At 51.8% G+C, this 230,686-nt stretch carries 199 protein-coding genes, 8 tRNA genes and 3 pseudogenes (1 of these 210 cut by a window edge); 116 read left to right on the top strand and 94 right to left on the bottom strand.

The window, feature by feature from the left end; translation table 11 throughout:
- From tolQ to cydA, 6 genes are all read right to left on the bottom strand, one after another.
- A protein-coding gene (gene tolQ / locus OGX67_RS22845) for a Tol-Pal system protein TolQ (RefSeq protein ID WP_003022976.1) crosses the window boundary here: on the bottom strand, positions 1-128 show its 5' portion. The gene continues 565 nt to the left of window position 1, outside the view; the window shows 128 of its 693 coding nt (coding positions 1-128); its start codon is at positions 126-128; its stop codon lies off the left edge, out of view.
- Positions 125-529, bottom strand: a complete 405-nt coding sequence (ybgC, locus tag OGX67_RS22840; RefSeq protein WP_003835413.1) for a tol-pal system-associated acyl-CoA thioesterase — start codon at positions 527-529, stop codon at positions 125-127. The genes tolQ and ybgC overlap by 4 nt, the downstream gene beginning before the upstream one ends.
- A gap of 150 nt (positions 530-679) precedes the next feature.
- Positions 680-973 carry a cyd operon protein YbgE gene (ybgE, locus tag OGX67_RS22835; protein ID WP_003022971.1) on the bottom strand — a complete coding sequence of 98 codons (294 nt, stop codon included), beginning with the start codon at positions 971-973 and terminating at the stop codon, positions 680-682.
- On the bottom strand, positions 973-1,086 hold the full coding sequence (gene cydX / locus OGX67_RS22830; protein WP_003022970.1) for a cytochrome bd-I oxidase subunit CydX: 114 nt from the start codon (positions 1,084-1,086) through the stop codon (positions 973-975). Before cydX ends, ybgE begins: the two co-directional genes overlap by 1 nt.
- 14 nt (positions 1,087-1,100) lie before the next feature.
- Complete coding sequence (gene cydB / locus OGX67_RS22825; protein ID WP_003022968.1) at positions 1,101-2,240, bottom strand: cytochrome d ubiquinol oxidase subunit II; 1,140 nt, start codon at positions 2,238-2,240, stop codon at positions 1,101-1,103.
- A 15-nt stretch (positions 2,241-2,255) separates the two neighbouring features.
- On the bottom strand, positions 2,256-3,824 hold the full coding sequence (cydA, locus tag OGX67_RS22820) for a cytochrome ubiquinol oxidase subunit I (RefSeq protein WP_003022965.1): 1,569 nt from the start codon (positions 3,822-3,824) through the stop codon (positions 2,256-2,258).
- 1,217 nt (positions 3,825-5,041) lie between these two features.
- Between cydA and glmS the strand changes: the two genes are divergently transcribed.
- The 10 genes from glmS to cobO all read left to right on the top strand — a co-directional run bounded on the left by glmS (position 5,042) and on the right by cobO (position 16,197).
- Positions 5,042-5,491 carry a methylaspartate mutase subunit S gene (gene glmS, locus OGX67_RS22815; protein ID WP_003022963.1) on the top strand — a complete coding sequence of 150 codons (450 nt, stop codon included), beginning with the start codon at positions 5,042-5,044 and terminating at the stop codon, positions 5,489-5,491.
- Complete coding sequence (glmL, locus tag OGX67_RS22810; RefSeq protein WP_003835417.1) at positions 5,491-6,879, top strand: methylaspartate mutase accessory protein GlmL; 1,389 nt, start codon at positions 5,491-5,493, stop codon at positions 6,877-6,879. The genes glmS and glmL overlap by 1 nt, the downstream gene beginning before the upstream one ends.
- A gap of 18 nt (positions 6,880-6,897) precedes the next feature.
- Positions 6,898-8,343 (top strand): methylaspartate mutase subunit E, encoded by a 1,446-nt coding sequence (locus tag OGX67_RS22805; RefSeq protein WP_003022957.1) that lies wholly within the window; start codon positions 6,898-6,900, stop codon positions 8,341-8,343.
- Positions 8,343-9,584 (top strand): methylaspartate ammonia-lyase, encoded by a 1,242-nt coding sequence (locus tag OGX67_RS22800; protein ID WP_003022953.1) that lies wholly within the window; start codon positions 8,343-8,345, stop codon positions 9,582-9,584. The genes OGX67_RS22805 and OGX67_RS22800 overlap by 1 nt, the downstream gene beginning before the upstream one ends.
- 3 nt (positions 9,585-9,587) lie before the next feature.
- Complete coding sequence (locus OGX67_RS22795) at positions 9,588-10,958, top strand: acyclic terpene utilization AtuA family protein (protein WP_286527343.1); 1,371 nt, start codon at positions 9,588-9,590, stop codon at positions 10,956-10,958.
- Positions 10,955-11,272: a DUF4387 domain-containing protein gene (locus tag OGX67_RS22790; RefSeq protein WP_008320068.1), complete on the top strand. Its 318-nt coding sequence runs from the start codon at positions 10,955-10,957 to the stop codon at positions 11,270-11,272. The genes OGX67_RS22795 and OGX67_RS22790 overlap by 4 nt, the downstream gene beginning before the upstream one ends.
- 168 nt (positions 11,273-11,440) lie before the next feature.
- Positions 11,441-12,745: a dicarboxylate/amino acid:cation symporter gene (locus OGX67_RS22785; RefSeq protein ID WP_057064757.1), complete on the top strand. Its 1,305-nt coding sequence runs from the start codon at positions 11,441-11,443 to the stop codon at positions 12,743-12,745.
- A gap of 125 nt (positions 12,746-12,870) precedes the next feature.
- The gene (gene glsA / locus OGX67_RS22780; protein ID WP_032942734.1) at positions 12,871-13,872 is read left to right on the top strand and encodes a glutaminase A; all 1,002 of its coding nucleotides are present in this window, start codon (positions 12,871-12,873) and stop codon (positions 13,870-13,872) included.
- 60 nt (positions 13,873-13,932) lie between these two features.
- Entirely contained in the window at positions 13,933-15,585 is a 1,653-nt protein-coding gene (locus tag OGX67_RS22775; RefSeq protein WP_003022941.1) for a class I fumarate hydratase, read from the top strand.
- 9 nt (positions 15,586-15,594) lie between these two features.
- Positions 15,595-16,197 (top strand): cob(I)yrinic acid a,c-diamide adenosyltransferase, encoded by a 603-nt coding sequence (gene cobO, locus OGX67_RS22770; protein ID WP_044701041.1) that lies wholly within the window; start codon positions 15,595-15,597, stop codon positions 16,195-16,197.
- 82 nt (positions 16,198-16,279) lie between these two features.
- On the opposite strand, the gene OGX67_RS22765 is transcribed toward cobO, so the two are convergent.
- Positions 16,280-17,182: a LysR substrate-binding domain-containing protein gene (locus OGX67_RS22765; RefSeq protein ID WP_003022936.1), complete on the bottom strand. Its 903-nt coding sequence runs from the start codon at positions 17,180-17,182 to the stop codon at positions 16,280-16,282.
- A 405-nt stretch (positions 17,183-17,587) separates the two neighbouring features.
- Between OGX67_RS22765 and cobA the strand changes: the two genes are divergently transcribed.
- Positions 17,588-18,376: a uroporphyrinogen-III C-methyltransferase gene (gene cobA / locus OGX67_RS22760; RefSeq protein WP_057063311.1), complete on the top strand. Its 789-nt coding sequence runs from the start codon at positions 17,588-17,590 to the stop codon at positions 18,374-18,376.
- On the opposite strand, the gene OGX67_RS22755 is transcribed toward cobA, so the two are convergent.
- The 9 genes from OGX67_RS22755 to sdhC form a co-directional block, all read right to left on the bottom strand.
- Positions 18,355-19,245: a PocR ligand-binding domain-containing protein gene (locus OGX67_RS22755; protein ID WP_257651729.1), complete on the bottom strand. Its 891-nt coding sequence runs from the start codon at positions 19,243-19,245 to the stop codon at positions 18,355-18,357. The genes cobA and OGX67_RS22755 overlap by 22 nt on opposite strands.
- 225 nt (positions 19,246-19,470) lie before the next feature.
- Positions 19,471-20,340, bottom strand: a complete 870-nt coding sequence (sucD, locus tag OGX67_RS22750) for a succinate--CoA ligase subunit alpha (protein ID WP_003022929.1) — start codon at positions 20,338-20,340, stop codon at positions 19,471-19,473.
- Positions 20,340-21,506 carry an ADP-forming succinate--CoA ligase subunit beta gene (sucC, locus tag OGX67_RS22745; protein ID WP_003022927.1) on the bottom strand — a complete coding sequence of 389 codons (1,167 nt, stop codon included), beginning with the start codon at positions 21,504-21,506 and terminating at the stop codon, positions 20,340-20,342. The genes sucD and sucC overlap by 1 nt, the downstream gene beginning before the upstream one ends.
- A gap of 90 nt (positions 21,507-21,596) precedes the next feature.
- Positions 21,597-22,820 carry a 2-oxoglutarate dehydrogenase complex dihydrolipoyllysine-residue succinyltransferase gene (gene odhB / locus OGX67_RS22740; protein ID WP_286527340.1) on the bottom strand — a complete coding sequence of 408 codons (1,224 nt, stop codon included), beginning with the start codon at positions 22,818-22,820 and terminating at the stop codon, positions 21,597-21,599.
- Positions 22,821-22,834: 14 nt separating this feature from the next.
- Positions 22,835-25,636 (bottom strand): 2-oxoglutarate dehydrogenase E1 component, encoded by a 2,802-nt coding sequence (gene sucA / locus OGX67_RS22735; RefSeq protein WP_003022923.1) that lies wholly within the window; start codon positions 25,634-25,636, stop codon positions 22,835-22,837.
- Between the two features lie 402 nt (positions 25,637-26,038).
- Positions 26,039-26,755, bottom strand: coding sequence for a succinate dehydrogenase iron-sulfur subunit SdhB (sdhB, locus tag OGX67_RS22730; protein WP_257651731.1), 717 nt, complete (start codon positions 26,753-26,755; stop codon positions 26,039-26,041).
- A gap of 15 nt (positions 26,756-26,770) precedes the next feature.
- Positions 26,771-28,537 carry a succinate dehydrogenase flavoprotein subunit gene (gene sdhA, locus OGX67_RS22725; protein WP_003022919.1) on the bottom strand — a complete coding sequence of 589 codons (1,767 nt, stop codon included), beginning with the start codon at positions 28,535-28,537 and terminating at the stop codon, positions 26,771-26,773.
- Positions 28,537-28,884: a succinate dehydrogenase membrane anchor subunit gene (gene sdhD / locus OGX67_RS22720; RefSeq protein ID WP_003022916.1), complete on the bottom strand. Its 348-nt coding sequence runs from the start codon at positions 28,882-28,884 to the stop codon at positions 28,537-28,539. Before sdhD ends, sdhA begins: the two co-directional genes overlap by 1 nt.
- A complete protein-coding gene (sdhC, locus tag OGX67_RS22715; RefSeq protein WP_003831406.1) occupies positions 28,878-29,282 on the bottom strand; it encodes a succinate dehydrogenase cytochrome b556 subunit in 405 nt (134 codons plus the stop codon). The genes sdhD and sdhC overlap by 7 nt, the downstream gene beginning before the upstream one ends.
- A 383-nt stretch (positions 29,283-29,665) precedes the next feature.
- Between sdhC and OGX67_RS22710 the strand changes: the two are divergent.
- From OGX67_RS22710 to OGX67_RS22700, 3 genes and pseudogenes are all read left to right on the top strand, one after another.
- Positions 29,666-29,776, top strand: a pseudogene (locus OGX67_RS22710) (hypothetical protein).
- Between the two features lie 203 nt (positions 29,777-29,979).
- On the top strand, positions 29,980-31,263 hold the full coding sequence (locus OGX67_RS22705; RefSeq protein WP_003831404.1) for a citrate synthase: 1,284 nt from the start codon (positions 29,980-29,982) through the stop codon (positions 31,261-31,263).
- Between the two features lie 175 nt (positions 31,264-31,438).
- Complete coding sequence (locus OGX67_RS22700; RefSeq protein ID WP_086503845.1) at positions 31,439-32,485, top strand: AbrB family transcriptional regulator; 1,047 nt, start codon at positions 31,439-31,441, stop codon at positions 32,483-32,485.
- Here the strand turns inward: OGX67_RS22700 and nei are convergent.
- The 8 genes from nei to ybgI are packed head-to-tail and all read right to left on the bottom strand — an operon-like array spanning position 32,482 to position 38,775.
- Positions 32,482-33,273: an endonuclease VIII gene (gene nei, locus OGX67_RS22695; protein ID WP_257651732.1), complete on the bottom strand. Its 792-nt coding sequence runs from the start codon at positions 33,271-33,273 to the stop codon at positions 32,482-32,484. The genes OGX67_RS22700 and nei overlap by 4 nt on opposite strands.
- 14 nt (positions 33,274-33,287) lie before the next feature.
- On the bottom strand, positions 33,288-33,932 hold the full coding sequence (gene pcp / locus OGX67_RS22690) for a pyroglutamyl-peptidase I (RefSeq protein WP_086503844.1): 645 nt from the start codon (positions 33,930-33,932) through the stop codon (positions 33,288-33,290).
- 9 nt (positions 33,933-33,941) lie between these two features.
- Positions 33,942-34,937, bottom strand: coding sequence for a DUF979 domain-containing protein (locus tag OGX67_RS22685; protein ID WP_003022898.1), 996 nt, complete (start codon positions 34,935-34,937; stop codon positions 33,942-33,944).
- Positions 34,934-35,656 (bottom strand): DUF969 domain-containing protein, encoded by a 723-nt coding sequence (locus tag OGX67_RS22680; RefSeq protein WP_003835449.1) that lies wholly within the window; start codon positions 35,654-35,656, stop codon positions 34,934-34,936. Before OGX67_RS22680 ends, OGX67_RS22685 begins: the two co-directional genes overlap by 4 nt.
- A 53-nt stretch (positions 35,657-35,709) precedes the next feature.
- Positions 35,710-36,444, bottom strand: a complete 735-nt coding sequence (gene pxpA, locus OGX67_RS22675; RefSeq protein WP_257651733.1) for a 5-oxoprolinase subunit PxpA — start codon at positions 36,442-36,444, stop codon at positions 35,710-35,712.
- Complete coding sequence (pxpC, locus tag OGX67_RS22670; protein WP_204583874.1) at positions 36,434-37,366, bottom strand: 5-oxoprolinase subunit PxpC; 933 nt, start codon at positions 37,364-37,366, stop codon at positions 36,434-36,436. The genes pxpA and pxpC overlap by 11 nt, the downstream gene beginning before the upstream one ends.
- Positions 37,360-38,016, bottom strand: coding sequence for a 5-oxoprolinase subunit PxpB (gene pxpB, locus OGX67_RS22665; protein WP_086503841.1), 657 nt, complete (start codon positions 38,014-38,016; stop codon positions 37,360-37,362). Before pxpB ends, pxpC begins: the two co-directional genes overlap by 7 nt.
- Before the next feature lie 15 nt (positions 38,017-38,031).
- Positions 38,032-38,775, bottom strand: a complete 744-nt coding sequence (ybgI, locus tag OGX67_RS22660) for a radiation resistance protein YbgI (protein WP_286527580.1) — start codon at positions 38,773-38,775, stop codon at positions 38,032-38,034.
- Between the two features lie 289 nt (positions 38,776-39,064).
- Here ybgI and dtpD point away from each other — a divergent pair, with 289 nt between their 5' ends.
- The gene (gene dtpD, locus OGX67_RS22655; RefSeq protein WP_086503839.1) at positions 39,065-40,546 is read left to right on the top strand and encodes a dipeptide permease DtpD; all 1,482 of its coding nucleotides are present in this window, start codon (positions 39,065-39,067) and stop codon (positions 40,544-40,546) included.
- 50 nt (positions 40,547-40,596) lie between these two features.
- Here the strand turns inward: dtpD and OGX67_RS22650 are convergent, their stop codons facing one another.
- The 4 genes from OGX67_RS22650 to OGX67_RS22635 form a co-directional block, all read right to left on the bottom strand.
- Entirely contained in the window at positions 40,597-41,511 is a 915-nt protein-coding gene (locus tag OGX67_RS22650) for an Rpn family recombination-promoting nuclease/putative transposase (protein WP_016149795.1), read from the bottom strand.
- 160 nt (positions 41,512-41,671) lie between these two features.
- Positions 41,672-43,090 carry a deoxyribodipyrimidine photo-lyase gene (gene phrB / locus OGX67_RS22645; RefSeq protein ID WP_086503838.1) on the bottom strand — a complete coding sequence of 473 codons (1,419 nt, stop codon included), beginning with the start codon at positions 43,088-43,090 and terminating at the stop codon, positions 41,672-41,674.
- 20 nt (positions 43,091-43,110) lie between these two features.
- Complete coding sequence (locus OGX67_RS22640; protein WP_003835465.1) at positions 43,111-44,064, bottom strand: YbgA family protein; 954 nt, start codon at positions 44,062-44,064, stop codon at positions 43,111-43,113.
- A gap of 89 nt (positions 44,065-44,153) precedes the next feature.
- Positions 44,154-44,360: a YbfA family protein gene (locus OGX67_RS22635; protein WP_003022870.1), complete on the bottom strand. Its 207-nt coding sequence runs from the start codon at positions 44,358-44,360 to the stop codon at positions 44,154-44,156.
- A gap of 308 nt (positions 44,361-44,668) precedes the next feature.
- Between OGX67_RS22635 and kdpF the strand changes: the two genes are divergently transcribed.
- The 6 genes from kdpF to kdpE are packed head-to-tail and all read left to right on the top strand — an operon-like array spanning position 44,669 to position 52,456.
- Positions 44,669-44,758 carry a K(+)-transporting ATPase subunit F gene (gene kdpF, locus OGX67_RS22630; RefSeq protein WP_001670793.1) on the top strand — a complete coding sequence of 30 codons (90 nt, stop codon included), beginning with the start codon at positions 44,669-44,671 and terminating at the stop codon, positions 44,756-44,758.
- Complete coding sequence (gene kdpA, locus OGX67_RS22625) at positions 44,758-46,437, top strand: potassium-transporting ATPase subunit KdpA (RefSeq protein ID WP_003022865.1); 1,680 nt, start codon at positions 44,758-44,760, stop codon at positions 46,435-46,437. Before kdpF ends, kdpA begins: the two co-directional genes overlap by 1 nt.
- Before the next feature lie 20 nt (positions 46,438-46,457).
- A complete protein-coding gene (gene kdpB, locus OGX67_RS22620; protein WP_003022864.1) occupies positions 46,458-48,506 on the top strand; it encodes a potassium-transporting ATPase subunit KdpB in 2,049 nt (682 codons plus the stop codon).
- Between the two features lie 8 nt (positions 48,507-48,514).
- Positions 48,515-49,081 (top strand): potassium-transporting ATPase subunit KdpC, encoded by a 567-nt coding sequence (kdpC, locus tag OGX67_RS22615; protein WP_071696190.1) that lies wholly within the window; start codon positions 48,515-48,517, stop codon positions 49,079-49,081.
- A 10-nt stretch (positions 49,082-49,091) separates the two neighbouring features.
- Complete coding sequence (gene kdpD / locus OGX67_RS22610; protein ID WP_286527331.1) at positions 49,092-51,782, top strand: two-component system sensor histidine kinase KdpD; 2,691 nt, start codon at positions 49,092-49,094, stop codon at positions 51,780-51,782.
- Positions 51,779-52,456 carry a two-component system response regulator KdpE gene (kdpE, locus tag OGX67_RS22605; protein ID WP_003022856.1) on the top strand — a complete coding sequence of 226 codons (678 nt, stop codon included), beginning with the start codon at positions 51,779-51,781 and terminating at the stop codon, positions 52,454-52,456. Before kdpD ends, kdpE begins: the two co-directional genes overlap by 4 nt.
- Before the next feature lie 100 nt (positions 52,457-52,556).
- Here the strand turns inward: kdpE and pgm are convergent, their stop codons facing one another.
- Positions 52,557-54,197, bottom strand: a complete 1,641-nt coding sequence (gene pgm, locus OGX67_RS22600; RefSeq protein ID WP_003022854.1) for a phosphoglucomutase (alpha-D-glucose-1,6-bisphosphate-dependent) — start codon at positions 54,195-54,197, stop codon at positions 52,557-52,559.
- Between the two features lie 24 nt (positions 54,198-54,221).
- Positions 54,222-54,764: a replication initiation negative regulator SeqA gene (gene seqA / locus OGX67_RS22595; protein ID WP_257651734.1), complete on the bottom strand. Its 543-nt coding sequence runs from the start codon at positions 54,762-54,764 to the stop codon at positions 54,222-54,224.
- 194 nt (positions 54,765-54,958) lie between these two features.
- On the opposite strand from seqA, the gene ybfF reads away from it, so the two are divergent.
- The 9 genes and pseudogenes from ybfF to OGX67_RS22550 all read left to right on the top strand — a co-directional run.
- Positions 54,959-55,732, top strand: a complete 774-nt coding sequence (gene ybfF, locus OGX67_RS22590; RefSeq protein ID WP_204583882.1) for an esterase — start codon at positions 54,959-54,961, stop codon at positions 55,730-55,732.
- Positions 55,733-55,860: 128 nt separating this feature from the next.
- A complete protein-coding gene (gene ybfE / locus OGX67_RS22585) occupies positions 55,861-56,148 on the top strand; it encodes a LexA regulated protein (protein ID WP_003022842.1) in 288 nt (95 codons plus the stop codon).
- 155 nt (positions 56,149-56,303) lie between these two features.
- Positions 56,304-56,834 carry a flavodoxin FldA gene (gene fldA / locus OGX67_RS22580; protein ID WP_003022839.1) on the top strand — a complete coding sequence of 177 codons (531 nt, stop codon included), beginning with the start codon at positions 56,304-56,306 and terminating at the stop codon, positions 56,832-56,834.
- Between the two features lie 210 nt (positions 56,835-57,044).
- A complete protein-coding gene (locus tag OGX67_RS22575) occupies positions 57,045-57,131 on the top strand; it encodes a ryhB-regulated fur leader peptide (RefSeq protein ID WP_049259739.1) in 87 nt (28 codons plus the stop codon).
- Complete coding sequence (fur, locus tag OGX67_RS22570) at positions 57,124-57,570, top strand: ferric iron uptake transcriptional regulator (RefSeq protein ID WP_003022836.1); 447 nt, start codon at positions 57,124-57,126, stop codon at positions 57,568-57,570. Before OGX67_RS22575 ends, fur begins: the two co-directional genes overlap by 8 nt.
- Positions 57,571-57,698: 128 nt before the next feature.
- Positions 57,699-58,625 carry a tricarballylate utilization LysR family transcriptional regulator TcuR gene (gene tcuR, locus OGX67_RS22565; protein ID WP_257651735.1) on the top strand — a complete coding sequence of 309 codons (927 nt, stop codon included), beginning with the start codon at positions 57,699-57,701 and terminating at the stop codon, positions 58,623-58,625.
- 97 nt (positions 58,626-58,722) lie between these two features.
- The gene (gene tcuA / locus OGX67_RS22560; RefSeq protein ID WP_257651736.1) at positions 58,723-60,126 is read left to right on the top strand and encodes an FAD-dependent tricarballylate dehydrogenase TcuA; all 1,404 of its coding nucleotides are present in this window, start codon (positions 58,723-58,725) and stop codon (positions 60,124-60,126) included.
- Complete coding sequence (tcuB, locus tag OGX67_RS22555; protein WP_057063302.1) at positions 60,113-61,252, top strand: tricarballylate utilization 4Fe-4S protein TcuB; 1,140 nt, start codon at positions 60,113-60,115, stop codon at positions 61,250-61,252. The genes tcuA and tcuB overlap by 14 nt, the downstream gene beginning before the upstream one ends.
- A gap of 53 nt (positions 61,253-61,305) precedes the next feature.
- Positions 61,306-61,971: pseudogene (locus OGX67_RS22550) on the top strand (MFS transporter); the annotation flags it as partial.
- A gap of 54 nt (positions 61,972-62,025) precedes the next feature.
- On the opposite strand, the gene OGX67_RS22545 reads toward OGX67_RS22550, so the two are convergent.
- The 4 genes from OGX67_RS22545 to nagE form a co-directional block, all read right to left on the bottom strand.
- The gene (locus OGX67_RS22545) at positions 62,026-62,358 is read right to left on the bottom strand and encodes a ChiQ/YbfN family lipoprotein (RefSeq protein ID WP_003022817.1); all 333 of its coding nucleotides are present in this window, start codon (positions 62,356-62,358) and stop codon (positions 62,026-62,028) included.
- 49 nt (positions 62,359-62,407) lie between these two features.
- Entirely contained in the window at positions 62,408-63,814 is a 1,407-nt protein-coding gene (chiP, locus tag OGX67_RS22540; protein ID WP_003022813.1) for a chitoporin ChiP, read from the bottom strand.
- A gap of 435 nt (positions 63,815-64,249) precedes the next feature.
- On the bottom strand, positions 64,250-65,917 hold the full coding sequence (gene glnS, locus OGX67_RS22535) for a glutamine--tRNA ligase (RefSeq protein ID WP_071696184.1): 1,668 nt from the start codon (positions 65,915-65,917) through the stop codon (positions 64,250-64,252).
- Positions 65,918-66,103: 186 nt separating this feature from the next.
- Positions 66,104-68,053 (bottom strand): PTS N-acetyl glucosamine transporter subunit IIABC, encoded by a 1,950-nt coding sequence (nagE, locus tag OGX67_RS22530; protein WP_257651737.1) that lies wholly within the window; start codon positions 68,051-68,053, stop codon positions 66,104-66,106.
- 342 nt (positions 68,054-68,395) lie between these two features.
- On the opposite strand from nagE, the gene nagB reads away from it, so the two are divergent.
- The 12 genes from nagB (at position 68,396) to OGX67_RS22470 (ending at position 75,449) form a co-directional block, all read left to right on the top strand.
- Positions 68,396-69,196, top strand: coding sequence for a glucosamine-6-phosphate deaminase (nagB, locus tag OGX67_RS22525; protein ID WP_003022803.1), 801 nt, complete (start codon positions 68,396-68,398; stop codon positions 69,194-69,196).
- A 60-nt stretch (positions 69,197-69,256) separates the two neighbouring features.
- Positions 69,257-70,405 carry an N-acetylglucosamine-6-phosphate deacetylase gene (gene nagA, locus OGX67_RS22520; RefSeq protein ID WP_003022800.1) on the top strand — a complete coding sequence of 383 codons (1,149 nt, stop codon included), beginning with the start codon at positions 69,257-69,259 and terminating at the stop codon, positions 70,403-70,405.
- An 8-nt stretch (positions 70,406-70,413) separates the two neighbouring features.
- The gene (nagC, locus tag OGX67_RS22515) at positions 70,414-71,634 is read left to right on the top strand and encodes a DNA-binding transcriptional regulator NagC (RefSeq protein WP_003022796.1); all 1,221 of its coding nucleotides are present in this window, start codon (positions 70,414-70,416) and stop codon (positions 71,632-71,634) included.
- 166 nt (positions 71,635-71,800) lie between these two features.
- A complete protein-coding gene (gene nagD, locus OGX67_RS22510) occupies positions 71,801-72,553 on the top strand; it encodes a ribonucleotide monophosphatase NagD (RefSeq protein WP_003022792.1) in 753 nt (250 codons plus the stop codon).
- A gap of 299 nt (positions 72,554-72,852) precedes the next feature.
- Positions 72,853-74,517 carry an asparagine synthase B gene (gene asnB / locus OGX67_RS22505; RefSeq protein ID WP_003835552.1) on the top strand — a complete coding sequence of 555 codons (1,665 nt, stop codon included), beginning with the start codon at positions 72,853-72,855 and terminating at the stop codon, positions 74,515-74,517.
- A gap of 224 nt (positions 74,518-74,741) precedes the next feature.
- Positions 74,742-74,818, top strand: a tRNA-Met gene (locus OGX67_RS22500).
- Positions 74,819-74,827: 9 nt separating this feature from the next.
- Positions 74,828-74,912 (top strand) — tRNA-Leu (locus OGX67_RS22495).
- Positions 74,913-74,935: 23 nt separating this feature from the next.
- Positions 74,936-75,010, top strand: a tRNA-Gln gene (locus OGX67_RS22490).
- 37 nt (positions 75,011-75,047) lie between these two features.
- Positions 75,048-75,122, top strand: a tRNA-Gln gene (locus OGX67_RS22485).
- Between the two features lie 21 nt (positions 75,123-75,143).
- Positions 75,144-75,220 (top strand) — tRNA-Met (locus tag OGX67_RS22480).
- A gap of 43 nt (positions 75,221-75,263) precedes the next feature.
- A tRNA-Gln gene (locus OGX67_RS22475) sits at positions 75,264-75,338 on the top strand.
- Between the two features lie 36 nt (positions 75,339-75,374).
- A tRNA-Gln gene (locus OGX67_RS22470) sits at positions 75,375-75,449 on the top strand.
- Between the two features lie 120 nt (positions 75,450-75,569).
- Here OGX67_RS22470 and ubiF read toward each other — a convergent pair.
- Entirely contained in the window at positions 75,570-76,745 is a 1,176-nt protein-coding gene (ubiF, locus tag OGX67_RS22465; protein ID WP_257651739.1) for a 3-demethoxyubiquinol 3-hydroxylase, read from the bottom strand.
- A gap of 145 nt (positions 76,746-76,890) precedes the next feature.
- On the opposite strand from ubiF, the gene miaB reads away from it, so the two are divergent.
- The 10 genes from miaB (at position 76,891) to rihA (ending at position 87,313) form a co-directional block, all read left to right on the top strand.
- Positions 76,891-78,321, top strand: a complete 1,431-nt coding sequence (gene miaB / locus OGX67_RS22460) for a tRNA (N6-isopentenyl adenosine(37)-C2)-methylthiotransferase MiaB (protein ID WP_003022779.1) — start codon at positions 76,891-76,893, stop codon at positions 78,319-78,321.
- Positions 78,322-78,527: 206 nt separating this feature from the next.
- Positions 78,528-79,574, top strand: a complete 1,047-nt coding sequence (locus OGX67_RS22455; RefSeq protein WP_003022776.1) for a PhoH family protein — start codon at positions 78,528-78,530, stop codon at positions 79,572-79,574.
- Positions 79,571-80,044 (top strand): rRNA maturation RNase YbeY, encoded by a 474-nt coding sequence (ybeY, locus tag OGX67_RS22450; protein ID WP_003022773.1) that lies wholly within the window; start codon positions 79,571-79,573, stop codon positions 80,042-80,044. Before OGX67_RS22455 ends, ybeY begins: the two co-directional genes overlap by 4 nt.
- Before the next feature lie 158 nt (positions 80,045-80,202).
- Positions 80,203-81,081 (top strand): CNNM family magnesium/cobalt transport protein CorC, encoded by an 879-nt coding sequence (gene corC / locus OGX67_RS22445; RefSeq protein WP_003022770.1) that lies wholly within the window; start codon positions 80,203-80,205, stop codon positions 81,079-81,081.
- 24 nt (positions 81,082-81,105) lie between these two features.
- Positions 81,106-82,644 carry an apolipoprotein N-acyltransferase gene (gene lnt / locus OGX67_RS22440; RefSeq protein ID WP_057063299.1) on the top strand — a complete coding sequence of 513 codons (1,539 nt, stop codon included), beginning with the start codon at positions 81,106-81,108 and terminating at the stop codon, positions 82,642-82,644.
- A gap of 409 nt (positions 82,645-83,053) precedes the next feature.
- The gene (gene gltI, locus OGX67_RS22435) at positions 83,054-83,962 is read left to right on the top strand and encodes a glutamate/aspartate ABC transporter substrate-binding protein GltI (protein ID WP_003022762.1); all 909 of its coding nucleotides are present in this window, start codon (positions 83,054-83,056) and stop codon (positions 83,960-83,962) included.
- 159 nt (positions 83,963-84,121) lie between these two features.
- Positions 84,122-84,862 (top strand): glutamate/aspartate ABC transporter permease GltJ, encoded by a 741-nt coding sequence (gltJ, locus tag OGX67_RS22430; RefSeq protein ID WP_003022759.1) that lies wholly within the window; start codon positions 84,122-84,124, stop codon positions 84,860-84,862.
- Positions 84,862-85,536, top strand: a complete 675-nt coding sequence (gene gltK, locus OGX67_RS22425; protein WP_003022757.1) for a glutamate/aspartate ABC transporter permease GltK — start codon at positions 84,862-84,864, stop codon at positions 85,534-85,536. The genes gltJ and gltK overlap by 1 nt, the downstream gene beginning before the upstream one ends.
- Positions 85,536-86,261, top strand: coding sequence for a glutamate/aspartate ABC transporter ATP-binding protein GltL (gene gltL, locus OGX67_RS22420; RefSeq protein ID WP_003022754.1), 726 nt, complete (start codon positions 85,536-85,538; stop codon positions 86,259-86,261). The genes gltK and gltL overlap by 1 nt, the downstream gene beginning before the upstream one ends.
- Positions 86,262-86,377: 116 nt before the next feature.
- On the top strand, positions 86,378-87,313 hold the full coding sequence (rihA, locus tag OGX67_RS22415) for a pyrimidine-specific ribonucleoside hydrolase RihA (protein WP_204583890.1): 936 nt from the start codon (positions 86,378-86,380) through the stop codon (positions 87,311-87,313).
- Between the two features lie 96 nt (positions 87,314-87,409).
- Here rihA and OGX67_RS22410 read toward each other — a convergent pair whose 3' ends face one another.
- On the bottom strand, positions 87,410-87,892 hold the full coding sequence (locus OGX67_RS22410) for a zinc ribbon-containing protein (RefSeq protein WP_003022748.1): 483 nt from the start codon (positions 87,890-87,892) through the stop codon (positions 87,410-87,412).
- Between the two features lie 235 nt (positions 87,893-88,127).
- Here OGX67_RS22410 and leuS point away from each other — a divergent pair, with 235 nt between their 5' ends.
- The 4 genes from leuS to nadD are packed head-to-tail and all read left to right on the top strand — an operon-like array spanning position 88,128 to position 92,998.
- Complete coding sequence (leuS, locus tag OGX67_RS22405; protein ID WP_048998184.1) at positions 88,128-90,710, top strand: leucine--tRNA ligase; 2,583 nt, start codon at positions 88,128-88,130, stop codon at positions 90,708-90,710.
- 14 nt (positions 90,711-90,724) lie between these two features.
- Complete coding sequence (lptE, locus tag OGX67_RS22400) at positions 90,725-91,324, top strand: LPS assembly lipoprotein LptE (protein ID WP_257651740.1); 600 nt, start codon at positions 90,725-90,727, stop codon at positions 91,322-91,324.
- A complete protein-coding gene (holA, locus tag OGX67_RS22395) occupies positions 91,324-92,355 on the top strand; it encodes a DNA polymerase III subunit delta (protein ID WP_003022740.1) in 1,032 nt (343 codons plus the stop codon). Before lptE ends, holA begins: the two co-directional genes overlap by 1 nt.
- Before the next feature lies 1 nt (position 92,356).
- On the top strand, positions 92,357-92,998 hold the full coding sequence (gene nadD / locus OGX67_RS22390; protein WP_003022738.1) for a nicotinate-nucleotide adenylyltransferase: 642 nt from the start codon (positions 92,357-92,359) through the stop codon (positions 92,996-92,998).
- Here nadD and cobD read toward each other — a convergent pair.
- On the bottom strand, positions 92,973-94,067 hold the full coding sequence (gene cobD / locus OGX67_RS22385) for a threonine-phosphate decarboxylase CobD (protein ID WP_257651741.1): 1,095 nt from the start codon (positions 94,065-94,067) through the stop codon (positions 92,973-92,975). The genes nadD and cobD overlap by 26 nt on opposite strands.
- A gap of 96 nt (positions 94,068-94,163) precedes the next feature.
- Here cobD and OGX67_RS22380 point away from each other — a divergent pair, with 96 nt between their 5' ends.
- The 10 genes from OGX67_RS22380 to lipA all read left to right on the top strand — a co-directional run bounded on the left by OGX67_RS22380 (position 94,164) and on the right by lipA (position 103,616).
- Positions 94,164-94,775 carry an adenosylcobalamin/alpha-ribazole phosphatase gene (locus tag OGX67_RS22380; protein ID WP_268043530.1) on the top strand — a complete coding sequence of 204 codons (612 nt, stop codon included), beginning with the start codon at positions 94,164-94,166 and terminating at the stop codon, positions 94,773-94,775.
- A 254-nt stretch (positions 94,776-95,029) separates the two neighbouring features.
- The gene (gene rsfS / locus OGX67_RS22375; RefSeq protein ID WP_003022728.1) at positions 95,030-95,347 is read left to right on the top strand and encodes a ribosome silencing factor; all 318 of its coding nucleotides are present in this window, start codon (positions 95,030-95,032) and stop codon (positions 95,345-95,347) included.
- A gap of 3 nt (positions 95,348-95,350) precedes the next feature.
- Positions 95,351-95,818 carry a 23S rRNA (pseudouridine(1915)-N(3))-methyltransferase RlmH gene (gene rlmH, locus OGX67_RS22370; protein ID WP_003022725.1) on the top strand — a complete coding sequence of 156 codons (468 nt, stop codon included), beginning with the start codon at positions 95,351-95,353 and terminating at the stop codon, positions 95,816-95,818.
- 30 nt (positions 95,819-95,848) lie between these two features.
- Positions 95,849-97,750: a peptidoglycan DD-transpeptidase MrdA gene (gene mrdA / locus OGX67_RS22365; protein ID WP_057063295.1), complete on the top strand. Its 1,902-nt coding sequence runs from the start codon at positions 95,849-95,851 to the stop codon at positions 97,748-97,750.
- A gap of 2 nt (positions 97,751-97,752) precedes the next feature.
- Positions 97,753-98,865 (top strand): peptidoglycan glycosyltransferase MrdB, encoded by a 1,113-nt coding sequence (gene mrdB / locus OGX67_RS22360; protein ID WP_003022718.1) that lies wholly within the window; start codon positions 97,753-97,755, stop codon positions 98,863-98,865.
- Between the two features lie 10 nt (positions 98,866-98,875).
- The gene (gene rlpA / locus OGX67_RS22355) at positions 98,876-99,964 is read left to right on the top strand and encodes an endolytic peptidoglycan transglycosylase RlpA (RefSeq protein ID WP_257651743.1); all 1,089 of its coding nucleotides are present in this window, start codon (positions 98,876-98,878) and stop codon (positions 99,962-99,964) included.
- 142 nt (positions 99,965-100,106) lie between these two features.
- Positions 100,107-101,318 carry a D-alanyl-D-alanine carboxypeptidase DacA gene (dacA, locus tag OGX67_RS22350; protein WP_003022711.1) on the top strand — a complete coding sequence of 404 codons (1,212 nt, stop codon included), beginning with the start codon at positions 100,107-100,109 and terminating at the stop codon, positions 101,316-101,318.
- A 106-nt stretch (positions 101,319-101,424) separates the two neighbouring features.
- Positions 101,425-101,688, top strand: a complete 264-nt coding sequence (gene ybeD / locus OGX67_RS22345) for a DUF493 family protein YbeD (RefSeq protein ID WP_003022706.1) — start codon at positions 101,425-101,427, stop codon at positions 101,686-101,688.
- 114 nt (positions 101,689-101,802) lie between these two features.
- Complete coding sequence (gene lipB, locus OGX67_RS22340) at positions 101,803-102,444, top strand: lipoyl(octanoyl) transferase LipB (RefSeq protein ID WP_003022703.1); 642 nt, start codon at positions 101,803-101,805, stop codon at positions 102,442-102,444.
- A 206-nt stretch (positions 102,445-102,650) separates the two neighbouring features.
- Complete coding sequence (gene lipA, locus OGX67_RS22335; protein ID WP_003022702.1) at positions 102,651-103,616, top strand: lipoyl synthase; 966 nt, start codon at positions 102,651-102,653, stop codon at positions 103,614-103,616.
- 99 nt (positions 103,617-103,715) lie between these two features.
- Here the strand turns inward: lipA and tatE are convergent, their stop codons facing one another.
- Complete coding sequence (gene tatE / locus OGX67_RS22330) at positions 103,716-103,919, bottom strand: twin-arginine translocase subunit TatE (RefSeq protein ID WP_003022699.1); 204 nt, start codon at positions 103,917-103,919, stop codon at positions 103,716-103,718.
- Between the two features lie 128 nt (positions 103,920-104,047).
- Positions 104,048-104,836, bottom strand: a complete 789-nt coding sequence (locus tag OGX67_RS22325; protein WP_257651744.1) for a deaminated glutathione amidase — start codon at positions 104,834-104,836, stop codon at positions 104,048-104,050.
- Between the two features lie 90 nt (positions 104,837-104,926).
- On the opposite strand from OGX67_RS22325, the gene crcB reads away from it, so the two are divergent.
- Positions 104,927-105,310 carry a fluoride efflux transporter CrcB gene (gene crcB / locus OGX67_RS22320; RefSeq protein WP_003831281.1) on the top strand — a complete coding sequence of 128 codons (384 nt, stop codon included), beginning with the start codon at positions 104,927-104,929 and terminating at the stop codon, positions 105,308-105,310.
- 52 nt (positions 105,311-105,362) lie between these two features.
- Here the strand turns inward: crcB and cspE are convergent, their stop codons facing one another.
- Positions 105,363-105,572 (bottom strand): transcription antiterminator/RNA stability regulator CspE, encoded by a 210-nt coding sequence (gene cspE, locus OGX67_RS22315; protein ID WP_000034825.1) that lies wholly within the window; start codon positions 105,570-105,572, stop codon positions 105,363-105,365.
- Positions 105,573-105,761: 189 nt separating this feature from the next.
- Positions 105,762-106,325, bottom strand: a complete 564-nt coding sequence (pagP, locus tag OGX67_RS22310; RefSeq protein ID WP_071696176.1) for a lipid IV(A) palmitoyltransferase PagP — start codon at positions 106,323-106,325, stop codon at positions 105,762-105,764.
- A 462-nt stretch (positions 106,326-106,787) separates the two neighbouring features.
- Here pagP and dcuC point away from each other — a divergent pair, with 462 nt between their 5' ends.
- Entirely contained in the window at positions 106,788-108,173 is a 1,386-nt protein-coding gene (gene dcuC, locus OGX67_RS22305; RefSeq protein WP_003022136.1) for an anaerobic C4-dicarboxylate transporter DcuC, read from the top strand.
- A 116-nt stretch (positions 108,174-108,289) separates the two neighbouring features.
- On the opposite strand, the gene dpiA is transcribed toward dcuC, so the two are convergent.
- Positions 108,290-108,970: a two-component response regulator DpiA gene (gene dpiA / locus OGX67_RS22300; RefSeq protein ID WP_003022133.1), complete on the bottom strand. Its 681-nt coding sequence runs from the start codon at positions 108,968-108,970 to the stop codon at positions 108,290-108,292.
- Positions 108,939-110,600, bottom strand: a complete 1,662-nt coding sequence (gene dpiB / locus OGX67_RS22295) for a sensor histidine kinase DpiB (RefSeq protein ID WP_109544346.1) — start codon at positions 110,598-110,600, stop codon at positions 108,939-108,941. Before dpiB ends, dpiA begins: the two co-directional genes overlap by 32 nt.
- Positions 110,601-110,990: 390 nt before the next feature.
- Between dpiB and citC the strand changes: the two genes are divergently transcribed.
- The 8 genes from citC to rna all read left to right on the top strand — a co-directional run bounded on the left by citC (position 110,991) and on the right by rna (position 118,645).
- The gene (gene citC / locus OGX67_RS22290) at positions 110,991-112,067 is read left to right on the top strand and encodes a [citrate (pro-3S)-lyase] ligase (RefSeq protein ID WP_032948797.1); all 1,077 of its coding nucleotides are present in this window, start codon (positions 110,991-110,993) and stop codon (positions 112,065-112,067) included.
- The gene (citD, locus tag OGX67_RS22285) at positions 112,064-112,360 is read left to right on the top strand and encodes a citrate lyase acyl carrier protein (protein WP_003022125.1); all 297 of its coding nucleotides are present in this window, start codon (positions 112,064-112,066) and stop codon (positions 112,358-112,360) included. Before citC ends, citD begins: the two co-directional genes overlap by 4 nt.
- Complete coding sequence (locus OGX67_RS22280) at positions 112,357-113,265, top strand: aldolase/citrate lyase family protein (RefSeq protein WP_286527313.1); 909 nt, start codon at positions 112,357-112,359, stop codon at positions 113,263-113,265. Before citD ends, OGX67_RS22280 begins: the two co-directional genes overlap by 4 nt.
- Positions 113,266-113,274: 9 nt before the next feature.
- Entirely contained in the window at positions 113,275-114,807 is a 1,533-nt protein-coding gene (gene citF / locus OGX67_RS22275) for a citrate lyase subunit alpha (protein ID WP_003022120.1), read from the top strand.
- 3 nt (positions 114,808-114,810) lie between these two features.
- Entirely contained in the window at positions 114,811-115,365 is a 555-nt protein-coding gene (citX, locus tag OGX67_RS22270) for a citrate lyase holo-[acyl-carrier protein] synthase (RefSeq protein WP_003022118.1), read from the top strand.
- Positions 115,334-116,239 carry a triphosphoribosyl-dephospho-CoA synthase CitG gene (gene citG, locus OGX67_RS22265; RefSeq protein WP_086813088.1) on the top strand — a complete coding sequence of 302 codons (906 nt, stop codon included), beginning with the start codon at positions 115,334-115,336 and terminating at the stop codon, positions 116,237-116,239. The genes citX and citG overlap by 32 nt, the downstream gene beginning before the upstream one ends.
- Positions 116,240-116,264: 25 nt before the next feature.
- On the top strand, positions 116,265-117,728 hold the full coding sequence (gene citT, locus OGX67_RS22260; protein ID WP_003022114.1) for a citrate/succinate antiporter CitT: 1,464 nt from the start codon (positions 116,265-116,267) through the stop codon (positions 117,726-117,728).
- A 110-nt stretch (positions 117,729-117,838) separates the two neighbouring features.
- Positions 117,839-118,645, top strand: coding sequence for a ribonuclease I (gene rna / locus OGX67_RS22255; RefSeq protein WP_032948793.1), 807 nt, complete (start codon positions 117,839-117,841; stop codon positions 118,643-118,645).
- Positions 118,646-118,686: 41 nt separating this feature from the next.
- Here rna and OGX67_RS22250 read toward each other — a convergent pair whose 3' ends face one another.
- Both OGX67_RS22250 and OGX67_RS22245 read right to left on the bottom strand, forming a co-directional pair.
- Complete coding sequence (locus OGX67_RS22250; RefSeq protein ID WP_003022109.1) at positions 118,687-119,310, bottom strand: flavin reductase family protein; 624 nt, start codon at positions 119,308-119,310, stop codon at positions 118,687-118,689.
- Between the two features lie 96 nt (positions 119,311-119,406).
- A complete protein-coding gene (locus OGX67_RS22245; RefSeq protein WP_071696174.1) occupies positions 119,407-120,237 on the bottom strand; it encodes an alpha/beta fold hydrolase in 831 nt (276 codons plus the stop codon).
- A gap of 579 nt (positions 120,238-120,816) precedes the next feature.
- Between OGX67_RS22245 and rnk the strand changes: the two genes are divergently transcribed.
- Positions 120,817-121,227 (top strand): nucleoside diphosphate kinase regulator, encoded by a 411-nt coding sequence (gene rnk / locus OGX67_RS22240; RefSeq protein ID WP_003022104.1) that lies wholly within the window; start codon positions 120,817-120,819, stop codon positions 121,225-121,227.
- Positions 121,228-121,410: 183 nt separating this feature from the next.
- Positions 121,411-121,839, top strand: coding sequence for a universal stress protein UspG (uspG, locus tag OGX67_RS22235; protein ID WP_003022101.1), 429 nt, complete (start codon positions 121,411-121,413; stop codon positions 121,837-121,839).
- Positions 121,840-121,908: 69 nt separating this feature from the next.
- Here uspG and OGX67_RS22230 read toward each other — a convergent pair whose 3' ends face one another.
- The 6 genes from OGX67_RS22230 to ahpC all read right to left on the bottom strand — a co-directional run bounded on the left by OGX67_RS22230 (position 121,909) and on the right by ahpC (position 128,558).
- The gene (locus OGX67_RS22230) at positions 121,909-122,676 is read right to left on the bottom strand and encodes a dimethyl sulfoxide reductase anchor subunit family protein (protein ID WP_071696173.1); all 768 of its coding nucleotides are present in this window, start codon (positions 122,674-122,676) and stop codon (positions 121,909-121,911) included.
- Positions 122,676-123,233: a 4Fe-4S dicluster domain-containing protein gene (locus tag OGX67_RS22225; protein WP_071696172.1), complete on the bottom strand. Its 558-nt coding sequence runs from the start codon at positions 123,231-123,233 to the stop codon at positions 122,676-122,678. The genes OGX67_RS22230 and OGX67_RS22225 overlap by 1 nt, the downstream gene beginning before the upstream one ends.
- Complete coding sequence (locus tag OGX67_RS22220) at positions 123,230-125,500, bottom strand: molybdopterin-dependent oxidoreductase (RefSeq protein WP_071696171.1); 2,271 nt, start codon at positions 125,498-125,500, stop codon at positions 123,230-123,232. Before OGX67_RS22220 ends, OGX67_RS22225 begins: the two co-directional genes overlap by 4 nt.
- Positions 125,497-126,051, bottom strand: a complete 555-nt coding sequence (locus tag OGX67_RS22215; protein WP_257651745.1) for a TorD/DmsD family molecular chaperone — start codon at positions 126,049-126,051, stop codon at positions 125,497-125,499. The genes OGX67_RS22220 and OGX67_RS22215 overlap by 4 nt, the downstream gene beginning before the upstream one ends.
- A gap of 223 nt (positions 126,052-126,274) precedes the next feature.
- Positions 126,275-127,840 (bottom strand): alkyl hydroperoxide reductase subunit F, encoded by a 1,566-nt coding sequence (ahpF, locus tag OGX67_RS22210; RefSeq protein WP_003835619.1) that lies wholly within the window; start codon positions 127,838-127,840, stop codon positions 126,275-126,277.
- A 154-nt stretch (positions 127,841-127,994) separates the two neighbouring features.
- Positions 127,995-128,558 carry an alkyl hydroperoxide reductase subunit C gene (gene ahpC / locus OGX67_RS22205; RefSeq protein WP_002894394.1) on the bottom strand — a complete coding sequence of 188 codons (564 nt, stop codon included), beginning with the start codon at positions 128,556-128,558 and terminating at the stop codon, positions 127,995-127,997.
- A 366-nt stretch (positions 128,559-128,924) separates the two neighbouring features.
- Here ahpC and dsbG point away from each other — a divergent pair, with 366 nt between their 5' ends.
- The 4 genes from dsbG (at position 128,925) to OGX67_RS22185 (ending at position 132,772) form a co-directional block, all read left to right on the top strand.
- Entirely contained in the window at positions 128,925-129,671 is a 747-nt protein-coding gene (gene dsbG / locus OGX67_RS22200; RefSeq protein ID WP_061548062.1) for a thiol:disulfide interchange protein DsbG, read from the top strand.
- A gap of 204 nt (positions 129,672-129,875) precedes the next feature.
- Positions 129,876-130,796, top strand: a complete 921-nt coding sequence (gene citR / locus OGX67_RS22195) for a DNA-binding transcriptional repressor CitR (protein ID WP_286527301.1) — start codon at positions 129,876-129,878, stop codon at positions 130,794-130,796.
- Positions 130,797-130,946: 150 nt separating this feature from the next.
- A complete protein-coding gene (locus tag OGX67_RS22190; protein ID WP_032948783.1) occupies positions 130,947-132,170 on the top strand; it encodes a phosphoadenosine phosphosulfate reductase in 1,224 nt (407 codons plus the stop codon).
- Positions 132,155-132,772 (top strand): IbrB-like domain-containing protein, encoded by a 618-nt coding sequence (locus OGX67_RS22185; protein WP_003022071.1) that lies wholly within the window; start codon positions 132,155-132,157, stop codon positions 132,770-132,772. Before OGX67_RS22190 ends, OGX67_RS22185 begins: the two co-directional genes overlap by 16 nt.
- Here the strand turns inward: OGX67_RS22185 and OGX67_RS22180 are convergent, their stop codons facing one another.
- Positions 132,773-133,933, bottom strand: a complete 1,161-nt coding sequence (locus OGX67_RS22180) for a pyridoxal phosphate-dependent aminotransferase (protein WP_071696167.1) — start codon at positions 133,931-133,933, stop codon at positions 132,773-132,775.
- A 131-nt stretch (positions 133,934-134,064) separates the two neighbouring features.
- Between OGX67_RS22180 and OGX67_RS22175 the strand changes: the two genes are divergently transcribed.
- Positions 134,065-135,153, top strand: a complete 1,089-nt coding sequence (locus OGX67_RS22175; RefSeq protein ID WP_257651654.1) for an oxidoreductase — start codon at positions 134,065-134,067, stop codon at positions 135,151-135,153.
- A 114-nt stretch (positions 135,154-135,267) separates the two neighbouring features.
- Here the strand turns inward: OGX67_RS22175 and OGX67_RS22170 are convergent, their stop codons facing one another.
- Positions 135,268-135,465 (bottom strand): YbdD/YjiX family protein, encoded by a 198-nt coding sequence (locus OGX67_RS22170; RefSeq protein WP_003022064.1) that lies wholly within the window; start codon positions 135,463-135,465, stop codon positions 135,268-135,270.
- Between the two features lie 63 nt (positions 135,466-135,528).
- Positions 135,529-137,634: a pyruvate/proton symporter CstA gene (gene cstA / locus OGX67_RS22165; RefSeq protein WP_003022061.1), complete on the bottom strand. Its 2,106-nt coding sequence runs from the start codon at positions 137,632-137,634 to the stop codon at positions 135,529-135,531.
- 593 nt (positions 137,635-138,227) lie between these two features.
- Between cstA and OGX67_RS22160 the strand changes: the two genes are divergently transcribed.
- Positions 138,228-142,619, top strand: a complete 4,392-nt coding sequence (locus tag OGX67_RS22160) for an autotransporter outer membrane beta-barrel domain-containing protein (protein WP_257651655.1) — start codon at positions 138,228-138,230, stop codon at positions 142,617-142,619.
- A 44-nt stretch (positions 142,620-142,663) separates the two neighbouring features.
- Here the strand turns inward: OGX67_RS22160 and entH are convergent, their stop codons facing one another.
- From entH to entC, 5 genes are read right to left on the bottom strand one after another with little or no spacing between them, the layout of a single operon-like run.
- Positions 142,664-143,077: a proofreading thioesterase EntH gene (gene entH, locus OGX67_RS22155; RefSeq protein WP_257651656.1), complete on the bottom strand. Its 414-nt coding sequence runs from the start codon at positions 143,075-143,077 to the stop codon at positions 142,664-142,666.
- A gap of 2 nt (positions 143,078-143,079) precedes the next feature.
- Positions 143,080-143,835, bottom strand: coding sequence for a 2,3-dihydro-2,3-dihydroxybenzoate dehydrogenase EntA (gene entA, locus OGX67_RS22150; RefSeq protein ID WP_071696163.1), 756 nt, complete (start codon positions 143,833-143,835; stop codon positions 143,080-143,082).
- A complete protein-coding gene (locus OGX67_RS22145) occupies positions 143,835-144,692 on the bottom strand; it encodes an isochorismatase (RefSeq protein WP_257651657.1) in 858 nt (285 codons plus the stop codon). The genes entA and OGX67_RS22145 overlap by 1 nt, the downstream gene beginning before the upstream one ends.
- Before the next feature lie 13 nt (positions 144,693-144,705).
- On the bottom strand, positions 144,706-146,316 hold the full coding sequence (gene entE / locus OGX67_RS22140; RefSeq protein ID WP_257651658.1) for a (2,3-dihydroxybenzoyl)adenylate synthase EntE: 1,611 nt from the start codon (positions 146,314-146,316) through the stop codon (positions 144,706-144,708).
- Between the two features lie 31 nt (positions 146,317-146,347).
- Positions 146,348-147,523 carry an isochorismate synthase EntC gene (gene entC / locus OGX67_RS22135; protein ID WP_193339318.1) on the bottom strand — a complete coding sequence of 392 codons (1,176 nt, stop codon included), beginning with the start codon at positions 147,521-147,523 and terminating at the stop codon, positions 146,348-146,350.
- A gap of 187 nt (positions 147,524-147,710) precedes the next feature.
- On the opposite strand from entC, the gene fepB reads away from it, so the two are divergent.
- On the top strand, positions 147,711-148,667 hold the full coding sequence (fepB, locus tag OGX67_RS22130; RefSeq protein ID WP_003835643.1) for a Fe2+-enterobactin ABC transporter substrate-binding protein: 957 nt from the start codon (positions 147,711-147,713) through the stop codon (positions 148,665-148,667).
- Positions 148,668-148,728: 61 nt separating this feature from the next.
- Here fepB and entS read toward each other — a convergent pair whose 3' ends face one another.
- Positions 148,729-149,964, bottom strand: coding sequence for an enterobactin transporter EntS (entS, locus tag OGX67_RS22125; RefSeq protein ID WP_257651659.1), 1,236 nt, complete (start codon positions 149,962-149,964; stop codon positions 148,729-148,731).
- Positions 149,965-150,073: 109 nt separating this feature from the next.
- On the opposite strand from entS, the gene fepD reads away from it, so the two are divergent.
- From fepD to fepC, 3 genes are read left to right on the top strand one after another with little or no spacing between them, the layout of a single operon-like run.
- On the top strand, positions 150,074-151,081 hold the full coding sequence (gene fepD / locus OGX67_RS22120; protein WP_003835646.1) for a Fe(3+)-siderophore ABC transporter permease: 1,008 nt from the start codon (positions 150,074-150,076) through the stop codon (positions 151,079-151,081).
- Positions 151,078-152,070: an iron-enterobactin ABC transporter permease gene (gene fepG, locus OGX67_RS22115; RefSeq protein ID WP_003022026.1), complete on the top strand. Its 993-nt coding sequence runs from the start codon at positions 151,078-151,080 to the stop codon at positions 152,068-152,070. Before fepD ends, fepG begins: the two co-directional genes overlap by 4 nt.
- Positions 152,067-152,864 carry an iron-enterobactin ABC transporter ATP-binding protein gene (fepC, locus tag OGX67_RS22110; RefSeq protein WP_003022023.1) on the top strand — a complete coding sequence of 266 codons (798 nt, stop codon included), beginning with the start codon at positions 152,067-152,069 and terminating at the stop codon, positions 152,862-152,864. The genes fepG and fepC overlap by 4 nt, the downstream gene beginning before the upstream one ends.
- 46 nt (positions 152,865-152,910) lie before the next feature.
- On the opposite strand, the gene wzz(fepE) is transcribed toward fepC, so the two are convergent.
- The 4 genes from wzz(fepE) to fes form a co-directional block, all read right to left on the bottom strand.
- A complete protein-coding gene (gene wzz(fepE), locus OGX67_RS22105) occupies positions 152,911-154,044 on the bottom strand; it encodes an LPS O-antigen length regulator Wzz(fepE) (RefSeq protein WP_257651660.1) in 1,134 nt (377 codons plus the stop codon).
- Positions 154,045-154,272: 228 nt separating this feature from the next.
- Positions 154,273-158,163, bottom strand: coding sequence for an enterobactin non-ribosomal peptide synthetase EntF (entF, locus tag OGX67_RS22100; RefSeq protein ID WP_257651661.1), 3,891 nt, complete (start codon positions 158,161-158,163; stop codon positions 154,273-154,275).
- Complete coding sequence (locus OGX67_RS22095) at positions 158,160-158,378, bottom strand: MbtH family protein (protein WP_003022015.1); 219 nt, start codon at positions 158,376-158,378, stop codon at positions 158,160-158,162. Before OGX67_RS22095 ends, entF begins: the two co-directional genes overlap by 4 nt.
- A gap of 30 nt (positions 158,379-158,408) precedes the next feature.
- The gene (fes, locus tag OGX67_RS22090; RefSeq protein ID WP_141399940.1) at positions 158,409-159,626 is read right to left on the bottom strand and encodes an enterochelin esterase; all 1,218 of its coding nucleotides are present in this window, start codon (positions 159,624-159,626) and stop codon (positions 158,409-158,411) included.
- Positions 159,627-159,879: 253 nt separating this feature from the next.
- Here fes and OGX67_RS22085 point away from each other — a divergent pair, with 253 nt between their 5' ends.
- On the top strand, positions 159,880-162,153 hold the full coding sequence (locus tag OGX67_RS22085) for a TonB-dependent siderophore receptor (RefSeq protein WP_003835658.1): 2,274 nt from the start codon (positions 159,880-159,882) through the stop codon (positions 162,151-162,153).
- Positions 162,154-162,202: 49 nt separating this feature from the next.
- Complete coding sequence (gene entD / locus OGX67_RS22080) at positions 162,203-162,856, top strand: enterobactin synthase subunit EntD (RefSeq protein ID WP_286527283.1); 654 nt, start codon at positions 162,203-162,205, stop codon at positions 162,854-162,856.
- Here entD and OGX67_RS22075 read toward each other — a convergent pair.
- Positions 162,831-163,550 (bottom strand): GNAT family N-acetyltransferase, encoded by a 720-nt coding sequence (locus OGX67_RS22075; protein WP_003835662.1) that lies wholly within the window; start codon positions 163,548-163,550, stop codon positions 162,831-162,833. The genes entD and OGX67_RS22075 overlap by 26 nt on opposite strands.
- Before the next feature lie 142 nt (positions 163,551-163,692).
- Between OGX67_RS22075 and OGX67_RS22070 the strand changes: the two genes are divergently transcribed.
- Together OGX67_RS22070 and OGX67_RS22065 are read left to right on the top strand one after the other, a co-directional pair.
- A complete protein-coding gene (locus OGX67_RS22070; RefSeq protein WP_257651663.1) occupies positions 163,693-164,811 on the top strand; it encodes a YbdK family carboxylate-amine ligase in 1,119 nt (372 codons plus the stop codon).
- A 67-nt stretch (positions 164,812-164,878) separates the two neighbouring features.
- The gene (locus tag OGX67_RS22065; RefSeq protein ID WP_008784044.1) at positions 164,879-165,127 is read left to right on the top strand and encodes a DUF1158 domain-containing protein; all 249 of its coding nucleotides are present in this window, start codon (positions 164,879-164,881) and stop codon (positions 165,125-165,127) included.
- A 21-nt stretch (positions 165,128-165,148) separates the two neighbouring features.
- On the opposite strand, the gene OGX67_RS22060 is transcribed toward OGX67_RS22065, so the two are convergent.
- Both OGX67_RS22060 and OGX67_RS22055 read right to left on the bottom strand, forming a co-directional pair.
- Positions 165,149-165,490 carry a RamA family antibiotic efflux transcriptional regulator gene (locus tag OGX67_RS22060; RefSeq protein ID WP_003021996.1) on the bottom strand — a complete coding sequence of 114 codons (342 nt, stop codon included), beginning with the start codon at positions 165,488-165,490 and terminating at the stop codon, positions 165,149-165,151.
- Positions 165,491-165,507: 17 nt separating this feature from the next.
- Positions 165,508-166,620, bottom strand: coding sequence for an MBL fold metallo-hydrolase (locus OGX67_RS22055; protein ID WP_003021993.1), 1,113 nt, complete (start codon positions 166,618-166,620; stop codon positions 165,508-165,510).
- A gap of 189 nt (positions 166,621-166,809) precedes the next feature.
- On the opposite strand from OGX67_RS22055, the gene OGX67_RS22050 reads away from it, so the two are divergent.
- The 4 genes from OGX67_RS22050 (at position 166,810) to OGX67_RS22035 (ending at position 169,841) form a co-directional block, all read left to right on the top strand.
- On the top strand, positions 166,810-167,391 hold the full coding sequence (locus OGX67_RS22050) for a TetR/AcrR family transcriptional regulator (protein ID WP_003021988.1): 582 nt from the start codon (positions 166,810-166,812) through the stop codon (positions 167,389-167,391).
- Positions 167,391-167,759, top strand: coding sequence for an MmcQ/YjbR family DNA-binding protein (locus tag OGX67_RS22045; RefSeq protein ID WP_032948764.1), 369 nt, complete (start codon positions 167,391-167,393; stop codon positions 167,757-167,759). The genes OGX67_RS22050 and OGX67_RS22045 overlap by 1 nt, the downstream gene beginning before the upstream one ends.
- A 119-nt stretch (positions 167,760-167,878) precedes the next feature.
- A complete protein-coding gene (gene nfsB / locus OGX67_RS22040) occupies positions 167,879-168,532 on the top strand; it encodes an oxygen-insensitive NAD(P)H nitroreductase (RefSeq protein WP_103856652.1) in 654 nt (217 codons plus the stop codon).
- A gap of 64 nt (positions 168,533-168,596) precedes the next feature.
- Entirely contained in the window at positions 168,597-169,841 is a 1,245-nt protein-coding gene (locus tag OGX67_RS22035) for a mechanosensitive ion channel family protein (protein ID WP_148373788.1), read from the top strand.
- A gap of 54 nt (positions 169,842-169,895) precedes the next feature.
- Here the strand turns inward: OGX67_RS22035 and pheP are convergent, their stop codons facing one another.
- Together pheP and OGX67_RS22025 are read right to left on the bottom strand one after the other, a co-directional pair.
- On the bottom strand, positions 169,896-171,290 hold the full coding sequence (gene pheP, locus OGX67_RS22030) for a phenylalanine transporter (protein WP_003021979.1): 1,395 nt from the start codon (positions 171,288-171,290) through the stop codon (positions 169,896-169,898).
- Positions 171,291-171,436: 146 nt separating this feature from the next.
- Positions 171,437-172,522: a YncE family protein gene (locus OGX67_RS22025; RefSeq protein ID WP_257651665.1), complete on the bottom strand. Its 1,086-nt coding sequence runs from the start codon at positions 172,520-172,522 to the stop codon at positions 171,437-171,439.
- A 299-nt stretch (positions 172,523-172,821) separates the two neighbouring features.
- On the opposite strand from OGX67_RS22025, the gene OGX67_RS22020 reads away from it, so the two are divergent.
- Positions 172,822-173,997 carry a coiled-coil domain-containing protein gene (locus OGX67_RS22020; protein ID WP_257651666.1) on the top strand — a complete coding sequence of 392 codons (1,176 nt, stop codon included), beginning with the start codon at positions 172,822-172,824 and terminating at the stop codon, positions 173,995-173,997.
- Between the two features lie 17 nt (positions 173,998-174,014).
- On the opposite strand, the gene OGX67_RS22015 is transcribed toward OGX67_RS22020, so the two are convergent.
- On the bottom strand, positions 174,015-174,185 hold the full coding sequence (locus tag OGX67_RS22015; protein WP_257651667.1) for a hypothetical protein: 171 nt from the start codon (positions 174,183-174,185) through the stop codon (positions 174,015-174,017).
- A gap of 428 nt (positions 174,186-174,613) precedes the next feature.
- Here OGX67_RS22015 and OGX67_RS22010 point away from each other — a divergent pair, with 428 nt between their 5' ends.
- Positions 174,614-175,192, top strand: coding sequence for a LuxR C-terminal-related transcriptional regulator (locus tag OGX67_RS22010; RefSeq protein WP_003835695.1), 579 nt, complete (start codon positions 174,614-174,616; stop codon positions 175,190-175,192).
- 196 nt (positions 175,193-175,388) lie between these two features.
- Positions 175,389-184,727 (top strand): annotated as a pseudogene (locus tag OGX67_RS22005) (autotransporter outer membrane beta-barrel domain-containing protein).
- Positions 184,728-184,879: 152 nt separating this feature from the next.
- Here OGX67_RS22005 and OGX67_RS22000 read toward each other — a convergent pair.
- The 6 genes from OGX67_RS22000 to rclA all read right to left on the bottom strand — a co-directional run bounded on the left by OGX67_RS22000 (position 184,880) and on the right by rclA (position 189,912).
- On the bottom strand, positions 184,880-185,647 hold the full coding sequence (locus tag OGX67_RS22000; protein WP_257651669.1) for a putative bifunctional diguanylate cyclase/phosphodiesterase: 768 nt from the start codon (positions 185,645-185,647) through the stop codon (positions 184,880-184,882).
- A 100-nt stretch (positions 185,648-185,747) separates the two neighbouring features.
- Positions 185,748-186,329: a helix-turn-helix domain-containing protein gene (locus OGX67_RS21995; protein ID WP_008319941.1), complete on the bottom strand. Its 582-nt coding sequence runs from the start codon at positions 186,327-186,329 to the stop codon at positions 185,748-185,750.
- A gap of 21 nt (positions 186,330-186,350) precedes the next feature.
- Positions 186,351-187,046 (bottom strand): flagellar brake protein, encoded by a 696-nt coding sequence (locus tag OGX67_RS21990; protein ID WP_003021965.1) that lies wholly within the window; start codon positions 187,044-187,046, stop codon positions 186,351-186,353.
- A gap of 576 nt (positions 187,047-187,622) precedes the next feature.
- On the bottom strand, positions 187,623-188,183 hold the full coding sequence (gene rclC / locus OGX67_RS21985; RefSeq protein ID WP_003021961.1) for a reactive chlorine resistance membrane protein RclC: 561 nt from the start codon (positions 188,181-188,183) through the stop codon (positions 187,623-187,625).
- 11 nt (positions 188,184-188,194) lie between these two features.
- Positions 188,195-188,425 (bottom strand): reactive chlorine resistance periplasmic protein RclB, encoded by a 231-nt coding sequence (gene rclB, locus OGX67_RS21980; RefSeq protein WP_353622716.1) that lies wholly within the window; start codon positions 188,423-188,425, stop codon positions 188,195-188,197.
- A 161-nt stretch (positions 188,426-188,586) separates the two neighbouring features.
- On the bottom strand, positions 188,587-189,912 hold the full coding sequence (gene rclA / locus OGX67_RS21975) for a reactive chlorine resistance oxidoreductase RclA (protein WP_061548167.1): 1,326 nt from the start codon (positions 189,910-189,912) through the stop codon (positions 188,587-188,589).
- 236 nt (positions 189,913-190,148) lie between these two features.
- Between rclA and rclR the strand changes: the two genes are divergently transcribed.
- Positions 190,149-191,003, top strand: coding sequence for a reactive chlorine-specific transcriptional regulator RclR (rclR, locus tag OGX67_RS21970; protein ID WP_257651670.1), 855 nt, complete (start codon positions 190,149-190,151; stop codon positions 191,001-191,003).
- Positions 191,004-191,054: 51 nt separating this feature from the next.
- Here the strand turns inward: rclR and OGX67_RS21965 are convergent, their stop codons facing one another.
- From OGX67_RS21965 to OGX67_RS21950, 4 genes are all read right to left on the bottom strand, one after another.
- Complete coding sequence (locus OGX67_RS21965) at positions 191,055-194,198, bottom strand: CusA/CzcA family heavy metal efflux RND transporter (protein ID WP_286527265.1); 3,144 nt, start codon at positions 194,196-194,198, stop codon at positions 191,055-191,057.
- Between the two features lie 11 nt (positions 194,199-194,209).
- Positions 194,210-195,502, bottom strand: coding sequence for an efflux RND transporter periplasmic adaptor subunit (locus OGX67_RS21960; RefSeq protein WP_003021947.1), 1,293 nt, complete (start codon positions 195,500-195,502; stop codon positions 194,210-194,212).
- A gap of 76 nt (positions 195,503-195,578) precedes the next feature.
- Positions 195,579-195,926 carry a cation efflux system protein CusF gene (cusF, locus tag OGX67_RS21955; protein WP_016149747.1) on the bottom strand — a complete coding sequence of 116 codons (348 nt, stop codon included), beginning with the start codon at positions 195,924-195,926 and terminating at the stop codon, positions 195,579-195,581.
- Between the two features lie 32 nt (positions 195,927-195,958).
- Positions 195,959-197,341, bottom strand: a complete 1,383-nt coding sequence (locus OGX67_RS21950) for an efflux transporter outer membrane subunit (protein ID WP_003847478.1) — start codon at positions 197,339-197,341, stop codon at positions 195,959-195,961.
- A gap of 194 nt (positions 197,342-197,535) precedes the next feature.
- Between OGX67_RS21950 and cusR the strand changes: the two genes are divergently transcribed.
- From cusR to OGX67_RS21925, 5 genes are all read left to right on the top strand, one after another.
- Positions 197,536-198,219 carry a copper response regulator transcription factor CusR gene (gene cusR / locus OGX67_RS21945; protein WP_003021940.1) on the top strand — a complete coding sequence of 228 codons (684 nt, stop codon included), beginning with the start codon at positions 197,536-197,538 and terminating at the stop codon, positions 198,217-198,219.
- Positions 198,209-199,660, top strand: a complete 1,452-nt coding sequence (locus tag OGX67_RS21940) for a Cu(+)/Ag(+) sensor histidine kinase (protein ID WP_110248883.1) — start codon at positions 198,209-198,211, stop codon at positions 199,658-199,660. The genes cusR and OGX67_RS21940 overlap by 11 nt, the downstream gene beginning before the upstream one ends.
- Before the next feature lie 125 nt (positions 199,661-199,785).
- Entirely contained in the window at positions 199,786-200,112 is a 327-nt protein-coding gene (locus OGX67_RS21935; protein WP_061548161.1) for a PcoE/SilE family metal-binding protein, read from the top strand.
- A 372-nt stretch (positions 200,113-200,484) separates the two neighbouring features.
- Positions 200,485-200,991: a hypothetical protein gene (locus OGX67_RS21930; RefSeq protein ID WP_061548160.1), complete on the top strand. Its 507-nt coding sequence runs from the start codon at positions 200,485-200,487 to the stop codon at positions 200,989-200,991.
- Between the two features lie 83 nt (positions 200,992-201,074).
- A complete protein-coding gene (locus tag OGX67_RS21925) occupies positions 201,075-201,878 on the top strand; it encodes an MBL fold metallo-hydrolase (protein WP_106875513.1) in 804 nt (267 codons plus the stop codon).
- A 72-nt stretch (positions 201,879-201,950) separates the two neighbouring features.
- On the opposite strand, the gene OGX67_RS21920 is transcribed toward OGX67_RS21925, so the two are convergent.
- Positions 201,951-204,395 carry a trimethylamine-N-oxide reductase 2 gene (locus tag OGX67_RS21920; protein WP_003021928.1) on the bottom strand — a complete coding sequence of 815 codons (2,445 nt, stop codon included), beginning with the start codon at positions 204,393-204,395 and terminating at the stop codon, positions 201,951-201,953.
- A 20-nt stretch (positions 204,396-204,415) separates the two neighbouring features.
- Positions 204,416-205,510 (bottom strand): NapC/NirT family cytochrome c, encoded by a 1,095-nt coding sequence (locus tag OGX67_RS21915; protein WP_257651671.1) that lies wholly within the window; start codon positions 205,508-205,510, stop codon positions 204,416-204,418.
- A 528-nt stretch (positions 205,511-206,038) separates the two neighbouring features.
- Between OGX67_RS21915 and uspF the strand changes: the two genes are divergently transcribed.
- Positions 206,039-206,467: a universal stress protein UspF gene (gene uspF, locus OGX67_RS21910; RefSeq protein ID WP_003835732.1), complete on the top strand. Its 429-nt coding sequence runs from the start codon at positions 206,039-206,041 to the stop codon at positions 206,465-206,467.
- 478 nt (positions 206,468-206,945) lie between these two features.
- On the opposite strand, the gene torD is transcribed toward uspF, so the two are convergent.
- Genes torD through torC form a run of 3 tightly spaced genes read right to left on the bottom strand, consistent with a single transcriptional unit; the run spans position 206,946 to position 211,265 of the window.
- On the bottom strand, positions 206,946-207,560 hold the full coding sequence (gene torD / locus OGX67_RS21905; protein ID WP_016149740.1) for a molecular chaperone TorD: 615 nt from the start codon (positions 207,558-207,560) through the stop codon (positions 206,946-206,948).
- Entirely contained in the window at positions 207,557-210,097 is a 2,541-nt protein-coding gene (gene torA / locus OGX67_RS21900) for a trimethylamine-N-oxide reductase TorA (RefSeq protein ID WP_286527254.1), read from the bottom strand. The genes torD and torA overlap by 4 nt, the downstream gene beginning before the upstream one ends.
- Positions 210,087-211,265 carry a pentaheme c-type cytochrome TorC gene (gene torC / locus OGX67_RS21895; RefSeq protein WP_003021915.1) on the bottom strand — a complete coding sequence of 393 codons (1,179 nt, stop codon included), beginning with the start codon at positions 211,263-211,265 and terminating at the stop codon, positions 210,087-210,089. The genes torA and torC overlap by 11 nt, the downstream gene beginning before the upstream one ends.
- 131 nt (positions 211,266-211,396) lie before the next feature.
- Here torC and torR point away from each other — a divergent pair, with 131 nt between their 5' ends.
- On the top strand, positions 211,397-212,089 hold the full coding sequence (torR, locus tag OGX67_RS21890; RefSeq protein WP_003021912.1) for a two-component system response regulator TorR: 693 nt from the start codon (positions 211,397-211,399) through the stop codon (positions 212,087-212,089).
- On the opposite strand, the gene torT is transcribed toward torR, so the two are convergent.
- Positions 212,062-213,093, bottom strand: a complete 1,032-nt coding sequence (torT, locus tag OGX67_RS21885; protein WP_257651673.1) for a TMAO reductase system periplasmic protein TorT — start codon at positions 213,091-213,093, stop codon at positions 212,062-212,064. The two genes, torR and torT, sit on opposite strands and share 28 nt — an antisense overlap.
- Before the next feature lie 82 nt (positions 213,094-213,175).
- Here torT and torS point away from each other — a divergent pair, with 82 nt between their 5' ends.
- Positions 213,176-215,941, top strand: coding sequence for a TMAO reductase system sensor histidine kinase/response regulator TorS (torS, locus tag OGX67_RS21880; RefSeq protein WP_257651674.1), 2,766 nt, complete (start codon positions 213,176-213,178; stop codon positions 215,939-215,941).
- A 37-nt stretch (positions 215,942-215,978) separates the two neighbouring features.
- Here the strand turns inward: torS and OGX67_RS21875 are convergent.
- Positions 215,979-216,055, bottom strand: a tRNA-Arg gene (locus tag OGX67_RS21875).
- Between the two features lie 253 nt (positions 216,056-216,308).
- Between OGX67_RS21875 and fimW the strand changes: the two genes are divergently transcribed.
- The 3 genes from fimW (at position 216,309) to fimZ (ending at position 219,230) form a co-directional block, all read left to right on the top strand.
- Positions 216,309-216,902 carry a fimbria biosynthesis transcriptional regulator FimW gene (gene fimW / locus OGX67_RS21870; RefSeq protein WP_003021906.1) on the top strand — a complete coding sequence of 198 codons (594 nt, stop codon included), beginning with the start codon at positions 216,309-216,311 and terminating at the stop codon, positions 216,900-216,902.
- 385 nt (positions 216,903-217,287) lie between these two features.
- Positions 217,288-218,010 (top strand): fimbria biosynthesis regulator FimY, encoded by a 723-nt coding sequence (gene fimY, locus OGX67_RS21865; protein WP_003021904.1) that lies wholly within the window; start codon positions 217,288-217,290, stop codon positions 218,008-218,010.
- Positions 218,011-218,597: 587 nt separating this feature from the next.
- Complete coding sequence (gene fimZ / locus OGX67_RS21860) at positions 218,598-219,230, top strand: fimbria biosynthesis transcriptional regulator FimZ (protein ID WP_003021902.1); 633 nt, start codon at positions 218,598-218,600, stop codon at positions 219,228-219,230.
- A gap of 49 nt (positions 219,231-219,279) precedes the next feature.
- Here fimZ and sfmF read toward each other — a convergent pair whose 3' ends face one another.
- From sfmF to fimA, 6 genes are all read right to left on the bottom strand, one after another.
- Positions 219,280-219,816: a fimbria assembly protein gene (gene sfmF, locus OGX67_RS21855; RefSeq protein ID WP_071696849.1), complete on the bottom strand. Its 537-nt coding sequence runs from the start codon at positions 219,814-219,816 to the stop codon at positions 219,280-219,282.
- A complete protein-coding gene (gene fimH, locus OGX67_RS21850; protein WP_257651676.1) occupies positions 219,809-220,816 on the bottom strand; it encodes a type 1 fimbria D-mannose specific adhesin FimH in 1,008 nt (335 codons plus the stop codon). The genes sfmF and fimH overlap by 8 nt, the downstream gene beginning before the upstream one ends.
- 4 nt (positions 220,817-220,820) lie before the next feature.
- Complete coding sequence (locus tag OGX67_RS21845) at positions 220,821-223,442, bottom strand: fimbrial biogenesis usher protein (RefSeq protein WP_032948735.1); 2,622 nt, start codon at positions 223,440-223,442, stop codon at positions 220,821-220,823.
- A gap of 7 nt (positions 223,443-223,449) precedes the next feature.
- Positions 223,450-224,142: a type 1 fimbria chaperone FimC gene (gene fimC, locus OGX67_RS21840; RefSeq protein WP_257651677.1), complete on the bottom strand. Its 693-nt coding sequence runs from the start codon at positions 224,140-224,142 to the stop codon at positions 223,450-223,452.
- A 41-nt stretch (positions 224,143-224,183) separates the two neighbouring features.
- Positions 224,184-224,717, bottom strand: coding sequence for a type 1 fimbrial protein subunit FimI (gene fimI / locus OGX67_RS21835; protein ID WP_003847496.1), 534 nt, complete (start codon positions 224,715-224,717; stop codon positions 224,184-224,186).
- A 77-nt stretch (positions 224,718-224,794) separates the two neighbouring features.
- The gene (gene fimA, locus OGX67_RS21830) at positions 224,795-225,349 is read right to left on the bottom strand and encodes a type 1 fimbrial major subunit FimA (RefSeq protein WP_032947919.1); all 555 of its coding nucleotides are present in this window, start codon (positions 225,347-225,349) and stop codon (positions 224,795-224,797) included.
- A gap of 571 nt (positions 225,350-225,920) precedes the next feature.
- Here fimA and folD point away from each other — a divergent pair.
- The 3 genes from folD to OGX67_RS21815 all read left to right on the top strand — a co-directional run bounded on the left by folD (position 225,921) and on the right by OGX67_RS21815 (position 227,651).
- The gene (folD, locus tag OGX67_RS21825; RefSeq protein WP_003021887.1) at positions 225,921-226,787 is read left to right on the top strand and encodes a bifunctional methylenetetrahydrofolate dehydrogenase/methenyltetrahydrofolate cyclohydrolase FolD; all 867 of its coding nucleotides are present in this window, start codon (positions 225,921-225,923) and stop codon (positions 226,785-226,787) included.
- A 1-nt stretch (position 226,788) separates the two neighbouring features.
- On the top strand, positions 226,789-227,001 hold the full coding sequence (gene ybcJ / locus OGX67_RS21820; RefSeq protein WP_003021885.1) for a ribosome-associated protein YbcJ: 213 nt from the start codon (positions 226,789-226,791) through the stop codon (positions 226,999-227,001).
- Between the two features lie 125 nt (positions 227,002-227,126).
- Complete coding sequence (locus OGX67_RS21815) at positions 227,127-227,651, top strand: metal-dependent hydrolase (protein ID WP_003835753.1); 525 nt, start codon at positions 227,127-227,129, stop codon at positions 227,649-227,651.
- 91 nt (positions 227,652-227,742) lie between these two features.
- Here OGX67_RS21815 and cysS read toward each other — a convergent pair whose 3' ends face one another.
- Positions 227,743-229,128: a cysteine--tRNA ligase gene (gene cysS, locus OGX67_RS21810; RefSeq protein WP_085047594.1), complete on the bottom strand. Its 1,386-nt coding sequence runs from the start codon at positions 229,126-229,128 to the stop codon at positions 227,743-227,745.
- A 173-nt stretch (positions 229,129-229,301) separates the two neighbouring features.
- Between cysS and ppiB the strand changes: the two genes are divergently transcribed.
- Together ppiB and lpxH are read left to right on the top strand one after the other, a co-directional pair.
- On the top strand, positions 229,302-229,796 hold the full coding sequence (gene ppiB / locus OGX67_RS21805; RefSeq protein WP_003021875.1) for a peptidylprolyl isomerase B: 495 nt from the start codon (positions 229,302-229,304) through the stop codon (positions 229,794-229,796).
- A gap of 2 nt (positions 229,797-229,798) precedes the next feature.
- Positions 229,799-230,521, top strand: coding sequence for a UDP-2,3-diacylglucosamine diphosphatase (gene lpxH / locus OGX67_RS21800; RefSeq protein WP_106107988.1), 723 nt, complete (start codon positions 229,799-229,801; stop codon positions 230,519-230,521).
- The last annotated feature ends 165 nt before the right edge of the window (positions 230,522-230,686 follow it).

Genomic DNA, 230,686 nt, shown 5'->3' with positions numbered 1-230,686 from the left:
TTAAGAATACGGGTCCGCTGGATAATAATGGCCCAGGATGCGATTGAGAAACCAATCAAAATCAACATGATAAGTTTAACCAGAAGGCTTGCCTTCAGGAACAAATCAAGGATATTCATGTCAGTCACTGCTTAAACTCCGCGACAATAGACTTGGGAAGCGCACGAGGCTTCATTTTGAGTGGATCAACGCAAACAATCAGAACTTCGGCTTCATTTAGCACGGTGTTCTCTGCGTTGACAATGCGTTGCGTGAAAACCAAAGAGGTGCCACGCATTGACGTAATTTCGGTTTGAACTTCGAGCATATCGTCGAGCCGGGCAGGCGCAAAATACTCGAGGGTCATCTTGCGCACCACAAAGGCTACACGTTCAGCCAACAGGACCTGCTGACTGAAGTGATGATGACGCAGCATCTCTGTGCGCGCTCTTTCATAAAAAGCGACGTAGCTGGCGTGGTAAACCACCCCACCGGCATCGGTATCTTCATAGTAGACACGAACCGGCCATCGAAACAGCGTTGTATTCACTTTACATCCCGGTAATGCAACAAAAGGTTAGTGCTTTCAAACTTCGCTACTATACGCGCGGGAATGGTGCTTTGGAATGGGGGAAAGTAAACGGAGAGTAAAAAATTATGGGCTTATGCAAGCCCATAAATATTTAAGGATGTTTCTTATTCAAAAGAAGAAGAAAAACAGACCAACAACGAGGACGATATCCGCGATCAGCGGGCAGAAGATACCCTGCCAGTGTACGGCACGAGGACGAAAGCCAACGCCGTGAATGATGCCTGCGCAGACCGCCCACATCAGCAGAAAACCATGCCAGATTTCAAGCTCACTGGTTTTGGCCGCGAAACGTGACGGATCCCAGAATATGCAGCCGGCCAATACGATTGCCAGCACAAATGAAAGCGCCCGCAAGGGGCGCTTGTCCATCGCGTTGTATAACATCGCGATAATGTTGGTCATTAGCTATCTTCTTGTCCGGCTTTGCCTGATTCAACGTGCTCAAGCGCCAGCGCTGTGATTATCCCAAATGCACAGGCAAGAAGCGTTCCCAAAATCCATGCGAAATACCACATTTTAAGCTCCTTACTTAGTACAGAGAGTGGGTGTTGCTTTCAATATCTTCTTTAGTGATGCGACCAAACATCTTCCAGTAACACCAGCCGGTGTACAGCAGAATGATCGGTACGAACACACAAGCTACATACGTCATCAGATTCAGCGTCAGCTGGCTGGACGTTGCATCCCACATGGTCAAACTTGCGTTCATCATGGTGCTGGATGGCATCACAAACGGGAACATTGCGATACCGGCAGTCAGGATGATGCATGCTAACGTCAGTGAAGAGAAGACGAATGCCCAGGCCCCTTTCTCCATACGAGAAGTCAGAATGGTCAACAGCGGCAGAACCACGCCCAGTGCAGGAACCAGCCACAGGATAGGTGCATTGTTAAAGTTCACCATCCATGCGCCAGCCACGCGAGCCACTTCTTTGGTCAGCGGGTTGGAGGCGGCATGATGATCCAGGGCTGAGGTCACAACATAACCGTCAATACCGTAAATCACCCATACACCGGCCAGCGCGAAGCAGACCAGAGTCACCAGTGCCGCAACCTGTGAAGTTGCACGAGCACGCAGATGCAGTTCACCTACCGTACGCATCTGCAGATAGGTCGCACCCTGGGTGATGATCATCCCAACGCTCACGACACCAGCCAGCAGACCAAACGGATTCAGCAACTGGAAGAAGTTACCGGTGTAGTACAAACGCATGTAGTCATCTACGTGGAACGGAACCCCTTGCAGCAGGTTGCCGAACGCCACGCCAATCACCAGCGGTGGCACGAAGCTACCAATGAAGATGCCCCAGTCCCACATGTTGCGCCAGCGCATGTCTTCAATCTTGGAGCGGTAATCAAAACCGACCGGACGGAAGAACAAAGACGCCAGTACCAGGATCATCGCCACATAGAAACCGGAGAACGCAGCGGCATACACCATCGGCCAGGCAGCGAACAGTGCGCCACCCGCGGTGATAAGCCAAACCTGGTTACCGTCCCAGTGCGGGGCGATGGAGTTAATCATAATTCGACGCTCGGTATCATTACGACCGAGGAAACGGGTGAGCATGCCCACCCCCATGTCGAAGCCATCAGTGACCGCGAAACCAATCAGCAGAATGCCAACCAGCAGCCACCAGATAAAACGCAATACTTCATAATCGATCATTTGACGACTCCTGTCTTAGCGTGCCGGCTGAGAAGTCACAGTGGACTGCTCGTAGTGATAACGACCGGTTTTCAGGCTACTCGGCCCAAGGCGTGCGAACTTGAACATCAGATACAGTTCAGCCACCAGGAACAGGGTATACAGGCCGCAAATCAACAGCATCGAGAAGATGAGGTCGCCAGCAGTCAGCGAAGAGTTCGCTACGGCTGTTGGTAACACTTCACCAATCGCCCACGGTTGACGACCGTACTCTGCGACAAACCAACCGGATTCAATAGCAATCCACGGCAGAGGAATCGCGTACAGCGCAGTGCGCAGCAGCCATTTTTTCTCACCGATACGGTTACGAAGCACAGTCCAGAAGGATACCGCGATAATTGCCAGCATCAGAATGCCGCATGCCACCATGATACGGAAAGCGAAGTACAGCGGCGCAACGCGAGGGATAGAATCTTTCGTTGCCTGCTGAATTTGCGCTTCGGTCGCGTCGGTGACGTTATCCGTATAGCGTTTCAGCAGCAGACCATAACCCAGGTCTTTCTTCATACTGTTGAACTGGTCGCGAACGGCCTGGTCGGTAGTACCAGCACGCAGTTCTTCCAGCAACTGATACGCTTTCATCCCGTTACGGATACGCTCTTCGTGCTGCACCATCAGGTCTTTCAGACCAATGACCGGTGTATCAACAGAGCGGGTGGCGATGATGCCCAGCGCATAAGGAATTTGAATCGCAAAATGGTTTTCCTGCGCATCCTGGTCCGGAATACCGAACAGCGTAAAGGAAGCCGGTGCAGGCTGAGTTTCCCATTCTGCTTCAATCGCTGCGAGTTTGGTTTTCTGCACGTCGCCCATTTCGTAACCAGATTCATCACCCAGAACGATAACAGACAGAATGGCAGCCATACCAAAGCTGGCCGCGATGGCAAAAGAACGTTTAGCAAACGCGAAGTCACGACCGCGCAGCATATAGTAGGAGCTGATACCCAGAACGAACATCGCGCCGCATACATAACCAGATGCCACAGTGTGAACAAATTTCACCTGTGCTACCGGGTTGAGCACCAGTTCAGAGAAGCTCAGCATCTCCATACGCATGGTTTCGAAGTTGAAATCCGCTGCGATTGGGTTCTGCATCCAGCCGTTCGCAACCAGAATCCACAGCGCGGACAGGTTAGAACCCAGGGCCACCAGCCAGGTGACACACATATGCTGGACTTTACCCAAACGGTCCCAGCCGAAGAAGAACAGACCTACAAAGGTGGATTCGAGGAAGAAGGCCATCAAACCTTCGATCGCCAGTGGCGCACCGAAAATATCCCCTACATAGTGGGAGTAGTAAGACCAGTTAGTCCCGAACTGGAACTCCATGGTCAGACCGGTAGCCACACCCAGAGCGAAGTTGATACCAAACAACTTGCCCCAGAACTTGGTCATATCTTTATAAATCTGTTTGCCGGAAAGGACGTAGACCGTTTCCATAATGGCCAGCAAGAACGCCATACCGAGCGTCAGTGGCACAAACAGGAAGTGGTACATCGCGGTCAAGGCAAACTGTAAGCGCGACAGTTCGACTATATCTAACATCATGACTCCTTGCTCATCGCATGAAGACTCCGAGAGTGAACCCCGTTAGAAAGGGTCACACGCATGCCCCAATACAAATTTATCTGCTTCCTTACGCCGCTACTCTTTCTTCTCTTGTGAAGAAAGGACAATGGAGAAAGGTTACAAACATGTTAATAAAACACTCAAATTGATCCCGCAATTATATTACGCCGTAAAATCCTTACAATAAACAGGTTTTTATCGAGACAAATTTGCATTTTTCGATAGTGATCAATTTATAGCTAATTTACCACTTTCAGACCAATTTGATCTGCAGCAATTTAACCTCTTTTGATGCCGTTTTCCAAGTTTTAAACATTGATTTAAATCAATTTTCAAATTTAATGTTAATAGTGTTTAACACTCGCATGACTAGTAAATGCGATGTTAACAACATGTTTTTCAATGAGTAATTGCCGTTACTACAAATGATAGGATATTTATTTAAATGTACACGATCTTTTAACCAGCCCGGCTGACAAAATTGATAGCAGATAAAGAATCACTAATGCTAGGTAGCTCACAGTTTTTTGTTTAGCAAGTCATGGACTTGTTATTTCATACAAATTATTCATTTAAATTTTACTTATAATTAACACCGAGATGTAACTATCTCAGCTGGAAGAGAAAACGTTCCACATTGACCGATGCATTGCGTTTGGTGTTCTGCGAGAGAACGCTGGCGTTTCGCTTAAATCATCACTGAAAGTTACCTTTAACGCCCACTCTGCACTTATGTGGCAAAGATTAAATATGCCACAAACATTTCATTATCATTTTTATCCTAAAATTAACAAAAATGAATTGTGACATATAAGATTAAAAAATAAAAAACCGTTACGTCGTTCACAAGTTAATTAGTAATTGTGATTTTTGAAATTATTAAAAACACGACATAAATGGCGCGCATAACAAAATAAGATTTCGATCACAAACATGGCAAGTAATTTATTACCCAATTTTCTAATAAATTAAAACCGCCCAAGAAAAAACGATGCATCTATCTGATTGTAAAGGATTTTTATAACAACCAAATATAACAATCATTTTTCTCAGGATATTTTGAAAATAGATCAATTGCTTCCTTTTTCGCTTCCACAGAAACTCCAACCCTATTAAGAGGTTGTCACAATCCATGTTCTAAATATTAGAAAATAATTTCACTTATTGACCATCAGCCCTACAGAGGATTACCCATGAAGAAATCTACACTTGTTATTGGCGTCATCGGTGCTGACTGCCATGCAGTAGGTAATAAAGTTCTGGATCGCGTTTTTACCGCTCATGATTTTCACGTAATCAACCTCGGGGTGATGGTGAGCCAGGATGAATATATTGATGCTGCGATTGAAACAGGCGCCGATGCCATCGTGGTGTCCTCTATCTACGGTCATGGCGACATTGACTGCCTCGGATTACGTGAGCGCTGCATCGAACGCGGCCTTGGCGACATTCTGCTGTACGTCGGCGGCAACCTGGTCGTCGGTAAACATGACTTCGCCGATGTGGAAGTGAAGTTTAAAGAGATGGGCTTTAACCGGGTCTTCGCCCCCAGTCACGATCTGGAAGATGTTTGCGCGCTTATCACTAATGATATTCACCAACACAATGGCCTCGAACAGCGTTGCCTGGAAGAGGCCATCTGATGCAAACAGTTTCTGTCGATATCGGCTCGACATGGACCAAGGCAGCCCTCTTCGCCCATGAAGGCGAGGATTTAACCCTGATAAACCATGTCCTGACCCCAACCACCACACATCATCTGGCAGACGGTTTTTTTGCCAGCCTGAATCAGGTGCTGAATGTTGCCGATGCTCGCCCGTTACTGAAAAGTGGTGAAGTGCAGTTGAAATACTCCTCCTCAGCGAAAGGTGGGCTTGCCGTTGCAGCAATGGGGCTGGTGCCTTCCATTACGCTGGAATCGGCAAAAGTTACCGCCCATTCGGCAGGAGCGAAAATCGCGCAATATTATTCGTACAAGCTGAATCGTCATGACATCCAGGAGCTGGAGTCATCCCCTCCAGATATTCTGCTGTTTACCGGCGGTACAGACGGTGGCGAAGAAAGTTACGGCCTGGCGAATGCGCATGCGTTGGCAGGCTCAAAGCTTGATTGCGCCATTATCTACGCCGGAAACCGGGACATTCAGGACGAAATACAAACGATTCTGGGACATAAGGATTTGACCACGGTAGACAACATTCTGCCTGACCTCGATCACCCGAATCCGTTTGCCGCACGCCAGGCGATTTGTGATGTGTTCTTGTCACGCATTGTCAAAGGCAAAGGTCTGGACGTCATTGTTGGCGAAACAGGCGAAGAGCCAATGCCGACGCCATGGACGGTCTATGAGTTAGTCAAAGCCATTAGCGATTACGACAGCGCATGGAAGGAATTCATGCTGATTGATATGGGCGGAGCCACCACGGATGTCTATTCGGCCAGCGCGAATACCCTCTCCCCCGATACCGTCCTGCATGGTGTTCCTGAACCGTTCGTCAAACGTACCGTAGAAGGCGACCTGGGCATGCGCGTTTCCGCCGTCGTGGTGGGAGAAAGCACGCAGGATATGGTGAAAGTCATCTTCGCCCAACAACCGCAGCGTGAGGAAGCGTTTTATCGCTACCTGCGCCATCTGGTAGGGCAACCGGATTACCTGCCACTCAGTGAGGAAGAGAAATATTACGACACCCTGCTGGCAGGTTTATGCGTGGGCTATGCCGCTGAGCGCCACGCAGGCACTAAAAAGCAGGTTTGCACCTGCGTGGGTAACGTGGATTTACAGATGGGTCGCGATCTCACCACCGTACGCAAAGTCGTCGGTTCAGGGGGATGGCTCTCTCGCGCCAGCCAGTTCGATATCCATAACTGGCTCAAATACCGGGAGCTGGACGACCAGGGGAAAAGAATTCTGTTACCGAATCAGTTTGAGTATTACCGCGATTCAAATGGCCTGCTCCCGCTTCTGGCAAACGTCGCCAGGCTGTACCCGCAAGCCGCTGCTCGCACCAGCATTCAGTGTTTAACCCTATAAAACTTAAGGCAGCTACGAATGGAACTTCGAAATAAAAAATTGACCCATGACGAATTCATGACCGAAAGGCATCAGGTATTACAAACCTGGGAAACCGGCAAAGACGTTGAGAACTTCGAAGATGGCGTGAAGTACCAGCAATCAATTCCAGATAAAAAACGCTTCTCCCTTGCCCTGCTGAAAGCCGATCAGGAAGGTAAAACCCTGAGCCAGCCGCGTGCAGGCGTAGCATTAATGGATGAGCATATTGCGCTGCTCAAAACATTGCAGGAAGAGTGCGACCTCCTGCCGAGTACTATCGATGCCTATACCCGTCTGAACCGCTATGAAGAAGCCGCTGTCGGGATCCAGAAATCCATCGAAGCAGGTACTTCCAAGCTGAATGGTTTACCAGTCGTCAATCACGGGGTTGCTGCCTGCCGCCGGATGACTGAATCGCTGGAAAAACCGATCCAGGTTCGCCACGGTACGCCGGATGCGCGCCTGCTGGCAGAAATCGCCATGGCCAGTGGCTTCACCAGCTACGAAGGCGGCGGTATCTCCTACAACATCCCTTACGCCAAACGCGTCACCCTGGAAAAATCCATTCGCGACTGGCAGTACTGCGACCGTCTGATGGGTCTGTACGAAGAGAACGGCATTCGCATCAACCGTGAGCCGTTTGGCCCGCTAACCGGTACCCTGATCCCGCCGTTTATGTCCCACTCGGTGGCGATTATTGAAGGTCTGCTGGCGCTGGAACAAGGCGTGAAATCCATTACCGTCGGCTACGGCCAGGTCGGTAGCCTGACGCAGGATATCGCCGCTATTCAGGCGCTGCGTGAACTGTCCCACGAATACTTCCATAACCATGGTTTCGACGATTACGAACTGAGCACCGTTTTCCACCAGTGGATGGGCGGATTCCCGGAAGATGAAGCGAAAGCCTTCTCTGTTATCGCCTGGGGTGCAGCGGTTGCTGGTATGTCGGGTGCCACAAAAGTGATCACCAAAAGCCCGCACGAAGCGTTCGGTATCCCAACCGCGGCAGCTAACGCCCAGGGTCTGAAAGCGTCACGCCAGATGCTCAACATGGTCAGCGACCAGAAATTCCCGCAGTGCGCTGCCGTGGAGCAGGAAGTTGACCTGATTAAGAGCGAAGTCCGCGCGGTGTTGAAGAAAGTCTTCGAACTGGGCAATGGCGACATTGCGCGCGGTACGGTGCTGGCCTTTGAAGCTGGCGTGCTGGATGTACCTTTCGCTCCTGCCGCCTGTAACGCCGGTAAGATCCTGCCTGTTCGCGATAACACAGGCGCAATCCGTATTCTTGAAGCCGGTGCCGTGCCGCTGCCGAAAGATATTCTCGCCCTGCACCACGACTATGTCGCAGAGCGCGCACATTTTGAAGGCCGCAAGCCTTCTTTCCAGATGGTCATTGATGACATCAACGCCGTATCCCACAGTAAATTAATAGGAAGACCATAATGAAAATCAAAAAGGCCCTTTTCACCGCTGGCTACTCCTCATTTTATTTTGACGATCAGCAGGCCATCAAAAATGGCGCCGGTCATGACGGGTTTATCTACACCGGCGATCCGGTCACGCCTGGATTTACCTCTGTTCGTCAGGCGGGTGAATGTGTTTCCGTACAACTGATTCTGGAAAACGGTGCGGTAGCTGTGGGCGATTGCGCAGCGGTGCAATATTCAGGTGCAGGCGGTCGTGACCCGCTGTTCCTGGCTGAAAACTTCATTCCGTTCCTCAACGACCACATCAAGCCGTTGCTGGAAGGTCGTGACGTTGATTCGTTCCTGACCAACGCCCGTTTCTTTGATGAATTGCGTATTGACGGCCATCTACTGCATACCGCCGTACGTTATGGTCTGTCTCAGGCACTGCTCGACGCGGCGGCACTGGCTACCGGTCGTCTGAAAGCCGAAGTGGTTTGTGATGAATGGCAACTGCCATGCGTTCCGGAAGCCATTCCGTTATTTGGTCAGAGCGGCGACGACCGTTATATCGCCGTCGACAAGATGATCCTCAAAGGTGTGGATGTCCTGCCGCATGCCCTGATCAATAACGTTGAAGAGAAGTTGGGCTTTAAAGGTGAAAAACTGCGTGAGTACGTCCGCTGGTTGTCTAACCGCATCCTGAGCCTGCGCACCAACGAAAGCTATCACCCGACGCTGCATATTGATGTCTACGGCACCATTGGTCTGATCTTCGATATGGATCCAGTGCGTTGCGCCGAATACATCGCCAGCCTGGAAGCCGAAGCTCAAGGTCTACCGCTGTACATTGAAGGCCCGGTTGATGCCGGTAACAAGCCGGATCAGATCCGCATGTTAACCGAGATCACTCAGGAGCTGACTCGTCTGGGTTCCGGCGTGAAAATCGTTGCGGATGAATGGTGTAACACCTATCAGGACATCGTGGACTTCACCGACGCGGGCAGTTGCCACATGGTGCAGATTAAAACCCCGGATCTGGGCGGTATTCACAACATCGTTGATGCAGTGCTGTATTGCAACAAACACGGAATGGAAGCCTATCAGGGCGGTACCTGTAACGAAACGGAAATCAGTGCTCGTACCTGCGTACACGTCGCGCTGGCCGCGCGTCCAATGCGCATGCTGATCAAACCGGGTATGGGTTTCGATGAAGGTCTCAACATCGTGTTTAACGAAATGAACCGCACCATCGCGCTGTTGCAAACTAAGGATTAAGAGATGGCACGCACATTTAAGATCTTATCGCCTACGGCTGTCCTGGGTTATGGCTTCCCGGAAGAAAGTTTTCGTAAAGCCATGGAAGAGTCACCGGATCTTATTGCTGTTGACGCAGGTTCCTCCGATCCTGGCCCCCACTACCTGGGGGCAGGTAAACCCTTTACTGACAGGGCCGGTGTGAAACGCGATCTGCGCTATATGATTGTGGCAGGCGTTAAGAACAACATCCCGGTAGTGATCGGCACAGCCGGTGGTTCTGGCGCAGCTCCGCATCTGGAGTGGTGTCGCCAAATAATCCATGAGATCGCGCAGGAAGAAAAACTGTCTTTCTCAATGGCGCTAATTCCGTCTGATGTCGACAAAGAAATCGTTCATCAGGCACTGGATAACGGCAAAATCACCGCGCTCGATTTTGTGCCTGAACTGACTCACGAGGCCATTGAAGAGAGCACCTACATTGTCGCGCAGATGGGCGTCGAGCCTTTCCAGCGTGCGCTGAAAGCCGGTGCACAGGTGGTCCTGGGCGGACGAGCCTACGATCCGGCCTGCTTCGCCGCGCTGCCGATTATGCAGGGCTTTGATGAAGGTCTGGCGCTTCATTGCGGTAAGATCCTTGAGTGTGCTGCCATTGCCGCCACCCCTGGCTCCGGCTCCGATTGTGCGATGGGGATTATCGACGACAACGGCTTTACGCTGAAGGCGTTCAATCCCAAGCGTAAGTTCACTGAAACTTCTGCTGCGGCGCACACCCTGTACGAGAAGTCAGATCCTTACTTCCTGCCAGGGCCAGGCGGTGTGCTGAACCTGAAAGCATGCACTTTCACCCAGGTTAACGAGGGTGAAGTGTATGTCAGCGGTTCACGCCATGAAGAAACACCGTATGCGTTGAAACTGGAAGGTGCACGCCAGGTTGGCTTCCGTTGCCTGACCATCGCCGGAACACGCGACCCGATTATGATTGCCGGGATTGACACGATTCTTGAAGAGGTACAGGCAAGCGTTGCACGTAACCTCTCCCTGAATGACGACAGTATCCGCATGACGTTCCACTTGTACGGTAAGAACGGTGTGATGGGCAACCATGAACCGATGAAAACTGCGGGCCATGAACTGGGAATTTTACTGGATGTCGTTGCGCCGACGCAGGACATCGCCAACAGCGTTTGCTCGCTGGTGCGCTCTACCCTGCTGCACTACGGCTATGAAAATCGCATTGCGACTGCGGGCAACCTCGCCTTCCCGTTCTCGCCATCTGATATTCAGAGTGGACCGGTGTATGAGTTCTCGATCTATCACCTGATTGAAGCGAGCGATGCGCTGCGTTTTGATTTCCATATTGAACAGGTGACGCCAGAAGGAGTTCAGGCATGAAACACTCAATTTGTTCACTGGCACAAGTTATTCGCTCGAAAAACGCCGGACCGTACGAACTGGTTTTAGATATTTTATTTAAAACCCGGGAAGATTATCAGCGCGTAAAACGCTCAGAGCAATTAACACCGCAGCTTATTGCCGGTTTATATAACGTTAAACCTGACTTTATTCACAATATTGTATGGTTCGATCCGGCGAATGCCGTAAAAATCGTCATGCCGCGCGATATTATTTCCGGCAACGTCGGTGACAATGATGTTTATGGTGCACAGCAACACGCACCATTATTAAGTATTGAGTTCGACTTGTAACAAAAAACACAATAACAACCATTGGGGCACAGAATTCAGCTGTATCACAGTGCTTCGAATTATTCATGCGGTTGGTCACAACAGGCGTGCGTCTGAGCTGCTGTCCAGGCTCAGGCGCACGCCACCCTACACAATTCCAATTACCAACCTTTATCCGATGGAGTACACATGAAGAAAATAAGTTTAACGAAGATGATCATATTAGGCCTGATACTCGGCATGATTGCCGGGGTGGTCATAAATAATATGGCCGCGGCTGAAACAGCAAAATCTTATGCAGCAGACATTTCCATTTTCACCACTATATTCTTACGTATGGTGAAAATGATTATCGCACCATTGGTTATTTCAACTCTGGTTGTGGGTATTGCCAAAATGGGCGATGCCAAAACGCTCGGACGTATATTTTCGAAAACCTTCTTCCTGTTTATTTGCGCGTCATTGCTGTCAATCGCGCTGGGTCTGGTTATCGTTAATATCTTCCAGCCAGGCGCAGGTATCAACTTTGTGCCACATGACGTCGGCGCTGTTGCCGCCGTTAAGTCAGAGCCATTCACGCTGAAAGTGTTCATCTCACACGCGGTACCGACCAGTATTGTCGATGCGATGGCGCGTAACGAAATTCTTCAGATCGTCGTGTTCTCAATCTTCCTTGGTTGCAGCCTCGCTGCGATTGGTGAAAAAGCCGACCCTATTGTGAAAGTGCTGGATTCACTGGTGCACGTGATGCTGAAGCTGACGGGTTACGTCATGCTGTTTGCGCCACTGACCGTTTTTGCCGCTATTTCAGGTCTGATTGCCGAACGTGGTCTGGGTGTGATGGTTAGCGCCGGGATCTTCATGGGTGAGTTCTACCTGACGCTGGGTATGCTGTGGGCGATCCTGATTGGCCTGTCTACTATGATCGTCGGGCCTTGCATCGCACGATTAACTAAATCAATCCTCGAACCCGCTCTGCTGGCCTTTACCACTTCAAGCTCTGAAGCCGCCTTCCCGGGTACGCTGGACAAGCTGGAAAAATTCGGCGTTTCCTCAAAAATTGCCAGCTTCGTTCTGCCTATCGGTTACTCCTTTAACCTGGTCGGCTCCATGGCCTACTGCTCCTTTGCCACCGTCTTTATTGCTCAGGCGTGCAACATCGAACTGAGCATGGGCGAGCAAATTACCATGTTGTTAATTCTGATGCTGACCTCTAAAGGGATGGCGGGTGTACCGCGTGCCTCGATGGTCGTTATCGCCGCCACACTGAACCAATTCAACATTCCGGAAGCGGGTTTGATCCTGCTGATGGGTGTCGATCCGTTCCTCGATATGGGTCGTTCCGCTACCAACGTCATGAGTAACGCCATGGGCGCTGCCATTGTGGGCCGTTGGGAAGGCGAACACTTCGGCCAGGGTTGCCGTGGAACTGCGCCTGTGAAGTCACCGGAACAGGAACGCCCGGTTACCGAAACGGAAGTCGCTTTGTCCTGATACTACGTTATTGCCGGATGGCGCTTGCGCTTATCCGGCCTACATAACGTTTAACTATCCGTAGGCCGGATTAGGCGGTACGCCGCCATCCGGCACCAAGATGAGCACACCAACAGGAATGCATAATGAATAAAACAATTCTCGGCGTGAGTCTCTTTTCTTTCAGTGTCTTGTTTAGCGCAACCACATTCGCGCAAACCACGCCCGACTACGCCAAGCTGATAGAACAGGCTCATCAGAAGTACAAAAGTAATAACGATGGAAAAGTCGCCGACTACATACCTGCTCTGGCGACCTATAGCCCGAAAAATTTTGCCATCACCATTGCGACGGTGGACGGCAAGATCTACCAGGTTGGCGATGTTAACAAACCTTTCCCAATGGAATCCCTGAGTAAAGTGTTCACCATGGCGCTCGCCATGGAGCAGCACGGTCCTCAGGTAGTGCTGGATAAACTTGGCGCCAATGCCACCGGCATGCCGTTCAACTCAGGTTTGGCCGTTGAACTGACCAAAGGCGCGCCTGAAAACCCACTGGTAAACGCCGGGGCCATGAGCACCGTTAGCCTGATTGAAGCCAAAGACAAAACCGATCGTTGGAACAAAATCCTCGACAACCTGAACGTCTGGGCCGATGCCACTCTCACCGTGAACGAACCGGTTTTCAAATCTGAAATGGAAACCAACCAGCACAATCAGGCGCTGGCCAAACTGATGGAATCCTATAACAGCTTCTATGGCAACACTGACGAAGCCGTTGAAATTTATACCCGCCAGTGCTCGGTGGATATCACCGTTGAGCAACTGGCCAAAATGGGTGCCGTACTGGCAAACAAAGGCAAATCTCCGTTCAACGGCAAACAGTTGCTGAATGAGAAATATGTTCCACAGGTACTGGCAGAAATGGCAATTGCCGGACTGTACGACGGCAGCGGTAAATGGCTATACACCGTTGGCATTCCGGCGAAAAGCGGCGTCGGCGGCGGCATGGTTGCCGTCGTCCCAGGCGAATATGCGATTGCGGTCTATTCTCCGCCGCTTGATGAAGCCGGAAACAGCGTTCGTGCCCAGAAAACTATCGAATATGTCGCCGAAGCGACAAAAGCCAACGTCTTTTTAGCCAAATAACTTTACGCCGGATGGCACATTGCTTATCCGGCAAACAATACGAAGAGGTGAGAAGTAAACATGTCTAAACCATTTGTCTGGCAGGAACTCTTTGTTCAGAGTAAAGATAGTACCGAATATGAATTACTGAGTAACCAGCACGTTACGGTAACGGAGTTAGACGGAGAGGAAGTTATCAAGGTTGCACCGGAAGCGTTAACCTTGTTAGCACAGCAGGCGTTTTATGAGGCTTCATTTTTCCTGCGCGCCGGACATTTAAAACAGATTGCCAGCATTTTGCACGATCCACAGGCCAGCGGTAACGATAAGTACGTCGCATTGCAGCTGCTGCGCAATGCAGAGGTTTCAGCTAAAGGTGTACTGCCTAACTGCCAGGACACCGGGACGGCAACCATTGTGGCCTGCAAAGGACAACATGTCTGGACAGGCGGCGATGACGCCGAAGCCTTAAGCAAAGGCGTGTATACCACCTTCACCGAAAACAATCTGCGCTACTCGCAAAATGCCCCGCTGGACATGTATACCGAGGTCAATACTCAGACAAACCTGCCGGCGCAAATTGACATCAGCGCCACGCCGGGTAATGAATATAAATTCCTGTTCGTTAACAAAGGTGGCGGTTCTGCCAATAAGGCGGCGTTATTCCAGGAAACCAAATCCATTCTGCAGCCGGAAAAGCTCACTGCGTTCCTGATCGAAAAAATGAAATCACTGGGTACAGCCGCTTGCCCGCCGTATCACATCGCTTTTGTGGTTGGGGGCTTATCCGCCGACCAGACGCTGAAAGTCGCCAAACTGGCTTCAACCAAATATTACGATAATCTGCCCACCAGCGGGAACGAGCTGGGCCAGGCGTTCCGTGATACGGCGCTGGAAGCCGAGTTGCTCAATGCCAGCCGTGAGTTTGGCATCGGGGCGCAGTTTGGCGGCAAATACTTTGCCCACGATATTCGCGTAATTCGCTTACCGCGCCACGGCGGCTCCTGCCCAATCGCGATGGCCCTCTCCTGCTCTGCCGACCGCAATATTAAAGCCAAAATTAATAAACACGGTATCTGGCTGGAAAAACTCGAGCATAATCCGGGCAAATTTATCCCCGATTCTCACCGGGTAGAAAACGGCGCCCAGACCGTACAACTGGATCTGAACCGTCCGCTGCGTGAGATCCTGCATGATCTCTCCGCCTTGCCCATTGGTACACGTCTGTCGTTAAGCGGCCCGATTGTTGTGGCTCGCGATATCGCTCACGCGAACATCAAAGCGCGACTGGATAACGGTGAACCGATGCCGGAATACATGAAAAAGCATATCGTTTACTATGCTGGTCCAGCCAAAACCCCGGAAAATCAGGCCTGTGGCTCAATGGGCCCCACCACCGGCGGGCGCATGGATGGGTATGTCGATGCTTTCCAGGCACAAGGCGGCAGCCTCATTATGCTCACCAAGGGTAACCGCAGCCAGCAGGTCACTGATGCCTGTCACAAACACGGTGGATTTAGCCTCGGCAGCATTGGCGGTGCCGCAGCCCTACTGGCGCAACAGTACGTGAAGAGTCTGCAGTGTCTTGAATATCCAGAACTGGGAATGGAAGCGGTGTGGATGATGGAAGTTAAAAATATGCCCGCCTTCGTATTAGTGGATGACAAAGGTAATAACTTCTTCAGCCAGTTCGAGCAGCAGCATCGCTGCGCAACCTGTCCGGCAGGGCATTAAGGAGTTTCCATGGAAGCGCGCGCCAATAACGACAGACACCGTCAGCGTCAGCAGAAGCTGAAAGAGCAGGTTGATACCCGCGTAGCGGCGGCAACGGAGAAGAAAGGGATCCTGATTGTCTTCACCGGCAACGGAAAAGGAAAATCCACCGCAGCCTTTGGCACGGCAACGCGCGCAGTGGGTCACGGAAAAACCGTTGGCATCGCGCAGTTTATTAAAGGTCAGTGGGATAATGGTGAGTACAACACACTGCAACCGCTCGGCGTCGAATTCCATATTATGGGTACCGGATTTACGTGGGAAACCCAAAATCGGCAAGCAGATATCGAGGCGGCAACAATTGTCTGGCAGGAAAGTAAGCGCATGCTGGCTGATGCGCATTACGATCTAGTGGTGCTGGATGAACTCACCTACATGCTGGCTTACCACTATCTGGATACGCAAGAGGTTATCAGCGCCATCGAAAATCGTCCTGCCGGTCAGAGCGTTATCGTCACAGGACGCGGATGCCATACGCTGTTACTGGAACTGGCCGATACGGTCAGTGAAATACGCCCGGTCAAACACGCGTTTGACCGCGGTATTCAGGCACAGATTGGGATCGACTGGTAGCCGTTCTTTTGCCGGATAACGATGCTAACGCGTCTTATCCGGCCTACCCATCGTTGTAGGCCTGATAAGGCATAAGCCACCCTCAGGCAGCCGATACTACGGACTTACTGAGCAACCAGTTGCGGAAAATCTGTAAATGCTCGGATTCCGATTTTTCTTCACGCCACGTCATAATAAATCGATTCCCGGTACGCATCGGAACATCGCAAGGAATGACCATATCGCCACTGTCCAGATCGTGCTGAATGGCAAAACGCGGGAGCAGCGCAACGCCCAGATTAGAGCGGACCGCCGCGATCAGCATCGATAACAAATCAAATCTCGGACCTTTATTCACCAACGGACTGCTGACATCTGAAAGCGCAAACCATTCCTGCCACCCTTTGATGCGCGTGCTTTGGTGCAATAGCGGGAATTCGTTTAGTAATTCGTTTACCGCCAGTTTTCGTTCCGGTTCGGCCAGCAAACAGCGACTGCATACCGGCAGAATCTCCTCTTCAAACAGGTACTCAACCCCTGACCATGGCGAATAAAAGTCTTCGCGCATGATTGCCGCGTCATACTCTCGATTGAGAAAATCACCAATATTCGCCAGGGAATGAATGTTCACGATAATATCAGGATTAAGTTTGTTAAATTCACGCAGGTTTGGGATCAGCCAGTGCGTGCTGAACGTCGGATTCACCGCCAGCTCAATAACCTGTACCGTCGGCTGCCAGGTCATTATCGTCGTCGTATCTCGTTCAAGCTTATTTAACGTTTCTTTAACGATGCTTAAATAGTGTTTGCCCGCCGCATTTAAAAAAATGCGTTTTTTGGCGTGATTAAATAGCGCGGTATTGAGAAAATCCTCCAGTGCATTTACCTGGCGGAAAACAGCACTTTGTGTTAAAGCCAGCTCTTCAGCTGCCCGGGTATAACTTTCGTGACGCGCAACCACTTCAAAAGTTACCAGCAACTCCGTCTTGGGTATTTTTCCTCTCATAACCTCTTCCATTTGCAGCGTACAAAAATAGTTTAATTTATAAAAAATAATTCAAGACACCCAGATAAGCATCGAGAGTTATATTTTATTTTATCCATTGATGTCATTGATCCAATCCATGATTTACTCACACTGATGACGGGTAAATATTAACCAATAATACTTAAGGGAAACAATAAACACAATTTAAATAAGGTTAAACTTAAGCAAATAGTGCCAATAAGTTCTTAATAATTTTTCAAGTCATCTTGTTTATTGCAGAAAAAACTTTGCGAGATTAATCAATATTATCAATGCGATAATTTTGGATAATTTCACGTTATAACTTACGGGCAAACGACTGCTTTTTATCATTCCTTGATGTAGTTTCTGCCTTTTTTTGTTAGACGTGATAAAGGACACAATGTGAAAACTTTCGGAAAGGTCTGGCTCGTTGGGGCAGGTCCCGGTGATATTTCATTACTTACCCTCAAAGCAATGATGTGCATTAAACAGGCTAATGTCATTATTTACGATCGGCTGGTCAATCCTAAAATTTTGGAATGGGCATTACCAGATTGCCTGCTTATCAATGTCGGCAAAAACCCAGGCTTCCATTGTGTACCCCAGGATGAAATCAATGCGCTGCTTGTCCAGTATGCCCAAACTCACAATAATATTGTACGCCTGAAAGGTGGCGATCCGTATGTTTTTGGACGCGGGGCTGAAGAAGTTGAGGATCTCGTCGAGACGGGCATCCCGTTTGAAGTGGTGCCGGGTATCAGCTCAACCATTGGAGGCCTGACCTATGCCGGGATTCCGGTAACACACCGCGATTTCGCCTCGGGATTTCACGTCGTGACCGGCCATACACGGGAGGGCAACCAACAGCAGGACTGGCGTCAACTGGCAAAACTGAATGGTACGCTGGTTATCGTCATGGGTATCGCCAATCTGGCGTTTATCTGTGAGGAATTATTGATGGGTGGAAAATCAGCAGATACGCCTGCAGCGCTAATTATGTCTGCCACCCGCGATAATCAACGCCGACTGACCTGTACGCTCGGTTCACTACTGAGCAAGGCGCAGGAAGCTAACATCCTTCCCCCTGCACTGATAGTGATTGGTGATGTGGTAACCCTGAGCGATCGGCTCTCTTTTATCCCTGAAGCCTTCAAGCTGCCAGAAAACCTTTACTGTGACAGTCTGGCATGACGAAAAGACTGGGGCGACGTTTGATGCGCCGCCCGGAAAACGCGGCAAAAGTAGCTGGTTTGTGCGTATTGGAGTTTCCGGGCAATGCTGTCTATGGAATGAACGGGATCGTGCAATAACTCCCCCGCTTTTTGCATTTTTTTCTGATTCACCCAGGTTTTAAAGTTAACGCCCTGCCGTTTCTTAAAAAAACGGCTGAAATAGTTTGCGCTTAAGCAGACGTGAGCTGCTACGGATTCCAGGGATAATTCACCATACAAATTCTCATCGATATAACGCAACGCTGCCAGTAGCTTTTTCTCGTGTCGGGAAGGTTCTGTAAAATAATGACGCATGTAACTGGTCGCTGGGATAACAATCTCATCAGATTGTTGTTCTGTCTCAAAATTATCAACAATAAAATTCAATAAATTTGCTGATGCCACCAGCGTATTATTATCGACTACCGCCACCTTACTCCATTCAGTTTTTATTTTTGGTTCATCCATCCATGAGTATTCATTATCAATAATGATAGTTTTATATTCCTGATATTTTGCCCGCACCTGCCCACAGAGCATAAAACCGTACAGATGCCCCTCGCGAATTAATGGCATAGAAAACAGACTTAGCCCCGCATGACAGCTGAGTATTCTGGGTTTAAGGTGTTTTAATCCTTCAAAAGCACAATACTTGTCACACTTTTGACAACTCACACCATAGCGTTCATCCGCCCGCATTAATGTGCAGAACGAATTAAAATTATGACAATCCGAGAGAATTTTTCCGGTAACATCAACCACGACGGTGGCTAATCCAGTCGCACTGGAAAATACCTTTGCTATTGAGAAAAAACATTGTAGGTAATCATCCTGAATTTTCAACGACACGGTATCCTCCGGCATTAATCAAATTAAAGCCGGTAATATGCAGAATTTAATCAAGAGAAAGAATGATGTTCACCGCAAAAAATAATCTTATTTATGCAGATGATTATGAGTAATTTGCAAGATTCAGATAACTAAAAATAAAAAAAGGCCATCATCAGATGGCCAACCATGTCGAAACGGGACCAGCCCTTGACTACGCAGAGAGTCAGGGCTGTTTTTTATTTATTACTTAATAACGGTTTTCAGCGCTTCGCCGATATCGGCCAGGCTACGAACAGTTTTCACGCCTGCAGCTTCCAGCGCAGCGAATTTCTCATCCGCCGTACCTTTCCCACCTGCGATGATCGCACCCGCGTGACCCATACGCTTACCTTTCGGCGCAGTCACACCCGCGATGTAACCCACAACCGGCTTGGTTACATGATCTTTAATGTATGCCGCCGCTTCTTCTTCAGCGCTACCGCCGATCTCACCGATCATGACGATCGCTTCAGTCTGCGGATCTTCCTGGAACAGCTTCAGGATGTCGATGAAGTTAGAACCTGGGATCGGGTCGCCACCAATGCCCACACAGGTGGACTGGCCGAAACCGTAGTCGGTAGTCTGCTTAACCGCTTCATAGGTCAGGGTACCTGAACGGGAAACGATACCCACTTTACCCGGCTTGTGAATGTGGCCCGGCATGATGCCGATTTTGCACTCGCCCGGGGTGATAACACCTGGGCAGTTCGGGCCGATCATGCGCACGCCAGCTTCATCCAGCTTCACTTTCACGGTCAGCATATCCAGCGTCGGGATGCCTTCGGTGATGGTGATAATCAGTTTGATACCAGCATCAATCGCTTCCAGTATGGAGTCTTTGCAGAACGGTGCCGGAACGTAGATAACGGTGGCGGTCGCGCCCGTCGCTTCTACGGCTTCACGTACGGTGTTGAACACCGGCAGGCCCAGGTGCGTGGTGCCGCCTTTACCTGGCGTTACGCCGCCAACCATCTGCGTACCGTAAGCAATCGCTTGTTCGGAGTGGAATGTCCCCTGGCTACCGGTGAAGCCCTGGCAGATAACCTTGGTATCTTTATTAATTAAAACTGACATTATTTCCCCTCCACTGCGGCAACAACCTGCTGAGCTGCATCCGTCAGACTTTTCGCTGCAATAATATTCAGGCCGCTATCAGCCAGTTTTTTCGCGCCGAGTTCAGCGTTGTTACCTTCCAGACGTACCACGACCGGAACGTTTACACCTACTTCTGCTACCGCGCCGATGATACCGTCAGCGATCAGGTCGCAACGTACGATACCGCCGAAGATGTTAACCAGTACGGCTTTAACATTGTCATCAGAAAGGATAATTTTGAACGCTTCGGTTACACGCTCTTTGGTCGCACCGCCACCAACGTCGAGAAAGTTTGCCGGTTCGCCGCCGTGCAGCTTAACGATGTCCATGGTGCCCATTGCCAGGCCCGCACCGTTAACCATGCAACCGATGTTGCCATCGAGCGCAACGTAGTTCAGTTCCCACTGCGCAGCCTGCGCTTCACGCGGATCTTCCTGAGACTGGTCGCGCATTTCGCGCAGGTCAGCCTGGCGGAACAGCGCGTTGCCGTCAGCGCCCAGTTTGCCGTCGAGGCAGATCAGGTCACCCTGTTTGGTGACAACCAACGGGTTGATTTCGATCAGCGCCAGGTCGCGCTCCAGGAAGATAGTCGCCAGACCCATGAAGATCTTGGTGAACTGCTGAACCTGTTTACCTTCCAGACCCAGTTTGAACGCCAGCTCACGTCCCTGGTAAGGCATCGGGCCTGCCAGCGGATCGAGCGCCACTTTGTGGATCAGGTGCGGGGTTTCTTCCGCTACTTTTTCGATTTCCACGCCGCCTTCGGTAGAGGCCATGAAGACCACGCGACGGGAGCTACGGTCAACAACTGCGCCGAGGTAAAGTTCTTTACCAATGTCGGTCGCGGCTTCAACCAGAATCTGATTAACCGGTTGGCCATGAGCGTCTGTCTGGTAAGTAACCAGACGTTTACCCAGCCAGTGTTCAGCAAAAGCGCGAATGTCTTCTTTGCTGTTCACAACCTTCACACCGCCCGCTTTACCGCGGCCACCAGCGTGAACCTGACATTTCACTACCCACGGGCCAGCGCCGATTTTTGAAGCGGCTTCTTCTGCTTCACGCGGAGTAGTACAGGCATAACCCACCGGTGCCGGTAAGCCATAGCGGGCAAAAAGTTGTTTTGCCTGATATTCATGTAAGTTCATGTGTTCTGTCCATCCTTCAGGTAATCGTTATCTTTTACCCGTAGGTCTGATAAACATCCAGACCTACGGGGCAGGTGATACTCTTATTAACTACACGTCCAGCAGCAGACGCGTTGGATCTTCCAGCAACTCTTTAATGGTTACCAGGAAGCCTACTGACTCACGACCATCGATCAGACGGTGGTCATAAGACAGCGCCAGATACATCATCGGCAGGATTTCAACCTTGCCGTCTACCGCCATCGGACGATCTTTGATGGCATGCATACCCAGGATGGCACTCTGCGGTGGGTTGATGATCGGCGTGGACATCAGGGAACCGAACACCCCACCGTTAGTGATGGTGAAGTTACCGCCCGTCAGATCTTCAACCGTCAACTTGCCGTCGCGACCTTTAACTGCCAGTTCTTTAATGTTCTTCTCGATGTCTGCCATACCCAGCAGATCCACATCACGCAGGACCGGCGTGACCAGGCCACGCGGCGTGGAGACCGCCATGCTGACATCAAAGTAGTTGTGATAAACCACGTCATCGCCGTCGATGGACGCGTTCACTTCCGGATAGCGTTTCAGCGCTTCAACAACCGCTTTCACGTAGAAAGACATAAAGCCCAGACGGATACCGTGGCGTTTCTCGAACGCATCACCGTATTGCTTACGCAGGTCCATGATTGGCTTCATGTTGACTTCGTTGAAGGTGGTCAGCATGGCGGTGGAATTTTTCGCTTCCAGCAGACGCTCGGCTACGCGTTTGCGCAGACGGGTCATCGGAACACGTTTTTCGCCACGCGCGCCCAGGTGCGCCTGTGGTGCAGGTGCTGCTGCCGGCGCTTTTGCTTCGGCTTTCGCAGCCGGAGCTTTCGCCAGATGTTTTTCAACATCTTCACGCGTGATACGACCGCCGACACCGGTGCCGTTGATAGCGCTGGCTTCGAGGTTATGCTCACCCAGCAGGCGACGGATCGCCGGGCTCAGGGCATCGTTGTTCTGCTCAGCAAGAGACGCCTGCTGGCGCTGTGCCGGAGTAGAATCTTTCTCTTCAGACTTAGCGCTGGTTTCTTTACCGGTGCTGTTGCCTTCACGCAGGCGACCAAGGATCTGGCGAGAAGTGACGGTTGTTCCTTCATCTTCCAGAACCGCATCAAGAATACCGTCCGCTGATGCCGGTACTTCCAGTACCACTTTGTCAGTTTCGATTTCTACCAGTACTTCATCACGACGTACTGCATCGCCCGGTTTTTTGTGCCAGGTTGCAACCGTTGCATCCGCTACGGATTCAGGCAGGTCGGGAACAAGAATATCTACGCTACTCATTATTTATCCTTTATTTAATCGACGTTCAGCGCGTCATTTACCAGATCTTGTTGCTGCTTCTGGTGAACGGACATATACCCTACTGCCGGAGAGGCAGAGGCCGGGCGACCTGCATAACGCAGAGCTGACCCAAATGGAATTACTTCACGGAAATGATGCTGGCTGCAGTACCATGCGCCCTGGTTGAGCGGCTCTTCCTGGCACCAGACAAAATCATGTACATGAGCAAACGGTTTCAGCGCTTCCTGCACCGCTTTATGCGGGAACGGATAGAGCTGTTCGATGCGCACAATGGCAACATCTTTTTGGTCGTTCTTGCGGCGTTGCTCCAGCAGGTCGTAATAAACCTTACCAGAACACATCACGACACGCTTCACGCCTTTCGGATCAAGTTCATCGACTTCGCCAATGGCTGGCAGGAAGGTGCCATTTGCCAGTTCGTCCAGCGTAGACACCGCCAGCGGATGACGCAGCAGCGACTTCGGTGACATCACCACCAGCGGACGGCGCATACCGCGCAGCGCCTGACGACGCAGCATGTGGTAGACCTGTGCCGGGGTAGACGGGACGCAAACCTGCATGTTTTGCTCAGCGCAAAGTTGCAGATAACGTTCCAGACGCGCGGAGGAGTGCTCCGGACCCTGACCTTCGTAGCCGTGCGGCAGCAGCATCACCAGACCGCACATACGGCCCCATTTCTGCTCGCCGGAAGAGATGAACTGGTCGATAACCACCTGCGCACCGTTGGCGAAGTCGCCGAACTGCGCTTCCCAGATGGTCAGCGTGCGCGGTTCTGCCGTGGCATAACCGTATTCAAACGCCAGTACCGCTTCTTCAGACAGTACGGAGTCCCATACGCGGAACGTGCCCTGACCGTTATGCACATGCTGCAGCGGCGTGTAGGTTGAACCGTTAGCCTGATTATGAATAACCGCGTGACGGTGGAAGAAGGTTCCGCGACCGGAGTCTTCACCCGACAGACGAACCGGAATGCCTTCGTCAACCAGCGTGGCGTAAGCCAGATTCTCTGCACCACCCCAGTCGAATAGCTTCTCGCCTGCGGCCATGGCCTGACGGTCGCCGTAAATTTTGGCAACACGCGACTGCATTTCAACGGCTTCAGGCACGGTGCTGATGCGTTTTGCCAGCTCCTGCAGACGCTTCATCTCAACCTTGTTCGGGTAGCTTTCGTCCCACTCGTGGTTGAGATACGGCGACCAGGTGAAGGAGTGCATGTTCATTGGACGCCACTCTTTCACCACGCACTCACCAGCATCCAGCGCATCACGGTACAGATTGACCATTTCGGTCGCATCTTCCAGCGTGGCGACTTTGTCCGCTTCCAGCTTGTCAGCGTAGATTTTACGCGGGGTCGGATGCTTTTTGATTTTCTGATACATCAGCGGCTGGGTTGCGCTCGGCTCGTCGGCTTCATTGTGGCCGTGACGGCGGTAGCACACCAGATCGATGAACACATCGCGTTTGAAGGTATTACGGAAGTCCAGCGCCAGACGCGTCACGAAAGCGACCGCTTCCGGGTCATCCGCGTTAACGTGGAAGATTGGCGCCTGAACCATCTTACCGATGTCGGTGCAGTACGGCGTAGAACGCGCATCCAACGGGTTAGAGGTAGTAAAGCCAACCTGGTTGTTAATGACGATACGCACGGTACCGCCCACTTCGTAACCACGCGCTTTCGACATGTTCAGGGTTTCCTGAACCACGCCCTGCCCGGTTACCGCCGCATCGCCGTGGATGGTGATTGGCAGGACTTTATTGCTGCTCGGCTCGTCCAGACGATCCAGGCGTGCACGTACGGAGCCGATAACCACCGGGCTAACGATTTCCAGGTGCGACGGGTTAAACGCCAGCGCCAGGTGTACCAGACCGCCTTCGGTTTCGATATCAGACGAGAAGCCCATGTGGTACTTCACGTCACCGGTGCCGAGGTGTTCTTTATGTTTGCCCGCAAATTCGTCGAACAGTTCCTGCGGGCGTTTGCCCAGTACGTTAACCAGAACGTTCAGACGACCACGGTGCGCCATACCCAGCACCACTTCACGGGTACCGCTGTTACCAGCGTGGCGGATCATCTCTTTGAGCATTGGGATTAACGCATCACCGCCTTCCAGCGAGAAGCGTTTCGCGCCCGGGAACTTAGCGCCCAGGTAGCGTTCCAGACCTTCTGCTGCGGTCAGTTCGCTCAGGAAGCGTTTCTTCTCTTCGCTACTGAATGCGGCACGGCCAGACTCGATACGCTGTTGAAGCCAGCGTTTTTCTTCGGTGCTGGTGATGTGCATATACTCGGCGCCAATTGGGCCGCAGTAAGTTTGTTTCAGCGCAACAACCAGGTCGCTCAACTTCATGGTGTCTTTGCCGCCGGCAAAAGAACCTACGTTAAAGCTTTCCTGGAAATCCGCATCGGTCAGATCGTGGAAAGACGGGTCCAGATCAGCCACATTTTCTTGCTGCCACAGTCCCAGCGGATCAAGATTCGCATGCTGATGACCGCGGAAACGGTAGGCGTTAATGAGCTGCAGGACTTTAACCTGCTTCACATTGGCATCAGGGTCGGAAATAGAAGAAGAGTAACGTGGGGTAATCAACGCCTGTCGACGGAAATAATCACGTGTTTTTGAGTGGAGTTGATCCGGTTTGACTCCGGTACCAGGTAACTGCTGGAACGTCGAACGCCAGTTAGCATCTACCGAGTCAGGGTCGGTTAAGAAGTCTTCATAGAGCTGTTCTATCCAGCTCTGGTTAGAACCAGAGAGGTAAGAAGAGTCCAACCAGGCTTTCAAAGCGCTGTTCTGCATCGTGATCCCTTAAGCATCTTTTCTGCTTATTTAATACTCTAAATAGATCGCGTTTCAGGAAGGTGCAAGCTTGCGAATCCCTGGGAGCTTACATCCAGTAAGTGACCAGGGTGAGCAAGTGCAGCCAACGCACATGCAACGTGAACTATGACGAGTATTTCGCCGTGGATACTACCACGCACACCGATGTGCGTGCCGGGGTTCACTTGTTGCGGACTGTCGTGTCATCTGCGTCCGCTAAGGAACCTTTAAAAACTGTCTAATAATCTTCGCTGTTCAGGCTACGACTGCGTTGCGGCCTTGTCTCGCTCTGAACATCTCGATTATTACTACTCATATGGCAGTTTTTAGAGGTTTCCTGTACTACCGGGGAATCACTTCCCCGGCAACCACTACAAAATCTTACGCACTACGTTTGAGCAGCATCGACTTAATATGGCCGATGGCGCGCGTCGGGTTCAGTCCTTTAGGACATACGCTGACGCAGTTCATGATGCTATGGCAGCGGAATACGCTGAAAGCGTCACTTAAACCTTCCAGGCGGCTGTCGGTCTCGGTATCGCGGCTATCAATTAAGAAGCGATACGCGGCCAGCAGGCCTGCCGGGCCAATAAACTTGTCCGGATTCCACCAGAATGATGGGCAGGACGTTGAGCAGCATGCACACAAAATACATTCATACAGCCCATCGAGCTTCTCACGCTGCTCAGGCATTTGTAAATGCTCACGAGCCGGCGGATTTTTCCCATTATTCAACAAGTAAGGCTTAATCTTCTCATACTGTGCGTAGAATTGCCCCATGTCTACCACCAAATCGCGCACAACCGGTAAACCCGGCAGCGGGCGAATGACAATTTTCTTGCCCGGCTGATTCAGCGCAGAAATAGGTGTGATACAGGCCAGTCCATTTTTGCCGTTCATATTCAGACCGTCGGAGCCGCAGACCCCTTCACGGCAGGAGCGGCGGAACGACAGAGACGGATCTTTTTCTTTCAGCTGCATCAATGCATCCAGCAGCATCATGTCGCGCCCATCTTCCGCCTCCAGGGTGTAATCCTGCATACGCGGAGCGTCGTCAACATCCGGGTTATAGCGATAAACTGAAAACTCGAGTTTCATTGTCCTGTCTCCGCATTAATAAGTACGAATCTTCGGCGGGAATGCCGGGCGCAGCTTCGGTTCCATATTGACTTGACGTCGCGTCATGGATTCCGACTCTGGCAGGTACAGGGAATGGCACAGCCAGTTTTCATCATCACGTTCCGGGAAGTCGAAGCGGCTATGCGCGCCACGGCTTTCGGTACGGAAGTTTGCAGATACTGCAGTGGCGTACGCGGTCTCCATCAGGTTATCCAACTCCAGACACTCAACGCGCTGGGTGTTGAACTCGCTGGAGGTATCGTCCAGACGGGCATTTTTCAGGCGTTCGCGAATCGCTTTCAGCTCTTCCAAACCTTTCGCCATCGCATCGCCTTCGCGGAATACCGAGAAGTTATGCTGCATACATTCTTGCAGCGCTTTGCGAATCGCCACCGGGTCTTCACCATTACGGTTACCGTTCCAGCGGTTCAGTCGTGCCAGAGAAGCATCGATTTCATCTTCGGTCGCATCCAGCAGGTCACCCTGCTCAGCGATAGATTCCTGCAGATGCAGACCCACCGCACGACCAAACACCACCAGGTCCAGCAGCGAGTTGCCGCCCAGACGGTTGGCGCCGTGAACCGACACGCAGGCGATTTCGCCGACGGCAAACAGCCCCGGGATCACCACATCTTCGCCCTGCTCATTCACAGTCAGCGCCTGGCCAGTAACTTTGGTCGGAATACCGCCCATCATATAGTGGCAGGTTGGGATAACCGGAATCGGCTCTTTAACCGGGTCAACGTGAGCAAAGGTACGTGACAGTTCGAGAATGCCCGGCAGACGGGATTCCAGCACTTCTTTACCCAAGTGGTCGAGTTTCAGCTTAGCGTGCGGACCCCACGGGCCGTCACAGCCGCGACCTTCACGGATTTCGATCATGATGGAACGCGCCACCACGTCACGACCCGCCAGGTCTTTCGCATTTGGGGCATAACGCTCCATGAAGCGCTCGCCGTGTTTGTTCAACAGATAACCACCTTCACCACGGCAGCCTTCTGTTACCAGAACGCCCGCACCGGCGATGCCGGTTGGGTGGAACTGCCACATTTCCATATCCTGCACCGGCACGCCAGCGCGGATAGCCATACCAACACCGTCACCAGTATTGATGTGGGCATTGGTGGTGGACTGATAAATACGGCCAGCACCGCCGGTCGCCAGCACGGTCGCACGGGCTTTGAAGTAAACTACCTCACCGGTTTCAATACACAGCGCGGTACAACCGACAATCGCACCATCGGCATTTTTTACCAGATCCAGCGCATACCATTCTGAGAAGATGGTGGTATGGTTTTTCAGGTTCTGCTGATACAGCGTGTGCAACAGCGCATGACCGGTACGGTCTGCCGCTGCCGCAGTACGTGCCGCTTGCTCACCGCCGAAGTTCTTCGACTGGCCGCCAAACGGACGTTGATAAATTGTGCCATTGTCGAGGCGAGAGAACGGCAGCCCCATGTGGTCCAGTTCCAGAATCGCTTCCGGACCGGTTTTACACATATATTCAATAGCGTCCTGGTCACCAATGTAGTCCGACCCTTTAACGGTGTCGTACATGTGCCATTCCCAGTTATCTTCATGGGTATTACCGAGCGCAACGGTGATGCCACCCTGCGCGGATACGGTATGGGAACGGGTTGGGAACACTTTAGAGAGCAGCGCACAAGTCTGCCCGCTCTGGGAAATTTGCAGCGCCGCGCGCATACCTGCGCCGCCGGCACCAATCACAACAGCATCAAATTCTCTGACTGGCAGTTTCATTACACACCCCACACCACAACAAATCCATAAATGACGTAAACCACCAGCGCAACAACGATAGCCAGTTGCAGAATCAGGCGCACAGCCAGAGGTTTAACGTAGTCGGTCAACACCTGCCACATGCCGATCCAGGCATGAATCAAGATGGAGAAAAGTGCCAGCAGGGTAAAGACTTTGGTGAATGCCGATGAGAAGAAACCGGTCCAGACTTCATACGTCAGCTCGCCGCTGGTGGCGAAGAAACCGACCATAAAGATGATGTATAACGTCAGAACGATAGCGGTAGCACGGACCAGAATGAAGTCATGTACGCCGTTGCGTCCTAATGCGGAGGCGTTGCTTACCATACGAGGACTCCTGCGAGAAGTGAAAGCACGACAATGATAACGAAACAAATTTTGGCGGAGCGTGTCCCTGCTTCGAGGGTTTCTTCGATATAGCCAAAATCCATCAACAGATGGCGAATGCCCATTACGGCGTGATATGCCAGCGCAATCAGGATCCCCCACAGAATTAACTCCACAAAAAAGTTATTCATAATGGATGACGCGGTGAGGAAACCTTCAGGGGAGGAAAGGCTGGTACCCAATAACCACAACAGAATCCCGACCGCCACGAAGGTGATCACTCCGGATACGCGATGGAGAATGGACGCTATCGCCGTGATTGGGAACCGGATCGTTTGCAGATCCAGATTGACAGGTCTTTGTTTTTTCACATTTCTTATCATGAATAACGCCCACATGCTGTTCTTATTATTCCCTTTAGACTTCGGGTACAGAAGATGAAGACACCTGTAGCCTGAAAGACGACGGGATTTCCTTCCTCCGGTCTGCGTGCGGGTCAGACAGCGTCCTTACTATAACTACGCGTCATATAAAACACTGCTTCCAGATGCTAAAACGACACGTTACAACGCTGGTTGGCTCGGGATTGCAGGGTATTCCGGAGACCTGGCGGCAGTATAGGACGTTCACAAAATCATTACAATTAACCTACATATAGTTTGTCGGGTTTTATCCCGAACAGTGACATAGGTCACGATAACAACATTATTTTAATTTTTAATCATCTGATTTGACAATCATTAAACAAAGTTGTTACAAACGACACCAGAAAAAGCATATAATGCGTAAAAGTTATGGGGTCACTCTTTCACCGGAGATTTAGTTATGTAACAGTGTGGAAGTATTGACCAATACCTTCAGGACAGTTATTAGTGATAGACAGGTTAAATAATTCGGATTGCTAAGTTCTTGATTTGCAGTTTATTCGCCATAAAAAGACCGTTTTACCTGCAAGCGCCCATAGCTCTGTACCCAGGTCATCCCCTCTTTCGCAGAGCGGCGAGCCAAATAACAAACTGGTAACGGTTTATTGATGCACGAAGGCAAATTTGAGTTCCGGCAGTCTTAAGCAATAAGGCGCTAAGGAGACCGTAAATGGCTGATACTAAAGCAAAACTCACTCTAAATGGTGATGCTGCTATTGAACTGGATGTGCTGAAAGGTACGCTCGGTCAGGACGTTATTGATATTCGTAGCCTTGGCTCAAAAGGGATGTTTACTTTTGACCCAGGTTTTACCTCTACCGCATCCTGCGAATCCAAAATTACTTTCATCGACGGTGACGAAGGTGTTTTGCTGCATCGCGGCTTCCCGATTGACCAGTTGGCGACCGAGTCCAACTATCTGGAAGTGTGTTATATCCTGCTGTACGGCGAAAAACCGACGCAGGAAGAGTACGACGAGTTCAAAACCACAGTCACTCGCCATACCATGATCCACGAGCAGATCACGCGTCTGTTCCACGGTTTCCGCCGCGACTCTCACCCGATGGCCGTTATGTGCGGTGTCACCGGAGCGCTGGCAGCGTTTTATCACGACTCGCTGGATGTAAACAACGCGCGTCACCGTGAAATCGCCGCCTTCCGCCTGCTGTCCAAAATGCCAACCATGGCAGCGATGTGCTATAAGTATTCCATCGGGCAGCCGTTCGTGTACCCGCGTAACGATCTCTCCTACGCCGGTAACTTCCTGAACATGATGTTCTCTACGCCGTGCGAAAAATACGAAGTGAATCCGATTCTGGAACGCGCAATGGATCGTATCTTAATCCTGCACGCTGACCACGAACAGAACGCCTCAACCTCTACCGTACGTACCGCGGGCTCTTCTGGCGCTAACCCGTTTGCCTGCATCGCGGCTGGTATCGCTTCCCTGTGGGGACCGGCACACGGCGGCGCAAACGAAGCTGCGCTGAAAATGCTGGAAGAAATCAGCTCTGTTAAACACATTCCGGAATTTGTTCGCCGCGCGAAAGACAAGAATGATTCCTTCCGCCTGATGGGCTTTGGTCACCGTGTTTATAAAAACTATGACCCGCGCGCTACCGTCATGCGTGAAACCTGCCACGAAGTGCTGAAAGAACTGGGCACCAAAGATGATCTGCTGGAAGTGGCGATGGAACTTGAGCACATTGCGCTCAACGACCCATACTTCATCGAGAAGAAACTCTACCCGAACGTAGACTTCTACTCCGGCATAATCCTGAAAGCGATGGGTATTCCGTCCTCCATGTTCACCGTTATCTTCGCCATGGCGCGTACCGTTGGCTGGATTGCACACTGGAACGAAATGCACACCGACGGCATGAAAATCGCCCGTCCGCGTCAGCTGTACACCGGCTACGACAAGCGCGATTTTAAATCTGATATTAAGCGTTAATTGTCTGCCGGATGGCGCCAGCGTCTGTCCGGCTTGCAGTTATAAACGCTCCCAGGCCGGACAAGGCGGTAATGCCTGTATCCGGCCTGTTTTTATTTGATCCACATTATTTTATTCTTATCGTGCTTTCTCTATGATTTACTGAGATTTCTCACATTTTACTCAGGAGCATGGGATGCCTGTTTTGCAGTGGAGCCTGTTGTTTGTGCTATCGCTCCTGCTTTCCCTGCTCTTTCTGTTTATCCATCTTCCAGGACCCTTGCTGCTCGGTTCGATGATCGTCGGCATCATCTTCAGTCTGCGCGGCATCACTCTGCATCCTCCCCGCTGCACATTTCTTGGCGCGCAGGCGATTCTCGGCTGCATGATTGCCCAAAATCTGACCGGTTCAATCTTCACAACCCTTGCAGCCCACTGGCCGATGGTGATTGTTATCCTGCTGGCAACCCTTATCAGCAGCGCGGTAATTGGCTGGCTGCTGGTTCGCTACAGTACTTTACCGGGCAACACCGGCGCATGGGGCTCTTCCCCAGGCGGCGCAGCGGCCATGGTGGCGATGGCGCAGGATTATGGTGCCGACATCCGCCTGGTGGCGTTTATGCAGTATCTGCGCGTACTGTTGGTGGTCGGCGCGGCAGCGCTGGTCACCCGGCTGGTGATGGGCGACCAGGCCCAAACGGTCAGTGAACAAATCATCTGGTTTCCGCCGCTAAGCGGCAATCTTTTCAGCACTCTGATGCTGGCCGCCGTTGCCGGCACGGCTGGACGCTTACTGCGTATTCCCTCTGGCGTCATGCTATTGCCGATGCTGGTGGGTGCCTTGCTGAATGCAAGCGGAGTGATGGTGATTGAACTGCCGGAATGGCTACTGGCGATAGCCTATATGGCCATCGGCTGGCAAATCGGCCTGGGCTTTGACAAGCAGATATTTTTAATGGCGCTGCGCCCTTTGCCGCAGATCCTGTTGTCCATTTTTTCACTGATGGCGATCTGCGCCGCTATGGCCTGGGGACTGGCGCATTACATGCAGATTGATTTTCTCACTGCCTATCTGGCAACCAGCCCAGGTGGCGTGGATTCTGTCGCGGTGATTGCCGCAGGAAGCCACGCTGATATGGCGCTCATCATGGCGATGCAAACCCTGCGACTGTTCAGCATTTTGTTAACTGGCCCCGCAGTCGCGCGGTTTATTTCGGTGCACGCACCAAAACGCCCCGCTTAGTGCTGACATCCCGGACACCAGTAAAAAGGTCGCGAAGTGAGCATCGTTTTCTCGATAGTCCCACCACAACGCTCACAGGCTTCGCCGTCCCGATGAAAGACCTTGAAGCGAAACAACGCACCGTGATGTTTATTCTCATCGACCAGCCCGCGGGTATTATAAGACAGGCGCGGAATATCAAGCAGCGCATGTGCCAGTTGATCCAGTTGCTCATCACTAAGCTGCGACGCTTTATGCTGCCCGGTCAACCCAACCTGCCAAAGGATCTCTACCCGCAAGTAGTTACCTAATCCCGCCAGAAAAGCCTGGTCCAGTAGCAGACCAGAAAACTGGCGATTGCAAAAACGCGGAGATAACAGACGCGCTTTAACGTCATCGGGCGTTAAACGTAAATCCAGTACATCCGGCCCTACCCGTTGCAGGAACGGGTGGGTGGCGAGCTGTTCTGGCGTCAGCATTTCGATATCAGACGCGCTATACAGCAGGATAGTTTTGTCTTGCGTTTGCAATCTGACACGGAGTACCCGCGAGGTCTGCGGGATGTTGCCCGTATCCACCACGCGCCACACGCCATAGAGCTGATTGTGACTGTACAGCGTCAGGCCATTGGAAAAATGGGTCAGTAATGCTTTCCCTCGCGTTTCAAGCTGGGTAACACGCTGCCCAATTAGTTGAGATTCATACGGTTTTAACTGCTCAAAGGCAAACCAGACTTCCGTCAGGGGTTTGCCTTTGACTGCCGCCTCCAGGTTATCCGCCGCGCGGCGGATCTCCGGGCCTTCAGGCATAATACTGTCCTTTGTTAATGTGTTGCGCCGCCCGTGACTGCGATATCGCTTTCCACCTGCAAGGCGGTGGCAATTGCGACCTCCAGCGCCCGGCGTACTGTTTCAGCCGCCATACTTGGCGCCCCGGGATGCTGTGCGGCCTGTTGCGGCAAATAAGGGATGTGAATAAAGCCGCCCTTCACCGCCGGTGCGTCGCGTAGTTTATGCAGCAGGCCATACATCACGTGGTTACACACGAAAGTGCCAGCGGTCTGGGAAACCGAAGCCGGAATTCCCGCGTTGCGCATAGCCACAACCATCGCTTTGATCGGCAGCGTGCTAAACCATGCCGCTGGACCATCGGCTACAACCGGCACATCTACCGGCTGTTGCCCCTGATTATCCGCAATACGCGCATCGTCAACGTTAATCGCCACGCGTTCCACGGTGATATCCGTGCGACCACCCGCCTGCCCCACCGCCAGAACCAGCGATGGCGACAGCGCATCAATCGCGCCATTGAGTACGGCAAGAGACTCGCCAAAGACGCACGGCAGTTGGCGGGCAACGACGCGGCATCCACCGATGATAACATTATCGAGTCCCGAGACCACTTCCCAGGAAGGGTTAACTGACTCGCCGCCAAAGGGTTCAAATCCCGTGATGAGTACTGTTTTCATCCTGTCACCTTACAAGAACATCAGGAAATACATCAGGAACACGTTGACCAGCAGCAGCAGTATACCGGTTGGCACCTGCGCTTTAATCACCGCATTTTTGTCCGGTAGTTCCAGCAGCGCAGCAGGGACAATGTTAAAGTTCGCCGCCATCGGCGTCATCAGTGTCCCGCAATAACCGGAGAACATACCAATCGCCGCCATTACCGCCGGATTACCGCCATGTTGCAGTACAAGAATCGGAATACCAATCCCAGCGGTCACGATCGGAAAAGCAGCAAACGCATTGCCCATCACCATAGTCAGCAATGCCATGCCGATGGTGTACACCGCCACTGCGATAAAGCGACTGTCTACCGCCAGATATTCCTGCGTCAGATATGAAATGCCGTTGCCTACGCCCGCTGCCGTAAACAACAGCCCGAGCGTGGCCAGAATCTGTGGCAGGATGAACGCCCAGCCGATGGAGTCCAGCAGACGGCGCGCCTCCTGGATCGGTTGATGCACCCGCTCATGGGTCATTTTTATTGCCATCGCCAGGCCAATCAACGAACCTGCGGTCATGGAAAAAAGCGTCACCAGCGTGGCGTGATTACCCGGCCCAAACAGCGCATCCTGTAAGCCCGGAATATGGTTGAACATCAGCACGCCAATAACCGTTACTACCGGGATCGCCAGCGCCGGGAAAAAAAGGCGGTTGCCCAGTCGGCTGGCGCTCTCTTCGCGTTGTTGCTGCGTCCGTTGATGGTAACTTCCCAGCTTCACGCCGCCAAAACCGGCGATCAGCGCCAGGACGACCACCGCAATACCGACGGCAATATGCACCGCGCGCTTGTCGCCAAACAGCGAGAATGTCCAGTCGCCAAGCAGAAACAGTACGCCGTATATGCCCCAAAACAGGCCAGTGGTGAAACGACGCGGGTTCGCTTTATCCTGCCAGGACATGACAGCCACAATCAGTAATACCGCGCCCGCCAGCCAGTAGAGATAGCTTTGTTGAAAATTCATTGCGCTTCCCCTTTCGCTGCGGCATTCGCTTTCGCCACCTCACGTTGCAAATAGCTATCCAGACGCCACAAACGTGTGCCGTGGATCAGGAAAGCACAAATTGCCGTTGGGATCCCCCACAGGGCGATATGCAGCGGTTCGGTCTGGATCCCACCAGACTCCAGCATAAAGTTATGCATGAAGATGATAGCGCCGAAAGCAACAAAGATATCTTCACCGAAAAACAGCCCGACGTTATCGGTCGCCGCTGACATTGCGCGCAGTCGATAGCGTACCGCCCCAGGTATCTCGCCGTGATTTTTCTCAGCGGCCCCTTCCGCCATCGGCGCCAGCAGCGGACGCACCATTTGCGGATGCCCCCCCAGACTGGTGAGTCCTAATGCAGCGGTCGCTTCGCGAATGAACAGATAGACAATCAGCAGGCGGCCACTGGTGGCGCTGCGGATTTTTGCGATCCACGCCTGCGCACGCTCTTTCAGACCGTGACGCTCCAGCAGACCGATTACCGCCAGTGGGATCAGCAGGATAAACGGCAGGTTGCGGGTGTTAAGAAAACCTTCACCCAGTTTCTCGAGAATAGTGGCGATAGGCATATGCGCCGCCAGTCCCGTGACGATCCCGGCAATAATAACCACCAATACCGGGTTAAAACGTAAAAGAAATCCGACCACGATGACGGCGATCCCCGTCAATGGCCAGAGAGAAATAGCCTCTCCCATAATTAAATCCCTTATGTTGTTGTGTAATATATTATTGTTTTGTATGAATAAATTTATGCGCTAATTTGAATATTGCATGCTTCAAAGGCGCTACGCAAGCGACGGGCAAAAGCGAGTGCGTGCTCGCCATCCCCATGAATGCATACCGTCTGGGCAGTAACGCTCGCCCATGTCCCACTTTGGCTTTTTACTCTGCCGGATTGCACCATTTCTAACGTTTGCGCCAGCGCCTGCTCTTCATCCTCAATCAGTGCGCCCGGCTGACTACGCGGCACCAGGCTGCCATCGGCCTGATAACCCCGATCGGCAAACACCTCCTGACGCGTTACCAGGCCATAGTGTTCTCCAGCACGAATCAGTTCGCTTCCCGCCAGTCCCACTAAAATCAGCGACGGATCGCAGGCATGAACCGCTTTCGCAATCGCATCAGCCAGTTGAGGATCTTTCGCTGCCTGGTTATAGAGCATGCCATGCGGTTTGACATGATGCATCACACCACCCTCCGCCCGCGTGATGGCAGCCAGCGCGCCAATTTGATATAGCGTCTGCGCATACACCGTTTGCACAGGCAGGGTCATGGCACTACGACCAAAATTTTCCCGATCCGGAAAGCTGGGGTGCGCACCTATCGCTACGCCATTTTTTAGCGCTTCGCGCACGCTTGAGAGCATGGTTTGCGCATCGCCTGCGTGAAACCCACAGGCGATGTTGGCCGATGACACCAATTGCAGCAACGCTGCATCGTTCGCACATCCCTCACCGAGGTCTGCATTGAGATCAATTTTCATTGTTAAGTCGCCATGCTAACTGTTCCAGGTAACGCTGCTGGTCGTACCGCGCCTTCAGCGCTTCCTCCAGCGAGCACTGCACAAAATGAATCGGTTGACCGAGCGGGATCTGCGCCAGATGATACATATCTGCCTCAATAATACAGGCGATGCGCGGATAGCCGCCCGTCGTCTGCGCATCGTTCATCAGCACAATTGGCTGGCCATTATGTGGAACCTGCACCACGCCGGGGAGCAAGCCATGTGATAGCAGCTCGCGATCGGTCGTGCGCGTCAGCGGCTGCCCTTGAAGACGATACCCCATACGGTTACTTTGTGGGCTAAGTTGCCACGGTGAGCGCCAGAACGAAGCCTGCGATATCTCATCAAACTCCTGATATTCAGGTCCGGGCAGCGCGCGAATGAGATTACCCCACATCAGTTGCTTAACACCTTGCGGCTCGCTGAATTGCCGGGTAGATACGCCAATCGCCAGTCGATCGCCATCACGCAGTAGACGCCCTTCAAACCCACCAATGCCCACTTTCAGATCGGTACTACGCGAGCCCATCACTTCGGGAACATCAATACCGCCCGCTACCGCCAGATAACTGCGCATGCCATGAAGCGGACGTTTTAGCGTCAGGCGCTGCCCGGCTTTTACCGGTAACCGCCATCCGCTCCACACGGGCGTACGATCCAGATGCGCTTCGCATCCGGCACCGGTCAGGGCAAACCAGCCATCGGCTTCAAACTCCACCACCAGTTGCCCCAGCGTGATTTCCAACGCTGCGGCATTCGCATCATTACCCACCAGCAGGTTAGCCACGTTCAGCGCCGGTTTATCCAGCGCCCCACAGTGACTGATTCCGGATTGACGAAAACTATGACGTCCCCCGTCCTGTACTGAGGTGTACATACCAGCGCGGATGATGTTTAACATATCCCCTCCTTCTGCGGGACAAAACGCACGGTATCGCCAGCCCGTAACAGAATCGGCTCCTCCCGTTTTGGATCAAATAACGAAACGGAGGTACGCCCAATCAATTGCCACCCGCCAGGCGTGGAAAGCGGGTAGATCCCCGTTTGAGATCCACCGATACCGACAGAACCTGCCGGAACAAGCAAACGAGGTTCCGCACGTCTGGGGGTATGCAGTTGTTCAGGTAAGCTCCCGAGATAGGGGAATCCCGGCTGAAAACCGATAAACCACACCACGTAATCAACCGACGCATGAAGTTCCACAACCTGCTTTTCACTTAATCCGCTGTGCCGGGCGACCTCTGCCAGATCGGGGCCGGCCTCACCGCCATAGATAACGGGAATTTCAATAAAGCGCGAATCCGGCTCCAGTGCTTCACTCTCTTCCCACCAGCGTTGCAGGCGCTCAATCGCATCCAGCGCCAGCGTTTGCGGGTCGCGCAAGGTCACCGTGATATTGTTCATGCCTGGAATAGCTTCCAGTACATTCGGGGCATCAACCAGACGCTGGGCCAGACGCCAGATGCGTTTCTGAGTCGCCAGCGTAATGGGCGGTTCCAGTTCAAGAACCACTGCCGTTTCACCTAACAGATAACAACGCGCTCGCTGCACTTTCGTCCCTCTTTATTACGCTGGATTAGGAATATCGATAAAGGTCACGTCCAGATCGGTATTTTCATTAAGCCAATCGCTTAATGCGCGAATGCCGCCGCGTTCGGTCGCATGGTGACCGGCAGCATAAAAATGCAGACCCTGCTCGCGAGCTGAGTGAATGGTTTGCTCTGAAACTTCACCGGTGATAAAAGCATCGACGCCAAACCGGGCGGCGCTATCAATAAAACTTTGACCGCCCCCCGTACACCAGGCGACGCGCTGAACGGTTTCCGGCCCGGTATCACCGCACCATAACGGCTTACGGCCTAAGCGCGCTTCAATCCACGATGCCAGTTCCAGTCCCGGAACCGGCATGGAGAGTTCTCCCCATGGCACCAGCGGTTCGATCTCACCCATCACGGTAATCCCCAACAGCGCAGCCAACTGCTCGTTATTCCCCAGTTCTGGGTGAGCATCCAGAGGCAGGTGCCAGCCATACAGGTTGATATCGTTTTCCAACAGCGTTTTCAGACGATGGCGCTTCATGCCGCGAATTACCGGAGATTCGCCTTTCCAGAAATAACCGTGATGAACGATAACCGCATCGGCCTGCAGGCGCACCGCCTCATCCAGCAGCGCCTGACTTGCGGTCACGCCGGTCACGATTTTATGCACCGTCTCTTTGCCCTCAACCTGCAAACCATTCGGCGCATAGTCGCTAATGGCGGCGCTGTTCAGTTTGTCGTTGATCAGTTGTTCCAGTTCGGTGTTTTTCATCATCGTCCTCGTAGTCATTAATTCTGCCTGCCTAATCAGCAACACAGCTTAGGTTAAAATAGCGTCCTCGCCTGCGTTCGTCGATAGCCATTTCACTGACACATCAAGAAACAATCACACCCGCTTTGAACATGATTTGCTTACCACTACGCGATCCAATTCATGTATATTTATGCAATCAGACAGCATATTGCAAAAATAATCAGATCTGTATCAAAGTTACAACTTTAAGGAAACACACTCGCGCAGTACGCTCAGCCTGTCGCGAGGCATTTACTTCGAGAAAATAATGAATAAACAAGCATCTCAACCACGGGCGATTTATTACGTCGTCGCGCTACAAATCTGGGAATATTTCAGTTTTTACGGCATGCGTGCGCTGCTGATCCTGTATCTCACTAACCAGCTTAAGTACGACGATAATCACGCATATGAACTGTTCAGCGCCTACTGTTCGCTGGTCTACGTCACGCCTATTCTCGGGGGATACCTGGCAGATAAAGTGCTCGGTAATCGAATGGCGGTGATGATCGGCGCATTTTTAATGGCGGTGGGACATCTGGTATTGGGCGCAAGCGAAATGGCTCCGGCGTTCCTTTATTTGTCGCTGGCGATCATTGTCTGCGGCTACGGTCTGTTTAAATCCAACATTAGTTGCCTGCTGGGCGAGTTATATCAACCTGAAGATCCGCGTCGCGACGGTGGATTCTCTCTGCTCTACGCAGCCGGTAACATCGGTTCGATCATCGCACCGATTGCCTGCGGATACGTGCAGGAAGAGTACAGCTGGGCGATGGGCTTTGCGCTGGCTGCGATTGGCATGCTGGCAGGGTTGGTGATTTTCTTATGCGGTAATCGCCATTTCGCTCATACCACTGGCGTCAACAAGGCCGTGCTGTGTGCGAAAAAGTATATGCTGCCAAACTGGGCCTGGCTATTAGTTCTGCTGGTTGCAGCACCGTTACTGATTACCGTCCTGTTCTGGAAAGAGTGGTCCGTTTACGCACTGATTGTTGCCACGGTTATTGGTCTGGCGGTTCTGGCGAAGATTTACCGTCAGGCGCAAACCCAAAAGCAGCGCAAAGAATTGGGGCTTATCGTCACGCTGACCTTCTTCAGCTTGCTGTTCTGGGCCTTTGCTCAACAGGGCGGCAGCTCGATTAGCCTGTATATTGACCGCTTCGTAAATCGCGATATTTTGGGATATTCCGTCCCGACTGCGATGTTCCAGTCGGTTAACGCCTTTGCCGTTATGCTGTGCGGTATCGTGCTGGCCTGGGTAGTCAAAGAAAGCGTTGACGGCAATCGTACCGTACGTATTTGGGGTAAATTTGCCCTTGGCCTCGGTTTAATGAGCACAGGGTTCTGCATTCTGACTTTAAGCGCCCGCTGGTCCGCAGCTTACGGCCACTCTTCCATGCCGCTGATGGTATTGGGGCTGGCGGTCATGGGCTTTGCCGAACTGTTTATCGACCCGGTGGCGATGTCGCAAATTACGCGTATTGAGATCCCTGGGGTGACTGGCGTATTAACAGGCATTTATATGCTGCTGTCCGGCGCCATCGCCAACTATCTGGCAGGCGTTATCGCCGATCAGACGTCGCAAGGCTCGTTTGATGCTGCTGGCGCTATCAACTACTCCATCAATGCGTATATTGATGTCTTTAGCGAAATTACCTGGGGCGCGCTGGCCTGCGTGGTGTTGGTGCTGCTGATTTGGCTGTACCAGTCGCTTAAGTTCAGAAACCGTCCGCTGGCGGTAGAATCCTGAGTGTAAGGGCCCGATGATGTAATACTATTCGGGCCTGTTTTTTCGGGTAATTACGCATAACTTGCAGCGAGTTCCTCTTCAGTAAGCCCCGTCACTAGTAGTACCATTGCGCGATCTATTCCCTGCTCCAGCATAGTTTGCGCTATACGTAATGCGGCTTCTCGCTTTCCTACTTCTTTGCCTTGTTGTAAACCTTCCTGTAATCCATCTAACCGTAACCGCTCCGCAATAGTCATCAGCCTCTCCTTATGTTGGGGGATCCGTTGCGCCATCTCTTGCATAAACTCATTAAAGCGAGATTCATCGCCGGATCGTAGGATGTAATTAAACATCGCCTGCAGTTGCGTGTCATTAGCGCATCCAGTAAGTAGTAGCGTGGTCAGTTGTTCTATCAGCCCCATCAAATCCCGCTGACGGATATGTTTTTGCATTAATTCCAGCAGCGCCATTCGCCTGTGAGCCATGATCTCATCATCGGGTACCACCGTTATGTCTACCAACGGAAATGCGCTGGAATAAAGCTGTCTTGCCGCCACGGGGTCGGCAAAGGTATCCAGCCAGCACAATGAGTACGGATAGGGGCTTCGGCAGCCATGATAAAACAGCATCGGTATCACCAGTGGCAGTTCCTTGTGCCCTGCGTCCAGATGGCGCTGCATCGCCGCCAGCGCATAACGCAACAGACGAAAAGCCATATGTGGCTCGGCTGAACTTTGATGCTCTATCACCACATAGACATAACCGTCACCGTTGCGTGTGTGCAAAGACCAGAGCACGTCGGAGTAGCGCGAACGTAAATCCGCTTCAATAAAGCTTTCTGACTCCAGTTGCAGCGAATTCAAATCGCAAAGCATCCGCAGTTCAGCTGGCAGGTGAATGTCGAGAAAATCCCGTGCAGTTTCGGGATGATGTAAAAACGTTTTAAACACCGCATCATGCGGGGTGGAGGTCGTTGGCGTTGTCATTAATTTCCGTCATTTTCATTCAGATGACGGAAATTTACTGCTGAGAGAAAACTTGTGCAGCAGGGTATTCACGGTACTGAGCGCACGCTTCAGCGCTAAAATCACCCAACTGCAACATGTTCATTCTGTTGGAAGGTATTACGCAAAATCCACCATGCCTTTACCCTTTACGCGCCGCCTCATATGCCGCCAGCGTCGCCAGCCTTGCCTGTTTATGATCCACAATCGGGCGAGGATAACTTAGTGTTACCTGCGCCTTTTCTGCCCACGACCACGGGTTATGAATGGCTTTACCCGGCACGTCGCGCAATTCCGGCACCCACTGGCGGATAAACTCACCGTCACGGTCGAATTTTTCGCCCTGCGTCGTGGGGTTAAAGATACGGAAATACGGTGCGGCGTCGGTTCCGGTTGAGGCTGCCCACTGCCAGCCGCCGTTATTGGCCGCGAGGTCACCATCAATCAGTTGCGACATGAAATATTGTTCGCCTTTACGCCAGTCAATCAGCAGGTCCTTCACCAAAAAACTGGCCGCAATCATGCGTAAACGATTATGCATCCAGCCCGTGGCGTTGAGCTGACGCATCGCCGCATCCACAATAGGGTAACCCGTACTACCCGTTTTCCAGGCCTGCAAATGCGTCGGATTATTCTGCCATTGCACGCGATCGGTCCAGCGGATAAAGGGTTGATACCGACACAGCGCCGGATGGTAAGTCATCAGATGACGATAAAATTCGCGCCAGATAAGCTCGTTCAGCCACATGCTACCCCTGCCGCCCTCAAGCGCCTGCGGCTGCTCCGCGAGCAGTCGATTCAGGCACTGGCGCGGTGATAGTCCTCCAGTCGCCAGGCTCGCGGATAATCGACTGGTCCCGTCAATCGCAGGAAAATCACGCCGCTGCTCGTATTCTCCTGCAGCCTGCTGGCAAAATTGGCGTAATTGCGCGATGGCCAATTTTTCTTCTGCCACAAACCTTTGCGCATCAAATTCTTGCTGCGGATAGCTCAGCGTTATTGCGCTTAACGACGTGCTGAGTGCGCCGCTGTCCCTCATTTTCGGCGCGCTAACGCATTCTGGAATACCGTCTTTAATCCGCTTCAACCAGGCATTTTTAAACGGTGTGAACACTTTATACATCTCATGATTGCTGGTCATCACCGCCCCCGGAGGCAGGATCACGCTGTCGTCAAACCCTTCGCACACCACCTGAGGTAAAGATTTTTCGACAGCAGCATCACGCTGGCGTTCGTTTATTTCATATTGATAGTTATAAAATAATCGACTGACGTCATGCTGCAGGCAGACACTTTTGATGGTGTCCACGCTGGCCGCAAAATCAGCCACTTCGTAAAACAGTAAAGGGATGCCTTTTTCTGCCAGCGCTGTTTGTAACGCATTCAACTGCGCGCAGGTAAATGCCGCCTGGCGCGGGGCCATATCATGCGCCTTCCACTGCTCGGGGGTAGCGATATATAACGCCAGCACCTGCGCAGAACGATCCCGACAAGCCGCCGCCAGCGCGAGGTTGTCGTGCAGGCGTAAATCACGCCGAAACCAGACCAAATGGGTGGTCATAACACTCCTGAAGAAAAAATTTAACGCCCGTAGCGCAAGCGCAGAGCCTCTGGCCAGGGATTGAAATAGCGCTGCCCGGAGAGATAAGCATCCGGATATTCCGCCATATAGTGTTTGAGTAATGTTATTGGCGCAAGCAGCGGTTGAGTCGAACGTCGATACCCGTCAATGAGAGAGGCCAGCTCCTGCCGCTGACGAGAATTTAATTGCGTACGGAAATAGCCCTGGACATGCATCAGCACGTTGGTATGGTTGCGCCGCGAGGGAAGATGCGCCAGCAAACTCATCAGCCTTAAGCGATACTCGACAAAATAAGCCTGCAAATCTTGCCATTCGCCGATCGCCGCGACAAAACGCCCGAGTTCGCGATAGTCCGGCTGGGAATGGGCCAACAGTAATAGCTTGTAACGGCTGTGATAATCGATTAGTGCGCCGCGCGTTAACCCTTGCTGACGGATACCGTTGAGCTCGTGCAAGGCATAAATGCGCTCAACAAAATTTTCCCGAATCTGCGGGTCGTGCAAACGCCCGTCCTCTTCCACGGGAAGCCAGGGTAACGTCGACATCAGCACGGACGTAAAGATCCCTCGTCCCGCTTTACGGTTGTTTTTGCCTTCCACGTCGTAGACCCGCACCCGTTCCATACCGCAACTGGGGGATTTTGCACAGACAATATAGCCACACAAATGCTCCAGACGATTGCTTTGTCGCTGACTAAAAGCCGTCATTACGTCTGTCAAATCACCCTCGCGCTTATCACTAAAACGCAGGGAGACAGCCTCGCCCTCTTTGACCAGATGCAGCGCAGGTCTCGGGACCGGTAACCCGATACCCATTTCAGGGCATACGGGTTCGAACGCGACCCACGGCGACAGTTCTTCTACAGCAAAGGCCAGCCGCTTATGCCCACCATCATAACGAACCGCCTCCCCCAACAGACAGGCACTGATACCAACAGGGATTTTCTCGCTCATGATCGCTCCTTTCTCATTCCTGAGATAAGTGTAGCTATCATGAACAAAAAAGCCGCTGATATCAGCGGCTTTTGGGGATTTATTAGCTATCAGTAGAAATCGCAGGTGGCTTTTTCAGCCTGCTCCATCCACACCGGTTTATCACTGGTTTTAGACCAGACGCGGTGCAGGTAGCTGTAAAAACGGGCGCGGTCTTTCCAGAACAACATGACCGGCAGCGCCAGCACGCCCGCCACAACGGCAAAGGTACGGCGCAAGAAAACAATGTGTGCTGGATATTCTTTATAAAAGTCCATAATCCTCTCCCATATATCTGTTCGGTGAATCGCACCGGAAAAATAAACTTGGTTAACTGATGAAAATAATACCGCCTTGTGTGTAATTTTGCTACTCATCCGACCACTTATTTTTATCTATTGATGCTCCGTTTAGCTAAAAACTGTAATTAAGTTACATAAAAGTTAAATTAGTACTAATCATTAGTTAAATAATGGTCTTTGCCATTTTTATACTTTTTTTACACGCCACCCACTGATTTTTGCGAAATCTTTGCAAGCAAAAATCTACGCTCTGGTTATCACATTTATGCCACTGGAGGTGCACTGTGAGTGCAGGCGTGATAACCGGCATTGTGCTGGTCTTTTTATTATTAGGTTATTTGGTGTATGCCCTGATTAATGCGGAGGCGTTCTGATGGCGGCCCAAGGATTTTTACTCATTGCCAGTTTCTTGCTGGTGCTGTTTGTCGTCGCCAGACCGCTGGGCTTTGGGCTGGCTCGACTGATCAATAATACGTCCCTGCCGGGCCTGACTGGCGTGGAGAATTTGCTCTGGCGTGGTCTGGGCATCTCACAGCAGGAGATGAACTGGCGGCAGTATCTGTTGGCGATCCTCGCGCTCAATGTACTGGGCCTGCTGGTCCTGTTTTCGATGCTGATGGCGCAAAACCTGCTGCCGTTAAATCCCCAGCAACTGCCAGGGCTTTCATGGGATCTGGCGCTTAACACCGCGGTGAGTTTTGTCACTAATACCAACTGGCAATCCTATGCTGGTGAAACCACCTTAAGCTACTTCAGCCAGATGGTCGGGCTGACCGTACAAAACTTCCTGTCAGCGGCAACCGGGATTGCGGTGATTTTTGCCCTGACCCGCGCCTTCACGCGCCAGAGTATGAACACCTTGGGCAACGCCTGGGTCGATCTGATTCGCATTACGCTGTGGATCTTGCTCCCCATTGCATTGCTCATTGCGCTGTTCTTCATTCAGCAAGGTGTGCTGCAAAACGTGTTGCCCTATCAGCCCATCACCACACTTGAAGGAGTTAAACAACTGCTGCCGATGGGGCCCGTCGCCTCACAGGAAGCGATTAAGATGCTTGGCACTAACGGGGGCGGTTTCTTTAACGCTAACTCATCACATCCGTTTGAAAACCCTACCGCATTGACCAATCTGGTACAGATGCTGGCTATTTTCTTAATTCCTACCGCGCTGTGTTTTGCCTTTGGTGATGTGGTGGGCGATCGTCGCCAGGGACGGACCCTGCTGTGGGCAATGTCGCTGATATTTGTGGTCTGCGTAGCCGTGGTGATGTGGGCCGAAGTTCAGGGCAACCCGCACCTGATGGCATTCGGTGCAGACAGCAATATCAACATGGAAGGCAAAGAGAGCCGCTTTGGCGTGCTGGCCACGAGTCTGTTTTCCGTCGTGACGACAGCGGCATCTTGCGGCGCTGTCGATGCTATGCATGACTCCTTCACCGCACTGGGCGGCATGGTGCCGATGTGGTTAATGCAGATTGGTGAAGTGGTCTTCGGCGGCGTGGGTTCAGGTCTGTACGGCATGCTGCTGTTCGTGCTGCTGGCGGTATTTATCGCCGGGTTAATGATTGGCCGCACACCAGAGTATCTGGGTAAGAAAATCGACGTGCGCGAAATGAAAATGACCGCGTTGGCGATTCTGGTCACCCCTGCGCTGGTCCTGATCGGCACAGCGATCGCCATGATGACCGAAGCTGGCCGCAGCGCCATGCTTAACCCGGGTCCACACGGGTTTAGCGAAGTGCTGTATGCAGTGTCGTCCGCCTCGAACAACAACGGTAGCGCCTTCGCCGGGTTAAGCGCCAACAGCCCGTTCTGGAACTGCCTGCTGGCCTTATGCATGTTCTTCGGTCGCTTCGGCGTGATCATTCCCGTGATGGCGATTGCCGGATCGCTGGTCAGTAAAAAGATCCAGCCAGCCAGCTCCGGCACACTACCTACCCACGGTGCGCTGTTTGTCGGGTTGTTGATCGGTACGGTGTTACTGGTTGGCGCTCTCACCTTTGTTCCTGCCCTGGCGCTTGGCCCGGTCGCAGAATACCTGTCATTACACTGAGTGATGCGGAGCACATTACTATGAGTCGCAAGCAACTGGCGCTGTTCGAACCCTCTCTGGTCGCACAGGCGCTGATGGACGCCGTGAAAAAATTAAGCCCACATACCCAATGGCGTAATCCGGTGATGTTTATCGTCTGGTTGGGCAGTCTGTTAACGACCCTGTTAACCGTGGCGATGGCAACAGGCCATATGCCGGGTAATCCTTGGTTTACCGGTGCGATAAGTCTGTGGCTGTGGATTACCGTTCTGTTCGCCAACTTTGCTGAAGCGCTGGCGGAAGGACGCAGTAAAGCTCAGGCCAACAGCCTGAAAGGCGTCAAAAAAACCGCCTTTGCCCGCAAGCTTCGCGAACCGAAATACGGCGCGGCAATGGATCACGTCCCTGCCGATGATTTACGTAAAGGCGATATCGTGCTGGTGGAAGCTGGCGATATTATCCCGTGTGACGGCGAGGTGATCGAAGGCGGCGCGTCGGTAGATGAAAGCGCCATTACCGGTGAATCCGCGCCGGTGATTCGTGAATCCGGTGGTGATTTCGCCTCCGTCACCGGCGGGACTCGCATCCTCTCCGACTGGTTGGTTATCGAATGCAGCGTAAACCCTGGTGAAACGTTCCTCGACCGGATGATCGCCATGGTTGAAGGTGCACAGCGGCGTAAAACGCCCAATGAAATTGCCCTGACGATCCTGTTGATAGCCCTGACCATCGTCTTTCTACTGGCTACGGCCACGCTGTGGCCGTTTTCCGCCTGGGGCGGTAGCGCGGTCAGCGTCACTGTATTGGTTGCGCTGCTGGTGTGTTTAATCCCTACGACGATAGGCGGGCTGCTCTCCGCGATTGGCGTCGCCGGGATGAGCCGCATGTTGGGTGCGAACGTCATTGCCACCAGTGGACGTGCAGTAGAAGCGGCGGGTGACGTGGATGTACTGCTGCTGGATAAAACCGGCACCATTACGCTAGGTAACCGCCAGGCTTCAGATTTTCTCCCCGCCCACGGCGTGGACGAAAAAACGCTGGCCGATGCCGCGCAGCTTTCATCCCTGGCCGATGAAACGCCGGAAGGCCGCAGCATCGTGATTCTGGCTAAACAGCGCTTTAATCTGCGTATACGCGACGTGCAATCGCTGCACGCCACCTTTGTACCGTTTACCGCCCAAAGTCGGATGAGCGGGATCAACATCGACAACCGTATGATCCGCAAAGGGTCGGTCGATGCTATTCGTCGTCACGTCGAGGCCAACGGCGGCCACTTCCCCGCCGACGTTGAGCAGAAGGTCGAAAACGTCGCACGCCTTGGCGCTACGCCGCTGGTGGTTGCTGAAGGCTCCCACGTACTTGGCGTGATTGCCCTGAAAGATATCGTAAAAGGCGGGATTAAAGAGCGTTTTGCCCAACTGCGTAAAATGGGGATCAAAACGGTGATGATCACTGGCGACAACCGTTTGACCGCCGCCGCAATCGCCGCGGAAGCCGGAGTGGATGACTTCTTAGCCGAAGCCACACCGGAAGCCAAGCTGGCGTTGATTCGTCAGTATCAGGCGGAAGGTCGTCTGGTGGCGATGACCGGCGACGGAACTAACGACGCACCAGCCCTTGCGCAGGCCGATGTGGCCGTTGCCATGAACTCCGGAACCCAGGCAGCGAAAGAAGCGGGCAACATGGTGGACCTCGACTCGAACCCCACCAAACTGATTGAAGTGGTGCACATTGGTAAACAGATGCTGATGACGCGTGGTTCGCTGACCACCTTCAGTATCGCCAACGACGTGGCAAAGTATTTCGCCATTATCCCGGCCGCGTTCGCCGCCACCTACCCGCAGCTCAATGCGCTGAACGTGATGGGGCTGCATTCGCCGGACTCGGCGATCCTCAGCGCGGTTATCTTTAACGCACTGGTTATCGTCTTTCTGATCCCACTGGCGCTGAAAGGCGTGAGTTACAAACCGTTATCCGCTTCCGCGATGCTGCGCCGCAATTTGTGGATCTATGGACTGGGTGGTCTGGTTGTGCCGTTTATCGGTATCAAAGCAATTGATTTACTGCTGACCCTGCTGGGTCTGGTGTGAGGTTTCTGATGAGTGGATTACGTCCTGCATTATCAACATTGATTTTCCTGATGCTTATCACCGGCGGGGCATACCCGCTGCTGACCACTGCGCTGGGGCAATGGTGGTTTCCCCACCAGGCTAACGGTTCGCTTCTCCGCGAAGGTCAGATTGTTCGCGGCTCCGAGCTCATTGGGCAACAGTTTACCGCTGCCGGTTATTTTCAGGGACGCCCCTCAGCCACAACGGAAATGCCCTATAATCCAATGGCTTCAGGCGGCAGCAATCTGGCAGCCAGCAACCCGGAACTGGATAAACAGCTGCAAAGCCGGATTGCCGCGCTGCGTGCCGCTAACCCGCAGGCAAATCCTGCCGTTCCGGTAGAGCTGGTAACAGCTTCCGCCAGCGGGCTGGATAACAACCTGACGCCAGCTGCGGTGGTCTGGCAAATCCCCCGCGTGGCGCAGGCTCGCAACCTCAGCGTTGAAGAGGTCACACGCCTGGTTGCACAATACACGCAAAAGCCGTTGGTCAGTTTTATCGGCCAACCGGTGGTGAACCTGGTAGAACTTAATTTAGCGCTGGATAAGCACTGAGAAAAAGGACATGCATAACGACCCCTTACGCCCCGACCCCGATCGCCTGCTGGAGCAGACCACCGCTCCGCACCGGGGAAAACTGAAAATTTTCTTCGGCGCGTGTGCAGGCGTCGGTAAAACCTGGGCCATGCTGGCAGAGGCCCAGCGGCTGCGGGCGCAGGGATTAGATGTGCTGATTGGCGTGGTGGAAACCCACGGACGCAAAGAGACCGCCGCGCTGCTGGACGGTCTCAGCATCCTGCCGCTAAAGCGACAGGCGCGCCATGGTCGTCATATCAGCGAGTTCGATCTCGACGCGGCGCTGGCCCGCCGTCCGGCACTCATTTTGATGGATGAACTGGCGCACAGTAATGCGCCAGGCTCACGCCACCCTAAACGCTGGCAAGATATTGAAGAGCTGCTGGAAGCCGGTATTGACGTTTTTACTACCGTCAACGTGCAGCATCTGGAGAGCCTCAATGATGTGGTCAGCGGCGTCACCGGCATTCAGGTTCGCGAAACCGTCCCCGATCCTTTTTTCGATGCTGCTGACGATGTGGTGCTGGTCGATCTTCCCCCCGACGATTTGCGCCAGCGCCTGAACGAAGGCAAGGTCTATATCGCCGGTCAGGCGGAAAGAGCCATCGAGCATTTCTTTCGCAAAGGTAACTTGATCGCGCTACGTGAGCTGGCCCTGCGCCGCACGGCCGATCGGGTTGACGATCAGATGCGTGCCTGGCGTGGACGTCCGGGAGAGGAGAAAGTCTGGCATACCCGCGACGCCATATTGCTGTGTATTGGACACAACACCGGCAGCGAAAAGCTCGTGCGTGCCGCCGCGCGTCTGGCAGCGCGCCTCGGCAGCGTATGGCATGCAGTGTATGTCGAAACGCCAGCGCTGCACCGACTGCCCGAAAAACAGCGCCGCGCAATTTTAAGCGCTCTGCGATTAGCTCAGGAGCTGGGTGCAGAAACCGCCACCCTTTCCGATCCCGCTGAAGATAAAGCAGTAATCCGCTACGCCCGTGAGCATAATCTGGGAAAAATTGTCCTCGGACGTCCGACTACGCGACGCTGGTGGCGCAGTGATTCCTTTGCTGACAAACTGGCCCATCACGCACCGGATCTCGATCTGATGATTGTTGCGCTCGACGAACCACCTTCGCGCCCTGTGCTGCAAACTGCAGATAGCCGTACCTTTAAGGATAAGTGGCGGGTTCAAATTCAGGGTTGCGTGGTTGCCGTCGCGCTGTGCGCCATCATTACGTTGATTGCCATGCAGTGGTTGATGGCCTTTGACGCCGCCAACCTGGTGATGGTCTATTTATTGGGTGTGGTGGTTATCGCCCTCTTTTACGGACGCTGGCCGTCAGTGCTGGCAACCTTTATTAACGTTGCCAGCTTCGATCTCTTCTTTATTGCCCCACGTGGTACGCTGGCCGTTTCCGACGTCCAGTACCTGCTTACCTTTGCCGTGATGCTAACGGTAGGGCTGGTTATCGGTAATCTCACCGCCGGAGTGCGTTATCAGGCACGGGTAGCGCGTTATCGTGAACAGCGTACGCGTCATTTATATGAGATGTCGAAAGCGCTGGCCGTCGGACGGAGCCAGCAGGATATCGCCGCCACTAGCGAACAGTTTATTGCCTCAACGTTCCAGGCCCGCAGCCAGGTTTTACTGCCCGGTGAGAACGGTAAGCTGGCCCCTCTCACTCATCAACAGGGCATGACGCCGTGGGATGACGCCATTGCCCAGTGGAGCTTTGATAAAGGGCAACCGGCCGGCGCAGGCACTGACACTGACACCTTACCCGGTGTGCCATATCAAATTTTACCGTTAAAAAGCGCCGACAAAACGCATGGGCTGCTGGTTGTGGAACCAGGAAATTTACGCCAGCTGATGATCCCCGAACAGCAACGCCTGCTGGAAACTTTCACTTTACTGGTCGCCAGTGCGCTGGAACGCCTGACGCTCACCGCCAGCGAAGAGCAGGCCCGGTTTGCCAGCGAGCGTGAAAGCATTCGCAATGCCCTGCTCGCCGCCCTTTCCCACGATTTACGCACACCTCTGACGGTGTTGTTTGGTCAGGCAGAGATCTTAACGCTGGATCTGGCAAGCGAAGGATCGCCGCACGCGCGTCAGGCCAGCGAAATTCGCCAGCACGTCCTGAATACGACCCGACTGGTTAATAACCTGCTGGATATGGCGCGAATTCAGTCTGGCGGCTTTAATCTTAAGAAAGAGTGGTTAACGCTGGAAGAGGTGGTCGGCAGTGCCCTGCAGATGCTGGAGCCAGGACTCTCTGCTCCTATTAATTTGTCGCTACCCGCGCCGTTGACGCTGATCCACGTCGATGGCCCGCTATTTGAACGGGTGCTGATTAACCTGCTGGAAAACGCTGTTAAATACGCAGGTCCAGCGGCGCAAATCGGTATTGATGCCAGCGTCGATGGCGAGCATCTGCAACTGGACGTCTGGGATAATGGCCCTGGCATTCCATCGGGAATGGAGCAACGAGTTTTTGACAAGTTCTCCCGGGGAAACAAAGAGTCATCTGTACCGGGCGTTGGGCTGGGGCTGGCAATCTGCCAGGCCATTGTGGACGTGCACGGCGGTACAATTTCCGTCCACAATCGCGCACAGGGAGGAGCATGTTTCCGTGTTACACTGCCCCAGGAAATCCCCCCTGAACTTGAAGATTTTCATGAGGATATGTGACGAACGTACTGATTGTTGAAGATGAACAGGCTATCCGTCGCTTTCTGCGCACTGCGCTGGAAGCCGATGGTCTGCGTGTATATGAAGCGGAAACGCTGCAACGTGGTCTGCTGGAAGCCGCCACGCGAAAACCCGATCTCATCATTCTCGATCTCGGTCTGCCGGACGGTGACGGCATTGATTTTATTCGTGACCTGCGACAATGGAGCGCGATACCGGTAATTGTGCTCTCAGCCCGCAGCGAAGAAAGCGATAAAATTGCCGCCCTGGATGCCGGTGCCGATGACTATCTCAGTAAACCCTTTGGTATTGGCGAGCTACAGGCGCGATTGCGCGTGGCATTGCGTCGCCACGCCAGCGGCACGTCTCCCGAGCCGGTGGTGCATTTTTCCAACGTAAAAGTAGATATCGCCGCCCGACTCGTACATCGTGGTGATGAAGAGATTCATTTGACGCCGATTGAGTTTCGCCTGTTAGCGGTACTGCTGAATAATGCCGGAAAGGTACTGACGCAGCGCCAGTTGCTCAATCAGGTTTGGGGACCAAACGCCGTCGAACACAGCCACTATCTGCGAATTTACATGGGACACCTGCGCCAGAAACTGGAACTGGACCCGGCACGTCCGCGTCATTTTCTGACCGAAACCGGGATTGGTTATCGGTTCATGCCATGACGTTAAGTTGAATATAAAAAGCCGGATCAGCGTATTTGCTGTCCGGCTTTTTCATTATTCATGCCGAATAGCGACGCTAGCGTCTTATCCGGCCTACGGTTTACGCGTTCTTCAGCACTTCGCTGACGATCTCAACCGCTTCTTTTTCGATCTGCTTGCGATGTTCTTCACCGAGGAAGCTTTCGCAGTAGATCTTGTAAGCGTCTTCCGTACCAGAAGGACGCGCGGCAAACCAGCCGTTGTCAGTCATCACTTTCAGACCGCCGATAGAAGCGCCGTTGCCCGGTGCAGCCGTCAGACGCGCGGTGATCGGGTCGCCCGCCAGCGTACTGGCGCTCACCATTTCCGGAGACAGCTTAGACAGCGCCGCTTTCTGCGCGGAGGTCGCGCTTGCCTGCAGGCGGTTGTAGCTCGGTGCGCCAAAGCGAGCAGCCAGTTCGTTGTAGTGCTCCTGCGGGTTCTTACCGGTCACTGCGGTAATTTCTGCCGCCAGCAGGCACATGATGATGCCGTCTTTGTCGGTTGACCACGGTGTACCGTCGAAACGCAGGAAAGATGCCCCCGCGCTCTCTTCCCCACCAAAGCCAAAACTGCCGTCAAACAGACCGTCAACAAACCATTTAAAGCCCACCGGCACTTCAACCAGTTTACGCCCTAAGTCATTCACTACACGGTCAATCATCGCCGATGACACCAGCGTCTTACCGACGGCAACATCTTTGCCCCACTGCGGACGATGCTGGAACAGGTAGTTGATCGCCACCGCCAGATAGTGGTTCGGATTCATCAGCCCTGCCGGGGTGACGATACCGTGACGGTCGTAGTCTGGGTCATTGGCAAAGGCCAGATCGAACTTGTCGCGCAGCGCCAGCAGCCCCGCCATCGCACACTCGGAGGAGCAGTCCATGCGGATTGCGCCATCTTTGTCGAGATGCATAAAGCGGAAAGTCTGATCAACGTGATCGTTAACGATAGTCAGGTTCAGGTTGTAGTGCTTAGCAATACGCTTCCAGTATTCGATACCGGAACCGCCCAGCGGATCGACACCCAGCGTCAGACCCGCTTTCTGGATCGCCGCCATGTCTACGATGTCAGCCAGTCCTTCAACAAACGGCTGAACCAGATCCTGCTCTTTCACATGACCAGATGCCAGCGCAGCGTCCAGCGACATACGCTTCACGCCTTGCAGACCGGCCGCCAGCAGCGCGTTGGCTCTGTCTTCCACCACTTTGGTGACATTGGTGTCTGCCGGACCACCGTTTGGCGGGTTGTATTTAATGCCGCCATCTTCCGGCGGGTTGTGGGACGGCGTGATCACAATGCCGTCAGCCAGCGGGCCGCCTTTTTTGTTGTGGACCAGGATAGCGTTCGATACAGCAGGGGTTGGCGTAAAGCCGTTATTTTCCTGCACGATGACGTCAACACCGTTCGCCGCCAGCACTTCCAGTACAGAGATAAAAGCCGGTTCAGACAGCGCGTGGGTATCCTTGCCCACATAGCACGGGCCAGTAATCCCGTTTTTCGCACGTTCTTCAGCAATCGCCTGGGCGATAGCCAGAATATGCGGCTCGTTAAAACTATGACGACCTGCACTGCCGCGATGTCCGGACGTACCGAACTTAACAGCGTGCTCAGCGTTCCCTGCCGTTGGTTTCAGTACATAGTACTGTGCCGTCAGTTGGGCGACGTTAATCAAATCACTCTGTTGCGCAGGTTGACCTGCACGATTGTGGATTGCCATTGCCTGGTCCTTCTAATGCAAGGATTAAATTGTTCCGCAAACCTTTTCAATCAATTCCGCAGGGAATTGCATTAACTGCATGATGTGTTCAACCATGCTGCATTTACGGCCGGTATTGGTATTGGTGATCACCCAGTACGGCGTGCCTGGCACGTGCTTCGGTTTGGTTTGATTACCATTTTTCAGCAGCGTCTGTTCATCAGCTGCAAAATAAACACGCGTACGACCATGCAACGATTCCGTTGCTTCGGCGAACGCGTTTTGATCCAGTGAATAGAGTGTAGACAGCACCAGCATAAAGCGATTTACTGCTTTCTTCTGTTCCGCGTATTCGTCGGACAGCAGCAGCTCACGCATCGCGCGCACTTTATCTTTTACGGGGTTAACCGGCTTGGCTTCCACGACAGGTTGCACAGCGCGGACTTCTTTGACTATCGGAGTGACAGGCTGTGATGCGGCGGAAAATTTCAACATACGCCGTAAAATGTCGGATGCGCTCTCGCCAATATGCTTGGTGTGGCTGGCAATATAGCTATAGAGTTCATCATCAACTTCAATCGTTTTCATCTTAATCCAGTGCAGTGTTTAGCTGAATACAAGTTGTCGGGGTAAACACACGTAGTGTAAAGGCAAATCCCAACAGCGGATAGCGTCAAGCCTGGTGGCCAGCAAAACTCAGAGTAACCGTAGTTGTTGCAGCCATGTGGCAGAATGGTCAACATGATACCCTAACCCGTGAGTGTGAAAAAAAGAACTTTGCCATGAAATTGAATATCCGAGCGCAATCTGCGCAAAACCTGCACAATAATTCTCCCATCGTCCTGGTTCACGGCTTGTTTGGCAGCCTGGATAACCTGGGGATCCTGGCACGCGATCTAGTAGCCGACCACGACATCATCCAGGTCGATATGCGAAACCATGGCCTCTCCCCTCGTTCACCTGAGATGAATTATCCGGCCATGGCGCAAGATCTGCTGGATACGCTGGACGATCGGCAGATCGAAAAAGCGATCTTTATTGGCCACTCGATGGGCGGAAAAGCCGTCATGGCGCTGACTGCTCTGGCTCCGGAACGCGTCGAACGGCTGGTCGCCATCGACATTGCTCCCGTTAACTACCATGTTCGCCGCCACGATGAGATTTTTGCGGCAATCAATGCCGTAACCGATGCACAAGCGTCCTCACGCCAGCAGGCGGCAAGCGTCATGCGCCAGCACCTGCAAGAGGAAGGTGTTATCCAGTTTCTACTGAAATCCTTTGTTGACGGCGAGTGGCGCTTTAACGTTCCCGTATTGTGGGATCAATATCCGCATATCGTCGGTTGGGAAACCATTCCTGCGTGGGAGCACCCGGCGCTGTTTATCCCAGGCGGCAACTCACCGTATGTTACCGAAGCGTATCGCGAACAACTGCTGGCGCAATTCCCACAAGCTCGTGCGCACGTTATAGCAGGCGCCGGGCATTGGGTGCATGCCGAAAAACCGGAGGCGGTGCTGCGCGCCATCCGTCGTTATCTGAGCGAGCAGGCTAACTGATTAAAAACTCAGCGTCTGCGCGCGATTACGCGCGCGGGCGTTGGCGTGTCTCCCCTGCTGATGTATTATGGCGCGCTATCCATCCGGGCAGACGCCTGGCTGATTGTTTCCCCGAAGTCACCAAGATCATGGCCAAAGAACAAACGGACCGTACGACATTAGATCTGTTCGCGCAGGAGCGTCGCCCGGGACGACCCAAAACTAATCCGCTCTCGCGTGATGAACAGTTACGTATTAATAAACGTAATCAGCTTAAGCGTGACAAAGTTCGCGGGCTTAAGCGTGTCGAACTGAAACTAAACGCTGATGCCGTTGACGCTCTGAACGAGCTGGCTGAGGCACGCAACATGAGTCGCAGTGAACTCATCGAAGAGATGCTGATGAACCAACTCAGCGCATTGCGCGGTCAGGCATAGTCTGAATTTCTGCTCTAAATCATAAATCGTGTAGCACAGAGTGCAGTCCTGCGTGTTTGCTGTTTCCGCATGCCTGACTGTTCTGCTATGATTGCCCTTATCCGTGGGCAATGCGCCACCACCATTTCAATAAGTTTCAAGAGGTTATTTTACTCATGGCAATCACTGGCATCTTTTTCGGCAGCGACACCGGTAATACCGAAAACATCGCAAAAATGATTCAAAAACAGCTTGGTAAAGACGTTGCCGATGTTCATGACATTGCAAAAAGCAGCAAAGAAGACCTCGAAGGGTATGACATTCTGCTGCTCGGCATCCCAACCTGGTACTACGGTGAAGCGCAGTGCGACTGGGACGACTTCTTCCCTACCCTCGAAGACATTGATTTTAACGGCAAACTGGTTGCATTGTTCGGCTGTGGCGACCAGGAAGATTACGCAGAATATTTCTGCGATGCGTTAGGGACCATTCGCGACATCATCGAACCGCGCGGCGCAACCATCGTTGGTCACTGGCCAACGGCGGGTTATCACTTTGAAGCGTCCAAAGGTCTGGCTGACGACGACCACTTTGTCGGTCTGGCTATCGATGAAGATCGCCAACCTGAACTGACCGCAGAACGCGTAGAGAAATGGGTTAAACAGATCTCTGAAGAGCTGCACCTCGACGAAATCATTAATGCCTGATTTCGTGTGGCGCAGATTTCCATCTGCGCCGCATCAATAGATAAAACCAATCAAAATAATTGCTACAAATTTGTAACTTTTTCGTCTGACCCTGTACAATGGCTGGATGCCAATCGGGTGTTGCACAGTGTGTTTGTCGGCGATACCACGTTTTGATTAACAATATATGCCAGAGACTTGCAGTTTTCATTTAGCCATGGCAGTTCTATAATGAATCGCATTATCTCAAGTGCAATTTCTGTCACTTCTGTTAATGAAGTGAATCGTTTAGCTACAGGACAGATTCCGCATGACTGACAACAATACCGCATTAAAGAAGGCTGGCCTGAAAGTAACGCTTCCTCGTTTAAAAATTCTGGAAGTTCTTCAGGAACCGGATAACCATCACGTCAGTGCGGAAGACTTATACAAACGCCTGATCGATATGGGTGAAGAAATTGGTCTGGCGACCGTGTATCGCGTGCTGAACCAGTTTGATGATGCCGGTATCGTGACCCGCCATAATTTTGAAGGTGGTAAATCCGTCTTCGAATTGACTCAACAGCATCATCACGATCACCTCATCTGCCTTGACTGCGGCAAAGTGGTCGAGTTCAGCGATGATTCCATCGAAGCCCGCCAACGTGAGATTGCGGCTAAACATGGCATTCGCTTAACTAACCATAGCCTCTATCTTTACGGTCACTGCGCCGAAGGCGATTGCCGCGAAGATGAGCACGCCCACGACGGCAAATAATGTAATGCTTTCTGAAAAGCCAACCATCCGGTTGGCTTTTTTTATGGGCGTTACCTGCCCTTTTCCCCTTCCCTCCGCTCCTGTGTTGCTTTAATGTAAAAAGCAATTGCCCCTTCCGGAGAGTCGAAATGGAACTTCGCCAGCTACGCTATTTTGTGCGCATTGTAGAAACCGGCAGCATGGGTAGCGCGGCGCTCGATCTCAATATCGGGGTTTCGGCACTCAGCCAGCAAATGTCGCGTCTGGAAAACGAACTCGCTATTCGCCTGCTGCAGCGCACTTCGCGAGGCGTTACACCCACCAGCGCCGGACTGGCTTTTTACTCCCAGGCGCAGCTGGCGCTCCGTCACGCAGACGATGCAATCCTCGCCGCGCGTGAATCCCGGCTTTCCGGGCACGTCAGCGTCGGCATGGCTCCAAGTACCGCTTCAGTTCTCGGTATGCCTTTTATTCACGCCATGCGGGAAAGCTATAGCGATGTTCGCCTGCATGTGGTGGAAAGTCTCTCTGGTAATCTGGAACGGATGATTAATACCCGCCAGATTGATCTGGCTGTGGTGTTTCAAAAAGAAAAGATCCTGCGCTGGAGTGCCAGACCGGTTCTCGAAGAACGGCTGTTTTTGATTGGGACCCATGCCCTACTGGCTGATATTACCGATGACAATATTTCTCCAGCCGAATTGGCACGTATTCCATTGATAATGCCAAGCCCAGGCCACGGTCTGCGCGGCAGGCTGGAAGCGATTTGCCAGGAACACGCGCTACGCATTGAGATCGCAACAGAAATTGATGGTCTGGCGCTGCTCATGCGCGCCGTGCGCAGTGGCATTGGCGCCACTCTCCAGCCTGGTGCTGCAATTTCCCATCTCGATAAAGAGACGCTAAGAGTGATCGGCGTCCATAATCCAATACTGAGTCGCCCCAACTTTCTGGTAAGCCTCTCTGACGATGAACTCACCCCGGCGGGACTCGCAGCCCGCGTGGTGCTGACGAAAGTGATGCATCAACTGGTAGAAGCCGGAACCTGGCCAGGCGCCATCCTTTACAATAACTAAAGCCTCCTTTAGCACTGCGTCGTAGCGCCCTCACAAGCTGAACGTATACATTTAAATTACAAATTTAACAATTAGTTAAATGGTAATGGAGTATACGATGGTTGATGTTCTGGTGATTGGTGGTGGCAATGCCGCCTTATGCGCTGCCTTGACCGCCAGGGAGCAAGGCGCTTCCGTTTTACTGCTCGAAGCGGCCCCTAAGGAATGGCGTGGGGGGAATTCCCAACACACGCGTAATCTGCGCTGTATGCATGATGCGCCGCAGGATGTACTGGTGGAAAGCTATCCGGAAGAGGAGTATTGGCGGGATCTGCAGCGCGTCACGGAAGGAAATACCAACGGAGCCCTGGCACGTCTGGTGATCCGCACCTCTTCACAGTGTCGCGACTGGATGCGCCGACACGGCGTGAATTTTCAACCTCCTCTCTCTGGCGCTCTACACGTGGCGCGAACCAATGCCTTTTTTATGGGTGGCGGGAAAGCCCTGGTGAATGCCTATTATCGCAGCGCAGAAAAGTTAGGCGTACAAATCCGCTATAACACCCCGGTGCAGGCGCTTGAACTGCACAACGGCGAGTTCGTGGCGGCGCTGGCAGGCGAAGAGCGCATCACAGCTAAATCCTGCGTGCTTGCCGCTGGCGGGTTTGAGTCAAACCGCGAATGGCTGCGAGAAGCGTGGGGAGAGAACGAGCGCGGCGAATGGCCTGCAGATAACTTCCTGATTCGCGGCACGCGCTTTAACCAGGGCGTACTGCTCAAATTTATGATCGATGCCGGAGCCGACATCATCGGCGACCCCTCCCAGTCACACTGCGTAGCCATTGACGCCAGAGCGCCATTATATGACGGCGGGATTTGTACCCGCGTGGACTGCGTTTCGCTCGGTATAGTCGTCAACCGTGACGCTGAGCGTTTTTATGATGAAGGCGAAGATTTCTGGCCCAAACGCTACGCAATCTGGGGACGTCTGGTCGCCCAACAGCCAGGGCAGATTGGCTACTCCATTATCGACAGTAAAGCCATCGGCCACTTCATGCCTCCGGTCTTTCCTGGCGCACAGGCCAATACGCTGGCGGAGCTGGCTCATCAGTTGGGGCTGAATGGCGAACACTTTACCCACACCGTGACGGAGTACAACAACGCCTGCCAGCCCGGCCAGTTCAACCATACCATTCTGGATAACTGCACGACAAAAGCGTTAACCCCCGCGAAGACACACTGGGCGCGACCACTGGACCAGCCGCCTTACTACGGCTATGCCCTACGGCCAGGGATCACCTTCACCTATCTCGGGTTAAAAGTGAATGAACGCGCTGCCGTACACTTTGCCGGGCAGCCAAGCCGCAACCTGTTCGTCGCCGGAGAGATGATGGCGGGCAACGTGCTGGGCAAGGGCTACACCGCAGGCGTGGGCATGTCAATCGGCACAACCTTCGGCCGTATTGCCGGAAAAGAAGCCGCGCTGGCCGCACGTAAGGAGACTCGTCATGAGGCAGCTTGAGAAACTGATTATCGAAGCGCAAATTATCACCGAACCGGAAGCGGAAGTTGAACGCGTGATGCAGGTCTGCAACGCCTGTCGCTATTGTGAAGGATTTTGCGCCGTGTTCCCGGCCATGACGCAGCGCCTGGAATTCGGTAAAGCGGATATCAATTATCTGGCAAACTTGTGCCATAACTGCGGTGCCTGCCTGCACGCCTGTCAGTATGCCCCGCCTCATGAGTTTGCCATCAACGTGCCGAAGGCGATGGCAGAAGTCCGGCTTGAAACCTATCAGCACTACGCGCAACCCGCGGCCTTTGGCGCGCTTTATCGTCGCGCAGGCGTCACCGTGACGCTGGCGCTGGTTTTCGGTCTGATTCTGTTTTTACTGCTCGCCATGGGGTTAAAAGGCTCGTTACTCCATCCACCGCTGGCCGGAGATTTCTACCAAATTTTCCCGCATAACCTGCTGGCCTGGATGTTTGGTTTGGTATTTATTCTGGCTATAGGTCTGTTGATGGCGGGCGTTATCCGCTTCTGGCGCGAGATCTCTCCCGGTATGCCACGTTCCGTCGAAATTGCTGAAGCTTCACACGATGCGCTGACGCTAAAGTATCTCGATGGTGGGCACGGTAAAGGTTGTAATGAAGCAGATGATGCCTTCACTCTGATGCGGCGCCGTTTTCATCACTTCACTTTCTACGGTTTTCTGCTCTGCTTTGCCGCCACCGTGGTGGCGACGGGCTATCACTATTTCGCAGGTATTGAAGCGCCCTATCCGTTCTTCAGCTTGCCGGTGATGTTGGGCACATTAGGCGGCATTGGCCTGGTTGTCGGCCCGGCTGGCTTGCTATGGCTCAATCTCAAGCGCTCACCGCTACATGGCGACGCGCGGCAAAAACCGATGGATCGCGGTTTTATTTTACTGCTGCTGCTGACCAGTCTGACCGGTTTAGCTCTGCTGGCAGGAAGAGACTCGTCCTGGATGGCTATTTTGCTCGCCATCCACCTCGGCGTGGTCATGGCGCTCTTTCTGACCATTCCTTACGGAAAATTTGCCCATGGATTTTACCGCTGCGCAGCCTTACTCAAGTGGGCGATTGAGAAACGGCGCGGCAAACAGGCGGGGGTCACAGACAACTAACCCGCACACTCTTACCTCTATAAATATTATGATAAGACAGTGGAGCAAACCCAATGACACAACAACCATCGCGCGCCGGAACTTTCGGCGCAATACTGCGGGTAACCAGCGGTAATTTTCTCGAACAGTTCGACTTTTTTCTGTTCGGGTTTTACGCCACCTATATTGCAAAGACCTTCTTTCCCGCGGAGAGTGAATTTGCCGGGCTAATGTTAACTTTCGCCGTTTTTGGTTCGGGTTTCTTAATGCGACCCGTTGGCGCCATTGTGCTGGGTGCTTATATCGACAGAATTGGTCGTCGTAAAGGCCTGATGGTGACGCTGGCGATTATGGGCTGCGGTACCCTGCTGATAGCCCTGGTACCTGGCTATCACAGTATTGGCCTGCTGGCTCCCGTGCTGGTATTACTTGGACGACTATTACAGGGATTTTCTGCAGGCGTAGAGTTAGGCGGCGTCTCGGTTTATCTTTCGGAAATCGCCACGCCTGGCAATAAAGGCTTCTACACCAGTTGGCAGTCGGCCAGTCAACAGGTCGCCATTGTGGTGGCGGCGCTGATTGGTTACGGTCTGAACGCCACCCTGGGACACGATCAGATCTCGGAATGGGGCTGGCGCATACCCTTCTTTATTGTGTGCGCGGCACTTTGCGGACTCGCCGCCACGGCAATACTGTTTGTCCGGCTGAGTCGGGGTTATCAACCAGTGGAAAATAAGCTCTGAAATGCAAACGGGCGGAAAATTCTCCGCCCGTTGTCTTTTTCATTTTTTGAATTACTGCGCGGCATTCTTGCTGCGGATTTCCTGCCAGACTTTATCACAATCAGCATTAACGGCCTGATCGTTACCCGTGCGCGTGGCCTGGATACACTGTTGATAATCCAGCACGCGTACGCTTTCTTCATTGGCAAACTGCTGGTGCTGTTTTTCTTTCTTCAGTACATTCAACACGCTTTGGCAGGCTTCTATTTTTTCCGGCGATCCTTGAGCGGTATTAATACACGCGCTGTAGGCTTCTTTCAGACGGCTGTCTTCTTTCGGTGCAGGGGATTGCGTACAAGCCACCAGCCCTGATGCCATAACGGCGATGAGTATCAGTTTTTTCATAGCACGTTCCTCAACGAGGCGGCAGGCGCACGGCCTGCCGCTATTGGCATTAGAAGATAGTGAACGGAGCAATAACGATGAATTTCACGTCGCGCTCATCCTGGAAGATGTTGCCGTAACCACCACCCCAGCTCGGAATATCTGAATGGTTGTCGTACTGGGTGAAGTGCAGTTTAAACATAGTGCCCTTCGCACGACCATCCTGCAGGGTGTAAACCGCATCCAGGCTGTAAGAAGATTCTTCGATAGTGCGGTTTTTGTCGTAGTACGCATCCGGGTTGAGCTGCCAGGTAGCGGGTTTGGCATCCCATGCGTAAACGTAGGACGCGCCCACTGCCCAGCCCGGCAGGTTCCAGTTCTTCAGGTCATACATTGCGCCGAAGAAGACTGCCTTTTCGCCGTTGGCGTTGAAGTCAGAACGGTTATCCCACCACACGTCCAGGCGACCGTTTGATGAGGCGTAGGTCGGGGTCATACGCTGCAGGAAGTAGCCTTGCTGCCCATCTGCTTTAACCCATGTGCCTTCCAGACGCAGGTCAACCACTTCCGCTACTTTATAACCGAAGGTCAGCGCCTGCAGCCAGGCCGTGCCGTCATAAATATCGTTCACGGTGCGATCGTCAACTTTGTCACGTGCGCCGTAGAATTGATAGCTGGTAGTAAACGGGTTACCGCCTAAATCGAATTTGTAGCTGGCTTTGGCGAAGTACTGATCGACGTAGCCTTCAGACTGACCAAATGCCGCTTCCAGCAACAGGTTATTTTTGAAGTCATATTTCGCGCCGATTGAATGCAGGTAATCAACGCTGGTCTTTTTATCAGCCTGATAGAATTTATCGACTTCGGTGTGCCACGGTGCTTTATATTCGTTAGCCCACATATAGGAGAAGCTTAGTGCGCCAGCATCACCATAGTCGAAGTTGGCACCGGCTTCAGCCCCCTGATAGGTACCTGGCATAAAGCTCCAGTGCGGTGCCAGCAGAGTCTGCCCGGTTGGTTGAATGTAACCGGCACGCGCCCAGGTTGGGCCGTATTTAAATTTAGCTGCTGCTTTATAAAGGCTAATCCCGCTCTTATCGCCGGAGTAATCCTCGTCATAGCCTTTATTTTTGGAAGAGAATGCGATTTCGTTTGGATGGCCGCTTTCGCTACTTTCGTTCATTTCAATAGCGGTAAATGCTGCGATATCAATACCAAACATATCGGCCGCATAACCGGACTGGAAGTCGAGGTTAGCGTTCCAGGTGGAGTGAGAAAGGTTGGTTTTGTATTTGTCATGATCGGTCACATCTTTACGGTCACGCTCACGCTGCCAGTAATAGATGCCGCCGGTTAAGGTTGAGTCATCAATAAATCCTTCGGCGTGTGCCTGCGGAGCGACAACAAAACCCGACATTGCTGTGATACCGGCGATAGCCAGCGCCAGCGTACTACGTTTGCCACTAAACGTACGCATATGTTAATCCTCTTTGACATAAAAATGCTGCCGATATAAGCGGACAGCGAAAAAACAAAAATTAAAAAAGTAGCGCCAAGAAAACCTCAGTGACTACAATGAATAGACTATTTTTCGCGACGCGAATTATCAATCTCTTTCTGTAACGAGTATGTAATAGTATGAGCAACCGCACATATTTCATTGCTTTCTGTTACATTTTCATTGGGAGATAAAAAAGCGTTGATAAAATGAAAAAATCGCTTGTTTTCCATAGAGATGAAATCGGTTTCAGCCCATTTCACATTGAGGTAAGTTATTTAAACGTAAAAACATTCAGCCGATTTATTATTACAGACATGTAATTAATTCGCTGCGCAAACGGAGCCTGTCAAACGGTTTTATTGCGAAAAAAAACGCCGCATGAAGCGGCGTTTAGAGAGGATGTGTTGCGACTTATTCGCCCGCTTTAGCCCACGTATCACGCAGACCAACGGTACGGTTAAACACCAGCTTGTCAGCCGTTGCATAACGGCTGTCCAGGCAGAAGTAACCTTCACGCTCAAACTGGAACGCTTTACCTGCAACCGCAGCCTGCAGCGACGGCTCACCGTAACCCTGCTTAATGACCAGCGATTCAGGGTTAATAACGGACAGGAAGTCTTCCGCCGCACCTGGGTTTGGCACGCTAAACAGACGGTCGTACAGACGGATTTCAATCGGTAGCGCATGGGACGCGCTCACCCAATGAATAACGCCTTTAACCTTACGACCATCGGCCGGATCTTTGCTCAGGGTGTCAGCATCGTAGGTGCAGAAAATGGTGGTGATCTTCCCTTCTGCATCTTTCTCAACACGTTCGGCCTTGATCACGTAAGCATTACGCAGACGTACTTCTTTACCCATCACCAGACGCTTGTACTGCTTGTTCGCTTCTTCGCGGAAGTCTGCGCGATCGATCCAAATTTCACCGCTAAACGGTACTTCACGGCTACCCATTTCCGGTTTATTCGGATGGTTAGGCATAGTGACCAGCTCGCTTTCGCCCTGCGGGTAATTTTCGATAACCAGTTTCACCGGATCGATAACCGCCATCGCGCGCGGAGCATTTTCGTTCAGATCTTCGCGGATGCAGGATTCCAGAGAAGCGATCTCAATGGTGTTGTCCTGTTTGGTCACACCAATACGTTTGCAGAACTCACGGATCGCGGCAGCGGTGTAACCGCGACGACGCAGACCAGAGATCGTCGGCATACGCGGATCGTCCCAGCCTTCAACGTGCTTGTCGGTCACAAGCTCGTTCAGCTTGCGCTTGGACATCACGGTGTATTCCAGATTCAGGCGCGAGAATTCGTACTGGCGCGGATGAACCGGAATGGTGATGTTGTCCAGCACCCAGTCGTACAGACGACGGTTATCCTGGAACTCCAGCGTACACAGTGAATGCGTAATGCCTTCCAGCGCATCGCTGATGCAGTGGGTAAAGTCGTACATCGGGTAGATGCACCACTTGTTGCCGGTCTGATGGTGTTCGGCGAACTTAATGCGGTACAGCACCGGATCGCGCATCACGATAAACGGCGAAGCCATATCGATTTTCGCACGCAGGCAGGCCTTACCTTCTTCAAAGCCACCGGTACGCATTTTTTCGAACAGCGCCAGGTTCTCTTCAACGCTACGATCGCGGTACGGGCTGTTTTTACCTGGCTGAGTCAACGTGCCACGGTATTCGCGGATTTCGTCCGCTGACAGTTCGTCAACGTACGCCAGCCCTTTATTAATAAGCTCTACCGCATAGGCGTGAAGCTGATCGAAGTAATCCGAAGAGTAGCGAATGTCGCCAGTCCAGTGGAAACCTAACCATTCAACGTCGTTTTTAATCGACTCAACGTACTCGATATCTTCTTTAACCGGGTTCGTATCATCAAAACGCAGGTTGCACTGGCCCTGGTAATCTTGCGCAATGCCAAAGTTCAGACAAATGGATTTCGCGTGGCCAATGTGCAGATAGCCATTTGGCTCCGGCGGAAAACGGGTATGGATAGTGGTGTGCTTACCACTGGCCAGATCTTCATCGATGATCTGACGAATAAAGTTACTCGGGCGGGCTTCAGCCTCACTCATCGTGGATTCCTCAAAGCGTAAACAACGTATAACGGAGTATGATCTTATAAGCGACGTCAGGAGACAACTATTAGTTGCACAAAAAAGCTGTTCAGCAGGAGATATGAGGGCATTTGCTGCAAAAAAAAGCGGCGGAGGACTATCCCCCGCCGCTTAAGGCACTTAACTCACTTTACTCAGGAGCAGTTACTTACCTTTAATCTCATACAGTGGTGTTTGACCGGCAACCACGTGACCTTCGGCTTTAATGACCAGAGCGCCGAAATCATCGCTGTTGCTGCACACAACCGGGCTTATCATAGAACGTGCGTTAGCGTTCAGGAACTCCAGATCCATTTCCAGAATCGGTTGGCCTGCAGTAACTTCCGCACCTTCTTCAACCAGACGCTTAAAGCCTTTACCTTCCAGCGCGACGGTGTCGATGCCCATATGGACCACGATTTCCGCGCCTTTAACAGTTTCCAGGCAGAACGCGTGGTTAGTGTTGAAGATTTTCACGATGGTGCCCGCAGCCGGAGCAACCACGATTTTATCCGTTGGTTTCACCGCCACGCCGTCGCCTACAGCTTTGCTGGCGAAGGCTTCATCAGGAACCTGCTCCAGCGCAACTACGTCACCGGTGATCGGAGAAACCAGCGCTTCAACGGTGACTGAATTCGCTACCGCCTGCGGTTTTGCTACCGGAGCCGCTGCTGCTGGCGCACTTTCACCAGACGCTGCTGCCACCGGGCCACGCGCGACAACTTTCTTCATTTCGTCGCCGATGGATTCAGCTTTCGCACCCACGATGACCTGAATTGTTTGCTTATTCAGCTTAACGACACCCGATGCTCCTAAACGTTTACACATCGCATCGTTTACGCGACCGGAGTCGGCAACGGTCAGACGCAGACGAGTGATACAGGCATCAATCGCTTTCAGGTTATCAGTGCCGCCAACCGCTGCAATGTAGCTGGTTGCCAGTTGAGCCAAACCTTCTTCAGTGTTGCTGTTGGCTTCTTCAGTAACGATATCGTCTTCTTTATCTTCGCGGCCCGGCGTTTTCAGGTTAAACATACGAATAACCGCGCTGAACAACACAAAGTAGATGACGAAGAACACCAGACCCATCACCACCAGCATCCAGACGTTCTTACTTGCTGCCGGCAGGTTGTACATCAACACGTAGTCGATAGCACCTGCGGAGAAGGAGAAGCCCGCGTGGATCCCCAGCAGTGTTGCAACGAACAGGCTGATACCCGTTAACAGTGCGTGCAGGAGGTACAGCAGCGGAGCCAGGAACATGAACAGGAATTCCAGCGGCTCGGTAACACCGGTCAGGAACGCGGTGATCGCAACGGACAGCAGCATACCGCCAACCATCGGACGACGTGCTTTCGGAGCCGCGAAGTACATCGCCAGCGCCGCACCCGGCAGACCAAACATCATGATCGGGAAGAAGCCAGACATGAACATACCCGCAGTGCCGTCACCCGCGTAGAAACGGTTGATGTCACCGTGGAATACGGTACCTGCAGCGTTAGTAAATTCGCCAATCTGGAACCAGGCAATAGTATTCAGCACCTGATGCAGACCGGTTGGGATCAGCAGACGGTTGATGAAACCAAAGATACCGGAACCCAGCGCGCCAGCGCCCACGATCCACTCACCACCCGCATGGATGGCGTTCTGTACCGGTGGCCATACGTAACCGAAGATAGCAGCCAGCACCAGACAGAAGAAGCCAGTAGCGATCGGCACGAAGCGTTTGCCGCCAAAGAAACTCAGGAAGTCAGGCAGTTTGATACCAGACCAGCGGTTATACACGGCACCGCCGACCAGACCGGTGATGATACCAGCCAGCACACCCATATTGATTGCAGGGTTAATGGTAACCATTGCTTTGGTCAATATGAAATAACCGACCGCACCTGCCAGCGCTGCTGCACCTGCGCTGTCTTTTGACCAGCTGGAAGCAACACCGATCGCAAATATTAACGCGAGGTTATCAAAGATGGCCCCACCCGCTTGCGCGATGAAGGGTACGTTAAGTAAATCTGGTTGGCCGAATCGCAGCAGCAGTGCCGCGACTGGCAGCACAGCGATGGGAAGCTGTAACGCCCTACCCAGCCGCTGGAAAAAACCTAAAATATTCATTTTATTCCCCCTACGAGACCCCGATTAGGCTTCTTTGAAGCCATATTTTTATTGTGTGACCATTCCTGACAGCAAGATTCTGGAACAACGATATTAACCATTCATCTACATTCAGAGTGTGTGAAAAATTAATTCGTATCGCAAATTAAACGCGTGTTTTTTGTGATTTCAGTCACCAAATATCGTTATCAACCCTCCCTTCCACTGGCTAACTACGAAAACTTATTTTATCATTCAAAAAATCGAAACGGATTGATCCTTACCGATGCAAAACCAGGTTACGCTTAATACTGCACAGAGACTCAATCCGCCAATTGCTTACATTTACTTTTGAGGTGAAGAATGAGACTGATCCCCCTGAATACCGCTGAACAAGTCGGCAAATGGGCTGCTCGCCATATCGTTAACCGTATTAACGCGTTCAAACCAACGGCAGATCGTCCGTTCGTTCTGGGCCTGCCGACTGGCGGTACTCCGCTGACAGCTTATAAAGCATTGGTTGAAATGCACAAAGCGGGCCAGGTGAGCTTCAAGCATGTTGTTACTTTCAATATGGACGAATATGTTGGCCTGCCGAAAGAACATCCGGAAAGCTACCACAGCTTTATGCACCGCAATTTCTTTGATCACGTTGATATTCCAGCAGAAAACATCAACCTCCTCAATGGTAACGCGCCGGATATTGATGCAGAATGCCGTCAGTATGAAGAAAAAATCCGTTCTTACGGTAAAATCCACCTGTTTATGGGCGGTGTAGGCAACGATGGTCACATCGCGTTCAACGAACCGGCTTCCTCTTTGGCTTCCCGTACCCGTATCAAAACGTTGACTCACGACACACGTGTTGCTAACTCACGCTTCTTTGACGGCGACGTAAGCCAGGTGCCTAAATATGCGCTGACCGTTGGCGTGGGTACCCTGCTGGATGCAGAAGAGGTGATGATCCTGGTTCTGGGCCACCAGAAAGCACAGGCGCTGCAAGCCGCCGTTGAAGGCAACGTTAACCACATGTGGACCATCAGCTGCCTGCAGTTGCATCCAAAAGCCGTTGTGGTCTGCGATGAGCCTTCCACCATGGAACTGAAAGTGAAGACGCTGAAATACTTCAACGAGTTAGAAGCGGAAAATATTAAAGGTCTGTAATTGATGTCTCCGCCCTGTCGATGAGTTGCAGGGCGGCATTTTTTGAAATCGGGGGTCGGAATGTATGCTTTAACCCAGGGCCGGATCTTTACCGGTCACGAAATTCTTGATGACCATGCGATTGTTGTCGCCAATGGCCTGATTGACAGCGTTTGCCCACTGGCTGAGTTACCGTCAGGAATTGAACAGCGCTCACTGAATGGGGCCATTGTTTCCCCCGGTTTTATTGATGTACAGCTAAACGGCTGCGGCGGTGTACAGTTTAACGATACGGCAGAAGCCGTGACTGTTGAAACGCTGGAAATCATGCAGAAAGCCAATGAAAAATCTGGCTGCACCAACTATTTGCCAACGCTTATCACCACCAGCGATGACCTGATGAAACAGGGTGTTCGCGTGATGCGTGAATACCTGGCGAAACACCCGAATCAGGCATTAGGACTTCATCTTGAAGGCCCGTGGCTGAACCTTGTGAAAAAAGGCACCCATAATCCGGGATTTGTCCGTCAGCCGGACGCTGCGTTGGTTGATTTCCTGTGCGATAATGCGGATGTGATCACCAAAGTCACACTGGCACCAGAAATGGTCCCGGTAGAGGTCATCACCAAACTGGTTAATGCCGGTATCGTGGTTTCTGCGGGTCACTCCAATGCAACGGTCAAAGAAGCCAAAATCGGCTTCCGCGCAGGCATCAGCTTTGCGACCCATCTGTTCAACGCGATGCCGTACATTACCGGTCGTGAACCAGGTCTGGCGGGCGCAATTCTTGATGAAGCCGATATCTACTGCGGTATCATCGCCGATGGCCTGCACGTTGACTACGTTAACATTCGTAACGCCAAGCGCCTGAAAGGCGACAAGCTGTGCCTGGTCACCGACGCGACCGCGCCAGCAGGTGCAAACATTGAACAGTTCATTTTCGCCGGTAAAACAATATACTACCGCAATGGACTATGTGTTGATGAGAACGGTACGTTGAGCGGTTCATCATTAACCATGATTGAAGGTGTACGCAATCTGGTCGAACATGCGAATATCGCTCTCGACGAAGTCCTGCGCATGGCAACGCTCTACCCTGCTCGCGCCATTGGCGTCGACAAACAACTCGGCAGCATCGCGCCAGGCAAAGTAGCCAACCTGACTGCGTTCACGCACGACTTTAAAATTATCAAGACCATCGTTAATGGCAACGAGGTCGTTACTGAGTAAGAGAAAGAATGACACCAGGCGGACAAGCTCAAATAGGTAATGTTGATCTCGTAAAACAGCTTAACAGCGCGGCGGTTTATCGCCTGATTGACCAGCATGGGCCAATCTCGCGAATTCAAATTGCCGAGCAAAGCCAGCTTGCCCCCGCCAGCGTAACCAAAATTACGCGTCAGTTGATCGAACGCGGGCTGATCAAAGAAGTCGATCAGCAGGCCTCCACCGGAGGCCGCCGCGCTATCTCTATCGTCACAGAAACCCGCAATTTCCACGCCATTGGCGTACGCCTGGGGCGCCACGATACGACGCTCACTCTCTATGATATGAGCAGTAAAGTGGTCGCCGAAGAGCATTACCCTCTCCCGGAGCGCACCCAGGAAACGCTGGAATATGCGCTGCTCAACACCATTGCTATCTTTATTGAGAGCTGCCAGCGAAAAATCCGCGAGCTGATCGCAATTTCTGTCATCCTGCCAGGCCTTGTCGATCCTGAAAGCGGCGTCATCCGCTATATGCCACACATTCAGGTCGAAAACTGGGGACTGGTCGAAGCGCTCGAAAAACGCTTCAAAGTCACCTGCTTTGTTGGTCACGATATTCGCAGCCTGGCGCTGGCTGAGCACTATTTCGGGGCAAGCCAGGATTGCGAAGACTCCATTTTGGTGCGAGTGCACCGCGGAACTGGCGCGGGAATTATTTCCAATGGCCGCATTTTCATCGGTCGCAATGGCAACGTCGGTGAGATTGGTCATATTCAGGTTGAGCCGCTGGGTGAGCGCTGTCACTGCGGTAATTTCGGCTGCCTGGAAACCATTGCGGCCAACGCCTCTATCGAACACCGCGTACAAAACTTGCTAAAGCAAGGCTATCCAAGCCGGCTCACGCTGGATGATTGCAGTATCAAAGCCATCTGTAAGGCAGCGAATAAAGGCGATAATCTGGCAGCTGAAGTCATTGAGCACGTTGGCCGCCATCTGGGTAAAACCATCGCTATCGCCATCAACCTGTTTAATCCACAGAAAATCGTCATTGCGGGCGAAATTACCGAGGCTGATAAAGTGCTGCTGCCTGCAATAGAAAGCTGTATCAACACGCAGGCGTTGAAGGCGTTTCGCCATAATTTACCGGTGGTTCGGTCCACGCTGGATCACCGCTCCGCCATTGGCGCCTTTGCGCTGGTGAAACGCGCAATGCTTAACGGGACTTTGCTGCAACGTTTGCTGGAAAGCTAATACACGTCATCCTTCAAGCTGCCTCTGCGTTAGCTGCATCTGCTCACCTCAGTCACTTACTTCAGTAAGCTCCGGAGGTTCGCAGACTTGCCGCCTTGATGCAACTCGAATGATGTAGTGTATTTTGTGTATAGTAATGCCTTCTTTTTTTAATGTCGGATTGTCCATGGCCATTAAGAATGTAATTTGTGATATCGACGGCGTGCTGATGCACGACAATGTTGCCGTACCGGGTGCGGCAGAATTTCTGACTGGGATCCTGGAAAAAGGTCTGCCGTTAGTCCTGCTGACTAACTACCCTTCGCAGACCGGGCAAGATCTGGCAAACCGCTTCGCCACCGCAGGTGTGAATGTCCCTGATAGCGTCTTTTATACTTCCGCGATGGCTACCGCTGATTTTCTTCGTCGCCAGGAAGGAAAAAAGGCCTATGTGGTAGGTGAAGGCGCGTTAATTCACGAACTGTATAAAGCTGGATTTACCATTACCGACGTGAACCCCGATTTTGTGATTGTTGGCGAGACGCGTTCCTATAACTGGGACATGATGCATAAAGCGGCGTATTTTGTCGCCAACGGCGCTCGTTTTATCGCCACTAACCCGGATACCCACGGTCGCGGCTTTTATCCCGCCTGTGGAGCACTCTGTGCCGGTATTGAGAAGATCTCAGGTCGTAAACCATTTTATGTCGGCAAACCCAGCCCGTGGATTATTCGCGCGGCGCTCAACAAAATGCAGGCGCACTCAGAAGAAACCGTCATTGTTGGCGACAACCTGCGCACCGATATTCTGGCAGGTTTTCAGGCGGGTCTGGAAACTATCCTGGTACTGTCTGGCGTATCCAAGCTCGATGATATTGACAACATGCCGTTCAGACCAAGCTGGATTTACCCGTCTGTTGCTGAAATTGATGTGATTTGATTCGCAGGCCGGATAAGACATAAGTTCGTCTTATTCGGCAATTATGCAGCGTTATTGCCGGATGGCGGCGTCATCGCCTTATCCGCCCCACGAAGTCTCTCCATTCAATAAAACCGCCATAAAACTGTCGATTCATCAATAAACACGTCTATTCTGTAATCTTTTTTCACCAATCCACAATGACCATTGCATTTTTTATTTTCTGACCCGCAATTCGCTTGCGCCCTCTCCCGCTTTGCGGCATTTTCTTTATCAAGCAAACATAAAAAGCATCACGCAACAGGTTAACGGAGAAGGTTATGTGTTCTATTTTTGGCGTATTCGATATTAAAACTGACGCAGTTGAACTGCGTAAAAAAGCCCTGGAATTGTCTCGTCTGATGCGCCATCGCGGCCCGGACTGGTCGGGTATTTACGCCAGTGATAACGCCATTCTGGCACACGAACGTCTGTCCATCGTCGACGTCAACGCCGGTGCTCAGCCGCTGTACAACGTGAAGAAAACGCATATCCTGGCGGTTAACGGTGAAATTTATAACCACCAGGCGCTGCGCGCTGAGTACGGCGATCGCTATCAGTTCCAGACCGGTTCCGACTGCGAAGTTATCCTCGCGCTGTATCAGGAAAAAGGCCCAGAGTTTCTGGATGATCTGCAAGGCATGTTTGCTTTTGCCCTGTACGACAGCGAGCAGGACGCTTATCTGATCGGTCGCGATCATATTGGGATCATCCCGCTGTATATGGGTTACGACGAACACGGTAACTTCTATGTTGCGTCTGAAATGAAAGCGCTGGTTCCTGTCTGCCGCACAATCAAAGAATTCCCGGCCGGTAGTTATTTGTGGAGTAAAGACGGTGAAATTCGTCAGTACTACCAGCGCGACTGGTTTGAATACGATGCAGTCAAAGACAACGTTACCGATAAAAACGAGCTGCGCCAGGCGCTGGAAGATGCGGTGAAAAGCCACCTGATGTCAGATGTTCCTTATGGAGTACTGCTGTCCGGCGGTCTGGATTCATCCGTCATTTCCGCGATCACTAAAAAATACGCGGCACGCCGTGTTGAAGATCAGGAACGTAGCGAAGCCTGGTGGCCACAGCTGCACTCCTTCGCCGTCGGCCTGGAAGGCGCTCCTGATCTGAAAGCTGCACAGGAGGTGGCGAACCATTTGGGTACCGTGCACCACGAGATCCACTTCACCGTGCAGGAAGGTCTGGATGCTATCCGCGACGTGATTTATCACATCGAAACTTACGATGTCACGACGATTCGCGCCTCGACGCCAATGTACTTAATGTCGCGTAAAATTAAAGCGATGGGCATTAAAATGGTGCTGTCGGGCGAAGGTTCGGACGAAGTATTTGGCGGTTATCTCTATTTCCACAAAGCACCAGATGCAAAAGAACTGCACGAAGAAACCGTGCGCAAGCTGCAGGCACTACATATGTTCGACTGCGCCCGTGCCAACAAAGCGATGTCAGCCTGGGGCGTGGAGGCACGCGTGCCGTTTCTGGATAAGAAATTCCTTGATGTGGCGATGCGCATCAACCCGCAGGACAAAATGTGCGGCAACGGCAAAATGGAAAAACACGTTCTGCGCGAATGTTTTGAGTCCTACCTGCCGGCAAGCGTCGCATGGCGTCAGAAAGAGCAGTTCTCTGACGGTGTTGGTTACAGCTGGATTGATACACTGAAAGAAGTCGCTGCTGAACAAGTTTCTGACCAACAACTGGAAACCGCCAGCTTCCGTTTCCCATACAACACGCCATCATCTAAAGAAGCGTATTTGTACCGTGAGATTTTCGAAGAGTTGTTCCCGGTTGCGAGCGCTGCGGAATGCGTACCTGGCGGGCCGTCTGTAGCCTGTTCTTCCGCTAAAGCGATCGAATGGGATGAAGCGTTTAAAACCATGAACGATCCGTCTGGTCGTGCGGTTGGCGTACACCAGTCCGCTTATAAATAAGTTAATCCTTAGAAAAGGGCCCTGCGGGGCTCTTTTTTTATGTCTGTTTTCTGTGCAAAAAAACAATTAATAACTAATAATTGCCGAATATTGCGTCATGCTGTTCGCAACCTAACCAAACAGTCACATTCCAGCTATTTTCAATGAAAAAGGGGTTGACGCTTCAAGGCTCAATACGCATAATGCGCCCCGCAACGCCGATAAGGTTACGCGAAAAAAAAGATGGCTACGTAGCTCAGCTGGTTAGAGCACATCACTCATAATGATGGGGTCACAGGTTCGAATCCCGTCGTAGCCACCATCTTTTTTTGCGGGAGTGGCGAAATTGGTAGACGCACCAGATTTAGGTTCTGGCGCCGCAAGGTGTGCGAGTTCAAGTCTCGCCTCCCGCACCATTCACCCGTAAGCGTTGCACGGATGGGGTATCGCCAAGCGGTAAGGCACCGGTTTTTGATACCGGCATTCCCTGGTTCGAATCCAGGTACCCCAGCCATTTTTTCTTCGATATAGCGGTTCACCGCAACGGTCATTGGGGTATCGCCAAGCGGTAAGGCACCGGTTTTTGATACCGGCATTCCCTGGTTCGAATCCAGGTACCCCAGCCATCGAAGAATATGATAGTATCTGGCTACGTAGCTCAGCTGGTTAGAGCACATCACTCATAATGATGGGGTCACAGGTTCGAATCCCGTCGTAGCCACCATATTAAGGACGTATCGACTCGTTCGGTAAATCCAAAAAATTGTTGGGGTATCGCCAAGCGGTAAGGCTCTGGTTTCTGATACCAGCATTCCGAGGTTCGAATCCTCGTACCCCAGCCAATTTCAAAAAGTCGTCCACTTTGTGGGTGCACCCGTTGGGGTATCGCCAAGCGGTAAGGCTCTGGTTTCTGATACCAGCATTCCGAGGTTCGAATCCTCGTACCCCAGCCATATTAAAAAAGCTCGCTTCGGCGAGCTTTTTGCTTTTCTAACGCCGGGTGATGGCAAGACTTACCCGGCCTACATGACTTATAGGCCTGATAAGCGTAGCGCCATCAGGCACCACTCGAGCTATAACCCTAACGCATACTTCAGTGCCTGACGTTTCAGTACGCCAGCGCGCTCTGCGGCCATGAGCCCGAGATTGCGCATGATACGCAGCGGCTGCAGGTTATTGCTGAATCCGGCGTAGAACAGATCCATACCGCTTTGCATGATGAAATTGTCAGTCATACGGCGATTCTGATAACGCTTGAGCACCGGCTGACTGGCCCAGGATTCACCGTAGCTACGCGCATTCACCAGCACATCAATCAACGCATCGACATCACGAAAACCCAGATTAACGCCCTGCCCCGCCAGTGGGTGAATGGTATGCGCGGCATCACCTACCAACGCCAGCCCCGGTTGCACATACTGCAGCGCATGACGACGCGTAAGTGGGAATGCCCCCGCCGCCACAGGCGTAACGTTACCGAGTCGTGAAGGGAAATGTTTAGCGATCTCCGCCTGCAGTTGCGGCATATTTAGCGCTTGCAATTGGCGGATGCGAGCTGGTGAGTCGTACCACACCAGCGAGGCCCAGTTATCGAACAACGGTAAAAACGCGCGCGGACCGTCAGGGGTAAATTGCTGCCAGGTACTGTCTCCCGGCGAATGCTCGCATTGCACGGTAATCAACATACAGGACTGCGCATACTGCCAGGCATGAATGCCAATCCCGGCCATTTTCCGCACCTGAGAATTGGCACCATCCGCGCCGATGACCAGCTTCGCGCTGATTTTTTCACCGTCTGCCAGTTCAAGTTCATGCCGATCGTGATGTTGATGCAAAGAGAGAAGCGACGCCGGCACGCGCAGCGTAACTTTAGGGTGAACTTCCAGCGCCTGCCAGAGCGCCTGTTGCAGGACCGTGTTCTCCACCATATAGCCCAACAAAGGCAGCTTAAGCTCGGCGGCATCAAACATCACATGGGCATTTTCCCATTCCCATGTTTCCAGACGACGGTAAGGATGGCTACGCATTCCCTGAACCGTATCCCAGACGCCCAGCCCTTTCAGCAACGACACGGAGGCGGAGCTAATGGCCGAAATTCTGACATCAGGCTGTCCGCCAGTAACAAACGGCGCAGGAGCGGCATGTTCAATCACCGTTACCGTAAATCCATGCTGCGCCAGTCCTAGCGCCAGCGCGCCGCCGACCATCCCCCCGCCGACAATGGCAATTTCCGTTGGTTGATTTGTCATGGTCAATTTTCCAGTTACATGTATTGTGTAAGTTTACAGGATTTTTTACCACTTGAGGCTGACATCCGTCATACTGGTCACAACCGCGCCAAAGCAGTACACTATGCGCCCTGCATTTCAGCCACAATTTCGCAAGAGCAAGTCGATGACCAAAAAACTCCATATTAAAACCTGGGGCTGTCAGATGAACGAATACGATTCATCGAAGATGGCCGATCTGCTGGATGCCACTCATGGGTATCAACTGACTGACGTGGCGGAAGAAGCGGATGTGCTGCTGCTGAATACCTGCTCAATCCGTGAGAAGGCTCAGGAAAAAGTGTTCCATCAACTGGGCCGCTGGAAACTGTTAAAAGAGAAAAATCCCAAGCTCATCATTGGGGTCGGTGGCTGTGTTGCGTCTCAGGAAGGCGATCATATTCGCCAGCGCGCGCATTACGTCGATATTATTTTTGGGCCGCAAACGCTGCATCGCCTGCCGGAAATGATCAACAAAGTGCGTGGAAGCACGACCCGTAGCCCGGTGGTTGATATCAGTTTCCCGGAGATCGAAAAATTCGACCGCCTGCCGGAACCGCGTGCTGAAGGGCCAAGCGCGTTTGTGTCCATCATGGAAGGTTGTAATAAATATTGTACTTACTGCGTGGTGCCCTACACCCGCGGTGAGGAAGTCAGCCGTCCGGCGGATGATATTCTGTTTGAAATCGCCCAGCTGGCAGCCCAAGGCGTGCGTGAAGTGAACCTGCTGGGGCAAAACGTCAACGCCTGGCGTGGTGAAAACTACGACGGCACGATCGGATCCTTTGCCGATCTGCTGCGTCTGGTAGCAGCGATCGACGGCATTGATCGTATCCGCTTCACCACCAGCCATCCGATCGAATTCACCGATGATATCGTTGAAGTTTATCGCGATACGCCAGAGCTGGTGAGCTTCCTGCACCTGCCGGTACAGAGCGGCTCAGACCGCGTACTGAACCTGATGGGACGTACCCACACGGCGCTGGAATACAAAGCGATCATCCGCAAACTGCGCGCTGCGCGTCCAGATATCCAGATTAGCTCCGACTTCATCGTTGGCTTCCCAGGTGAAACCACGCAGGATTTCGAGCAGACCATGAAGCTGATCGCTGACGTCAATTTTGACATGAGCTACAGCTTTATCTTCTCTGCGCGTCCTGGCACCCCTGCCGCCGATATGGTTGATGACGTACCAGAAGAAGAGAAGAAACAGCGTCTGTACATTCTACAGGAGCGTATCAACCAGCAAGCTATGGCCTGGAGCCGTCGTATGGTTGGTACGACCCAGCGCATTCTGGTTGAAGGCACATCGCGTAAGAGCATTATGGAACTGTCAGGGCGTACCGAAAATAACCGCGTGGTGAACTTTGAAGGTACTCCGGATATGGTCGGTAAGTTTGTGGATGTTGAAATTACCGATGTCTGGACGAACTCCCTGCGCGGCAAAGTGGTGCGTACCGAAGACGAAATGGGTCTGCGCATCGCAGAATCCCCTGAATCGGTCATTGCGCGTACCCGCAAAGAAAACGATCTGGGCGTTGGTATTTATCAGCCTTAATCCTGCTGAAAGACGTAAAAAAGGCCCGATACCGCTACACTTTTCGGGCCTACACTTCTGGGCTCGCTGTCCCGGCAGGCCTTGTAATCTTCCCTGGCATCCCCATATTTATTGCAATGCTTGCGCCTTTCCCCCATGGCGTGAATAATTTCCTTAGATGCCGGTAAATGTTCAGCGTCCGGCGAGACATGCATAAGAGGAACAGTTTGAACATAGACACTCGCGAAATCACCCTTGAACCCGCAGACAACGCCCGCCTGTTGAGCCTTTGCGGCCCATTTGATGACAACATCAAACAGCTGGAACGTCGCCTCGGCATCGAAATTAACCGCCGTGATAACCACTTTAAACTGACCGGCCGCCCAATTTGCGTCACCGCTGCGGCAGATATTTTACGTAGTCTGTACGTCGATACCGCCCCGATGCGCGGTCAGACGCAGGACATCGAGCCTGAACAAATTCATCTGGCGATCAAAGAAGCGCGTGTGCTTGAGCAAAGCGCAGACAGCGTGCCTGAATTTGGCAAAGCGGTGAACATCAAGACCAAGCGCGGAGTAATTAAGCCGCGTACGCCGAACCAGGCACAGTACATTGCAAATATCCTCGACCACGACATCACCTTTGGCGTTGGCCCTGCGGGTACGGGTAAAACGTATCTCGCCGTTGCCGCTGCGGTTGATGCGCTTGAGCGTCAGGAGATCCGTCGTATTCTGCTGACCCGTCCGGCAGTGGAAGCGGGCGAAAAACTGGGATTCCTGCCGGGTGATCTCAGCCAGAAAGTCGATCCCTATTTACGACCGCTGTATGACGCGCTGTTCGAAATGCTCGGTTTTGAGAAGGTTGAAAAGCTGATTGAACGTAACGTCATTGAAGTTGCGCCGCTGGCCTATATGCGTGGCCGTACGTTAAACGATGCGTTCATCATTCTTGATGAGAGCCAGAACACCACCATCGAACAGATGAAAATGTTTCTGACCCGTATCGGCTTTAACTCCAAAGCGGTTATCACCGGCGATATCACCCAGATTGACCTGCCACGTAGCACCAAGTCCGGTCTGCGTCATGCCATTGAAGTGCTGGCTGAGGTCGACGAGATTAGTTTTAATTTCTTCCATAGCGAAGACGTGGTTCGCCATCCGGTGGTGGCTCGTATCGTCACGGCGTATGAAGCCTGGGAAGAAGCAGAACAGAAACGTAAAGCCGAGCAGGCTGCAGAACGCAAGCGCGAAGCTCAGGAGCAGGAACAAAAATGAGTCAGGTTATTCTCGATTTACAGCTGGCATGTGAAGACGAATCCGGTTTACCCACAGAAAGCCAGTTTCAGGGGTGGCTGGATGCGGTGATCCCGCAGTTTCAGGAAGAGTCTGAAGTAACCATTCGTCTGGTCGATGACGCGGAAAGCCATGAGCTCAACCTGACCTATCGCGGGAAAGATAAATCCACCAACGTGCTCTCTTTCCCGTTTGAAGCCCCGCCGGGCATTGAGATGCCGCTGCTGGGTGATTTGATCATCTGCCGTCAGGTCGTCGAGAAAGAAGCGCAGGAACAAGGTAAGCCGCTTGAGGCCCACTGGGCGCACATGGTGGTGCACGGAAGCTTGCATTTACTCGGCTACGACCATATCGAAGACGATGAAGCGGAAGAAATGGAATCCCTCGAAACAGAGATTATGCTTGCTCTGGGCTATGAGGATCCGTACATTGCCGAGAAGATTGCAGAATAGTAGCTTGCCGGATGGCGGCGCTTGCGCCTTATCCGGCCTACATTCATGCCTTTCGTAGGCCTGATAAGCGTAGCGCCATCAGGCAAAACATGCCGTCAACAGCTGAGTATACGCATGACGCGCTTTGTATTAACTAACATGAGAACCCATACGACGCCATGAGCGACGACAATTCACACAGTAGTGACACCTTAAACAGCAAAAAGGGATTTTTTTCCCTGTTACTGAGCCAACTTTTCCACGGTGAACCGAAAAACCGCGACGAACTGTTGGAGCTGATCCGTGATTCCGGGCAAAACGACCTTATCGATGAAGATACGCGTGATATGCTCGAAGGGGTAATGGATATTGCGGACCAACGCGTGCGCGACATCATGATCCCTCGCTCCCAGATGATTACCCTGAAACGCAACCAGACCCTGGACGAATGTCTCGATGTCATTATCGAGTCTGCTCACTCGCGTTTCCCGGTGATTAGCGAAGACAAGGATCACATTGAAGGGATTCTGATGGCCAAAGATTTGCTGCCGTTTATGCGCAGCGATGCCGAAGCCTTCAGCATGGAGAAAGTGTTACGCCAGGCGGTTGTCGTACCTGAAAGCAAGCGGGTTGACCGCATGCTGAAAGAGTTCCGCTCCCAGCGTTATCATATGGCTATCGTCATCGACGAGTTTGGCGGTGTCTCAGGTCTGGTGACCATTGAGGACATCCTTGAACTGATTGTCGGTGAAATTGAAGATGAGTACGACGAAGAAGACGATATTGATTTCCGTCAGCTCAGTCGCCACACCTGGACTATTCGCGCGCTGGCGCCGATTGAAGACTTCAACGAAGCTTTTGGGACCCACTTTAGCGACGAAGAAGTCGATACCATTGGCGGGCTGGTCATGCAGGCCTTTGGTCATCTGCCCGCGCGTGGGGAAACTATCGACATTGATGGTTACCAGTTTAAAGTGGCAATGGCCGACAGCCGCCGTATTATTCAGGTTCATGTCAGAATTCCGGACGACTCACCCCAGCCAAAACTGGACGAATAAACCCGAAACTGGATCTAAGACTACATGGCATTTGCCCCATTAATTGAACGCCAGCGCATTCGCCTGCTGCTGGCGTTATTATTCGGTGCCTGCGGGACACTGGCTTTCTCACCGTATGACATCTGGCCCGCTGCGATTGTTTCGCTGATGGGCCTGCAGGCTCTCACCTTCAACCGCCGTCCGCTCCAGTCTGCCGCTATCGGCTACTTCTGGGGACTGGGACTGTTTGGCTCAGGCATCAACTGGGTTTACGTCAGTATCGCGCAGTTTGGCGGTATGCCCGGCCCGGTTAACATTTTCCTCGTGGTTCTGCTTGCCGCATACCTTTCCCTCTACACCGGTCTGTTTGCCGGCGTGTTGGCGCGCTTGTGGCCGAAAACCACCTGGCTACGGGTGGCAATTGCCGCGCCGGTAGTCTGGCAAATCACGGAATTCCTGCGCGGTTGGGTACTGACCGGCTTCCCGTGGTTGCAGTTCGGTTATAGCCAGATCGACGGTCCGTTAAAGGGGCTGGCGCCGGTAATGGGCGTTGAGGCGATTAACTTCCTGCTGATGATGGTTAGCGGCCTGTTGGCGCTGGCGCTGGTGAGACGTAACTGGAAGCCGCTGGTTGTCGCACTCGTGCTCTTTGCTCTGCCTTTTCCACTGCGCTATATCCAGTGGTACACGCTTGAGCCGGAAAAAACCACCCAGGTCTCGATGGTGCAGGGCGACATTCCGCAGTCGCTTAAATGGGATGAAGGTCAGTTACTCAACACCCTGAAGATTTATCTCGACGCCACCCAACCCGAGATGGGCAAATCACAGCTAATCATCTGGCCAGAATCTGCTATTCCGGATCTGGAAATTAACCAACAGCGTTTTCTGAGCATGATGGATGACCTGCTGAAATCGAAAAACAGCACACTAATTACCGGTATCGTGGACGCGCGTCTGAACAAGCAGAATCGTTACGACACCTACAACACCATCATCACACTGGGTAAAGACAGTCCATACAGCTACGACTCCAGCAACCGCTACAACAAAAACCATCTGGTACCGTTTGGCGAGTTTGTCCCGCTGGAATCAATCCTGCGACCGTTAGCGCCGTTCTTTGACCTGCCAATGTCTTCGTTCAGTCGTGGCCCGTACGTACAGCCACAGTTGCATGCACACGGCTTTAAGCTGACCGCTGCCATTTGCTACGAAATCATTCTTGGCGAACAGGTTCGGGATAACTTCCGTCCGGATACGGACTACCTGCTGACTATCTCCAACGATGCCTGGTTTGGTAAGTCCATTGGCCCGTGGCAGCACTTCCAGATGGCGCGGATGCGTTCCCTTGAGCTGGCGCGCCCCCTGCTGCGTAGCACCAACAATGGTATTACGGCGGTGATTGGTCCTCAGGGTGAGATTCAGGCGATGATCCCGCAGTTTACCCGTCAGGTTCTGACCACCAGCGTGACGCCAACCACGGGCCTGACCCCTTATGCCCGTACCGGTAACTGGCCGCTCTGGCTGCTGACTGCACTGTTTGGCTTTGGTGCGGTGGTAATGAGCCTGCGCCAACGTCGCAAATAAAACAGTGCCCCATCAAATTCAGGCCGGATAAGGCGGTACGCCGCCATCCGGCCGTTGTGCAGCATCTTGCCTGATGGCGCTACGCTTATCAGGCCAACTCCCCTCCAAAAGACCATTCTGGCACGTCTATTGCTTTGTTCTACAAGGCAAACGCTGTTTTGGCTGAATGTGCAACCTGGTCGCACCAAAGTTGAGCGCCGGTAGCACCTGAAAAGTGCAACAAGATATTTTTGCCCCCAAATGGTGCGGCGCACTTCGCAAAAATAAACAATAACACAGCAAATTCTTTACATTCATCCAAACTAAATGTTAACAAACACATACAAGACTGCACGTTTTAGTAGCAAACAATAACAACATCACAATGGGTATCAATGCGTCCCTGGCGCAGACGATAAAGGAGTTGGATATGCAATTACGTAAGCTCGCCACTGCCATGCTGGTCATGGGAATGTCCGCCGGTCTGGCGCACGCAGAAGACGCAGCACCCGCGGCAGGCAGCACGCTGGATAAGATCGCCAAAAATGGCGTGATCGTTGTCGGTCACCGTGAATCATCGGTACCGTTTTCTTACTACGATAATCAGCAAAAAGTGGTCGGTTATTCACAGGATTACTCCAACGCGATCGTTGAAGCGGTGAAGAAAAAGCTGAACAAGCCCGATCTGCAGGTAAAACTGATCCCGATTACTTCACAAAACCGTATCCCGCTGCTGCAAAACGGCACCTTCGACTTTGAATGTGGATCCACCACCAACAACGTCGAGCGCCAGAAACAAGCAGCCTTCTCTGACACCATTTTCGTTGTCGGTACCCGTCTGCTGGCGAAAAAAGGCGGCGACGTCAAAGATTTCGCTGACCTGAAAGGCAAAGCCGTGGTCGTGACTTCAGGTACCACATCAGAAGTGCTGCTGCACAAGCTGAACGAAGAACAAAAAATGGATATGCGCATCATCAGCGCGAAAGACCATGGTGACTCTTTCCGTACTCTGGAAAGCGGTCGTGCTGTTGCCTTTATGATGGATGACGCCCTGCTGGCTGGCGAACGCGCGAAAGCGAAGAAACCAGACAACTGGGAGATCGTTGGCAAGCCACAATCTCAGGAAGCCTACGGCTGCATGCTGCGTAAAGATGACCCTGAGTTCAAAAAGCTGATGGACGACACTATCGCCAAGGCGCAGACCTCAGGCGAAGCTGAGAAATGGTTTGATAAGTGGTTTAAAAATCCAATTCCACCGAAGAACCTGAACATGAATTTCGAACTGTCAGACGAGATGAAAGCCCTGTTCAAAGAACCGAATGATAAAGCGCTTAACTAACTAAAATAAATGGGAGGCTTCCCCTCCCTCTCGATTGTTACTCGGCACGGACAGACTATAAGCCTGATGGTCGTTCCCCATCAGGCCTGAAAACCGCAAAACGCCGAATAACAATCTTCGAGGGTAGCGCTGCTACCCTTTTTTTTCTGGAGTAGATTTATGTCTATAGACTGGAACTGGGGTATTTTTTTACAACAGGCCCCGTTCGGCAACACCACCTATCTCGGCTGGCTCTGGAGTGGTTTCCAGGTCACGGTCGCGTTATCTATCACTGCCTGGATTATCGCTTTCCTCATAGGCTCTTTATTCGGCATCTTACGTACCGTCCCAAATCGTTTCCTTTCCGGGATCGGCACGCTATACGTTGAGCTGTTTCGTAACGTTCCGCTCATCGTTCAGTTCTTTACCTGGTATCTGGTCATTCCTGAACTGCTGCCGGAAAACATTGGCATGTGGTTCAAGTCGGAACTGGATCCCAACATTCAGTTCTTCCTCTCATCCATGCTTTGTCTGGGGCTGTTTACCGCCGCGCGCGTCTGTGAGCAGGTTCGCGCCGCGATTCAGTCCCTGCCTCGCGGGCAAAAAAACGCCGCGCTGGCGATGGGGCTGACTTTGCCGCAGGCCTACCGCTATGTGCTGCTGCCAAACGCATACCGCGTGATTGTTCCGCCAATGACCTCAGAGATGATGAACCTGGTGAAGAACTCCGCGATCGCCTCCACCATCGGCCTGGTCGATATGGCGGCGCAGGCGGGAAAACTACTGGATTACTCCGCCCACGCATGGGAATCGTTTACCGCCATCACGCTGGCCTACGTCCTGATTAACGCCGTCATCATGCTGGTGATGAATCTCGTCGAACGCAAAATCCGCCTGCCTGGCAATTTGGGAGGCAAATAATGTACGAATTTGACTGGAGTTCTATCGTCCCTTCCCTGCCGTATCTGCTGGACGGGCTGATCATCACCCTGAAAATCACCGTTACGGCAGTCGTCATTGGTATTGTCTGGGGAACCATCCTTGCAGTAATGCGTCTGTCCAGCTTCGCGCCGATTGCCTGGTTTGCGAAAGGCTACGTCAACGTATTTCGTTCTATTCCGCTGGTCATGGTGCTGCTGTGGTTCTACCTGATTGTGCCCGGCTTTTTGCAAAACGTACTGGGTCTGTCGCCTAAAACCGATATTCGCCTGATCTCAGCGATGGTCGCGTTTTCGATGTTTGAAGCTGCGTACTATTCCGAGATTATCCGTGCCGGTATCCAGAGTATTTCTCGTGGGCAATCCAGCGCCGCGCTGGCGCTGGGGATGACACACTGGCAGTCGATGAAGCTGATCATTCTGCCACAGGCCTTCCGCGCGATGGTACCACTGCTGCTGACCCAGGGCATCGTACTATTCCAGGATACCTCGCTGGTCTATGTATTGAGTCTGGCAGACTTCTTCCGTACCGCCTCCACCATTGGCGAGCGTGACGGCACACAGGTTGAAATGATCCTGTTTGCTGGCGCCGTTTATTTTGTATTCAGTCTGAGCGCATCGTTGTTGGTCAGCTATTTGAAGAAAAGGACAGTTTAATGATTACCCTGAAAAATGTTTCTAAATGGTATGGTCACTTTCAGGTGCTGACCGACTGCTCCACGGAAGTGAAAAAAGGTGAAGTGGTGGTGGTTTGCGGCCCGTCAGGTTCAGGTAAATCAACGCTTATCAAAACGGTGAACGGGCTGGAGCCGGTGCAACAGGGCGTCATCACCGTTGATGGTACCGTGGTGAATGATAAAAAAACCGATCTGGCCAAACTGCGCTCTCGTGTTGGTATGGTGTTCCAGCACTTTGAACTGTTCCCGCATCTGTCGATCATTGAGAACCTTACTTTGGCGCAGGTAAAAGTGCTTAAGCGCGATAAAAAGCCGGCCCGCGACAAAGCGCAAAAGTTACTGGAACGCGTTGGTCTGTCAGCACATGCCGAGAAGTTCCCGGCCCAACTCTCCGGGGGCCAGCAACAGCGTGTCGCTATCGCCCGGGCACTATGTATGGATCCTATCGCCATGCTGTTTGACGAACCGACATCGGCGCTTGATCCTGAAATGATCAACGAAGTACTGGACGTTATGGTTGAACTGGCCAATGAAGGGATGACCATGATGGTGGTAACCCACGAAATGGGCTTTGCGCGTAAAGTGGCGAACCGGGTGATCTTCATGGATGAAGGAAAAATTGTTGAAGACTCACCGAAAGAAGAGTTCTTCGCTAATCCGAAATCGGACCGCGCCAAAGACTTCCTCGCGAAAATCCTGCACTAATCTTGCTGGCGCGCATCTCCATGTGCGCGCCACCTCACGCTTTATTCCTTCGCCTCTCGAAACACATACAGCCCAGCGTTAACCTTGTCACAAAGTCCCACTTACAAGGAGCAACAATGGCACTTCCGATCCTGTTTGATTGCGATCCAGGTCATGACGACGCTATCGCAATTGTTCTCGCCCTCGCCTCACCTGAACTGGATGTGAAAGCGATAACCTCGTCAGCCGGGAATCAGACTCCCGACAAAACGCTGCGTAACGTATTGCGCATGCTGACGTTGCTCAAGCGTACGGATATTCCCGTCGCCGGTGGCGCTATGAAACCACTGATGCGCGATCTGATTATCGCCGATAACGTCCATGGCGAGAGTGGGCTGGATGGTCCGGCGCTGCCGGAACCCACTTTTGCGCCACAAGACTGTACCGCTGTGGAACTGATGGCGAAAACCCTGCGTGAAAGCCCGGAACCGATGACGATTGTCTCCACCGGGCCGCAAACTAACGTGGCATTGCTACTGAATAGCCATCCTGGACTGCACGCCAAAATCGACCGTATCGTGATTATGGGTGGTGCAATGGGCCTCGGAAACTGGACACCCGCCGCCGAGTTCAACATCTTTGTGGATCCCGAAGCCGCGGAGATCGTATTCCAGTCGGGTATTCCGGTGGTGATGGCCGGGCTGGACGTCACGCATAAAGCACAAATACATCGTGAAGATACCGAGCAGTTCCGCGCTATCGGCAATCCTGTTTCGACGATCGTTGCTGAACTACTCGATTTCTTCTTTGAATATCACAAAGATGAAAAATGGGGATTCATCGGTGCACCGCTACATGACCCATGCACCATTGCCTGGCTGCTGAAACCTGAACTGTTTACCACCGTTGAACGCTGGGTTGGCGTGGAAACTCAGGGTAAATATACCCAGGGAATGACCGTGGTGGACTACTACTTCCTGAGCGGCAATAAGCCAAACGCCACCGTGATGGTGGATGTTGATCGCCAGGGATTTGTCGATTTGCTGGCAGAACGGCTGAAGTTTTACGCCTAATACACGCCGGATGGCACTAACGCTTAGCCGGCCTACAAAATCGTGCAATTTGTAGGCCGGATAAGACGCTTTGCGTCGCCATCCGGCAATAAGCAATTACGGTTCAAACGGTCGGCGCTGAAACTGATCGTGTCCGCATTTCGGACACAGCGGCAGCACATCCGGGGTGTAAACCGCTAAATGGAAGTGGCACTTCTCGCAGACCAGATTACCTAATCCGACCACCTCGCCGCTGTGATAAACACCGTGATGACTGAGATCCTGGAACACTTCGCGCCATTCGAGCTGCGTTTTATCGGTAATATCGGCCAGTTCCTGCCAGATACTCTCCTTGATAACCCGCATAAAGACGCTGTCTGTCTCCTCATCGAGACTTTCTTCATAGCTCAGAGCAAACTCTTCCAGGTCACGTCTGACGGCCCGAGTGAGCTCTTCCACCTCGGTTCGCGTTAACTCCCCGGTCTGCATAACTCGTTGACGCGCCTGCTCCACCAACGCATCGATATCGCGTTCGCCATTACGCAGACGTTCGCTCAGTGAAGCTACCAGTTCACGGTAATATTGAGCAACCTTGTTCATCGCTTCGCCTCCTGGGTCGTTAACTGTCTATAATAATAGACGTTATTTACGCTACGCTTTGCAAGACTGTCCACAGAGTGTGTAAATTCGTGCAAGAATTATCCTTGCGGGAATTCAACGCTGAATGCGCGAAAGGCTGTTTTGGCGCGGGCGTTTGGGCTATGCTATGCGGATCTGAAACACCACATCTAGAGCTACGTTTGTAGCTGTATTGAAAACAGGACCACTGGCTGCCATGCAAGAGCAATACCGCCCGGAAGAGATAGAATCCAAAGTACAGCTTCACTGGGATGAGAAGCGCACATTTGAAGTTACCGAAGACGAGAGCAAAGAGAAGTATTACTGCCTGTCTATGCTTCCCTATCCTTCTGGTCGACTACACATGGGCCACGTACGTAACTACACCATCGGTGACGTGATCGCCCGCTACCAGCGCATGCTGGGCAAAAACGTACTGCAGCCAATTGGCTGGGATGCGTTCGGTCTGCCAGCAGAAGGGGCTGCGGTTAAAAACAACACCGCACCAGCACCGTGGACGTACGACAACATCGCATACATGAAAAACCAGCTCAAAATGCTGGGTTTCGGTTACGACTGGAGCCGTGAGCTGGCGACCTGCACCCCGGAATATTACCGTTGGGAACAGAAATTCTTCACCGAGCTATACAAAAAAGGCCTGGTGTACAAGAAAACGTCTGCTGTCAACTGGTGCCCGAATGACCAGACCGTACTGGCGAACGAACAGGTTATCGACGGATGCTGCTGGCGTTGTGATACCAAAGTCGAGCGTAAAGAGATCCCGCAGTGGTTCATCAAAATCACCGCTTACGCTGACGAACTGCTGCGTGACCTGGATAACCTGGATCACTGGCCTGACACCGTGAAAACGATGCAGCGCAACTGGATTGGCCGTTCTGAAGGCGTAGAAATCACCTTCGATGTGAACGATTACGACAACACGCTGACCGTTTACACAACCCGTCCGGACACCTTTATGGGTGCGACCTATCTGGCCGTTGCCGCAGGTCACCCGCTGGCGCAGAAAGCCGCTGCAAATAACCCGGAACTGGCCGCCTTCATTGACGAATGCCGCAACACCAAGGTTGCTGAAGCCGAAATGGCAACCATGGAGAAGAAAGGCGTCGACACGGGCTTTAAAGCCGTTCACCCGCTGACTGGCGAAGAGATCCCGGTTTGGGCAGCAAACTTCGTCCTGATGGAATACGGTACGGGCGCAGTCATGGCCGTTCCGGGGCACGATCAGCGCGATTACGAGTTTGCGACTAAATATGGCCTGACCATCAAGCCTGTAATTCTGACCGCTGAAGGCGCAGAGCCGGATCTGTCCGAACAAGCTCTGACCGAAAAAGGGGTGCTGTTTAACTCCGGTGAGTTTGACGGCCTCGACTTCGAAGCAGCCTTCAATGCCATTGCTGACAAGCTGGTGGCTCTTGGCGTGGGTGAGCGTAAAGTGAACTACCGTCTGCGTGACTGGGGTGTTTCCCGTCAGCGTTACTGGGGCGCGCCGATTCCGATGGTGACATTGGAAGACGGTACCGTACTGCCGACGCCAGAAGACCAGTTGCCGGTTATTCTGCCGGAAGACGTGGTTATGGATGGTATTACCAGCCCAATCAAAGCCGATCCGGAGTGGGCAAAAACCACCGTTAACGGCATGCCTGCACTGCGCGAAACCGACACTTTCGATACTTTTATGGAATCCTCCTGGTACTACGCGCGCTACACCTGCCCGCAGTACAACGAAGGGATGCTGGATCCAGAAGCTGCAAACTACTGGCTTCCGGTTGATATCTACATTGGTGGTATTGAACACGCCATCATGCACCTGCTCTACTTCCGCTTCTTCCACAAGCTGATGCGCGATGCGGGTATGGTCAACTCTGACGAACCGGCTAAACAGCTGCTGTGCCAGGGTATGGTGCTGGCCGATGCGTTCTATTACGTTGGTGCAAACGGTGAGCGTAACTGGGTTTCTCCGGTTGATGCCATCGTTGAGCGCGACGAGAAAGGTCGTATCGTCAAAGCTCAGGACGCAGAAGGCCATGAACTGGTGTATACCGGCATGAGCAAAATGTCCAAGTCGAAAAATAACGGTATCGACCCGCAGGTTATGGTTGAACGTTACGGCGCCGACACCGTACGTCTGTTCATGATGTTCGCTTCTCCGGCTGATATGACGCTGGAATGGCAAGAATCCGGCGTTGAAGGGGCGAACCGCTTCCTGAAACGTGTCTGGAAGCTGGTTTACGAACATACCTCCAAAGGTGATGTCGCTGAACTGAACGTTGATGTGTTGAGCGAAGACCAAAAAGCGCTGCGTCGCGACGTGCACAAAACCATTGCTAAAGTGACCGATGATATCGGCCGTCGTCAGACCTTTAACACCGCAATTGCGGCGATTATGGAGTTGATGAACAAGCTGGCGAAAGCACCGCAGGAAGACGAACAAGACAGAGCCCTGATGCAGGAAGCGTTACTGGCCGTCGTTCGCATGCTGAACCCGTTCACCCCACACGTTTGCTTCACGATGTGGCAGGCGCTGAAAGGTGAAGGCGATATCGACAACGCACCGTGGCCGGTAGCTGACGAAGCCGCAATGGTTGAAGACTCGACGTTGGTTGTTGTTCAGGTGAACGGTAAAGTCCGTGGCAAAATTACCGTTCCGGTAAATGCGACAGAAGAACAGGTTCGTGAACGTGCTGGCCAGGAGCATCTGGTGGCAAAATATCTTGATGGCGTTACCGTACGTAAAGTGATTTATGTACCGGGTAAACTCCTCAATCTGGTCGTTGGCTAAGCGCGGGAGGAAGCGTGCGACTTCTGACAACATTGTTGTTATCTCTGGCGGTGCTTGTCACCGCCGGGTGTGGCTGGCATCTGCGTAGTACTACGCAGGTTCCACCCTCAATGAAAACCATGATCCTGAACTCTGGCGATCCGAACGGCCCGTTAAGCCGTGCGGTCCGTAACCAGCTGCGTCTGAACGGTGTGACGCTGCTTGAAGACGGTACAATGCGTAAAGATGTGACGTCTTTACGTCTTGGCGCGGTCAGCATTTCGCAGGATACGGCGTCGGTATTCCAGAACGGTCAAACAGCTGAATACCAGATGGTGATGTCCGTAAGCGCTACCGTGCTGATTCCAGGACATGATATTTACCCTATCAGCGCAAAAGTTTATCGTTCGTTCTTTGACAACCCACAGGCTGCACTGGCGAAGGATAACGAGCAGGAGATGATCGTAAAAGAGATGTATGACAAAGCGGCTGAACAGTTAATTCGTAAGCTGCCAAGCGTACATCTGGCTGATACTCTGTCATCCAATGCTGATGATAATGCTAAGCCAGCTGCGACAAAAGCCGCAGAGCCTGCGTCATCTCCGGCGCGTGTCTCCACCACGCTGGGTAACTGATGCTCAAGTTGTACCCTGAACAACTCCGCGCACAGCTCAATGAAGGGCTGCGCGCGGCGTATTTGCTCTTAGGTAACGATCCCCTCTTATTGCAGGAAAGCCAGGATGCCATCCGTCAGGCTGCTGCCACACAAGGGTTCGAAGAACACCACGCCTTCACTCTGGACAACAGCACCGACTGGGGAGAGATTTTTTCACTCTGCCAGGCGATGAGCCTGTTTGCCAACCGTCAAACCCTGCTCCTGCAACTGCCTGAAAATGGCCCCAATGCCGCCATTAACGAACAGCTCGCTTCACTCGTCACACTGCTACATAACGACCTGCTGCTGATTGTTCGTGGTAACAAGCTGACTAAAGCGCAGGAAAACGCCGCATGGTATACCGGACTTGCCAATAATGCGGTGCAGGTCAGCTGCCAGACGCCGGAGCAAGCACAGCTCCCGCGTTGGGTCGCCGCGAGGGCTAAACTCAATAACCTGCAACTGGATGACGCAGCCAATCAGCTGTTGTGCTATTGCTATGAAGGTAACCTGTTAGCACTGGCGCAAGCGCTGGAACGGTTAGCATTGCTTTGGCCTGATGGCAAACTAACGCTGCCTCGCGTAGAAAAAGCCGTTAACGATGCGGCGCACTTTACCCCGTTCCACTGGGTGGATGCGCTGCTGATGGGCAAAAGCAAACGCGCGCTGCACATTCTGCAACAGCTACGTCTGGAAGGCAGTGAGCCGGTTATTTTGCTGCGTACGATACAGCGTGAATTGCTGTTGCTGGTCAACCTAAAACGGCAGTCGGCGAATACCCCCTTGCGCACGTTGTTTGATAAACACCGGGTGTGGCAAAATCGCCGAGGCATGATGGGTGATGCGCTAAACCGGCTGAACCCGGCGCAGCTGCGTCAGGCGGTAACGCTGTTAACGCGTACGGAAATTACGCTTAAACAAGACTATGGTCAGTCAGTGTGGGCGGAACTTGAGGGACTGTCCCTTTTGCTCTGCCATAAATCACTGGCCGATGTTTTTATTGATGGTTGATATGAAATCATTGCAGGCTCTGTTCGGCGGCACCTTTGATCCGGTGCATTATGGTCATCTTAAACCGGTTGAAATTCTGGCGAATCTGATTGGTCTTTCCCGGGTCATCATCATGCCCAATAACGTGCCGCCGCATCGTGCGCAGCCTGAAGCGTCCGGTGAGCAACGTAAGCGCATGGTTGAACTGGCCATTGCTGATAAACCGCTGTTTTCCCTGGATGAACGCGAACTGAAACGCGACACGGCCTCCTACACCGCGCAAACGCTAAAAGAGTGGCGCGAGGAACAAGGCCCGAATGTGCCGTTAGCGTTTATCATTGGTCAGGATTCGCTGCTGACCTTCCCTTCCTGGCACGACTACCACACGATTCTGGATAATACCCATCTCATCGTATGCCGACGTCCAGGTTATCCTCTCGAAATGACGCAGGAAAAGCACCAGCAATGGCTGGAAGATCACCTGACTCATTCGCCGGATGACCTGCACAACCTGCCTTGCGGGAAAATCTACCTGGCCGAAACGCCGTGGTTCAACATCTCCGCCACGCTCATTCGCGAGCGACTGGAAAAAGGCGAGCCGTGCGACGACCTGATGCCAGGCGCAGTGCTTGACTATATTAATCAGCAGGGGTTGTACCGCTAAGCGTGTTGTTTAATGCCGCCAGCAGGCGGTCATTTTCTTCCTGACTGCGAACAGCAACTCGGTAATAACGCGCGTCCAACCCAGGGTAATTGGCACAACTGCGAATCAAGACATGCTGTTCCAGCAACATCCGTTGCAAATCAATATCCGCGCGATCGCAGCGTAATAAACGATAATTTGCCTGGCCGGGATACACCGTCAGGCCGGGCAGGTTTTGTAGCTGCTGCTCAAACCGCGCTCCCTCTTGTTCCAGCCATTTCCACGTCGCCTGCTGATAAGCGCTGTCGCGTAAAATAATCTCGCCAGCCAGAGCAGCAAACGCATTAATTGACCACGGCATTTGTCGGCTGCGCATTTGTACAACGGCCTGCTCGTTACTGTTGACCAGATACCCCAGACGCAGCCCCGGTATCGCATAGAACTTGGTGAGCGAGCGCAGCACCCAAATATGCGGGTTATCCCGAAGTAGCGGAATAAACCCCGGCTCCCCGGCAATAAAATCGATAAACGCTTCATCAAGGATCAGATTGATCCCAAACCGCTCACAACGTGAGGCAATCTCACGTAGCAGGCGGTTATCCGGTAATAACCCGGTGGGGTTGTTGGGGGTGCAGAGAAACAGGCAGTCCAGCTCTGAGGTTAACGCATCGAGGATCGCATCGGTAAGCTGCCAGCCATCGTCTTCGCGCAGCGCAAACTCATGGATCGTACAGTCTCCCCATTGTAGCGCCCGACGATATTCAGCAAACCCAGGCGTCACGATCATCGCGTGGCGTGGCTTCAGGCCATCTACCAGGGTAAAAATAGACTCGGTCTCACCGTTTCCGGCCAGGATCCACGAGGCCGGAATCTGATGATGCTCCGCCAGCGCTGCATGCAGTTTAGCGTAATCGACATCCGGGTAACGCTCCGCGCAGTCCATATTGTCGATAATTGAGCGTTTTAAACCTGCTGGCATACCCAGCGGATTAATATTCGCGCTAAAATCCAGCAATTGCTCAGGCGAGACGCCCAACAGTTCGGCGGCTTCTCGGGTATTACCACCATGCGCGCTCTTCAATAAAGACATCGTGCCGCTCCACGTAAAAAAAGGTATTTTAGTGAAAAATCTCTGCGCAATCAGGGCAAACATCATGTTTTGTGCGAATAACCCCAAGAGGAAAAAATGAGACTCTGGTTGGTACGTCATGGCGAAACCGAAGCCAACGTCGCGGGTTTATATAGCGGCCACGCTCCCACACCACTAACAGAACGGGGAATAGCTCAGGCGCAAACGCTGAGTACGCTGTTACGCGATGTGCCTGTCGACAACGTTCTGTGCAGCGAGCTGGAGCGCGCCCGCCATACAACGCAGTTGATCTTAGGCGATCGCGAGATTCCTGTGCGTAACATGCCTGAGCTCAATGAGATGTTTTTTGGCGACTGGGAAATGCGCCACCATCGCGATCTGGCGCGCGAAGACGCCGAAAACTACGCCGTGTGGTGTAACGACTGGCAGAACGCGACGCCCACTAATGGCGAAGGTTTTCAGGCATTTTCCCTGCGCGTGGAACGCTTCATTGCTCAACTCGATGATTACAAAATGTGCCAAAACCTGCTGGTGGTGAGCCATCAGGGTGTATTGAGCGTGTTGATCGCCCGTTTGTTGTCCATGCCGGCAGCAGCAATGTGGCATTTTCGCGTCGAACAAGGTTGCTGGAGCGTGATTGATTTTTGCGACGATTTTGCGGTTCTGAAAGTACTTAACAGCCGGGCTGTATGGCACGACGGAGAGTGAAAGCACTGTTTTTTCTGCCGAAGGGCTTCTCTCCCATTGACACCCCATGACAGGCTGTTATTCTCCGCAACCTGACTTTTCCCGCCCTTCAGAGCTTTGCAGAAATTGTTTTACAAAAATGGCGATGCATTCTGCGGCGTGGGGTGGGATGATAGCGCACTTCACAAGCGCTTTCGGAGACATTTGTCCCGATATCGCCTCTGGTTCAGGTATACTAACAGACGTTTTTAACTCTTTTCACCCAGGGGGAACACTTGCAGGGTAAAGCACTTCAGGATTTTGTAATCGACAAAATTGATGACCTGAAAGGTCAAGACATCATCGCCTTAGACGTTCAGGGCAAATCCAGCATCACTGATTGCATGATTATCTGTACTGGCACGTCCAGCCGTCATGTAATGTCTATCGCAGACCACGTTGTTCAGGAGTCCCGCACTGCTGGTCTGCTGCCGCTCGGCGTAGAAGGCGAGAACGTCGCAGACTGGATCGTCGTTGACCTCGGTGATGTGATTGTCCACGTGATGCAGGAAGAAAGCCGTCGCCTGTATGAACTGGAAAAACTCTGGAGTTAATGCGTGAAGCTGCAACTTGTCGCTGTGGGTACGAAAATGCCTGACTGGGTGCAAACCGGTTTTACGGAGTATCTCCGTCGGTTTCCGAAAGATATGCCCTTTGAGCTGATCGAAATCCCGGCAGGAAAACGCGGCAAGAACGCGGATATTAAACGCATTCTCGACAAAGAGGGTGAACAGATGCTGGCTGCCGCAGGCAAAAACCGCATCGTCACCCTTGATATCCCTGGCAAACCCTGGGACACGCCGCAGTTGGCGACCGAACTGGAACGCTGGAAACTGGACGGTCGTGACGTCAGTTTGTTGATTGGTGGGCCGGAAGGTCTTTCTCCTGCCTGTAAAGCAGCAGCAGAACAAAGCTGGTCACTCTCAGCGTTAACCCTTCCTCACCCTCTTGTTCGGGTTCTGGTTGCGGAGAGTCTGTACAGGGCGTGGAGCATTACCACCAACCATCCTTATCACCGTGAGTGATCATTGATTCTTGAGTAGATTAAGCAGCGGATGAAACTACAGAATTCTTTTCGCGACTATTCGGCTGAGTCCGCGCTATTTGTGCGCCGGGCGCTGGTCGCTTTTTTGGGGATTTTGCTGCTCACCGGCGTGCTGATCGCCAACCTTTATAATCTGCAAATCGTTCGCTTTACTGATTATCAGACCCGCTCGAACGAAAACCGCATCAAACTGGTGCCTATTGCCCCCAGTCGCGGCATCATTTATGACCGTAACGGAATCCCGCTCGCCCTTAACCGCACCATTTATCAGATAGAAATGATGCCAGAAAAGGTCGACAACGTTCAGGATACCCTCGACGCTCTGCGTAACGTCGTAGACCTGACGGACGATGACATTGCCGCCTTTAAAAAAGAGCGCGCCCGTTCACACCGTTTCACATCCATTCCGGTAAAAACTAACCTGAGTGAAGTTCAGGTCGCACGCTTTGCCGTTAATCAATATCGCTTTCCTGGCGTCGAAGTTAAAGGTTATAAACGCCGCTACTACCCCTACGGCTCTGCGCTGACCCATGTCATTGGCTACGTATCAAAAATCAACGATAAAGACGTAGACCGCCTGGACAAAGACGGCAAACTGGCTAACTACGCGGCGACGCACGACATCGGCAAGCTGGGTATTGAACGTTATTACGAAGATGTACTTCACGGCCAGACCGGTTATGAAGAGGTTGAGGTGAACAACCGCGGCCGCGTCATTCGCCAGCTGAAAGAAGTGGCGCCGCAGGCCGGGCACGATATCTATCTCACCCTCGATTTGAAACTCCAGCAGTACATTGAAACGCTGCTGGCAGGCAGTCGCGCCGCCGTGGTGGTTACCGACCCGCGTACCGGCGGCGTTCTCGCGCTGGTGTCCATGCCGAGCTACGACCCGAACCTGTTTGTCGATGGTATCTCCAGTAAAGATTACTCTGGGTTGCTCAATGACCCGAACACCCCATTGGTTAACCGCGCCACGCAGGGTGTTTACCCACCGGCTTCGACAGTTAAACCTTACGTCGCAGTTTCTGCATTAAGTGCAGGTGTCATCACCCGCAATACTGGTCTGTTCGATCCAGGTTGGTGGCAATTACCGGGCTCTGAAAAACGTTACCGTGACTGGAAAAAATGGGGGCACGGCCATCTGAACATCACCCGTTCTCTGGAAGAGTCGGCGGATACGTTTTTCTATCAAATCGCCTATGATATGGGGATAGACCGACTTTCAGAGTGGATGAGCAAGTTTGGCTACGGCCAATATACGGGCATCGATCTTGCCGAAGAGCGCGCGGGAAACATGCCAACCCGCGAGTGGAAGCAAAAACGGTTTAAAAAACCATGGTACCAGGGTGATACCATTCCGGTCGGCATCGGTCAGGGTTACTGGACGGCAACCCCTATCCAGATGAGTAAAGCGCTGATGATCCTTATCAACGACGGTTTGGTAAAAGTCCCGCATCTGCTGATGAGTACGGCAGAAAACGGCAAGCAAGTACCGTGGGTACAGCCACACGAACCCCCCGTTGGTGACATTCATTCCGGTTACTGGGAAATCGCAAAAGACGGTATGTACGGTGTAGCAAACCGTCCTAACGGTACTGCGCACAAGTATTTCGCTGGCGCACCTTACAAAATTGCGGCGAAATCCGGTACTGCCCAGGTCTTTGGCCTGAAAGCCAATGAAACCTATAACGCGCACAAGATCGCCGAGCGCTTACGTGACCACAAGCTGATGACAGCCTTCGCACCCTATGATAAGCCCCAGGTTGCTGTCGCCATAATCCTTGAAAACGGTGGCGCGGGCCCGGCTGTGGGTACCATTATGCGCCAGATCCTTGACCACATTATGTTGGGCGACAACAACACCAATCTGCCTGCAGAAAACCCCGCGGTTGCAGCAGCGGAGGACCAATAATCGTGACGGATAATCCGAACAAAAAAACATTCTGGGACAAAATCCACATCGATCCCACGATGTTGCTTATTTTGCTGGCGCTGCTGGTTTACAGCTCGCTAGTCATCTGGAGTGCCAGCGGCCAGGATATCGGCATGATGGAGCGCAAGGTCGGCCAGATCGCAATGGGCCTGGTCATCATGGTGGTGATGGCGCAAATCCCGCCCCGGGTTTATGAAGGCTGGGCACCCTATCTCTATATATTCTGCATCATCCTGTTGGTGGCGGTAGATGCCTTCGGCGCGATATCCAAAGGGGCGCAGCGCTGGCTGGATTTGGGTATTGTGCGTTTTCAGCCTTCCGAAATTGCCAAGATTGCCGTGCCGCTGATGGTCGCACGCTTCATCAACCGTGATGTTTGCCCGCCATCGCTAAAAAATACCGCCATTGCACTGGTGCTGATATTTATGCCCACCCTGCTGGTGGCCGCTCAGCCTGACCTCGGTACCTCAATACTGGTCGCCCTTTCCGGTCTGTTTGTTCTGTTCCTTTCTGGTTTAAGCTGGCGTTTAATCGGTGTTGCGGTGGTTCTGGTTGCGGCGTTTATCCCGATACTGTGGTTCTTCCTGATGCATGATTACCAGCGTCAGCGCGTCATGATGTTGCTCGATCCAGAAACCGATCCACTGGGTGCGGGATATCATATTATTCAGTCTAAAATTGCTATTGGCTCCGGCGGTCTACGCGGCAAGGGCTGGCTGCACGGTACGCAGTCGCAGCTTGAATTTTTACCCGAACGTCACACGGACTTTATCTTCGCGGTATTAGCAGAAGAGCTGGGTCTGGTAGGGATCTTAATTCTGCTTGCGCTGTACATTTTGCTGATTATGCGCGGATTATGGATCGCTGCCCACGCGCAAACCACCTTTGGTCGCGTCATGGCAGGTGGTTTAATGTTGATATTATTCGTTTATGTCTTCGTAAATATTGGTATGGTGAGCGGTATTCTGCCCGTGGTTGGCGTTCCTCTCCCACTGGTCAGTTACGGAGGCTCGGCACTTATCGTGCTGATGGCCGGGTTCGGGATTGTTATGTCGATCCACACCCATAGAAAAATGTTGTCGAAAAGCGTGTAAGGGGTACGCAATGCGTAAGCAGTGGCTTGGTATCTGCATCGCAGCAGGAATGCTCGCGGCGTGTTCGAGTGATGATGGTCAGCAACAGGGTGCTGTCGCGCCGCAGCCTGCGGTGTGTAATGGTCCGATTGTTGAAATCAGCGGGGCCGATCCGCGCTTTGAACCCCTGAACCCAACGGCGAATCAGGACTATCAGCGTGATGGTAAGAGCTACAAAATCGTCCAGGACCCTTCCCGCTTTAGCCAGGCAGGGCTTGCCGCTATCTATGATGCGGAACCCGGAAGCAACTTAACCGCGTCTGGTGAAGCGTTCGACCCGATGCAACTGACCGCAGCGCATCCGACTCTGCCAGTCCCAAGCTATGCCAGAGTAACTAACCTGGCAAACGGCAGGATGATTGTCGTGCGCATAAACGATCGCGGCCCTTATGGCAACGATCGCGTGATTTCACTTTCACGTGCAGCAGCAGACCGTCTGAATACCTCCAACAACACCAAAGTGCGTATCGACCCAATCATCGTCGCCCAGGATGGTTCATTGTCCGGTCCGGGTATGGCGTGTACGACAGTCGCAAAGCAAACCTATGCCCTGCCCGCGCGTCCTGATTTAAGCGGTGGCGGTAATATGGGAAGTATGCCTTCGCCATCGGATGCGGGTCAGCCGCAAGGCGATATTCGTCCGATCAGCAATTCCACGCTGAAAAGCGATGATCCAACCGGTGCGCCAGTGAACAGCGGTGGATTCCTCGGTGCGCCAACCACCCTCGCCGCAGGCGTGCTGGAAGGTAGCGAGCCGACTCCGGCTCCGCAACCGACCATCACCGCACCGGCAACACCAGCCGCCGTCGCGGCACCAGCTCCAGCGGCAGTAGCCAACGGACGTTACGTGGTTCAGGTTGGCGCAGTCAGCGAGCAGTCGCGTGCGCAGCAGTATCAAAAACGTTTAAGCCAGCAGTTTGGCGTCCCAGGTCGGGTGGTACAAAATGGCGCAGTCTGGCGTATCCAGATGGGGCCGTTCGCCAGCAAAGCTGAAGCCTCCACATTGCAGCAGCGTCTTCAATCCGAGGCGCAATTACAGTCCTTCATCACCGGCGTGTAATAACGTAAATCAGGTATCTGAATTGTCAGTTTCTGTAAATGACATTAACAAAGTCACGCGGAAAGTCAGATGCCTGCCCGTTTTGCATTTGCTATAGTAGGGCACTTTTTTTAATTTCATCACGGACGTCGTAGTTCAGACCATGAAGACCACTTTTTCCGCTCGTTTCGTGCAGCGTATGGCGCTCACCGCGGCTCTCTGCGCAGCTTCTCTCTCTGCTGCCCATGCCGATGACCTGAATATTAAAACCATGATCCCGGGTGTTCCGCAGATCGATGCGGAGTCATATATCCTGATTGATTACAATTCAGGCAAAGTTCTGGCAGAACAGAACGCAGACACTCGCCGCGACCCCGCCAGTCTGACCAAAATGATGACCAGCTACGTCATCGGCCAGGCGATGAAAGCCGGCAAGTTCAAAGAAACCGATCTGGTCACTGTCGGCAATGACGCCTGGGCTACTGGTAACCCGGTCTTTAAAGGTTCATCGTTGATGTTCCTGAAACCTGGAATGCAGGTTCCTGTTTCCCAGTTGATCCGTGGTATCAACCTACAATCCGGGAATGACGCATGTGTGGCAATGGCGGACTTCGCAGCCGGTAGCCAGGATGCTTTCGTCGGTCTGATGAACAGCTATGTGAACGCGCTGGGCCTGAAAAACACCCACTTCCAGACCGTTCATGGTCTCGATGCTGACGGTCAGTACAGCTCGGCTCGCGACATGGCGATGATTGGCCAGGCCCTGATTCGTGACGTGCCTAACGAATACTCTATCTATAAAGAAAAAGAGTTCACCTTTAACGGTATTCGTCAGTTAAACCGTAACGGCCTGCTGTGGGATAACAGCCTGAATGTCGACGGTATCAAAACCGGTCATACCGACAAAGCTGGCTATAACCTCGTTGCATCCGCAACCGAAGGTCAGATGCGTCTGATCTCTGCCGTCATGGGTGGCCGCACCTATAAAGGTCGCGAAACCGAAAGTAAAAAACTGCTGACCTGGGGCTTCCGTTTCTTTGAAACCGTGAATCCGCTGAAAGTCGGTAAAGAGTTTGCTTCAGAACCGGCCTGGTTTGGTAACACAGATCGTGCATCGTTAGGCGTAGATAAAGATGTCTACCTGACCATTCCGCGCGGCCGCATGAAAGATCTGAAAGCAAGCTATGTGCTGAACACCACAGAACTGCATGCACCGCTGCAGAAAAACCAGGTTGTCGGCACCATCAACTTCCAGTTGGATGGCAAAACCATCGAACAGCGCCCGCTGGTAGTCCTGCAGGAAATCCCTGAAGGCAACTTCTTTGGGAAAATCATTGATTACATTAAATTAATGTTCCATCACTGGTTTGGCTAAAAATCGAACACTTGAAAGTGTGATTTACGTCCCCATATACTAGGTATCCAGATAACTCCCACACGCTGTGGGAGTTATTATTTATTGATGTAACGCCGGAGCTGACATGAAAACCAAACTTAACGAACTGCTTGAATTCCCTACTCCATTTACTTACAAAGTAATGGGGCAGGCGTTGCCTGAGCTGGTTGATCAGGTGGTTGAAGTGGTACAGCGCCATGCGCCAGGTGATTACTCTCCGACGGTAAAACCGAGCAGCAAAGGCAACTACCACTCGGTCTCAATCACTATTACTGCTACACACATTGAGCAGGTTGAAACGCTGTACGAAGAATTAGGCAATATCGATATCGTACGCATGGTATTGTAAAATCCTGTTGGTTACCCGCTGCATCCCCGCTCGGGTAACCCCTCCCTCCTGTGATATACTTTTCCCCCTCTTTTATATTCTCTACTCTATGTGAGTATCTACGGAGATGCCGTTTTGTATCAGGATAAAATTCTGGTCCGCCAGCTCGGTCTTCAACCTTACGAGCCAGTTTCTCTGGCCATGCACGAATTCACCGATACCCGCGATGAAAACAGTTATGACGAAATCTGGCTGGTAGAGCATTATCCTGTTTTTACCCAGGGTCAGGCAGGTAAAGCAGAGCACGTACTGATGCCGGGCGATATTCCGGTGATCCAGAGCGATCGTGGCGGCCAGGTGACCTACCACGGGCCGGGCCAGCAGGTCATGTATGTGCTGTTGAACCTGAAGCGTCGCAAACTTGGCGTTCGTGAACTGGTTACGCTGCTGGAACAAACCGTCGTCAATACACTTGCGGAAATCGGCATTGATGCCCACCCGCGAGCCGATGCGCCTGGCGTATACGTCGGGGAGAAGAAAATCTGCTCTTTGGGATTACGTATTCGTAGAGGATGTTCGTTTCACGGCTTAGCGCTCAACGTGGATATGGATTTGTCGCCTTTCCTGCGTATCAATCCTTGTGGTTACGCCGGAATGGAGATGGCGAAAGTATCGCAGTGGGATAGCGCAGCCACGACCGAGAGCGTTCGCCCACGCCTGCTGGCCAACATATTAGCGCTGTTGGGTAACCCACCGCACGAGTACGTTGCAGACTGAAAATACGGTCATACTTTGCCACGGCAAATGTTGTGGCAAATGGCACAAAACAACAACTATTTTACATTTTGCCAGCCTGTCAGGCTGCTTTCTGGCCCGTTTCAATGATATACTGCGTATCACTAATTCAAAAATAGTTGATAAATGCAACATTCCCTTGAATTGAAACGCTTTCCTTCGTAATTCGCAACTGGAACACGCAAGCTATGAGTAAACCCATTGTGATGGAACGCGGTGTTAAATACCGCGATGCCGATAAGATGGCTCTTATCCCGGTAAAAAATGTGGCAACAGAGCGTGAAGCCCTGCTGCGTAAACCGGAATGGATGAAAATAAAACTGCCAGCGGACTCCACTCGCATCCAGGGCATCAAAGCGGCAATGCGCAAAAATGGCCTGCACTCTGTCTGCGAAGAAGCTTCCTGCCCTAACCTGGCTGAATGTTTCAATCACGGAACCGCAACCTTTATGATCCTCGGCGCAATCTGTACCCGCCGTTGCCCATTCTGCGACGTTGCCCATGGCCGTCCGGTTGCTCCGGATGCTAACGAGCCGTTAAAACTTGCTCAGACGATTGCTGACATGGCGCTGCGCTATGTCGTCATTACCTCCGTTGACCGCGACGATCTGCGTGACGGCGGCGCTCAGCACTTTGCTGACTGTATCACCGCTATTCGTGAGAAAAGCCCGTCGATTAAAATCGAAACGCTGGTGCCTGACTTCCGTGGTCGTATGGATCGCGCGTTGGATATCCTCACCGCCACGCCGCCAGACGTGTTTAACCACAACCTCGAAAACGTACCGCGTATTTATCGCAATGTACGTCCGGGGGCGGACTACAACTGGTCGCTGAAGCTTCTGGAACGTTTCAAGGAAGCGCACCCGGAGATTCCGACTAAATCAGGTCTGATGGTTGGTCTGGGCGAAACCAATGCAGAAATCATTGAGGTCATGCGTGACCTGCGCAGTCATGGCGTGACCATGCTGACGCTGGGGCAGTATTTACAGCCAAGCCGCCACCACCTGCCGGTTCAACGCTATGTAAGCCCGGATGAGTTCGATGAGATGAAAGCCGAAGCTATGGCCATGGGCTTTACCCATGCAGCCTGCGGTCCATTCGTTCGCTCTTCATACCATGCTGACATGCAGGCCAAAGGGCTGGAAGTGAAGTAATCGTGTAATACTCACTTACATATCAGTAATAAAAAAACCGGCAAATTGCCGGTTTTTTTTTCATGCAGAGTATGCAGTATGAGCATCATGCTCCTGACATTACTCTTTATGAGAAAGCTTCTCAGCCTGAACGCTACCATCAGCATCTTTCTTAGCATCGGCATTATCGTCATTCATTGCTTTCTTGAAGCCCTTGATTGCCGTTCCCAGGTCTCCACCCAGTGTACGTAACTTCTTGGTACCAAACAGCAGAACAACCAGTGCGGCAACCACCAGCAGTTTGGTAATACTAATCTCACCCATAGATACCTTCTTCACTTAAACCAGGCTGCATAAAGCGCCATATTAACCTGAGAATATTAACGGCCTTTCGACGCGCGCACACAATAGCAATCTGTAACAAGGTGAATCAAGCCTTGTTTAAAAAAACGTCATAATAATTGCGGTGGCGCAAAACGTCGGTTACTTAACACCGGAAGTTGTGCTCTGACCTGCCTTACCCGCTCTGCAGAAACCTCGGCCATAATTAGCGCAGGCGTTTCCGCCGCAGCAGCAATGGTCACACCAAAAGGGTCGATGACCCGGCTTTGGCCGATATTCTTATTACCACACTCTCCCGCTGCAATCAGGTAACACGTTGCATCTAACGCTCTTGCAGCTAAAAGCGTAGACCAGTGATGCTCTTTAAGCGATCCCCGTACCCAGGCTGCGGGTAATACGAGAATTTCCGCTCCCTGCAATGCGTGCGCCAGCGCCAGCTCTGGGAAGCGCAGATCATAACAGGTCATTAACCCTACTTTTAACCCGTCTACGTCCAGCAGCGGCGCTATGACGTCCCCTGCATCCACATTTCGTGACTCCTGAATCGAAAAGGCGTCGTAGAGATGTAATTTAGCGTAATGGGCAACTACCTGACCAGCCCGTAGCGCCACCAGCATGTTATACGCCCGTCCAGGCACAGAGGGAACATGAATCGTCAGGATTGTCGTCATCTCGTTTTGCGCGCTTTCTCGCAACAAGCGCGTCAAAAATCCACCTTCCAGCAATTGAGCTGATTTCACTGACAGGTCTGGGTCCAGATCGTCACGGACCAGAAGCGCTTCCGGTAATACCAGTAACGATGCCCCCTCTCCCGCAGCCTGAGACATCAGTAAAACGCAGGTTTCTGCATTTTTTTCCCATGAAGGTCCCACGGCAAATTGCCCTGCTGCAACGAACATATTCCCTCCAGAAAACGTTGTTAGGCTCGCCAACCACGATTATTCAGCGTTACACTCATCCTATATACAATCAAATAGCAGGATTACGCAGTGTTACAACTCCTTTTAGCGGTTTTTATCGGTGGTGGTACAGGTAGTGTAGCAAGATGGATGTTGAGCATGAGGTTTAACCCGCTACATCAGGCCATTCCATTCGGTACGCTGGCAGCAAACTTACTTGGCGCATTTATCATTGGTATGGGTCTGGCATGGTTTAATCGCATGACAAACATTGATCCAATGTGGAAGGTACTGATTACAACTGGCTTTTGCGGGGGACTAACAACATTTTCCACTTTCTCGGCTGAGGTGGTGTTTTTGCTACAGGAAGGACGCTTTGGTTGGGCTATGGTGAATGTGCTGGTGAATCTGCTGGGATCATTTGCGATGACCGCCCTGGCATTCTGGCTGGTTTCGGCCTCTCCCGCACACTGAGGCGAAAAAAAACCCGCAATTAAGCGGGTTTTGAATGCTTGCTGTCGTATGCTTACAGAGCGATTACGTTTGCAGCAGAAGGGCCTTTGGCACCGTTAGTGATTTCGAACTCTACACGCTGACCTTCAGCCAGAGTTTTAAAACCATTGGTCTGGATTGCAGAGAAGTGTACGAACACGTCTTTGCTGCCATCTTCCGGAGTAATGAAACCGAATCCTTTGGACTCATTAAACCACTTAACGTTACCTTTAATCTTAGACATCAAAATTACCTTTACATGAAAAATAGACACAAATGCTGTGTCGGGTATCAGTACAACAATTGTGGTGCACTTTGTCCAGTCGAACTTTATCAAAAAGTGATAAATGTCGCGTTATTTTTCAGTTAACGCTGATATCACGCTGTTTTAAAAAGACTTTTTAATAATCCACCTGACAATACAGGTAGTCCATCAAAACTGGAAACGCATCCACGCAAAGTAGACGTTACCGTTGTTGTACGTTCCCGGAATGTAGGTCATCTGGAACGTTGCCGGACCATACCCTATCGATGCCAGCGGTAACAGCACGGGTACCGGAATGTAGTTCCAGTTATCACGCGCGGTAAAACCGGCGGTAAAACCGAGACCTGTATGGAAATGTTCATCGGCCAGCGGTCGCCAGGTTTTTTCCCAGCCATAACCACCAATAGGTTCCCATTTATTGTAGGAATCCTTAAAGGCCATTATATAAAGTCCATGCCAGTTACCTTTATCATCCCAACGGGATTGACCAAATCCTGCCCCCCACGGGCGTTCATTGTAGCGATCCGTTTTTTCTTTATCGTAGGCAAAGCGTGCATGCCAGGTAATAGCCGGTATATACAAATCATAATGTTCCGGCTGCTGCCAGGTTTCACTGACGTTGTCTTTAAAAGTAGCGAACCAGCCTTTATCTTCAGCAGCGCTCTGGGGAATGAAAGCTAACTGAATAAAAAGAAATGAAAAAATGAGAAAATATCGTTTAGCGACAATCACAACTTAATTACCATCCTGGGATTTATTATTAATTGTAGCAAACCCAACCTTAATGTTAGCTTAACAAAAATGCGCAGCTAAAAAATCAGAATATTCCTCAGCATGAAATTTTTAAGATAATTAGCCCTTAATTTATTGAGCCATTTCATAGGAACTATTTTCTCTTTATTGCCAATAAATTGTTCTTTACTCCGAGAAAAGTTAAATAACATTACAATAAATTAACAATTAAGAATCAATATCACCACAAAACACACACACCGGCGCTGCACTTCACAGTTTTTTATTGTGAGATTCTTTTTTTAACCACGATGCTGAAAAAACGGCTAAGCCATCGCTTGAATCCGTATTTTTATTGATTTTAATCAGCAAGAGTTATCGATTTATTAGGCACATTCTGTCACCACTTTTTACTTTTTTTAGTTTTTTTACTTTCTGGGCAGCAATGCGACAGGGGAAACGATGTTGACATTTATTGAACTCCTTATTGGGGTTGTGGTTATTGTAGGTGTAGCGCGCTACATCATTAAAGGTTATTCCGCGACAGGCGTACTGTTTGTTGGCGGTCTGGTTTTGTTGATTATCAGTGCGCTGATGGGGCATAAAGTGTTGCCATCCAGCGCGGCATCGACGGGCTATACGGCAACAGACATTGTTGAATATATTAAAATTTTGCTGATGAGCCGTGGTGGCGATCTCGGCATGATGATCATGATGCTGTGTGGTTTTGCCGCCTATATGACCCATATTGGCGCGAACGATATGGTCGTTAAGCTGGCCTCCAAGCCCCTGCAATACATCAACTCTCCTTACCTGCTAATGATTGCCGCCTATTTTGTCGCCTGCCTGATGTCACTGGCGGTTTCTTCAGCAACCGGTCTGGGCGTATTGCTGATGGCAACACTGTTCCCGGTCATGGTTAACGTTGGAATCAGCCGTGGCGCTGCAGCGGCTATTTGTGCCTCCCCTGCTGCAATTATTCTTTCACCAACATCCGGTGATGTGGTGCTGGCGGCAAAAGCTGCGGAAATGCCGCTGATCGATTTCGCCTTTAAAACCACGCTGCCAATTTCTATTGCCGCCATCATTGCTATGGCGATTGCCCACTTTTTCTGGCAGCGTTTTCTGGATAAAAAAGAGAACATTTCTCATGAAATGTTAGATGTGGCTGAAATCACCACGACTGCCCCGTCATTTTACGCCATTCTGCCGTTTACCCCGATCGTTGGCGTCCTGATTTTTGATGGTAAATGGGGCCCGCAGTTGCACATCATTACGATTCTGGTTCTGTGCATGCTCATCGCGGCTATTCTGGAGTTCGTACGTGGGTTCAACACCCAAAAGGTTTTCTCTGGTCTGGAAGTCGCTTACCGTGGCATGGCGGATGCCTTTGCTAACGTGGTGATGTTGTTAGTCGCTGCGGGTGTTTTTGCCCAGGGTCTGAGCACAATCGGCTTTATTCAGAGTCTGATTTCTATCGCCACCTCGTTTGGTTCAGCGAGCATTATCTTGATGATGGTGCTGGTGATCCTGACTATGCTGGCGGCAATGACTACGGGTTCCGGTAACGCCCCGTTCTACGCCTTCGTTGAAATGATCCCTAAGCTGGCGCATTCTTCCGGCATTAACCCGGCTTACCTTGTTATCCCGATGCTGCAGGCGTCAAACCTTGGGCGCACCATCTCCCCGGTCTCCGGCGTGGTTGTCGCTGTCGCAGGTATGGCAAAGATTTCTCCGTTCGAAGTGGTGAAACGTACCTCGGTTCCGGTTCTGGTTGGGCTGTTGGTTGTGATTATCGCAACTGAAGTGATGGTACCAGGTTCTTCTTCAGCCGTCGTTGGCGGCTGATACTCAGTGAAATGTAGGCCGGATTAGGCATCTACGCCGCATCCGGCATTTAAACCGCACCGTTGCCGGATGTCGATGCTAAAACATCTTATCCGGCCTACGTCAGAAATCAGCATTTAGCCGCCATGATAAATACGCTGCGGCCTGCCTACCTTACCGTGAATAATCTCCGCAATAATCAAATGACGGCTGGCACAGTACTCCAGGTAGCGTCTGGAAGTCGTTCGGCTGATGGTAAGCGCCTGGGCGATCGTTTCCGCAGTATGGTGTACCGTCGGGTCGGCGAATAATTTCAACACTGCATTTAGTGTTAACGCATCAATCCCAGTCGGTAAATCCCCTTTCGGTTCGCCCCGCGCGTAGGCATTAAACATTTCATCAATCTGCTTTTGGCTGGCGCTGTCATTCCCCGCCAACATGCGTCGACGTTGTTGATAACGCGTCAGGGTCTGCCCCAGCCGCTCGTAGGCAATGGGTTTGACCAGGTAATCAAACGCACCGCTGCGCACAGCCTCGGAGACCGTTTCCATATCGCTGGCCGCCGTGGTAAACACTACGCCGCCCGGATAGCGCGCCTGGGTCAGCTCATGCAGCAACGTAATTCCCTTGCCGTCCGGCAAGTAGTTATCGAGCAGTATCAGACCGGGCTTAAAACGCTCAATCATCATCCTCGCCTGCTCAAGATTACCCGCCAGCCATATCTGGCTGAAACCGGGTATATGGCGGATATATTCAGCATGCATTTCCGCCAGTAGCGTTTCATCCTCAACGATCAACAGCGTTAATGGTTCCGTCATTATTTTTTTTCACTTTCGGAAGAAATAAAGAAAATAAGGTACCGCAAGGGGAGTTATCTTCGAGCGTAATCACCCCGTCACAGCGCCTCACATAACTTGCAATCAGATACAAACCGATGCCATGTTCACCTGGTTCATCGGTACGGGTGCTCACACCCTGTTCAAATATTTTCTCACGCAATGCTTCCGGCACACCGCATCCCTGATCGGCAACTTCGATGATCACGTCATCCCCTTCATCGCTCAAATAGAGCTCTACGACCTTGTTGCCTTGCTGGGTGCGTAAGCTCGCTTCAAATGCATTATCAAGCAGATTGCCAACAATTGCTGCAAACTCTGTGCTATCCAGCCCCTCGGGGAGTTGATGCAGTTGGCTCCCCGGAACGATAGTCATGGTGAGGCCCAGTTCCCGTGCGCGCTGAACCTTGCCAAACAACAGACCGGCGACCTGACGATCGGCAAACGCGCCACGCAGGCTGTCAATCAGTTGCTGTTGCGCCTGGGATTCTCCCTGCACCATGGCCAGAACCTTGTCATATTCTTTCATTTGCAGCAGGCCATTGATGGTCGACATCCAGTTCAGGTGCTCATGACGCAGCGTTCTCAGGCTCTCTACATACTGTTTGATCTGCGTTAATTGCGCATTAAGGGTAGCAATTTCATCTTTACTACGAAAACTGATGATTGCCCCAAGCAGTTCGTCACCAGAGCGAATCGCTTCACGGTTGGCGATAACGCTCAGGCCATTAAAGTTTACCATCGCATCCTGTCGTTTTTCCGCAATCTGTTGGGTGAAAAAGTCCGCTGGCTGAACCACCTCACTCACCGGTTTTCCAAGCCACTTTCGCCCTGGTGAAGACAGCCCCAGCATTTTCCTCGCACTGCGGTTTATTGCGGTGATATATCCATCAGGATCCACGGCAATCAATCCTTCATATACCGAGCTGAACAACGCTTCCTGCTGACGTACCACCCGCGCAATTTGTTTCGGTTCCATACCCAACATCTGCCGACGAATATGGGCAGCGAAAAACCAGGATAGCAGCATAAGAACCAACAACAGCAAGATAAACACACCGGCCATCGGGAGTAAGAAATCCGATCGCCAGCTATCGATTTTGCTGATCAGATAACCAATTGAGACTACGCCAATGATTTTGCCATCGTCATCAAAGATGGGCGTTTTAGCGCGCATTGCCATCCCGATGGACCCTTTACCGGTAATAAAGTAGCTTTCCCCTTTTTCCAGCGCACCGGGTTTGGTGAACTGCATCGGGTAGCCAATCTTTTCCGGGTTCGGATGATATAGACGAATGGAGTTGGTATCCCCGATAACCACATAGTCGAAGTCAGTTCCGCTCTGCAGTTTGTCGGCAATCGTCGCCAAACGCTTGTAATCACGATGTTTAACTGCCGTGATGATACTGTCGTTAGAGGCGATGATTTTGGCCTGGTTCATTGCCATATCGCGGACATGCGCGGCCAGATAATCTTCAAAGCTGGCGGTAAAGTATTGTGCCAGGGCGGCGATGATAAAAACAGAAACGACCAAAATAAGCAGAAAGATGCGTAAAGGAAACGCCAGGCTGCGGAAAAAAGGAAACCGTGTTTTATTTTTCTGCTCAGCCATATATCTTCCTCATCCACGTTGCCCGAAACTTATTTCTCATTGTAGTTGTAATAGAAATGTTTTATTTACACGTTACGTGTATAAAACAAGATCGTTGCAGATTCCCCACTTTAAATCAATTAAACAAATTAAAACCACACGCTATTTCGAGGTTAAATTAATTAAAAAACTTAAAACCATAAAACACATTAAAACCTTCTAACTTATTGTGAAATAAATCAAAAATTACCTCCAAAATACCCCTTACGATGTATGCAGCAGGGAAAAAAAGAAATACTCCGTAATAAAAAACCATTCCCTTCAATTGCAAACAAAACGTTATCAGGTTGCTAAGCAGAGCAACAAAAACAGAAACCCAGTAACAAATATAGCATCGGGGCTCTATTCACTATGTTCGGTAATAATATATTCACGCAAGTTAAACGCTCAGAAAATAAAAAGATGGCGGCTATCACGCAATTTCTGAAAGAGAATGATTTGAGCGTTGACACCACCGTCGAAGTATTTATCACCGTCACCCGAGACGACCGCCTGATTGCCTGCGGCGGTATCGCTGGGAATATTATAAAATGTGTCGCCATCTGCGAATCCGTACGGGGCGAAGGCTTAGCGCTGACGCTGGCGACCGAGTTAATCAACCTCGCCTATGAGCGCCACTGTACGCACCTCTTCATCTATACCAAAACCGAGTACGAATCGCTGTTTAAACAGTGTGGCTTTTCTACGCTGACCAGCGTTCCCGGCATTATGGTGCTGATGGAAAACAGCACCACGCGTCTGAAACGTTACGCTGAATCTCTGGCAAAACAGCGTCGTGAAGGGAAAAAAATTGGTTGCATCGTCATGAACGCCAACCCCTTCACCAACGGACATCGTTTTCTGATCCAACAGGCGGCCGCACAATGTGACTGGCTGCATCTGTTTTTGGTCAAAGAGGATACCTCACGGTTTCCGTATGAAGACCGGTTGGATCTGGTGCTTAAAGGGACAAAAGATATTCCACGTTTAACCGTGCATCGCGGTTCGGAATACATCATTTCCCGCGCCACGTTCCCGTGCTACTTCATCAAAGAGCAGAGCGTTATTAACCACTGCTACACCGAAATAGACCTGAAAATCTTCCGCCAGTACCTGGCACCGGCTCTCGGCGTTACACATCGTTTCGTCGGTACCGAGCCGTATTGCTCCGTCACCTCCCAGTACAACAACGATATGCGCTACTGGCTGGAGACCCCAACGCTTCCCGCCCCACCGATTGAACTGGTGGAAATTGAGCGGCTGTGCTTCCAGGAGATGCCGATTTCCGCCTCCTGGGTGCGCAAGCTGCTGGTTAAAAAAGATCTCACGGCTATCGCATCCCTGGTCCCTGACGCCACGCTGCACTATCTGCAAAGCATGGTTGAACGAGCCTCATCGGGTGCGGCAGTCCGCCAAAATACCCCCGCATTAGCAACAGGTGAAAAATGAAAATAAACCAGGCAGCCGTCGCAGGCACACTCGAGTCCGGTGATGTGATGATTCGCATCGCCCCACTCGATTCGCAGGATATTGACCTGCAGGTTAACAGTAGCGTCGAAAAACAGTTCGGTGATGCCATTCGGACCACCATCCTGGACGTTCTGTCCCGCTACAACGTACGCGGCGTGCAATTAAATGTTGATGATAAAGGCGCACTGGACTGCATTTTACGTGCGCGACTGGAAGCACTACTGGCCCGCGCTGGCGGTATTCCGGCACTGCCATGGGAGGATTGCCAGTGATTTCCGCATCTTTGCAACAACGTAAAACCCGTACTCGCCGCAGCATGTTGTTCGTACCGGGTGCCAATGCCGCCATGGTCAGCAACTCGTTCATCTACCCGGCAGATGCACTGATGTTCGACCTGGAAGACTCCGTCGCGTTGCGTGAAAAAGATACCGCTCGCCGCATGGTGTACCACGCGCTGCAGCATCCGCTGTATCACGACGTTGAAACTATCGTGCGTGTAAACGCCCTCGACTCCGAATGGGGCATCAACGACCTTGAAGCCGTGGTACGCGGCGGTGCTGACATCGTACGTTTACCGAAGACCGATACCGCGCAGGATGTCATCGACATCGAAAGTGAAATTCTGCGCATCGAGAACGCCTGTGGCCGTGAACCCGGCAGCACCGGCCTGTTAGCCGCCATTGAGTCGCCGTCAGGCATTACCCGTGCGGTAGAAATTGCCCACGCTTCCGAGCGCCTGATCGGTATTGCTCTGGGTGCTGAAGATTATGTGCGTAACCTGCGCACTGAACGCTCGCCGGAGGGTACTGAACTGCTGTTTGCCCGCTGCTCTATTTTGCAGGCTGCACGTTCTGCCGGTATTCAGGCGTTCGACACCGTGTATTCCGATGCCAACAACGAAGCAGGTTTCCTGCACGAAGCCGCACACATCAAGCAGTTGGGTTTTGACGGCAAGTCGCTCATCAACCCGCGCCAGATCGAACTCCTGCATAACCTGTACGCCCCGACGCGCAAAGAGCTGGCTCACGCCCGTTTGGTCGTAGAAGCCGCTGAAGCCGCTGCCCGCGAAGGTCGTGGAGTGGTTTCCCTGAACGGCAAAATGGTCGACAGCCCGGTTATCGAGCGCGCCCTTCTGGTTATCTCCCGTGCAGAACTTTCCGGCATTCGCGAAGAATAAGGCAAAAAAATGACGCAGAAAATCGAACAGTCTCAACGCCAGGATCGCGTGGCGACCTGGAGCCGTCATGCAGAAAGTGAGCTTTCCGCTTATCAGAGCACCGCAAAAGTAGAACTACAGGCGCAAAAACCGCGCGACAAAAAGCTGTGCGCTAACCTGGAAGACGCCATTCGTCGTTCAGGTTTACAGGATGGCATGACCATCTCTTTCCACCACGCTTTTCGCGGTGGCGATCTGACGATTAACCTGGTGATGGACGCCATCGCCAGTATGGGCTTTAAAAATCTGACGCTGGCCTCCAGCTCTCTGAGCGATTGCCATGCTCCGCTGGTTGAGCACATCCGTCAGGGCGTGGTCAGCCGTATTTATACCTCCGGGTTGCGTGGCCCGCTGGCGGAAGAGATCTCCCGTGGCCTGCTGGCCGAACCGGTACAGATTCACTCCCACGGTGGACGTGTACACTTGGTACAAAGTGGCGAACTCAGCATTGATGTGGCGTTTCTCGGCGTACCGTCCTGCGACCAGTTTGGTAACGCCAACGGTTATACCGGTAAAGCATGCTGCGGTTCACTGGGCTATGCCCGCGTAGATGCCGAAAACGCGAAACAGGTTGTCCTGCTGACTGAACAACTGCTGACCTATCCACATAACCCGGCCAGCATTACACAGGATCAGGTAGATCTGATCGTGCAGATCGATCAGGTCGGCGATGCGGACAAAATCGGTGCTGATGCGACCCGCATGACCACTAACCCGCGTGAACTGTTAATCGCCCGTAGCGCGGCAGAGGTCATTGCTAACTCCGGCTACTTCAATGAAGGCTTCTCACTGCAGACAGGCACCGGCGGCGCTTCTCTGGCCGTGACGCGTTTCCTGGAAGACAAAATGCGCAGCCGCGATATCCGTGCTGACTTCGCGCTGGGCGGCATCACCGCCACCATCGTGGATCTGCATGAAAAAGGCCTGATTCGCAAACTGCTGGACGTGCAGAGCTTCGACCGTAACGCGGCTGAGTCCTTGGCCCGCAACCCAAACCACATTGAAATCAGTGCAAACCAGTATGCCAACTGGGGTTCAAAAGGCGCATCCGTTGACCGTCTGGATGTGGTGGTACTGAGCGCATTAGAAGTAGACACCAACTTCAATGTGAACGTACTGACCGGTTCTGACGGCGTACTGCGAGGCGCATCCGGCGGACACTGTGATACGGCTGTGGCCGCAGCGCTTTCCATCATCGTCGCACCGCTGGTTCGCGGACGCATCCCGACGCTGGTTGATAACGTGCTGACCTGCGTAACCCCTGGCTCCAGCGTTGACATTCTGGTCACTGACCATGGTATCGCCGTCAACCCTGCACGTCCGGAACTGGCAGAACGACTGAAAGAAGCCGGTATGAAAGTGGTGTCCATTGAATGGCTGCGCGAACGTGCACAGCAACTCACCGGTCAGCCACGCGCTATCGAATTCACTGACCGCGTGATTGCCGTTGTGCGTTATCGCGACGGTTCAGTGATTGACGTTGTGCATCAGGTGAAGGAATAAGCCATGCACCTGCTCCCTGAACTCGCCACCCAACACGCGGTTTCGATTCCCGAGCTGCTCGCCAGCCGCGATAAGAGACAAGCAAGGCAACAGGACTGGCTGACACGCCACTCTGCGCCACTGGTCTCGTTCACCGTAGTCGCACCGGGTCCGATTAAAGACAGCGCATTAACCCGTCGCATCTTTAATCACGGCGTAACCGCCTTGCTCGCGCTGGCGGAACAATCAGCCTGGATTGTCAGGGAGCAAACAGCGCTGGTTTCTGCCAGCGGTCCAGAAGGTCTTTTGTCTATTGAGGCTCCGGCCCACGACCTCAAGCTCGCCACGATTGAACTTGAGCATTCACACCCGCTGGGACGGCTATGGGACATCGATGTCCTGACCCCTGAAGGGGAAATTCTGTCCCGGCGTCATTTCGCACTCCCTGCCCGCCGCTGTCTGCTGTGCGAGCAAAGTGCTGCCGACTGTGCGCGGGGTAAAACCCACGCACTTTCCGACTTACTCACTCAGATGGAGGCACTGCTGCATGATGCCGATTCCCGCAACATCAACCAATAATGCAGTCCTTCCTCTGGATCTGCCTGATGCTTACGCAACGCTCGCGTGGCGCGCCATGCTGACTGAAGTCAACCTGTCACCCAAACCCGGTCTGGTAGATCGTATTAACAACGGCGCGCATAAAGATATGGCGCTGGAAGATTTTCATCGCAGCGCCGAGGCTATTCAGGCCTGGCTGCCACGTTTTATTGAATATGGGGCGTTTAGCGCACAGCTGTCGCCTGAGGATGTATTGAAAGGACTGCGCCCGCTGGGCATGGCCTGCGAAGCTGATATGTTCCGCGCCACCGCCGGGGTGAACACTCATAAAGGAAGCATCTTTTCTCTGGGCCTGCTGTGCGCCGCCATTGGCCGCCTGCACCAGCTCCAACTAACTGTTACCGCTGAAACCATTTGCTCTACGGCAGCGACATTTTGCCGTGGTCTGACCGAGCGCGAACTGCGCCAGAACAATCAACAACTCACGGCAGGCCAACGTCTTTATAAGCAACTGGGATTAACCGGCGCACGGGGCGAAGCCGAAGCGGGATACCCGCTAGTCATCCAGCATGCCCTGCCGCACTACCGCGCACTGCTGACTCAGGGCCGCGACCCTGAACTGGCGTTACTCGACACTTTATTGCTGCTGATGTCTATCAACGGCGACACCAACGTGGCTTCACGTGGCGGCGCAGAAGGTCTGCGTTGGCTACAGCAGCAGGCCACTGCCCTGATGCAGCAAGGGGGGATTCGTACCCCTGCCGATCTCGAATACCTACACCAGTTCGACCAACAGTGCATTGAACGCAACCTCAGTCCCGGAGGCTGCGCCGATCTGCTGATCGTCACCTGGTTCTTAGCTCAGATTTCACAAGTTCATCATTATCACAATTAAAGATCCTTTCCGGAGAATCACACACATGTCTTTAGCAAAAGATAAAATATGGAAGTTACTGGCCCCATTGGTCGTAATGGGCGTCATGTTTCTTATCCCCGTCCCTGATGGAATGCCTCCACAGGCCTGGCACTACTTTGCCGTGTTTGTGGCGATGATCGTCGGTATGATCCTGGAGCCAATTCCGGCAACAGCGATCAGCTTTATCGCCGTAACGATCTGCGTTATCGGCAGCAACTATCTGCTGTTTGATGCTTCAGAACTGGCCGACCCGGCATTTAAAGCGGGTAAGCAAGCGCTGAAATGGGGTCTGGCGGGCTTCTCCAGCACCACCGTGTGGTTGGTGTTTGGTGCGTTTATCTTCGCACTGGGTTATGAAGTCACCGGTCTGGGTCGTCGTATCGCGCTGTTCCTGGTGAAATTCATGGGTAAACGCACCCTGACGCTGGGCTATGCGATTGTTATCATCGACATTCTGCTGGCGCCGTTTACACCGTCTAACACCGCGCGTACCGGTGGTACCGTATTCCCGGTTATCAAAAACCTGCCGCCGCTGTTTAAATCATTCCCGAACGATCCTTCCGCGCGCCGTATCGGCGGATACCTGATGTGGATGATGGTAATCAGTACCAGCCTGAGCTCCTCTATGTTCGTGACCGGCGCTGCGCCAAACGTACTGGGTCTGGAATTCGTCAACAAAATTGCCGGTATTCAAATCAGCTGGCTGCAATGGTTCCTCAGCTTCCTGCCGGTTGGTATTATTTTGCTGATCGTTGCTCCGTGGTTGTCATACGTTCTGTACAAACCAGAGGTCACTCACAGTGCTGAAGTTGCCGCATGGGCCGGTGATGAACTGAAAGGCATGGGTAAATTGACCCGTAAAGAGATAACGCTGATCGGTCTGGTTCTGCTCAGCCTGGGCCTGTGGGTCTTCGGTGGTAAACTGATTGATGCAACCGCAGTGGGTTTGCTTGCTGTCTCCCTGATGCTGGCGCTGCATGTGGTACCGTGGAAAGACATTACCCGCTATAACAGCGCATGGAACACCCTGGTTAACCTCGCCACGCTGGTCGTTATGGCGAATGGTTTAACCCGTTCAGGCTTCATCGACTGGTTCGCCAACACCATGAGCACGCACCTGGAAGGCTTCTCGCCTAACGCGACCGTAATCGTGCTGGTGCTGGTGTTCTACTTTGCTCACTACCTGTTTGCCAGCCTTTCTGCACACACTGCCACCATGCTGCCGGTTATTCTGGCTGTCGGTAAAGGTATCCCGGGCGTGCCGATGGAACACCTGTGTATCCTGCTGGTACTGTCCATCGGTATCATGGGCTGTCTGACTCCATATGCAACAGGCCCTGGCGTTATCATCTACGGCTGTGGTTATGTGAAGTCCAAAGACTACTGGCGTCTGGGTGCTATCTTCGGCGTTATCTACATCTCTATGCTTCTGCTGGTCGGCTGGCCGATTCTGGCGATGTGGAGCTAATCATTTCGGTTCACACCTGATGAAAATGATGCCAGTCAGCTAAACCTGACTGGCATTTTTTATGATTAAATAGATGATATTCAGAATTTATATAAGTATCCGAAATCATCATGACATCAACATGGCGTTATTCTTCATTACTGGCAGCGCTTCTGCTGCCAGTTTCTGCAGCTCAGGCCGATGAACTTCAGGCAAAACAATACACTGATTTTGACAGCTACGTGCTGGCCCTCTCCTGGCAAACCGGATTTTGTCAGAGCCAACACGAGCGTAATCGTCAGGAGCCTGACGAATGTCGTTTACAAAAAGAGAGCGCAGACAAAGCGGATTTCCTGACCGTTCACGGTTTATGGCCCAGCCTGCCTAAATCCATTGCCGCCCGTGGAGTCGACAACCGCCGCTGGATGCGTTTTGGCTGCGCGACTCGCCCTATTCCCAACCTGCCTGAAGCACGTGCCAGCCGTAAATGCGCGGCCCCCGAAACCGGGCTGTCGCTGGAAAGCGCAGCAAAACTCAGCGCCGTAATGCCCGGCGCTGGAGGGAGATCCTGTCTGGAACGTTACGAGTATGCCAAACATGGCGCGTGTTTCGGTTTTGATCCCGACGCGTACTTTGGCACGATGGTACGGCTGAATAATGAGGTTAAGAACAGCGAGGTGGGCAAATTCCTGGCGGAAAACTACGGCAAAACTGTCAGCCGTAACGCATTTGACGCCGCAGTTGCCAAAAGCTGGGGCAAAGAGAACGTCAAAGCTGTGAAGCTAAGCTGCCACGGCAATCCGGCGTATCTCACTGAGATCCAGTTATCCCTGAAAGCCGACAACATCAACCAGACGTTATCTGCACAGTCATTCTTACCGCAACCGCATCCAGGTAGCTGCGGTAAACAGTTTATTATCGACAAAGTGGGATATTGAAACTTGCGACCGACGCTGCAAGCTGGCGTCGGTCCGTAAGCTTAGCGTTTTGCTCGGGCGTCCGGGCGAACTAAATCAAAACGGTGTGTTTCACTGATCGAATAATATGCCGTTGGCCCACCTGCGCGCAGTACCGGCTTCGCTTTCGCCGTCTGATAGATGCCGTCCTCCAGGAGCGTTTCATCGATGTGGATGCCCACCACTTCCCCCAATACCAGCCAGGTATCAACCGGTGAGCCATCAGCGGTAGTCAGTTGCAGGCTTTGCGATAAGCGACACTCAAAATTGACCGGGCTTTGCGCCACGCGCGGCACGTTGACTATCCGGCTATCTGCCTTGCTAAGCCCGGCGGCAAAAAACTCGTCCTCACCGTGCGGCAAGCTGGCTGACGTTTCGTTCATCGCAGTGGCCAGCTCAAGAGTCGTCAGGTTCCAGACAAATTCACCGGTTTCAATAATATTCTGCACGCTGTCTTTCCAGCCGCTGCTGGCGAAACCGATAATCGGCGGATGATAGTTAAAACAGTTAAAGAAACTGTATGGTGCCAGATTGTGCCGACCATTGCCGTCACGCGACGCAATCCAACCAATCGGGCGCGGTCCAATGATGGCATTTAGCGGGTCATGCGGTAAGCCGTGTCCCTGTGACGGTTGATAGAAATACATAGCGTTCCCTGTTGAAGTTAACGTCAGCGCAGCACAAATTATGCTTCGCTCATCCCCCTGGAAAAAGAAGATCAGCGTAGAACAATCTGCCAACGATTACGACTGAATAAAGTTGAGCAGGTCACCGTTGATCTGTTGTTTATGGGTGGTGCAAATGCCATGCGAGCCGCCGACATATACCTTCAACTGCGAATCAGGCAGTATTTCCGCCGCGACCTTTCCGCAGGTTTCAAACGGGACAATCTGATCGTCATCACCGTGGATCACCAGCGTCGGGATGGTCATCTTTTTGAGATCCTCACGCAGATCTGTTTCCGAAAACGCGTGGATACAGTCGTACAACGCTTTGATGGAACCTTGTAAACCTTGTTCAACAAAACTTTCCCTGACGGCTTTCGACTCTTTTGCGCCAGGACGGTTGTAGCCATAGAATGCAGCGGTCAATTCATAGAAAAAGGCGGCGCGATCGTTCACAACCCCCTCACGGATGCCATCGAATACCTCTTTCGGCACGCCATTTGGATTAAAGTCAGTCTTGATCATAATGGGCGTCACCGCGCCAATTAACACCGCTTTTGCGACCCGCTGCGTTCCATGGCGGCCAATATACCGCGCCACTTCCCCGCCGCCGGTAGAGTGTCCGACATGGACGGCATCTTTAAGATTGAGATGCGCGGTAAGTTCAGCCAGATCGTCAGCATACTGCTCCATATTGTGACCATCCCAGGGTTGGGCCGAACGCCCATGCCCACGCCTGTCATGGGCGATCACACGAAATCCTTTCGACCCGAGGAATAACATCTGATCCTCAAACGCATCTGCCGTCAGCGGCCAACCATGACTGAAGACAATGGGCTGTCCACTTCCCCAATCTTTAAAATGCAAATAGCTGCCGTCTTTCAAGGTAAGTTTGTCGTACTGGCTCATGAGATCTCCTGTCGCGGAACACTGAGTTGTTTGACGCGCCCGCAGCGAGCGCTTAAAAAGCATAATGCAAATTGGAGAACGATCACGTTTTTCGGCTAAAATCACACCATACGCGTAATGCTTGTCAGTTAAGCATTATAGGGAACATGTGATCCCGGCTCAGGGTTCCGTTCACCTCAGCGGTATCACTTCTCTGAAGCACTGATACCCGTGAACGAGCAAGGGAGGCTCACCGCCGCCTCCCTTGCAACCCAGGCTCCCGCCGGGATTGTTAAGGGTACGGCGATAGTACCCTTAACACGTTCACAGGTAGGATGGTTTCAGAGAAGTGAATAACATAAGGTGAACGTAGCAATGCGACGGAGGCAACAGATTTATTACCTTAGGTTCGTTAACTGACTGACATTACACCATACGCGACAATATTGATGATTTGCCTGAATGTGAACTAAATCACTTCAAACATGGGGTAAGTCTCAGTATCATCATAAAAGCTAAACCCTTGCCGCCTGACGGTGAGGGTTTTCTTTTGGGATTATTTACCTGCGCACCCGCAGTATCGACGACATGGAGTAATAAATGTCCAGACCAACTATCATCATTAACGACCTCGATGCGGAACGCATTGACCGCCTGTTGGAGCAACCTGCGTTTGCTGGTTTACCGATTGCCGACGCCCTTAACGCCGAGCTGGATCGTGCCCAAATGTGTTCTCCAGAAACCATGCCGCACGATGTCGTGACCATGAACAGCCGCGTGAAATTCCGCAATCTGAGTGATGGCGAAGTCCGTGTGCGTACCCTGGTGTATCCGGCCACTATGACTGACAGCAGCACACAGCTTTCGGTAATGGCACCTGTCGGCGCTGCACTTTTGGGGCTGCGCGTTGGTGATACCATTCACTGGGAACTGCCAGGCGGGACCTCAACGCACCTCGAAGTTATTGAGCTTGAGTACCAGCCTGAAGCTGCAGGCGACTACCTGCGCTAACTCTGTCTTATCAAAGCCACTCGCTTTATCTTACAGAGGATGCATCTGCATCCTCTTTCCGGTTAGATCTCCCTGCTCCTCGCTTTCTTTCCTGTTCGCAAAACATAAATCTGTGTCGTGACTGACAGAATCATTTTTAATACTATGCTGTTATGTGTTCATGTAATGACAAGGAGAATGTTTATGTACAACACAATCATAATGCCTGTTGATGTATTCGAAATGGAACTGAGCGACAAGGCTATTCGCCATGCAGAATTTCTGGCCCAGGATAAAGGGGTTATCCATCTGCTGCATGTGCTGCCAGGCTCAGCGAGCTTAAGCCTGCACCGCTTTGCGGCCGATGTCCGTCGTTTTGAAGAGCATCTGCAACACGAAGCGGAAACCCGTCTGCAAACGATGGTCGGTCACTTCAGCATCGATCCTTCCCGTATTAAGCAACACGTCCGCTTTGGCAGTGTCCGTGATGTGGTCAACGAGTTGGGTGAAGAGTTGAATGCAGATGTCGTTGTCATTGGGTCGCGTAACCCATCAATCAGCACCCATCTGCTCGGCTCAAACGCTTCCAGCGTTGTCCGCCACGCGACTTTGCCAGTGCTGGTTGTTCGTTAACAGCCACTGATTCGCTAAAGAAAACCCCTGTCAGGTTAACGCCTGACAGGGGTTTTTATTACCTCACGATCAATACAAATGACCGATATTCACGATGGTGCTGATCGTATCGCCAAAGAACGTCAGACGACTCAGGAATATGCCAACAAACAGCAGGACAAAAAGCGCTTTTGCGCGACGCTCTCCCTGACGGCTTAGCACAAAGGCCACCGCCAGACACACCAGACTCGCCAGATAAAGCGGCGACGTCAGCCAGGCATGCGCCGTCATCTGCATGATGGTGCCGCCGCTTAGCCAGATAATGGGCGCGGCGATCATGACCGCCATACACACAACAATCCCCTGGCGTAATGCGGCAACGGCAGGTGCAAGGTTAAGCAGTGGAATCGCCGCACACCCCATCACCCACACCGTGATAAAGAACAACAGCATTGTCAGACCGTTGGCGATCGCCACCATTGCCGGGGCAGCATAGGTCATCCCCTGCACCGCCACCAGCGCGATACCGAGAACAGAGGCCAGAACAGCTGGCGCTTTGTGCCCTTTTGCCAAAAACGTCACCCCGACCGCCGCACCGTATAAGGTGGCGCCAAGAATTTCACGGCTCAGCCAGGCGTGCTGCAGGTTAATCAGGGCATCGTAGGCGCGATCCGGATGCGCAAGGTGCAGGATCGCTGCAACGGACGCCACCGCCAGAACCAGCCCACTTACCAGCCAGTACAGGCGTTTGCTTTCCAGTTTTCCTTGCAGCGTGCGTAGCGTCAGAATGAGCGTGATCCCAACCGACATCTGGCTCAATACGGTAAAAATGACCAGCGGAAGTTCATACTTTTCCATTAATTACCCTCCGGCTGCTTCGGCTGACGCGCAAGGATAAAACGCGTGCCAGGATTAAGCTGCGGCATACGCGGGAATCCCGGCGGATACTGTACGGCATTGTCAGGTATAGGATCGGCATCCAGATCGATAAGCGTCAGCGCACCTACCGGACAGGCATTCACGCAAGCCGGTTGCATACCAACATCAAGGCGCTCGTAGCACATGCTGCATTTTTCCGCTTTCTTCGTCTCCTCATTAAAACGCGGCGCACCGTATGGGCAGTTGCGGATACAGTTTTTGCATCCAATACAGCGCTCTGGGTTATGCACCACGACACCATCTTCACGCTTGGTGTACGCCTCTACCGGACACGCCGCCAGACAGGCCGGGTTTTCGCAGTGGTTACAGGCCAGCGAATAGAACGCCCGCTCTTCATGCGGATAAATTTCTTTATCCAGCGGGTAGACATAGCGCCAGAAACGTTCAGGTTCCAACTGGTTAAAACTCTTACACGCCATTGCACAGCCACGGCAGCCGATGCATTTATCGCTATTAACTAAAAACGCGCGTCTCATGCCGCTGCTCCTTTACTGATCAAAATGATGTCCGCAAACTGACTGTGGATAGCCGCACCTGGCGCACCGGTTTTCATCAACCCCATATCGGCTGGGGTATCTGCCACCACGTTTTGAACGTTGTATTTCCTTTTCGGGAACCACGCCTCGTACATCACCAGGAAATCTTCCGGAACGTTAGCGGTCACCTTCGCACGCAGTTCTACTTCACCTACGGTGTTAAACACTTTCACCAGGTCGTTTTCGGCAATGCCTCTTTTTTCTGCGGAAATCGGATGCATATAGACAAACGGCTCCGGATAGAAGACCTGCATCCAGTCAAGGTTGATAAATTGGGAATGGATACCGAACTGCACATGCGGTGTAAACAAGTGGAATGGCAGCGTGCTTTTCGCCTCCGGTTTGTATTCCGGCAGCGCCGTATGGCCATTTTTCTCACACAGCTCAGATCTGAACTCAAACTTTCCTGAGGGGGTTTTAAATTTGCGGTCATACCAGGCCGCAGAACTCGGCAAAATGGCTTTTTTCGGGCCATCCAGTAAGTCATCCCATGAGGAGATGCCAAACATTTTGGCCATTCCGTCATTGAATTCCTGGTCCAGCCAACGCTTATGATTGAACTCCTGCGGGAATGTGCAAGAACCCGGCTCCAGCTTGTTGATTGTGCGGGAAAGTAAAACGGCGATTTCCAGATCGCATTTTGCCTCGTACATTGGCTTAATTGCAGGCTGGTTGATTGAGAGCCAGTAGTGCCAATATGAGGCGTCTACGTTCCACTCTTCAAAGGCCGTGGTGACAGGCAAAACGATATCGGCATGCTGGACGGTCTCGTTAAAGAACTGATCGGCACAGACCACCATTTCCAGTTTTTCGAATGCTTTTTCCATCTTGCTGCGATCAAAATCCTGAGCAAACGGGTTCTTACAGGCAACCCAAAGCATTCGGACAGGCGGCTCGTTGGCTTCCAGAATTCCCTTGGCGGTCTGGTTGATATTCAATGAGCGATCGGAATACTGTGCAACTTCCCCCGCAGAACCAAACTCGCTGGTAGTTCCCGCTGCACCTGGCATACCGATGGAGCCTACCGGTGGCTTCTGCATCATGGCATTGTAGTTAAAGCCCCAGGTATGCAGGTGGCCGTAGCGAGCGCCACCGCCCTCAATGCCAATATTGCCGGTCATTGCTACAAAGGCATCGATCGCCCGTACGTTAGCGCCGCCGTTAACATGACGCTGCATGCCGTAGCCAATCCACACGGTAGCAGGGTTAACCGCGGTAAATTCTTCCGCCAACTGGCGAATAACATCCGCCGACAGCCCGCAAATCTCAGACGCCCACTCTACGGTAACGCTGTTGCGCAGATAGGCTTCGAATTCCGGGTAACCATGGGAATAGTTGTTGACGAAATCCTGGTCCACCAGACCTTTATCCACCAAATGACGTGCCATACCCAGCGCCAGAGCGCCATCTGAGCCTGGACGGACACGCAAGTAGAGATCGGCTTTCGCGGCAGTCTGGGTTAACAGCGGATCGATAACGACCACTTTCGCCCCTTTCTCCCGCGCCTGGTAGATATACTTCATGGTGTGCATAGAGCACCAGGCCGGGTTAGCGCCCCAGATAATGATGTATTTTGCTTTCACAAAATCTTCCGGGTCGTTACACCACATATCACCCATATCGTAGTTCTGGGCATCGATACCGGCTGGCCAGCAAGGTGTTCCGGCAAAACGCGTGGTGTAACCCAGCGAAGACATCATCCCTTCAACCGCATAGTTCAATACCCCAAATTTGCCGGAATATTTGGTCATCGCCAGACCCAGCATTGAACCGTCTTTCTTTTTAATCTCCAGCATCTTGGTCGCAATACGCTGCATGGCGTCTTCCCAGGAAATACGACGCCAGTTCCCACTGCCGCGAACATCCTGAACCATCGGATATTTAATGCGATCCGGGCTGTATACCCGACGCGGGTAGCTCAGTCCCTTCACACACGGCGTGCCATGCGTAAACGTTGACTCAGGCGCACCCTCCACAAAGGTGATGACGTCATCCTTCACCCAGGTTTTCAGGCTACAAGTGTCATAGCAGTTACGCGGACAGGCGTTACGATAGATTTTGTAGGTTTTGGGGTTAAATGGAATGGGCGGTTGCGCCAATGCACAGCGTGAAGTCAGCAATCCCCCAGGCAGGGCTGCGACCGTGCCAAGGGCAATCAACCCTTTCAAAAATGAACGTCTGTTCAGAACTCCCGGTTCATTACTCATATTGATACTCTCGTTTTTAATTCATCAAGCCAAGAAGACAATCTTCCAGCTACGTTTTTCAACGTGGCGGTTTGTGCATTTATATTTATTTTTTCTATATACTCGGGCACCCACACCGCGACATACTCAGATGCATATCGAGTAAGGGTCACCTGGTATTCTGACGATGCTCTGGCATTAGCTGATAATAAAACCGCCAATTCCAATACACATGAAATATGATCATCCGGAATATTATTCGCGACACTTATAGATAACCCTATATTTGCCATGAATTCCCGAATGCTAAGGGTTGATTTACCCATTACAAGGGCATCTTCTTCAAGATAAACCGAAGCAAACGGCGCGGCCTTTAGCTTCTGCGGTCCGACAAACAGCGCATTGAAGTCGTACTCCGCTTCCAGCCACTCCTGCTCTGTTAGCGCCGAGGCATTTGTATCTAAAGCTGAATAAGCCGCTTTCAGCGTGCAACTATCGTGAGAGATAAAAAAATCACGTAACAATAACCCTGTCGATTCAAAGATCGTCAGGGTTTCATATATTTCACCCATGAATTAACCAACCATTTATTCACACAACAAATAATAAAATAATGCAGGTTAATATAATAAAGATAACGCCCTCTCTTTCTTTGATAAAAATAATGATCAGGCTAATTAAGTGAATGTTTTATACGGTTTATTGTTTCAAGAATTGACAATTTGAGTATATGGAAATAAAAAACCGCCAGCGGATGACTGGCGGTTTTGACATTGCAGGTGAGTCTTACTTTTTTTATGCTACTGTCGTGCGAATCAGATAATCAAACGAACTCAACGAGGCCTTCGCGCCTTCACCGGTCGCGATGATAATCTGTTTATACGGTACGGTGGTGCAGTCACCGGCAGCGAAAACACCTTTCACGCTGGTTTCGCACTTGGCATCGATGATGATTTCACCCATGCGATTACGTTCAACGGCGCCTTCCAGCCAGTTGGTGTTCGGCAGCAGACCAATCTGCACAAAGATACCGGCCAGTTCCACATTGTGAACATCCCCGCTCACGCGGTCACGATACTCCAGGCCAGTGACCTTGCTGCCATCGCCTTTCACTTCTGTCGTTTGCGCATTCAGAATGATGTCGACATTTTTCAGGCTGCGAAGCTTATTCTGCAGCACCTGGTCTGCCTTCATTTCAGGAGCAAACTCCAGCAGCGTCACATGTTCAACAATACCTGCCAGGTCGATAGCCGCTTCAACGCCGGAGTTACCGCCGCCAATTACCGCAACACGCTTACCTTTAAACAGCGGACCATCACAGTGCGGGCAATAGGTCACACCTTTGGTGCGATACTGATCTTCGCCCGGAACGTTCATGTTGCGCCATTTCGCGCCGGTGGCGATGATAATGCTACGTGCTTTCAGCACCGCGCCGGAGGCTGTTTCAATCTGATGCAAACCGCCTTCCTGCGCTGCCGGGATCAGTTTGCTTGCGCTCTGGCTGTCGATCACATCGACATCATAATCATCAACGTGTGCTTTCAGCGCACCTGCCAGTTTCTGACCTTCAGTTTTCGGTACTGAGATGTAGTTTTCAATATCAACGGTATCAAGAACCTGACCACCAAAACGTTCGCCCATCAGACCGGTGCGAATGCCTTTACGTGCAGAGTACACCGCTGCCGCCGCCCCCGCAGGACCAGAACCGACAATCAACACGTCATAAGCATCGCGCTTATTCAGTTCTTCAGCCGCACGTTTTTCTGCGCCGGTATCCACTTTCGCCACGATCTCAGTCAGCGTCATACGACCCTGGCCGAACTCTTTGCCGTTCATAAATACCGCCGGAACGCCCATCACGTTACGATCGGTGATTTCGTTCTGGAATGTACCGCCGTCAATCGCCGTATGTTTGATACGTGGGTTCAGTACCGACATCAGGTTCAACGCCTGCACCACGTCCGGGCAGTTGTGGCAGGAGAGCGAATAATAGGTTTCAAATTCAAAATCACCGTCGAGATCGCGGATCTGCTCCAGCAACGCCTGCGCCTCTTTTGACGGATGACCGCCGGTCCACAGCAGAGCCAGCACCAGAGAGGTAAACTCATGACCCAGCGGAGAACCGGCAAAACGCGGTCCCTGGTGAGAACCGGGATTGGTAATCAGGAACGATGGCTTACGCACCGCCAGAGTATTGTCTTCTTTAAAGGTGACTTTTTCTGACAGTTCAGCAATTTCAGTCAGCAGTTCCTTGATTTCTGCCGATTTAGCGCTGTCATCCAGCGTAGCAATCAGCTCAACAGGTTTGGTCAGTTTCTCAAGATAAGCCCTGAGCTGGGTTTTCATATTTGTGTCGAGCATTCTTCTTCCCTCTCTGAAAACATCATCATGCAAGCCGATTTTGCGGGACTGCATTAATGCAACTTGCGTCATGGTGCTGGAATAAAACAGGCGCAGATTTGCGCCTGTGGAATGCCGGATGCACTACGTTTATCCGGCCTACAAATAATGCGACTTAAATCTTACCAACAAGGTCCAGAGATGGAGCTAAGGTTGCTTCACCTTCTTTCCATTTCGCCGGGCAAACTTCACCTGGGTGAGAAGCGACATACTGTGCAGCTTTAATTTTACGCAGCAGGTCAGATGCATCACGGCCGATACCTTCAGCAGTAACTTCGATTGCCTGGATGATACCCTGCGGGTCAACAACGAAGGTTGCGCGGTCAGCCAGACCTTCATCTTCACGCATGTTGTCGAAGTTACGGGTCAGGGCGCCAGTCGGGTCGCCGATCATCGCGTATTTGATTTTCGCGATGGTCTCAGAGCTGCTGTGCCATGCTTTGTGGGTGAAGTGGGTGTCAGTAGATACGGAATACACATCTACGCCCAGTTTCTGCAGTTCTTCGTAATGGTCTGCAACGTCACCCAGTTCGGTCGGGCATACGAAAGTAAAGTCAGCCGGGTAGAAGAAGAAGACGCTCCAGCGACCTTCGGTATCTTTCTCGGTTACTTCGATGAACTCACCGTTTTTGAACGCCTGGTTTTTGAAAGGTTTAATTTTGGTATTAATCAAAGACATCTGTACTTCCTCCGTGTTTTCGTTGAGAGATAAGTTAACGAAAATCTCTTAGCAGGGCTAATGCGTTTCCTTTATCAAATCAATAAGCGTTAACTAACAACTTACTCAATCGAACCTAAAAGACAAAAGTAAAAAAGGCCCCCTATGCAGGGAGCCTCATTACCCGAGCTACCCGCAGGTAACGTCAGTGCCAGCAGGGCTGGCTATGTGTTGCGCTCTACATTACCTTAACAAAGGTCGTAACAGCGATTGGGATTACATCACCCAACTCAAGAAAGGGCAATCGACTGATGGTCGATCTTACCTATGGCTGCGATAGGTTTTGCAATTAAGCCCCCTTTCCTGCTGATTTTATAAGGAAAATCAATGTTTAAACGTACCTTACTTTTAACCCTGCTCCCTGCCGTGGTGCATGCCGAAGAACTGCCTGCTCCCGTTAAAGCTATTGAGAAACAGGGCATTACCATCCTGAAGCCCTTCGATGCACCGGGTGGAATGAAAGGCTATCTGGGAAAATACCAGGACATGGGGGTCACTATCTATGTCACGCCTGACGGTAAACATGCCATCTCCGGCTACATGTATAATGAAAAAGGCGAAAACCTCAGTAATGCGCTCATAGAAAAAGAGATCTATGCCCCTGCCGGACGTGAGATGTGGCAGCGAATGGAAAAAGCGTCGTGGATTCTGGACGGGAAAAAAGAGGCACCGGTTATTGTGTACGTGTTTGCCGATCCCTTCTGTCCCTATTGTAAACAGTTCTGGCAGCAGGCGCGTCCGTGGGTAGAATCCGGTAAAGTTCAGTTGCGTACATTATTGGTTGGCGTAATTAAACCTGAAAGTCCGGCCACCGCCGCTGCAATTCTGGCAGCCAAAGATCCGGCCAAAACCTGGCATGACTATGAGGCATCCGGCGGGAAAATGAAGCTGGAAATCCCGGTTTCGGTCCCTGCAGAGAAAATGAAGTTACTGAATATCAACCAAAAGTTGATGGATGATTTGGGGGCCAATGTAACGCCGGCTATCTATTACATGAGTAAAGACGATACGTTACAACAGGAAGTAGGCTTACCGGATAAAGAAAAATTAAACATTATCATGGGAAATAAATAAAAGTAACAAGATGAGTGATTGTTATCGTTCTCATATCAATCACTCATTTAAATTAACTTTACTGCTGAAAATTACGCAACTTGTGCTATTTTAGCTAAAGTTAATTATTCATTAAGCACACAAACATAAATTTAAAGAATAACTACCCTTTAAACTATTCTACAATTGAATTTTTCAATACATTACCATCACAGGAAGGTACGCATGGCTAACCTCTATGACCTCAAAAAGTTCGATCTCAACCTGTTGATTATATTTGAATGCATATATCAACATTTGAGCATCATTAAAGCGGCGGAAACACTGTATATTACACCCTCTGCTGTCAGTCAGTCATTGCAGAGACTGCGTACACAGTTTAATGACCCGCTGTTTATTCGCTCAGGTAAAGGAATCACCCCAACGACGACTGGAATTAACCTACATCAGCATCTTGAGAAAAATCTCAACAGTCTGGAGCAGACAATCAACATTATGCATAACTCCAGCCTGAAGAAAAAATTTATTATTTATTGCCCGCAACTAACAACAACTATTAATATCGCGGAAGTTATTCATTTTCTCAGAGAAGACTCACATGTCGAAATTGAGCACCGTGACATACTCATCACTGCTGAAAGTGCGGAAAACCTGTTGGCTTACAGAAAGGCAGACTTAGTCATTACTACCGCTCCAGTGAGTAATCGCTCGATCATATGTTCGCCATTTAAAACCATCGAAACAGTATTAGTCTGTAACAAAAACCATCCCAGAATTAATGGAAAAACCACGCTTGAAAATATATTAAAAGAACAGTTTACGCAGCTTCTTTCTGAAGACCCGGGCATTAAAGAATACAGGCAACAAACCAAATTCTTTCTGGAAAATCGTGACATTGGTTTCCGTAGCGACTCATTAATAACGATTGCTAATATCATTTCAAATACAGATATCATTGGTTTACTACCAACAGCAATTTATGAGCAATATGCCGGCACATTTAATTTAAAAGAAATTAACACCGAGTTACCACTACCTAAAATAAATTTATTTTTGATGTATAACAGAGCGTCACTCAATAATACTGGGTTTGACGATTTCATTAAAAAAATAGACGGCAAGCACAGCCTAAAAACTAACAAGTAGACCTTTATCAATTCATTTTGAATTTGTATGAATAAATGCGATTCAAAATAATTATGAATACATTAAAAAAGTTGCACCCAATAAAAATTAGCATATCTTATTGTCAGCATTTGTTATTATTTTGAATAATAATTCTGATATGAGTTCAATATGTCTATTTATAAAATCCCGCTTGGTCAAAACGTGCTGGAAGCCGCTCTGGAGCGCATAACCTGGACACTTGAAACCCTACCTCGTGTTTGTGTCTCCTTTTCCGGCGGGAAGGATTCAGGGCTAATGCTACATCTGACAGCCATGCTTGCACGCCAACTGCATAAAAAAATAAATGTGTTGTTTATCGATTGGGAAGCACAATTCTCCTGCACTATCGACTATGTAGGAGCTCTACGTGAACATTATGCCGATGTCATCGAACAATTTTATTGGGTGGCCTTACCGCTCACTACCCAAAATTCACTGTCACAATTTCAACCCGAATGGCAGTGTTGGGAGCCGGGTACACAATGGGTTCGCCAGCCGCCCGCAGATGCCATAACCGATCCTGAATATTTCTCCTTCTATCAACCCGGCATGACTTTTGAACAATTTGTTCGTGAGTTCGCTGACTGGTTTTCAGAGAAACGTCCAGCCGCGATGATGGTGGGCATCCGCGCCGATGAGTCATATAACCGCTTTGTTGCCATTGCCAACTCGCAAAAACAGCGCTTTGCCGATGATAAACCCTGGACTACAAGCGCCCCCGGCGGACACACTTGGTATATTTATCCTCTCTATGACTGGAAAACCGCCGATATATGGACCTGGTTTGCAAAAACCAGAATGCCGTGTAATCCATTATACAATCTAATGTATCAGGCTGGTGTTCCCACGCGCTACATGCGTATTTGTGAGCCCTTTGGCCCAGAACAGCGTCAGGGATTATGGCTATATCATGTCATTGAACCCGAGCGCTGGGCGGCTATGTGCACCCGCGTCAGCGGTGTTAAAAGCGGGGGTATTTATGCCGGTCATGACAACCATTTTTACGGTCATCGGAAAATACTTAAACCAGAACATTTAAGCTGGCAGGAATATGCCATGCTGCTATTGAACAGCATGCCGGAGACTACCGCAGAGCATTACCGCAATAAAATCGCCGTCTATTTGCAGTGGTATAAGAAAAAAGGCATGGATAATATCCCGCAAACTCAGGAAGGCGATATTGGTTCGAAAGATATTCCTTCATGGCGACGTATCTGCAAAGTCCTGTTGAATAATGACTACTGGTGTCGGGCACTTTCATTCAGTCCAACGAAACCCAAAAACTACCAACGCTATAACGAACGTATGAAAACAAAACGCCAGGAATGGGGAATCTTATGCAACACCGACTAACTCAGGAACTCCTCGGCTTTCTTTCTGGCCTGTCAGAAGAAGAACGAATTGAAGCCATCAATGAATTCAGACGGGCGATACACAGCGTCAGTCCCTTTCGCGAGGAACCCGTAGATTGCGTACTTTGGGTTAAAAATGATCACATTTCACCCAATGACTACAACCCCAATAACGTTGCGCCGCCGGAGAAAAAGCTGCTGCTGAAGTCCCTTGAAGCAGACGGGTTTACACAGCCCATTGTGGTGGTTCACTCAACGGCAGAGGAATACGAAATTGTCGATGGTTTCCACCGCCACGAGTTAGGTAAAGCCAAAGCCTCACTGAGGCCCAGGCTTAAAGGATATCTGCCGGTTGCCTGTTTAGAACGAGAACGCCATGAGCGTATGGCGGCGACCATTCGCCACAACCGCGCCCGTGGGCGTCATCAAATCCACGCCATGTCCGAGATTGTCCGCGAGCTATCGCAACTGGGATGGAGTGAAGAAAGAATTGGCAAGGATCTCGGCATGGACAACGACGAGGTGTTACGCCTGAAGCAAATCAACGGTCTGCAAGAGTTGTTCGCCGACCGTCGATTCTCCAAAGCCTGGACGGTGAAATAGCTACAGCGACACCAGACGTTCAGCTGCTGTTAACAGCGTCGATTCTTGCTTGGCAAAACAGAGACGAATCAGTTTATGCGGGAAAGGATCGGCGCAGAACACCGACAGCGGTATCGCCGCAACGCCCACTTCAGTGGTCAGCCACTGGCAAAATTCCACGTCGTTAAGCGTGGAAACGGCGCTGTAATCGACCAGCAGAAAATACGTGCCTTCACACGGCAGAATTTCCAGTCGGCTGTCACGCAGAGCGTTCACCAACACGTCGCGTTTTTTCTGATAAAACGCAGGCAGCTCGCGATAGTGTGCAGGATCTTCTCGTAGCATATCCGCCAGGGCCAACTGAGCCGGCGTGTTGACGGAAAACGTCAGATACTGGTGTACCTTGCGTAACTCAGCGCTAATGGCGGCTGGCGCAACGCAGTAGCCAATCTTCCAGCCGGTCATATGGTAGGTCTTACCAAACGATGAAACAGCAACAGCGCGTTCCCGCAGCTGTGGATGTGCCAGCACACTGGCATGCCCTTGCCTGGCGAAACAGATATGCTCATAAACTTCGTCGCTGATGACAAAGATCTCGCGTTCTTTAATTGCTTGCCACAGCGCGTCAAAATCGGCGTGATGCCACACGGTGGCAGAAGGATTATGTGGCGTGTTCAGGATAACCAATCGGGTACGGTCGCTGAGTAAGGCACTAAAAGCCTGCCAGTCGACGCGAAAAGACGGTGGTTGCAGCGCGATACGTTTAACCACCCCGCCGGATAATTCAACCGCAGGCGCATAGCTGTCGTAGCTCGGGTCAAAACAAATCACCTCATCACCTGGGCGCACCAGCGCAGTGATCGCGGCATACAGCGCTTCTGTGGCCCCCGCCGTGATGGTCACTTCACTATTCGCGTCAGGTTTGTAACCGTACAGGTCTGCCGTTTTATCCGCGATGGCTTCGCGCAGCGCCTGCACGCCCGTCATCGGTGCATACTGGTTTGCACCGTGCGCGACGTGATACGCCAGACGCTCCTGCAAAAAGAGCGGACCGTCAAAATCAGGAAATCCCTGCGAGAGATTAATGGCCTGATGCTGCTGCGCCAGCGCACTCATTTGCGTGAAGATAGTAGTGCCCAGGTTAGGCAGTTTGCTTTGCGGAATCAGCGGGTTATTACTCATTATTGTTATCCCAGCGTGTGATGTTGTGGTTGAAGCCACTATAACACGATGCTAGTATTTGGCAATCAAGACGTTCAGACGTCTATATAAAAATAACCTGCCTGGACAGGACAGCCAAAGGACAACACAACATGAGTAATACCGAGATTCGCGTCGTCACCGGCCCGGCCAACTATTTTTCCCATCCCGGCAGCCTGTCGAGACTCAACGATTTTTTCACTGCCGACCAACTTTCACGCGCCGTATGGGTTTATGGTGAGCGCGCTATCGATGCGGCCCGCCCTTATCTGCCAGAGACATTTCATCTCGCCGAGGCTAAGCGCCTGCTGTTTACGGGACATTGCAGCGAAACCGATGTTGCTCAACTGGCAAAAGAGTCGGGAGAGAATCGCAGCGTGGTGATTGGCGTGGGCGGAGGAACATTGCTCGACACCGCTAAAGCGTTGGCCCGTCGTCTGGATCTGCCGTTTGTCGGTATTCCTACGATTGCGGCGACCTGCGCTGCCTGGACGCCGCTCTCCGTCTGGTATAACGATGCAGGCCAGGCGCTGCATTTTGAAATTTTCCCTGATGCCAATTTCCTCGTTCTGGTCGAACCCGAGATCGTTCTCAATGCGCCAGAGGAATATCTACTGGCGGGGATCGGCGACACGCTGGCGAAGTGGTACGAGGCCGTCGTGCTTGCGCCTCAGCCAGAAAACCTGCCATTAACTGTTCGTCTGGGTATCGATGCCGCGCAGACGATCCGCGACGTCCTGCTGGAAAGCAGCGAGCAGGCGCTGACAGACAAACAACAAAGCTCGTTAAGCCGCGCGTTTTGCGATGTAGTGGATGCGATTATTGCCGGAGGCGGCATGGTTGGTGGTCTGGGCGAGCGCTACACCCGCGTGGCGGCGGCACATTCTGTTCACAATGGCCTGACCGTCCTCCCACAAACAGAGAAGTTTTTACATGGCACTAAAGTGGCGTACGGCATCCTGGTGCAGAGTGCGTTGTTGGGACAAGATGCCGTGCTGGTGCAGTTAATTACCGCCTATCAGCGCTTCAACCTGCCAACCCGATTAGCTCAACTGGACGTGGATATCAATAATCGCGCAGAAATCGACAAAGTGATTACGCACACCCTGCGCCCGGTGGAGTCCATTCACGCCCTGCCGGTAACGTTAACGCCGGAGACACTGCGCGCAGCATTCGAAAAGGTAGAGTCGTTTACGGTATGATTAGGGTATGGGATGCCTGATAGCGGCTTCGTCTTATCAGGCCTACGACGACTAATTATAACGGCAAATGCGATGTTGTAGGCCGGATAAGCGTCAGCGCCATCCGGCAAAAAATCAACAGCACTTCGCGCCGCCTTTCCCCCCATATCGCGCATCCTGGCGCTCGCGGAAAAATTCTTCGTAGGTCATTGGCGTTTGGTCCGGATGCGTGACGCGCATATGTTCAACATAGTTGTCGTAATCCGGCACACCTATCATTAATCGGGCGGTTTGACCTAAATACTTCCCGGCTTTGGCGAGTGTTTCAAACATAGTGATTCCCTGTCGTACAAACGCCCTCCCCGTTCAGGAGAGGGCTCATTGGTTAAGAGAATATTAGTGCGCGCCTTTCGCCTGCGCCACGATCTCTTCGACATTCTCAGGCATCGGCTCGTACGGCGTCTCTTTCGAAGTTGGTTTGTCCTCTTTCAATGCTGCCAGCGCAGTTTTGATGGAGAACAGACCCAGCACCACAACGACTACCATGAAGAAGATGGTGAGACCCGCATCCAGGCGGTTGTTAAACACGAGCTGCGTCAGCTGCGACTGGGTGTACTGCGCCGGAATGTTACCGCTGTCGATCATCGCCTGGAATTTGTTGGCGATAGCCAGGAAGCCGATTTTTGCATCCGGGCTAAACGCTTTCTGCCAGCCAGCGGTCAGGGTACAAATCAGCAGCCAGGCGGTTGGGACCAGTGCCACCCACGCGTAACGCTGGCGTTTCATCTTGAACAGCACCACAGCACAGAGCATCAACGCCATACCGGCCAGCATCTGGTTAGCAATACCAAACAGCGGCCACAGGGTATTAATACCACCCAGAGGATCCACCACGCCCTGGTGTAAGAAGTAACCCCAGGCCAGCACGCACAGCGCCGTCGCCAGCAGGTTCGCAGGCAACGAATCGGTACGTTTCAGGCCCGGTGACACCACGCCCAGCAAGTCCTGCAGCATAAAGCGCGCAGCGCGTGTACCGGCATCAACCGCCGTCAAAATAAACAAAGCTTCAAACAGAATGGCGAAGTGATACCAGAACGCCACATCCATCATGCCACCCAGTGCGCCATGCAGAATGTACGCCATCCCGACGGCCAGCGTCGGCGCACCACCTGCGCGGGAGATAATGGATTGCTCACCCACTTCATTGGCGATTTGGTGCAGAGTATCTGGCGTAATAGCAAAGCCCCAACTACTGACTACCTGTGCCGCAGAAGCCACTACATCAACCGTGCCCGCAGGAGCCAGCACCGCCATCGGGCTGTTCATCGCAAAGTACACGCCCGGATCGATGATGCACGCGGAAACCAGCGCCATAATGGCGACAAAGGATTCCATCAGCATTCCGCCGTAGCCGATAAAGCAAGCCTGCCCTTCATTCGCCAGCATCTTCGGCGTGGTTCCGGAGGAGATCAGCGCATGGAAGCCAGATACCGCACCGCATGCAATGGTGATAAAAAGGAACGGGAACAGGTTACCGGTCCAGACCGGGCCAGTACCGTCAACAAACTTGGTCAGAGCTGGCATGGTCAGCGTCGGACGCATGATCAGAATCCCTACCGCCAGACCAACAATGGTGCCGATTTTCAGGAAGGTAGAGAGGTAATCACGCGGGGCCAGCAGCAGCCACACCGGCAGCACGGCGGCGACAAAACCGTAGCCCACCAGCATCCAGGTCAGCTGTACGCCGGTAAAGTCAAAGTACGGTGCCCAGGTCGGGCTTTCCGCTACCCAGCCGCCGGAAATAATGGCAAACACCAGGAATACCAGACCGATGACCGACACTTCACCAATGCGGCCCGGGCGCAGATAGCGCAGGTAAATCCCCATAAAAATCGCCAGCGGGATAGTGAACGCTACGGTGTAAGTTCCCCACGGGCTGTGGGTCAGCGCTTTCACGACAATCATCGCCAGTACCGCGAGGATAATCACCATGATCATAAAACAGGCCACCAGCGCAATAACACCCGCCGTAGGGCCCATCTCTTCTTTCACCAGTTCGCCAAGGGAACGACCATCGCGACGGGTAGAAACAAACAACACCATGAAGTCCTGCACCGCCCCTGCCAGTACCACCCCGGCGAGCAGCCAGATCATACCCGGCAGATAGCCCATTTGCGCCGCCAGCACCGGTCCAACTAACGGACCCGCTCCAGCAATCGCCGCAAAATGGTGACCAAACAGTACTTTTTTATCGGTGGGAACATAATCCAGACCATCGTTATGACGCACGGCTGGCGTCATACGCGTCGGGTCCAGCGCCAGTACATTTTTCGCGATGTACAGGCCGTAGAAACGGTAAGCGATAAGGTAGACACAGACCGACGCCACGACTATCCACAACGCGTTGATCTGTTCACCACGATTTAACGCAATATATCCCAGGGCAAATGCTCCGATAACGGAGAGCAATGTCCAGAGGAGGTATTTCCCTGATTTATTCATAGTTGTTGTCCGTTTGCGTGATCCAGAAAGATGTTACATTTTGTTTCTATAACATCTTTCCTGATTTTAACAACCTGACAACCACATAAACCTGAGGCATCACTGACTATTTACATTGCATTGTTAACTGGATCACCTTTGCTACAACTATAGCTGAAACAATTACGTTACTTATGCGGCTGGGCCAGCGTTTTGCTTGCTCAGGAGGCCAATTACAGAATTCATCATCAACATAGATACATTTACAGTAAATTATAATTATTTAGCATTTCATCACTCTGGCGATGTGCCCTTATTTTAAAACCATAAGTAGCAACATCCTTAATTATAAAACCATTAATAATCTTAGGATATTCTCATTTTTTATACATGGAGTGCTTTTATTAATCCTGATAAAAAAATCAGACATCAAAAGCTACCTTTAGCGATACCCCTACCTATAATCCAATGCAACATTGATTAAGTGAAATTACATAAAAATATCACCACCACCTTCTAACATATATTTAAAAAGCATACATAGAAACATCCAAAATCTTTTTACGCAGAATGTTATTCATTAATAGCGGCATAATTTTATAAGGATATAAATAATGAATAAATGCTATCGCATTGTCTGGAATATCGCGCGAAACATGTTCATCGTCGTGTCAGAACGCTCTCGTGGCGATAATCGGGTACGAACCACCGTTGCCGGGGTGCTTTTATCAACCGTCGGCATCATGACCAGCGCCGCCCTTGCCGCAGATAAAGGCCCACAGAGCGGAGAAACCATCATCCTGAACAATGGTGACACTATAACGTCATTATCAGGAGAGACGGGTATCGATAGCACCGTGACCGGTGGTCAAGGAGTGCAAATTGAGGGTAAGGCATCAATTAACGTTACGGGGGATAGCGGTTCAATCGGCGTTAAACTCGATAACGGTGTGATAAATGATTTAGGAAACGATACACAGATTAACGTAACCGATACCGGTTCAACCACTACAAGCTCAACAAATGGTGTTTACATTAATAAAGTAAATCCAGGTACTCGCATCGATGCCAACAACCTATTAATTAACGTTGCCAGTAACAACACCGCCTATGGTGTTTATATTCACGGTATGGATTCATCTCTCGACTTCGGGCAAGGAAGCAAAATCAACGTTGAATCCCAGAACGGAAATAGTACCGGTGTCTTTTTCTATGATGGCGGTAATACATTCACCATGGATGGTGGCTCCATTCATGTCACCTCCAACTCCGCCGGTAAAGCGACGGGTATCGATACCTCCAGGGCAGAGAAAACCACGCTCAATCTGGGAGACAACACCCACATAGAAATCAACAGTGGTACCGAGAGAGGCAGTGGTCTCTATTTCGGCAAAGATACAACGCTCAATGCGAACGGCCTGGTTATCGATGTCACAACGGCAGACTCAGCAAATACCGTGATGATTTATGGAATCCAGACAGGGTCAAACAACCATATTAATCTGGGTGAAGGCAGTAAGATAACGCTCTCCACTCCAAGTGGAACGGCCTATGGATTGACGTCAGGAAGGGGAAGTCAGATCGCTGCTAATAACCTGACGATCGATGTATCCACTACCTCTACAGAACACACAAGTGGCCGCGGCGCAGACATCTCAGGCAACATCGACTTTGGCCACGACTCGACCATAACCGTGGCAGGCTTTTCCGAAGGATATGGTCTGTTTGTCGGAGATTATTCGGCGACAAAAAAAGAAGACGTCACTGCCGCAGCACATGCCGAAAACCTGACAATTGAAGTAACCGGCGGCAAAACCGAAGGTATCCGTATAGAGGGAGGTCTGGTAGATCTCGGTTCAGGCAGTTCCATCAGCGCCACCGGAACGGCATCAACTATTTACCTCACTGGCCGAGGATACGGGGAACTTGACGCGGATAACCTGACGGTAAAAACAGCGCAAGGAACAGCGATAACAGCCCAAAGTAGCATGTATGCCACAGTCGTTAATATTGGTGAAGGCAGTACGATCGACGGACGAATCGACACCGCCAAAACGTACGGACTGATAGCCAACACATCTTTTTCTGACCCATCAACGATCAATTTCAACGGTTCTCAGGATAATCGAAACACAATTTATGCCTCGGGAGGCTATGGCGCATCAGCACAATTTAGTGGTTCAACTATTAATATCTCCAATACCGACATCATTATGAACGGAGCCAATTCCTACGGGCTTTCGGCTATAGGCGATAACAGTTTTACCCGCGCAGGCATTATTAATGCCAGCAACATGAACATCGACATGACAGGAGCCATCAACGCTTCTGGCGTTATGGTTCAACAGGGCGGCATCGTCAATCTGAGTGGTGACACAACGATTAAAACCAACGACGATGGAATCGCTATCTGGGTACCTAAAGTGTCGTCCGGCAGCAATATATTGCCCGGTGGCACCATCAACGGTACGGGAAAAATGACGATTATCGGCGACATCGTTAACAGCGGCTGGGGATATATCAATCTGACAATGGATGCGGGATCTTATTTTGAGGGCGCAACATCCATCAATCACGACTTTAACACCCGGGGCCTGGACTCTGAGCTTAGCCTTACGCTCGCCGATCAAGGAAAATGGCTCGTTACTGACAGTTCAACCCTGACATCGCTGGACAATGCGGGTACCGTAGAACTGGCAGCCGACAGCACATTACATGCTAATAGCCTGACGTTGCAGGAAAGTAGCATCCTGAATGTTGATCTTAGCGCAGCAGCCCTGGCCAGCGCCAATAGCGCACCATTGATTACCGGGGGTGAGATTGCGTTAGGCGGTGATTTACATATCAGTAATAGCGGCAATGCGCTGGATATCGGTACACTCACCTCTGACGCTCAATTACAAGACATTGAAACTATTACGTTGATTGATACAGACACTGCAATCACCGAAGATTTTGCCAGCTTATCAACGGATACTGACTCAATACCGGATTACCTGTCAGTATTCGGACAAATCAGCGCCACAGATAACACCCAATACCAATTGGGTGTTGGCCTGAGCTGGTATGCCGGACAGTCTGGCTCCGTCGCCACCCCTGCTCACGGCACATTCACCCTCGATGGCGGCAAGCAGTTTACTGTCAATAGCCAACTGGAAGACGTCGCATCAGACACGCGCAGCGGTTGGGACGGTAAGAGCCTGACCAAAAAAGGAGAAGGCACACTCACTCTGACGTCGAATAACACCTATAGCGGTACCACCGCCGTGCAGGAGGGGACGTTATGGCTAACAGAGACAGGCGTTATTGGTGCCGCAGGCAGTCAGCAGTATGTCACCGTCGGGCAAGGTTCAACCTTAGGTGGCAATGGCGCCGTTAACAGCAACGTGGACAACGCTGGAACATTACGCTTTGGCGATAATACTGCCGCCCAAAGCGGTTTTATCATAAACGGTAATGTCACCAACAAGGGCAGTATCGCAAGCTCGGGGACGACGCCGGGCAATACATTGACTATTAACGGCAACTACACTGGCACTGGCGGTAACCTGACACTCAATACTTATTTAGGCGACGATAGCTCGCCGACCGATGAACTGATTGTAGCGGGTGACGTGGACGGTAAAACCACGCTGTACATCAACCAGGCTGGAGGGGAAGGCGCATTCACCGACCAGGGTATTGAAATTGTGAATGTTGGCGGTACATCAACAGATGATGCTTTCTCGCTGGGCAATCGGGTCCTGATTGGGCCGTACGAATATCGCTTATACGAAGATAATGAAAATTGGTATTTGCGCTCACAGGCGGAGACACCCGATGACGGGGGAGATATTACTCCTGTCGATCCTGACGACGATGGCAGTGACGTCACCCCTGTCGATCCCGACGACGGCGGCGGCGACGTAACCCCTGTCGACCCCGACGACGGCGGCAGCGACGTAACCCCCGTCGACCCCGACGATGGCGGCGGCGACGTAACCCCTGTCGACCCCGACGACGGCGGCAGCGACGTAACCCCTGTCGACCCCGACGACGGCGGCAGCGACGGTAAACCATCAAATCCACAATACCGTGCCGATATCGGCGCTTATCTGGGGAATCAGTGGCTGGCTCGCGAGCTACAAATGCAAACGCTTTTCGACCGTGAAGATAGCCAGTATCGTTCACATGAAGGCGACTTATGGCTACGTGTAAAAGGCGGAAACGCGGACTCTACTGCTGCGGATGGAAATGTCGACATGGACAGCGATTACGTCCAGTTCCAACTTGGCGGGGATATCGCCACCTGGAACAACGGTCAGCAAAGTCTGACGCTGGGACTCATGGGAAGCTATATCAATGGCAGTACAGATAGCACAGGAAACCGCGGCGCAGATGGCAGCCAGTTTTCAGCCACCGGAGATATCGACGGCTACAATTTGGGCGTTTACGCAACCTGGTATGCTGATGCTATGCGTCATCGTGGCTGGTATGTCGACAGTTGGTATCAATATGGTTTCTACGATAATAGCGTTGAAAACGGTGATGCAGGAACAACACATTACGACTCAACCGCCAACGCGCTCTCTCTGGAAAGCGGCTATCGATATACGATGGACTTCGCCAGTAACCAATCGTTAAGTCTGATACCGCAATTACAGGTTGTCTGGCAAAGCTACAAAGCGGACAGCGTGCAAGCACACAATACGCGTATTGACGGTCAAAATAGCGAAAACTGGACCACTCGCCTCGGTCTTCGCGTCGAGGGTTCGTCACCGACAACCAATGCGGTTCTTCAGCCATTCGCCGAAGTCAACTGGCTACATATGACCGATGATATGGCGGTATCCTTTGATAACTCAGCGGTAAACCTGGATCTTCCCGCCGATCGCGCTGAAATAAAACTCGGGATCCAGGCCGCTATCAACAATCAATGGAACATTAGCGCGCAGGCAACAGGGCAGAAAGGAAACAACGATTTCAGCGATCTCAGTGGCAGCGTTAACCTGCACTATAGCTGGTAATCTACACAAAAACGCGTCTGGTATGCTCAGACGCGTTTTATCTTTCACCCCATCACCGCCGTGCCTAAACGGCAGGTGCAACAGCGTCGTCCCTGCTCATCAAAGATGACGATATCCCAGCTTTGATTTTGACGCCCAAGATGCAACGGCTGACAAACGCCGCGTACTTTCCCCTGCGATACCGCCCGATGATGCGTGGCGTTTAGTTCCGTCCCCACCACACACTGCCCGTCGCGCGTCATCAGATAACCCGCCATCGAACCCAACGTTTCCGCCAGGGCCGCCGACGCGCCGCCATGCAGCAGGCCAAACGGCTGATGCGTTCGGCTATCCACCGGCATTTCGGCTTCCAGCACATCATCACCCAGTCGGGTATAGACCATTCCCAGATGCGCCACCATCGTGTTCTGACTGGTGGCATTGAGTTCATCCAGCGTCAAATGACGTTTCCAGATCATCGTCATGCCCCCAGCGTGGAACCGCCGTCCACCACGATATCCTGTAATGTAATGTGGCTGGCCAGATCGGAAGCGAGGAATAAAATAGTGTTGGTGATCTCTTGCGGCCGGGCGATTTTCCCCAGCGGAATCCCAAGCTTAAACTGCTCGCCAAATCCACGAATGCGCTGTTGCTCCGCGTCATCGCTGACCCACAGCGTACGCTGCATGTCGGTATCGGTCGACCCCGGAGAAACCACGTTACAACGCACACTGCTGCCTGCCAGTTCAAGTCCGACGGTCAGCGCCAGGCTTTTCAACGCGGCCTTTGACGCACCGTAAGCACTCATGCCGATACGCGGCGTGTGCGCCGCATCCGACGCGACGGTCACGATCGCCCCGCCCTGCTGGCGACGAAACTGCGCCATCGTCTGCTGAAACAGATTGAACGCTCCGCCAACGTTAACCGCAAACGTCTGCTGCCACTCCTCAGCGCTTAGCGCATCGGTGGCACCCATACGCAAAATACCTGCGGCATTGACCAACACATCCAAACGCTCGCGCGCTTTGAGGACGCGCTGGCACACCTCAGCTACCTGTCCGGCATTCGCCACATCCAGCACTTCGGTCGTAAACGGGTAGTTATCCTGAGGAAATTCGCGATCGAATCCAGTCACCTCAGCACCTGCATTCGCAAACGCCAGCGCCGTGGTGTAGCCAATCCCTTTTCCCGCCCCGGTTACCCAGACGGTTTTCCCGGCAAAATCAAATCCGGCCATTACTTCACCTCGCGGGAGAGCAGAGCCCACCATGCGTCAATGGTCGGTTTTTTCGCCAGCATCACGAAATCAATATCACCATGAACCTTACGCCAGCGCGCCGCCAGCGCCATCATGCGCACGGAATCCAGCCCATAGTCGATCAGGTTTTCGTCATCCATCGGCTCTTCGGACTCATCCAGCAGCGGCAGAATAACGCTGCGCAACGCATCTTTACTGGCCGGAACCGGCATCGGTAATAATTCCTGGGTCATAACCACACGCCCGGAACGTCCCGCCACGTATTTCAGCGACATCAAGTGTTCATCACGGCTAAAGTCCGCCAGCGCATCGGCAACCATAAACGGCTTGATGTCACGCATGAAAGCGTCAGTTGCGGTGGTCATACAGCCAATATGCGCATACACCCCGGTAATGATCAGTTGATTACGCCCGGTTTCCTTGAGCATCTGTTCCAGCGGGGAGCGATGAAATGCGCTATAACGCCATTTCACCAGAATGGTATCCGCTTCATCCGGCGCCAGCGCCTCAACGATCTTTTGTTGTTCCGGCGAACGCGTCAGGCCCGGTCCCCACATATCATTGAGCAGAGCGCGGTCTTCATCACTCTGCTCTTTCGGTTGAGCGGTGTAATACACCGGAATATTATGCTCTTTGCAGTACTGGCGCAGCGCGGCGATGTTCGCGACGACCTGCTCCATCATCGGACAGTTATCGCCCCAAAAGCCGATAAAATAATCCTGCATGTCGTGGATCAGCAGCGCGGCGCGTTCAGGGTCAAATGCCCAGTCGACTTTGTTCACCGGAACATCAAGCGCCGTTGGTAGCGCATAAGCCTGCAGTTTAGGAATTGCCATTTCTATTTCTCCTTCAGGCCAGTGAACGTGATGCCAGCCACTGACGTAATTGTTTTTTATCTACCTTCCCCACTGGAGTCAGCGGTAATGACTCAACGCACTCAACACGATCGGGTAATTTGAATTCCGCCACACCCTGTTCGCGCAGAAAACGGCGCACCTGAACCGCGCGCAGCGGCTCTTTTACCACTAGCCAGGCACAGCTTTTCTCGCCCATCAGTTCGTCATCCATACTGACCAGCGCTGCATGGATAACCATTGGATGGCGCAGCAGCAGGTTTTCAATCTCTTCAGCAGCGATCTTCTCCCCGCCGCGGTTGATCTGATCCTTTTCGCGTCCCTGAACGGTGATGTAGCCATCCGGGTCGATAGCGATCAGATCGCCGGAACAGTAAAAGCCGTTGGCGTCAAAGGCGCTGGCATTATGCTCAGGGCTTTTGAAATAACCACGGAAGGTGTACGGACCACGTGTCATCAGGCGTCCGGTCTCTCCCTGGGCTAAGGGGTTGCCGTCAGCGTCTGCTACCCAGACTTCATCATCAGGACACATCGGGCGACCCTGGGTATTGATGATGCGCTCAGGACTGTCGTCCAGACGGGTGTAGTTCACCAGCCCTTCCGCCATGCCGAAGACCTGCTGCAACTGGCAGCCAATCTCAGCCGGAATACGCGCCGCAAGCGTGGCGGAAAGTCTCGCTCCACCGACCTGTAGCAGTTTCAGCGAAGCCAATTGCGCATTGCTGCCCCACTCCGCAATCGCCTGCAGCCACAGGCTCACCGCAGGTGGCACCAGCGCCGTGACGTTAACCTGATGCTGTTCAATCAGCGGGAAACACAGGGTAGCGCTCGGGTCGGCCGCCAGCACGACGGTTCCACCCGCAAGGAACACGCCCAGCGCGCCTGGCGAGCTCATGGCGTAGTTATGCGCCGCCGGGATTGCGCATAAATAACGCGTTTCCCCGGTGAAGTGGCAAATCTCATTGCTGCGACGTACGCTGTAGTAGTAATCGTTATGAGTGCGAGGAATCAGCTTTGGCGTCCCGGTCGTCCCGCCGGAAAGCTGGAAGTACGCCACCTCATCAGCGGGCGACGGTGTAGCAGTAAAATCAGTCGCAGGTTGGCTTATCGCCGTTTGTAGATTGTGTTCACCTTCGTCGTTGTGCAGTTGCACCACGCGCACTGAATTGTGTTCGGCCACAAAAGTGTTTAGAAAATCGTCCCCGCTAAACAGCGTATGCTGGCGATCGGCAATCAGCAGCGCCGGTTCAATCTGTTTGGCATAGGCGTTGAGTTCGTTACGCTGATGGCTGAACAGGGCCAGCACCGGAGCTACGCCCAGCTTGAGTAACGCAAAGAAGGTGATATACAGCTCAGCCACATTGCCCAGTTGTACCAGCGCGGTTTCACCGGGTTTAATCCCTTGGCGACGCAAACTGCAGGTTAGATTGTCAGCGGCCTGATTCAGCTGGCGATAGCTCAGGTGGCGTTCACCATCAATAACCGCCGTATGGTCGCTGTCGGCATGACGGGTCAGAATGTCGGTCAGCGGCAAATCCTGCCAGTAACCTTTTTCACGATACCTGCGGGCAAACTCTTCCGGCCAGCGGGTGAATGGAATACTCATTTTTGCTCCTTAAAACCAGTCCACAAGGCTCTTAATGCAGTCCAAAAACATTCAACATCGTGGATAGCTTGGCCCCCGTTTCACGCCATTCCGCAACCGGGGAAGAGGCTGGAACAATTCCTGCTCCGGCAAAGAAACGCACCTGATTGCGCAGCAGCTTCGCACAGCGGATCGTCACCACCCACTCACCGTTACCTTCGGCATCACACCAGCCGACAATACCGCCGAACAGTTCGCGATCGAACGGCTCCAGCTCGGCGATAAGCTTGCGCGCAATCTGATGTGGGAAGCCACTCAGTGCAGGCGTCGGGTGCAACAGGCACGCCAGCGTCAGGGCGTTTTCCTGCGCGTTGGCTTTACCTTCAAACGGCGTGCCGAGGTGCCAGAGCGTCGGCGTAGTAACCAGCTGCGGAGAAGAAGGCAGTTGCAGTTCACGGCTGCGATCGCGCAATACCGTTTTCATCGCTTGCGTCACCAGTTCGTGCTCATGGCGGTCCTTCTCAGATGCCAGCAGGCGGATCCCTGCTTCGCGATCCAGCACATCATCAGGCTGACGACGTGCAGAGCCCGCCAGCGGCAGAGAACTGAAACGCTCGCCTTCTTTGCGCAGAAGCAATTCCGGGCTGGCACCAATCAATACGCCGCCGTCTTCAATCGGCACATGGAAGTTGTAGCTCGCTGGATTTTGCGCCACCAGACGCTCCAGCAGCGCACCGCTGTCAATGTTGGCATCGGTGGTGATATCGATCAGGCGTGACAACACCACTTTGTCGACTTCCGGAGTAGACGTCAGCGCAGCCGCCCGGGCGACCATATCTTCAAAAAAGTCCTGTTCCGGGATCGATTTACGTTCCACGACGTTCAGCGACTGATGCGCGGTAAAGTAACGTGATGATTGCTGCTTCGCCGTACGAGAAAAGCTCTGCCACGATTGGGGAATAAACAGCGATGATGGCTGGCGGGTGTCAAAAGGGATCGCCCCGACCATGACAGGGTTCGCGATACCCTGCGATTTGGCATCAGCAAACAGTGCGTTCATTTTTTGTTGGAAAGGGCTGTCTGGCGAATCGCCATCAATTGCCGGTTCCGCATAGCGGGCGAAGCATCCTGACGTCGTAAAACTACGGTACGGCGACATAAAGAAAAAACTGTCGGGAGCGAGCGTCGGCATAGTCTGCGTTTTTTCCTCGGCCAGTGACGTATCCATATCATCCTCCAAAAATGATAAAGGCTCTAATAATGATTATCATTTATATTTTCGGTCGCTAACCTAAAAGTAAAGCGGCGGTATGTCAACTCTTGTGGTAGCACAATGTGCGACTTTGGCTTGCATCCTTGCTCACTAACAATGAAAATGAGAAGCATTACTTATATTGATAACAGGAAGCCGATTCGTGAGTCTCCCCTCTTTTTGCCGCACCGTGCTCTTACTGGCAGGTTTATCTCTTTCAGGAATTTCTTCAGGTCACGCCGCCGACTGGCCGCGTCAGGTTACTGACAGCCGCGGCACGCATACGCTGGAACATAAACCGCAGCGAATTGTCTCCACCAGCGTGACCCTCACCGGTTCGCTGCTGGCGATTGATGCCCCGGTCATCGCCAGCGGTGCCACTACGCCGAACAATCGCATCGGCGATGCGCAGGGCTTTTTACGCCAGTGGAGCGAAGTGGCAAAAGAACGCAAACTGAGCCGCCTGTATATCGGCGAACCGAGCGCGGAGGCCGTTGCGGCGCAAATGCCGGATCTGATTCTGGTAAGCGCCACCGGGGGCGATTCTGCCCTCGCGCTGTACGATCAGCTGTCCACCATTGCGCCAACGCTAATCATTAATTACGACGATAAAAGCTGGCAGTCGCTGCTGACCCAGTTAGGTGAAATTACCGGTCAGGAGCAACAGGCTGCTGCGCGTATTGCCGAGTTTGATAAGCAACTACAGGCAGTTAAGCAACGTATTACCCTGCCACCACAGCCGGTCAGCGCGCTGGTATATACCGCCGCGGCGCACAGCGCCAATCTGTGGACGCCTGAGTCAGCGCAAGGCAAGCTGATGGAGCAGTTAGGGTTCACGCTGGCAACGCTGCCTGCCAACTTGCATACCAGCCAGAGTCAGGGCAAACGCCACGATATCATCCAGCTTGGCGGTGAGAACCTGGCGGCAGGCCTGAACGGCGAAGCGCTGTTCCTGTTTGCTGGCGACAGCAAAGATGCCGATGCTATTTACGCTAATCCGCTTCTGGCGCATCTGCCAGCCGTACAAAATAAACGTGTTTACGCCCTGGGTACGGAAACCTTCCGTCTCGACTACTACAGCGCAATGCTGCTGCTGCAACGTCTGTCGGCTCTGTTTTAATTGCCAGCGCCGGATGCGGCTAACGCCTTATCCGGCCTACAATCCGTAGAGCACAACGCGATCAGACATTTACGGGAACTTGCCGGAATCGGCGCACTTCTCCCAACAACAGCAGCAGTAAAAGACCGACAATCACCAGCCCAAACCCACTCACGCTTGCCGAAGCAACTGGCGTCATCATCACGCCCAGACCACCTAACAACGCCGCGCCAATCGCATCGCCGGTGACGTTCTGTGCGGTCCACAAACCATTAATTCGCCCGAGCATCGCTTCCGGCGTCTGCGTCTGTAACAGGGTGTACTGCAACAACGAACTGACCGCACTTAGCCAGCCAAACAGCGCCAGGCAAATAACCCCAAGCTGCCAAACGGGCATCAAGCCAAACAGACCGATAGCCAGAAATGAAGCTACGGTCGATGCCAGCATGATCAGTCCCGGACGAAGACTGTGCGCCAGTTGTCCGCTGGTCAATGCACCCACGGCTGCCCCCAGCGGAATAGCCGCATACAGCAGGCCAATTTGCGCACTCGACATGTGCCAGTTAATCGCCAACGCCGGATACAGCACGCGCACGGCGCTCGCCATGGTTAACAGACCACCGAGCAGTGCAATACCGCCAATCAGTGGGCTGGCAAGCAGAAAGCGGAATGCTGCCAGCAGCGATTTCAGCGGATGCTCACGCGGCTGCGGCGGAGGCGGCAACGCGGGAAGACTCAGCAACGGTAGTAAGGTAATGAAGGTCCCCGCCGCCGCCAGTCCGTAGTTCCAGGCCACGCCGCCGGTCGCGAGCAGCACCCCTCCAAGCATCGGCGAAATTACCGATCCCAGACGCACCGTCAGCATGGTAATCGCCCCGGCCTGCATCAGATTCTCCCGCCCGACCAGCGCTGGCGTCGCTGCCAGTAAAGCAGTCACGCCCAGCGAAGCAAAGAAACCGTCCCATAAGCCAAGCAGATAAATTGCCAGTAACGACGGTTCGGGAAGTAACGCATTCAAACACAGGCCAATAAAGCCAATGCCACAGGTACCACGCGCCAGCAGGATCACTTTTTTACGCTCATAGCGGTCGGCCAGCACACCGCCCACCATCAGGCCAATAAACATTGCACTGCCGGTCAGCGTCACCGACAAACCGACCTGCCAGGTCGACTGGGTCATCATCTGGATTTGTACCGGAACCGCTACGCCGAGTAGCCCCAGAGAGACAATGGAAATAAAACGGGCGAGGAAGACTGCACGAAATGCAGGGTGGGTCTTTAACAGGCTGAGATTGAGCAGCCATGATTGTCGATTCATTACAGAGCCTTACCAGGTACTTTTTCAATATCCATTCGATGGCTGCACATGCTAACATATCCAAATAAGATCGATAACGATAATTACTATCATTATCAGGGAAGTTGATATGTCATGCTCTGTTTCCGCGACGCGCGCCTTCGCCGTGCCCGGACTATTGTTATTACTTGTTCTGACCACGGTATTAAGTCTGGTTATTGGCGCCAAGTCGCTACCTGCCTCCGTGGTGCTGGATGCGCTCACCGGCAGTTGTCAAAGCGCTGATTGCACCATCGTGCTTGACGCGCGACTCCCACGCACGCTGGCGGGGCTGCTCGCCGGTGGTGCGCTGGGCCTGGCTGGCGCATTAATGCAAACGCTCACGCGTAACCCTCTCGCCGATCCCGGCATTCTGGGTGTCAACTCCGGTGCCAGCTTCGCTATTGTGTTGGGTGCCGCGCTGTTCGGCTTTTCCTCTGCGCAAGAGCAACTGCTGATGGCCTTTTGTGGTGCGCTGGCTGCGTCGCTGATCGTAGCTTTTACCGGTAGTCAGGGCGGTGGGCAGTTAAGCCCGGTACGTCTGACGCTGGCGGGCGTTGCCCTGGGCGCGGTGCTGGAAGGATTATCCACCGGCATCGCCCTGCTCAACCCGGACGTTTACGATCAGCTGCGTTTCTGGCAAGCTGGCTCACTGGATATCCGCAGCCTGCAAACGCTGAAGGTTGTATTGGTACCAGTACTGATTGCCGCGGCTGTCGCACTGTTCCTCAGTCGTGCCCTGAATAGCCTGAGCCTCGGGAGCGACACAGCTACCGCGCTTGGTAGTAAAGTCGCTCGCACACAGTTTATTGGCCTGCTGGTTATTACCGTACTGTGCGGCAGCGCGACCGCGATTGTCGGTCCTATCGCCTTTATCGGCCTGATGATACCTCACATGGCGCGCTGGCTGGTGGGGGCGGATCACCGCTGGTCACTGCCCGTCACCCTGCTGGCAACCCCTTCTCTGTTACTGATTGCCGATATCATCGGTCGCCTGATTGTTCCCGGCGAGCTGCGCGTGTCGGTGGTCAGCGCTTTCATCGGCGCGCCGGTGCTTATCTTTCTGGTACGCCGTAAATCGCGCGGGGGTGGCGCATGATGCACCTCTCCCGCCGCCTGATAATCAGCAGCCTGCTGCTGGTTGCAGGTTGTCTCGTCATTGGTTTATGGAGCCTGCGTAGCGGCGTTGTTACGCTGGAAACCCAGCAAATTATTGCCGCCCTGCTCGGCGATGCGCCGCGCAGTATTACGCTGGTGGTGACCGAATGGCGTTTGCCACGCGTGCTCATGGCGCTATTGATTGGCGCAGCGCTCGGCGTGAGCGGCGCAATATTTCAGTCGCTGATGCGTAACCCACTGGGCAGCCCGGATGTGATGGGTTTCAATACCGGGGCCTGGAGCGGTGTGCTGGTGGCAATGGTGCTGTTCGGACAGCATCTTACCGCGATCGCGCTGGCGGCCATGCTCGGTGGGATCCTGACTTCTCTGGTGGTCTGGGCGCTCGCCTGGCGCAATGGGATCGACACCTTCCGGCTAATTATTATTGGTATCGGCATACGCGCCATGCTGGTGGCGTTCAACACCTGGCTACTGCTGAAAGCATCATTAGAAACCGCGCTAACGGCCGGACTGTGGAACGCTGGATCGCTCAATGGCCTGACCTGGGCCAAAACCTGGCCGTCTGCCCCGCTGATTATCATCATGCTGGTATGCGCCACATTGCTGGTACGCCGGATGCGCTTACTGGAAATGGGTGATGACAGCGCCTGTGCGCTTGGTGTCAGCGTTGAGCGCTCGCGTCTGATGATGATGCTGGTTGCGGTTGTACTGACCGCTGCCGCCACCGCGCTGGCGGGTCCTATCTCGTTTATTGCCCTTGTCGCGCCGCATATCGCGCGACGTATAAGCGGCACATCGCGCTGGGGATTAACCCTGTCAGCGCTGTGCGGCGCGTTGCTGCTGCTGATGGCGGATTTATGCGCCCAACAGCTGTTTATGCCTTATCAGCTTCCGGTGGGCGTTGTCACCGTAAGCCTCGGCGGTATTTATCTTATCGTCTTGTTAATTCAGGAGTCCCGCAAAAAATGACCGAATCAGTAGCCCGTTTGCGTGGCGACCAGCTAACGCTGGGTTATGGCAAGTTTACCGTGGCGGAAAACCTCAATGTGTCGATTCCCGACGGTCACTTCACCGCGATTATCGGGCCAAATGGCTGCGGGAAATCGACATTGCTGCGCACGCTTAGTCGCCTGATGACACCCGCGAACGGCAAGGTGTGGCTCGACGGCGAGCATATTCAACACTATGCCAGCAAGGAAGTCGCCCGAAGAATAGGTTTGCTGGCGCAAAACGCCACCACGCCGGGAGATATTACGGTACAGGAGCTGGTTGCCCGCGGGCGCTATCCGCACCAGCCGCTGTTTACCCGCTGGCGGCAAGAGGATGAAATTGCGGTCTCAAACGCCATGCAGGCGACGGGTATCACCCACCTGGCATCACAAAGTGTGGATACCCTTTCCGGCGGACAACGTCAACGTGCATGGATTGCGATGGTGCTGGCGCAGGAAACGTCGATTATGCTGCTTGATGAACCCACCACCTGGCTGGATATCAGTCATCAGATCGATCTGCTGGAACTGCTGAGTGAGTTAAACCGGGAAAAAGGCTACACGCTGGCCGCCGTTTTGCACGACCTGAATCAGGCCTGTCGCTATGCGACGCATCTGATTGCGCTGCGAGATGGAAAAATTATTGCCGAGGGTGCACCGAAGGAGATCGTCACCGCGCAGCTTATTGAAAAAATCTATGGACTGCGCTGTATGATTATCGACGATCCAGTTGCCGGAACGCCGTTAGTAGTGCCGCTTGGACGCAGCAAATAACACGCGTTATCGTAAGGCGGCTGGCTTGCCGCCATACGATAATTCATCACACCAGTTGCTGATCAATAAACGTCATTTTTTGCTTACGCGACACCATGGCATAGTTCAGCAGAACGCCACCACACGCCACCATTCCACCTAGTAATGCGGCCAGAATAACGATCATTGATTTAGCCGGGCCATCTTTTTTCACCGGCAGCGAAGGCGTAAGTTGATATTTAAACGGTGTGAATTTTACGTCGCTCACATTCATCGCTAACAGTTGCTCAACGTGATACTGCCGATTACGTAATTCACCGTTAATTTCAGCAACATCCGTTACTGATTTTTCTATTTCTAATTTACGTTCGATGCCGTCAGCACCCAGTGAAATAGAGAAATCGGGATCATCCTTCACCGCCTGGCCATTACTGTAGACCGGCTTTTTAATCCCGGCGGCATTGGCAATCTCCAGCGAGTAGTTCAGTCGCTGGATATTTGCTTCCAGTTGGTTCTTGAGTCTGACGCGATCCATCTCCAGCCTTTCTTTCTCGAAGCTGGTTTTGATGGATAGTTTATTGCGAATATCTTCCAGCGTTTCTTTCACTACAACATCAGAAATATACTGGATATAGCCCTTCAGCACAGCCTGGGCTTCTTCGGCTAGCGGCGCGGTAAAACTCAGCGTCCATGCGGTATACAGCGAGGTTTCATTCTTTTTTGCTGCATTGCTGTCGGTCGCTTTCATATTTTCACTGAGCCTCACGATTGCCCGGTGCAGGTCCATTTCGTCGATATCAGCGCCTTTCAATTGATCCATCACGTAAGGTGAAGAGCGCAGATATTCTTCTAACAATGAAGGCGACTGGAATTTTTTGATAAACAGGTTAAACACATCACCACGGCTAACGCTAATATCCATATCCAGCACGCGCAATTTGGTCAACGTATTCTCGAGACTCTGCCACTGGACCGGTTCTGCGGGGGTCACGATTGCCTGACTGGTCCATTTTTGCGGAAGCAGGAAAGATACCAGAATACCCACACAAGCAAAGGCGAAAACGGTCGCGATAATTTTCGTTCTTGCTCGCCATAAGATTTCGATTAGGTTCACTAAATCGATTTCATTTGCGTTTGCCGCTGGCTGAGGATAGCCAGTAAATTCCGAAACGTTATCTTGCTTAATATTTAATGATGACATGTTGCGTGACCTGAAAACTTTCCTAAAAGAAAAACATTTCTGTGGGAGAAGTCTACCAGCTAGTCAGAATTATCCGAAACACTCTTTGTGCTTGTCGCCCTACCAAAAATTATATTCGGAATTTATTCACCCCTTTCATCACCTTGCACTGCATAAAAATAACATCTCCACAACATATTTTTTACATTGTGGAGCTGTTCGATCATCGCGATTGCAATATTCGTCTTGTTACACAGATTTATTAATCAGCGTATTTATTACAGGTCCTATCGCCTCAAACGCGGTGGGGGAAATAATATCAACATGCGCGCAGTCGTGGCGGTAAACATCCAGACTGGATATCCACGGGGCCCAGCTACGTTCAGGGCTGACACCCGGCACTAAGGTACGCTCAGCAACGAACAGCGTGGCGTGACCTGCAAACGGCACGCTGTGCGCCGTGGTGAGCAGGCGAACCGCATCGGCGTAGTTGCCTTCGATCGCGTTAAATAAGGCCTCTGACGCATTCCCCTGCTGCGCCGCCAGAAAGGCTTCGCGTTCACGCTCGATCTCCGCCAGCACCGCTGGATCCAGCCCATTGGCCTCTTTTTCTTGCCAGTTTTGCGTCTCTGGCGGCCAGGTATCCAACAGACCTAGGAATGCAACCGTCTCTCCTCTGGCATGTAAGCGCGCGGCGATCCCCTGTGCCAGCGTGCCGCCCAGCGAATAACCTAATAAATAGTAAGGTCCGTGAGGTTGTTGACTGAGCAGCGTTGCCAGGTGATGTTCGCATACCGAGTCGAGATTTTCCGCCGTTTGCATCGGGCCATCCGGTCGTGGCGACTGAATACCCATAATCGACCACTGAGGGCTGAGATAACGCGACAGCACGCTAAACTGCCAGGCAAAACCCGACGCCGGATGGAAGCAGAACAACGTTGGGCCGTGACTTTCACGCAGTGGCAATAGCGTCTCGAATCCCAGACGCTGCGACTGTTCATCATCATTGCTCTCCAGCAATGCGCTCAGTTGTTCCACGGTGGAAGCCACCATAATCTGCCCGGGCGTCACCTGACGCTCAAAAATGCGGCTCAACTGCGCTGCCAGCTTCATCGCCAGCAGCGAATGCCCACCAAGCGCAAAGAAATCAGCCTCTACATCATTCACCTCACAATCCAGCAAGGCCGCAAAAGACTGCGCGATGGTGGTCTCAGTCCCTGATCGCGGTGCGCGCCCGGAAACACGCGACGTCAACTGCGGCATCGGTAGCGCTTTACGATCCAGTTTACCGTTCGCGCTAAGCGGCAACTCCGCCAGTTGTAACAATACCGTCGGAACCATGTGCGCAGGCAGTTTTTCGCGCAGACGTTCCCGCAACACAGCCGTATCCAGCGGCAAACCCGATTGCGACACCAGATACCCCACAAGTTGACGCGCATCGCCGCCTGTCGCCGCAGCCTGGTTGAATACGCAGGCATGGGCAACGGCATGCTCGACATCAGGCAACTGCTGCATCACCCGGTCAATCTCGCCGAGCTCAATGCGCTGTCCACGAATTTTAAGCTGGTCATCGCTGCGCCCGAGGTATTCCACCGCGCCATTTTCCAGCCAGCGCGCCACATCTCCGGTACGGTACATACGTTCACCGACGTTAAACGGATCGGCGATAAAGCGGCTCGCCGTCAGATCCGGACGCCCCAGATAGCCTTGCGCCAGTTGGATCCCCGTCAGATACAGGTCACCCGCTACGCCGAAAGGCACCGGGCGCATCATGGCATCCAGAATGCGTAAACCGGTATTCCATACCGGATAGCCAATCGGTACGCTGTTGCCGGTTACGGCAGCGAGATCTTCTCCCCAGGCCGGATACCAGCTCACATCGACCGCAGCTTCCGTTGGTCCGTACAAATTGTGCAGTGGCGCATGAGTCAACTGCTCCCACTCACGGCATAAATCGGCTGGCAAGGCTTCGCCGCTGCAAAATACCCGTTTCAGAGAGGCACAACTCTCCCGCGCGGTTTCCGGCGTCAGTGAAGCGACAAAAGCGGCCAACATAGAGGGGACAAAGTGCGTGGTCGTCACCCCATAACGGGCAAAGAACTGCTGCATCGCCAGCGGATCGCGGTGCGCTTCAGGTTCTGCCATGACCAGTTTTGCCCCGGCAATAAACGGCCAGAAAAACTCCCATACCGAGACGTCAAAACTGCATGGCGTTTTTTGCGCCACCACATCATCTGCGGTCAGCGGATAGTGATTTTGCATCCACAGCAGACGGTTAACGATGGCGGTTTGCCCAACCATCACCCCTTTTGGTCTACCGGTAGAACCGGAAGTAAAAATGATATAGGCCGTATGATTGGGTTGAGATAGCGCCAACGGAGCAGCATCTTCTGCTGGCAGCGGCGAGTCATAGCAGAGACTTTCCAGCCCTGGGATATCGCAAAAACGCGCCAGTTGCTCTTCAGTCGCTATCAACAATTTTGGCTTCGCGTCTTCGAGCATCATCCGCAGGCGATCGTCCGGGTATCCGGTATCCAACGGCAGCCAGGCAGCTCCGGCTTCCACAATACCGTGCAGCGCCAGCGTCAGGAACACAGAACGCGGTAATGCCACAGCTACGCTGTCGCCAGGACGGACGCCGCGTTCGCGCAGAAGGCTCGCCAGCGCCACGACCTGCTGGCGCATTTCGCGATAGCTAAACTGATAACGGGCATCGGCCAGCGCCGGGGCATCCGGCGTTTTATCGGCCTGCTGTGTCACCAATGCGCTAAGCGTAGTGAACGGGATCTCCACGGTCGTGTCGTTAATCTTCGCCAGCCGCTCATGTTCTGTAGGCAACAGCATCCCGGCGTCGCCGCAGCATAGCGACGGATTGTCAGCAAACTGCTCGATAAGCCCGATTAAACGCGAGGCATGCTGCGCCAGCGTTTCTGCATCGTAGCGCTGTTTATTGGCCAGGATTTCAATACTCAGCCCGCCGTTTTCATCCGGGAACAACGCCAGTTCAAGATCGTTCACCGGTCCTGTCGCCAGCGTATGAGTTTGCGCCTGAACGCAGGGAATATTCAGATGATAGTCGAATATTTTCACGTTCAGCACCGGGCCAAACAGCGGCTCTGCACCGGCTGCACGCCCGCTGTCGCGAACGATTTGTTCGGCATCATAACGTTGATGCCGACGCATTTTCTTCAACTGTCCGGCCAGTCGTTGTGCAAGCGCAGGCAAGTTTTCTGCCGCATCCAGCCTCACACCAAATGGCAGAACGTTTAAAACCGGTCCAGTGGACGTCAACGCCGCCGAGCCCATGCGCCGCATAAAGATAAACCCGGCGGCATAATCCATTCGGCTGCATAAACGTCCCAGCCACAATGCCACCAGCGCGAGGGCCAGATCCGCACGCTGAACGTCAGGCATGCGTGCCGCAAGCCGGCGAAACGCTCCTTCAGGCGCGGTTAACTTCATGCGAATAATATCCGCGCTGGCCGAGCGTCCCGGCAACGGATTGTTCGACAGCGAAGCAGGAGGTGGGAGTTGCTTTCGCTGCTCGCGCCAGAAGGCGCCGTCCCGTTGCCAGGCATCACTTTGACGGTACTGTTGATACTCTTCCACCACCTCGGCGAACGGCGTAAAAGGCGAGTCTGGCGTAGACTCGCCATCTAGCCATGCGCGATAGATTGCGGCTATCTGGCGGGTAATGGCCGGGAAGCTGAAGCCATCGACCAGCAAATGATGGTAACGCTGATACCAATACCAACGTTTATCTCCCACCTGTATAAGCTGGTGAAAAACCAGCGGCTTATTGCCGTCAGCACGTATGTCCTGCTGCAGGTCTGCCTGCATCAACGCACGCGCCGCCTCATGTGGGTTGGATTTTTCGCGCAGATCGATGATTTCGGGTTGCGCAAAAGTGAGCGCAGGATCCACCCATTGCCAGACCTCGCCGTTATCTTCGCTAAACTGCATTCGCAAGGTATCGGCCTGCTCCAGGCCCGCCACAACCGCTTTCGCCAGCAACAACGCGTCCAGTTCGCCGGTTAATTCTACGTAGTGCGCCACGCTCCACGCCGAGGGCAATGTGGAGAGTTTTTCCGCCATCCAGATCCCCGGCTGAGCCGCCACTAACGGTAAACGCTGAGTCATGGAGCCTCCTGCATATCGACATAGTTCGCGGGCGTCAGCGTGGTCCAGTTTGCATCCAGCCATTGCTGGCAGGCTTCCTGGGATTGGGGTTCGCAAGCAATTTGCCAACCAGCAGGAAGTGAACACTGCTGCGGCCAAAGGCTAAACTGACGTTGGGGATTTTGCAGAATGTAAAACTGGCCCTGCGGATTATCGAAGGGGTTACTGAATTCCATACTCAACTCCTGTCGTGGAACGTCGTCCGGTTAAATCGTGTCGGTAAGCGGTTGCCAGAGCGTCATTAGCCCTTGCATCAGACCGCCGCGCCAGCAAAGCGCATCGTGTCCACCATCAACCTGACGCCAGAAAATAGACTGTGGTGCAGAAGGTAACTGGGCATATAACGCCTGATTAGCGCGATAAATAATGGGCTCGCGGATCCCCGCTTCCAGGACAATACGCAGTCCCTGAGCGCTGATGGTCCCGGTCTTCAGTTGCTCGACGATCGCTCCGTCCTGACCACCACCACGATGCGGCCACCAGTAAGAGCCCGACTGGCTAAGAACACAGCCAAAGCGCGCGGGCCAGTTCAGCCCGGCATACAGCGATGACAACCCGCCAAAACTTTGTCCGGCGACCACAGTACGCTGCGGATCGTCACTGAATGCGGTCGTCGTCTTCACCAGCGGCAACAGCTCCTCTTGTACCGCCAACCAAAAATCCGCGTTACACGGCAGTTCGCGGCTACGGTGAGTCGTGTCGATGGCATCAATCAGGAGATAAACGGCAGGAGGAAGGTGTCCACGATGCGTAAGTGAAGTTAGCGCAGGCCAGACCGGCATACTCTGTGCCCAAAACTGCCCATCCAGCAGGATAGCCAGCGGACGAGATTCCGCTTGGGCCTCACCGGTGGTAAATACCCATACGCGACGCGTATTACCAAGCCTTGCGCTACGCCATTGCAGGCAAACTGCGGGTGAATCGGGGTTTTCAGGTCGATCCCATCCGGGCTGTACGGGCGCCTCCGGCATTTCCAGCGCAGACACCGCATGACCGCGACCGCCCTGCCAGCTCTGCGGATTAAGGGGATCGGCAATGGCCTGCGGCAGCAATTGCCGCCAGCCTTCACGCAGTGCGCTTCGGTCAGGCGCTGCGCCCACCGCCAGCGAGGAAAAGATATCGTTTCGTGTTGTCGGGATAAAACAGTAGCTGCCGCGCCAGTTGGCGCTGAGAGAAACACGCCAGCACCAAACATTTGTTCCATCAATGCGTTGCATCGACTGAGGGGTAGCGTTTTGATGATGATCGGTGACGCCAGTGATATAGACCCACACGCGATGAATGGCTGACTCTTTCTCCGTTCCCTGCGGGTCACGCCACCAGAAGGTTACACGATAATTTCCGTTGTCTTCACGCTCCCACTCCGGGCCTTTTTTTGACTGCCACCACGCCTCGCTTCCCATCTTTAACGTCGTCACCGCCATAACCCCATGTTTATTGTGAAATTTTATGATCTAGCGTGAAATATATTGATAATATTATTGATAACTATTTGCATTTGCAATAGCGTATTGTCGCGCTGTGGGAAGCGCGCACAGTTTTTCACCACTTATAAACCGACCTGGCACTGCGTACTTTTTCTGGAATGGATAGTTTACGCAGATGCGGGCGACATCAGACCAAATGCCGCACCGAGGCACATTGGTACTCGTGGCTAAAAGAACAGCAGGACATACAATGAACAACAAGATTCATTCACTGGCCTTATTGGTCAATTTAGGGATTTACGGGGTAGCCCTGCCAGCAATGGCAGAAGATCAAACCGATAGCGTAGCTGTCTCTCATGAAGACACCATCGTCGTTACCGCCGCCCAGCAGAACCTACAGGCGCCGGGCGTTTCAACCATTACCGCTGATGAAATTCGTAAGAACCCTCCCGCTCGCGATGTGTCGGAAATCATCCGTACCATGCCTGGCGTTAACCTGACCGGTAACTCAACCAGCGGTCAGCGCGGCAACAACCGCCAGATCGATATTCGCGGCATGGGGCCAGAAAACACCCTGATTTTGATCGACGGTAAACCGGTTACCAGCCGTAACTCCGTACGCCAGGGCTGGCGCGGCGAGCGTGATACCCGCGGCGATACCGCCTGGGTTCCACCGGAAATGATTGAGCGTATTGAAGTGCTGCGCGGTCCTGCCGCGGCACGCTATGGCAATGGCGCAGCTGGCGGCGTGGTGAATATCATCACCAAAAAAGGCAGCAATGAATGGCACGGTTCCTGGGATACCTATTTCAACGCCCCGGAACACAAAGACGAAGGATCGACCAAGCGCACCAACTTTAGCCTGAATGGTCCAATGGGTGGGGATTTCAGCTTCCGCCTGTACGGTAATCTCGATAAAACCCAGGCCGACGCATGGGACATCAACCAGGGTCATCAGTCAGAACGTACCGGCACATATTCAAATACCTTACCAGCCGGTCGTGAAGGGGTGATCAACAAAGACATTAACGGTGTGGTTCGCTGGGATTTCGCCCCACTCCAGTCACTGGAATTGGAAGCCGGTTATAGCCGTCAGGGCAACCTGTATGCGGGCGACACTCAAAACACTAACACCAACCAACTGGTGAAAGATAACTACGGGAAAGAGACCAACCGTCTTTACCGCCAGAACTATTCTCTGACCTGGAATGGCGGCTGGGATAACGGCGTCACCACCAGCAACTGGGTACAGTACGAACATACACGTAACTCCCGTACGCCTGAAGGTCTGGCGGGCGGTACTGAGGGTATCTTCGACCCGAATGCGTCACAAAAATATCTCGACGCCGACCTGAGTGACGTCATGCTGCACAGTGAAGTCAGCATTCCGTTAGATCTGCTGGTCAACCAAAACCTGACGCTTGGTACCGAATGGAACCAGCAACGCATGAAGGACATGTTGTCCAATTCACAGACCTTTATGGGCGGTGATATTCCAGGTTCGAGCAGTACCAACCGTAGCCCATACTCAGACGCAGAGATTTTCTCTCTGTTTGCTGAAAACAACATGGAACTGACCGACAGCACCATGTTGACGCCGGGTCTGCGTTTCGACCACCACAGCATCGTTGGCGACAACTGGAGCCCATCTCTGAACCTGTCCCAGGGTCTGGGTGATGACTTCACGCTGAAGATGGGGATTGCGCGAGCCTATAAAGCACCAAGCCTGTACCAGCTCAACCCGAACTACATTCTGTACAGCAAAGGCCAGGGTTGCTACGCCACCGGTTCCGCGACGGGCATTGGTTGCTACATGATGGGCAACGATGACCTGAAGGCCGAAACCAGTATCAACAAAGAGATTGGTCTTGAGTTCAAACGTGACGGCTGGCTGGCCGGGGTAACCTGGTTCCGTAACGATTACCGCAACAAGATTGAAGCGGGTACGGTACCGTTCGACAGAACGTCTATCACCAGCAAAGGGAAGACGACTTACACTGATATCTATCAGTGGGAAAACATTCCTAAAGCAGTGGTTGAGGGTCTGGAAGGTACGTTGAACGTACCGGTTAGCGAAACCGTTAACTGGACCAACAACATTACCTACATGCTGCAAAGTAAGAATAAAGAGACCGGCGAGCGCTTGTCGATTATTCCTGAATACACGCTGAACTCAACGCTGAGCTGGCAGGCGCGTGAAGATTTATCGCTGCAGTCAACCTTCACCTGGTACGGTAAACAGCAGCCGAAGAAATACGATTACCAGGGTAAACCGGTAACCGGTAGTTCGGCGAGTGAAGTCAGCCCGTACAGCATCGTCGGCCTGAGCGCGACCTGGGATGTGACGAAAAATGTCAGCCTGACTGGCGGCGTCGATAACGTCTTCGACAAACGTCTGTGGCGTGAAGGCAATGCCCAGACCACGGGCGATATTGTAACCGGGAACTATATGGCGGGCGCAGGCGCGCACACCTATAACGAACCGGGCCGGACGTGGTTCATGAGCGTTAATACGCACTTCTGATAACGTTTCTCCCTCTCCTCGCTACGGGGAGAGGGAAACAATAACGACGATGCACACAACGCACACAACGCTCACTTTCGCAGACCACACGCTGCACATTGTCGAGTTCGATCCCGACACCTTCCAAGAGCACGACCTGTTCTGGCTCCCCCACCATACTCAGCTTCAATCCTGTGGGCGTAAGCGTAAAGCTGAGCACTTAGCGGGGCGTATTGCCGCAGTAAATGCATTACGTGAATACGGTATCAAAACTGTGCCCGGCATCGGCGGGCAGCGACAACCGCTGTGGCCACAAAAGTTGTTTGGCAGCATCAGCCACAGTACGTCAACTGCGCTGGCGGTGGTATCGACGCATCCCGTCGGACTGGATATAGAAGCTATTTTTACGCCACAAACCGCAGTTGAGCTGACTGGCGGTATTATCGACAACAGCGAACAACGAATTTTACAGCTCAGTTCTTTGCCCTTTCCGCTCGCCTTAACCCTGGCGTTTTCCGCCAAAGAGAGCGTGTATAAAACATTTTCCGCGCAGGCATCAGAGCTGCCGGGTTTTGCCAGCGCCAAAATAGTTGCACTCACAGCGACACACTTAACGGTGCAAATCACCCCGTCATTTTCGCAAAACCTCGCCGGACAGGAAGTTAATGTTCGCTGGTTTCAGCATGATGAAAACATCATTACTCTGTGTGAAGCGACTTTGTAACAAAGTCCGCCATTGACCGGCGTTGCCGCCCGTGTTCATCAAAGTTCTCCGCCGCCAGCCAGCGCTGTAACACGGCGTCACACTGGGGCCATTCGCCGTCAATCATCGATAACCAGTCGCTGTCGCGATTGCGGCCCTTACGCACAATCTTCTGGCGAAAGCGTCCTTCGAAGATAAACCCAAGGCGCTCCGCCGCCCGTCGAGAAGCGGTGTTCAGAGAATCGCATTTCCACTCCACGCGACGATAACCCAACGCAAACGCCTGGCGCAGCAGCAGCCAGATGCTTTCGGTGCCAAGTACCGTATTTTTCATGCGCGGTGACCAGGTCACATGACCAATTTCGACCGAACCGTGCTCTCGTTCGATCGCCATAAAACACACCAGTCCGACGGCACGTCCGAAACGCTGCTCAATGACGGCATAGGGAACCAGAGAGGCATCAGTGGATTTCCCCTCAACCCAACAAGCTGCAGCCTCAACGCTTGTGGGGCGAGAGCTTGCAAGCCAGGTCCAGTCGCGATCGTCCGGTGCCTGCGCGTAGGCATCAAACAGATCGGCGGCATGGCTGTCGGCATCCAGAGGAACCAGTCGACAATATTGACCGACAAGCGTTTCCCGTGGCAGTACGGCAGCGCCATTCCAGTCCGGCACAACATCGCCGACGGTCTGCCCATAAAGATTTATTTCCGGCACGATTCAACCCCTGTTGCGAAGTAAAAAATAGTTATAACACCGGCCATTTCACCTTCAAAGCGTCACCAGGGAATATCTGACAACGAACAGAAAATCAGCCGCCCTTCTATACTGATTAAAAATCAACGCTGAAGAGAGTCTTATGCCACTTCCCGATTTTCATGTTTCTGACCCTTTCACGTTAGGCATTGAACTGGAAATGCAGGTGGTCAATCCTCCGGGCTACGACCTGAGTCAGGATTCTTCCCGGCTGATTGACGCCGTAAAGCCACTGCTTACCGCCGGAGAAGTGAAGCACGATATCACGGAAAGTATGCTGGAGATGGCGACCGGAGTTTGTCGCAATATCGACCAGGCGAGTGCTGAATTATCCGCCATGCAGCAGATAATCACGCGGGTTGCTGCAGAGCAGCACCTCGCCATTTGTGGCGGTGGTACGCATCCATTTCAAAAATGGCAACGTCAGGAAGTCTGCGATGACGAACGCTATCGGCGCAACCTGGAAAATTTCGGTTATCTTATTCAGCAGGCGACGGTGTTTGGCCAGCATGTGCATATCGGCTGCGCAAACGGCGATGATGCCATTTACCTGCTGCACGGCCTGTCGCGATTTGTTCCGCATTTTATTGCGCTCTCTGCCGCTTCACCTTATATGCAGACGTCCGACACGCGGTTTGCCTGCGCGCGACTGAATATATTCTCCGGATTTCCCGATAATGGCCCGATGCCATGGGTGAATAACTGGCAGGAATTCGAGGGGCTATTCCGTCGGCTGGCTTACACCAGCATGATTGATAGTATTAAAGATTTACACTGGGATATCCGTCCCAGCCCGCACTTTGGCACGGTAGAGGTTCGGGTAATGGATACGCCGCTGACCCTTGATCATGCGGTCAATATGGCAGGGCTTATTCAGGCTACCGCCCACTGGTTACTCACCAAACGTCCGTTCAAGCACCAGGAGCGTGATTACCTGTTGTATAAATTCAATCGTTTTCAGGCCTGTCGCTTTGGTATGGCGGGAATCGTCACCGACGTCAATACCGGCAACGGTTGTCGCTTGTCAGATGACACATTGCGACTACTGGAGAATATTGCGGGCTCTGCGGATAAAGTGGGCGCGGCCAGCGCGATTGAAGCTATACACCTGCAGGTTAAAAATGATCATGATGAAGCACAAAACATGCGTGACTTCGTCGCCGAAGGCGGATCACTGAGTGGTCTGGTGAAAAAACATTGTGAGATTTGGACCGGGCTTTGAGCGTGGGAATTTGCGTTGCCCGCAGAGATCCCGGACAATGGCTTTTTAACTCAAGTTTAACAATGTTATGAAACACCCGCTTGAATCACTGATGACCGTAGCAGGGATCCTGCTGCTGGCTTTTTTGTCTTGCCTGCTGCTGCCCGCCCCCTCGCTTGGCCTGGTGCTGGCGCAAAAACTCGTCGCCATTTTTCATCTGATGGATCTCAATCAGTTTTATACTTTGCTGTTTTGTCTGTGGTTTTTACTGCTGGGTGTGATTGAATATTTGGTGCTGCGCTTCATCTGGCGGCGCTGGTTCTCGCTGGCGGATTAGACCCGCGAGAACCCTTTGCTGTTAATGCGTTCGGCTATGATTTTCTTTGCGATAAGCGCCCGGCGGCTGGCTGAACGTACGGGTGAAAATACGCGTAAAGGTCTGCTGCGAATCGAATCCGTATTTCAAACAGATGTCGTACACTTTCTGGTCGGTATCGCGTAGATCGCGCGCGGCCAGTAGCAGCTTACGTTCCCGAATGTAACGCCCGAGGCTTTCGCCTTTATACTGCATAAAAAGACGCTGCAGGTGCCATTTTGAATATCCCGCATGGCGTGCAATATCATCAATGCGCAATGGTTGATTCAAATTATCATCAATCCATTCAACAATCGTATCAATTACCTGAGCAGAAATCGTCATCATGCTCTCCCCTGTATTCATTGAGTCACCTGTTGCCACCAGGCCGTAAACAGTTGGTCCGGTTCGGACAGTATTACCGGTTCACCCAACATTGGCGTCAGCAATCGGTAATTGTAACGACGGCTGGCAAGCGCCAGTCGTTTGTAAGGATCATCCCAGGTATGTTTCGCCAGAACGAAACGACCTGCATGCCCTGGTAGAACGGCTTTCGCATGCAGATCGACCGCAGCCTGTGCCGTCTCTTCCGGCATCATGTGAATAAACTTCCAGTCATGGTCATACTGGCCGTTCTCCATAATCGCCAAGTCAACCGAGCCAAACTGCTCGCCGATGGCTTTAAAATGCGGTCCATAGCCGGAATCGCCGCTGTAATAAACGTTCTGCTCCGGCGTTTCAAACATGAAACTCGCCCATAGCGTCTGATTGCGCTTGATGCCTCTCCCCGAAAAATGACGGGCTGGCAACGCATGAACGATCAGCGAATCCGTTACTCTGATGGATTGATTCCAGTCCATCTCGTCGATTATCTCGCCACGCATTCCCCAATAACGTAGATGTGACCCTACGCCAAGCGGCGTAATCACCCGCTTAATTTTCGGCATTAACGCCTTGATCGTGGCGAGATCCAGATGGTCATAGTGATCGTGCGAGATAATGAGCAGATCGATCTCCGGCATCGTCTGTGCGGACCACGGATAATCACCGACAAAGGCTTTGTTCAGGAATGAAAGCGGTGCGGCATAGTTGCTAAACACGGGATCGATCAGGATACGTTGACCCGCCAGCTGCAAATACCACGAAGAGTGACCCAGCCAGACAAGCGTGTCCTGCTCTGGAGATAACCCGGCGAGATCGGTCGCCACCAATGGCAACGGATGTGCTGGCCGCGCATTTTCGCGCTTAGCGACCAAAAACTCCCACCAGGCAGCCAGCATACTTTTGTTGCCGGTATAGCCCGGTGTTGGCACCTGGTTATGAAACTGTCCATCACGATAGTGCGGTGACTGTTCAACCTGACTCAGCTGTGCCCCTTTCGGTGCCTGACCAAACCCGGCATTGAGTAAAAACGGTAAACTTGCAGCTGCGCCAATGAGCATAATAACAACCACACAAACTGTGAGACGCTTCATATCCTGACCTTAAACACGCCCCCTTTCCGCTGGTTTGCGTGACTGACTCTTGATTATGAGTGAGTAAGCACTCATTATAGAAATCGAAAGTTCGCCGTCAAGATGATTTTCAATCTTTGACATTCACCGTTGCGGTGCTGCAAAGGCCGTGATTCAATCATGCTTTTTACAACTTAAGGGTAAAGTGTAGTGGCTCGTCCGAAGAGTGAAGACAAAAAATTGGCATTACTGGAAGCTGCAACCACAGCATTTGCACAATCAGGTATTGCGGCGTCTACCGCCGTAATTGCCCGCAATGCAGGTGTTGCGGAGGGAACGTTGTTTCGCTATTTCGCGACCAAAGATGATTTGATCAACGAGCTTTACCTCTTTTTAAAGCACGATCTCTGTCAGTCGATGATGGCAAATCTGGATCGCTCAGTGACCGATGCCAAAACCATGACTCACTATATCTGGAACAGCTACATTAGCTGGGGCCTGAACCATACCTGTGGGCATCGCACGATTCGCCAGTTAGCCGTTAGCGAGAAAATCAGCAAAGAAACAGAACAGCAGGCTGACGATATGTTCCCCGAACTGCGCGATCTTTGTCATCGTTACGTACGACCTGAGTTTATGTCTGACGAATATCGCGCCTTTGGCGATGGCCTTTTTCTCTCTTTGGCGGAAACCACCATGGAGTTCGCTGCCCGAGACTCTGCCCGGGCCAAGGAATACATATCGATGGGATTTGAAGCGATGTGGCGCGCTCTAACCCGCGAGGAACAATAATGGACGGCCAAACCCTGCCTACCTGTGCGAAACGCCTTGCGCTCGAACTGCCTTTTACCGAACACTGCTGGCCATTCGGCCCGGAATACGATGTCTTCAAGGTTGGCGGTAAAATTTTTATGCTGGTCACGGAGCTTCGCGGACGTCCGCTTATTAACCTGAAATCCGATCCGCAAAAATCACTGTTAAACCAGCAGATCTACCCCAGCATTAAACCCGGCTATCACATGAATAAAAAGCACTGGATCTCGGTCTATCCGGGCGACGACATTACCGAGTCATTACTGGCAGAGCTGGTGAATGATTCCTGGCACCGCGTCGTTGACGGCTTGCCGAAGCGGGATCAAAAACGCCTGCGTCCAGATTGATTTATCGCTAACCCCGATAAGTGTTTTTGCATTTTCCTGTCTTATCTTTTTCCTGCTAACCCTGTACCCTGCTGAAACAAAACGTACCCGCAGGGTATAAAAAACCACCAGGAGTAGTTATGGATATTGTTTCTGTCGCCTTAAAACGTTACTCCACTAAGGCATTCGATCCGACTAAAAAACTGACCGCTGAGCAGGCAGAAAAATTAAAAACGCTGCTGCAGTTTAGCCCATCCAGCACCAACTCTCAGCCATGGCATTTTATCGTTGCCAGCACTGATGAAGGTAAAGCGCGTGTGGCCAAATCCGCAGCCGGCGGCTTTGTGTTCAACGAACGTAAAATGCTGGATGCATCCCACGTAGTAGTGTTCTGCGCCAAAACGGCGATGGACGACGCGTGGCTGGAGCGCGTGGTGGATCAGGAAGAGAGCGATGGCCGCTTCGCCACCCCTGAAGCTAAAGCTGCAAACCACAAAGGTCGTACCTTCTTTGCTGATATGCATCGCAAAGAACTAAAAGATGACAACCACTGGATGGCAAAACAGGTGTACCTGAACGTTGGTAACTTCCTGCTGGGCGTTGCAGCAATGGGTCTGGATGCAGTGCCGATCGAAGGCTTTGATGCGGCGGTGATGGATGCAGAGTTTGGTCTGAAAGAAAAAGGTTTCACCAGCGTAGTGGTGGTCCCGGTGGGTCATCACAGTGTAGAGGATTTCAACGCCACGCTGCCGAAATCCCGTCTGCCGCTGGAAACAACGCTGACGGAAGTCTAATCCCCGCATTTGCATAAGCTCCGCACAGCGGTCATCATAGACCGCTGTTTATTAAGGAGACGTTATGCAGGAATTGATATCTCAGGTAGAAGAACTCGGCATTGAAATAAATCACACCACTTCGCTGGTGATGATTTTTGGCATTATTTTTATCACCGCCATTATTGTTCACGTTATTTTACACTGGGTGGTATTACGCGCATTTGAAAAACGCGCCAGCACCAGTTCCCGTCTGTGGTTGCAAATTATCACGCAGAACAAATTATTCCACCGCCTGGCGTTTACGCTGCAAGGTATCATCGTCAATATACAGGCCACGCTCTGGCTACAAAAAGGCAGTGAAGCAGCAGATATATTAGTGACTTGCGCACAGCTGTGGATCATGATGTACGCCCTGCTGTCCCTGTTTTCTCTGCTGGACGTTATTCTCAACCTGTCACAAAAGCTCCCAGCCGCATCCCAATTACCCTTAAAAGGTATATTTCAGGGTATCAAACTGATCGCCGCCATCCTGGTCGGGATCCTGATGATTTCCCTGCTGATTGGCCAATCGCCGGCAATACTGATAAGCGGCCTGGGTGCCATGGCAGCCGTATTAATGCTGGTGTTTAAAGACCCGATTCTCGGTCTGGTGGCCGGAATACAGCTCTCGGCCAACGACATGCTTAAGCTTGGTGACTGGCTGGAAATGCCGAAATACGGTGCAGACGGTGCTGTTATCGATATTGGTTTAACCACCGTCAAAGTGCGCAACTGGGATAACACCATCACCACGATCCCCACCTGGTCACTGGTATCAGACTCTTTTAAAAACTGGAGCGGAATGTCGGCTTCAGGTGGTCGGAGAATTAAACGCAGCATCAGCATTGATGCCACCAGTATCCATTTTCTTGATGATGATGAGCGTCAGCGACTGCATAAAGCACACCTGCTGAAACCGTATTTGACCACGCGTCACCAGGAAATCAACGAGTGGAACCAGCAATTAGATGCGCCTGAATCGGTATTGAATCACCGCCAAATGACCAATATTGGCACCTTCCGCGCTTATCTGAACGAATATTTGCGTCATCACCCGCGTATTCGCAAAGATATGACGTTAATGGTGCGCCAGCTTGCGCCAGACGATCACGGATTACCAATCGAAATTTATGCTTTTACCAATACGGTGGTCTGGCTGGAATATGAAAGTATTCAGGCTGATATCTTCGACCATATCTTTGCGGTGGTCGAAGAGTTTGGCCTGCGCATTCATCAGTCGCCTACCGGAAACGATATTCGCGCACTGTCTGGCGCGTTTCAGCGTTAATCTGCAGAATAGATAAATCACCGATCTCATCACCAGGATGAGATCGGTAGAAACTTAGCGGGACTTACGACGCAGCAGTTTAAAGGCCACAAACAAGAAAATGATCCACACTGGCAGCAGGATAGCTGACAGGCGCATCTCATCCATCGTACACATCAGCACCAGGATCATGCCAAGGAAAGCAATACACAGGTAGTTCCCTGCTGGATACAGCAGCGCTTTAAACTGTGTGTCACGTCCTTTGCGACGCATCGCCGCCCGGAATCGCAGATGTGCCAGGCAGATCATAATCCAGTTCAGCAGCAGCGTCGCCACCACCAGCGCCATCAGCAGGCTAAAGGCCTTTTGCGGCAGCACATAGTTGATCAGTACCACCAGCGACGTAATAGCACCGGAAAGGATCAGTGAATTCACCGGTACGCCGCGACGGCTGACGCGGGTTAAGAACTTCGGTGCGTTCCCCTGAACCGAGAGACCAAATAGCATACGACTGTTAGAGTAGACGCCACTGTTATACACCGACAGCGAAGCCACCAGGATGACAAAGTTCAGCGCAGAAGCCACCACGTTGCTATCAAGATTATGGAAAATCATCACAAACGGGCTGCTGTTGGATTTCACTTCCACCCACGGGTATAGCGCCAACAGCACCACCAGAGAACCGATGTAAAACAGCAGAATACGGTACACCACCTGGTTTACCGCCTTTGGAATGCTTTTCTGCGGATCCTGCGCTTCCGCGGCGGTAATCCCGATAAGCTCCAGCCCGCCAAAGGAGAACATAATCACTGCCAGCGACAGAATTAATCCGTTCCAGCCGGTAGCAAAAAAGCCGTTGTAACGCCACAGATTATCGATGCTTGCATGTTCCCCGCCGTTACCGGAAAACAGCATCCACACGCCAAAACCAATCATGCCGATAATGGCCAGCACTTTAATCAGTGCAAACCAGAATTCCGTTTCGCCATACAGACGTACGTTGACCAGATTGACGGCGTTGATGATCACGAAGAATGCCGCGGCCCAAATCCAGGTCGGGACATCGGGCAGCCAGTACTGCATGTAGATCCCGGCCGCTGTCAGTTCCGCCATACCGACCAGCACAAACATCACCCAGTAGTTCCAACCGGACAGAAAACCCGCGAACGGTCCCCAGTATTTATAGGCAAAGTGGGCAAAGGATCCGGAAACGGGTTCTTCCACTACCATTTCGCCCAGTTGACGCATAATCAAAAAAGCGATGATCCCGGCAACGCCGTAACCCAGTAACACCGCAGGTCCCGCCATCTGAATAGCCGGGCCAATGCCCAAAAACAGGCCCGTACCAATTGCACCGCCCAGTGCAATTAACTGAATATGGCGGTTTTGCAACCCTCGTTGAAGCGTCGGCTCATTTGTTGACGCGGCATCAGACACGCTGGTGTCAGATGCAGTTGACGCGTTTTTCACGCCCTTCCCCTGTGTCGTTTTTATTGAAGGGGCTTCTTTTAACATTTCAACTTGGTTGTCGCAAGGCGCAATCGATTGGATACGCCGGGCTTCCTTGCCCAACGCACCGAGGCTCTGCAGAAAAACAATAGAAAGAAGGCGAGTTGTTATTGTTTATTCAGGTCAATACGTACCACGTTATCTGACGCAGAGGTGGAGTGGTCTTTATTAAATTTCTGTTTCACGGTGACAAACAGGGTTTGCCCATCTGCCGAGAGCAGCAGGCTGTTGGGGTTAGGCGGTAAGTCCCAGCTTTTCTTCACACTGTAGTCGGTCGCATTCAGGCTGAGTAATTTCCCTGAATCACGCTGGGTAATATAGATTTCGTTGCGTTTTGCGTTGAATTTCACCGCCAGCGAATCACCCACATCCAATTTTTTCAGCAGCTTACCGGTATGGATATCCAGCACCAGGGTGGTCTTCGCTTTCGAGTTGTCGGTAACAAACAAGCGACCCGTTTGCGCGTCCTCTGCCATATTCAGCAGCAGCGCAGGTTGTTCCCCCAGCGGCTGCCAGCGTTTCTCAACACGCTGATTACGCGGGTTGATGACAAGAATTTCACCGCCGCCGTTAGCCGCATAAATTCGCTGCGTCACGTCGGAATAATGCAGTCCGGTCATCCATTTACCCGTATTTTTAATGCGGGTTTTCAGTGTCAGGGTTTCAGCGTCAACCACCCAAATCACCGCCGGATCCGCCACGGCGCCAATATAGAGCAAGCCGTTATGCAACAGAACCTGACGTGCACCGTACGGGAACCCTTCTGGGTTACGTTCCGGGAACAATACGCGATTTTTCACTTTACCGTCAGCGGTATTCAGCGCGCTCAGGCCGCCATCCAGTGAGTTGGTGACATACACCGTTTTACCGTCCGGCGAGATAGCCATACCAAAGTTTTTCATATCGGTATGACTCAAGCCGAGCGTTTTAAGCGTTTTCGGATCCAGCTTGTAAACCACACCGCCCTGCACATCTTTAAATCCTTCGGCGCTGGCAACGTACAACGCATCCCCTGTCGGGCTAAGCGCCATTTCATATAACCCAGCCGCCAGCGCGCGTTGCTGTACATCGGTGACGGTAGGTTGCGTTGTTTTTTCCGTAACGCTGGCGTTGCTGGCTGGCGTGGTATGCGGCGCACAACCGCTTAACGCCGCAACAATCAGCAATGCCAGCGCGGATGTTGTTTTTTTCATTGTAGGGATCCTTACCAGAAGTAATACAGAGAGTTAATAATAAAAGAGAATGAGAACTATACGCATTATCTTTACTGAATCAAGAATAATTACCCGAGAGTAAAAAACATGAAACAGAGGTTTGAAGATGCAGACAGGTGCGCGCGACTTCCGGTTTTTCATAATTACAGTGAATTATTCTGGACGAAAAGGCATCGCAGGCCACAGAATGCGCTTTACTGTTTTTCTAACATTTTCAAACGGGTGAACCTGTTGTACTTCAGCCACTCGTTTTTTAGCCAGGCCAGGCAACGACTGTCATGAATAAGATCATCAAACGACTGGAAATCGTCAAAAGCGCTATTGAACTGGAAGATGAGGAGATTATTTTCCAGCAGGTGGCGCATCTTAAAAATGAACCTTTGTCAGTCGTACCTGGCACCATTGTGCAGGCGATCGAAGAACGACGTTTTAGTGATGCCCTGCGTGAAATCTCGGCCTGGCTGCAATCTCAACGGGCAGTCTCTACGTGGCAGGATCCAGCCATTGCCGCCAGTAAGCTGGAACTCAAAGCGCTCGAAACACAGCTGCGTGACCTGATCGATAAGCGCAACACGCGCATTCAAATCCTTGATGATTTCAACGATCTGTATCACCTTCGTCTTGGACCGCTGATGAGCCGCATTCTCGAACTGCGTAAACAGCTCGCCGCCAGCGCCCAGCGCAAACAGGAAGCGGAGCGAAAACGCCGGGAAAAAGACTATCAATCCTGCCAGCACTATATTTCCCAGGCTGTTGATCAACTGGCCAGGCTCAAGCAGCACTGGATGAACCAGAATTCAGATTCGCGCGAATCGGTAGAAACACGCCAACGTATTCAGCAACAAACGGAACTGATTACCGCCCTGCTGGCGGAGATTCGTGAGTTGGAAAACGACTTTTCTCGCCAGGACGACAGCGCAACCCGTCAGGCACAGGAAGAGGCCAGCCATGAATATGATGAATATCAGGAGCAGCAGCAGGATGCGCAGCATCGTTTTAGCCGTGACCAGCGGCTTTCCTCTGATGAACGTAATGAGCTAAAACGCCTGTGGCGTCAGGCCAGCCGTCTTTGCCACCCGGACGTGGTAGCCGATGATCTGAAAGAGAAAGCGCATCAGATGATGGTGCAGCTTAACCAGGCACGCCAAAATGCCGATCTTGCCGCCGTCCGGGCGCTACTGACTCAATTGCAAAGCGGCCTCGAACCGATGATGGCGAGTGACCGATTGAACGATTTGCAGCATTTACGCAGCAAAATACAACAGCTCAGAGAACACATTAACGCGCTGCTGCAAGAGATTACCGAACTGGAAGCGGAGAACGCCTGGCGGCTTGCCACCTCCGTGACAGATAAAGAGGCCTACTTCTCCGATCAACAACGGGCGCTTACGGAAATCCGCAATACGCTGGAACAACAGGTGCAACAGGTTGAGCAGGAGCTGTTGGCGGGCTAAGCGCTATCGCTAACGCATTAAGACAAAATGACACCTGCAAGCCAGATTTCAACATTAGGCACAAAAAGACCAAAAAAGGATAAAACACCAATCATTTGCTTTAACGTAGAAATATCATCTGGAATAATCCTATTTTTAGCCGATAGGTGTAAATTCGGCAATATTTCCCTCTTCTCCTGACCTTCCACCTCCTACGTCCTGGCCAGGATTAAGAATTCTCCTATCCTCAATTAATCCCATGAAGAAAAATGAGTATCTTATTGAAATTAAAGCCATTACATATAAATACCTTTCTTTAACCCTAGGAATACCCTGCCTTTATACAAACCTCCTTCTTATTATTATCCCGATCCATAAGCGAAATCTATCAATCATTTACGCAGAGCTGAAATAAACGATTTATCTTAAATTTTAACAAAGTGTAATATCCACTTTAAGGATAGTTAATGATTCTAATTAATACAGAGAATTTCTGTTTGATCTGGAATTAATAAGGATACGTTCACAGCACAGAACGTTATACGAGATTTAATTAACATTTCACGCGTCGCAAGAAACTCTTTTTTAACCTAAAAAAAGAGGCGACTGCTTGCACCAAAATTTCAAGGAGATCGTTATGTCAAAAGCTATTTTTTTGGGTGACTCAATTTACCCTTGGCTAGGCATGCGAGAAATCCTACGTGGCTCATCATTATTTATTGATATCACGTACTACTCCTCCCAGACACTTTCTGCTGTCAAAATGCTCCCTTATGAAACGGATTGCATCATCATTAATCCTGACAAATCAGATTTTTTAAAATATGCCAGGATTATCCGCAACATGGCTTTACGACCTGTCACCAAAATTATTGTTTTGGCAGATGAAGCTACCTTTGCCATTTTTCAAACCGTTTGCGGGAAGAACATGCAATTTCTCGATCAAGACACCAGCCTTGATCAGCTATTACAGACCGTCACACGTATCACGCAAAACAAAAAACAACAAAGTATCAAAGAACTACACACAAAAATTACAGCTAACGAATTTAACGTAATGATGATGCTTGCCCGAGGATGGTCACTGACACAAATCGCCGGGGCATCACAAAAAAGTGAAAAAACCATCGGGGCGTACAAAAGCAATATTGCCAGAAAACTCGGCAAAAATAACACCCGGCTCAAGTACACCATTTCCCACTATAGCCAGCCGTAACTGACTTATTTAAGGACAATTATCACGGTTATTATTTAAAGAGGTTTTCTTTCGACTCGCTTTTTTAATTCCGCATCGCACGGAAGGGAGCCCTATTTCCAAAATCCATTACCGGGTAGCACATCCGCGTGCCAACCATAGCCAACAACTCAACGTATTAACACATACATAACAGGAATGTAGACAAGGGTTATATATGAACAAAGTTTACAGCATTATTTGGAACGCGGCACTCGGTATCTGGGTGGTCGTTTCTGAATTAACGAAAGGAAAGAAAAAAAGCAGCTCGCGTAAAACTGTCGCCGTACTGGCAGCTGGCGCATTAAGCGGTGCTTCATTGCTGGCTTCTGCAGCCCAGATTACCGCAACGGGTGAACACGATATTCATGAAGACTTCAAGACAGGTATTTCCGCTGGGGTTTATGAGGGTATCCACGACTACGGCTTTTTATATGAAGATAACACCACCGGTCAGGCACTGAATATCAGTGGTGCAATCCCAACATTTAGCCCGGGTCAAAGCGGCGTTGTTGAATCAACCACTATCCGGGAACTGCTGGAAAGCGGCAAAATCACCCTGCTGGCGACCAGCCCTGACCAGAGCGTAAAAACCATTACCAACTCTGAAGAACTGGCGGAATACCTGACTTACAACCAGTCGTCAACGCCTTCGCAGAGCACAGAATTTGATATCAACGATCCGGCGTTTCCCGGCGAAAAAACGACCATCAAAGTCTTTGATACCAATGAGTTAAATGGTTTTCTTACCGAAGCGCAAGTCGGCGATGCGGTATTAAACACCTTTGATGCTCAGAAATCAGAAATCTATAAGCAATTTGGTATCGCCCTGGCGACAAATGGCTCCATTGCGAATCTGAATATTGGCGACGACACCCTCAATGTGCGTGACAAAGCCAATACCATCGAATTGCTGGCAAAAGATTCCTCGCTGCTGGAAGCGCAAGGTACTGCAAGCCAGGTGAACTGGCAGTCAGATAACTATATAAAATTTAACGCAGCCCCGGTGATCCCTGAAAAAACGTTCACCGGTTCAGCGCAAACCTCCGTGTTTGGCGATGAATTTTCGCTGATGACCTATGGCTATGACGAGGATGGCAAGGTCGTCGAAACCGGGGAGCGCACATTTACTATTACCAACACACAAGAACTGGCCGAATTCAATGACTGGCTGTTGGGCAAAAGCGACGACGCGGCACAAAACCCTGATGGTGAAAAAGTCAGCCAAATCCAGCTGTGGATAGATGCGGAGGAAGTCACAACCGTCACCGCAGCACAAACAAAGTACGCCGAGCTGATTGAAAATCTGCTCACCTCCGGTAAGCCAGCTGACATACTCAGCTGGGATTACGACGTCTGGACCGACGGTTTGTCACATACCAACAACGCGACCGCTGGCCGTGGTGAGTTACATGCCATCTACGCCAACGGCGCAGGCACCTCCGGCACCTTGAACAAAGACGCGATTATTGCCGTGGACGGCAGTATTAATGGCGTGATGAAAGCCATTAATGGTGGGGTTATCACTAACCTTGGTGAGCTGAACGCATTACGCACGTCGACCGGGCAAAGCCTGGCGATTGGTATGCTGGCAAAAGACGCCACGGCAACCAACAACGGGATCATCAACTCCGGGCTGTTTATTGATAAAGACGGCAAACAAAACGTCAACAGCTATGGCGCATTTGGTATGCAGGGGCAAGGCGCCAGTCAAATCACCAACGAAGGTACCATCAACCAGGCGATCACCACCGATAACTTCGGCACCGCTTCTGCCGCCGATCCCTGGAGCAAGGACGACCCCGCTGACTCGCTGACGCTGGCCATTGGTATGCAACTGTCTGACAATGCGCAAGGGGTCAACAACGGCAATATCAACGTCGTGGACGGGCGCAAAAACGGTGCATCCTTTGCTAAAGGCACCGCCTATGGCGTAGAAGTCGCCGACAATGCCACCTTTACCAATAGCGCAGGTGCCTCTATTTATCTTGGCCGCAACGCAAGTGATCCGTCTAAAGATGTCACCATGGCTGGTGGTTCCAGCCTGAGCGCCGGGATCATGACCAAAAGCGCCAAAGAGGTGATTAACAACGGTCTTATCACGCTGGGAACCGGCGTACGTAACGCCGCGGGTATGCTGATTGGTAACGCGACCGGCAACGTAATCAATACCGGTAATATCGTGATCAATGGCGATTCCAGCGCGGGGAGTAGCAGGAACTACGGTATCACCGTGCGTGACAGCGGCGCGGAAAATAATCAGGAAATCCGCAACGACGGCAAGATTAACGTCAACGGCACCAACAACGTCGGCATCCACGTCAGCGCAACTAACAAAAATGCCGAAGCCACTACCAGCGCTTCAGGCTCTATCGTAGTTGATGGTGAAGGTAGTGTCGGGAACCGTAACTATGCCGTCTGGGCTGAAGGTGGCAAAGATGGAAAGGCAGTGGTCAACGTCTATTCCAACATCACGCTAAACAAAGCCGGGAACATCGGAGTACACGTGCGTGATAACGCCGTCGCTAACGTCGACAGCCTGAGTAGCCCGGCATTCAACAGCACCGATCAGATTGGCTATTACCTGTATGGTAAAGGCGCAACTGCCAATATTGGTCAGGCAGTAATGAATGACAACGGGCAGGATCGCACCACCATTTTCCGTATTGCCAACGGCGCAATGCTGGCCGGTAACACCACCACTCCTGACGGTCAGCCCAGCTAAAACCTTGACCTGACCTTAAGCGGCGAACAGTCCGTTGGCGTATTAGCGACGGGCACAGGCAGTAGTGTGGATACCGGCGAAGCCACGTTCACCGTGCAGGGCACCGACTCCGCAGCGCTGCTGATTGAAGGCGGCGCCACAGGTAACATCAGCGATAAAACCACCATCAATTTAACCGGTGAAAGAACCATTGCCGGGGTAGTGGACGGTCAGGCTCACCAGCTGAATGGCAACGCAGAAGGTAGCGCCACTCCGACCATCCTCACTTCAAACGCAAAAATCACTTCAGAAGCCAGCGGCAACAAGGTTATTGCCTATGTGGCAAGGAACCAGGGCAGTCTGATCCTCGATACCCAGGCAATTATCGATCTTGCCAGCACCGACAGCATTGGTGTTAATGTGCAACAAGGCGGGAGTTTAACCAATAACGCGACCGCTGCCTTACATGTGAGTAACGGCATTGGCGTACAAGCTTCTGGTTCGAACGCACAGATTAAAAAATTGGGTCAGATTCAAGTTGATGATGGAACCGCAGGGGTTCTGCTGACCAACGGCGCCAGCCTGAGTATTACCGGTAATGCCGGTGATGCCATCACGACTAATGGTTCGGCCGATGGTATTCGTCTCGATACAGGAGCCGGTAAGCTGGCTGCCAAAGGGGTGATTATTAGCGCCGAAGGTACTGGCGCGGGCATTCAAAACGACGCCAACAATACAGATATCACACTCAACGATGTCACCATCAATGCCAACGACGGTCCGGGGATCCGTACCAGCGTCGCGTTAAACATGAAAGATGGCCTGAATAACATTCTGAACGTTAACGGTAAAGGTACCGGCTTCGCCTTTGAGCAGCGCAATGGTGACGCAGTGACAGGCAATCTGACCATCGGCAAAGGCTATACCGTTGAGGTGCATAACAGCGAAGGCAGTGGTATCCGCGCCAATACGGACGGTAAGGTCACCACCAATGCCGATATCAACGTCTACGACAGCGCAGGTGGTTCTGCAATCATCGCTAAAAATGTTAGCGCAATAGCCAATAGCGGAAAAATTATCTCTGCCAGCACCACCGCACCCGTTATTGATGCCAGCGGTGACAGCAATAAAAAAATCACCAATACCGGTACCCTTCAGGCTATCAACGATACGGCAGTGGCGATTCAATCTGACAAGGGTAATGACACCATTGATATCAGCCAGGGTATCACCAGTGGCGTGATCAACACCGGTGAAGGCAAGGACACCTTTAACTGGCAAAGCGGAACCTTTGCCGGCGAGGTGAATTTCGCCGGAACCGGCGGCAACAATAAAGCCAACATCGGCAATGTGACGCTGGATAAAACGCGCCATATCACTACCGAAGCCGGCAGTGGCAACGCCCTCACCTTCACCAATACACACGGTAACAGTGCGAAAATTGGCAGTCTGAGCAGCGATAACCTGACCACCGGTACCAACATCGGCACGGGTTGGGACTCACTGACCATTAGCGGTTCAAGTGCAGATATGCGCATCGTCGATCGTCTGCAACTGGCAAGTAAAACCATTGCGGTTACCAATGGCGCAACGCTGCGTACCGGCGATCACGGCGAGTCCACCAGCACTGCCGCGACCATCGCTGACTACAATGTGACGACTCAGGGTGCAGGCAGCCGGGTCATCTTTGACACGCAGGGCGACACGACGGCGGCACAGATCTATAACGGCGTCATCAGCGGTGATGGGAAGTTTGAACGCGCGGCGGGCGGCACCACTGTCTTTACCGCCAACAACACCTATACCGGCTCTACCACTATTGATCAAACTGGTACGCTGCAGTTGGGTAACGGCGGAAATACAGGCGGAGTCAACGCCGTGTCTGACATCATCGACAATGGCGTGCTGGCGATTAATCGGGCCAATGATGTGCTGCTTGGCGGCGTAATCTCCGGGATCGGTGCGTTACAGCAGATTGGTAACGGTATTACTCGCCTGACGGGCAATAACACCTATACCGGCGACACGACCGTCACCAGCGGTACGCTACTGGTGAAAGGTAATCAGAGTGCCGCGACGGGTGTGACCAAAGTAAGCGGTACGGCGACGCTGGGGGGGAACGGGGTGATCGGCGGCGACGTGCTGATGAACGATGCCTCTACCCTCAGCGCCGGTGACGGCGGTGCGGGTACGTTATCCATTAACGGTAATCTGCAGCTTGGCAGCAAAACGACCTCCGCTTTCGAACTGGGTCAAGCCTATACGCCAGGCGGCGCGCTAAACGATCTGATTAACGTCGCAGGCGATCTGCAACTGGACGGGACTCTGGATGTCACCACTTCACAGGGCGGTAACTTCGGACCGGGCGTGTACCGTATCTATAACTACGGTGGCACGCTGGATAACCAGACGCTGGAATTAGGCGCGATACCGAATAGCCAGGATAAGAGCAATATTTTTGTTCAGACCTCCATCGACAAACAGGTCAACCTGGTGAATGCCAACGGCGTTACCCTGCAGTTCTGGGACGGCGCAACCGTTAATCAGAGCCACGGCGCGTCGGGCATTGAAGGCGACAGCAAAATTGACGGTGGCGATGGCAAATGGATGGCAATCGGCAGTCAGGGTGATAACAACTGGACCACCGCAACCGGTGAGGGTAACGCCCCTTGGGCACAGAAGTCCTTCGCCGTCTTCACCACCAAAGGCGGTACCGTTACCGTGGATAACGCCGCGGGAGAAGTTAACTTCTCCGGAGCACAGTTTGATGCCGATGGCTATGTCGTTAAAGGCGATGCGCTTAACGCGTATGCCACCACGGAAAACGCGACCCACGCAGGCCAGACGCCGGGGACTGGCGAACTACTGGTGCGCGTTGGCGCTGGTGGTGCGGGACAAAACTATACCGCGACCATTGAGTCCGTTATCCGCGAGGCCAGTACTGCTGACAAGCTGACGCTGGTGAAAACCGACCTTGGCCGTCTGATCCTCAGCGGTGACAACGAATATCGCGGCGGCACGCGCATTGATGGCGGCACGTTGCAGATCTCCTCCGACAGCAATCTCGGCCAGAGCGGAACTGACCTGGCCATCAATAACGGTTCAACGCTGCAACTGGGCGCGGACCTGACCAGCAATCGTACCATTGAGCTGGGAGCGAATGAGAATGCTGCGGTGTTTGACCTTAATTCGCACCACTTCACGCCAACCGGTGAGATTACCGGCGAGGGTAAACTGAAAGTCGCCAGCAGCTCTAGTGATGCGGGCAGCACCTTGTCGCTCGACCGCGCAAACAGCTACAAAGGCGACACCGAAATTGCCGGTACCGGAAACGCCAACAATGTGACGGTCAACGTCAGCAAAACCGGAGCCTTTGGCAGTAATGAAAGCAGCACCGTGAACGTCAATAAGGGTGCGACGCTCAATGTCAGCGGGACAGATACCAGCCTGAAATCCCTGACTATGAACATCGCCGACAGCCTGTTAACGCTGGCGGATAACGTCACCGCCGCAAGCGCAATGCTGAACCTGACGGGCACGGCGAAAGCGGTGTTAACCAACAACGCCAGCGCGGGCAACGCGACGGTTAACGTGTCAAAAGACAGTACCCTGGCGCTGGAAGAAAATGCCAGCGGGGGCAATGCCACCGTGAATAACAGCGGACTGATGACCTTTGCTGACTATGCGATGGCAGAGAACACTGTCGTTAAAAACCTGGTGGGCGGTAAGGTCGATATCAGCGCAGTCGACAGCGCAACGTCTATCGGCTCGTTGTCCGGCGCGGGTAATGTCGAACTGGGCAATAAAGAACTGTCGCTGGGTAATCTGCATCTTGATGACACCATCAGCGGTATTATCAGCGGCAACGACGGCAGCCTGGTGAAAATCGGTGACGGTACGTTGACGCTGACCGGCGATAACACTTACACCGGCACCACGGACGTCAATGAAGGCGTGCTGCTGGTCAACGGTAATCAGTCTGCGGCTACCGGCCAAGTGACGGTTAAATCCGGGGCAACGCTCGGCGGTAACGGTATTATCGGCGGCGCGGTTGATGTGCTGGACGACGCGCATATTACCGCAGGTGCAGCTATCAACAGTGTGGGTAAACTGACTACCGGTTCTCTGACGCTCAGTGATAACGCCCAACTGGATTATCAGTTTGGTCAGGCTTATACCCCGGGCGGTGCCTTCAACGACTTGATTGACGTAAATGGCGATCTGACGCTCGACGGTAAGCTCAACATTGAAACCTCACCAGGCGGTAGCTTTGATGTGGGCGTTTACCGCGTCATCAACTACACCGGCACATTGACCAACAATGTAATGGATATTGCTAACGCACCGGAAGCAGCTGACAGCCTGTACGTGCAGACATCGGTGAAAAATCAGGTCAACCTGGTCAACCACGCCGGACTGACGCTGCGCTTCTGGGACGGCACCGGCGGTGAGAATGGCGAGCTGAAAAATAACGGCGTCATCAACGGCGGCGACGGTATCTGGCAATCCAGCCAGGGTAACGACAACTGGACTACCGATGAATCGACGCCAGAAGGCGCGTTGAACGCACCGTTTACCGATGCCGCATTCGCCGTCTTCCAGGGTGAAGCGGGCAACGTAACCGTCGATAACAGCAAAGGCGATGTCATCATCAGCGGCGCGCAGTTCGCCACCGATGGTTATCGTGTGGGCGGCGAAGCCATTACCACCGACACGGCAAACACCCTGATTCGTGTCGGCGATGGCACAGTAGACGGCGCCAGTTATACCGCCACTATCGACAGCGTTATCCGCGGTACCGGCGGCCTGAATAAAGGCGATCTCGGTACGCTGATTCTCACCGGCGACAATACTTACAGCGGTGGCACCACCATCACCTCAGGGACGCTGCAGGTGGCGGGTGATACCAACCTGGGTGCGGCAGATACGGGAATTACCTTTAATGGCGGTACGCTGAAGTATGGCGAAGCGTTTGATACTGCCCGTCAGGTGACGCTGGAATCCGGCGGCGGGACATTCGACACCAACGGGCATGACGTTTCTCTGCTGACGGAAGTCGAAGGTAACGGTCAACTGACCAAAACCGGTAAAGGCTCCCTCACCCTGACGCTGGATAACACCTACACCGGTGGCACCACCATCGAACAAGGCGTTTTACAACTGGGTAACGGCGGTGATATTGGCAGCATTCAGGGGGATGTCGTTGATAACGGCGTACTCAACGTCAATCGTGGCGATACCCTGGCGCTGACCGGCAATATCAGTGGTAAAGGCCAGTTGCATCAGACCGGTAGCGGCATTACCGAGCTGCAAGGTGAAAACAGCTACAGCGGCGCTACGTTGATCGCCAACGGCGTGCTGCAAGCGGGTAATACCAACACCCTGAGTAGCGCATCACACCACTATGTAGTCGCAGACACCACGTTGAACACGCAGGGCTATAACCAGACGGTAGCGGGCCTGAGCAACGGTGGCGATGTCTCGCTCATCGGTCAGCAGACTGGCACAACCTTAACCGTCAAAGGGGATTACACCGGCGAAAAAGGGACTATCAACATGGCAGCTATCCAGAATGGTAGCGGAGCAGGCATTGCCGACCGTCTGATTATCGATGGCGGTAAAGCCAGCGGTAGCACACTGCTGGATGTCGATGGCTCTGGTCTTGGCGCGCCGACCATTGGGGATGGTATCGAAGTGGTGACTGCGCTCAATGGCGCAACCACAACCGCGCAAACGTCGCGGGATGCCTTCCATCTTGCCGCCGATCGTATGGCTGCAGGTGCGTTTGAGTACCAACTACATGCGGGTAATGCTCAGGGCCAGGGTGAAAACTGGTATCTGAGAAGTGAATACCGTCCAGAAACCATGCTGTATTCTGGCCTCGCCAGCGTAGTACGTCAGGGTGATATTAGCCTGTTAGGTAACATGCACCAACGTATGGGGGACGAGGTTAAACCGGGCATTGATGAAGACAATCGCGCCTGGGCAAGAATGATTGGCTACTCCGGTAAAACCAAACTGGATGATGCAGCCGGTACGCAAACCAGCTCCCATACCATGGGTATCCAGGTCGGCGTTGATATGTATGCTAACGAAAGCTGGAAAGCCGGGATGTATACCAGCATCCTTGATATCGACAGCAATGTGAAAGGCACGAAGACAGGCAGCGATGGCAAAGGCGGTAACATCGACGACAACGCATTTTACGTCGGTGGCTATGCGACCTGGTTCTCGGGTGACGGTATGTATGTTGATAACGTCCTGCAGTACGGTAACCATAAATCCCGCCTGGCGGCGACCGGTAACAACGGCTCGTATACCGTCAGAGGCAACACACTGACGGCGTCGACAGAGGTGGGTAAATCGTTCCGTTTAGGCGCCAGCGCATGGAGTCTGGAGCCTCAGGCTCAGTTGATCTACCAGTACAGCGACTTTGATAACAGCACACTGGATGGTGTGACCCCAACGAAAGTGAAAATGGATACCGCAGACTCCTTTACCGCGCGTCTGGGCGTGCGTCTGGTCGCTGACTATGACACCAACCATGGCAAATTCCAGCCGTACGGCAGGGTTAACGTCTGGCAGGGTCTGGGTTCAAAAGACAAAACGCACTTTAGCAATGCGGTAGCCACCACTACGCTGGAATCTTCACAGCAGTACTCCAGCACTGAAGTTGCAGCCGGCCTGTCATGGTCTATCGACAGAAACCTGCAGGTCTACGGTGAGCTGGGTACGCAATTCAGCAACGGTGGCAGTAAGTCGCAGATCGAAGCGCCGGTCAATGCCTCTATCGGCTTTAAGAAATCGTTCTAAGCTGACATAAACTCGCCAGCCTCCTGTTTAGCAGGGGGCTTTTTTTTGCTTATAGTATTACAGGGGTGGCTGATGCGCGACGCGTATCAGGCCTACAGACTTACCAGCAACGTGGAACAATCAAGGGATTGGGAAACGTAAATACGGAAGGATTAACGATTATATTGCGCTAAGAGTGAAGGGATCTCTTGTGCCTGCACCGGGGGCGAAATGAAAAAGCCTTGAATTTTGTCACAACCAATCTGCATCAACCGGTCCAGCTGGGACTGGGTTTCCACCCCTTCGGCAAGAACTTCGATACCAAAATTATGCGCCAGTGAAATAATACCCTCAACAATCTTTGTCGATCGGGTGTCGGGTTCAATGCCAGTGACAAATTCTTTATCAATTTTTAAGGTATCAAAAGGGTATTTCAACAGGTAATTAAGATTAGCATGACCGGTTCCAAAATCATCAAGCGCAAGCTTGACCCCTATCGCCTTTAATTCCGTCATATTTTTAGCCGCAATCTGACTGTCGTACAGCGGTGACGTTTCGGTGACCTCTATTTGGCATCGATGGACCGGCAATCCGGAGGTGGTAAGATTTTGTCTGACGCGTTGGGGTAACAGAGGATCGCAGAATTCAAGCGCGGAAATATTGACGGATAATACAATGGGGTCAGGCCAGGAAGTTGCAACATCCCACGGAGAGTGAGTAACCATATCTTCAATTGAAATAATATTGCCGCTATCTTCCAGTAACGTAATAAAAACATCGGGAGAGATCATACCCATCTGAGGACTATTCCAACGCATTAATGCTTCAAATCCGCTTATACGCTGGGCGCGTAAATTGAAAATAGGCTGATAAACCATATAAAGTTGACTGGTATTCAAAGCCTTTTCAAGCGCAGTTAGCACCTCATTGGAATTAAACATTCCCCTCTCCCTCTACAAATCATAACATTAAAAACCAGTCAAAATCACTCCCGAATTGTATCTACTATTAGGTGTATTACATCAGAAAAGAATGGTCAGGTTAGGGTAAAAAAGACATACGATGGGTAAATCTGACAATTAACTTATTTAAATCAGAGGTATTGGTCAGGCCAAGCTTGGCGACGACTCTCATCTTATGTGCCTGAATCGTTTTATAGTTCAGGCTAACTAACTCAGAAATTTCTTTGGCTGTATAACCACTTACCAGTAAGTTCAGGATCTGCTGCTCTCTTTCGGTTAATCTTTTCTGCGAACGATACAGTCGGGGGTTCCATTTCCCGACTGATAATGTCGCCAATTGACCAAAATCACGCAATGAAGATTTTTCAGTCAAAACTATTATTTTTTCGACATATAATAACTCTACGCATAATTTCGCCACCAAACTATCAGCAACAATCACCACGACGTTATTATAGAATTTGAATCGGTTTTTATTCAAAAACTGAACAATGTCCGAACACGCATGTTCATTATCGATGATATTAAAAACCATGGTTTGATGCTGGCATAATGATGACTGATGCAACATATCCTCAAACTGGAATGTTTGTATCGGTACATGTTTGCTGGTGAGGTAGGCAAACATACCATTGCCCACAAAATTATCACTGCCACACATCAACATCCTGTTCACCGTTCCTTATAAGCTTCTAATCTTGTTACTCATTAAAAATTTAATAATAATTTTCTCGACTTCAGTCTCTTCACGACGATTTTTAAAATCAAACTCACACGAAATCTGATGACAGGAATACAACTGGTTATCCTCATCAAACTCATTGATCAGGACGACATCGATCACTTTTAAGTCCAGTTGTAAACTGCCAAATGTATCGAAATCCAGAGATGCATTTTTAATCACCGCATCTTTATAAAGAAAACGGGCGTTTACATCTTTAACGATTAACGCACAACCACCCTGCGAGATATTTTTGATCTTGAAAGAGTAGTTTTCTCCATTTTTGTAACGACCAAAACAGAAAAAGTCATACCCCTTCATGAAGGAAAAACGCTGATTTTGTCTCTGCTGGGCAAAGAAAATCAAATCCGGAATGAGGTAGGATAATCCTACTTCTGCACCTGCTGATGGGGTTTGCTCGAATCTGGCACTAAATTTCACAATCCCGCTTTCGCTGTGCAGGATAAAGTATTGGACCTTTTCAGGAACAATGTCTTCGTGCCAGGAGATAACAAACCGCTCGAAATCAACCTTCTCTAACTGCGTGATAACGCTACTGTTTTCACATAACACTTCCAGTTTCGTTTTCTTGTGCAGCTCTTCACGAAGGGTAGCTATGATTTCAAACTTATCTTCCTTTGCTAATCCAAAGCTCATTCTAAAACCCTTATTTCCATATTTAAGATATGTCTCGCGTTTGGTGACTCACAAAACACAAGATCAGCATCCACCCTTGGTGCTTAATTACCATAGTGGATTCCATGTCGAACAGTTGGTTAAAAATTAAGTTTTTAACTATCTTTAGCCATTTATTGATACGTAAAAACATTTAATCAAAGTTAATTCTAGCTGAAGTCATGCCTAAAACCATGCGAACGTGTTGATTAACTATAACAAAAGTGCATAACAATCTTTTTTAAAGTGTCATTTTGAGATAACAAATAGCAAGAATTGCACAGAAAAAAACAGAGAAAAATGAATGGGTTTTGATGGAGGAACTACGCAATATGCGAACTGGTGCGCTATCGAAGAAGAAAGAAGATGCTTACTTCACTATATTATTAATCAGTAATATAAGTCCGACTGGTTATTGTGGCAAAGCGAATCATTGTATTTCATGTATAACATAAATTTCCCTTAGGGCAGAAAAAAGGCCAGCGTCCTGCTGGCCCGGTAATTACCGAATCGAACTATAGTGGCTTACTGTCTTGCAGAGGGTACAACGTTAAAAATTCAATACTTTTGCTTAATAATTGATCGGGAAGAATCCGCGATGATCATCACCGCTCCCGCCAACATTAACGTATCTTTTAACACCAACCGTCCAGCGCCTGACAAGTACGGAAATCCGTGGTGTAAATCACCCAGCGGCATCACCCATGCTTCTGGTGTGGTTATTAAAAATGATAAAGTTACAATTGGTGTGGCAAATGCCAGAACGCCGCCAATTAATCCCAGCCAACGGCTAACAGGATTAGCCAGCACCAGCAAAGCGATAAGAACTTCGACTACGCCCAGGCCATTTGAGAACGTATACGTGTTATTCGCCGTCTGCCATTCACGAGCCTGCGGTTTGAATTCACCTTCGTGGGTTAAATGTTGTTTGTATTCTTCTGGATGCTCATAAAAAAATGACATTACCGGACTATTGGCGACAAACGGCGTAATGCTGTCGGCTTCGTAAGGTACAAATTTTAATAACCCAATCCAGATAAAAACAATCGCGATACTCAGGCGAATCAAGGTTAATCCAACCCTATCACCTTTGCCCAATATACGAAGATATTTTTCCATTCCGGCTCTCCTCACTTGTACAAAATTGCCGTTGCGTGAGTGCTGCTATCAATGCGCATTGAAGTAATTTTCCAGGAAGTCGCTTTCTTTTCCTGTGTCAGTTTCGCAATGGCATCTTCCACCACGGAAGGAGTGCCAGACACAGTCGATACGCTCACGTGGGCAACCTCAGTTTGCGCTAACACGGAAAATGTCACCGGAGCAGTCAGTAATGCAGTCATTAGTAACGTAGTTTTAAACATGTTCATTTCTATTCCCATTAACAAGTTATTTCAGTGGAAATATAATAAAACATGTCACTTTATTTTATTTCATCCGTAACGCCAAAATAACTGTCAATTAGTATCAGGAAATATAAAAAAAGCCCCACACGGGTGGGGCAAATATGTAGACTACGCTATTATTATTTAATGAGAGAAAAGAGATCGTTTAGTGATTCGCTCATGCTTGGATGGGTAAATATTTGGTCACGCAATGTGGTATAAGGTAACCCCGCATCCATAACCGTCTTGATGATATTAATCATTTCATGAGAATCCACGCACAGCAGCGACACACCTAATATTTGTTTCGTTTCGCTATCCACCACCGCTTTAAGTACGCCACGGGTATCATTCATCACCCGCGCACGCGGGATAGCCGCTACCGGCAACGTCACGACCTGCACCGCCGCACCGCTGGCACGAGCCTGTTCTTCAGTCATTCCGACGCGGGAAAGCGGCGGCGTCATAAAGACGGAATATGGTACATTTTGACGATCGCCCGTGTTACGTACCCCCTCGCCTAGCAGGTTGTCGCGCACAATACGGAAATCATCCAGCGAAATATAGGTAAATTGCAATCCACCAGTGACATCGCCCATTGCCCATATGTTATCTGCCGAGGTACGTAGATATTTATTTACAATAATGGCACCGCGGTCGTTTACATCCACACCCGCATTCTGCAGCTGCAGATTTTCAGTCGCCGGTTTGCGACCCGATGCCACCAGCAGCACATCCACCGTCTGGGTACCTTCCGGCATGTGCAGCTGTACTGCACTATCGTGAGAGGAGACCGACTGCACGTTGGCATTGAGGATCAGCTCAACGCCTTGGTCGCGTAAAATGTTGGCGATAGTATCAGCAATATCCCGGTCTTCACGAGGCAAAAACTGCGGAGATGCTTCATAAATAGTGACTTTGCTACCAAAGTTGGCAAACATCGATGCGAATTCAACGCCGATATACCCACCGCCTAAAATGCCCAGACGCTCGGGACGTTGCGTCAAATTCAACAACCCGGTGCTGTCAAATACGCCAGGCGTCGAGGTTAATCCCTCAACGTTCGGAATCGTTGACTGGGCGCCAGTATTAATAAAGATTTTCTCGCCGCTCAGTTCAACCTCACCTGTTGGCTGCACGACCCGCACTGTATGGTTATCAATGAATTCAGCACGACCTTCAATCACATCCACGTTCTCCAGATCGGCAAGATTGTGGAAGTTTTTATCGCGCAGAAAACTGACAACGGAGGTCTTGCGCTGCATCGCTGCGGCAAAGTCATGCTGAAGTTCAGCATCGTGTACCAGGGTTTTGGTGGGAATGCAGCCGATATTGATGCATGTCCCACCATACATGGTGTTTGACTGTTCAATAATCGCTACCCGCCAACCCGTTTTGGCCAGTGTTGCCGCCAGCGTTTTACCCGCTTTACCAAATCCGATAATAATCGCCTGATACTGATTCATGCTGTCTCTCCGCCATGTCACTGTTCGTTTGTTGAACTGAATTATAGGTTTAGAGATGCACGAACAATGTATCCATAACGCGCCAATTACTGTTAGATCGTCTAAAAAGCCACTCTTTCCCTTCCACTCAACCTATTGAGTAATTAAACTAACACCATAAAATTATTAATAAAGTTATGTGTTATAGCGTTGTTTTCATCTCAATTAGCATTAGCAAAAACTGCCCAGGAGTCTTCATGGACGCACTTAGCCGATTACTTATGCTTAACGACCCGCAGGGCTCGATTGATCAAAACTGCCTGTTGAGCAGGGACTGGCAACTGCCGCATGCGGCGGGTGAACTGTCCGTTATTCGCTGGCATACGGTAACCCAGGGATTCGCTCAACTGGATATGCCTGACGGAACATCTTCCACATTACGCCCTGGAACAATAGTCATTCTGCCGCAAAACTCCGCGCATCGTCTGTGCCAGATAGGGGAAGAACAAACGCATATTGTCTGCGGGAGCCTGCGATTACAGGCATCTTCACGCTATTTTTTAACCGCGCTTCCGGAAGTATTATTACTGGCGCCTGAGGAGAACAGCCCCGTCAGCCATTGGCTGAAGGCCATGATTGCGCTAATGCAGGAGGAATACATCAACGACCTGCCTGGCTCCAGCATCGTTTGCAGCCAGCAATGCGCTACACTGTTCGCGTTAACCGTTCGCGAGTGGCTCGCCCAGTCGACACCCGCAAAAAATGTGCTGAATTTACTGCTGCACCCCAGGCTTGGATCCGTTGTATTCATGATGCTGGAGTCACCGGCTTTTGCCTGGACCGTCGAAGAACTGGCAAAACGAGCACATATGTCGCGGGCCAGTTTCGCACAGCTATTCCGTGAAGTATCAAACTCCACGCCGCTGGCGGTGTTAACCGCGCTGCGCCTGCAGTTCGCAGCCCAGATGCTATCGCGCGGTACACAGCCGTTAATCGTTATTGCCGAGTCGGTGGGTTACGCCAGCGAATCGTCGTTTCATAAAGTCTTTTTACGAGAATTTGGCTGCACGCCGGGCGAGTACCGCAAACGCGTGAAAGCGTTGGCGGTATAACGCAACGCCTGCTTCGGCAGTAAAACCGAGGTAGACGAGCGCTTCAGGGCATTACTTTTGGTGGCGATGCCTGTGCAGCCACATCAGCTTATAAGCGGCCGGAATAATGAACAGAGAGAGCAATGGTGCGGTGATCATGCCGCCAATCATCGGCGCGGCTATGCGGCTCATGACTTCTGAGCCAGCTCCCGTCCCCCACAATATAGGTAACAGACCTGCAATAATCACCGCCACGGTCATCGCTTTCGGGCGCACACGCAGCACAGCACCGTGATATAACGCTTCATCCAGCTTATCCGCCGTAAAGGTTTGCGGATTTTCCAGCGCGGGTTCGGCTTCAATAGCGTGGCGCAAGTACATCAGCATCACCACGCCAAACTCCGCAGCAACACCGGCCAGGGCGATAAATCCGGTTCCGGTTGCAACCGACATATGGAACCCCATCCAGTAAAGGAACCAGATGCCGCCCACCAGCGCAAAAGGCACACTGGTGATAATCAGCAGCGCTTCACCAAAGCGACGGAAGGCCAGATAAAGCAGAACGAAGATTATCATCAGCGTCATCGGCACCATTAGTTTGAGCTTATGACTGGCGCGCTCAAGCAGCTCGAACTGCCCGGAAAACGCCACGCTGGTCCCCGGCTTTAACTGTACGTTTTCAGCGATCGCTTTTTTCAGATCGTTCACCACTGAGACCATGTCACGATCGCGGGCGTCGATGTAAATCCAGCTGGTTGGTCGCGCATCTTCGGTTTTCAGCATCGAAGGCCCCGAAACCACCGTCACATCTGCAACATCTGCCAGCGTGATTTGCTGTTTCATGGGCGTCAGAATGGGCAGATTACGCAGCGCTTCCGGGCTATCACGATAGCTCTGCGCATAGCGAAGGTTAATCGGATAACGTGCAATCCCTTCCACCGTTTCGCCGACCATTGCGCCTCCGACCGCTGAGGTGACAAACAGTTGCACCGCGCCGACGGTCATTCCGTACCGGGCCGCTTTCTCCCGATTAATATCCACATTGATATAGCGCCCCCCGACCAGGCGCTCAGCCAGTGCCGAAGAGACGCCCGGCACGGTTCTGGCCACCTCTTCAATTTGCTCCGCCGTGGCGTCGATATCTGCCAGAACGTTACCTGACACCTTAATGCCAATTGGGCTTTTGATCCCCGTAGAGAGCATGTCGATACGGTTACGAATCGGCGGAACCCATAGATTCGCCAGTCCCGGCAAGCGTACGGTTTTATCCAGCTCGGCAATGATTTTGTCCATCGTCATCCCCGGACGCCACTGGTCCTGCGGCTTCAGTTGGATCGTCGTTTCAACCATTTCCAGCGGTGCGGAGTCTGTTGCGGTTTCTGCCTTACCGGTTTTACCAAACACGCGCGCCACTTCCGGAACGGTCATGATCAGCTTGTCGGTTTTTTGCAGCATGTCCGCTGCCTGCGCCGCTGAGATCCCCGGCAATGTCGAAGGCATATACAGCAGGTCACCTTCGTTAATCTGCGGCAGGAATTCGCCACCGACTTTATTCAGCGGGTAGATAACCGTCAGTATTGAAAGCACCGCCACCAGAATGGTGGTCTTGGGCCAGTGCAATACCTTCAGCAATAGCGGATGGTAAATACGGATCAGGAAACGGTTAAGCGGGTTGCTGCTTTCTGCAGGTATTTTTCCGCGGATCCAGAATCCCATCAGGATCGGAATAACCACGATGGCCAGAAACGCCGCACCTGCCATGGCATACGTTTTGGTGAACGCCAGCGACCCGAACAGTCGCCCCTCTTGCCCCTCAAGCGTGAAAATAGGGATAAACGACAATGTGATAATCAGCAGGCTGATGAACAATGCCGGGCCGACTTCTACCGAGGCGTCAGTAATGACCTTCCAGCGCGTTGCGTTATCCAGCTTTTCATGCGGATGCTGATGCCCCCACTCTTCCAGCCGCTTATGGGCGTTTTCAATCATCACGATGGCGGCATCGACCATCGCCCCGACAGCAATGGCAATGCCCCCCAGCGACATGATATTGGCGTTCAGCCCCTGGAAATGCATCACGATGAACGCGATACACAGCCCCAGCGGCAGGGAAATAATCGCCACCAGCGCAGAACGCAGATGCCACAGGAACAATGCACACACCAGCGCAACAACGATAAACTCTTCCAGCAGCTTGTAGCTCAGGTTATCAATGGCGCGGTCAATGAGCTGACTGCGATCGTATGTTGTAACTATTTCTACGCCTTCCGGCAGGCTACTTTTCAGCGTATCGAGCTTGGCTTTAACCGCGGAGATCACCTCACGCGCATTTTTACCGGACCGCAGAATAACCACCCCGCCCGCCACTTCGCCTTCGCCATTCAGTTCGGCGATCCCACGGCGCATTTCCGGCCCAATCTGTACGCGCGCCACATCGCGCAGGTAAACAGGTACACCGTCGGCCCCTGTTTTCAGGACTATATTATTGAAATCATCGAGCGTTTGCAGATATCCACTGGCGCGGACCATATATTCCGCTTCAGCCATCTCAACAGATGAGCCGCCCGCTTCCTGATTCGACGTATCCAGCGCCGATTTCACGTCCGCCAGACTGATGCCATATTGCGTCAACTTCATTGGATCAATAACGACCTGATACTGTTTAACCACGCCGCCTACCGAGGCGACTTCCGCCACGTTGGGAATCGTTTTTAACTCATACTTTAAAAACCAGTCCTGAAGAGAACGTAATTCCGCCAGATCGTGTTTCCCGCTGCGATCCACCAGCGCGTACTCAAATATCCAGCCAACACCCGTGGCGTCCGGTCCCATTTCCGCGCTAACGCCAGCCGGCAATTTTCCCTGAACCTGGTTGAGGTACTCCAGTACGCGCGAGCGCGCCCAGTAAGGATCGGTACCATCTTCGAAAATGACGTACACGTAGGAATCGCCAAACTGCGAGAAACCGCGCACAGTTTTCGCGCCCGGTACCGACAGCATGGTGGTGGTCAGCGGATAGGTCACCTGATTTTCAACAATTTGCGGCGCCTGACCCGGATAGCTGGTTTTGACGATCACCTGAACATCAGAGAGATCGGGCAGCGCATCAACCGGGGTATTGATGATGGTCCAGGTTCCCCAAATACTGAGAAACAGCGCCCCCATCATCACCAGAAAACGGTTTGCCACCGAGCGGCGGATAATCCATTCAATCATTTATCATATCCTCAGTGTGAATGGGTAGCCTGGGCTGGCATGGCGGCTGCGTCTTGCGTCTTACTGTTCTGGGCGCGCATACGGTCCAGTGCGCCAGAGATATTCGCTTCGGAATCAATCAGGAACAGACCGCTGGAAACCACTTTTTCGCCTTCGGTCAGGCCGGAGCGGATAGCCGTCAGTCCTTGAGATTCATGGAATACCGCAACTTGTTTCGGCACAAATCGGCCTTCGTTATCAACGGTGATTACCCGCTGCTCGGTACCCGTATCAATTAGCGCTTTAGACGGGATCAGCAGCATTGGCTCGCTTTGTGTTTTCAGTTGCAGGTAAGCATTCATCCCGGGCTTGAGCGCCTCGTCAGGATTATCGACCTGTAAACGGAGCTGGAGCGTACGCGTGGTAGCATCAACGCTGGGTAAGATACTCCACTTGCTGATGGTGAAAGGCTTATCCGGCCAGGCGGGCACGGTGATGGTAAATTGCGAGGCGTCTTTAATCAGCCAGGCGATAGATTCCGGGACCGACGCGCTGACCCATACCGGGTCCATACCCTGAATTTTCGCGACCACATTGTCTTTGGAAATGTTCATACCCGTACGCAAATCGAATGCGGTGATCACCCCATCAATAGGCGCTTTCAGGGTAAAACGGGTCTGAATTTTACGCGTCGATTTTAAGCGCTGAATATCCGCTTCAGGCATTCCAGCCAGACGTAATCTTTCCAGAATTCCTTCCACCTGCGTCGCGCTGCCGCCAGTTTCTCGCAGCAATAAATATTCACTCTGCGCCTCAACCCAATCAGGAATAGTCAGGTCGATCAGCGGCGCGCCTTGTTTAATTTTGTCCCCCACGGTCAGTGGGTAAACCTTCTCGATAAAGCCCGCTGAGCGGGCCTGGACAATAACAAACTGGTATTCGTTATAACTAACGTTGGCCGGAAAAGTTTGCGCGTAGTGCAGTGGTCCACGACGCACTGGCTCTGTTTTCAGCCCCAGGTTCTGGGTCTGTGTAGGATCGATGCGCACACCTGGTGATGACGCGTTCGCGGTCTCTTCATCGGCATATTTCGGGATCAGATCCATATCCATAAATGGCGATTTACCCGGTTTATCAAAACGCGTGTTTGGGTACATGGGGTCGTACCAAAACAACACTTTTCTGGCTTCTTTTGGCGAAGCCTGCCCGGTTTCAGCCGTTGCTTTTGCGGATGAATAATAAGTATAAATACCGACAGAAATAACCCCACCGGCAATCATGCCAGCGAGAATAAGCGCGGTATTTTTGATATTTAAAGACGCCATAGTGATTTCCATTGCGCGATAGTCTCACCCGCGTTCGCAAAAAACCGGGCAAGAATAAAAGAGACCAACGAGAACGTTATTTACTGATGTGAATATCGCGTAATACAGAGAGATTTCCCTGCTGAACAAACGTAAACGCGACCTTATCGCCTGGCTTAATATCATCAGCCTTCGTATCGGCAACCAGTGTAAAACGCATCGTCATGGCTGGCCAGTTCACCGCAGGAATAGGATCATGCTTGATCGTAATCTTTTTACTTTCCATATCAACAGCTTCAATCACCCCGGTAGCGCTAATGAGTTGTTCCTGTTGAGCCGCTGGCTGCATATTCATCATCTCACCATGCTGATGCTCATTGGCCTGAGCGTTAAACATGATCATAGAGAAAAGACTAAACAGCACAGCTTTGGCGGTAGTATTCATAATTGATGCTCCTGAAAGGTTAATATTAAGGATTACTCCACCCAACCGCCGCCTAAGGCAGCAAACAGCTTAATTTCATTAACCTGTTGGGCGTAATTAAGATCGAGCAGCGATTGCCGCGTAGCGAATAAAGAACGTTCTGCGTCTAATACTTCGATATAGCTAACTGCACCATTCTGATAAAGCGCTCTGGCGCGTTGTAGTGTGATTTGCAATGAATCCAGATAACGCTGCTGCCCGCTAATTTGATCGGCAATGCTTTGGCGCAACACCAGTGCATCCGCCACTTCTTTAAACGCGTTCTGAATTTTTTGTTCGTAATTCACTACCGACTGTTGCTGGCGAATTTCTGCCAGGTCGAGATTGGACTGATTACGTCCAGCGTTGAATATTGGAATATCTATTTTGGGGACAAAATTCCACATGCCGCTGGCGGCATTAAATAAACTGGAAAGATCGCTGCTGCTACTGGACACGGAACTGGTCAACGTTATAGACGGAAAAAATGCCGCTCGCGCAGCACCGATATTGGCATTTGCCGCCAATAATCCGTGCTCAGCTTCCATAATATCCGGGCGCTGCAACAGTATTTGCGACGAGAGCGATGGCGGCAGCGTTACCGGTTTAATATCCCCACGGCTGCGCGCGTGGTCATCAGGTAATTTCCCGTATGTACCCAGCAACAGCTGCAGCGCGTTATTGGCCTGCGCCAGATCACCTTTACGCTTGGCAATTTCGCTACGCGTACTTTCGATCACACCGCGCGCTTGTTCCAACGCCAGTACGTTGGTGCTACCGGTTACCAGTTGCTTCTCTACAAAAGCGTAAGAGCGCTGGTAGTTTTGCAGCGTTTCTTCAGCAACTTGCAACTGCGCGTAAGCCAGACGCTGATTAAAATAACTTTGCGACACGTTGGAGATTAATGAGATGTGCACCGCCCGACGCGCTTCTTCGCTGGCAAAGAAATTCTGTCGCTCAGCTTCACTCATATTTTTTAGCCGCCCAAAGAAATCCAGGTCGAAACTAAGATTGAGTCCAGCTTCGAATTCACGATCGGTGCTGCTATCACCTTTTAATTTACCGCTGTAAGTACCACTGGAGCCAGCCGTGAGTTGCGGGTAGCGGTCAGCGTCCGTGACACCATATTGCGCTCTCGCTTCCTGAACTTTTAGCACAGCCATACGTAAATCGCGGTTATTAACCAACGCCTCGCCAATCAGCGCCTTTACCTGGGAGTCAACGAAGAAGCTCCGCCAGCCCGTGTCCTGATATTCACCTGGAGCCGATACCAGGGCATTCTGGCTTAAAGAAAATTGCTGCGGCACCGGCAAAGCCGGGCGCTGATAGTCCGGCGCCAATGAACAACCGGCGAGCACGAATATAGCGCTGAGAGTAAGAAGCTTAAATTTGCTCATAGTTCTTCTCGTCCTGACCGGACTGATGTCTCTAAAATGTGTAGGAATTTATAGTGCTGTACTTTAACCAAGTGACTCTGTTTAACCGGTGACAGGAAAATGACAAAACTGTCATTTTCCCAATAACCGATTGCTATCCGATCCCGCTTCCCTAGAATTGAAAGTCCGCACACCAGTGCGAGAAGGAGAATGCGATGAAGGTTTTGATAGTCGAAGATGAGAAAAAAACCGGTGAATACCTGACAAAAGGCCTGACGGAAGCGGGTTTTGTCGTGGATTTAGCGGATAACGGCCTGAACGGGTATCACCTGGCGATGACCGGCGATTACGACCTGCTCATACTCGACATCATGCTGCCGGATGTAAACGGCTGGGATATCGTGCGGATGCTGCGTTCCGCCAACAAAGGAATGCCCATTCTTCTCCTCACCGCACTGGGTACCATTGAACATCGGGTTAAAGGTCTGGAATTGGGTGCTGATGATTACCTGGTTAAACCGTTTGCCTTCGCCGAACTGCTGGCACGGGTCAGAACGCTGTTGCGTCGAGGCGCGGCGGTGATTGTCGAAAGCCAGTTTCAGGTCGCGGATTTAATGGTCGATCTGGTCAGCAGAAAAGTTACCCGCAGCGGTACGCGCATCACTCTGACCAGCAAAGAGTTTACGCTGCTTGAGTTTTTCCTGCGCCATCAGGGGGAAGTTTTACCCCGCTCGCTGATCGCCTCCCAGGTCTGGGATATGAATTTTGACAGCGATACTAATGCCATCGACGTCGCCGTTAAGCGTCTGCGCGCCAAAATTGATAACGATTATGAGCCGAAACTGATTCAGACCGTGCGCGGCGTGGGATATATGCTTGAGGTTCCTGATGGCCAGTAAACGATGGCGGCGCCCTTTTTCACTGGCGACACGACTAACCTTTTTTATCAGTCTGGCGACAATTGCTTCATTTTTCGCCTTTGCATGGATAATGATCCACTCCGTGAAAGTCCACTTCGCCGAGCAGGACATCAATGATTTACAAGAGATTAGCACCACGCTGGAGCGGATTATTAACCAGCCTAACGAGCCAGAATCACGCCGACTGGAAACGCTAAAAAATGTGGTGGCGGGTTACTCGAACGTCATTATTTCTCTGGTAGATAGCAACCAGAAGGCCATTTTTCATTCGCCCAATGCGCCGGATCTTCGGCAATTTATCGCCAGCGCAAGGCCGGATAAAAATGCTCATGCCAGCGACGTTTTTATTATCTCAGGCCCTACACTGCAAACCTCCAGACATATCCACGGACAGAAAACATCGTCTAACTGGCGAATGATTCGCCTGCCGGTAGGAAAGCTTGCCGATGGAAAACCAGCGTATACGCTGTATCTGGCGTTATCGATCGATTTTCACCTGCACTATATTAACGATCTGAAAAACAAGTTAATTATGACGGCTTCGCTGATTAGCATCATGATTGTTTTTATCGTGCTGTTCGCCGTATACAAAGGCCATGAACCGATCCGTAATGTTAGTCGTCGCATCCAAAATATCACCTCGAAAGATCTCGATGTCCGTCTCGATCCGCAGGCTGTGCCTATTGAACTGGAACAACTGGTTAGTTCGTTTAATCACATGCTCGAACGCATCGAGGACGTATTTAAACGTCAGTCGAACTTCTCGGCGGATATTGCCCATGAGATCCGCACGCCAATAACTAACCTCGTCACCCAAACGGAAATTGCGCTCAGCCAGACCCGCAGCCAAAAAGAACTGGAAGATGTGCTGTATTCCAATCTCGAAGAGTTTGGCCGTATGTCGAAAATGGTGAGTGATATGCTGTTTCTGGCGCAGGCAGATAACAATCAGCTGATCCCAGAAAAAAAAGCGCTCAATCTGGCTGATGAGGTCGGTAAAGTGTTCGACTTTTTCGAAGCCTGGGCAGAGGAGCGTGAGGTTGGTTTACGGTTTGAAGGACGTGCATGCTGGGTTTCAGGCGACCCATTAATGTTACGCCGGGCAATGAGTAACCTGCTGTCAAATGCCATGCGCTATACGCCAAAAGGTGAGTCGGTAACCGTACGGGTGAAAGAGGCGGATGACCTGGTCCAGATAGTCGTTGAGAATCCCGGAACCCCCATTCCCCCACAACATCTTCCGCGACTCTTTGACCGCTTTTATCGAGTGGACCCTTCACGGCAGCGTAAAGGCGAAGGCAGCGGTATTGGTCTGGCGATTGTGAAATCGATTGTGATTGCCCATCACGGAAAAGTCTCGGTAACTTCCGATCCTTATGTCACTCGCTTTATTCTAACGCTTCCCAAGCACGCGATGTAATTTATGGTGATGACGCTTATACCTGTCATCACCTATTCTCTGACACAACCGTCATAATCCTGTCACGCCACTGACAGTCCCCATTAATTATACTTTCTTCCGTAAACCCAAACAGGAGAAATATGATGAATAAGATGTCCTCTTTTTTAGCTATCGCGTTTTTTATTTCAGCTGGCGTTAATGCGGCAGAAACACCTAAAGTGCATCAACAGGCCGCAATGGCTCATGAAATGATGAATAACAGTGATGCCTCTGCACATCAACAAATGGCGCAGGCACATGCCTCGCAGGCAAATAATTCATCGTCAACACCAACCAATTCGCAATCATTTTCACAAATGAATGAACATGAAAAAGCAATGGTTGTTCACCAATCAGTAAATAACGGCCATTCATTTGCCCATGAGATACAGGCCGAGCAGCACCGCGCACAGATCTCCACTCAAGGGTAAAGACGAACTGTATTGACGACAATATCCATAAATACGCTAAGTTTGAATATTGTGGACTACTCTCCCCGTGCAGGCCTGTTTTTATACAGGCCTGCATCCTTGTTCATCGTTAATGTCAATATTAATAATTCATTAAATCTTCTATTAAAAAGTAAAAACCTTTTAACCCTCCATTCAGATTGTATAAAAATCGTAAATCAACTACTCATTATGTTGCGTATCACAACATTTATCACCTCACCCTAATTATAAATTAGGATTTCCCCTGGTATGCGTCGTTAATATTTAATGGGAGACTGCCGTCGTCGTAAAAATGACAGCCAAAAAGTTCGTATTCCTATAAATAAACTTAATGATGATAGTGAGTGAAAAATGAATAAACGTCTGCTGACCCTCCTGGTCCTTGGCCTGACAACGGCCACAACGGCATGTGCAATTACCCCGGCAATGCAGAAAAAGTATGAACGTTCAGGTTGTACGCAAATGAGCGAACTCAATGGTTGTGATGTGAACAAATCCTATCAATGGAACCACGATCATGGCTTTATCGAGAACGATAACAGCCAGCAAAATCGTCATCATCGCCATGGTGAAGAGCAGCAAAATACAACAGGCCGGGATAACCACGATAATGCGGGTATTGATGGCAAATTCAGCGGAAATTACGTGGCCAAATTTGCCAATGGTCAACGCAGCGTTGATATTCACGTCGAAGATTCCGGCGTTTACGTCAATGGTAAGGAAGTACGTGACGTAAATACCTATAAGGATACGATGACCTTCCGCGTCGGTTATGCCACTTACACCATTAAAACAAATGGTCGCGGTAGCTGGAATGACAGCGATGCAGGAAACGCTGGCAAAATTGTGCGTGAATAACAGATACCGCTAAAGAGCGCTGCGATCACAGCACCCTCAAAAGCCATGCATTACAGTATGCCGTTTTAATACTGGAGTCAGACATGGCTTTGACCCTCACGGTGCTGCTTGAAAACCGACGTGCTGCTGGCGCTGGAAAAACATTACTGGCAAAGCCTGGATTAAGTCTGTTAGTTCAGGATGAAACGACCACAATATTGTTTGATACCGGGCCGGATGGCAGCTTCATGCATAACGCTGCACAAATGGGCGTGGACCTGACGCACTTAACCGCCGTGGTGCTGTCGCACGGCCATTACGATCACTGCGGCGGCGTGCCGTGGCTTGCGGATAACAGCCGTATCATTTGCCATCCCCAAATAGCCTGTGAACGATACGCCTCAGTTACGGTTGCGGGAACACCACGAAAAATTAAAAAACTCTCGCGTGATAACAACTACTCTCGATTCATCATGGAATACACCCGCGAGCCGCTGGCTATCAGCGATCGCTTTTTGTGGTCCGGGGAAATTAGCGTCCCCACGCCACAATCCTATGGTGTGATTAGCGAAAAAACACTCCAACCAGATTACATCAGTGACGAAGGCGTGTTGGTCTATAAATCTGAACGCGGGTTAGTCATCATTACTGGTTGCGGGCATCGGGGAATAGAGAACATCGTACGCCATTGCCAGAAAATCACAGGGGTTAACCAAATTTATGCCCTGGTCGGTGGGTTTCATTTACGTGCTGCCTCCCCCGCTAAGCTATGGCGGACCCGACAATTTATTAAGCAACAGCAACCCGAAAAACTGCTCGGCTGCCATTGTACCGGTTCGTGGGGGCGATTGTGGCTTCCGGGAACTGACGCACCGGCAACGGGAGATGTGATTGAGCTGGCTGAGTAACAACAGTAAAACGTTGCCCAAACAGTAATAAAAAACGGGAGCCTTACGGCCCCCGTTTATCAGCCATCATCATTACATGGTGACAATTGCTGGCTCATCAAAGACGGTGAGTTTTGGCGCTTCACCGGTGAATTTTTCTGCATATACCAGGCTGGTATTCCCCGCACAGCCATTCGCCAGCCGTGAGGTTGGGATATCCGCCGTCAGCACGTTCGCGCCGCCATTTTTACAGATACCGTTTTCAATATCCGGCCATGCGCCTTCATGGATACAGATGATTCCCGGTTTGATACCGTCGCTGACGTGCGCCCCCACCAGAACCTGTCCGCGAGCATTCCATACACGAACCAGATCGCCCTCGACAATCCCTCTGGCTTTCGCGTCATCCGGATGAATCGTCACCGGTTCACGATTGGCAATCGCGTATTCTTTACGCAGCGACGCGTAGTTCAGCTGGCTATGCAGACGATGTGCCGGGTGCGCCGTCAGTAGCTGCAGCTGATCTTTATCCGCAGTTCCTTTCCATTCATCCGGTTCAATCCAGGACGCATGCGGCGGACAGTCTTTATACTGATAGCCTTCAATCGTTTTCGAGTAGATTTCTATCTTGCCGCTCGGCGTTCCCAGCGCATTCATCACCGGATCGCTGCGGAAATCCGCGTAGCGCACATATTTGTTATTCTTTTCATTCTCACGCATTTCGATCAGTTTATTCTGCTGCCAGAACGCGTTGAACTGAGGCATGGCGACGCGCTGGGCGCGGGCGGCTTTTTGCGCAACGTCATAGAACTGCTTCAGCCACGCCATTTCGTCTTTGCCTTCGGTGTAGACCGCCTTACCACCCGGCTTGAGCATCTCAGCCAGATCGGCAAATACGTCAAAATCACTACGCGCTTCAAACTGCGGCGCGATGACCTGCTTCATAGGCACCAGATGCTGGTTACTGTAATCACCGGTCATGGTCAGATCGTTACGCTCAAACGAGGTGGTGATTGGCAGAACAATATCGGCGTGTTTGGCCGCTGCGGTCCAGTAACACTCAGAGATGACAACCAGTTCAGGCTTCTGCCAGGCTTTGATTAAGCGGTTGGTATCCTGATGATGGGTAAAGTTAGCGCCACCCGCCCACCAGATCATTTTGATATCCGGGAAGGTTTGCTCTTTACCGTTATGCTGATATTTGCCGCCTGGGTTTTCCAGCGCCTCGACAATTCGCGCTACCGGCAGGCTGGTCACCGCATCAGAAACCGCCCAGTCGTTGCCAGCAGATGATCCCCCCTCAATTTTGGCGGATATTGCTGGCAATACCCCACCGGTGCGTGTTGGGTTACCGCCGTTAGAATAGTGATAAGAGAACCCGAAACCACCGCCTTCGGTACCAATTTGCCCCAGCATCGCCGCCAGAGTCACCAGCATCCAGTGTTTTTGCTCACCGTATTGCTGACGCTGAATCCCCCAGCCTGCCATGAGCATGGTTTTGTTGCTGGAGAAAATTTCCGCCAGCTTTTCCAGTTGTTCAGCAGGCACGCCACACACGCCAGATGCCCACTCGGCGGTTTTCTCAATTTTGTCGCTCTTGCCGAGCAGGTACTCTTCAAACTGCGGATATCCGGTGGTGTATTTTTCCAGGAAGGCTTTGTCGTGAAGATTTTTCTTCACCAGCGTGTGGGCGATCCCTAACATCATCGCCACATCGGTCCCCATATGTGGCGCAATCCAGGTCGCATTATCACCAAAGAACTCGATGGTTTCAGAACGCATCGGATCGATGGCGATGACGCTTTTCCCTGATTTTTTCAGCAGATTAAAGTATTCAATCCCCTGTTCATCCGTGCTGCTCCAGGCAATTTTGAGGGTATTGAGCGGGTTCATCCCCCACAGCACCACGACCTGACTGTGCTCTAGCACCATCGGCCAGGTGGTTTGCTGCTCATAGACTTCGACCGATCCCACAACGTAAGGCATGATCACCTGCGCTGCCCCGGTTGAATAATCTCCGGTATGACCGGCGTAGCCACCGGCCATGCTCATATAGCGTTGCAGTAGGGTTTGCGCCTTATGCAGAACACCGCTAGAGCGCCAGCCATAGGAACCGGCAAATATTGAGGACGGGCCATAGCTGCTACGGATCCGGCTATGCTGCTCGTGAATGAGCTTCAGCGCTTGTTCCCAACTCACGCGCACGAAAGGATCGTTACCACGTTTACCATCCGCTTTACCCGGGTTTTCCAGATAGCTTTTGCGCACCATCGGATACTTAACGCGGATATTGGTATGAACCTGATCCGGCGCGGTTTGCTGTAATGAGTTCGGCACCGTTTTCGGCAACGCACCTTTTGAGGAAACCACTTTGCCGTCTTTGACTTCCACGTATACCGCACCCCAACGTGCTGCCGTCAGGATTGCCCCACCATTCTGGCCTTCGGCCCAGGCCGGCATTGGGATCACCGAAGAAATCGCCATTGTCCCGGTTGCCGCGCCAGCCGTCTTGATAAAGTCACGTCTTGTGAGTTTCATGATTTCTCCTGATTTATCGCTTATTTGTTCATGTCTTTCGCGTTGTACTGGAAGTAACGGCTCAGGATATCCAGTTCGTTTTCACTGATATTGGTACGAGCACCCATCCCTTTTGCCACAGAAGGCCAGGCGTTGAGCGTGAAATGATTCGCCGGAATTGGCGCATGACAACCCGCGCAGTACACATTGTCGAGTTTGCGTGCGTAATCCCACATGGGTTCGCGGCTGGCGAGAGCGGAACCGCCCCATTCGCCCTGCAGCACGACATCTCGCCACGCATTGCCGTAGTCATCTTTTTTCCAGTCGGAGAGGATCTTCAGCGACTGCTGACCTTTTTCACTCAGGCTGGCAAGAATCAAACGCTGCCCTGCTGCGTAGTAAATAACCTGTTCACTTCCCTGCATCTGGCTACCGCGAATCTCGACCAGTCGCGCGTTGTCCGTTGTTTTCAGAACCTGCATTTTTGTTGCCGGGTAAACAGTTCCCAGATCGCCAAGCGCGGTATTGCTTACGGCATAAAGCTCAGTTGCCGAGGCTGGAGTGGAGGCTGACTGCGCTTCAAGCCCTTTAAGCGCACTGTCATCCATTTTTATTTCAGGTGGGAAATGGGCGACGCCTTTATGGCAATCAATACAGGTTTGCTTTTCCGCGATGCCCATTTTGTGCATCTTCTGGGCATCCGCGCTTTGTGCAGCAAGATCCATGGCGTCCATACTGTGGCAGCTACGGCAGGTCGCAGAATCACTCGCCTTGAGCTGTGCCCAGACGGTTTGCGCCATCTCCAGACGATGTTCTTCAAATTTTTCCGGGGTATCGATTTTTTTGGTTATGAACTGGTGATAAACATCTTTTGAGGCCCGCAGCTTAGCCACCAGATAATCCAGCCCGCCCTCCGGGATATGACAGTCCGCGCACTCTGCGCGAATGCCTTTCTGATTCTGGAAGTGAACCGAGCCGGTATATTCCTCGTAAGGTGCCTGCATCGTATGGCACGACAAACAAAATTCCGTGCTCGAGGTTTTGTGCAATGTCCATTGCCCTGCCAAAACAATAACTGCACCAAGAACAATGCACAGCAGCATCGTCCATATGATAGTTTTATTTATTTTTCTCATCTTATATTTCCATCAGACGAATACCCTTTTAGAGGTAGACAATAAATATACTAAAGCAGCTACTTATTGATATTCATCAAGCGAAGAGAGAAATAAGAATCAGCCAACGGGTAAGTTTGAAGGGGCTCGCATAATTAATGAGAACGAAATGTAAATATCAAATTTCGTTTAAAATTAGAATTTTAAACCAAACATAAAGTTTGATTAACTATTAATCACACAAACATCAGAATAAAAGTTTGATAAAGATTAAAAGCTGCTGAAATTAATCCTTTGGTGACAATCGTTATATAATTAAATATATAATGAAAACACATAAAAAAGAACCCTTTTCTGTTTTTTGATTACACGTATTAATGAAGATACCTGTCTTACAGTTTTGCTCACATATACATATACGGCCAGACATGCGACACACACATTTCATTGACGCACATTTATGCACGTAACCTTGATCTGGTCACTTATTATACAAAGACAACTTTCGCTACACTCAGAGTAGAGGTAAACAAACAGGAGGTAGTGAATATGTATCGCTCAATTCTGGTGCCCATCGATATCTCTGAAACCGATTTAACTCGCCATGTTGTTCCACAGGTTCAGGCGCATGCCAAAACCGCGAAGGTTCACTTTTTAGCCGTTATTCCTACCGTTCCGTTCTATGCCTCGCTAGGGCTAGCCTACTCTACCGAATTCCCGGACAGAAGTGGTCTGCAGGCCAAGGCCAGCGAAAAACTCGAAGAGATTATTAAGCAGTTCAATATTCCTGCAGGCAGGAGTCAAACTCATGTCGTTTACGGACCGCCGAAGGATCAGATCCTCAAGTTGGCAGAATCAGTAGACGCCGAGCTTATTGTCATCGCCTCACATAAACCCGGTTTTAGCACTTATCTGCTGGGGTCAACGGCAGCAGCCGTGGTACGCCACGCGAAATGTCCAGTGCTGGTTGTACGGTGATAGGGTTCAAACGGGAGCGAATGTGCTAATGCCATTCAGTTCACGAAGATGAATGACCATGGAAATAACTGGGGGTGGAACAACCATAGCGAGGTCATCGCTTCAACGCCCTAATTTCCAGTTAAATCTGTTTTGCTGTTCAGCGATTTTCAAATAAAAGCACAGGAGATCAGGTGTGGACTGGTCCGGCTGAAAATTGCCGACGTGTTTCCGTAAGGCCGGGAGAACCCGCAGGGATGCGGGTTCAGGGCGCGTTTTACAGGGATGTTGCCTCGCGCCCGACCCGGTAGCCTGAAGGAATAAGCGGAGGGTATTGCGCAGCAACAATTTTCCCGCCGGGAGCCGGGATTGTTAAGGGTACGGCGATAGTACCCTTAACACGTTCACAGGCAGTATCGTTTCAGAGAAGTGAATAACATAAGGTGAACGTAGCAATGCGACGGAGGCAACAGATTCATTACCTCCGGATGTGCTGCTCTCAGCGCTGATTATCCAGCCTGACCAATGCCAGCAACAGCTGGCTCAGTGCACCATAGAAACCAAAGTCATCATACCGACAGCATTTAGTGGTGAACTCCGGTAACCAGCGTAACAGCCCTGCCAGCGTTTCTCTGCGCAACGCATCAACCTGCTGATGACGCGGTCCTGCCTCTGCCAGGGAAAAATGCAGATGGCTCAGCAGTTCGATAAAAATCGCCAGATGATCGGCTGACTCGCTAAACGTATCGCTTACCTGCATGCCCGCATCAGATAATAGTTGTTTAATGACCCCATAGTTTGGCCCTCCTTCAAGATGAGCCGACGCATAGGGTAACGCCGCGTGTTTATCCGACATCAGGAACAGGCTGCAAAAATCAGCTGCCAGTTCCAGAGTAGCGTCTTCACGCGCCTTCAGCGCAGCAATTTTTTCCTCCAGCAAAAGGACCTGCGCCTCAAGCAGCGGCTCACCTTTGAGCACCGCGAACCACTCAGCCATTTCGCTGGACTGTAAAAGCGCCAGGCTTTCATCGTCACGCTCCCGGGAAAACAACTGCGCCAGCCAGGCGTACACGCAGGCCATTTGTTCTGTTGTCAGGGAAAAGTGTTTCGTCATGACGTCACCTGCTCAGCCGGGACATATTCACACTGCGCCACCATTTTTATCGGGCCACTGAACGCCGTCACGTTATCCACCTTGCCGGTATACTTCTCAATTTCCACCAGCGTAGTATGGGCGCTGGTCGCCTGCGCCAGCTGAGACGTGCCGATATCTATCGTTAACACGTTCGGATTGCCGTATTTACACAGCGCTCCGATTTCTCCACCGTTATCAGGATCGTACCAGGCACCTTCATGGATGCGCGCCACGCCCGGCGAGTAGAGATCGGAGACAACCGCCCCGGCCAGCACTTGTCCACGCGCGTTAAATACACGAACTATATCGCCGTTGCGGATCCCCCTGACGCTGGCATCCTGCGGGTTGATAAACACCGGCTCTTTGCCACTTACCGCATAATGCTTACGCAGCGCTTCGGACTCGCAGAGCTGTGAATGCAGACGGAAATCCGGGTGCACGGATTGCAAATGTAGCGGCCAACGCTGCGATCCGGGTCCTCCGTGTGAGCGTTCGATTTTCTCAAACCACATCGGATGCCCCTGGCAATCGTCATATTGCATATCGGCAATGGTTTTCGAATATATCTCGATCAAACCGCTCGGCGTGCCCAGCGGTTCAAGGTCGGGATCTTCACGGAAGGCCTGATGACGAACAAACATCTGCGGATGTTCGAATTCAACGTACTCTTGCTGATTCCAGAAAACGTCGAAGGCCGGAAGATGAACGCCGCGTCCCTTCCCTTGCTGGCTTCCTTCCTGCCAGATGCGCTTCAACCAGCCCATCTCATCCAGCCCTTCAGTGAACGCTTCTTCACGGTTAAAGCGGCGGCAAAGATCGCGGAAAATATCGAAATCATTACGCGCTTCAAACTGCGGCTGCACCAACTGCTTCATGGCGATAATTCCGCGGTTGGAGTGGTTGCCATATTGGTCAAGATCGTTACGTTCAAACTGGGTCGTCGCCGGTAATACGATGTCGGCGAATCGACAGGTCGACGTCCACTGATTATCGATGGCGATGACGGTTTCCAGCTTACTCCATCCCTCAATAATGCGATTAATCTGCTGGTGACGATGGAAAGGGTTGGTCCCGGCAAAAACACACATCTTCAACGGCGGTAACTTAACGGTTTTGCCGTTCCAGTTAATGTTTTTGCCCGGCTCCAGAATCGCATCGATAAAACGCGCGATCGGAATAGTACTGCTGTAGCCCTTATAATCGGTACTGTCATGCACAGGAGGCACGGTGGTGGAGCCAGAAAAACCGCTCAGGATAATCCCTTTACGCCCCGGGGTGCCCGCACCGTTGTAATGCCAGCCAAAGCCAAAGCCGCCGCCGGGTAAACCGATTTGTCCGAGCATCGAGGCCAGCACCACGATCATCCACGCCCACTGTTCCCCATGCTGCATACGCTGCACGCACCAGCCGGCAATAATTTGCGTTCTGCCGCCCGCCATCTGCCGCGCCAGTTCACGAATCGTATCTGCATCAATTCCGCAGATTTTTTCCGCCCACTGAGCATCTTTAGGCTGTCCGTCACTTTCGCCCAGCAGATAAGGCAGAAATTGCTCAAACCCAACGCAGTAGTTATCGAGGAAATGCTTATCGTAGAGCTTCTCGGTATACAGCGTGTGTGCCAACGCCAGCTGTAGCGGCACATCAGCCTGCGGGTTCACGGCGATGTGCTTAACCTTGTCGCGGCCCAGATAGTCATGCGTTGAGGTGACGACCGGGTCAACGCTGATGACCGAAATCTCACCCCGCGCCACTTTATCCTTCAGTTGCTCGTAGTATTCGTAGACATCATGATCCGGACACCACCAGTTCGCCTGCTGGTTTTTGATGAGATCGGAACCCCACAGCACAATGGTTTTGCTGTTTTCTAGTACCAGCGGCCAGGAGGTCTGCTGCTCATATACCTCCATTGACCCTACCACGCGCGGCAGAATGACCTGAGCGGCGCCGGTGGAATAGTCTCCCCCGGTACTCACGCTGTTGCCATGCAGCGCAATGGCACGTGCCAGCATCCCGGAAGCATTGTGGAACATCCCGGTCGATTGCCAGCCGCTGGCAGTCAGCAGCGCGCTCGGACCATAGGTCTTCTGAATGCGTTCCAGCTCCTGGTAGAAGAAGTCCAGCGCTTCATCCCACGAAACGCGTACAAAGCGGTTATCTCCGCGCTGAGTGGTATCGCTCTGATGGCGCTTACGCAACCAGTCCACGCGGACCATCGGGTAGCGAATACGCGCTCCACCGTGTACGTGATCCGGGAGTCCGGCGATCATTTTTGACGGGTATTTATCATGCTCAAACGGTTTGGCCTCAATAAAACGACCATCAACCACGGTGGCACGGATAGCCCCCCAGTGAGAACCGGTCAGAATCCCCTCTTTGACGCCAGTGCCCTGGACTTCTGCGGCGTTGGCGCTACGCGGCGTGAGCAGCGAAGGCCCTAACATACCAGCTACGGTCAAGCCCCCCAACTGCATTAGAAAACGTCGGCGAGATGCCTGAAAGAGATCGTTATTTTTCATTGCTTTCTCCCTTATCGCCATGCGGCTTATCCGTAGTGTCAGAGGCATTCATCTGCAAATATTTCAGTAAGGTACGTTCTTCACGTTTATCCAGACTGGTAAAGCCAATCATGCCGTTCAACGTGCCAATCCAACCGTTAGCATCAAAGTGTTCTTTCTCTGGCGCGCCGTGGCATTGGTTACAGGTTCCGTTGTAGAGCGAGTCGGCATAAGCCCAGATAGGTTTGATGTCGTTGACCATATCGCCCTTCTGCATCCAGGCGGTGGCCTGCAATTTACTCCATGGCGTATTCGTTTCCGCAACGGTGGTTTGCTCCAGCGTCTTCACGTGCTGCTGGATGTCGCCACGAATGGAAGCCACAAAAATGCGCTTGCCCGGCAATTGCGCCAACACGCGCTGACGCCCATTACTCTCGGTCCAGCCCACAATTTCAATTTGCAGCCAGTCACCGTCACGCTTTAACACTTTCACTTCAGAAGCGGGCAGCAGTGATCCTGCAGGTTCTTTATCACCTTTGGCGGCATAAATAGGTTTGATGTCCAGAGAGTAGAGCGTCTCGCCATCGTCGTTTGCATTGGCGCGTAACTGATCAAACTGCTTACGGAAACCGCTACTCATATCGGGAAGCTGATGCGCAATACCTTTATGGCAGTCGATACAGGATTGGTTGTCCTTGGCCGCAATCTTCATCTGGCGAGCAGCTTCAGGATGTTGTTTAGCGTGGTCCATCGCATCATAGTCATGACAAGAACGACAGGTCGCGGAGTTGTTCTCCTTCATTCGCGCCCATTCGCGCTCCGCCAGCTCAGCGCGTTTGGCTTCGAATTTCTCTGGAGTATCAATAGAGTGGGCAACAAAGGTTTGGTAAATATCGTTGCTGGCCTCCAGCTTACGTTTCACCATGCCTGGAATATCGGATGGAATGTGGCAGTCATGACATTCTGCGCGTACCCCGGAGGCATTCTGAAAATGCGCAGACTGTTTATATTCTTCGTAAACCGGCTGCATACTGTGGCAGCTCACGCAAAACTCGGTAGAACTGGTTAATTTAATACCAACGTGCGGTAAGACGATCAGCGCAATACCGACCACAATCCCGATAACGACCAGCGCCAACACTGACCAACGTGCGCTCGGTCTGAGCAGCGCCCTCCATAGTTTCCGCATAATAGCCCCTGTAATCTTATGGTTTAGTTACAGAGGATCTTATTTCTCAAATGTGAACAGCAACACTGGTCAGGATGAATGACTTACGGCACAATGTGAACAGATATGAACAGAAAGAGCACGCCATCAGGATGTCGCATCACATTGTAATTGTTGAAGATGAACCCGTCACCCAGGCGAGGTTACAGGCATACTTTGAACAGGAGGGTTACCACGTCTCGGTCACCGCCAGCGCTACAGGCCTACGTGAAATCATGTCACAACATCCTGTCGATCTTATTCTGTTGGATATCAATCTCCCGGACGAAAATGGCTTAATGCTGACCCGTGCCCTGCGCGAACGCTCAACGGTAGGGATCATTCTGGTGACGGGTCGTAGCGATCAAATTGACCGGATCGTTGGCCTGGAAATGGGCGCTGATGATTATGTCACTAAGCCGCTGGAGCTACGTGAACTGGTGGTTCGGGTTAAAAATTTGCTCTGGCGTATCGATCTTGCCCGCCAGGCACAGCCGGAGACCAAAGATAACTGCTATCAGTTTGCCGGATACTGTCTGAATGTCTCCCGGCATACCCTGGAGTTGGGCGATGAGACGATCAAACTCACCCGCGCCGAGTATGAAATGCTGGTCGCCTTTGTCACCAATCCGGGGGAAATTCTCAGCCGCGAACGTTTACTGCGTATGCTTTCGGCACGACGGGTAGACAATCCAGACTTACGCACCGTGGATGTATTGATCCGCCGTTTGCGCCATAAGCTACGGGCTGATTTACTGGTGACGCAGCACGGCGAAGGTTATTTTTTAGCAGCCGACGTGTACTGATACAGATAAACCGGACGGAACCCGCCAGGAGAAAGTGAGCGCTGAACATGCTGGCTGTCGGCATTTTTCGGGGTGAGCACCAGGATCGGCGGACTGATATTTTCCGCCACCGGTTGCCCTTGTAATACTCTGATGGCCTGTTGAATCGCCAGTTCACCTTGCCAGACCATTTGATCGCTGGCGGCCATAATGATTCTTTCGCGTTTAAGTCCGCGATAAACCTGATGCGACAGGTAAAAAGAGACAACGGTTAGCGGCGTCCCCTGATTCCGCTTCTCTCCCATCGCTGCCTCCGCAGCAATTGCTGTACCGGCAACCACATCGACATCCGGGTGACGTTCAAGCATCTCTTGTAACAGGTTGCGCTGAACTTCAATATCATTATCCCCCAACGCCACATCCACGATGTGCACCTGACTACCGGCAATCGCCTGACGGAATCCTGCCACCATTTCGCGGCTGCCTCCGGCGTCATCAGGTCCGGGCAATAATAAGACCTTTAACGGTTTTCCCGCACTCCACTTAACCAGATAGCGGCCTGGCTGGTAACCCATCTGGAACCATGGAACTCCGACCCGTGCTTTCACCGTCGGATCGTGTATCGCATTCACTACCTCAATGACCGGCAACGTACCAACCTGCGCCTGCAAATCCGGAAAAGTCGTTGTGCTGCTGCCCAATAAAATGGCATCCGCGCCCCACTGCTGGCACTGGGCGATTTGTGTTTTTTGCGTGGTGAACTGACGATACCCTCCCGCCTCAAACACCTTCAGGCTTACTCCATATTTTTTTGCCGCCTCAAGCATGCCGTAATTCACGGAGAGCCAATAGGAATCTTTCAGACTGGGATACAACGCGCACAGTTTCCACACTCGGCTTGCGGTCACGGCCACGTGCGATTCCGGTACTGCCTGCTGCGTATCCTGCCAGCGCAGCAGTGCGGCCCCGGCCGCGTGACTTAAGCCGGGAAAAAGTGTGATAAGCAGGAAAACCAATACGCGCATGATAGCCTCAACATTGATAAGGCTTTATCCTAGTTGCTTTCCTCTTTTGGACTCAACCTTTTTAATCTGTGGCGACCAGACAGTGAATTTATCTCTGACCAAACGACTGTGGATAGGCTTTGCGCTGATGGCGGCACTGACTCTTATCAGTACGCTGACAGGCTGGTATAACCTGCGTTTTGTCAGCCAGGTTGAGCAGGCCAATACCCAGGCGCTAATTCCAACCATGGATATGGCACGCCAGCTCAGCGAGGCCAGTGCCTGGGAACTGTTTTCAGCACAAAATCTAACCACCGCAGACAATGAAAATATGTGGCTGGCTCAGGGGAGAATGCTAACCGCCCAGAGTCTGAAAATAACCACATTACTCAAAACTCTTCGTGAACAGGGCTTTGATACCTCGGCCATTGAACAACAGGAAAAAGAGATCGCCCAGTCGTTAAGCCATCAGGGGGAGATGGTTGGCGAACGCCTGAGATTACGCGCTCAACAACAACAACTTAGCCAGAAAATTATTGAGGCCACCGCTGACGTTGCCGAAATGGCGCGCGGCCAGGCCAGCAATGCAGCTACCTCGGCGGGCGCCACGCAGGCAAGCATTTATGATTTAATTGAGAGTCATCAGGGGCAAGCGGCTGAACACGCGTTGGACAGGCTCATCGATATCGATCTGGAATATTATAACCAGATGAATGAGCTGCGCCTGAGCGCGCTACGCGTGCAGCAAATGGTGATGAATCTGGGGAATAACCAGGCGCAGAATAACCTGGCTGCGCTGGAAAGCCAGTTGAATGCCGCCGTCAGAGTGCTTCACCGCCGACAAATACGTATTGAAGATCCAGTGGTGCGCACTCAGGTGGCCGACACCGTCAATACGATTAGCCGTTATATTGAGCTGCTGTCCCTGTATCGCCAGGATAATGACATCACGACCCAATTGCAGATCTTATCGCAGAATAATATCGAACAATTTACCCGTTTCAGTAGCGAAGTCAGCCAGTTGGTGGAAATCATCGGCCAACGCAATCAAAGCGGACTGGCGCATCTCAAACAGGCCAGCCAGCGCGGGCAACACTTGCTGCTGCTGTTAGGTGGCGTGTCATTATGTTTGCTGATTCTTATACTTTGGCGTGTGGTTTATCGCTCAGTCACACGCCCACTGGCACAGCAAACCCAGGCGTTGCAGCGTCTACTTGAGGGGGATATTGACTCCCCATTTCCGGAAACCGCAGGCGTTTGCGAGCTGGATACCATCGGGCGGTTGATGGATGCCTTTCGCAGTAGCGTTCACGCCCTCAATAACCATCGCAAACATCTGGCCGCACAGGTTAAAGCTCGCACCGCCGAGCTGCATTCTATGGTATCTGAACACCGGCAGGCCCGTGCAGAAGCTGAAAAAGCTAACCAGGCGAAATCGGCGTTTCTTGCCGCTATGAGTCATGAAATACGCACTCCGTTGTATGGTATCCTCGGCACTGCGCAGTTGCTCTCAGACAATCCCGCCCTGACACAGCATCGGGAAAATCTACGCGCAATCACCGACTCGGGCGAGTCTCTGCTGACCATCCTCAACGATATCCTCGACTATTCCGCCATCGAAGCCGGTGGAAAAAATGTGGCGATAGGCGATGAGCCTTTTGAACCCAAACCCTTGCTGGAAAGTACGCTTCAACTCATGAACAGCCGCGTTGCCGGTCGTCCGGTTGTGCTGGTTGCGGATTTTGCCGATAACGTTCCCGCTTCCCTACGTGGCGATCCGCGCCGCATCCGGCAAATCATTACTAACTTATTAAACAACGCACTACGCTTTACCGATCGAGGACACATTATCCTGCGTAGTCGGCGTGAAGATCAGGACTGGTATGTTGAGGTTGAGGATACGGGATGCGGAATTGACCCTGCCCGTCAGCACGATATTTTTCAGCCGTTCGTTCAGGTAAGCGGTAAACGCGGAGGAACCGGGCTCGGACTCACCATCAGCGCCAGTCTCGCCAAGGCAATGCAGGGAGAGCTAAGCGTTACCAGCACACCCGGCGTCGGGAGTTGTTTTCAGTTGCGTCTGCCATTGCGGGCAACCACGATGCCCGTCATTAAACCCGCACAACGCTCCATATCGTTACAGGGCTTACGCTTATTGCTTATCGAGGATAATCCTCTTACGCAGCGCATCAGCACAGAAATGCTCACTCTCAATGGCGCACAGGTCACCGCTGTCGACTGTGCCGAGGAGGCGTTAAGCCTGTTGCGGGAAGATGCCAGCTTTAATGCTGCTCTGGTTGATTTCGATCTTCCTGATATCGACGGGATCACGCTGGCACAGCAGTTAGCCCACGACTATCCGGCACTTAACCTGATCGGCTTTAGCGCACACGTCATCGACGAAACGCTAAACCAAAGAACCAGTACCCTGTTTCTCGGCATTATTCAAAAACCGGTTCCCCGGGATGAACTCAGTCGACTTATTACGCATTATCTGCACGCCAACGAGTCTCTCCCGCTTGCATCAGACAATGACAACAAACGGTTAGATTTTCAGCAACTGGCTGGGGATATCCAGGTCATGGGATGGCAAAAGGTGCACGAATGGTTAGCGCTCTTTACGCAACACGCCCTTCCTTTATTAGATGAAATTGACACGGCGCGAGGTTTAAATGAGCGCGAGCAGATAAAACGTCTGGCACATCAGCTCAAAAGCAGCTGCGCCAGCATGGGAATGCGCTCAGCCAGCACGATGTGTGCAGCACTTGAACAGCAGCCGTTGGGTGATTTTTCACTCAGAGAGGAGATCCAACAGAGTCTTTATGAGGTAGAAAGTTGGCTGGAAGCAGAAAAACCGTCCCGCGCGTAACGGTGCGTTGAAGCTGAGCATAGGGACTGACTTTGAATGGTACGCCCTGTAGGATTCGAACCTACGACCTACGGCTTAGAAGGCCGTTGCTCTATCCAACTGAGCTAAGGGCGCATTGCGAAGTGATTACTTCATGCAGATGAAACGCGTGAATTATACGGTCAGCGCCTGCTGAGTCAATGCCTTTTATTTCAGTTGCTGGCGAAGTGTACGAATGTTGATTTTTTCTGCTTGTTCAAGGGTATCCAGGAAATCACCTGGTAACAACTCAGCCCACGAAACGCCAGATTTAAGGATACATGTATTTAGAATATTTATGATTTTGCTTAACATTCCCTTACCCCTCTAGCGGTTCAGGAACTCTTTAATGTTAAGTATCGCCATCAAGGAAGAAAACAGTCACTTCGAACATGGACTGAAAATCATCATCTCCCATCTGGCAAATCAGTGGCATCAGGAGATCTGCTTTTTACCTGTCGAGAATATCGATCGCGCTGACATCGCGTTTATCTCCCTGGATGAAGATTGGCTCAGCGCCGATTGCTATCAGATTCCGATCCATACCCGCCGCCAACACCGGGTTGTCATCTGCAACAGAAACGATAAAGATAAGCTGATGTTCCGGCCCTGCCTGTACATGTTGCCGCTGATCTATCGGGAAGATGACGTTGAGGAAATGACTAAAAAATTAGTCCCCATCCTGCAAAAACGTGCGCTGCGCAACAACGTGCCTGCAACTATCTGCCATTACTGCACTACCCGCAACTTTTCTGTCGACGAACGCAAGTTCTTAATGTTTCTCGCCAGCGGATATACCTTAGCCGAAACGGCTCACCTACTCTCAATAAGCGATCTTCAGGCCAAAGCGACCCGCCGCGGCATAATGAAAAAGCTGCATGTGAAAAACGATCAGCAATTCTTAAGATACATCCGCGCCCATCTGAATTTTCTACAAAATTAGACGGGGTATCTCTGCCTAATTTTTATTGAGAAATATCTCATCCTCGATTAAGTATCGACTCCTACTGTACCTATCCGCAGACTGCCAGAATAATCCAGCCATACTATTTCCGGGGTAACAGAAAGACACACCCGGTAATATTTTATCTAATATCAGAGAGAGGTTGAACTGGATAAAACGATCTTTTGGGCATTGAGTAAGACATCAGAAAACTTCCGGCAGATTATTCTGATGGGATACGCAATTGCCAGTCTGATGATTGTTGAAGTACTGAAACCCAACGGCACAAGGACATTGACCTTTACGCTGGCAAAAATTTGGGTCAGGGATGTTTATAGTCAGCAATTTATCCAGACCTGCCGCAACAGAAATGGAATGGAAAAGGATGCACAGCGCAAAACGCCGGGACCGCTATCGCCGCATACGAAACACTAACTGTACCTGGCAATATCCCCACTGTACCTCACAAGTATTTGACCGGCTCGAGTATCTGGCGCAAAAACTCGAATACACATTACCGGACGACACTATATCTCAGGCGATAATTACAACAGACTACTACCTGGCCTATGCGTTAAGTCGACATTTATTCTCAGGCACACGTACGGCGGTCTTCCAGAGCGTTGAGTCGGCCTTACCCAGCATGCAAGAACCAGTAATTAGCCAGTTAGTGATTGACATAGAAAGCTTAACACTCCCCTATTTCGATATACTTGAACGTTTGCGCCAGCTAATTAAGCAGCGTAATGACATCCAGATCTTCATAATGCTTTCAAGTCGTGATGAAGACCTGACTACCTTTATTTCACTATCCGGTCCATTTTATATCCTATCACGCAATTTACGCCTTCCGGAGGTGCGTCACGCCTTATTATCGCCGGTTCCTGACTATATTCATTCCAGACGCATAAATCAGCTCGATTGGGAGATGATTGCCTTACTTTTACAAGGTAACTCCTTAAAAAAGATTGCATTGTTACAAACACAACCTTACCACCGTATCATCTATCGCCTGAACCAATTGATTACGCGCCTGGGGTTACCCAGCAGACAACGCTTTTTGCATCTGATACACCGCCTCAACGTTACCTCTCTTCATTTAATTTAACACCATAACCCTATGTGCGATAAGATTTTTTAGGAAACTACTTATTCTTGAATAAGAAAAAAGATCTAATTTTTACAAATATTTAATATTTACAACTATTCCTGGTATTATGCCTGGTGCCACTGTCACACTTATCCTTACTGATTCTGTGCATTTCAATATAAAAAAGCCTAATTGCAGCCTTAACAAAACCTAAACAATTGGTTTATTGTATCGTTTTTACTATTTAAAAAAAATTTTCAATCTGCCATAATTCGAACTGCAGATAAATAATACCAATAGTCATTAACACATCTGGATCTTTCAGAATATCCTAACTGACATTAACAACCGGGATGTTGTAAGTCTTTTCCGAAAGAACAGAGCAGGTATAATCCCCACAGTTTCCTGATTAATTGTTAGTTTTCCCGGTGTGAAATGGATTTTCCACAAATTCATTGTTCTGCAGAAGAACAACCGAATAAACAAGGATGAAATAATATTTATTCGGTTTTCCCGCAGAACAATTCTTGGCTATTTGACAATATTATAACGCCTGATGTTTTATCAAATTCGCAAGATACGCAAACAGTTTGAGGCATACAACAATGAAACCAGCATCCGTTATCATTATGGACGAACACCCTATTGTCAGAATGTCGATAGAAGTACTACTCGAGAAAAACAGTAATATTCAGGTAGTATTGAAAACCGACGACAGCCGTACGGCAATAGAACACCTGCGCACATACCCGGTCGATCTTGTCATCCTGGATATTGAACTACCTGGTTCGGATGGATTTACATTACTCAAGAGAATAAAGTCTCTGCAGGAGAAAACTCGGGTGCTGTTTCTCTCTTCTAAATCGGAGTCTTTTTATGCCGGGCGTGCTATCCGGGCCGGTGCAAATGGTTTTGTCAGTAAACGAAAGGATCTCAATGATATCTACAATGCGGTAAAAATGATTTTATCGGGATATTCTTTTTTCCCGTCGGATACCCTTAATTTCATTAACAATATAAACGCACAAAAAGGTGTGCTGAATGACATGCCGCTCTCTAACCGCGAGGTTACGGTTTTGCGTTATCTGGCAAACGGTCTGTCCAATAAGGAAATTGCTGAACAGTTGTTACTCAGCAATAAAACGATTAGCGCTCACAAGGCGAATATCTACTCCAAGCTCGGGTTGCACACCATCGTTGAGCTAATCGATTATGCAAAAATGCATGAGTTAATGTAATAACACTCCCGGCGAGATGTCGTTCGGGAGCGTTTTGTCAGCTTATTGATTAGTTATAGTTAATCATAAACGTGGCATCAGCCCTGGCGACGCCAGGCTGAACTCCATCGGCTAACGCGATATAGTTGGCGAAAAAGGTCAGCGTGGCATTGCCGTTCTCATCAATCCCCACGGCCTGGCTCGCCTGTTCGAGCGGTAATCGCGTACGATCGCTGTCGTGCAGTTCAATCGCCACCTTTTGCGCCATGACCGCATCATCAAGCGCCAACAGCGTCGTGCCCGGAGCCGGAATACCGGAAAACGTTATCGACGCGGATCCCGGCGGGCAACCTTCAAGCTTCAGCGTAAACGCGACCGGTTGAGTGGTATCTCCGCTGGTCTGAAGCTGCTTTGTCGGCCAGGTCCCCAACTCCACCGACTTATTGCTGTCGCTGGCAATCACCGCACAGGTAAAGTCCACCACGTTGCCACGCAGCTCAATATTGATTTCCCCCAGCGACGAGGCGGCATGGCCCAACGAACTGAATGTTAGCAGGGACACCATCGCCAGAAGCGCCCCTGCGAATGGCGTTTGCTTGTTAGTCATAATCCACTCGCAGATAGCCACGAGCCGTAAAAGGCCCTTCGGTAGGTTTATTCCCCGTCACGCTGACCGGCCATGCCCGAATACCGACCCTTGCTGCGGCGTTATCATCCAATTGAAATGGGATATTGCTGGACAAATTGTTAGGCGTCAGTGGGTTACCACTGCTATCGGCGACGATAAAACCTAAATCCGGGTTGTCAGAAACCATCATTTGTCCGGTGGCTTTCTCAGCCTCTACACGCATGGTCAAGTAGGCCTGTGCGGCGACGTTGGTGCATTTTATCGCCACGGTTTTGGTCTGCGGATTAATGCCTTCGGGCCGGTTTCCTGCCCCCGCCTTGCTAAACAACGATGCGCCAATATCGCCAAAATCAAACTCAACAATCTGCCCGGCGTTCACCTCACAGTTTTGTGGAACCTCCACCTTACCGCTGTAGCTGATGGTGTACACCGGCGTGCTTAGCGCATCTCCGGAACTGGTCGTGACATAGACGCTGAACATCGTCTGACGCGGAATCGGAACCATGTTAATAAACGAGCGGATCACTTTGAGTTTAAACACCAGGTTTGAATCCTGTACGCCAAAAGGCTTCTGCTTCGAAACGTTCGAGTCAACGCCCATACGGATATAATTTCTTGGAGGATAAAACAACCCGGCGTAGCTGTCGGTGATGCTCATGGCACCCAGCAGGTAGTCATTGAGCTTCAGATACTGAAAACCACCCTCGGTACTTTGAACAGGAAGTTCAGTGACATAGCTTCGATAGGTGTAATTCACCGACGTTCCGGCCGGACAGGTGGCATTCACGCCAATCCAGCCCGATTTTTCCGGTAACGTTACCACCTGTCCCGGCTGGTTGTTGCTGCTGTTAAAGACATTCGACAAATCGTAAAAAACATCCGTTGGCGTGCCATTCGAGTTATGGCAAACCGTCGCCCATGACGAATGGGCAATCAGCAGTAAAGCGCTTCCCAGTAACAAACCCGTTTGTCTTTTCATCGTATTATTCCTGTCGTGCCGTTGGAGATTCGCACGTCACGTTCGTGAGCGTCACCGCCTGTTTCAGACTCTCCTCAGGCAAGGCATAGCGCGCCACGCAGCGAGCGTTTGCGCCTTCCCCCCATTGGATCAGCAACTCGCCTTTTAGCGGCAGACCACTGAGATAAATTTGCCCGTCTTCGCCCACCATACTGGTCACGCCGCTGGTGTTTTCCCGCACAATAGAGCCAAACGGCACGGGTTTACCGGCATATTTGGCGGTAATCAGCGCCCGCACACCAATTCGTGTATCAAACGCCGCTCGCACCAGCGCCCCTTGCGTTGGTACTACGCTGCTGACGTTATTTTCCACATCGGTATTGTTGTTCATGGAATTGGTGTCTAACGCGACGCGGTTATAGCGATAGACGGTGGCATACGGCATCACCGCGTATCCACGCCAGTCGGTTTGAACGCCGGTCTGGTTTTCTATCCGCACACCCTGTGCGCCAGGCGCTTTAATCAGCACGTTGGTATCACCCAGAGGCTGACTGAGCGTAATGCCATCCGCATGCCCCACCACGCCGCCAGAGAGTTGCCAGTTGTAGTCATGCTGATCGCGATCGTAGTTGTATCCCACGCCCAGCGTGCCATAGGCCGCCTGCCAGTTGGCACTGGCGTTTCCGCTGTAGCCATTGGTGCTGCTGTGCCCCTGATTCACGCTGTAGCTCAGGTTGCGTCCATCCAGCAACGTACCGCCGATCCCGCTCTGCCAGCTGTTTTGTCCATTGCTATTACGGTTAGCATTAAAGGTGGCGTAGGTGCGATCGAAGGCGCTATCTCGCGAGTAGCGCCGTCCGCTCAGCAGGCTGAACGGTATTGACATATTGAACGCGACAATACGGTCGGTGTCGGAGATGCCAACCGATTCATTCCACGACCAGGAGAGTGAATAGCTAATACCTTGCCAGCCGCTGGCATAGCCCAGTTGATACCAGGTATTGGTGTCTGAGGTATTCCAGTACGTTTGCTGACTACCCGAGACATACAGCGATCCGTAATCCCCCAGATTCTGCGAAATGTTTATCTGGAAACGGCCCTTTTTGCTGTAGCTCAGGTTGTGGTAACTCTTCACATCGGGCACATCGTGGCGATTGCCCTCGCTGTCGTATTCGTACTCATAGCCTTCCATACTGCGATACGCCACATCGTCGAGGGTATAGAAACCACGCGTAGAGTAGCGATATCCCAACAACTGAAAGTTGGTGCCAAAATTGTTCAGCGATTTCGCATATAGAAAACGCAATGACTGCCCCTGATGCGTACTGTCATCCGCCAGTTGGCTGCGGGCATGGGTCAGATCGACAGAAACCGCCCCCCAGTCCCCCAGGTTTCGGCCGGTGCCTAAAACCACCGCAGTGTAGCGGGAGGCCAACTGCGTACCGCCGTAAGCGGTGTAGCCTTCTGGTAACCCAGCAATTAATGTTCCCTGGAAAAAGAATGGAGAAGATTGTTGGCTATTGCCGCTGCGAAAATCCCCTGCGACCACGTCATATTTGAAACGCCCTTCTCGTTGTAACAAGGGAACCGTGGAGTACGGCACCGTATAGCGCTGTTGGCTGCCGTCCTTTTCGTCCACCGTCACCTCAAGGTCACCGCTGGATGACGTCGGGTTGAGATCGGTTATCGAGAAAGCGCCCGGTGAAACATAGCTTTGATAAATCACATAGCCATTCTGACGAATGGTTAGCTTTGCCGCTGTTCGCGCAATACCGCGAACGGTAGGCGCGTAACCCTGTAAGCTATCGGGATACATACTGTCTGAGGAATAGAGCCGCGCCCCGCGGAATCCGACGCTGTCAAAAACGTCGTTGCCGGTGTTGCTGTCACCCATCACCAGCTCGCCCTTCAGCGGGATAATCGCGCGCTGAAGCCATGTGCCGATGTTTTTCCAGCTTTGTGAGTGATATCCGTCACCTTTGGAATAGCTCCATGCGCCGTTATTTCTCAAGCGCCAGGGGCCATAGTTCAGGCCACTGAGCATACTTAAGAAATAGCTGTCCGTATCACTCCCGCGACTGCCGGTGAAACTGTAGTTAACCAGCGCAGCCGGGATGCCTTCATCCCACTCTTCCGGTGGAATATAGCCACGCGCGCTGTTTAACATCGACGCCTGCGGCAGGCTGACGTTTAGTCGCAGGGTAGAAAAATCAAACGCAATCTCGCTGCCTGGAATCGCCTCAGGTAGATTGATGCAGGTATCGTTCGCATCCTTATTGAGTGCCGGAAACGCGGCGATATTGACACCAAGGCGCTTCACCCAGTCGAGCCCAAAGCACGGCATCAGCCCACCGGACTTCTCCCCGGCTTTTCCCGCGCTGGTCGTAAAGCGAATATCCTGAGTAGCCACAAACTCATCGTTGCGCCAGATATCCACGCGATAAACACCTTCAGGCTGGTGATTACCTTTTTCAAAACGTGATAAATCCGCCACGGTTGCCGTATCCGCAGATAAAAAGGCCGGATTAAAATAGCTTTCACCATGGCTTAAAGAGGGAAAGAGCGCCGCCAGCGTGGACAACGCCACCCCCGCCAGCGGTGGCGTAACCCCCGGAAACAGGCCAGGAAAATACGTTGTCTTATTCATCGTTATCTCAACGCACGCTAACCGTTTGGGCCGCGGTCACAGCGCCATAATCATTGACCGTCTGGAACGTAACGTTGCCCTGCACGCCCGTTGGCAACAGAACCTGCGCATCGCTTTTCGGTGCAACCATCACGTTATCGACCTTCGTTTTCCCCACGTTGAGATTGACCAACGTGACGTAATACGCTGACGGATTGTTAATTTTCAGGTGGTTGCCGGAACGGGAGAATTTCAGCATCCCGGGCGCATCTTCCGGAATTTGCGGCAAATTATTCGGGCGCACAAAAAGCTTGATGCGGGACAGAATCGCCAGTTGCAGAACGTTTTTGCCCTCAAGGCTGTTTTTATTGACTGACGGAATGGCTTTTACGTTCATCCAGAACAGCGACTCACGGTCTTTGGGCAACGGAACACCTGCATAGATGATACGCAGCGTGTTTTCGCTTTTAGGTTCGCTGACAAACAACGGAGGCGTAACCACAAACGATTTTTCTTTAACGCCTGCGCTATTCTCAATCCATGAATTGACCAGGTAACGTTCTTTGGTATCACTATTGCTAATAGACAGTGACGTTTGTTTGGCATCGGCTGGATAAATAACGCGGGTAGCACCTAATGCAATGCCTCCGGCAGCCTGAACACTGGCAACAGGAAATAAGAGCAGTAAAAGGATAAAACCTGATTTTAGATAATTAAACATAGCTACAAATACCTTTGGTGTGATTATCGTTGGGAAATAAATCAGGGATAAACCAACGTAAACCACACGTCTGAACGAAGCGTTCCCGGCGTTATATTTTCCGAGACAGCCCGATAACGAGCAGTGAAATGAAACGTCATCTCTTGCGTTATAATCGGCGCATAATGAAGCGGCAGCGCATTCGGAATAATTTGTCGTTGGCGCTGGTCAAATAACGCCAGGCCGATCCCCGAAGCCGCAGACGCATCTCCACTGGCAAGGAAAACCTGCGGATCTTCCGCTGGCGTCACGCCTGCAAACGCAATCCCAACGTGGTCATAAACATCGGAGCTGCATGACGTTAAGCGCAGTGAAAACGGCACGCTGGTAGAGGCAAAGCTCCCCGTCCCGGAGAAAGCATTGGTGCGATACTGCCCCATTTGCACCCGCAAATTTTGGCTGTCAGTAGCGACCGTGCAGGCACCATTGACGAGCTGCCCCCGTAAGTGAAGGCGGCCACTTTCCAGTATTACCGTATGTGCAAACACAGGCAGTACGCACAGCATTCCCGCCAGCGCCACGCCTTTCCCTATCATCTGCCGCATCCTTCATCATCCCCGGAAATTGCCTCATCCAGTGAGGCGAACGTCATCCTTGCGCAAATCAAAACGGCTTATTCGTACTTCATGATGAACGTCGCGTCGGCATTTGCCTGACCCGGCGTAGCACTGGTGGCAGTGGCTTTGTAACGCGCAGAGAAACGCAGGGTGTTGGTCCCTTCTACCAGAGCCTGAGCGGTAGAGAAGGTGGCACCATCTGGCTTCAGCGCGGTGGACGTATTGTCCAGAATTTCGATACCTACACCGCCAGCAGTAGTGGTGTTATTCCCTGAAGAAACAGCCAACAGAGCCGAGTTGGTGGCATCGGCCTGACCAGAGAAAGCAACGGCTGCGGTTGCAGCAACTTTCGGATCACAATCGTTCAGCACGATGGAGAACGGAATTTGTGCCGTTGTATCACCTACTGCGGCAAAACTGGCAGTACGATACTGGCCTAAGGTGACAACCTGATCGGATGACTGAGTACTGACTGCACAGGCTGCATTGACCAGTTCACCTTCAAAATGCACAGTACCGCCGCTCACACTTACCGGATCGGCTGCAACCGCAGCACCTGCGACTAACATCAGGCTGGCAATAACAGAAGAGGTCATTAATTTACGTTTCATGGATTTCCCTTGAATTACACACATCCGGCTCCAGCATCCTGCGGGATCCGTTTTCATTATCGACATTAAATGTCAGGCTAATTATCTCTGCATCCTGTAAAGATATATATCGCAAGAGAATTAGCTAACCTTTTACCCCGACTCTCCTGAGTATTTGATTTACTAATTATCCTTCGCGAATATGACTATTCGTCACAGCGATAAATTAAACATTTCAATTAATGAAAAATACCTGCAAATCCTTTTAATAGCCCTGGCTAATTCTTAATGGGATCTAAGAAAAGTCTTGGTTAATATTACCTAAATGCCGCCGTAATAGTACGTAACAGTCTGGTTTATGAAGCATTACCCATAAAGAACCCAGGGTGATGAGATGTTTCATTCACGTTAATTTTAATTAGCATGCTTATTATTTATTCGTAAGGCTTCAGCCTTTGTGCCGACACCATTTGCAGCCCGTGACGGCCCTGGCGCACATAAAAACGCAAACGAAAACTGACAGCACGTCCCGCTTCTGACAAAATAGTGGCATCCCCTTCGATTTAACGTAACAGACGGAATCCTCTCTCTGATGGCAGCAAAGATTATTGACGGTAAAACGATTGCGCAGCAGGTGCGCTCTGAGGTTGCTCAAAAAGTTCAGGCGCGTTTAGCGGCTGGATTACGCGCCCCAGGCCTGGCTGTTGTGCTGGTAGGCAGCAATCCGGCTTCGCAAATTTACGTCGCGAGTAAACGCAAAGCCTGCGACGAAGTGGGGTTCGTCTCCCGCTCCTATGACCTGCCCGAAACCACCAGCGAGGCGGAGCTTCTTGAGCTGATCGATACGCTCAATGCAGATACCACCATCGACGGTATTCTGGTACAACTGCCGTTACCTGCCGGTATCGACAACGTTAAAGTGCTGGAGCGTATTGCACCGGATAAAGACGTTGACGGTTTTCATCCGTATAACGTCGGTCGCCTGTGCCAGCGTGCGCCGCGCCTGCGTCCTTGTACCCCGCGCGGTATCGTGACCCTGCTTGAGCGTTACAACATCGACACCTACGGCCTTAATGCGGTCGTCATTGGCGCTTCAAACATCGTCGGTCGCCCAATGAGCATGGAACTGCTGCTGGCTGGCTGCACCACCACCGTCACCCATCGCTTCACCAAAGATCTGCGTCGCCACGTTGAGCATGCTGACCTGCTAATTGTTGCCGTCGGTAAACCGGGCTTTATTCCTGGCGAGTGGATCAAAGAAGGTGCGATTGTGATTGATGTCGGCATCAACCGTCTGGAGAATGGTAAGGTTGTTGGCGATGTGGTCTTTGAAGATGCTGCCGCACGCGCGTCATATATCACGCCGGTCCCCGGCGGCGTAGGCCCAATGACGGTCGCCACACTTATCGAAAACACGCTGCAGGCGTGTGTTGAATATCATGATGTAAAGGACGTTTAAGATGGCCACATTTTCACTGGGTAAACACCCGCATGTTGAACTCTGCGATCTGCTGAAGCTGGAAGGTTGGAGCGAAAGCGGCGCCCAGGCAAAAATTGCTATTGGCGAAGGGTTGGTGAAGGTCGATGGCGTTGTTGAAACGCGTAAACGATGCAAAATCGTTGCCGGACAGACCGTGAGCTTTGAAGGTCACAGCATTAGCGTCGTGGCGTGACCCTAAGTGCCGGATGAGGTAAACACCGTATCCGGCCACTTCTCCCTCTCGTTTTCAGATAATGACTTCATCCCCGCTTCACAGTGAACTGTTAGCATGTTGTTTTTCCACACGAAGCGATCATCATGCCCACTATTGTTACCCACGCAGCCGTTCCGCTCTGTTTAGGGTTAGGTCTCGGACTTAAAGTCATCCCCCCACGATTACTGTTTGCTGGCGTCGTTCTGGCTATGCTGCCAGATGCCGATGTGTTGTCATTTAAGTTCGGTGTCGCTTATGGCAATGTGTTTGGCCACCGGGGATTTACTCACTCACTGCTGTTCGCCTTCGTGGTACCGCTGCTCTGCGTGTTGATTGGCCGACGATGGTTTAAGGCGGGATTGATTCGCTGCTGGCTATTCCTGACGGTTTCACTGCTGTCACACAGTCTGCTGGATTCCGTTACGACAGGCGGCAAAGGCGTCGGCTGGCTGTGGCCATGGTCGGATGAACGCTTCTTTGCACCGTGGCAGGTGATTAAAGTCGCCCCGTTTGCGCTATCACGCTACGCCACACCGTATGGGCATCAGGTAATAACTTCGGAGTTGATGTGGGTATGGCTGCCGGCCGTTATGATGATGGGTGTGCTGTGGTGGTACAAACGTCATTAATAGTGCCTGATGGCGCTACGCTTATCAGGCCTACCGATCATTCCATCGTAGGCCAGATAAGGCGTAAGCCGCCATCCGGCAATATAGAGCGTTACTTACGACGCCAGGTGGTGCCCTGCGGGCCGTCTTCCAGCACGATGCCCATCTCATTGAGACGGTCACGCGCGGCATCAGCTGCCGCCCAGTCTTTCGCTTTACGCGCATCTAAGCGCTGTTGGATTAACGCTTCAATTTCAGCAACTTCACCGTCATCCGTCTGCGCCCCGCTTTGCAGGAACGCTTCCGGATCCTGTTCCAGCAGTCCCAGCACGCTGGAGAGCTTGCGCAGATGCGCAGCCATACCGTTAGCCGCCGCCATATCTTCACCCTTCAGGCGGTTAACTTCACGCGCCATATCAAACAGCACGGAGTAAGCTTCCGGCGTGTTGAAGTCATCGTCCATCGCTTCAATGAAACGTGCTTCAAAGGCCTCGCCACCCGCAGGGGCAACGGATTTGTCGGTACCGCGCAGTGCAGTGTACAGACGCTCCAGCGCAGAACGCGCCTGTTTCAGGTTCTCTTCGCTGTAGTTGAGCTGGCTACGATAGTGACCCGACATCAGGAAGTAGCGAATGGTTTCGGCGTCGTAGTATTTCAGCACATCGCGCACAGTAAAGAAGTTGCCCAGCGATTTAGACATTTTCTCGCGGTCAACCATCACCATCCCGGAGTGCATCCAGTAATTAACGTACTCACCGTCATGCGCACAGGTGGACTGCGCGATTTCGTTTTCATGGTGCGGGAACATCAGGTCCGAACCGCCGCCGTGAATATCGAAATGGTTACCCAGTTGTTTGCAGTTCATCGCCGAACATTCGATGTGCCAGCCCGGACGACCAGCGCCCCATGGAGACGGCCAGCTCGGCTCGCCTTCTTTGGACATTTTCCACAGCACGAAGTCCATCGGGTTACGCTTCACATCAACCACGTCAACGCGAGCACCCGCCTGCAGCTGATCCAGATCCTGGCGTGACAGCTGACCGTAGTTCGGGTCAGTCGGCACGTCGAACATCACGTCGCCGTTATCAGCAACGTAAGCGTGACCTTTGGCAATCAGCTGCTCAGTGATTTCGATAATTTCAGCGATATGGTGCGTAGCGCGCGGCTCCAGATCCGGGCGCAGAATATTCAGCGCATCGAAATCGCTATGCATTTCCGCGATCATTCTGTCGACCAACGCGACAAAGCTTTCACCGTTTTCATTCGCGCGCTTGATGATTTTGTCATCAATATCGGTAATGTTGCGTACATACTTCAGCTTATAGCCGAGGAAGCGCAGGTAGCGCGCGACGACGTCGAAAGAAACAAAGGTACGTCCGTGGCCAATATGACAGAGATCGTAAACGGTAATACCACACACGTACATGCCGACTTCCCCGGCATGAATAGGTTTGAATTCCTCTTTTTGGCGCGTCAGTGTATTAAAGATTTTTAACATCGAAGATTCCGTGTAGACGTGTGTGGATAGTAAAGTCTGTATAATACCCATAATTTAGACCGGAAGCAGCACACTTTGCGAGGTGATCACAGCTTACGGTTATGCTATAACACACCCCTAACTCTGACCCTTGACGGGGTCGAAGCACCAATCTATCGGAACAGGATGCAAAAATGGTTACTTTCCACACTAATCACGGCGATATCGTAATCAAAACGTTTGATGATAAAGCGCCTGAAACAGTTAAAAACTTCCTGGACTACTGCCGCGAAGGTTTTTACAACAACACCATTTTCCACCGTGTTATTAACGGTTTCATGATCCAGGGCGGCGGTTTCGAGCCAGGCATGAAGCAAAAAGCCACGAAAGAAGCGATCAAAAACGAAGCGAACAACGGTCTGAAAAACACCCGTGGTACGCTGGCAATGGCGCGTACTCAGGCTCCGCACTCCGCAACCGCACAGTTCTTCATCAACGTTGCTGACAACGACTTCCTGAACTTCTCCGGTGAAAGCATGCAGGGTTGGGGTTACTGCGTATTCGCTGAAGTTGTTGAAGGCATGGACGTGGTTGATAAAATCAAAGGCGTTTCCACCGGTCGCAGCGGTATGCACCAGGATGTGCCAAAAGAAGACGTTATCATCGAAAACGTGACCGTCAGCGAGTAATCGTGGCGACACTGTTTATTGCAGATCTTCATCTCTGCACAGAAGAACCGGCGATCACCGCCGGTTTTCTGCGTTTTTTAGCCGGCGATGCGCGCAAGGCCGATGCGCTATACATTCTCGGCGACCTGTTTGAAGCCTGGATTGGCGATGACGACCCGAATCCGCTGCATCATGAAATGGCCGCAGCGATAAAAACGCTGGCAGATTCCGGCGTCCCCTGCTTTTTTATTCACGGCAACCGTGATTTTCTGCTCGGCAAACGTTTTGCCCGTGCGAGCGGCATGACCTTGCTTCCCGAAGAAAAAGTGCTCGATCTGTATGGCCGCAAGGTGCTGATCATGCATGGCGACACCTTATGCACCGACGACGCAGGCTATCAGGCGTTTCGCGCCAAAGTGCATCAACCCTGGCTACAGAAGCTGTTTCTCGCCCTGCCCCTGTTTGTTCGCCAGCGCATTGCCGCAAAAATGCGCGCCAACAGTAAAGCCGCCAACAGCAGTAAATCGCTGGAAATCATGGATGTGAATCCGCAGGCCGTGATTAACGAGATGGAAAAACATCAGGTCCAGTGGTTAATTCACGGACATACACACCGTCCGGCTGTCCACGAACTCACGGCCAATGAGCAACCCGCTTTCCGCGTGGTATTAGGCGCATGGCATACCGAAGGCTCAATGGTAAAAGTCACGTCCAGCGACGTTGAGCTAATCGCGTTTCCGTTTTAATTCTGCAGATATCCAGTTCCTCTTTACACAAAACTATTCGAGTTGCATCGAGGCGGCAAATCTGTGAGTCCCCAGGAGCTTACAAAAGTAAGTGACTGGGGTGAGCAGATGCAGCCAACAAAGAGGCAGCTTGAAGAGTGAAGTGTAAAGCGCGCAATCGTTTTC

The sequence above is a fragment of the Citrobacter sp. Cf118 genome (assembly GCF_030334095.1).
GTDB classification, from domain to species: domain Bacteria; phylum Pseudomonadota; class Gammaproteobacteria; order Enterobacterales; family Enterobacteriaceae; genus Citrobacter; species Citrobacter freundii.
The sequence above is the reverse complement of the archived record's forward strand: the minus strand, read 5'-3'. Positions and strand labels throughout refer to the sequence as shown.

Excerpts from the sequence above, each read along its gene's own strand:
- OGX67_RS22145 (WP_257651657.1), bottom strand. The coding sequence starts at position 144,692 with ATGGCAATTCCTAAACTGCAGGCTTATGCGCTACCAACGGCGCTTGAT.
- entE (WP_257651658.1), bottom strand. The coding sequence starts at position 146,316 with ATGAGTATTCCATTCACCCGCTGGCCGGAAGAGTTTGCCCGCAGGTAT.
- OGX67_RS22070 (WP_257651663.1), top strand. The coding sequence starts at position 163,693 with ATGCCACTTCCCGATTTTCATGTTTCTGACCCTTTCACGTTAGGCATT.
- OGX67_RS22160 (WP_257651655.1), top strand. The coding sequence starts at position 138,228 with ATGAATAAATGCTATCGCATTGTCTGGAATATCGCGCGAAACATGTTC.
- holA (WP_003022740.1), top strand. The coding sequence starts at position 91,324 with ATGCTCAAGTTGTACCCTGAACAACTCCGCGCACAGCTCAATGAAGGG.
- kdpD (WP_286527331.1), top strand. The coding sequence starts at position 49,092 with ATGCATAACGACCCCTTACGCCCCGACCCCGATCGCCTGCTGGAGCAG.
- OGX67_RS22680 (WP_003835449.1), bottom strand. The coding sequence starts at position 35,656 with ATGGGAGAGGCTATTTCTCTCTGGCCATTGACGGGGATCGCCGTCATC.
- gltL (WP_003022754.1), top strand. The coding sequence starts at position 85,536 with ATGATTACCCTGAAAAATGTTTCTAAATGGTATGGTCACTTTCAGGTG.
- miaB (WP_003022779.1), top strand. The coding sequence starts at position 76,891 with ATGACCAAAAAACTCCATATTAAAACCTGGGGCTGTCAGATGAACGAA.
- fimH (WP_257651676.1), bottom strand. The coding sequence starts at position 220,816 with ATGAAAAGACAAACGGGTTTGTTACTGGGAAGCGCTTTACTGCTGATT.
- torA (WP_286527254.1), bottom strand. The coding sequence starts at position 210,097 with ATGAAAAATAACGATCTCTTTCAGGCATCTCGCCGACGTTTTCTAATG.
- ubiF (WP_257651739.1), bottom strand. The coding sequence starts at position 76,745 with ATGACAAATCAACCAACGGAAATTGCCATTGTCGGCGGGGGGATGGTC.
- uspG (WP_003022101.1), top strand. The coding sequence starts at position 121,411 with ATGTACAACACAATCATAATGCCTGTTGATGTATTCGAAATGGAACTG.
- folD (WP_003021887.1), top strand. The coding sequence starts at position 225,921 with ATGGCAGCAAAGATTATTGACGGTAAAACGATTGCGCAGCAGGTGCGC.
- torT (WP_257651673.1), bottom strand. The coding sequence starts at position 213,093 with ATGCGCGTATTGGTTTTCCTGCTTATCACACTTTTTCCCGGCTTAAGT.
- OGX67_RS22045 (WP_032948764.1), top strand. The coding sequence starts at position 167,391 with ATGGACGGCCAAACCCTGCCTACCTGTGCGAAACGCCTTGCGCTCGAA.
- nagE (WP_257651737.1), bottom strand. The coding sequence starts at position 68,053 with ATGAATATTTTAGGTTTTTTCCAGCGGCTGGGTAGGGCGTTACAGCTT.
- OGX67_RS21950 (WP_003847478.1), bottom strand. The coding sequence starts at position 197,341 with ATGAGCAAATTTAAGCTTCTTACTCTCAGCGCTATATTCGTGCTCGCC.
- OGX67_RS22245 (WP_071696174.1), bottom strand. The coding sequence starts at position 120,237 with ATGAGCCAGTACGACAAACTTACCTTGAAAGACGGCAGCTATTTGCAT.
- glnS (WP_071696184.1), bottom strand. The coding sequence starts at position 65,917 with ATGAGTGAGGCTGAAGCCCGCCCGAGTAACTTTATTCGTCAGATCATC.
- sfmF (WP_071696849.1), bottom strand. The coding sequence starts at position 219,816 with ATGACTAACAAGCAAACGCCATTCGCAGGGGCGCTTCTGGCGATGGTG.
- cobD (WP_257651741.1), bottom strand. The coding sequence starts at position 94,067 with ATGTCTTTATTGAAGAGCGCGCATGGTGGTAATACCCGAGAAGCCGCC.
- torD (WP_016149740.1), bottom strand. The coding sequence starts at position 207,560 with ATGACGAAACACTTTTCCCTGACAACAGAACAAATGGCCTGCGTGTAC.
- sucC (WP_003022927.1), bottom strand. The coding sequence starts at position 21,506 with ATGAACTTACATGAATATCAGGCAAAACAACTTTTTGCCCGCTATGGC.
- OGX67_RS22010 (WP_003835695.1), top strand. The coding sequence starts at position 174,614 with ATGTCAAAAGCTATTTTTTTGGGTGACTCAATTTACCCTTGGCTAGGC.
- OGX67_RS21990 (WP_003021965.1), bottom strand. The coding sequence starts at position 187,046 with ATGAGCTTTGGATTAGCAAAGGAAGATAAGTTTGAAATCATAGCTACC.
- gltI (WP_003022762.1), top strand. The coding sequence starts at position 83,054 with ATGCAATTACGTAAGCTCGCCACTGCCATGCTGGTCATGGGAATGTCC.
- citC (WP_032948797.1), top strand. The coding sequence starts at position 110,991 with ATGTTCGGTAATAATATATTCACGCAAGTTAAACGCTCAGAAAATAAA.
- citX (WP_003022118.1), top strand. The coding sequence starts at position 114,811 with ATGCACCTGCTCCCTGAACTCGCCACCCAACACGCGGTTTCGATTCCC.
- dacA (WP_003022711.1), top strand. The coding sequence starts at position 100,107 with ATGAAGACCACTTTTTCCGCTCGTTTCGTGCAGCGTATGGCGCTCACC.
- OGX67_RS22790 (WP_008320068.1), top strand. The coding sequence starts at position 10,955 with ATGAAACACTCAATTTGTTCACTGGCACAAGTTATTCGCTCGAAAAAC.
- dsbG (WP_061548062.1), top strand. The coding sequence starts at position 128,925 with ATGTTTAAACGTACCTTACTTTTAACCCTGCTCCCTGCCGTGGTGCAT.
- OGX67_RS21965 (WP_286527265.1), bottom strand. The coding sequence starts at position 194,198 with ATGATTGAATGGATTATCCGCCGCTCGGTGGCAAACCGTTTTCTGGTG.
- OGX67_RS22225 (WP_071696172.1), bottom strand. The coding sequence starts at position 123,233 with ATGAGACGCGCGTTTTTAGTTAATAGCGATAAATGCATCGGCTGCCGT.
- ybgI (WP_286527580.1), bottom strand. The coding sequence starts at position 38,775 with ATGAAAAACACCGAACTGGAACAACTGATCAACGACAAACTGAACAGC.
- sdhC (WP_003831406.1), bottom strand. The coding sequence starts at position 29,282 with ATGTGGGCGTTATTCATGATAAGAAATGTGAAAAAACAAAGACCTGTC.
- rnk (WP_003022104.1), top strand. The coding sequence starts at position 120,817 with ATGTCCAGACCAACTATCATCATTAACGACCTCGATGCGGAACGCATT.
- gltJ (WP_003022759.1), top strand. The coding sequence starts at position 84,122 with ATGTCTATAGACTGGAACTGGGGTATTTTTTTACAACAGGCCCCGTTC.
- cysS (WP_085047594.1), bottom strand. The coding sequence starts at position 229,128 with ATGTTAAAAATCTTTAATACACTGACGCGCCAAAAAGAGGAATTCAAA.
- OGX67_RS21930 (WP_061548160.1), top strand. The coding sequence starts at position 200,485 with ATGAATAAACGTCTGCTGACCCTCCTGGTCCTTGGCCTGACAACGGCC.
- OGX67_RS22000 (WP_257651669.1), bottom strand. The coding sequence starts at position 185,647 with ATGTTTAATTCCAATGAGGTGCTAACTGCGCTTGAAAAGGCTTTGAAT.
- ahpF (WP_003835619.1), bottom strand. The coding sequence starts at position 127,840 with ATGCTCGACACAAATATGAAAACCCAGCTCAGGGCTTATCTTGAGAAA.
- lnt (WP_057063299.1), top strand. The coding sequence starts at position 81,106 with ATGGCATTTGCCCCATTAATTGAACGCCAGCGCATTCGCCTGCTGCTG.
- OGX67_RS22170 (WP_003022064.1), bottom strand. The coding sequence starts at position 135,465 with ATGTTTGAAACACTCGCCAAAGCCGGGAAGTATTTAGGTCAAACCGCC.
- OGX67_RS22775 (WP_003022941.1), top strand. The coding sequence starts at position 13,933 with ATGTCTAAACCATTTGTCTGGCAGGAACTCTTTGTTCAGAGTAAAGAT.
- ybeD (WP_003022706.1), top strand. The coding sequence starts at position 101,425 with ATGAAAACCAAACTTAACGAACTGCTTGAATTCCCTACTCCATTTACT.
- citD (WP_003022125.1), top strand. The coding sequence starts at position 112,064 with ATGAAAATAAACCAGGCAGCCGTCGCAGGCACACTCGAGTCCGGTGAT.
- fepD (WP_003835646.1), top strand. The coding sequence starts at position 150,074 with ATGTCATGCTCTGTTTCCGCGACGCGCGCCTTCGCCGTGCCCGGACTA.
- dpiB (WP_109544346.1), bottom strand. The coding sequence starts at position 110,600 with ATGGCTGAGCAGAAAAATAAAACACGGTTTCCTTTTTTCCGCAGCCTG.
- OGX67_RS21925 (WP_106875513.1), top strand. The coding sequence starts at position 201,075 with ATGGCTTTGACCCTCACGGTGCTGCTTGAAAACCGACGTGCTGCTGGC.
- rlpA (WP_257651743.1), top strand. The coding sequence starts at position 98,876 with ATGCGTAAGCAGTGGCTTGGTATCTGCATCGCAGCAGGAATGCTCGCG.
- fimC (WP_257651677.1), bottom strand. The coding sequence starts at position 224,142 with ATGTTTAATTATCTAAAATCAGGTTTTATCCTTTTACTGCTCTTATTT.
- OGX67_RS22650 (WP_016149795.1), bottom strand. The coding sequence starts at position 41,511 with ATGACAACGCCAACGACCTCCACCCCGCATGATGCGGTGTTTAAAACG.
- ybeY (WP_003022773.1), top strand. The coding sequence starts at position 79,571 with ATGAGTCAGGTTATTCTCGATTTACAGCTGGCATGTGAAGACGAATCC.
- cydB (WP_003022968.1), bottom strand. The coding sequence starts at position 2,240 with ATGATCGATTATGAAGTATTGCGTTTTATCTGGTGGCTGCTGGTTGGC.
- OGX67_RS21935 (WP_061548161.1), top strand. The coding sequence starts at position 199,786 with ATGAATAAGATGTCCTCTTTTTTAGCTATCGCGTTTTTTATTTCAGCT.
- cusR (WP_003021940.1), top strand. The coding sequence starts at position 197,536 with ATGAAGGTTTTGATAGTCGAAGATGAGAAAAAAACCGGTGAATACCTG.
- OGX67_RS22020 (WP_257651666.1), top strand. The coding sequence starts at position 172,822 with ATGAATAAGATCATCAAACGACTGGAAATCGTCAAAAGCGCTATTGAA.
- dpiA (WP_003022133.1), bottom strand. The coding sequence starts at position 108,970 with ATGACGGAACCATTAACGCTGTTGATCGTTGAGGATGAAACGCTACTG.
- OGX67_RS22800 (WP_003022953.1), top strand. The coding sequence starts at position 8,343 with ATGAAAATCAAAAAGGCCCTTTTCACCGCTGGCTACTCCTCATTTTAT.
- nfsB (WP_103856652.1), top strand. The coding sequence starts at position 167,879 with ATGGATATTGTTTCTGTCGCCTTAAAACGTTACTCCACTAAGGCATTC.
- sdhA (WP_003022919.1), bottom strand. The coding sequence starts at position 28,537 with ATGAAACTGCCAGTCAGAGAATTTGATGCTGTTGTGATTGGTGCCGGC.
- uspF (WP_003835732.1), top strand. The coding sequence starts at position 206,039 with ATGTATCGCTCAATTCTGGTGCCCATCGATATCTCTGAAACCGATTTA.
- OGX67_RS22575 (WP_049259739.1), top strand. The coding sequence starts at position 57,045 with ATGAATCGCATTATCTCAAGTGCAATTTCTGTCACTTCTGTTAATGAA.
- OGX67_RS22410 (WP_003022748.1), bottom strand. The coding sequence starts at position 87,892 with ATGAACAAGGTTGCTCAATATTACCGTGAACTGGTAGCTTCACTGAGC.
- OGX67_RS22765 (WP_003022936.1), bottom strand. The coding sequence starts at position 17,182 with ATGAGAGGAAAAATACCCAAGACGGAGTTGCTGGTAACTTTTGAAGTG.
- pgm (WP_003022854.1), bottom strand. The coding sequence starts at position 54,197 with ATGGCAATCCACAATCGTGCAGGTCAACCTGCGCAACAGAGTGATTTG.
- OGX67_RS22785 (WP_057064757.1), top strand. The coding sequence starts at position 11,441 with ATGAAGAAAATAAGTTTAACGAAGATGATCATATTAGGCCTGATACTC.
- OGX67_RS22065 (WP_008784044.1), top strand. The coding sequence starts at position 164,879 with ATGAAACACCCGCTTGAATCACTGATGACCGTAGCAGGGATCCTGCTG.
- corC (WP_003022770.1), top strand. The coding sequence starts at position 80,203 with ATGAGCGACGACAATTCACACAGTAGTGACACCTTAAACAGCAAAAAG.
- OGX67_RS22380 (WP_268043530.1), top strand. The coding sequence starts at position 94,164 with ATGAGACTCTGGTTGGTACGTCATGGCGAAACCGAAGCCAACGTCGCG.
- nagA (WP_003022800.1), top strand. The coding sequence starts at position 69,257 with ATGTATGCTTTAACCCAGGGCCGGATCTTTACCGGTCACGAAATTCTT.
- OGX67_RS22640 (WP_003835465.1), bottom strand. The coding sequence starts at position 44,064 with ATGAGCGAGAAAATCCCTGTTGGTATCAGTGCCTGTCTGTTGGGGGAG.
- OGX67_RS22055 (WP_003021993.1), bottom strand. The coding sequence starts at position 166,620 with ATGAAGCGTCTCACAGTTTGTGTGGTTGTTATTATGCTCATTGGCGCA.
- OGX67_RS21920 (WP_003021928.1), bottom strand. The coding sequence starts at position 204,395 with ATGAAACTCACAAGACGTGACTTTATCAAGACGGCTGGCGCGGCAACC.
- fimY (WP_003021904.1), top strand. The coding sequence starts at position 217,288 with ATGCACAGCGCAAAACGCCGGGACCGCTATCGCCGCATACGAAACACT.
- OGX67_RS21845 (WP_032948735.1), bottom strand. The coding sequence starts at position 223,442 with ATGAATAAGACAACGTATTTTCCTGGCCTGTTTCCGGGGGTTACGCCA.
- ybfE (WP_003022842.1), top strand. The coding sequence starts at position 55,861 with ATGGCCAAAGAACAAACGGACCGTACGACATTAGATCTGTTCGCGCAG.
- leuS (WP_048998184.1), top strand. The coding sequence starts at position 88,128 with ATGCAAGAGCAATACCGCCCGGAAGAGATAGAATCCAAAGTACAGCTT.
- tcuR (WP_257651735.1), top strand. The coding sequence starts at position 57,699 with ATGGAACTTCGCCAGCTACGCTATTTTGTGCGCATTGTAGAAACCGGC.
- OGX67_RS22035 (WP_148373788.1), top strand. The coding sequence starts at position 168,597 with ATGCAGGAATTGATATCTCAGGTAGAAGAACTCGGCATTGAAATAAAT.
- sdhD (WP_003022916.1), bottom strand. The coding sequence starts at position 28,884 with ATGGTAAGCAACGCCTCCGCATTAGGACGCAACGGCGTACATGACTTC.
- pxpA (WP_257651733.1), bottom strand. The coding sequence starts at position 36,444 with ATGAAAATTGATCTCAATGCAGACCTCGGTGAGGGATGTGCGAACGAT.
- rihA (WP_204583890.1), top strand. The coding sequence starts at position 86,378 with ATGGCACTTCCGATCCTGTTTGATTGCGATCCAGGTCATGACGACGCT.
- torC (WP_003021915.1), bottom strand. The coding sequence starts at position 211,265 with ATGCGGAAACTATGGAGGGCGCTGCTCAGACCGAGCGCACGTTGGTCA.
- entF (WP_257651661.1), bottom strand. The coding sequence starts at position 158,163 with ATGACTCAGCGTTTACCGTTAGTGGCGGCTCAGCCGGGGATCTGGATG.
- asnB (WP_003835552.1), top strand. The coding sequence starts at position 72,853 with ATGTGTTCTATTTTTGGCGTATTCGATATTAAAACTGACGCAGTTGAA.
- sucD (WP_003022929.1), bottom strand. The coding sequence starts at position 20,340 with ATGTCAGTTTTAATTAATAAAGATACCAAGGTTATCTGCCAGGGCTTC.
- OGX67_RS22175 (WP_257651654.1), top strand. The coding sequence starts at position 134,065 with ATGAGTAATACCGAGATTCGCGTCGTCACCGGCCCGGCCAACTATTTT.
- ybcJ (WP_003021885.1), top strand. The coding sequence starts at position 226,789 with ATGGCCACATTTTCACTGGGTAAACACCCGCATGTTGAACTCTGCGAT.
- kdpA (WP_003022865.1), top strand. The coding sequence starts at position 44,758 with ATGGCGGCCCAAGGATTTTTACTCATTGCCAGTTTCTTGCTGGTGCTG.
- sdhB (WP_257651731.1), bottom strand. The coding sequence starts at position 26,755 with ATGAAACTCGAGTTTTCAGTTTATCGCTATAACCCGGATGTTGACGAC.
- glsA (WP_032942734.1), top strand. The coding sequence starts at position 12,871 with ATGAATAAAACAATTCTCGGCGTGAGTCTCTTTTCTTTCAGTGTCTTG.
- OGX67_RS22250 (WP_003022109.1), bottom strand. The coding sequence starts at position 119,310 with ATGTATTTCTATCAACCGTCACAGGGACACGGCTTACCGCATGACCCG.
- citF (WP_003022120.1), top strand. The coding sequence starts at position 113,275 with ATGACGCAGAAAATCGAACAGTCTCAACGCCAGGATCGCGTGGCGACC.
- rclB (WP_353622716.1), bottom strand. The coding sequence starts at position 188,425 with ATGTTTAAAACTACGTTACTAATGACTGCATTACTGACTGCTCCGGTG.
- OGX67_RS22805 (WP_003022957.1), top strand. The coding sequence starts at position 6,898 with ATGGAACTTCGAAATAAAAAATTGACCCATGACGAATTCATGACCGAA.
- odhB (WP_286527340.1), bottom strand. The coding sequence starts at position 22,820 with ATGAGTAGCGTAGATATTCTTGTTCCCGACCTGCCTGAATCCGTAGCG.
- OGX67_RS22325 (WP_257651744.1), bottom strand. The coding sequence starts at position 104,836 with ATGTTCGTTGCAGCAGGGCAATTTGCCGTGGGACCTTCATGGGAAAAA.
- fimZ (WP_003021902.1), top strand. The coding sequence starts at position 218,598 with ATGAAACCAGCATCCGTTATCATTATGGACGAACACCCTATTGTCAGA.
- fes (WP_141399940.1), bottom strand. The coding sequence starts at position 159,626 with ATGGCGGTGACGACGTTAAAGATGGGAAGCGAGGCGTGGTGGCAGTCA.
- OGX67_RS22705 (WP_003831404.1), top strand. The coding sequence starts at position 29,980 with ATGGCTGATACTAAAGCAAAACTCACTCTAAATGGTGATGCTGCTATT.
- ahpC (WP_002894394.1), bottom strand. The coding sequence starts at position 128,558 with ATGTCTTTGATTAATACCAAAATTAAACCTTTCAAAAACCAGGCGTTC.
- chiP (WP_003022813.1), bottom strand. The coding sequence starts at position 63,814 with ATGCGTACGTTTAGTGGCAAACGTAGTACGCTGGCGCTGGCTATCGCC.
- entA (WP_071696163.1), bottom strand. The coding sequence starts at position 143,835 with ATGGCCGGATTTGATTTTGCCGGGAAAACCGTCTGGGTAACCGGGGCG.
- ybfF (WP_204583882.1), top strand. The coding sequence starts at position 54,959 with ATGAAATTGAATATCCGAGCGCAATCTGCGCAAAACCTGCACAATAAT.
- ppiB (WP_003021875.1), top strand. The coding sequence starts at position 229,302 with ATGGTTACTTTCCACACTAATCACGGCGATATCGTAATCAAAACGTTT.
- kdpC (WP_071696190.1), top strand. The coding sequence starts at position 48,515 with ATGAGTGGATTACGTCCTGCATTATCAACATTGATTTTCCTGATGCTT.
- citT (WP_003022114.1), top strand. The coding sequence starts at position 116,265 with ATGTCTTTAGCAAAAGATAAAATATGGAAGTTACTGGCCCCATTGGTC.
- lipA (WP_003022702.1), top strand. The coding sequence starts at position 102,651 with ATGAGTAAACCCATTGTGATGGAACGCGGTGTTAAATACCGCGATGCC.
- entS (WP_257651659.1), bottom strand. The coding sequence starts at position 149,964 with ATGAATCGACAATCATGGCTGCTCAATCTCAGCCTGTTAAAGACCCAC.
- cusF (WP_016149747.1), bottom strand. The coding sequence starts at position 195,926 with ATGAATACTACCGCCAAAGCTGTGCTGTTTAGTCTTTTCTCTATGATC.
- fur (WP_003022836.1), top strand. The coding sequence starts at position 57,124 with ATGACTGACAACAATACCGCATTAAAGAAGGCTGGCCTGAAAGTAACG.
- cspE (WP_000034825.1), bottom strand. The coding sequence starts at position 105,572 with ATGTCTAAGATTAAAGGTAACGTTAAGTGGTTTAATGAGTCCAAAGGA.
- OGX67_RS22635 (WP_003022870.1), bottom strand. The coding sequence starts at position 44,360 with ATGGACTTTTATAAAGAATATCCAGCACACATTGTTTTCTTGCGCCGT.
- tcuB (WP_057063302.1), top strand. The coding sequence starts at position 60,113 with ATGAGGCAGCTTGAGAAACTGATTATCGAAGCGCAAATTATCACCGAA.
- glmL (WP_003835417.1), top strand. The coding sequence starts at position 5,491 with ATGCAAACAGTTTCTGTCGATATCGGCTCGACATGGACCAAGGCAGCC.
- OGX67_RS22085 (WP_003835658.1), top strand. The coding sequence starts at position 159,880 with ATGAACAACAAGATTCATTCACTGGCCTTATTGGTCAATTTAGGGATT.
- torR (WP_003021912.1), top strand. The coding sequence starts at position 211,397 with ATGTCGCATCACATTGTAATTGTTGAAGATGAACCCGTCACCCAGGCG.
- glmS (WP_003022963.1), top strand. The coding sequence starts at position 5,042 with ATGAAGAAATCTACACTTGTTATTGGCGTCATCGGTGCTGACTGCCAT.
- tcuA (WP_257651736.1), top strand. The coding sequence starts at position 58,723 with ATGGTTGATGTTCTGGTGATTGGTGGTGGCAATGCCGCCTTATGCGCT.
- entD (WP_286527283.1), top strand. The coding sequence starts at position 162,203 with ATGCACACAACGCACACAACGCTCACTTTCGCAGACCACACGCTGCAC.
- OGX67_RS21815 (WP_003835753.1), top strand. The coding sequence starts at position 227,127 with ATGCCCACTATTGTTACCCACGCAGCCGTTCCGCTCTGTTTAGGGTTA.
- cydA (WP_003022965.1), bottom strand. The coding sequence starts at position 3,824 with ATGTTAGATATAGTCGAACTGTCGCGCTTACAGTTTGCCTTGACCGCG.
- tatE (WP_003022699.1), bottom strand. The coding sequence starts at position 103,919 with ATGGGTGAGATTAGTATTACCAAACTGCTGGTGGTTGCCGCACTGGTT.
- nagD (WP_003022792.1), top strand. The coding sequence starts at position 71,801 with ATGGCCATTAAGAATGTAATTTGTGATATCGACGGCGTGCTGATGCAC.
- gltK (WP_003022757.1), top strand. The coding sequence starts at position 84,862 with ATGTACGAATTTGACTGGAGTTCTATCGTCCCTTCCCTGCCGTATCTG.
- seqA (WP_257651734.1), bottom strand. The coding sequence starts at position 54,764 with ATGAAAACGATTGAAGTTGATGATGAACTCTATAGCTATATTGCCAGC.
- OGX67_RS22220 (WP_071696171.1), bottom strand. The coding sequence starts at position 125,500 with ATGAGTAATGAACCGGGAGTTCTGAACAGACGTTCATTTTTGAAAGGG.
- nadD (WP_003022738.1), top strand. The coding sequence starts at position 92,357 with ATGAAATCATTGCAGGCTCTGTTCGGCGGCACCTTTGATCCGGTGCAT.
- citR (WP_286527301.1), top strand. The coding sequence starts at position 129,876 with ATGGCTAACCTCTATGACCTCAAAAAGTTCGATCTCAACCTGTTGATT.
- OGX67_RS21995 (WP_008319941.1), bottom strand. The coding sequence starts at position 186,329 with ATGTGTGGCAGTGATAATTTTGTGGGCAATGGTATGTTTGCCTACCTC.
- fldA (WP_003022839.1), top strand. The coding sequence starts at position 56,304 with ATGGCAATCACTGGCATCTTTTTCGGCAGCGACACCGGTAATACCGAA.
- OGX67_RS22700 (WP_086503845.1), top strand. The coding sequence starts at position 31,439 with ATGCCTGTTTTGCAGTGGAGCCTGTTGTTTGTGCTATCGCTCCTGCTT.
- pxpC (WP_204583874.1), bottom strand. The coding sequence starts at position 37,366 with ATGTTAAACATCATCCGCGCTGGTATGTACACCTCAGTACAGGACGGG.
- citG (WP_086813088.1), top strand. The coding sequence starts at position 115,334 with ATGATGCCGATTCCCGCAACATCAACCAATAATGCAGTCCTTCCTCTG.
- pcp (WP_086503844.1), bottom strand. The coding sequence starts at position 33,932 with ATGAAAACAGTACTCATCACGGGATTTGAACCCTTTGGCGGCGAGTCA.
- nagB (WP_003022803.1), top strand. The coding sequence starts at position 68,396 with ATGAGACTGATCCCCCTGAATACCGCTGAACAAGTCGGCAAATGGGCT.
- OGX67_RS22190 (WP_032948783.1), top strand. The coding sequence starts at position 130,947 with ATGTCTATTTATAAAATCCCGCTTGGTCAAAACGTGCTGGAAGCCGCT.
- dtpD (WP_086503839.1), top strand. The coding sequence starts at position 39,065 with ATGAATAAACAAGCATCTCAACCACGGGCGATTTATTACGTCGTCGCG.
- OGX67_RS21940 (WP_110248883.1), top strand. The coding sequence starts at position 198,209 with ATGGCCAGTAAACGATGGCGGCGCCCTTTTTCACTGGCGACACGACTA.
- kdpB (WP_003022864.1), top strand. The coding sequence starts at position 46,458 with ATGAGTCGCAAGCAACTGGCGCTGTTCGAACCCTCTCTGGTCGCACAG.
- fimW (WP_003021906.1), top strand. The coding sequence starts at position 216,309 with ATGTTAAGTATCGCCATCAAGGAAGAAAACAGTCACTTCGAACATGGA.
- phrB (WP_086503838.1), bottom strand. The coding sequence starts at position 43,090 with ATGACCACCCATTTGGTCTGGTTTCGGCGTGATTTACGCCTGCACGAC.
- OGX67_RS22215 (WP_257651745.1), bottom strand. The coding sequence starts at position 126,051 with ATGGGTGAAATATATGAAACCCTGACGATCTTTGAATCGACAGGGTTA.
- OGX67_RS22095 (WP_003022015.1), bottom strand. The coding sequence starts at position 158,378 with ATGGAATTCAGTAACCCCTTCGATAATCCGCAGGGCCAGTTTTACATT.
- OGX67_RS22180 (WP_071696167.1), bottom strand. The coding sequence starts at position 133,933 with ATGAGTAATAACCCGCTGATTCCGCAAAGCAAACTGCCTAACCTGGGC.
- cydX (WP_003022970.1), bottom strand. The coding sequence starts at position 1,086 with ATGTGGTATTTCGCATGGATTTTGGGAACGCTTCTTGCCTGTGCATTT.
- rclC (WP_003021961.1), bottom strand. The coding sequence starts at position 188,183 with ATGGAAAAATATCTTCGTATATTGGGCAAAGGTGATAGGGTTGGATTA.
- sucA (WP_003022923.1), bottom strand. The coding sequence starts at position 25,636 with ATGCAGAACAGCGCTTTGAAAGCCTGGTTGGACTCTTCTTACCTCTCT.
- mrdA (WP_057063295.1), top strand. The coding sequence starts at position 95,849 with ATGAAACTACAGAATTCTTTTCGCGACTATTCGGCTGAGTCCGCGCTA.
- OGX67_RS22185 (WP_003022071.1), top strand. The coding sequence starts at position 132,155 with ATGCAACACCGACTAACTCAGGAACTCCTCGGCTTTCTTTCTGGCCTG.
- entH (WP_257651656.1), bottom strand. The coding sequence starts at position 143,077 with ATGATCTGGAAACGTCATTTGACGCTGGATGAACTCAATGCCACCAGT.
- fimA (WP_032947919.1), bottom strand. The coding sequence starts at position 225,349 with ATGAAACGTAAATTAATGACCTCTTCTGTTATTGCCAGCCTGATGTTA.
- nagC (WP_003022796.1), top strand. The coding sequence starts at position 70,414 with ATGACACCAGGCGGACAAGCTCAAATAGGTAATGTTGATCTCGTAAAA.
- nei (WP_257651732.1), bottom strand. The coding sequence starts at position 33,273 with ATGCCTGAAGGCCCGGAGATCCGCCGCGCGGCGGATAACCTGGAGGCG.
- OGX67_RS22025 (WP_257651665.1), bottom strand. The coding sequence starts at position 172,522 with ATGAAAAAAACAACATCCGCGCTGGCATTGCTGATTGTTGCGGCGTTA.
- dcuC (WP_003022136.1), top strand. The coding sequence starts at position 106,788 with ATGTTGACATTTATTGAACTCCTTATTGGGGTTGTGGTTATTGTAGGT.
- OGX67_RS22685 (WP_003022898.1), bottom strand. The coding sequence starts at position 34,937 with ATGAATTTTCAACAAAGCTATCTCTACTGGCTGGCGGGCGCGGTATTA.
- cstA (WP_003022061.1), bottom strand. The coding sequence starts at position 137,634 with ATGAATAAATCAGGGAAATACCTCCTCTGGACATTGCTCTCCGTTATC.
- OGX67_RS22230 (WP_071696173.1), bottom strand. The coding sequence starts at position 122,676 with ATGGAAAAGTATGAACTTCCGCTGGTCATTTTTACCGTATTGAGCCAG.
- rclA (WP_061548167.1), bottom strand. The coding sequence starts at position 189,912 with ATGAATCAGTATCAGGCGATTATTATCGGATTTGGTAAAGCGGGTAAA.
- OGX67_RS21960 (WP_003021947.1), bottom strand. The coding sequence starts at position 195,502 with ATGGCGTCTTTAAATATCAAAAATACCGCGCTTATTCTCGCTGGCATG.
- OGX67_RS22545 (WP_003022817.1), bottom strand. The coding sequence starts at position 62,358 with ATGAAAAAACTGATACTCATCGCCGTTATGGCATCAGGGCTGGTGGCT.
- cobO (WP_044701041.1), top strand. The coding sequence starts at position 15,595 with ATGGAAGCGCGCGCCAATAACGACAGACACCGTCAGCGTCAGCAGAAG.
- OGX67_RS21915 (WP_257651671.1), bottom strand. The coding sequence starts at position 205,510 with ATGAGAAAAATAAATAAAACTATCATATGGACGATGCTGCTGTGCATT.
- fepG (WP_003022026.1), top strand. The coding sequence starts at position 151,078 with ATGATGCACCTCTCCCGCCGCCTGATAATCAGCAGCCTGCTGCTGGTT.
- OGX67_RS22795 (WP_286527343.1), top strand. The coding sequence starts at position 9,588 with ATGGCACGCACATTTAAGATCTTATCGCCTACGGCTGTCCTGGGTTAT.
- OGX67_RS22060 (WP_003021996.1), bottom strand. The coding sequence starts at position 165,490 with ATGACGATTTCTGCTCAGGTAATTGATACGATTGTTGAATGGATTGAT.
- entC (WP_193339318.1), bottom strand. The coding sequence starts at position 147,523 with ATGGATACGTCACTGGCCGAGGAAAAAACGCAGACTATGCCGACGCTC.
- fimI (WP_003847496.1), bottom strand. The coding sequence starts at position 224,717 with ATGATAGGGAAAGGCGTGGCGCTGGCGGGAATGCTGTGCGTACTGCCT.
- rclR (WP_257651670.1), top strand. The coding sequence starts at position 190,149 with ATGGACGCACTTAGCCGATTACTTATGCTTAACGACCCGCAGGGCTCG.
- fepC (WP_003022023.1), top strand. The coding sequence starts at position 152,067 with ATGACCGAATCAGTAGCCCGTTTGCGTGGCGACCAGCTAACGCTGGGT.
- rna (WP_032948793.1), top strand. The coding sequence starts at position 117,839 with ATGACATCAACATGGCGTTATTCTTCATTACTGGCAGCGCTTCTGCTG.
- ybgE (WP_003022971.1), bottom strand. The coding sequence starts at position 973 with ATGACCAACATTATCGCGATGTTATACAACGCGATGGACAAGCGCCCC.